This window comes from Saliterribacillus persicus, from assembly GCF_003337485.1.
Lineage (GTDB): Bacteria > Bacillota > Bacilli > Bacillales > Amphibacillaceae > Saliterribacillus > Saliterribacillus persicus.
Genome location: NZ_QPJJ01000003.1, coordinates 115,344 through 346,029 on the forward strand (window position 1 = coordinate 115,344; position 230,686 = coordinate 346,029).

At 35.1% G+C, this 230,686-nt stretch carries 206 protein-coding genes, 1 tRNA gene and 3 pseudogenes (2 of these 210 only partly in view); 61 read left to right on the forward strand and 149 right to left on the reverse strand.

Annotated features, from left to right (window positions below; all coding sequences use genetic code 11):
* A protein-coding gene (locus DFR57_RS04250) for a glycerol-3-phosphate dehydrogenase/oxidase (protein WP_114351920.1) crosses the window boundary here: on the reverse strand, positions 1-1,478 show its 5' portion. 190 nt of this gene lie to the left of the window's left edge; only the first 1,478 of its 1,668 coding nucleotides appear in the window; it begins with the start codon at positions 1,476-1,478; its stop codon lies beyond the left edge, outside the window.
* A 33-nt stretch (positions 1,479-1,511) separates the two neighbouring features.
* Positions 1,512-3,002, reverse strand: a complete 1,491-nt coding sequence (gene glpK / locus DFR57_RS04255; protein WP_114351921.1) for a glycerol kinase GlpK — start codon at positions 3,000-3,002, stop codon at positions 1,512-1,514.
* A 597-nt stretch (positions 3,003-3,599) separates the two neighbouring features.
* Here glpK and ppc point away from each other — a divergent pair.
* The 5 genes from ppc to DFR57_RS04280 all read left to right on the forward strand — a co-directional run bounded on the left by ppc (position 3,600) and on the right by DFR57_RS04280 (position 10,583).
* Positions 3,600-6,356, forward strand: a complete 2,757-nt coding sequence (gene ppc, locus DFR57_RS04260; RefSeq protein ID WP_114351922.1) for a phosphoenolpyruvate carboxylase — start codon at positions 3,600-3,602, stop codon at positions 6,354-6,356.
* Positions 6,357-6,637: 281 nt separating this feature from the next.
* Complete coding sequence (locus DFR57_RS04265; RefSeq protein ID WP_114351923.1) at positions 6,638-6,919, forward strand: spore morphogenesis/germination protein YwcE; 282 nt, start codon at positions 6,638-6,640, stop codon at positions 6,917-6,919.
* 233 nt (positions 6,920-7,152) lie between these two features.
* Entirely contained in the window at positions 7,153-8,274 is a 1,122-nt protein-coding gene (locus DFR57_RS04270) for a glycerate kinase (protein WP_114351924.1), read from the forward strand.
* Between the two features lie 94 nt (positions 8,275-8,368).
* The gene (locus tag DFR57_RS04275; protein WP_114351925.1) at positions 8,369-9,319 is read left to right on the forward strand and encodes a ribose-phosphate diphosphokinase; all 951 of its coding nucleotides are present in this window, start codon (positions 8,369-8,371) and stop codon (positions 9,317-9,319) included.
* Positions 9,320-9,599: 280 nt separating this feature from the next.
* Positions 9,600-10,583 carry a glycoside hydrolase family 43 protein gene (locus DFR57_RS04280; protein WP_114351926.1) on the forward strand — a complete coding sequence of 328 codons (984 nt, stop codon included), beginning with the start codon at positions 9,600-9,602 and terminating at the stop codon, positions 10,581-10,583.
* Positions 10,584-10,742: 159 nt separating this feature from the next.
* Here DFR57_RS04280 and DFR57_RS04285 read toward each other — a convergent pair whose 3' ends face one another.
* The 12 genes from DFR57_RS04285 to DFR57_RS04340 all read right to left on the reverse strand — a co-directional run bounded on the left by DFR57_RS04285 (position 10,743) and on the right by DFR57_RS04340 (position 26,266).
* On the reverse strand, positions 10,743-11,525 hold the full coding sequence (locus DFR57_RS04285; protein ID WP_114351927.1) for a Nif3-like dinuclear metal center hexameric protein: 783 nt from the start codon (positions 11,523-11,525) through the stop codon (positions 10,743-10,745).
* Positions 11,526-11,826: 301 nt separating this feature from the next.
* The gene (locus DFR57_RS04290) at positions 11,827-13,572 is read right to left on the reverse strand and encodes a heparinase II/III family protein (RefSeq protein ID WP_114351928.1); all 1,746 of its coding nucleotides are present in this window, start codon (positions 13,570-13,572) and stop codon (positions 11,827-11,829) included.
* Positions 13,569-15,176, reverse strand: coding sequence for a response regulator transcription factor (locus tag DFR57_RS04295; RefSeq protein WP_114351929.1), 1,608 nt, complete (start codon positions 15,174-15,176; stop codon positions 13,569-13,571). The genes DFR57_RS04290 and DFR57_RS04295 overlap by 4 nt, the downstream gene beginning before the upstream one ends.
* Entirely contained in the window at positions 15,154-16,974 is a 1,821-nt protein-coding gene (locus tag DFR57_RS04300; protein ID WP_114351930.1) for a sensor histidine kinase, read from the reverse strand. The genes DFR57_RS04295 and DFR57_RS04300 overlap by 23 nt, the downstream gene beginning before the upstream one ends.
* Before the next feature lie 92 nt (positions 16,975-17,066).
* Positions 17,067-18,452, reverse strand: a complete 1,386-nt coding sequence (locus tag DFR57_RS04305; RefSeq protein ID WP_425450941.1) for an extracellular solute-binding protein — start codon at positions 18,450-18,452, stop codon at positions 17,067-17,069.
* A 127-nt stretch (positions 18,453-18,579) separates the two neighbouring features.
* A complete protein-coding gene (locus DFR57_RS04310; protein ID WP_114351931.1) occupies positions 18,580-19,419 on the reverse strand; it encodes a carbohydrate ABC transporter permease in 840 nt (279 codons plus the stop codon).
* Between the two features lie 19 nt (positions 19,420-19,438).
* Entirely contained in the window at positions 19,439-20,392 is a 954-nt protein-coding gene (locus tag DFR57_RS04315; RefSeq protein WP_114351932.1) for a carbohydrate ABC transporter permease, read from the reverse strand.
* The gene (locus DFR57_RS04320; protein WP_114351933.1) at positions 20,382-21,053 is read right to left on the reverse strand and encodes a YesL family protein; all 672 of its coding nucleotides are present in this window, start codon (positions 21,051-21,053) and stop codon (positions 20,382-20,384) included. Before DFR57_RS04320 ends, DFR57_RS04315 begins: the two co-directional genes overlap by 11 nt.
* Before the next feature lie 517 nt (positions 21,054-21,570).
* Positions 21,571-22,557 carry a galactofuranose ABC transporter, permease protein YjfF gene (yjfF, locus tag DFR57_RS04325; RefSeq protein ID WP_211315341.1) on the reverse strand — a complete coding sequence of 329 codons (987 nt, stop codon included), beginning with the start codon at positions 22,555-22,557 and terminating at the stop codon, positions 21,571-21,573.
* On the reverse strand, positions 22,554-23,597 hold the full coding sequence (locus DFR57_RS04330) for an ABC transporter permease (protein ID WP_211315342.1): 1,044 nt from the start codon (positions 23,595-23,597) through the stop codon (positions 22,554-22,556). The genes yjfF and DFR57_RS04330 overlap by 4 nt, the downstream gene beginning before the upstream one ends.
* 1 nt (position 23,598) lies before the next feature.
* On the reverse strand, positions 23,599-25,110 hold the full coding sequence (locus DFR57_RS04335) for a sugar ABC transporter ATP-binding protein (protein WP_342768823.1): 1,512 nt from the start codon (positions 25,108-25,110) through the stop codon (positions 23,599-23,601).
* An 85-nt stretch (positions 25,111-25,195) separates the two neighbouring features.
* Entirely contained in the window at positions 25,196-26,266 is a 1,071-nt protein-coding gene (locus DFR57_RS04340; RefSeq protein WP_245937386.1) for an ABC transporter substrate-binding protein, read from the reverse strand.
* A 276-nt stretch (positions 26,267-26,542) separates the two neighbouring features.
* Here DFR57_RS04340 and DFR57_RS04345 point away from each other — a divergent pair, with 276 nt between their 5' ends.
* Genes DFR57_RS04345 through DFR57_RS04355 form a run of 3 tightly spaced genes read left to right on the forward strand, consistent with a single transcriptional unit; the run spans position 26,543 to position 31,084 of the window.
* Positions 26,543-27,796, forward strand: coding sequence for a HAMP domain-containing protein (locus DFR57_RS04345; RefSeq protein ID WP_114351934.1), 1,254 nt, complete (start codon positions 26,543-26,545; stop codon positions 27,794-27,796).
* Between the two features lie 52 nt (positions 27,797-27,848).
* On the forward strand, positions 27,849-29,573 hold the full coding sequence (locus tag DFR57_RS04350; RefSeq protein WP_114351935.1) for a sensor histidine kinase: 1,725 nt from the start codon (positions 27,849-27,851) through the stop codon (positions 29,571-29,573).
* Between the two features lie 2 nt (positions 29,574-29,575).
* Positions 29,576-31,084: a response regulator gene (locus tag DFR57_RS04355; RefSeq protein ID WP_114351936.1), complete on the forward strand. Its 1,509-nt coding sequence runs from the start codon at positions 29,576-29,578 to the stop codon at positions 31,082-31,084.
* Positions 31,085-31,177: 93 nt separating this feature from the next.
* Here the strand turns inward: DFR57_RS04355 and DFR57_RS04360 are convergent, their stop codons facing one another.
* The 16 genes from DFR57_RS04360 to DFR57_RS04435 form a co-directional block, all read right to left on the reverse strand.
* The gene (locus tag DFR57_RS04360; protein WP_114351937.1) at positions 31,178-32,521 is read right to left on the reverse strand and encodes a GH1 family beta-glucosidase; all 1,344 of its coding nucleotides are present in this window, start codon (positions 32,519-32,521) and stop codon (positions 31,178-31,180) included.
* A 20-nt stretch (positions 32,522-32,541) separates the two neighbouring features.
* Entirely contained in the window at positions 32,542-33,504 is a 963-nt protein-coding gene (locus DFR57_RS04365) for an acetylxylan esterase (protein ID WP_114351938.1), read from the reverse strand.
* 19 nt (positions 33,505-33,523) lie between these two features.
* The gene (locus DFR57_RS04370) at positions 33,524-34,513 is read right to left on the reverse strand and encodes an aldo/keto reductase (RefSeq protein ID WP_114351939.1); all 990 of its coding nucleotides are present in this window, start codon (positions 34,511-34,513) and stop codon (positions 33,524-33,526) included.
* 307 nt (positions 34,514-34,820) lie between these two features.
* A complete protein-coding gene (locus DFR57_RS04375) occupies positions 34,821-35,438 on the reverse strand; it encodes an SGNH/GDSL hydrolase family protein (RefSeq protein WP_114351940.1) in 618 nt (205 codons plus the stop codon).
* Between the two features lie 15 nt (positions 35,439-35,453).
* Complete coding sequence (locus DFR57_RS04380) at positions 35,454-36,434, reverse strand: glycoside hydrolase family 113 (RefSeq protein ID WP_211315343.1); 981 nt, start codon at positions 36,432-36,434, stop codon at positions 35,454-35,456.
* An 18-nt stretch (positions 36,435-36,452) separates the two neighbouring features.
* The gene (locus DFR57_RS04385) at positions 36,453-38,897 is read right to left on the reverse strand and encodes a beta-mannosidase (RefSeq protein ID WP_114351941.1); all 2,445 of its coding nucleotides are present in this window, start codon (positions 38,895-38,897) and stop codon (positions 36,453-36,455) included.
* 186 nt (positions 38,898-39,083) lie between these two features.
* Complete coding sequence (locus DFR57_RS04390; RefSeq protein ID WP_114351942.1) at positions 39,084-40,013, reverse strand: glycoside hydrolase family 113; 930 nt, start codon at positions 40,011-40,013, stop codon at positions 39,084-39,086.
* A 12-nt stretch (positions 40,014-40,025) separates the two neighbouring features.
* Complete coding sequence (locus DFR57_RS04395) at positions 40,026-40,856, reverse strand: carbohydrate ABC transporter permease (RefSeq protein WP_114351943.1); 831 nt, start codon at positions 40,854-40,856, stop codon at positions 40,026-40,028.
* Position 40,857: 1 nt separating this feature from the next.
* Positions 40,858-41,730 (reverse strand): carbohydrate ABC transporter permease, encoded by an 873-nt coding sequence (locus DFR57_RS04400; RefSeq protein ID WP_114351944.1) that lies wholly within the window; start codon positions 41,728-41,730, stop codon positions 40,858-40,860.
* Positions 41,731-41,891: 161 nt separating this feature from the next.
* Positions 41,892-43,268, reverse strand: a complete 1,377-nt coding sequence (locus tag DFR57_RS04405) for an ABC transporter substrate-binding protein (RefSeq protein ID WP_114351945.1) — start codon at positions 43,266-43,268, stop codon at positions 41,892-41,894.
* Positions 43,269-43,612: 344 nt separating this feature from the next.
* Positions 43,613-44,236 carry a DUF624 domain-containing protein gene (locus DFR57_RS04410; RefSeq protein ID WP_114351946.1) on the reverse strand — a complete coding sequence of 208 codons (624 nt, stop codon included), beginning with the start codon at positions 44,234-44,236 and terminating at the stop codon, positions 43,613-43,615.
* 74 nt (positions 44,237-44,310) lie between these two features.
* Positions 44,311-45,318, reverse strand: coding sequence for a substrate-binding domain-containing protein (locus tag DFR57_RS04415; protein WP_114351947.1), 1,008 nt, complete (start codon positions 45,316-45,318; stop codon positions 44,311-44,313).
* 122 nt (positions 45,319-45,440) lie between these two features.
* Positions 45,441-46,616 carry a glycoside hydrolase family 130 protein gene (locus tag DFR57_RS04420; RefSeq protein ID WP_114351948.1) on the reverse strand — a complete coding sequence of 392 codons (1,176 nt, stop codon included), beginning with the start codon at positions 46,614-46,616 and terminating at the stop codon, positions 45,441-45,443.
* Entirely contained in the window at positions 46,613-47,788 is a 1,176-nt protein-coding gene (locus DFR57_RS04425) for an AGE family epimerase/isomerase (protein WP_114351949.1), read from the reverse strand. Before DFR57_RS04425 ends, DFR57_RS04420 begins: the two co-directional genes overlap by 4 nt.
* A gap of 251 nt (positions 47,789-48,039) precedes the next feature.
* Positions 48,040-49,845 (reverse strand): methyl-accepting chemotaxis protein, encoded by a 1,806-nt coding sequence (locus DFR57_RS04430; protein WP_170132905.1) that lies wholly within the window; start codon positions 49,843-49,845, stop codon positions 48,040-48,042.
* A gap of 76 nt (positions 49,846-49,921) precedes the next feature.
* On the reverse strand, positions 49,922-51,718 hold the full coding sequence (locus tag DFR57_RS04435; RefSeq protein WP_114351951.1) for an ABC transporter ATP-binding protein: 1,797 nt from the start codon (positions 51,716-51,718) through the stop codon (positions 49,922-49,924).
* 175 nt (positions 51,719-51,893) lie between these two features.
* On the opposite strand from DFR57_RS04435, the gene DFR57_RS04440 reads away from it, so the two are divergent.
* On the forward strand, positions 51,894-54,122 hold the full coding sequence (locus tag DFR57_RS04440; RefSeq protein WP_114351952.1) for an alpha-galactosidase: 2,229 nt from the start codon (positions 51,894-51,896) through the stop codon (positions 54,120-54,122).
* Between the two features lie 143 nt (positions 54,123-54,265).
* Here DFR57_RS04440 and DFR57_RS04445 read toward each other — a convergent pair whose 3' ends face one another.
* The 6 genes from DFR57_RS04445 to DFR57_RS04470 form a co-directional block, all read right to left on the reverse strand.
* Positions 54,266-54,757, reverse strand: coding sequence for a PTS sugar transporter subunit IIA (locus DFR57_RS04445; RefSeq protein ID WP_114351953.1), 492 nt, complete (start codon positions 54,755-54,757; stop codon positions 54,266-54,268).
* Between the two features lie 524 nt (positions 54,758-55,281).
* Positions 55,282-56,040 (reverse strand): sugar phosphate isomerase/epimerase family protein, encoded by a 759-nt coding sequence (locus DFR57_RS04450; protein ID WP_114351954.1) that lies wholly within the window; start codon positions 56,038-56,040, stop codon positions 55,282-55,284.
* Between the two features lie 17 nt (positions 56,041-56,057).
* Positions 56,058-57,101 carry a Gfo/Idh/MocA family protein gene (locus DFR57_RS04455; protein WP_114351955.1) on the reverse strand — a complete coding sequence of 348 codons (1,044 nt, stop codon included), beginning with the start codon at positions 57,099-57,101 and terminating at the stop codon, positions 56,058-56,060.
* A gap of 19 nt (positions 57,102-57,120) precedes the next feature.
* Positions 57,121-58,089, reverse strand: a complete 969-nt coding sequence (locus tag DFR57_RS04460) for a sugar phosphate isomerase/epimerase family protein (protein ID WP_114351956.1) — start codon at positions 58,087-58,089, stop codon at positions 57,121-57,123.
* A gap of 34 nt (positions 58,090-58,123) precedes the next feature.
* A complete protein-coding gene (locus DFR57_RS04465; protein ID WP_114351957.1) occupies positions 58,124-59,152 on the reverse strand; it encodes a Gfo/Idh/MocA family protein in 1,029 nt (342 codons plus the stop codon).
* A gap of 16 nt (positions 59,153-59,168) precedes the next feature.
* Positions 59,169-59,885 (reverse strand): ThuA domain-containing protein, encoded by a 717-nt coding sequence (locus DFR57_RS04470; protein WP_114351958.1) that lies wholly within the window; start codon positions 59,883-59,885, stop codon positions 59,169-59,171.
* Positions 59,886-60,000: 115 nt separating this feature from the next.
* Here DFR57_RS04470 and DFR57_RS04475 point away from each other — a divergent pair, with 115 nt between their 5' ends.
* Complete coding sequence (locus DFR57_RS04475) at positions 60,001-60,765, forward strand: helix-turn-helix transcriptional regulator (RefSeq protein ID WP_114351959.1); 765 nt, start codon at positions 60,001-60,003, stop codon at positions 60,763-60,765.
* 1 nt (position 60,766) lies between these two features.
* On the opposite strand, the gene DFR57_RS04480 is transcribed toward DFR57_RS04475, so the two are convergent.
* From DFR57_RS04480 to DFR57_RS04500, 5 genes are all read right to left on the reverse strand, one after another.
* Entirely contained in the window at positions 60,767-61,444 is a 678-nt protein-coding gene (locus tag DFR57_RS04480) for a response regulator (RefSeq protein WP_114351960.1), read from the reverse strand.
* 512 nt (positions 61,445-61,956) lie between these two features.
* Positions 61,957-62,982, reverse strand: a complete 1,026-nt coding sequence (locus DFR57_RS04485) for a hypothetical protein (protein ID WP_114351961.1) — start codon at positions 62,980-62,982, stop codon at positions 61,957-61,959.
* 27 nt (positions 62,983-63,009) lie between these two features.
* Complete coding sequence (locus DFR57_RS04490; protein ID WP_114351962.1) at positions 63,010-63,378, reverse strand: helix-turn-helix domain-containing protein; 369 nt, start codon at positions 63,376-63,378, stop codon at positions 63,010-63,012.
* A 198-nt stretch (positions 63,379-63,576) separates the two neighbouring features.
* Positions 63,577-64,014: a DUF5392 family protein gene (locus DFR57_RS04495; protein WP_245937387.1), complete on the reverse strand. Its 438-nt coding sequence runs from the start codon at positions 64,012-64,014 to the stop codon at positions 63,577-63,579.
* A 112-nt stretch (positions 64,015-64,126) separates the two neighbouring features.
* Positions 64,127-64,468: a cupin domain-containing protein gene (locus tag DFR57_RS04500; protein ID WP_114351963.1), complete on the reverse strand. Its 342-nt coding sequence runs from the start codon at positions 64,466-64,468 to the stop codon at positions 64,127-64,129.
* 121 nt (positions 64,469-64,589) lie between these two features.
* Here DFR57_RS04500 and DFR57_RS04505 point away from each other — a divergent pair, with 121 nt between their 5' ends.
* Complete coding sequence (locus DFR57_RS04505; RefSeq protein WP_114351964.1) at positions 64,590-65,312, forward strand: metallophosphoesterase family protein; 723 nt, start codon at positions 64,590-64,592, stop codon at positions 65,310-65,312.
* 44 nt (positions 65,313-65,356) lie between these two features.
* Here the strand turns inward: DFR57_RS04505 and DFR57_RS04510 are convergent, their stop codons facing one another.
* Complete coding sequence (locus DFR57_RS04510; protein WP_114351965.1) at positions 65,357-67,441, reverse strand: heavy metal translocating P-type ATPase; 2,085 nt, start codon at positions 67,439-67,441, stop codon at positions 65,357-65,359.
* Complete coding sequence (locus DFR57_RS04515; RefSeq protein WP_114351966.1) at positions 67,434-67,817, reverse strand: ArsR/SmtB family transcription factor; 384 nt, start codon at positions 67,815-67,817, stop codon at positions 67,434-67,436. The genes DFR57_RS04510 and DFR57_RS04515 overlap by 8 nt, the downstream gene beginning before the upstream one ends.
* 232 nt (positions 67,818-68,049) lie before the next feature.
* Between DFR57_RS04515 and DFR57_RS04520 the strand changes: the two genes are divergently transcribed.
* Genes DFR57_RS04520 through DFR57_RS04530 form a run of 3 tightly spaced genes read left to right on the forward strand, consistent with a single transcriptional unit; the run spans position 68,050 to position 69,987 of the window.
* Complete coding sequence (locus DFR57_RS04520; protein ID WP_114351967.1) at positions 68,050-68,424, forward strand: GntR family transcriptional regulator; 375 nt, start codon at positions 68,050-68,052, stop codon at positions 68,422-68,424.
* Positions 68,414-69,271, forward strand: coding sequence for an ATP-binding cassette domain-containing protein (locus DFR57_RS04525; RefSeq protein ID WP_114351968.1), 858 nt, complete (start codon positions 68,414-68,416; stop codon positions 69,269-69,271). Before DFR57_RS04520 ends, DFR57_RS04525 begins: the two co-directional genes overlap by 11 nt.
* Positions 69,271-69,987 carry a hypothetical protein gene (locus DFR57_RS04530; protein ID WP_114351969.1) on the forward strand — a complete coding sequence of 239 codons (717 nt, stop codon included), beginning with the start codon at positions 69,271-69,273 and terminating at the stop codon, positions 69,985-69,987. The genes DFR57_RS04525 and DFR57_RS04530 overlap by 1 nt, the downstream gene beginning before the upstream one ends.
* Before the next feature lie 100 nt (positions 69,988-70,087).
* On the opposite strand, the gene DFR57_RS04535 is transcribed toward DFR57_RS04530, so the two are convergent.
* The 5 genes from DFR57_RS04535 to DFR57_RS04555 all read right to left on the reverse strand — a co-directional run bounded on the left by DFR57_RS04535 (position 70,088) and on the right by DFR57_RS04555 (position 75,245).
* Positions 70,088-70,561 (reverse strand): tRNA (cytidine(34)-2'-O)-methyltransferase, encoded by a 474-nt coding sequence (locus DFR57_RS04535; protein ID WP_114351970.1) that lies wholly within the window; start codon positions 70,559-70,561, stop codon positions 70,088-70,090.
* 61 nt (positions 70,562-70,622) lie between these two features.
* The gene (locus DFR57_RS04540; protein WP_245937388.1) at positions 70,623-71,480 is read right to left on the reverse strand and encodes an amidase domain-containing protein; all 858 of its coding nucleotides are present in this window, start codon (positions 71,478-71,480) and stop codon (positions 70,623-70,625) included.
* A 262-nt stretch (positions 71,481-71,742) separates the two neighbouring features.
* Positions 71,743-72,273 (reverse strand): methylated-DNA--[protein]-cysteine S-methyltransferase, encoded by a 531-nt coding sequence (locus tag DFR57_RS04545; RefSeq protein WP_114351972.1) that lies wholly within the window; start codon positions 72,271-72,273, stop codon positions 71,743-71,745.
* Between the two features lie 87 nt (positions 72,274-72,360).
* On the reverse strand, positions 72,361-73,506 hold the full coding sequence (gene queG / locus DFR57_RS04550; protein ID WP_114351973.1) for a tRNA epoxyqueuosine(34) reductase QueG: 1,146 nt from the start codon (positions 73,504-73,506) through the stop codon (positions 72,361-72,363).
* A gap of 32 nt (positions 73,507-73,538) precedes the next feature.
* Positions 73,539-75,245, reverse strand: a complete 1,707-nt coding sequence (locus DFR57_RS04555) for an ABC-ATPase domain-containing protein (RefSeq protein ID WP_114351974.1) — start codon at positions 75,243-75,245, stop codon at positions 73,539-73,541.
* A gap of 188 nt (positions 75,246-75,433) precedes the next feature.
* Here DFR57_RS04555 and DFR57_RS04560 point away from each other — a divergent pair, with 188 nt between their 5' ends.
* On the forward strand, positions 75,434-75,568 hold the full coding sequence (locus tag DFR57_RS04560) for a lmo0937 family membrane protein (protein WP_114351975.1): 135 nt from the start codon (positions 75,434-75,436) through the stop codon (positions 75,566-75,568).
* 52 nt (positions 75,569-75,620) lie between these two features.
* Here the strand turns inward: DFR57_RS04560 and DFR57_RS04565 are convergent.
* Positions 75,621-75,694 (reverse strand) — tRNA-Gly (locus DFR57_RS04565).
* 163 nt (positions 75,695-75,857) lie between these two features.
* Between DFR57_RS04565 and DFR57_RS04570 the strand changes: the two genes are divergently transcribed.
* A complete protein-coding gene (locus DFR57_RS04570) occupies positions 75,858-75,992 on the forward strand; it encodes a lmo0937 family membrane protein (protein WP_114351976.1) in 135 nt (44 codons plus the stop codon).
* Between the two features lie 50 nt (positions 75,993-76,042).
* Here DFR57_RS04570 and zupT read toward each other — a convergent pair whose 3' ends face one another.
* From zupT to DFR57_RS04655, 17 genes are all read right to left on the reverse strand, one after another.
* Positions 76,043-76,858 (reverse strand): zinc transporter ZupT, encoded by an 816-nt coding sequence (zupT, locus tag DFR57_RS04575; RefSeq protein WP_114351977.1) that lies wholly within the window; start codon positions 76,856-76,858, stop codon positions 76,043-76,045.
* A gap of 230 nt (positions 76,859-77,088) precedes the next feature.
* On the reverse strand, positions 77,089-78,516 hold the full coding sequence (locus DFR57_RS04580) for a PH domain-containing protein (protein ID WP_114352120.1): 1,428 nt from the start codon (positions 78,514-78,516) through the stop codon (positions 77,089-77,091).
* Positions 78,509-78,988, reverse strand: coding sequence for a PH domain-containing protein (locus tag DFR57_RS04585; protein WP_114351978.1), 480 nt, complete (start codon positions 78,986-78,988; stop codon positions 78,509-78,511). The genes DFR57_RS04580 and DFR57_RS04585 overlap by 8 nt, the downstream gene beginning before the upstream one ends.
* Before the next feature lie 74 nt (positions 78,989-79,062).
* The gene (locus DFR57_RS04590; RefSeq protein WP_114351979.1) at positions 79,063-79,734 is read right to left on the reverse strand and encodes a DUF1129 family protein; all 672 of its coding nucleotides are present in this window, start codon (positions 79,732-79,734) and stop codon (positions 79,063-79,065) included.
* On the reverse strand, positions 79,731-80,063 hold the full coding sequence (locus DFR57_RS04595) for a PadR family transcriptional regulator (protein ID WP_114351980.1): 333 nt from the start codon (positions 80,061-80,063) through the stop codon (positions 79,731-79,733). The genes DFR57_RS04590 and DFR57_RS04595 overlap by 4 nt, the downstream gene beginning before the upstream one ends.
* 104 nt (positions 80,064-80,167) lie before the next feature.
* Complete coding sequence (locus tag DFR57_RS04600) at positions 80,168-80,773, reverse strand: ABC transporter ATP-binding protein (RefSeq protein WP_114351981.1); 606 nt, start codon at positions 80,771-80,773, stop codon at positions 80,168-80,170.
* 4 nt (positions 80,774-80,777) lie between these two features.
* Positions 80,778-81,545 (reverse strand): ATP-binding cassette domain-containing protein, encoded by a 768-nt coding sequence (locus DFR57_RS04605; RefSeq protein WP_114351982.1) that lies wholly within the window; start codon positions 81,543-81,545, stop codon positions 80,778-80,780.
* Complete coding sequence (locus tag DFR57_RS04610) at positions 81,523-82,344, reverse strand: ABC transporter permease (protein ID WP_114351983.1); 822 nt, start codon at positions 82,342-82,344, stop codon at positions 81,523-81,525. The genes DFR57_RS04605 and DFR57_RS04610 overlap by 23 nt, the downstream gene beginning before the upstream one ends.
* Positions 82,341-83,327, reverse strand: coding sequence for an ABC transporter permease (locus DFR57_RS04615; protein WP_114351984.1), 987 nt, complete (start codon positions 83,325-83,327; stop codon positions 82,341-82,343). Before DFR57_RS04615 ends, DFR57_RS04610 begins: the two co-directional genes overlap by 4 nt.
* Before the next feature lie 36 nt (positions 83,328-83,363).
* The gene (locus tag DFR57_RS04620) at positions 83,364-84,956 is read right to left on the reverse strand and encodes an ABC transporter substrate-binding protein (RefSeq protein WP_114351985.1); all 1,593 of its coding nucleotides are present in this window, start codon (positions 84,954-84,956) and stop codon (positions 83,364-83,366) included.
* 238 nt (positions 84,957-85,194) lie between these two features.
* Entirely contained in the window at positions 85,195-86,997 is a 1,803-nt protein-coding gene (uidA, locus tag DFR57_RS04625; RefSeq protein ID WP_114352121.1) for a beta-glucuronidase, read from the reverse strand.
* A 19-nt stretch (positions 86,998-87,016) separates the two neighbouring features.
* Positions 87,017-88,519 (reverse strand): MFS transporter, encoded by a 1,503-nt coding sequence (locus DFR57_RS04630; RefSeq protein ID WP_114351986.1) that lies wholly within the window; start codon positions 88,517-88,519, stop codon positions 87,017-87,019.
* Between the two features lie 165 nt (positions 88,520-88,684).
* Complete coding sequence (locus DFR57_RS04635; RefSeq protein ID WP_114351987.1) at positions 88,685-90,304, reverse strand: response regulator transcription factor; 1,620 nt, start codon at positions 90,302-90,304, stop codon at positions 88,685-88,687.
* 6 nt (positions 90,305-90,310) lie between these two features.
* Entirely contained in the window at positions 90,311-92,098 is a 1,788-nt protein-coding gene (locus DFR57_RS04640) for a sensor histidine kinase (protein ID WP_114351988.1), read from the reverse strand.
* Positions 92,099-92,211: 113 nt separating this feature from the next.
* Positions 92,212-93,564 (reverse strand): ABC transporter substrate-binding protein, encoded by a 1,353-nt coding sequence (locus tag DFR57_RS04645; protein WP_114351989.1) that lies wholly within the window; start codon positions 93,562-93,564, stop codon positions 92,212-92,214.
* Between the two features lie 76 nt (positions 93,565-93,640).
* The gene (locus tag DFR57_RS04650) at positions 93,641-94,474 is read right to left on the reverse strand and encodes a carbohydrate ABC transporter permease (RefSeq protein WP_114351990.1); all 834 of its coding nucleotides are present in this window, start codon (positions 94,472-94,474) and stop codon (positions 93,641-93,643) included.
* A 20-nt stretch (positions 94,475-94,494) separates the two neighbouring features.
* On the reverse strand, positions 94,495-95,460 hold the full coding sequence (locus DFR57_RS04655; protein WP_114351991.1) for a carbohydrate ABC transporter permease: 966 nt from the start codon (positions 95,458-95,460) through the stop codon (positions 94,495-94,497).
* Positions 95,461-95,629: 169 nt separating this feature from the next.
* Here DFR57_RS04655 and DFR57_RS04660 point away from each other — a divergent pair, with 169 nt between their 5' ends.
* Positions 95,630-96,274, forward strand: coding sequence for a YesL family protein (locus tag DFR57_RS04660; RefSeq protein WP_114351992.1), 645 nt, complete (start codon positions 95,630-95,632; stop codon positions 96,272-96,274).
* Positions 96,275-96,361: 87 nt separating this feature from the next.
* On the opposite strand, the gene larB is transcribed toward DFR57_RS04660, so the two are convergent.
* From larB to DFR57_RS04715, 11 genes are all read right to left on the reverse strand, one after another.
* Positions 96,362-97,108 (reverse strand): nickel pincer cofactor biosynthesis protein LarB, encoded by a 747-nt coding sequence (gene larB / locus DFR57_RS04665; RefSeq protein WP_114351993.1) that lies wholly within the window; start codon positions 97,106-97,108, stop codon positions 96,362-96,364.
* A gap of 152 nt (positions 97,109-97,260) precedes the next feature.
* Positions 97,261-98,724, reverse strand: coding sequence for a gluconokinase (locus DFR57_RS04670; protein WP_114351994.1), 1,464 nt, complete (start codon positions 98,722-98,724; stop codon positions 97,261-97,263).
* 79 nt (positions 98,725-98,803) lie between these two features.
* A complete protein-coding gene (gene larE / locus DFR57_RS04675; protein WP_114351995.1) occupies positions 98,804-99,604 on the reverse strand; it encodes an ATP-dependent sacrificial sulfur transferase LarE in 801 nt (266 codons plus the stop codon).
* Between the two features lie 35 nt (positions 99,605-99,639).
* Positions 99,640-100,410 carry an SDR family oxidoreductase gene (locus DFR57_RS04680; RefSeq protein ID WP_114351996.1) on the reverse strand — a complete coding sequence of 257 codons (771 nt, stop codon included), beginning with the start codon at positions 100,408-100,410 and terminating at the stop codon, positions 99,640-99,642.
* Between the two features lie 18 nt (positions 100,411-100,428).
* On the reverse strand, positions 100,429-101,697 hold the full coding sequence (locus DFR57_RS04685; protein ID WP_114351997.1) for a nickel pincer cofactor-dependent isomerase, group 22: 1,269 nt from the start codon (positions 101,695-101,697) through the stop codon (positions 100,429-100,431).
* Between the two features lie 179 nt (positions 101,698-101,876).
* Positions 101,877-102,803, reverse strand: a complete 927-nt coding sequence (locus DFR57_RS04690) for an AEC family transporter (protein WP_114351998.1) — start codon at positions 102,801-102,803, stop codon at positions 101,877-101,879.
* Between the two features lie 149 nt (positions 102,804-102,952).
* Positions 102,953-104,026, reverse strand: coding sequence for a Gfo/Idh/MocA family protein (locus DFR57_RS04695; protein ID WP_114351999.1), 1,074 nt, complete (start codon positions 104,024-104,026; stop codon positions 102,953-102,955).
* A 114-nt stretch (positions 104,027-104,140) separates the two neighbouring features.
* The gene (locus tag DFR57_RS04700; protein WP_114352000.1) at positions 104,141-105,001 is read right to left on the reverse strand and encodes a sugar phosphate isomerase/epimerase family protein; all 861 of its coding nucleotides are present in this window, start codon (positions 104,999-105,001) and stop codon (positions 104,141-104,143) included.
* Positions 104,998-106,008 carry a Gfo/Idh/MocA family protein gene (locus tag DFR57_RS04705; RefSeq protein WP_114352001.1) on the reverse strand — a complete coding sequence of 337 codons (1,011 nt, stop codon included), beginning with the start codon at positions 106,006-106,008 and terminating at the stop codon, positions 104,998-105,000. The genes DFR57_RS04700 and DFR57_RS04705 overlap by 4 nt, the downstream gene beginning before the upstream one ends.
* A gap of 38 nt (positions 106,009-106,046) precedes the next feature.
* Positions 106,047-107,189: a Gfo/Idh/MocA family protein gene (locus DFR57_RS04710; protein ID WP_114352002.1), complete on the reverse strand. Its 1,143-nt coding sequence runs from the start codon at positions 107,187-107,189 to the stop codon at positions 106,047-106,049.
* A gap of 13 nt (positions 107,190-107,202) precedes the next feature.
* Positions 107,203-108,048: a helix-turn-helix transcriptional regulator gene (locus tag DFR57_RS04715; protein WP_114352003.1), complete on the reverse strand. Its 846-nt coding sequence runs from the start codon at positions 108,046-108,048 to the stop codon at positions 107,203-107,205.
* A 253-nt stretch (positions 108,049-108,301) separates the two neighbouring features.
* Between DFR57_RS04715 and DFR57_RS04720 the strand changes: the two genes are divergently transcribed.
* Positions 108,302-109,468, forward strand: coding sequence for an ROK family transcriptional regulator (locus tag DFR57_RS04720; protein WP_114352004.1), 1,167 nt, complete (start codon positions 108,302-108,304; stop codon positions 109,466-109,468).
* Between the two features lie 504 nt (positions 109,469-109,972).
* Here the strand turns inward: DFR57_RS04720 and gndA are convergent.
* Both gndA and uxaC read right to left on the reverse strand, forming a co-directional pair.
* Positions 109,973-111,385 (reverse strand): NADP-dependent phosphogluconate dehydrogenase, encoded by a 1,413-nt coding sequence (gene gndA, locus DFR57_RS04725; RefSeq protein WP_114352005.1) that lies wholly within the window; start codon positions 111,383-111,385, stop codon positions 109,973-109,975.
* A 16-nt stretch (positions 111,386-111,401) separates the two neighbouring features.
* Complete coding sequence (gene uxaC / locus DFR57_RS04730; RefSeq protein WP_114352006.1) at positions 111,402-112,796, reverse strand: glucuronate isomerase; 1,395 nt, start codon at positions 112,794-112,796, stop codon at positions 111,402-111,404.
* Between the two features lie 370 nt (positions 112,797-113,166).
* On the opposite strand from uxaC, the gene DFR57_RS04735 reads away from it, so the two are divergent.
* From DFR57_RS04735 to DFR57_RS04745, 3 genes are all read left to right on the forward strand, one after another.
* Positions 113,167-115,194 carry a LuxR C-terminal-related transcriptional regulator gene (locus DFR57_RS04735; RefSeq protein WP_114352007.1) on the forward strand — a complete coding sequence of 676 codons (2,028 nt, stop codon included), beginning with the start codon at positions 113,167-113,169 and terminating at the stop codon, positions 115,192-115,194.
* A 145-nt stretch (positions 115,195-115,339) separates the two neighbouring features.
* Positions 115,340-116,275, forward strand: coding sequence for a DUF6612 family protein (locus DFR57_RS04740; RefSeq protein WP_114352008.1), 936 nt, complete (start codon positions 115,340-115,342; stop codon positions 116,273-116,275).
* A gap of 341 nt (positions 116,276-116,616) precedes the next feature.
* The gene (locus tag DFR57_RS04745; protein WP_425450942.1) at positions 116,617-118,392 is read left to right on the forward strand and encodes an immunoglobulin-like domain-containing protein; all 1,776 of its coding nucleotides are present in this window, start codon (positions 116,617-116,619) and stop codon (positions 118,390-118,392) included.
* A gap of 269 nt (positions 118,393-118,661) precedes the next feature.
* On the opposite strand, the gene DFR57_RS04750 is transcribed toward DFR57_RS04745, so the two are convergent.
* The 4 genes from DFR57_RS04750 to DFR57_RS04765 form a co-directional block, all read right to left on the reverse strand.
* Positions 118,662-119,507 (reverse strand): carbohydrate ABC transporter permease, encoded by an 846-nt coding sequence (locus DFR57_RS04750; RefSeq protein ID WP_245937389.1) that lies wholly within the window; start codon positions 119,505-119,507, stop codon positions 118,662-118,664.
* A gap of 1 nt (position 119,508) precedes the next feature.
* Positions 119,509-120,462 (reverse strand): carbohydrate ABC transporter permease, encoded by a 954-nt coding sequence (locus DFR57_RS04755; RefSeq protein WP_245937390.1) that lies wholly within the window; start codon positions 120,460-120,462, stop codon positions 119,509-119,511.
* Positions 120,463-120,523: 61 nt separating this feature from the next.
* A complete protein-coding gene (locus DFR57_RS04760) occupies positions 120,524-121,885 on the reverse strand; it encodes an ABC transporter substrate-binding protein (protein ID WP_114352011.1) in 1,362 nt (453 codons plus the stop codon).
* A gap of 50 nt (positions 121,886-121,935) precedes the next feature.
* A complete protein-coding gene (locus DFR57_RS04765; protein WP_245937397.1) occupies positions 121,936-122,577 on the reverse strand; it encodes a YesL family protein in 642 nt (213 codons plus the stop codon).
* A 263-nt stretch (positions 122,578-122,840) separates the two neighbouring features.
* Between DFR57_RS04765 and DFR57_RS04770 the strand changes: the two genes are divergently transcribed.
* The 3 genes from DFR57_RS04770 to DFR57_RS04780 all read left to right on the forward strand — a co-directional run bounded on the left by DFR57_RS04770 (position 122,841) and on the right by DFR57_RS04780 (position 126,104).
* Positions 122,841-123,587, forward strand: a complete 747-nt coding sequence (locus DFR57_RS04770; RefSeq protein WP_114352013.1) for a response regulator transcription factor — start codon at positions 122,841-122,843, stop codon at positions 123,585-123,587.
* The gene (locus tag DFR57_RS04775; RefSeq protein ID WP_114352014.1) at positions 123,584-125,392 is read left to right on the forward strand and encodes a sensor histidine kinase; all 1,809 of its coding nucleotides are present in this window, start codon (positions 123,584-123,586) and stop codon (positions 125,390-125,392) included. The genes DFR57_RS04770 and DFR57_RS04775 overlap by 4 nt, the downstream gene beginning before the upstream one ends.
* A gap of 154 nt (positions 125,393-125,546) precedes the next feature.
* Complete coding sequence (locus DFR57_RS04780; RefSeq protein ID WP_114352015.1) at positions 125,547-126,104, forward strand: hypothetical protein; 558 nt, start codon at positions 125,547-125,549, stop codon at positions 126,102-126,104.
* A 244-nt stretch (positions 126,105-126,348) separates the two neighbouring features.
* Here the strand turns inward: DFR57_RS04780 and DFR57_RS04785 are convergent, their stop codons facing one another.
* Positions 126,349-128,010 (reverse strand): SulP family inorganic anion transporter, encoded by a 1,662-nt coding sequence (locus DFR57_RS04785; protein ID WP_114352016.1) that lies wholly within the window; start codon positions 128,008-128,010, stop codon positions 126,349-126,351.
* Positions 128,011-128,212: 202 nt separating this feature from the next.
* Between DFR57_RS04785 and DFR57_RS04790 the strand changes: the two genes are divergently transcribed.
* The gene (locus tag DFR57_RS04790; protein ID WP_114352017.1) at positions 128,213-129,265 is read left to right on the forward strand and encodes a C45 family autoproteolytic acyltransferase/hydrolase; all 1,053 of its coding nucleotides are present in this window, start codon (positions 128,213-128,215) and stop codon (positions 129,263-129,265) included.
* Positions 129,266-129,270: 5 nt separating this feature from the next.
* Here DFR57_RS04790 and DFR57_RS04795 read toward each other — a convergent pair whose 3' ends face one another.
* The gene (locus tag DFR57_RS04795) at positions 129,271-129,879 is read right to left on the reverse strand and encodes a class I SAM-dependent methyltransferase (RefSeq protein WP_114352018.1); all 609 of its coding nucleotides are present in this window, start codon (positions 129,877-129,879) and stop codon (positions 129,271-129,273) included.
* Complete coding sequence (locus DFR57_RS04800; RefSeq protein WP_114352019.1) at positions 129,879-130,433, reverse strand: hypothetical protein; 555 nt, start codon at positions 130,431-130,433, stop codon at positions 129,879-129,881. Before DFR57_RS04800 ends, DFR57_RS04795 begins: the two co-directional genes overlap by 1 nt.
* 146 nt (positions 130,434-130,579) lie before the next feature.
* Here DFR57_RS04800 and DFR57_RS04805 point away from each other — a divergent pair, with 146 nt between their 5' ends.
* On the forward strand, positions 130,580-131,263 hold the full coding sequence (locus DFR57_RS04805; protein WP_114352020.1) for an ArsR/SmtB family transcription factor: 684 nt from the start codon (positions 130,580-130,582) through the stop codon (positions 131,261-131,263).
* A complete protein-coding gene (locus DFR57_RS04810; protein WP_114352021.1) occupies positions 131,253-132,524 on the forward strand; it encodes an MFS transporter in 1,272 nt (423 codons plus the stop codon). Before DFR57_RS04805 ends, DFR57_RS04810 begins: the two co-directional genes overlap by 11 nt.
* A gap of 277 nt (positions 132,525-132,801) precedes the next feature.
* Here DFR57_RS04810 and DFR57_RS04815 read toward each other — a convergent pair whose 3' ends face one another.
* Complete coding sequence (locus DFR57_RS04815; RefSeq protein ID WP_245937391.1) at positions 132,802-133,296, reverse strand: GNAT family N-acetyltransferase; 495 nt, start codon at positions 133,294-133,296, stop codon at positions 132,802-132,804.
* 219 nt (positions 133,297-133,515) lie between these two features.
* Positions 133,516-134,370: a DegV family protein gene (locus DFR57_RS04820; RefSeq protein WP_114352022.1), complete on the reverse strand. Its 855-nt coding sequence runs from the start codon at positions 134,368-134,370 to the stop codon at positions 133,516-133,518.
* A gap of 366 nt (positions 134,371-134,736) precedes the next feature.
* On the opposite strand from DFR57_RS04820, the gene DFR57_RS04825 reads away from it, so the two are divergent.
* The 3 genes from DFR57_RS04825 to DFR57_RS04835 all read left to right on the forward strand — a co-directional run bounded on the left by DFR57_RS04825 (position 134,737) and on the right by DFR57_RS04835 (position 138,254).
* On the forward strand, positions 134,737-134,955 hold the full coding sequence (locus DFR57_RS04825) for a hypothetical protein (protein ID WP_114352023.1): 219 nt from the start codon (positions 134,737-134,739) through the stop codon (positions 134,953-134,955).
* Positions 134,956-135,344: 389 nt separating this feature from the next.
* Entirely contained in the window at positions 135,345-136,802 is a 1,458-nt protein-coding gene (locus tag DFR57_RS04830; protein WP_114352024.1) for a Na+/H+ antiporter NhaC family protein, read from the forward strand.
* A gap of 582 nt (positions 136,803-137,384) precedes the next feature.
* Positions 137,385-138,254 carry an AraC family transcriptional regulator gene (locus DFR57_RS04835; protein WP_114352025.1) on the forward strand — a complete coding sequence of 290 codons (870 nt, stop codon included), beginning with the start codon at positions 137,385-137,387 and terminating at the stop codon, positions 138,252-138,254.
* Between the two features lie 296 nt (positions 138,255-138,550).
* On the opposite strand, the gene DFR57_RS04840 is transcribed toward DFR57_RS04835, so the two are convergent.
* The 7 genes from DFR57_RS04840 to DFR57_RS04870 form a co-directional block, all read right to left on the reverse strand.
* On the reverse strand, positions 138,551-139,468 hold the full coding sequence (locus DFR57_RS04840) for an aldo/keto reductase (protein ID WP_114352124.1): 918 nt from the start codon (positions 139,466-139,468) through the stop codon (positions 138,551-138,553).
* A 71-nt stretch (positions 139,469-139,539) separates the two neighbouring features.
* Positions 139,540-140,634, reverse strand: a complete 1,095-nt coding sequence (locus tag DFR57_RS04845) for an ABC transporter ATP-binding protein (RefSeq protein ID WP_114352026.1) — start codon at positions 140,632-140,634, stop codon at positions 139,540-139,542.
* Positions 140,634-142,364, reverse strand: a complete 1,731-nt coding sequence (locus tag DFR57_RS04850; protein ID WP_114352027.1) for an ABC transporter permease — start codon at positions 142,362-142,364, stop codon at positions 140,634-140,636. The genes DFR57_RS04845 and DFR57_RS04850 overlap by 1 nt, the downstream gene beginning before the upstream one ends.
* Positions 142,365-142,373: 9 nt before the next feature.
* Positions 142,374-143,384: an ABC transporter substrate-binding protein gene (locus tag DFR57_RS04855; protein WP_114352028.1), complete on the reverse strand. Its 1,011-nt coding sequence runs from the start codon at positions 143,382-143,384 to the stop codon at positions 142,374-142,376.
* Positions 143,377-144,177 (reverse strand): 5'/3'-nucleotidase SurE, encoded by an 801-nt coding sequence (gene surE, locus DFR57_RS04860; protein WP_114352029.1) that lies wholly within the window; start codon positions 144,175-144,177, stop codon positions 143,377-143,379. The genes DFR57_RS04855 and surE overlap by 8 nt, the downstream gene beginning before the upstream one ends.
* Positions 144,155-144,961 (reverse strand): sugar phosphate isomerase/epimerase family protein, encoded by an 807-nt coding sequence (locus DFR57_RS04865; protein WP_114352030.1) that lies wholly within the window; start codon positions 144,959-144,961, stop codon positions 144,155-144,157. The genes surE and DFR57_RS04865 overlap by 23 nt, the downstream gene beginning before the upstream one ends.
* Positions 144,958-145,773, reverse strand: a complete 816-nt coding sequence (locus DFR57_RS04870; protein WP_114352031.1) for a PHP domain-containing protein — start codon at positions 145,771-145,773, stop codon at positions 144,958-144,960. The genes DFR57_RS04865 and DFR57_RS04870 overlap by 4 nt, the downstream gene beginning before the upstream one ends.
* Positions 145,774-146,344: 571 nt before the next feature.
* Here DFR57_RS04870 and DFR57_RS04875 point away from each other — a divergent pair.
* Positions 146,345-146,932, forward strand: coding sequence for an AAA family ATPase (locus tag DFR57_RS04875; RefSeq protein WP_114352032.1), 588 nt, complete (start codon positions 146,345-146,347; stop codon positions 146,930-146,932).
* A gap of 27 nt (positions 146,933-146,959) precedes the next feature.
* Positions 146,960-147,574, forward strand: coding sequence for an NUDIX hydrolase (locus DFR57_RS04880; RefSeq protein ID WP_114352033.1), 615 nt, complete (start codon positions 146,960-146,962; stop codon positions 147,572-147,574).
* An 87-nt stretch (positions 147,575-147,661) separates the two neighbouring features.
* Here the strand turns inward: DFR57_RS04880 and DFR57_RS04885 are convergent, their stop codons facing one another.
* The 4 genes from DFR57_RS04885 to DFR57_RS04900 all read right to left on the reverse strand — a co-directional run bounded on the left by DFR57_RS04885 (position 147,662) and on the right by DFR57_RS04900 (position 152,814).
* Positions 147,662-148,531 carry an ROK family protein gene (locus DFR57_RS04885; protein WP_114352034.1) on the reverse strand — a complete coding sequence of 290 codons (870 nt, stop codon included), beginning with the start codon at positions 148,529-148,531 and terminating at the stop codon, positions 147,662-147,664.
* Between the two features lie 5 nt (positions 148,532-148,536).
* A complete protein-coding gene (locus DFR57_RS04890) occupies positions 148,537-149,940 on the reverse strand; it encodes a sucrose-6-phosphate hydrolase (RefSeq protein WP_114352035.1) in 1,404 nt (467 codons plus the stop codon).
* Positions 149,941-150,015: 75 nt separating this feature from the next.
* On the reverse strand, positions 150,016-151,407 hold the full coding sequence (locus DFR57_RS04895; RefSeq protein WP_114352036.1) for a sucrose-specific PTS transporter subunit IIBC: 1,392 nt from the start codon (positions 151,405-151,407) through the stop codon (positions 150,016-150,018).
* A gap of 417 nt (positions 151,408-151,824) precedes the next feature.
* Complete coding sequence (locus DFR57_RS04900) at positions 151,825-152,814, reverse strand: LacI family DNA-binding transcriptional regulator (protein WP_114352037.1); 990 nt, start codon at positions 152,812-152,814, stop codon at positions 151,825-151,827.
* Between the two features lie 225 nt (positions 152,815-153,039).
* On the opposite strand from DFR57_RS04900, the gene DFR57_RS04905 reads away from it, so the two are divergent.
* Positions 153,040-154,758, forward strand: coding sequence for an ABC transporter ATP-binding protein (locus DFR57_RS04905; RefSeq protein ID WP_114352038.1), 1,719 nt, complete (start codon positions 153,040-153,042; stop codon positions 154,756-154,758).
* A gap of 83 nt (positions 154,759-154,841) precedes the next feature.
* Here the strand turns inward: DFR57_RS04905 and DFR57_RS04910 are convergent, their stop codons facing one another.
* From DFR57_RS04910 to DFR57_RS04920, 3 genes are all read right to left on the reverse strand, one after another.
* A complete protein-coding gene (locus tag DFR57_RS04910) occupies positions 154,842-156,194 on the reverse strand; it encodes a dihydrolipoyl dehydrogenase family protein (RefSeq protein WP_114352039.1) in 1,353 nt (450 codons plus the stop codon).
* A gap of 314 nt (positions 156,195-156,508) precedes the next feature.
* A complete protein-coding gene (locus DFR57_RS04915; RefSeq protein WP_114352040.1) occupies positions 156,509-156,709 on the reverse strand; it encodes a helix-turn-helix transcriptional regulator in 201 nt (66 codons plus the stop codon).
* Positions 156,710-157,225, reverse strand: coding sequence for a DUF6773 family protein (locus DFR57_RS04920; protein ID WP_114352041.1), 516 nt, complete (start codon positions 157,223-157,225; stop codon positions 156,710-156,712).
* A 221-nt stretch (positions 157,226-157,446) separates the two neighbouring features.
* Here DFR57_RS04920 and DFR57_RS04925 point away from each other — a divergent pair, with 221 nt between their 5' ends.
* Positions 157,447-157,875 carry a small multi-drug export protein gene (locus DFR57_RS04925; protein WP_114352042.1) on the forward strand — a complete coding sequence of 143 codons (429 nt, stop codon included), beginning with the start codon at positions 157,447-157,449 and terminating at the stop codon, positions 157,873-157,875.
* Between the two features lie 91 nt (positions 157,876-157,966).
* Positions 157,967-158,422 (forward strand): DUF2269 family protein, encoded by a 456-nt coding sequence (locus tag DFR57_RS04930; RefSeq protein ID WP_114352043.1) that lies wholly within the window; start codon positions 157,967-157,969, stop codon positions 158,420-158,422.
* 296 nt (positions 158,423-158,718) lie between these two features.
* On the opposite strand, the gene DFR57_RS04940 is transcribed toward DFR57_RS04930, so the two are convergent.
* The 3 genes from DFR57_RS04940 to DFR57_RS04950 form a co-directional block, all read right to left on the reverse strand.
* On the reverse strand, positions 158,719-159,009 hold the full coding sequence (locus DFR57_RS04940) for a HesB/YadR/YfhF family protein (RefSeq protein ID WP_114352045.1): 291 nt from the start codon (positions 159,007-159,009) through the stop codon (positions 158,719-158,721).
* A gap of 139 nt (positions 159,010-159,148) precedes the next feature.
* Positions 159,149-159,493, reverse strand: a complete 345-nt coding sequence (locus DFR57_RS04945; RefSeq protein ID WP_114352046.1) for a type II toxin-antitoxin system PemK/MazF family toxin — start codon at positions 159,491-159,493, stop codon at positions 159,149-159,151.
* A 2-nt stretch (positions 159,494-159,495) separates the two neighbouring features.
* A complete protein-coding gene (locus DFR57_RS04950; RefSeq protein ID WP_114352047.1) occupies positions 159,496-159,735 on the reverse strand; it encodes an AbrB/MazE/SpoVT family DNA-binding domain-containing protein in 240 nt (79 codons plus the stop codon).
* Between the two features lie 326 nt (positions 159,736-160,061).
* Here DFR57_RS04950 and DFR57_RS04955 point away from each other — a divergent pair, with 326 nt between their 5' ends.
* Entirely contained in the window at positions 160,062-160,286 is a 225-nt protein-coding gene (locus DFR57_RS04955) for a hypothetical protein (RefSeq protein ID WP_114352048.1), read from the forward strand.
* 330 nt (positions 160,287-160,616) lie between these two features.
* Entirely contained in the window at positions 160,617-161,843 is a 1,227-nt protein-coding gene (locus DFR57_RS04960; RefSeq protein WP_114352049.1) for a helix-turn-helix domain-containing protein, read from the forward strand.
* Between the two features lie 1,135 nt (positions 161,844-162,978).
* On the opposite strand, the gene DFR57_RS04970 is transcribed toward DFR57_RS04960, so the two are convergent.
* The 7 genes from DFR57_RS04970 to DFR57_RS05000 form a co-directional block, all read right to left on the reverse strand.
* Positions 162,979-165,222, reverse strand: coding sequence for a glycoside hydrolase family 3 C-terminal domain-containing protein (locus tag DFR57_RS04970; protein WP_114352125.1), 2,244 nt, complete (start codon positions 165,220-165,222; stop codon positions 162,979-162,981).
* A gap of 197 nt (positions 165,223-165,419) precedes the next feature.
* Entirely contained in the window at positions 165,420-165,968 is a 549-nt protein-coding gene (locus tag DFR57_RS04975) for an alpha/beta fold hydrolase (RefSeq protein ID WP_114352051.1), read from the reverse strand.
* 357 nt (positions 165,969-166,325) lie between these two features.
* A complete protein-coding gene (locus DFR57_RS04980) occupies positions 166,326-167,111 on the reverse strand; it encodes a GNAT family N-acetyltransferase (protein ID WP_114352052.1) in 786 nt (261 codons plus the stop codon).
* A 461-nt stretch (positions 167,112-167,572) separates the two neighbouring features.
* On the reverse strand, positions 167,573-168,592 hold the full coding sequence (locus DFR57_RS04985; protein ID WP_114352053.1) for an NADH:flavin oxidoreductase/NADH oxidase: 1,020 nt from the start codon (positions 168,590-168,592) through the stop codon (positions 167,573-167,575).
* Positions 168,593-168,671: 79 nt separating this feature from the next.
* Entirely contained in the window at positions 168,672-169,082 is a 411-nt protein-coding gene (locus DFR57_RS04990; RefSeq protein WP_114352054.1) for a GNAT family N-acetyltransferase, read from the reverse strand.
* Between the two features lie 208 nt (positions 169,083-169,290).
* Positions 169,291-170,061 (reverse strand): SurA N-terminal domain-containing protein, encoded by a 771-nt coding sequence (locus tag DFR57_RS04995; protein WP_114352055.1) that lies wholly within the window; start codon positions 170,059-170,061, stop codon positions 169,291-169,293.
* 83 nt (positions 170,062-170,144) lie between these two features.
* Positions 170,145-170,606, reverse strand: coding sequence for a DinB family protein (locus DFR57_RS05000; RefSeq protein WP_245937393.1), 462 nt, complete (start codon positions 170,604-170,606; stop codon positions 170,145-170,147).
* 138 nt (positions 170,607-170,744) lie between these two features.
* On the opposite strand from DFR57_RS05000, the gene DFR57_RS05005 reads away from it, so the two are divergent.
* On the forward strand, positions 170,745-171,137 hold the full coding sequence (locus tag DFR57_RS05005) for an RDD family protein (protein ID WP_114352056.1): 393 nt from the start codon (positions 170,745-170,747) through the stop codon (positions 171,135-171,137).
* A gap of 170 nt (positions 171,138-171,307) precedes the next feature.
* Complete coding sequence (locus DFR57_RS05010; RefSeq protein ID WP_114352057.1) at positions 171,308-171,595, forward strand: hypothetical protein; 288 nt, start codon at positions 171,308-171,310, stop codon at positions 171,593-171,595.
* A gap of 105 nt (positions 171,596-171,700) precedes the next feature.
* On the opposite strand, the gene DFR57_RS05015 is transcribed toward DFR57_RS05010, so the two are convergent.
* Positions 171,701-172,570, reverse strand: coding sequence for a CPBP family glutamic-type intramembrane protease (locus tag DFR57_RS05015; protein WP_114352058.1), 870 nt, complete (start codon positions 172,568-172,570; stop codon positions 171,701-171,703).
* A 266-nt stretch (positions 172,571-172,836) separates the two neighbouring features.
* Positions 172,837-173,658, reverse strand: a complete 822-nt coding sequence (locus DFR57_RS05020) for a SurA N-terminal domain-containing protein (RefSeq protein WP_114352059.1) — start codon at positions 173,656-173,658, stop codon at positions 172,837-172,839.
* A 275-nt stretch (positions 173,659-173,933) separates the two neighbouring features.
* Here DFR57_RS05020 and DFR57_RS05025 point away from each other — a divergent pair, with 275 nt between their 5' ends.
* Positions 173,934-175,448 carry a BCCT family transporter gene (locus DFR57_RS05025; protein WP_114352060.1) on the forward strand — a complete coding sequence of 505 codons (1,515 nt, stop codon included), beginning with the start codon at positions 173,934-173,936 and terminating at the stop codon, positions 175,446-175,448.
* Positions 175,449-175,487: 39 nt separating this feature from the next.
* On the opposite strand, the gene DFR57_RS05030 is transcribed toward DFR57_RS05025, so the two are convergent.
* Complete coding sequence (locus DFR57_RS05030; RefSeq protein ID WP_245937394.1) at positions 175,488-176,192, reverse strand: hypothetical protein; 705 nt, start codon at positions 176,190-176,192, stop codon at positions 175,488-175,490.
* Positions 176,193-176,354: 162 nt separating this feature from the next.
* Positions 176,355-176,981: a spore coat protein gene (locus tag DFR57_RS05035; RefSeq protein WP_425450940.1), complete on the reverse strand. Its 627-nt coding sequence runs from the start codon at positions 176,979-176,981 to the stop codon at positions 176,355-176,357.
* A gap of 150 nt (positions 176,982-177,131) precedes the next feature.
* Between DFR57_RS05035 and htpX the strand changes: the two genes are divergently transcribed.
* The 3 genes from htpX (at position 177,132) to DFR57_RS05050 (ending at position 179,653) form a co-directional block, all read left to right on the forward strand.
* A complete protein-coding gene (gene htpX / locus DFR57_RS05040) occupies positions 177,132-178,049 on the forward strand; it encodes a protease HtpX (RefSeq protein ID WP_114352061.1) in 918 nt (305 codons plus the stop codon).
* 223 nt (positions 178,050-178,272) lie between these two features.
* A complete protein-coding gene (locus tag DFR57_RS05045) occupies positions 178,273-178,713 on the forward strand; it encodes a YtoQ family protein (RefSeq protein ID WP_114352062.1) in 441 nt (146 codons plus the stop codon).
* A 97-nt stretch (positions 178,714-178,810) separates the two neighbouring features.
* A complete protein-coding gene (locus DFR57_RS05050; protein ID WP_114352063.1) occupies positions 178,811-179,653 on the forward strand; it encodes an aldo/keto reductase in 843 nt (280 codons plus the stop codon).
* A 111-nt stretch (positions 179,654-179,764) separates the two neighbouring features.
* Here the strand turns inward: DFR57_RS05050 and abnA are convergent, their stop codons facing one another.
* The 3 genes from abnA to DFR57_RS05065 all read right to left on the reverse strand — a co-directional run bounded on the left by abnA (position 179,765) and on the right by DFR57_RS05065 (position 183,426).
* The gene (abnA, locus tag DFR57_RS05055) at positions 179,765-180,727 is read right to left on the reverse strand and encodes an arabinan endo-1,5-alpha-L-arabinosidase AbnA (protein WP_114352064.1); all 963 of its coding nucleotides are present in this window, start codon (positions 180,725-180,727) and stop codon (positions 179,765-179,767) included.
* Positions 180,728-181,114: 387 nt separating this feature from the next.
* Positions 181,115-182,368: a CYP152 family fatty-acid peroxygenase CypC gene (gene cypC, locus DFR57_RS05060; protein WP_114352065.1), complete on the reverse strand. Its 1,254-nt coding sequence runs from the start codon at positions 182,366-182,368 to the stop codon at positions 181,115-181,117.
* A 212-nt stretch (positions 182,369-182,580) separates the two neighbouring features.
* Positions 182,581-183,426, reverse strand: coding sequence for a nuclease-related domain-containing protein (locus DFR57_RS05065; protein WP_114352066.1), 846 nt, complete (start codon positions 183,424-183,426; stop codon positions 182,581-182,583).
* Between the two features lie 171 nt (positions 183,427-183,597).
* Between DFR57_RS05065 and DFR57_RS05070 the strand changes: the two genes are divergently transcribed.
* Positions 183,598-184,440: a peptidoglycan-binding protein gene (locus tag DFR57_RS05070; protein WP_114352067.1), complete on the forward strand. Its 843-nt coding sequence runs from the start codon at positions 183,598-183,600 to the stop codon at positions 184,438-184,440.
* A gap of 82 nt (positions 184,441-184,522) precedes the next feature.
* Here the strand turns inward: DFR57_RS05070 and DFR57_RS05075 are convergent, their stop codons facing one another.
* The 5 genes from DFR57_RS05075 to DFR57_RS05095 form a co-directional block, all read right to left on the reverse strand.
* Positions 184,523-185,467 (reverse strand): NADP-dependent oxidoreductase, encoded by a 945-nt coding sequence (locus DFR57_RS05075; RefSeq protein ID WP_114352068.1) that lies wholly within the window; start codon positions 185,465-185,467, stop codon positions 184,523-184,525.
* Positions 185,468-185,752: 285 nt separating this feature from the next.
* Complete coding sequence (locus DFR57_RS05080) at positions 185,753-187,204, reverse strand: ATP-binding protein (RefSeq protein ID WP_245937395.1); 1,452 nt, start codon at positions 187,202-187,204, stop codon at positions 185,753-185,755.
* A 24-nt stretch (positions 187,205-187,228) separates the two neighbouring features.
* Positions 187,229-188,422 carry a beta-ketoacyl synthase N-terminal-like domain-containing protein gene (locus tag DFR57_RS05085; protein WP_114352069.1) on the reverse strand — a complete coding sequence of 398 codons (1,194 nt, stop codon included), beginning with the start codon at positions 188,420-188,422 and terminating at the stop codon, positions 187,229-187,231.
* A gap of 373 nt (positions 188,423-188,795) precedes the next feature.
* Positions 188,796-190,169, reverse strand: a complete 1,374-nt coding sequence (locus DFR57_RS05090; protein WP_114352070.1) for a sensor histidine kinase — start codon at positions 190,167-190,169, stop codon at positions 188,796-188,798.
* A complete protein-coding gene (locus DFR57_RS05095; RefSeq protein ID WP_114352071.1) occupies positions 190,147-190,860 on the reverse strand; it encodes a response regulator transcription factor in 714 nt (237 codons plus the stop codon). The genes DFR57_RS05090 and DFR57_RS05095 overlap by 23 nt, the downstream gene beginning before the upstream one ends.
* A gap of 133 nt (positions 190,861-190,993) precedes the next feature.
* On the opposite strand from DFR57_RS05095, the gene DFR57_RS05100 reads away from it, so the two are divergent.
* The 3 genes from DFR57_RS05100 to DFR57_RS05105 all read left to right on the forward strand — a co-directional run bounded on the left by DFR57_RS05100 (position 190,994) and on the right by DFR57_RS05105 (position 191,941).
* Entirely contained in the window at positions 190,994-191,242 is a 249-nt protein-coding gene (locus DFR57_RS05100) for a hypothetical protein (RefSeq protein WP_114352072.1), read from the forward strand.
* Between the two features lie 17 nt (positions 191,243-191,259).
* Positions 191,260-191,394 carry a hypothetical protein gene (locus tag DFR57_RS18550; RefSeq protein WP_281270471.1) on the forward strand — a complete coding sequence of 45 codons (135 nt, stop codon included), beginning with the start codon at positions 191,260-191,262 and terminating at the stop codon, positions 191,392-191,394.
* Between the two features lie 256 nt (positions 191,395-191,650).
* The gene (locus tag DFR57_RS05105) at positions 191,651-191,941 is read left to right on the forward strand and encodes a hypothetical protein (RefSeq protein ID WP_114352130.1); all 291 of its coding nucleotides are present in this window, start codon (positions 191,651-191,653) and stop codon (positions 191,939-191,941) included.
* A gap of 258 nt (positions 191,942-192,199) precedes the next feature.
* Here DFR57_RS05105 and DFR57_RS05110 read toward each other — a convergent pair whose 3' ends face one another.
* The 12 genes and pseudogenes from DFR57_RS05110 to DFR57_RS05165 form a co-directional block, all read right to left on the reverse strand.
* Positions 192,200-193,375 carry an FAD/NAD(P)-binding protein gene (locus tag DFR57_RS05110; protein WP_170132909.1) on the reverse strand — a complete coding sequence of 392 codons (1,176 nt, stop codon included), beginning with the start codon at positions 193,373-193,375 and terminating at the stop codon, positions 192,200-192,202.
* 67 nt (positions 193,376-193,442) lie between these two features.
* On the reverse strand, positions 193,443-193,712 hold the full coding sequence (gene rpsN, locus DFR57_RS05115; RefSeq protein WP_114352074.1) for a 30S ribosomal protein S14: 270 nt from the start codon (positions 193,710-193,712) through the stop codon (positions 193,443-193,445).
* A 59-nt stretch (positions 193,713-193,771) separates the two neighbouring features.
* A pseudogene (locus tag DFR57_RS05120) lies at positions 193,772-194,953 on the reverse strand (GTP-binding protein).
* Positions 194,954-194,985: 32 nt separating this feature from the next.
* The gene (locus DFR57_RS05125; RefSeq protein ID WP_114352075.1) at positions 194,986-195,966 is read right to left on the reverse strand and encodes a CobW family GTP-binding protein; all 981 of its coding nucleotides are present in this window, start codon (positions 195,964-195,966) and stop codon (positions 194,986-194,988) included.
* 452 nt (positions 195,967-196,418) lie between these two features.
* Complete coding sequence (locus DFR57_RS05130; protein WP_114352076.1) at positions 196,419-197,684, reverse strand: mechanosensitive ion channel; 1,266 nt, start codon at positions 197,682-197,684, stop codon at positions 196,419-196,421.
* 335 nt (positions 197,685-198,019) lie between these two features.
* Positions 198,020-199,912 carry an ABC transporter permease gene (locus DFR57_RS05135; protein ID WP_114352077.1) on the reverse strand — a complete coding sequence of 631 codons (1,893 nt, stop codon included), beginning with the start codon at positions 199,910-199,912 and terminating at the stop codon, positions 198,020-198,022.
* Positions 199,887-200,651, reverse strand: coding sequence for an ABC transporter ATP-binding protein (locus DFR57_RS05140; RefSeq protein ID WP_114352078.1), 765 nt, complete (start codon positions 200,649-200,651; stop codon positions 199,887-199,889). Before DFR57_RS05140 ends, DFR57_RS05135 begins: the two co-directional genes overlap by 26 nt.
* An 83-nt stretch (positions 200,652-200,734) precedes the next feature.
* On the reverse strand, positions 200,735-201,736 hold the full coding sequence (locus tag DFR57_RS05145) for a sensor histidine kinase (protein ID WP_114352079.1): 1,002 nt from the start codon (positions 201,734-201,736) through the stop codon (positions 200,735-200,737).
* Positions 201,733-202,437 (reverse strand): response regulator transcription factor, encoded by a 705-nt coding sequence (locus tag DFR57_RS05150; RefSeq protein WP_114352080.1) that lies wholly within the window; start codon positions 202,435-202,437, stop codon positions 201,733-201,735. The genes DFR57_RS05145 and DFR57_RS05150 overlap by 4 nt, the downstream gene beginning before the upstream one ends.
* A gap of 397 nt (positions 202,438-202,834) precedes the next feature.
* Positions 202,835-203,716: a GIY-YIG nuclease family protein gene (locus tag DFR57_RS05155; RefSeq protein ID WP_114352081.1), complete on the reverse strand. Its 882-nt coding sequence runs from the start codon at positions 203,714-203,716 to the stop codon at positions 202,835-202,837.
* Positions 203,717-204,243: 527 nt separating this feature from the next.
* The gene (locus DFR57_RS05160) at positions 204,244-204,933 is read right to left on the reverse strand and encodes a hypothetical protein (RefSeq protein ID WP_114352082.1); all 690 of its coding nucleotides are present in this window, start codon (positions 204,931-204,933) and stop codon (positions 204,244-204,246) included.
* 166 nt (positions 204,934-205,099) lie between these two features.
* Entirely contained in the window at positions 205,100-208,831 is a 3,732-nt protein-coding gene (locus DFR57_RS05165) for an AAA domain-containing protein (protein WP_114352083.1), read from the reverse strand.
* 530 nt (positions 208,832-209,361) lie between these two features.
* Here DFR57_RS05165 and DFR57_RS05170 point away from each other — a divergent pair.
* From DFR57_RS05170 to DFR57_RS05180, 3 genes are all read left to right on the forward strand, one after another.
* Positions 209,362-209,682, forward strand: a complete 321-nt coding sequence (locus DFR57_RS05170) for a hypothetical protein (protein ID WP_114352084.1) — start codon at positions 209,362-209,364, stop codon at positions 209,680-209,682.
* Between the two features lie 402 nt (positions 209,683-210,084).
* Complete coding sequence (locus DFR57_RS05175) at positions 210,085-210,936, forward strand: CvfB family protein (RefSeq protein WP_114352085.1); 852 nt, start codon at positions 210,085-210,087, stop codon at positions 210,934-210,936.
* Between the two features lie 713 nt (positions 210,937-211,649).
* Positions 211,650-212,150, forward strand: a complete 501-nt coding sequence (locus DFR57_RS05180; RefSeq protein WP_114352086.1) for a hypothetical protein — start codon at positions 211,650-211,652, stop codon at positions 212,148-212,150.
* Between the two features lie 668 nt (positions 212,151-212,818).
* On the opposite strand, the gene DFR57_RS05185 is transcribed toward DFR57_RS05180, so the two are convergent.
* From DFR57_RS05185 to DFR57_RS05195, 3 genes and pseudogenes are all read right to left on the reverse strand, one after another.
* Positions 212,819-213,124, reverse strand: coding sequence for a nucleotidyltransferase domain-containing protein (locus DFR57_RS05185; protein WP_114352087.1), 306 nt, complete (start codon positions 213,122-213,124; stop codon positions 212,819-212,821).
* Positions 213,121-213,519, reverse strand: coding sequence for an HI0074 family nucleotidyltransferase substrate-binding subunit (locus tag DFR57_RS05190; protein ID WP_114352088.1), 399 nt, complete (start codon positions 213,517-213,519; stop codon positions 213,121-213,123). Before DFR57_RS05190 ends, DFR57_RS05185 begins: the two co-directional genes overlap by 4 nt.
* Positions 213,520-213,685: 166 nt before the next feature.
* Positions 213,686-213,763, reverse strand: a pseudogene (locus tag DFR57_RS05195) (SEC-C metal-binding domain-containing protein); the annotation flags it as partial.
* Positions 213,764-214,263: 500 nt separating this feature from the next.
* On the opposite strand from DFR57_RS05195, the gene DFR57_RS05205 reads away from it, so the two are divergent.
* From DFR57_RS05205 to DFR57_RS05225, 5 genes are all read left to right on the forward strand, one after another.
* Complete coding sequence (locus tag DFR57_RS05205) at positions 214,264-215,154, forward strand: hypothetical protein (protein WP_114352089.1); 891 nt, start codon at positions 214,264-214,266, stop codon at positions 215,152-215,154.
* Positions 215,155-215,375: 221 nt separating this feature from the next.
* Entirely contained in the window at positions 215,376-216,203 is an 828-nt protein-coding gene (locus tag DFR57_RS05210) for an SDR family NAD(P)-dependent oxidoreductase (RefSeq protein ID WP_114352090.1), read from the forward strand.
* A 370-nt stretch (positions 216,204-216,573) separates the two neighbouring features.
* Entirely contained in the window at positions 216,574-217,200 is a 627-nt protein-coding gene (locus tag DFR57_RS05215) for a 3'-5' exonuclease (RefSeq protein ID WP_114352091.1), read from the forward strand.
* 197 nt (positions 217,201-217,397) lie between these two features.
* Positions 217,398-217,775 (forward strand): PH domain-containing protein, encoded by a 378-nt coding sequence (locus DFR57_RS05220; RefSeq protein ID WP_114352092.1) that lies wholly within the window; start codon positions 217,398-217,400, stop codon positions 217,773-217,775.
* 120 nt (positions 217,776-217,895) lie between these two features.
* Complete coding sequence (locus DFR57_RS05225) at positions 217,896-218,672, forward strand: SDR family oxidoreductase (RefSeq protein ID WP_114352093.1); 777 nt, start codon at positions 217,896-217,898, stop codon at positions 218,670-218,672.
* A gap of 154 nt (positions 218,673-218,826) precedes the next feature.
* On the opposite strand, the gene DFR57_RS05230 is transcribed toward DFR57_RS05225, so the two are convergent.
* Positions 218,827-220,041 carry a multidrug effflux MFS transporter gene (locus DFR57_RS05230; protein WP_114352094.1) on the reverse strand — a complete coding sequence of 405 codons (1,215 nt, stop codon included), beginning with the start codon at positions 220,039-220,041 and terminating at the stop codon, positions 218,827-218,829.
* A 425-nt stretch (positions 220,042-220,466) separates the two neighbouring features.
* Here DFR57_RS05230 and DFR57_RS05235 point away from each other — a divergent pair, with 425 nt between their 5' ends.
* The 5 genes from DFR57_RS05235 (at position 220,467) to DFR57_RS05250 (ending at position 222,632) form a co-directional block, all read left to right on the forward strand.
* The gene (locus tag DFR57_RS05235) at positions 220,467-220,619 is read left to right on the forward strand and encodes a small acid-soluble spore protein P (RefSeq protein WP_114352095.1); all 153 of its coding nucleotides are present in this window, start codon (positions 220,467-220,469) and stop codon (positions 220,617-220,619) included.
* Positions 220,620-220,830: 211 nt separating this feature from the next.
* Positions 220,831-220,959, forward strand: a complete 129-nt coding sequence (locus DFR57_RS18445) for a PH domain-containing protein (RefSeq protein ID WP_147269769.1) — start codon at positions 220,831-220,833, stop codon at positions 220,957-220,959.
* A gap of 18 nt (positions 220,960-220,977) precedes the next feature.
* Entirely contained in the window at positions 220,978-221,178 is a 201-nt protein-coding gene (locus DFR57_RS18645) for a PH domain-containing protein (protein WP_425450943.1), read from the forward strand.
* A gap of 363 nt (positions 221,179-221,541) precedes the next feature.
* Entirely contained in the window at positions 221,542-222,027 is a 486-nt protein-coding gene (locus DFR57_RS05245; protein WP_114352097.1) for a metal-dependent hydrolase, read from the forward strand.
* A 239-nt stretch (positions 222,028-222,266) separates the two neighbouring features.
* A complete protein-coding gene (locus DFR57_RS05250) occupies positions 222,267-222,632 on the forward strand; it encodes a DUF4870 domain-containing protein (protein WP_114352098.1) in 366 nt (121 codons plus the stop codon).
* Positions 222,633-223,186: 554 nt separating this feature from the next.
* On the opposite strand, the gene DFR57_RS05255 is transcribed toward DFR57_RS05250, so the two are convergent.
* The 7 genes and pseudogenes from DFR57_RS05255 to DFR57_RS18650 all read right to left on the reverse strand — a co-directional run.
* Positions 223,187-224,914, reverse strand: coding sequence for an ABC transporter ATP-binding protein (locus DFR57_RS05255; protein ID WP_114352099.1), 1,728 nt, complete (start codon positions 224,912-224,914; stop codon positions 223,187-223,189).
* 16 nt (positions 224,915-224,930) lie between these two features.
* Entirely contained in the window at positions 224,931-225,719 is a 789-nt protein-coding gene (locus DFR57_RS05260; RefSeq protein ID WP_170132910.1) for a MerR family transcriptional regulator, read from the reverse strand.
* Positions 225,720-226,412: 693 nt separating this feature from the next.
* On the reverse strand, positions 226,413-226,757 hold the full coding sequence (locus DFR57_RS05265) for a transposase (RefSeq protein ID WP_114352101.1): 345 nt from the start codon (positions 226,755-226,757) through the stop codon (positions 226,413-226,415).
* A gap of 316 nt (positions 226,758-227,073) precedes the next feature.
* Complete coding sequence (locus DFR57_RS18555; RefSeq protein ID WP_281270472.1) at positions 227,074-227,196, reverse strand: hypothetical protein; 123 nt, start codon at positions 227,194-227,196, stop codon at positions 227,074-227,076.
* Positions 227,197-227,219: 23 nt separating this feature from the next.
* Complete coding sequence (locus tag DFR57_RS05270) at positions 227,220-228,074, reverse strand: hypothetical protein (RefSeq protein ID WP_114352102.1); 855 nt, start codon at positions 228,072-228,074, stop codon at positions 227,220-227,222.
* Positions 228,075-228,364: 290 nt separating this feature from the next.
* Positions 228,365-228,583, reverse strand: coding sequence for a hypothetical protein (locus tag DFR57_RS05275; RefSeq protein WP_114352103.1), 219 nt, complete (start codon positions 228,581-228,583; stop codon positions 228,365-228,367).
* Positions 228,559-228,977, reverse strand: a pseudogene (locus tag DFR57_RS18650) (transposase); the annotation flags it as partial. The gene DFR57_RS05275 and the pseudogene DFR57_RS18650, both read right to left, overlap by 25 nt.
* Before the next feature lie 82 nt (positions 228,978-229,059).
* On the opposite strand from DFR57_RS18650, the gene DFR57_RS05280 reads away from it, so the two are divergent.
* Positions 229,060-229,317: a site-specific integrase gene (locus DFR57_RS05280; RefSeq protein WP_342768825.1), complete on the forward strand. Its 258-nt coding sequence runs from the start codon at positions 229,060-229,062 to the stop codon at positions 229,315-229,317.
* Positions 229,318-229,644: 327 nt separating this feature from the next.
* On the opposite strand, the gene DFR57_RS05285 is transcribed toward DFR57_RS05280, so the two are convergent.
* Together DFR57_RS05285 and DFR57_RS05290 are read right to left on the reverse strand one after the other, a co-directional pair.
* Positions 229,645-230,088 (reverse strand): GNAT family N-acetyltransferase, encoded by a 444-nt coding sequence (locus DFR57_RS05285; RefSeq protein WP_114352104.1) that lies wholly within the window; start codon positions 230,086-230,088, stop codon positions 229,645-229,647.
* A 313-nt stretch (positions 230,089-230,401) separates the two neighbouring features.
* A protein-coding gene (locus DFR57_RS05290; RefSeq protein ID WP_170132911.1) for a helix-turn-helix domain-containing protein crosses the window boundary here: on the reverse strand, positions 230,402-230,686 show its 3' portion. Its footprint extends 81 nt past the window's final position; 285 of the gene's 366 nt are visible here — the last part of the coding sequence; its start codon lies beyond the right edge, outside the window; its stop codon occupies positions 230,402-230,404.

Consider the following 230,686-nt stretch of genomic DNA (forward strand, 5'->3'; position numbering starts at 1 on the left):
GGTTTACATACCGCTTCATACTCCATACTATATTGTAGGATTGCTTCTGTGACAGGACTTAATTTTTCGGAAAAAGGATGGGCGCTGACCTTTTTATAGTTTTCTAAAATAATCGATGCGTTAGAGCCATATCGATTCACAATATTTTCTGCATCTTCTTCCTCCAAACCGTCCTGTACCGCTTTTTTAATCCATTCCTTTTTAAAAGAAACAAAGCCAATAGACCCGCCAACATCTCCACCCGATAAAGGTAAATCTATCGTATTACTTGGTCCATAAAATATGCCTTCCTTTTCTTTCATTTTAGAAGTAATTAATTCCAATACCTCTTCCGCCATCTTACGGTAACCAGTCAATTTTCCTCCAGCCATGGAAATAAGTCCTGAATCAGATTCGAATATCTCATCTTTTCTAGAAATTTCTGATGGGTCTTTTCCATCTTCATGTATTAACGGGCGTAATCCTGCCCAGCTAGACTCAATATCCTCTTCTTTTAAACCCAGGTTTGGAAACATAAATTGGATGGCATCTAATACATAAGCTTGATCCACTTCGTTAACAGGTGGTTGACTGATATCACCTTTAAATACCGTATCAGTAGTCCCTATATACGCCTTACCGTCACGCGGAATAGCAAATACCATTCGTCCATCTGGTGTGTCAAAATAAATAGCTTGTTTCAGCGGAAATTTTGCTTGGTCAAATACCAAGTGCACCCCTTTAGTAAGCTGCAAGGACTTCCCGTGTTTGGAATGGTCTTTTTCTCTTAACGTATCTACCCATGGTCCAGTAGCATTGACCACATACTTGGCATGGAAAATGTGTTTAGAACCATCTAACTGGTCTTCTACTTCCACCCCAGTTATTTTTTCTTCTTCATATATGAATTGTTGCGCTTTTGCATAATTGAGAGCGTGTGCTCCATTTTCTACGGCTTTTTTAAGAACTTCTATAGTTAGACGAGCATCATCCGTTTTATATTCGACATAGTAACCTGCGCCTTTAAGATCTTCGCCTTTTAAAAGCGGCTCCTTTTCTAACGCTTCTTCTTTTGTTAATATTTTCCTTCGTTCTTCTTTTTTTACACCTGCTAAAAAATCATAAACACGCAGACCCACATTAGTCATCAGTGGTCCAAATGTGCCTCCATTATAAAACGGAAGCATCATCCATTCAGGTGTCGTTACATGCGGTCCGTTCTCATATACAATTGCACGTTCTTTTCCAACTTCTGATACCATTTTTACTTCAAATTGTTTTAGATAACGGAGTCCTCCATGAACGAGTTTTGTCGATCTGCTCGAGGTTCCTGCTGCAAAGTCTTGCATCTCTACAAGGCCTACGGTTAAGCCTCTCCTTACAGCATCTAAAGCGATTCCTGCACCAGTAATACCGCCACCAATGACGAGTAAATCTACCTTTTTTTGTTCGATATCTTGATAGAGCTTATTCCGATTTAAACTAGAAAATGTCCCCATAGTTTACTCCTCCTTCTATCATCGAAACTTATTTCATTTAAAAACACGTGTTGCTTCCACTGCTTTCCTCCATCCATTATACAAGTCTTTCCGTTCTTTTTCTTCCATTAAAGGTTCAAAGGTAATTTCTTTTTTCCATTGTTGCTCTATTTCATCACGATCTTTCCAAAACCCTACCGCTAAACCAGCTAAATAAGCTGCCCCTAAAGCAGTGGTTTCATTGATGATTGGCCTTTCCACCGGTACTCCTACTATGTCACTTTGAAACTGCATAAGAAAATCATTATATACAGCTCCTCCATCTACTCGTAAAGCAGAAACTTCCATACCTGAATCAGTGACCATAGCATCTAGCACATCCTTCGTTTGATAAGCAAGTGCTTCTAATGCAGCACGGATAAAATGCTCTTTCGTTGTTCCTCTTGTCAATCCAAATACCGCTCCACGAGCATCACTATCCCAGTAAGGTGTTCCTAACCCAACAAATGCTGGCACGAAATAGACACCATCAGTAGAAGTAATCCGCTCTGCGTACTTCTTTGTATCCGCTGCCTTTTTGATCATCCGCATCCCATCACGTAACCACTGTATTGCAGAACCAGCTACAAAAATACTTCCCTCTAGTGCGTACTCTACTTTTCCGTCAAATCCACAAGCAAGAGTGGTTAAAAGTCCATGATCCGACTTAACAGGCTCTTCACCCGTGTGCATCAGCATAAAACAACCTGTTCCATACGTGTTTTTTACCATCCCTTTTTTATAACAGGCTTGCCCAAATAATGCAGCCTGTTGGTCGCCTGCCATACCGGCAATTGGTACGTTTTCCCCAAAAAAATGATAGCTAACCGTTTCACCATAAACCTCTGAAGACGGTCTCACCTCAGGAAGCATACTTTTTGGAATGGTCAAAACATCCAATAATTCCTGATCCCATTTTAAATCATAAATGTTATATAATAATGTCCTTGAAGCGTTAGAGTAATCTGTCACGTGAGCTTTTCCACCAGTTAATTTATATACAAGCCAAGAATCGATCGTTCCAAATGAAAGATCCCCTGCCTCTGCCCTTTCTCTAGCGCCTTCCACATTATCTAATATCCATTTTATTTTTGTTCCTGAAAAATAAGCATCTATTAATAACCCAGTTTTCGATCTAAATAAATTGGTATAGCCCTCTTCTCTTAGTTGTTGACATATCTCATCCGTTTGCCTCGATTGCCACACGATTGCTCTGTAAATAGGTTTTCCAGTGTGCTTATCCCATATAACAGTAGTTTCCCTTTGATTGGTAATGCCTATTCCTTTTACTTGAGACGCATGCACATCGGCTTTTCTAAACACGTCTGCAATACATGCTAAGACAGAAGTCCATATTTCATTTGCGTCCTGCTCCACCCAGCCTGACCTAGGAAAAAATTGTTCGAATTCCTTTTGCCCTGTAGCAATACGTTCCCCCGCGTGATTAAATAATATAGCACGTGAGCTCGTAGTTCCCTGATCAATTGCCAATATATACTTCTCCATTTTATTCCCTCCAATAAATTCTTTAAGTAAATTTCTATAAGAATTAACTAATCGTTAAAATAATGATAACTTTTTGCGATTAATTCAATAATAGCAAACCTGTGCCCTACCACAAAATATTTTTAATATTTGCTAAATTTTTAGTATTCGCTTACACTATTTTTGTATCAAGACTTCAGCTCTCACTACCCTGTAACTTTTTTCGACAAAATAAGCGTGATTAAAACAATCGCAGAATTAGATCAATTATACTTTTTGATTGGATAATATTGTAAATGAATAAGTGAATTACTTATTTTTTTATAAAAAACATGTTATCATTAATTTTGGGTTGAAATTTTCAAGTCCTATTTGAAGTACTCATCACGCAAATAGGAAAGCTTTTTGCCTAGTCCTCTATTATTTACTTCATCCGCATTATGGAAGAATAAATAGATGTGTATATTGGAGTAAAATACCTATTCCAAAATAAACATCTAAACTATTCTTATCAACGAAGGATTCACGCCTACCTTCTAAAAACGATCAGGAAAGCAAGCAATTAAACAAAATATAATGAAACTCAAGCACAAACAACATGGAAAGGAAGTGTGAAACATGGAAGAAAATCTACAAGAAAAAAATAGTGTATCTATATTAAGAGATGCAGATTACTTAAGTAAGATACTGGACGATGTCCTTCTAAACGAAGGTGGAGAAGTTTTACTTGAAAAAGTAAATAAAATTAGAACACTGTCCATCAACCTCAGAGAAACAAAGGATAAGGAAGTTTATAAAGAAATTAAAGATGAGATAAGTAAGCTTAATCCTTCCATTCGACCTAATGTAATCCGTGCATTTTCTGTACAGTTACATTTGTTAAACATTGCGGAGCAAAATTATAGAACTAGAAGACGTAGAGAGTATCAGGCTCAGGATGCTAATATTATTCAACCTGGTTCATTAGAAGCAGCGGTCAAGGAACTTACAGATAATGATATTACCCCTGATCAAATTTCAGGGCTTTTAGAAAAATTATCGCTGGAGCTTATTATTACCGCTCACCCAACAGAAGCAACAAGAAGAACGATTTTACAAATTCATCAGCGCATCGCTGATTTATTAACTAATTGGGATTACGCCTATACACGCTATGAGAAAAAAATAATCAAAGAACGTATTGCAAATGAAATTACAATTCTTTGGCAAACGCAGGAAATCAGAGAGAAAAAACCTTCTGTTATGAAGGAAGTTTCAAACGGTCTTTTCTACTTTGATAAAGTATTATTTGATGTGCTACCACGAATTCATGAAGATTTAGAAGATCTCTTATATGAAAAATATAATCAACGATGGGATATTCCTTCCTTCCTTCGCTTCGGTTCATGGATCGGTGGAGATAGAGATGGTAACCCAAATGTTAAAGCGACTACAACCTTTGAAACATTAAAACGTCATCGTGAGCTTGCTTTAGAAAAGTATAATGAAGCGTTAGAAACCTTACATGGTCGTTTGAGCCATTCTGCTAAAAAAATAGAAGTAAGCGAAGAGCTTGTAGAATCTATCAAAAAAGACAAGCAAGATTTAAAATACGATGGTTGGCATAAACAGGATGAAGTATATCGAGACAAGCTTTCTTTAATGCTTAAAAAGCTAGCCTATACACGCGAAGATCATAAGCTTGGTTATCAAAAGGCTGAAGAACTGTTAGAGGATCTTTATCTCATTCGAGATAGTATGGTGAAGCATCATCCAAATCACAACCCTATTAAGCTTTTGCGTAAAGTGATTCGTCAAGTAGATCTATTTGGATTCCATTTAGCGTCCTTAGATGTAAGAAACCATAGTGGTGAGCATGAATCTGCCTTAACTGAAATACTTCGTAAGGTTAACATTTCAGAGGATTATAAGGCATTAGATGAGGATGAAAAAGTAAAAGTTTTAACTAAAGTACTTGAGAATCCAAGACCACTTATTTCTATATATGATGAATTTAATGCAGATACCTCAGAAGTAATCGATACTTTCCGTATGATTAAACGTGCACAGGATACTTTTGGTCTACGTGCAATTGAGGTCTATCTTATTAGTATGACTACTTCTGTTAGTGATTTACTTGAAGTATTAGTACTTGCTAAGGAAGCTGGACTATATCGTGTCTATCCAAACGGTAAGGTAGTTAGTCGCATACATGTGGCACCTCTACTTGAAACAATTGATGACCTTAAACATGGTCCAGAAATGATGAAGAAGATATTAGATATACCTTTATACCGTAAGCATTTAAGTGCGCGCGGCGACTTACAAGAAATTATGCTTGGTTACTCCGATAGTAGTAAAGATGGTGGTAACATCACAGCGAACTGGGAGCTTTATAAAGCACAACAAGAGATTCATGATATTGCTTCAAATCATGGATTAAAATTAAAATACTTCCATGGACGTGGCGGATCATTAGGTCGTGGTGGCGGACCACTTTACTCCAGCCTATTATCACAACCAGCAGTTACATTAGGTGATGGTGTAAAGATTACAGAACAAGGTGAAGTACTTTCATCTCGTTACTTGCTACATGACATTGCATATAGAAGTCTGGAGCAAGCAACCTCCACATTGTTGACCTCTATTATGGGGCTTAATAATGAGGATGGACAATCCATGCAACCAACCGAACAAGAAGAGCATACAATGGCTGAAATTTCCGAGTATGCGTTAGATAAATATCAGCAGCTCATCTTCAAGGATCCAGGTTTTATCACGTATTTCAATGAAGCAACACCACTTCATGAACTAGGTGCATTAAACATTGGTTCAAGACCTATGAAGCGTAAAGGCAGTAGCCGTTTTGAAGACCTTCGTGCCATTCCATGGGTATTTGCTTGGACACAAAGTAGACAATTGCTACCTGCTTGGTACGCTGCCGGAACAGGATTTAAAAAATATCTAGATAAAACAAATAACATCGATGAGCTAAGACAAATGTACAATCATTGGCCATTCTTTAAAGCTACGATAAACAATTTACAAATGGCACTAACAAAAGCAGACTTAGAAACTGCGAAGGAATATGCCAATATGGTAAAAGATACAGAAATAAGAGATCGTATTTTTGGTGCTATTTCTGAAGAATATCAAGTAACAAAGGATGTTGTCTTACAAATCACGGAGCAAGACGAGCTTCTTGATCACCAACCAAATATCAAAGAATCTGTTCGTCTTCGTAACCCACTAGTGGATCCATTGAATCAATTACAGGTTCAACTCGTTTCACAAGTTCGAAGCGGTGAAGAAGATGATGAGCAAGCAAATGAATTATTAATGGAAGCATTGCTTACTATTAATGGTGTTGCTGCTGGTCTTCGTAACACTGGTTGATTCTTTCCTAACCCCCAACGTATTGACTTGCGTTGGGGGTTTTTCTATGAAAAGGAAAATGGAATGAATTCCACCTCTCGCAAAATTTCCTATTAGTATTGCTGCCCTCAATGTTTTTTTCTTTCATTCACATTAAAAATAAAATTTTTATAAATGTGACAACTTTTCGAATTAATTGTTACAAATTTATGAACAAAAATGATATACTATATTTGTAACCACTTACAACTTAAATTTTAAATGCCTAAATGCATAAAAACTACAACGAGGAGGAACAAATAATGGATATATTATTAATTTTCTTGTTTATATTTAGTGCCACGCCACTATTATTATGGGCTGATAATTGGAAAAAAACCGCTATCGGTCAGATACCCTTTATCCTAGCTGCATGGTTTGTGTTCATCAAGTATGTGACAACTGGAATTTCAGGAGCTGAATCGTTCCTATGGGTCTTTTTCTACGCCAACCTAATATATGGACATATTGCATTTACAATCATGCTACTTGAAATGCGCAAATCAATGAAATCCAAACAATCTTTTATTAATAGAGAAGCTTGAATCTCACAAGGATAGCCTATAGTGCTATCCTTTTTTATATGAAATGATACGCATTAAACAAAAAAATTTTTTATTTTAATAGCGCATATTTAAATCATACGATCAAATAGCGGATTTAATAAACAAGCAGAAACCCTTAAAAACTGCAATTTTTAATTGAATAAACAACTAAAAGAAAGCTGTTTTTTTTGGTATAATCGAGAAAACGCATTCAAAAACTTGGAGGGACCCTCATGAATATTTTATTAGCACCTGATTCTTTTAAAGGAAGTTTATCTTCAATGGAAGCTGCGAAAATCATGCGAGAAGCCATCAAAGAGATTTGCAATGACGAAGTAACTATCAAACCGATGGCAGATGGTGGAGAAGGCACCATCGAGGCAATTTTATCAGCAACTGAAGGCAAAGAAATTCAGCTTACCTGTTCTGGACCTTTGGGCAACTCGATACAATCATCGTATGCGATCATCGATGGAAATACTGCTATTATAGAAACTGCTCTATTAGCTGGATTAACACAAGTACCTAACGAAAAAAGAAATCCGGAGTATACAACTACCTATGGAATTGGGGAGGCAATTTTAGATGGTCTAGAACGTGGCTGCACCTCTTTTATTATTGGTCTTGGTGGAAGTGCAACAAATGACGGTGGGCTAGGAATGTTACAAGCTTTAGGTTTAAGAGCTTGGGACGAGGATGGCAATACATTAACAGGCTTTGGTAGTGACCTAAAAAACATACATAAAATAAGTACAGAACATTTAGATCCACGTTTAGATGAAATTTCGATTAAAGTAGCTTGTGACGTAGATAACCCATTATGCGGACCAAACGGTGCAAGTTATATATATGGACCTCAAAAGGGTGGTACAGCTGAACAAGTAGAGTTTTTAGATAAGGCATTAGATAATTTTGGTTCTTTATTAGAAAAAGACCGAAACTTATCACTTAAGACCATCCCTGGTGCAGGAGCTGCTGGTGGCTTAGGCTTTGCTCTCCTTGCCCTTGGTGGAGAATTAGTGTCAGGAGCTCAATTAATTGCCCAAGCAACATTATTAGAAGAAACCCTAAAGAAAAGTGACTTAGTTATAACTGGAGAAGGACAAAGTGACCAACAAACACTGTTTGGTAAAGCACCTGGATATATTGCTGATCTTGCCAATAAGCACGATATTCCTATCCTGTTAATCTCAGGGAGCCTTGGTGATGACAGTGATAAGCTTAGAGAAAAATTTAATGGTTGCTTCTCGATCGTAAATAAACCACTAAGTCTAGAAGCTTGTATGGAGCACAGTTCTGAATTATTGGCTAAACAAACAAAACAAATCATAACACTTATACATTCTTTTTATTAATAACTTGTTTCAGGCTCGACTTTTTGCGATAATCTAAAGTAGACAATTATTTAATATTCTACATATTCTAACAAAAATTCGGGAGGTTCGCTTTTTGTCCACATCATATCACAATTCAAACTTAAAAGTATTTGCATTAAATTCTAACCTCGCCTTAGCAGAAGAGATTGCAAAAGAAATCGGAATTGATTTAGGGAAGTCTGCTGTTAAAACATTTAGTGATGGAGAAGTTCAAATCAACATCGAGGAAAGTATCAGAGGATGCGATGTATATGTCATTCAATCGACAAGTGAACCTGTAAATAATCATATTATGGAATTACTAATCATGATTGATGCATTAAAGAGAGCTTCCGCTAAAACAATTAATCTGGTTATTCCGTACTTTGGTTATGCTAGACAAGACCGAAAGGCACGTGCACGCGAACCGATCACAGCAAAATTAGTTGCTGACTTAATTCAAAAAGCAGGAGCGACAAGAGTTATTTCCATTGATTTACACGCTCCACAAGCACAAGGATTTTTTAATATACCAGTGGATCCTGTTACAGCAGTACCAATTATTTCAGATTATTTAGCAGAAAAAAATCTAGAAGATATCGTAGTCGTTTCACCTGACCATGGGAGTGTTTCCCGTGCCCGTCAGTTAGCTGATCTTTTAAAAGCGCCAATTGCTATTATCGATAGACGTGGCCCCCGTGAAAATGCCTCTTCTATCAATATTGTCGGAGACATAAAAGGAAAAACAACCATTATCATCGATGATATCATCGATACAGGGAGACGAATTACATCAGCATCAAAAGCTTTAATTGAAAATGGAGCTAAAGAAGTTTACGCTTGCACCACACATCCAGTCCTTTCTGGATTAGCTTTAAGTAATGTACAGAACGCTCCTATTAAAGAATTGATCGTAACTAACAGCATTGAGCTTTCCGAGGAAAAAAGAATTGATAAAATTACACAATTAACTGTTGCTCCTGTTGTAGCAGAGGCAATTGTAAGACTTTACGAACAACAATCGGTAAGCTCGCTCTACATATAATGCTAGCTTAAAGATGTGCTCTTTGGAGTGCATCTTTTTTTGTGATATAAAAAAATCAACTTTTTTAAAAGGTTACTATCAATTACCTCACTGTCTCCGGGATAACAAATTCACATATCCCTCCTTTATACTCCCTTAGAAATCTAAAATTTGCTCAGATTCACAAAATATTTCTTTTTTTAAATCAATTGTATTGTAGAAGTTAGTTTATCCAGTGTACAAAGTTCTCGTTTTCACGTATACTATTATTGTAATCAAATTTATTTCACGGAGGGTTAAAATGGAAAGAAAAAATAAGCCTAATGAACCTTTAGTTACACATATTTTTACCGCGGATCCTTCAGCACATGTTTTTGAAGGTAAGCTTTATATTTATCCGTCACATGACCTGGACCATGATGGACCATCAAATGACAATGGTGATCAATATGCGATGGAAGACTATCATGTGCTGTCAATGGATGACATTGATGGTGTTTGTAAAGATCATGGGGAAGTACTCCATGTGAAGGACGTACCTTGGGCAAGCAAACAACTTTGGGCTCCTGATGCAGCTTATAAGAATGATACGTACTATTTGTTTTTCCCAGCAAGAGACAAAGATGGCATCTTTAGAATAGGTGTAGCAACAAGTGAACAACCAGCAGGACCCTTTAAGGCAGAAGAAAATTATATAGATGGTAGTTTTAGTATTGATCCAGCAGTTTTGGTCGATGAAGATGATAAATCCTATATTTATTTTGGTGGCCTATGGGGTGGACAACTTGAGAAATGGCAAAAGGGGAATTTTGATCCGAATGCTGAAGGACCTATGCCTACTGAACCCGCACTTGGTCCAATAGTGGCTGAACTAACACCTGATATGCTTTCCTTTAAAGGGAAATCAAGAGAAATTTCTATTTTAGATGAGGATGGTAACCCTATTCTTGCTAAAGATGAAGACCGTAGATTTTTTGAGGGTGCATGGGTTCATAAATATAATGGATTATATTATTTATCCTATTCCACTGGTACTACACATAAAATTGTATATGCTGTAAGCGAAAGTCCGACTGGACCATTCACATTTAAAGGGACAATCCTGCCACCAGTCAGTGGATGGACAACCCATCACTCCATTGTTGAGTTCCAAAATAAATGGTATTTATTTTATCATGATTGCTCTTTATCAGATGGTGTAAATCATAAACGATCTGTAAAATATGCTGAATTAAATTATAATGATGATGGCACCATTCAACCTATAGAACCGTATAAAAAATAAAGTTTAGGAAAGCCAACAGACTTAGTTTGAAGTCTGCTGGCTTTTTAATTCTCAGGAAAAAGTATAGATTTCAAGCTCAACTCGCTCCCATTTTTAAAATCAAAATGAATCAAAGGAAAAATAAAATAGAAAATTTCTATGTCTAATAATATATCTATTCTATAAAACATGAATATAAGATTTTGAAGAAATAAAGGAAACAGAAATTTGCGGTATTGCTTTTTGGATATATTCTGCCATGAATTCCATGCCTGGTTCTTCACTTTCCGCATGTCCTAATATAATTAAGGCTTTTTCGATTCCTTGTGAATTGGCATCACGCACATATTCAGGAGTTTCCCATTCTGGACCTTCTCCATAAATAACAAGATCTAACTTATTGTTCTCAAATAAAGGGATTACTCTTGAACCAGAACCTCTATAACCGACTAATATCCCTGCTCGCTTACAAGTAGTAGATAAATTTCCAACATAACGAACATATGGTATGTTTAATTTTCTTTTTACATCATTAATCACTTTCCCTACTGTCATGCTTGGTAAATTTAATGTGGTTGCCGTTGGATAGTTTATTTCCACATATTTTTTCCATTCAAGTTTATGAAGCATACCTTCCATAATTCCATCTGGTTTATATCTATGTACATAATCATGAAGCCGAAATATTGCAATACCTGATGATTCTATTAAATGTATTTTCTTTTCTGCTACACTAGATAATTCTTTTTTAGTATGACTATGAAAAAGCCCTTCATGGCAAATTAATAAATTCACATCTTTGTCGACCGCTTGCTGAAGGACTTCAAAGGTAGGCATAAAACAAAAAGCCAGTTTTGAAACTACTTTCTCAGACTTTCCATACAATAGCTTATCAACCGAATTTTCTATTGGGGTTATTGATTTTGTTAATTGTTTTATTACATCTGAAATCGTTACTGTCATTGTAATCACCCTTTATTAAATATAGCTGTTCAACTCACTTGAAGCTAGAATTCTAGAGTGGAAATTTAAACAAATTCTTTCCTCTTTCCAGACTTTGTTTAATCGTTATACTTATAATAGATCTAGGGATTATACTTGTCAATATACTGGAATGGAAGTTTTATTCTTTATCGATTCTTCGCTTTAAAAATAATTACTAGTTTTATTTTTATTGGCTAAAATATTTAAAAATTGCATGTATCTTCTGCTCTATGAATGATTCACATAGAAAGGAGATACATGCATTAGTCCTCACACTTAACTAAGAGTCACGATCTAAAAATTCAAATTTGAAGGCTAGTACTATTTTTTCATTTACCTTTATTGTGTCGAATAACACATGTAAAAAATATTCCTCATTTCCTTGATGATTAATAAAACTTTTTTTCACTATATTTGGGATCAATAAATCACTTGAAAAAGATATTTTTAATATTTTCTTTTTTCCATATACAAGAATTCCACCGTCTACTATCTCGTGCGGCAAGTCTTTTATAATAAAGGATTCTATTAATGACATTGGTTGTTTTGAGAAAATAAAAGAATCCTTTAACAGCAATGCTAAACCTTCACTCTTTTCCCAAGTAAAAGTTCGATTAAACGTTAATAACGATGAATCAGGATATGCTTCACTTAAGTCTAATTGAATTTGATCATAGGCACTATTTTCCGTCACTTCTGTAATATTTCCTTTATGCTGTTTGCCTTCTTGTTGATAATTTCCGTTTATTAATGGAATAGAATGTCCTTCTGCGCTGTTGCAAATGAATGTATACCGCTTCTCACTAAAGTAATCTTTATTATATTGACCAGACCCTAAATCACGTAAGAATACAGTATCGCCTGCAAATAAAATAAAATGACCAATGTCATTGTGGTTATGGGGCTCTGCATTGTGGCCGCCTTTTACCGAAAAAGCATACCGTGTATTTTCAACCTGCCTTCTAGATAAGAAAATTGCAGAGTTTTCAAAAAGATAGTTTTCTTCTGGCCAATGCTTTCCGCTTTCAGTAAAATCAAACCACCATAGTTCTCTTATAGCAGGTGCAAAACGTCCACAGTGATCAACTATATCTTTTTCACCTAATTCATTTAGTGGTACATGTACCTTCGGAAAAACTTGATGTAAATAATGAGTAAATCCTATCCGAGGCTTAGCTTTTACTTGTGCATCTGAGAAATTCACGACATTGTCTTGATTAATAAATATTTTTTGTTGAAACATTGCAATTGCTTCAATTTTTGCTTTTTCAAACAAGTTAATCCTTTTATATCGCAAGAGTAAATCAGCAAAATAAACAAAATATCCAAATCCATATTGCCAGTAACCATACCCTTCTGTACATGCTCCGTCTTTTTCGAAGCCTTCTAGATAACAATCCATTGTTTCTATTACACGATTTAAAATATTTTCTTGTTCTTTAGGGTCATCTATTAGGTATAACGCAGCTGCACCAATCGAACCCGCACAAACTGATGCCCAGTTATGTGTAGCCTTTTCCCAGTGAAAATGATTATTTTTAAATGGACTGAAAACTCGTCTATCTATCTCTATTTTCATTTTCTCTACTAAAAATGAATCTAATTTTTCTTCAAAAAGCGCTACAATTTCCGCTAAAGTAAATGCTGTTTCAGCAGCAAATAAATCTATTGTATACTGTGATGTGTAGGACTTTTTATAATTTTCGTAGCTTTGTTCTTCCTTTGTTGAATCTACATGTGCAGGTAAACACCAGGTAAATTCATTACAAACCTGCCATATTTCATTTTCTAACGCATTTACATACTTTTTTTCTTCTGGATATAGATAAAGATGAAGCCCAAAGGTGGTCAAGCGTTTTCTACGTCGAAAATAATAAGATTCATATTCTTGCCGCTCCCCTTTCTCCATGAATTGGCGATAAATAGAAAAGGGTATTTCATAGGAGGGTTCTTGGACCATCTCTTTTGCATCTATTTTTATTTTTTCCCTAACTTTTATGAACCAAGTATTTTCTTCCCATTTCATTTTGCGAAAACCCCATTTTGTTTATTTCCTCTAAACTCAAGCGGTGTGCATCCAACCACTTTTTTGAAAACTTTAATAAAATAACTTTGATTATCATAGCCTAATTGCTGACATATATATCCTACAGAATCATTAGTTATTTCAAGTAACTCTTTTGCCCGCTCTATTTTTCTCTGCTTTACATACTCCACAAAATTAATTTGCATTTCTTTCTTAAACAATCTACTAAAATAGCTAGCATTTAAAAATAGATGTTCTGCAATTTCATCTAAAGAAAGCTTTTTCTCAATATTGTTAGAGACATAATAACAGGCACTTAGTACGTCCTTATGGTAGTTATTTTTCAACTGCTCTTTCGTTTCATCTAGACAATTTTGTGCATATTCTGTTAACCAACCTCTTAATTCATAGATATTATCTAGTAAGAAGACTTCCTCTTGTAGAGATTCCACAGAATAATTTGATTGCAAATACGGAATGGTTCTCAACCTCATCTTTAAATCCAAAATCATTCGTAAAAACCATTCTTTGACTACCTTGGGATTATAATTATTACTAGTACAAAATTCGATCCAATTATTTAAATGTTTCTCAAAATTCTTCATATCACGCTGAAAAATTGCTTGCTTTAATTCATTTGATACTTCTTGATAAAATTCAAAAATTTCTTCCCCATTATAATCAGCTATTCGATCTTGTCTTTTCATGCATGAATTTGTGACCGAATAAAAAATCTGTTTCTCGCTTTCTATTAAAGATCTAATTTCTTTTTTCAAGGAATTAGCATCTGCTTTCTTGCCAATCATAAAACTAATTTGAATATCTAAATATTTATTTATTGCTGTTTGCAATAGAGCTAACAAGTGATTTAGCTCTTTATACACATCATTTTTTATCGATAGTGAATGATGATAAAACAAAAATCCTTTATTACCTTCATAGTGAATAGAATAGACTTTTGATAATTCTTGCTGATCAATTATTTCTTTTATAATATTCAAAACAGCAAATTGCATCGTATCAATGGACATAAAATTTTTCTTTACCTTGTAATAGTTATTGATATAAAAATATACAGGTATATATTTACTATCTTTATCAAGCAAAGTTAAAAACTTATTTGAAGTCCCTTGCATATACTGCCTCAATAATTTTTGATTGTCATAATCATGATTCAATTTAACTTTGTGCTCTAATTTTTTAACTTTCACCATATTGGTAGCATTATTATCTAACCGCTTCTTGCAATCTAGTAAAATTCTTTTTAGATCATCTGGGTCTAATGATTCCTTTAGTATATAGTCTTGCACATTTAATTTTAATGCCTGTTGAGCATATGCAAACTCATTGTGACAAGATATAATAGCTACTTGTATATTTTCTTTTAATTTTTTCATCTGTTTGGTGAGTTCAATACCATCCATTTTTGGCATGCCGATATCAGTAATTAGTACATCAGGAGGGTTTTCTTTTGCATATTCAAATGCTAGCATTCCATTTTCATGTGTACTCACTAATTCAAAACCCGAAGCATTCCAATCAATTGCTTCAGTCAAGAATTCTATTGCAGGATAATCATCATCAACCAACATAACTTTGTACATAATCTTCACCACCTAATGGAATCGTTATGGTAATCGTTGTGCCTTTACCACTTGTACTATCAATTTTCATTTGAGGTTTTTCCTGATACGAGAGTTGTAACCTTTCAAATACATTTGTCATACCAATACTCGAGAAACCATTATGGGATCGCTCATTCGTGCCTGAGTGATGTATCCATTGATTTAATTCATGTAATTTTTCTTTACCTATTCCTACCCCATTATCCTCAATCATTATTTGAAAGTTATCTTTCTCCATTTTTCCATTTATACGTATATTACCTGCACTCTGATTTAAGCCGTGAATAATCGAATTTTCAATTAATGGCTGTAAAAGAAAGCGTGGTACCAGTTGCTTATATACTTGCGATGATATATCTATATCTAATTCAACTTTTTCTTTTTGTCGCATATTCATTACATTTACATAGTCTTTTACTAAGCTAATTTCGTCAAAAAAAGTGATTTTATCTTCTTTATAATCAATCGTCCACCTGAGTAATTTTGATAAAGATTGAATCATACTAGCACTGTCTTTATCACCAAACCGCAATACTTTCATTCGTATAGAATTTAACACATTAAATAAAAAGTGAGGATTAATTTGTGCCTGTAGCATAGCTAACTCTGCTTTTCTTTTACGTTTATGTGTGTCATTCACTTCCTCAATCATGACATTAACTCGATCTAGCATATGATTTAATGATTGCGAAAAATCACCTATCTCATCTTTACTTTTAACGTTGGATCTAATGGATAGGTCCCCAGTTTGCACCTTTTTAACTACGCGATCTAAATAGCGTAACGGCCTCGTGATTCGATTTATTAAATAAGCTAATATAACGAAAAAGATTGCAAACGATATTGCTAAGAGAACAAATACTTTAGAAAAAATAGCATTTATATTAGAAGTAGCTGCCTTATATGGAATGATAGAAACAAGCTTCCAATTATTTGTGGTCAATTCCTTACTAGTAACTACATATTGTTGATTATCCCACCTTGCAATTTGTGAGCTTTTGCTGAGATTTATGTCATCAGAGAAAGAGGCAGGTTGATTAACATACTCAGAATTTCTATGAGACAATATAGTATTATTTTCGTCAATTATCATTGTTTGTTCCTGTGGTTTTTGATTGTCTAATATATTACTGATTTTAGATTCTAACAATGTAACCACTACATACCCATAAATTCCTTGATTACTATCACGTAACGTTCTCCCTACGGAAAGTTGATAGGGATTTAAATATTTTTCATAAGAAAAAACCGTTTCTTCTGCCCCAGACCAATAGGATTCAAAACCATTTAAAGATTTTAATTCATTAAACCATTTCTTCTGATATAGCGAATTAGGATCGTATTGCGCAGTAGAATAGTTGGCGTAATACTTTCCGTTTTTTAATAAAATCGTTATATGCGATTTTTCTCCTAATAACGTAATATTTTCAATTGTTTTTCGAACTTGACGATCTTCTATATATTCGCTATAGCTTTCCTCGTTAGAACCTTCTATGGAGAGATTTGCTTTATTTTTTAGAATGGTATTTAACTCTGAATCTATTTGTACAAAATTTGAAGCATTCATCATGTCTTCTAAAATACGCGAAACATTTTCTTCTGTTAAATCGAGTTCTTTTTTTGCATTTTGAATTGCCTGTTCTTCAACAGCGTCTCTCGTTAAATAACTATAAAAAGTTAACGAAAAAATTACGGGTAAACCTATACAAATCAAAGAAGATAGGAATACTTTTAAACGAAAAGAAGGAGACGTTAATCTCCGAATTCTAGCCCACATCTTCATCCTCCTAACTCCTAAGAATGTTTTGGGGGACAACGGAATTAACGTCCCTTACATTATTGTAATCGCATTCATTATCTTTTCAAGTGTTATTCATTATTTGCTATAATTTCTTGTGCTTGTTCGTGCATAGCGTCAATGGTTGCATCAATATCCTGCTCTTCGTATATCAATTTTTCGTATTCATCATTTACCATTTCGTAAATTTCCGCTTGATATGGTGCAGGTGGTACTAATTTAGAGGCCTTCGAATTTTTCAATACCGAAATTAATGCTTCTTTATCTACTTTTTCAGGGCTACTTGTATCATCTAAAATAATATTCACTATATTTTCCAATTCATCATCACCTACTCCATTCCAAGATGGAATATTCTTACCTTGAATAACCTGCCCTTCTGTTGTATACCAGCGGATAAATTTATATGCAGCTTCCTTGTGCTCGGAATTCGAAGCAACTGCCATATAATCCGTTGTTACTGGAGTATAGCCACCTTCATCGTCTGAATTATTTTTCGGGTATGGTGCGACCCCAACGTTAAATTCAAGTGGGAACTGATCAGACCCGCCGAGCTCAGTATTCATCCAACTTCCAATCATAACTAAGCTTGCATCCTGATTAAAGAATTGATCCCGGTAATGTAATTGTTGTGACATAATATCGGTATATGGCGTGGCAGATTGATCTTCTTTTTCCATTTGCCAGCGTAACTCAAGTGTTTTCTTAAACAGTGGATTTTCAAAGTTTGAGGTGCCATCTTCTTTTAGCAAGTCGGTGTTTTCAGATTCACTTGCTAAAGCTAATTTCATGTATTCCATCCAACCACCGTTCTGTGGACCGTGGAAAAAAGTTCCGTAATGATCATCAGTGGTTAACTGTTTAGCATAATCAGCATATTCATCCCATGTCCAGTCAGTTGGCATTTCTAAGCCTGCTTCATCTAAATGATCTTTATTCACTAAGACATACCAAGGATTAAATTTGCCAGGAAGTGCATAATAATTATCTCCAAGCTGGGTATTAACTTTATATTCTTCTGTAACTTCATATCCTTCTTCCTCAATAAATTCGTCAATCGGTGCTACCATTCCAAGGTCGACGCGTTGAGCGTAAGATGCTGGGTCACTAAACATTAAAACATCTAACTGCTCACCAGAAGAAGCAGCAAGATCTAGCTTTTGCAGTGCTTCATTTGTATCCCCTTTTTCACTCAAAATAACTAATTCTACTTCAATACCAGGATTTGCTTCTTCAAATGCTGGTATAGTTTCTGACCAATTATAAGATGCTTCATTCCCATGTGTGTGGAACATAAGCTTAACTGGCTCTTCTGATTCAGCCTCTCCTTCATTTTCACTTTCTGTTTCCTCCGTGTTTTCAGAGCTCTCTGAGTCAGATCCTGAAGTTGCTTCTTCATCTTCAGAATTACAGGCCATTAAAATACCTACTAATAAAATCATACTAAATAATAACATGAAATATTTCTTATTCACTTTACTAACCCCCTAATAATTTTTGTAACCCCTTACATAATTGTATCGTAACAAAGTCGAATACTTGTGACATGGTAATTTTTTTACCATTGACAACACTTTTTTTACCTTATCCTTTTACACCACCTAAAGCAATTCCATCAATCACATGCTTTTGTCCCAAAATAAAGACAATCAATAAAGGTAGAATAGCTGATACAGCAGCAGCCATAATGAGTGTATAGAAACTTCCATTAATTGTGGTGAACTTTTGCATTGCTAATTGAATGGTATATAATGCATCTGTTCTTAGGAAAATTAAAGGATTTTGATAATCATTCCATGTCCAAATAAATCTTAAAATAGCATAAGTGGCAACAGCGGGACGAACAATTGGAAGTGCTATCTTCCAAAATATTATTCCATGCCCTGCACCATCTATTTTAGCTGCGTCAATAAAGTCATTGTGAATACCCAAGAAAAACTGCCTCAACATAAAGGTTCCTAACACACTAAAGCTTCCCAATAAAATTAAACCAAAATGTGTATCGAATAATCCTAAATACCTAAATAAAATAAACTGTGGAACAAGACTTGCTTGTGGTGGAACCATGTATGTGGCTAAAACAATGATGAATAACCAAGCACCTGCTGGGAATCTAACCTTTGAAAACCCATAAGCAGCTAAAGATGATACAATGACGGAGATTGCAGTCGTTAGTACTGCCACTTTTATAGAATTCCAGTAATATAAATAAAAAGGATAATCACCGAACCATACCTCTTGATAATTCGACAGCGCGTTCCATCTAGATGGTATCCATTCTATTGGATACCTGAATACATCTGCTTCAATTTTTAATGAAGTAGATAGCATCCAAATGAAAGGTAATAAGAAAGCTATACTACAAAAGAATAAGATTATTGTACTAACTATTTTTTTTATATTAATTTGACGTTTACTTCGCATCCTAACACACCCTTCTCCTTTAATAGTTCACCCATTTTTTTTGACCAAGCCATTGAACGATTGTAATGGTAAATACAAACAGAAATAATACTACCGCAATGGCAGAAGCATACCCTACATCAAGGTCTATAAATGCGCGCTCATACAAATGCCAAACAAGCATTGTAGTCGAATTTAAAGGTCCACCCTTTGTTAAAACTGCAATTAGGTCAAACACTTTAAATGAAGCAATAATACCAGTAATCAAGAGAAAAAATGAAGTAGGTGATATTAAAGGAAAAGTAATATTTCTAAATTTATACCAACTATTTGCCCCATCAATATCTGCAGCTTCATATAATTCTTTTGGTATGGATTGCAGGCCAGCAATATAAACGATCAAACTAAAACCTATCGATATCCATATGTGGATAATCATCAAAGAGATTAATGCAAAGCTCGGGTCTGAGATCCATGTAGGTGGATTTTGTATGCCAAAAGTCATTAGTACTTGATTGATCGGCCCTTGAGACGGATGAAAAAGCACTTGCCAAACTACCGCGATAGCGACAACGCTAGATATATAGGGCATAAAAAACGCCACTTTAAAATAACTCTTTAAATAGACATTTTTGTCAATAATCACTGCAAGGAAAAGTGCACAAAGCATGGTAATAGGCACCGTCAATATAAATATTGCATTATTGATAACAGACTTTATAAATTTTTCATCGCTACTTAATGCAACAAAGTTATCAAATCCTACCCATTTTAATTGGTCAATACTAGTGACGAATTTCCAATCGGCAAACGACAAAATAAATGCTGCTACTATAGGAAATAAAACAATTACTGAGATTCCTAGAATCATTGGGGAAACAAATAGAAAGCCAATAATATTCTCGCTTTTTTCTATCTTAGACTTTCTCATTCTTTTGAGTTTTTTTGGTGTTTCTTTCAGTTCTTCACTTGTAGTAAATGTTTTACTTGCCATGTATAGCACCCCTTTCACTTATAATAGATACGCTGGAATGTATCGTATTTTTTTCTTCTATTCGTTTAAATATAAAATGATTAAAATACATTCCCAGAAATGAAATTCCACTTCCTAGAAATAAAAATGCAAAACCTGGTATTATCAAGCAAATAAATAGGAAGCTGCTCATTGATAACGCCATCCATAAGGTTAAAAAGGGAAATAATGTACTAATTTGTATTGCTCTTCTAATTAATTTAAATATGGATTTTTTTGGATAGCGTGTCATTAAACTGAATACATGTAAAATAACGATGACACTAAGGACTAACACAGTAGCGGAACTGCTCAAAATTAGATAATAAAGAACACCGTTAAAGTTTTGAATAAGTGAAAAATCAACATACAAAGCAATCATAGTCAGTAAAATAACTCCACCCAATAAATTACTTTTTAAAAAATACATTTTATAAGCTTTCCAAAATTCCTTTGAGACTGAAAAATCTTCTTTTGTTTTTAACCATTTGTTATTTAAGACAAACATCGCCGTAATAGCCGGGAAAACACCAAATAATATTCCCCCGAATAAAGAAAAACAAATAGCTAAAATATTTAAGTACGCAAGTCTATAAAGCCATTCACAGATCTTAAATAATCCACCTGAAGTATCAAATTGCATCTATCTTCCCCCTTCCTCTATCAAAATTATAAACGCTTACATTTCTATAAAAATAGCACTATTTTTACTTTTATAGACAGATCTTTTACATAACGAAATAATAACCACTTATTAAAGATAAAGGGTAAACTAAAATTTCGTTCGGTATTGTCAAAGAAATGATATTGCTTTTAAAATTATCCATTTATCTTTAAGAGCTATTAAATTACTAACTAACAATATGAATAGAGATAATTGTGTATATCTTCGAATTCTTCTATGATTTTAATTTTTAAAAAATCAGTCAAAGTAAAAGCAAGCTAAAACTATAACTGTTTTAGCTTGCTTTTACTTGATCTAATTCGCTTTTTCTTCTATATAATAATTCACTTGTTCTACTTAATAACAATTCGACTCCACCACCTAAAGAATTGTTTTAAGTGATAGTTGATCATGTAGTTTATCATGCTTCCTATCCTTTTCTTTAACTGACTCTATATTAAATTTTTTCTTATTTAACGCTGGCTTTTTTCTCCTTTTAAGAGCTATTTTGCTTCTTCTCACTTCTTATTACGATTATTCTTTGTAAGACTATAAATAACAATAGCAACACACCAATTGCTATTTTTGTCCACCATGAACTTAATGTTCCTTCATATACAATAATCGTTTGTATAATTCCTAAAATTAAAACTCCAAATAAACTACCCGCCACATAACCTGCACCACCCGTTAGAAGTGTTCCACCTATCACAACAGCTGCAATGGTGTCGAGTTCCATTCCGTTAGCATGTAAGCCATATCCTGATCGCATATAAAATGTAAAAATCAGCCCGCCTACTGAAGCACAAAATCCACTAAAGGTATAAATAAGAATTTTTGTTCTTCCTACAGGTAATCCCATTAGATTTGCAGATTGCTCACTACCACCTATAGCATATACATTTCTACCAAATTTAGTTGAATGCCCTATGAAAACAGCAATAATCACTATAATAAGAGCGATCAAAACACTAATTGTGATGAACGAGTCCCCCAGTATAGGAATTCTTGTATTTGCCATAAAGTCAAAGAATGGATGATCTATAGCAATGGTCTCAACGCTAATTACATAACTTAGCCCTCTTGCTAAAAACATTCCTGCTAAAGTGACTATAAATGGTTGTAAATTAAAGAAATGGATAAGCGAGCCCTGAACTCCTCCAATAATAGACCCCACGAGCAAGCAAATTGGTACAACTATTAATGGTGAAAGATTCGCATTCATTGTTAAACTTGCTGCAACCATGCTTGTTAACGCAATAACAGATCCGACTGATAGATCTATACCTCCTGAAATGATCACAAAAGTCATTCCAACTGCTAAAACTATCAAAAAGGAATTATCTATGAGTAAGTTTAAAAAAACCTGTGATGACAAAAAACCTGTGTAACGAAAAGAACCAAAGCCGTACATTAAAATAAAAATAGAAACAGTTGCAACTAATGGTAATTGTTTATATCCCAATGGAAGTCTTTGTATCATGATAGAGTCACACCTTCACTTTCTTTTTTCACTCTATTTTTGTTAACTTTATCAGTCCCAAAAATCTTTCTTCTAAACTCTGGTGACTGTAATAAGCAAACAATTAATACAACAACTGCTTTAATAACTAAATTCGTTTCAGCTGGTACACCAATTGAATAAATTGTAGTTGTAAGGCTTTGAATTATTAATGCACCAATTAGCGTTCCCATTAAATTAAAACGTCCACCCATTAAGGAGGTACCACCAATTACTACTGCCAAAATAGCATCTAATTCAAACCACAATCCTGCATTATTTCCATCGGCACTCATTACATTAGATGATAAAATTAACCCACCTACACCTGCACAAAATCCAGAAAACATATATACCATCATCATTATATTTTTAGAATTTAACCCTGCAAGCCTACTAGCTTCAGGGTTTGAACCAACTGCTTCAATAAATAAACCTAAAGAAGTGCGTCGAGTCAGAAAAAGTGCAAGTAAAAGCACAAATGTGACAATAAATATGGAGAATGGTAGTGCAAATAAGTAACCACCTCCGAGAAATTGGTATGGATCATAATAAACTGTAGTTATTTGTCCACCGGTAATTAACTGTGCAATTCCTCTACCTGCTACCATTAAAATTAAAGTTGCAACAATTGGCTGCACACCGATCCTAGAAACTAGTATACCGTTCCATCCACCTACAATAATGGAAACAATTAAGGTAAGCCCTACAGCGATAAATAAAGGTCCAAGTCCTTCTCCATCTATCGAGGTTACAGTAATCGCTCCAATAGCACCCGCCATAGCAATAACTGATCCTACACTCAAGTCAATTCCTTTAGTTGCAATAACTAATGTCATTCCTATAGATATCAAAATTAAAGGCGCACCCCTATTAAGAATATCTACTAAACTCCCTACTAATTTACCATTTCGATAATCTATCGAAAAAAAGGATGGATCAAAAATTAAATTTATTAAAAGGATGACCACTAATACGACAATTGGCCATAGTAGTTTTGATTTCATCAGCAAATTAACCATCTTACACTCCCCCGGCCATTTCTTTCATTAGTTTTTGTTGCGTTAATTCTTCATTATTATTAAATTCTTTTTCTAGCTTTCTATCTCTTAATACAGCTACTCTGTCACAGGCCCGCAAAATTTCTTCTATTTCAGATGAAATAAATAATATTGAGGTACCTTCCTTACTTAGGTTTGTCATCAATTTCATAATTTCTGTTTTAGCTCCAATATCAATTCCCCGAGTTGGTTCATCCAAAATAAGCAACTCTGGATTAGTAATTAACCATCTTGCAAGTATTACCTTTTGTTGATTTCCACCACTTAAATTTTCAATTAATTGTTCTGGATTTGCAGGGTTGATGTTAAGAAGAGAAATATATTCATCTGCTATTTCTCTTTGCTTTTCTTTGGAAATAAAACGAAACCATCCGTATTTCCCCTGTATAACAAGAATCATATTTTCTCTTACAGTTAAATCTGGAATAATCCCTTCTGACTTTCTATTCTCAGAACAGAATCCTATTTTTTCATATATTGCTTGTTTAGGAGAAGAGAATTTTATTTGTTTTCCTTTTAAATGAATATGTCCTTTATCTGGTTGATCAGCTCCAAACAATAATCTAGCTAGCTCTGTCCTTCCAGCACCTAGCAATCCCGCCAAGCCAAGAATCTCCCCTTTATTTATTTGAATACTAAACGGATCGATCTTACCTTGTAATCCTAAAAGTTCGGTCGATAAAAATGATTGATTGAGAGAGGTTTTATTTTCGGCCAGACTTTCTATTTTTTTCATTTCAACTAATTCTTTCCCTATCATTTTAGAAACTAGATCCATTCTAGGTATATCTTTAGTCATGTATTCACCGATGTATTCACCATTTCTAAGTACTGTTAGTCGATCAGTGATTTCATAAATTTGATCAAGGAAATGACTTATAAAAACAATTGCTAATCCTTCATTTTTTAATTTTCTTATCACAGAAAACAATTGATTAACTTCATCACGATCCAAGCTGGAAGTTGGCTCATCTAAAATCAATACTTTTGCTGAAACATTTAATGCTCTTGCAATTGCTATCATTTGTTGTATTGCTACAGAATAAGAAGATAATAGCTTTGTGACATCAATCTGTAATTGAAGTCCTTCTAATAATTTCTTTGCCTGATTATGCATTTTCCGCCAATTTAGTTTTCCATTTTTCTTAATTTCTCTTCCGATAAATATATTCTCTGTAACTGATAAATTTGTACATAAATTAACTTCTTGATACACAGTACTAATTCCTAACAGCTGTGCTTCTAGTGGACTTTTTATTATCACTTTCTTTCCTTCGTATTCGACAGCTCCACCATCTATTGGATACACACCTGTCAGCACTTTTATTAGGGTTGATTTCCCCGCACCATTCTCTCCCATAATTGCGTGTACTTCACCAGGATATAAAGTAAGATTTACTCCAGATAAAGCCCTAACGCCTGGAAATTCTTTAACAATTTTTTTCATAACTAAGCGTGGTTGTGCATTATCCAAAATGTTCCCTTCCCTTCTAAATCAGTAAGCCTAAAGTAAGAGATTATCCTACTTCAGGCTTACTTTGTTTTTCTATTATTTAAAATTAATACTCGCGTGTAGGAAGAAGTTCTTCCGCTTGATCCATGGTATACATACTCTCTTCTACAGCAATTCTCTTATCTAATGATTCTCCTTCAAAGTGCTGCTCAATTAAATCTACTAGCTGTGGACCAAATAATGGATTACATTCGATCGTTACATTCATTTTTCCATCGGCCATTGCTTCAAATGCGCCCTTAACTGCATCAACCCCGATGATTGTAATATCTTCTGCAGGTATTAATCCAAATTCTTCAATTGCTTGAATAGCTCCAATAGCCATGTCATCATTGTGAGCGTATAGAACATCAATATTTTCACCATCAGACTTTAAGAACGCTTCCATTACTTCCTTACCTTTAGCACGAGTGAAATCACCTGTTTGCGATTTTATTATTTCAAATTTGTCTTCTTGATTAATTATTTCTTCAAATCCTTCTTTACGATCAATTGCAGGAGCAGAGCCAACTGTACCTTGTAATTCTACGATATTAACTGGTCCTTCTTCCTCTGCCAATTCCTCTACTAACCAATTACCTGCTTTGCGCCCTTCTTCAACGAAATCAGAACCTAAAAATGTTACCCATAATGAATCGTCCTCTACATCTACTGATCTATCTGCTAAAAACACTGGTATATCAGCATCTTTTGCTTCTTGGAGAACTGTTTCAAAACCAGTTTCTACCACAGGAGAGAAAACAATTGCATCGACTTTTTGAGTAATGAATGAGCGAATTGCTTTAATTTGATTCTCTTGTTTTTGTTGTGCATCTGAGAACTTCAACTCATGTCCTGCATCAGTAATGGCATTTTGAATTGATTTCGTATTTGCTGTTCGCCATTCACTTTCAGCACCTACCTGCGAGAAACCAATGACAAGTTGCTCACTTTCACTACCTTGCTCTCCTTCTTCACTCTCAGAATCAGTATCGGTATTTTCCTCGGTATTATTTTCTTCTGATTCCGTATCCTCTCCACCTGTTTCAGATGATGAACCACATGCTGCTAAAAAAAACATCATTGCTATTACTAATAGTATTAGTAACCCCTTTTTGTTAACTATTCTTATATCCACAATCAAAAACCTCCCTTTTCTATTCCAAATTTCATTTGGTATGTTATTAATTATAGAGCGCTTTCATATTAATTAAAATGGAATCCTTTATTTTTAAAATTAAATATTTTATGGAGAATTAAAAAAGTTGATTATTTTTTGAATTTAATTGCATTATTTTAATAATTAAGCAAATACACTATTGATTTATGGAGTTATACGTTAAAATACTATTAAATTAGAAAAAATTTTAACGAGCTTTTGAAGAAATTCTATAAAAGGCAGGAGTCAATTATTATGAATGCGCTTACAAAATTTGGGGAGTTATCTATTCGATCTAAGTTTATAATTGCTTTTTGTGTGCTCTTTCTTTGGTTAGGATCTGCTCAAATTACACAGTTTGTTTTATTCATTAGTTATATTAAGCAATATAATGAAATGACCGAAACAATCACACTTACAAATTCAATACACGGTGAACTCCGAGAAGAATTAGACATAGAAATCAGAGACATTGTTTACGGAAAAGTACATTTTGATGAAGGAGTACAATATCAGTTATTAGATCAAATGAGACTTCATCTCAACGTAATATCCTCTAAAGACACCGAAAATAGATTCCTCTCAGAAATAAGTGAAGTGGAAAAGACTTTAGACTCCGCGGAAGAATACATTAATAAGCTTGGTGAACAAATTAAATTTGACGCTCCTGCTGAAGAAAAATACATTACTCAAGAATACATCAGCATCGCTTCACAACTTATAAATGAAAATGTGCAAACACTTCTTCAAAAAACTTTACAAGAAAGTGAAAAAAACGAACTAGCAATTAAGAATCAGATGAATAATGATGTTCGAATTAGCATCTTCATTTTTGTCATCGTTATATTTACTTCTTTTATATTTGTATGGATTATTTCTAATAACATCGCAAGACCAATTCGATTATTAAGAGATTATTCTAACGAAATTGCTAATGGAAATTTAACAATACAAATGAAAACTATTCAATCAGAAAATGAAGTTGGAGATCTGTATAAAACATTTAAATTAATGACTAACCACTTAAAGCAAATGATAGATTCCGTACTAGAAACAAGTAACCATATTGTTAATGCATCAAAAGATTTACATGAAAGTATGGACGATAATCGAAAAGCTGGAGAAGATATCGCCTATACGCAACAAGAGATTTATTTCTTCTTTCGTAATCAAGAAGAAATAAATAATAAAATTCTTAATTTAGAGAGAGAAATATTAGACTTAACACTACTTCAACAAGAGGAGCTACTTAAAAATTCCACTAAGAATAAAGCAAACTACAATAATATGATTGAAGTTAATAACAAACTAATAGAAATTGTTCAACAATTATTATCCTTATCTACGACTACCCAAAAGCAGTCCAAAGATAATCAAATACACATGGAAAAATTAAGCATCCTAGGTGAAGAACAATTGACAACCATAGAAGAAATTGCTGAAGCTTCAGAAAAACAATTAGCAAACGCTCAAACATTGCAAAAGTATATTAAAAAATTTCGAATTTAATACGGTCTGATAAAAATATAATATATTGAAATTTTAGGATGTTGATGCACATATGATACTTACAAAATGGTTGAATAAAAGTTTGCGTACAAAGATGCTTACTATGTTTGTTTTTTTAACAATCATTCCTTTAATAGTTGTTAGTTTAATTTCTTATCAAAAATATTCCAATATAATTCTTGAAAGAGAATATAACTTAGCTGATATTAAAACAGTGCACCTAACAAGAGAAATTGATTTACTCTTTCAAGATTTTTATCGATTCACAGAAATTTCAAGATTAGAAATTACTAAAAATTTTTTAGTCAATGACCAGCATACTACCGCTGAGTCAAATGAAATACAAGAAGTATTTGATTTTTACCGTAGTAGTTATTTAGCAGGAAATCATATTTTTGATTTACAAATCATGAATACGGAGGGAAAAACCATAAGTGATCAACGAGGTATTTACCATCGGGGAGAAGTAGCAAAAAAACTATTGAAGGAGTCTTGGCAAAATACTCCTAAGCGAAAAATAGAACTAGTAAAGAAAAATGGCTTCCCTGCTCTAGATATTATAAAACCCATTTTCAACAATGATAATTCACACATTGGTTGGATCCAGATTACGATTGATACTTCTGCTATTACAGATATCATAAACAACAATCTATTAGGTGACAATAGCGGATACACCATTTTATCTTCTAACAATACAATACTTTTTCAATCAAAAAATCTTAAAGATATTTCGCCCGATTTCAATTCCGAAAGCCTATTTGAACTTGAAAGTGGTAATTTAATAACTGAAAATAGCTTTTACAATTTTAACACATCTCAGTTAACTAACTTTAAAATAGTAGGAGTCGCTGATTTAGATGAAATAAACAAGAATACTGCAGAAATAAAAACTTTAATTCTGATTACAGTTATAAGTAGCATATCTTTTGTAATAGGTTTATATTTTTTTATTTCTAATAAACTTATACTTCCCATACGTTTATTAAGAGATAAAATGCAACAAGCATCTCAAGGAGATCTTTACGCAAAAGTTAATCCCCATGGCGAAGATGAAGTAGCTACACTTGGAGATAGTTTTAATCGCATGATAATTAAAATTAGAACACTAATGGATAGAAGTGTCGAAGAGCAAAAGAAATTAAAAGCAGCAGAATTCAGAAGTATGCAAGCACAAATTAACCCGCATTTTTTATATAATACATTAGATACGATTGTTTGGATGGCTGAATCAAAAGAACATAAGCAAGTTATTGAAATAACAAAAGCTTTATCACAATTTTGCAGAGTATCTTTAAGTAAAGGGAAGGACTGGATTTCTATTGAAGAAGAGGTTAGCCATATAGCTAGTTACCTATTTATTCAAAAGATTCGATATGAAGATATACTTGATGTGTCTCTCGAGATAAATAAAGATATTTATTCCTTTCAAATAATTAAATTACTTTTACAACCTATCATAGAAAATGCAATATATCATGGAATTAAAAATAAGCGTGGGAAGGGATTTCTTCGAATAAAAGGGAATTTTGACAGTAATAATATGATTTATTTTGAAATCATCGATAATGGTATCGGAATGACGGAAGACCGTCTAACCTATTTAAAAGAACAATTAAGGAAAGGCGAAGTATTAGATGATGCTAAAAGTGGATTTGGACTTGTTAATGTTCAACAACGCTTAAAATTATATTATGGTGAGAGCTTCGGATTAAAGGTTAACAGCTGGTATAAATCAGGAACACGAGTCAGTATTACGATACCAAGGAGGCGATAAAAATGAAAAAAGTATTTTTGGTTGATGATGAGGCTATTATAAGACGAAGCATGGCAAAAAATATAGAATGGGAAAAAGAAGGATATTTCTATTGTGGCGATGCTTCTGATGGTGAAACTGCTCTCCCACTGATTGAAAAACACAAACCAGACATTTTAATTACAGATATCAAGATGCCTTTTATGGATGGTTTAGAACTAAGCAGAAAAATTAAAAATATCATGCCAGACATACAGATAATTATTTTAAGTGGCCATGATGAATTTGAATATGCACAAAAAGCTATTGAAATTCAAGTTGCCGAATATTGCCTCAAACCAGTGAGTGCAGATGATTTACACAACATTTTACATAAGGTATCAAAGCAAATTGATGTGATCAAAGCCAAGTACAATAAAAGCATTCCGACGACTGGGAGCCTTGTCAATGAATTATGTTTAAGAATGACTCCTTCCCACCAAATCATTAGTAATGCGAAAGATTTAGGAGTTGACATTATTGCAAGTTATTACATGGTTGTTGTCGTAGAGTTAGACAATAACAATCAAAAATTATCGGATTTTCTAAAAGAGTATAGCAACTTAATTCATAGTAATCATTCGAATTTGATATGCGTAATCAAGCATGATATTGAGCATTTACTTCAAGAAAAAGCTTATGATATAAAAGAAAAATTAACGAAATTTGATTCGAAAATCTTTTTTGGAACGGGCACAATAGAGACTAGATTAGATAATATCACGCTATCTTATCACTCAGCATTAGAAGAATTAAGTTATAACAAAGTAATTCAGAGGAATATTAAAAGTATTTATAGTCAAGATGATCATACATTAAATCAAATAATACTGGGATGTGACAGAAAAAAATTAGTGCATTTTCTCAAGCTAGGAAAAAGAGATGAAGTAGGAGCATTTATACTCTCTTATACCTCTTTTCTAAATAAAAAAGATCAACTTTCTTCCTTGTTTACTTATTATTTTTTAATGGATTTCCTTATCACCGTTTATCATTTCATTGAAGAACGGGAGCAAGTTGACAAAAGTATTTGGAAAGAACTCCAACCGTTCAAAAGAAAAATTAATCACATCGGAGACTACCAGACGATAAAAAATTTTATGGCAGAAGTTTTAGAAATAATATTTGCATATAAAGATCAAAATGCTAGTAAGTATGGTCTTATTATTGAAAAAGTTAAAATTTTCATTGAAGAAAATTATAGTAATCCGTCCATTTCATTGCAAGCAATAGCAAGTGAAGTAAATATCAGCCCCTCATATTTAAGTAACTTATTTAGTCAAGAAACGGAAAATACTTTAACTGAGTATCTTACTAAAACTCGGATTCATTATGCAAAAGAATTATTATCCAATACGAACTATAAAACATATGAAATTGCCTATCAGGTGGGGTATAATGACTCTCATTATTTTTGTCATACTTTTAAGAAATTAACTGGTATGACGACAAAGGAATATAAATTAAAGAAATCAGAAAAAATTAACTTCTAAAATAGATCAAAGGTTACTTATTAAACAAAAAAACTGCACCACCATTCGTTAGATTACTAACAAATGTGGTGCAGTACATAGTATATAGAATGATTAATTTTCAAACCAGTTGTTTTCAATGGTTTGTTTAAACCAATAATAACTATCTTTCTTCGTGCGTTCTAATGTACGGTAGTTAACATGAACAATACCAAACCTTTTGCTGTAACCTTCAGCCCATTCGAAATTATCCATCAACGACCATGTTAAATAACCTTTTACATTCACACCTGACTTTATAGCTCCACTTAAAGCAGTTAGATGCTGCTGTAAATAATTAATTCTTCCATCATCTTTCACACGACCATTTTCTGGCTCATCATTATAACAAGAGCCATTTTCTGTTATATAAATCGGAACCTTTCCATAGCTTTCAGTGATGTGTGTTAATACATTATAAAAACCTTGAGGAAAAATTGGCCACCCGATATCTGTACGATCGTAATTCATCTCAACCATTTCCCAATCCAATAAACCTTCATTCTCTTTATACCTTGCCACATGACCAGTATAATAATTTATTCCTAAAAAGTCTATTGGTTGATTGATAGCTTCCATATCACCATCTTCTATAACTAATTCCACACCTTTTTTCTTAAACCAATCTACCATAAAGGAAGGGTATTCCCCTTTAAAAACTGGATCCATAAACCATTCAACGTACCAAGCTACTTCTCTTTTACAAGCATCAATATCTTCTTGTTGATTACTAAATGGTTCTAACCACGTGGTGTTTGGTGCAAAACCAATTTCACCTTTAATATTTAAATCTCTGAATTTTTTCACTGTTTCTCCATGAGCTAGGAGTAAGTGATGGGAGATTTGTGTTGCAAGCTGTAAATCTTGATTTCCAGGTGCATGAACGCCAATATAATTAGATAAAAAGGATATACACCAAGGCTCATTTAATGTAAGCCAGTAATTTATCTTTCCAGAGAATTCTTTAAACATTGTCTCTGCATAATTAACAAATGCATCAATCGTTTCTCTGTTATTCCAACCACCCTTATCCTGTAAAGCTTGCGGAAGATCCCAATGATATAACGTACACATTGGCTCAATACCATTTGCTAATAATTCATCAATTAGACGGTGATAGTAATCCAATCCTTTCTGATTCACTTCACCATTACCTTCAGGGAAGATTCTAGACCATGCCACAGAAAAACGATAAACATCGATTCCAAGCTCTTTCATAATTTGTACGTCTTCCTCGTATCGATGATAACTATTGCATGCAACATCACCATTGTCGCCATTTAAAACATTGCCTGGAGTCTTTGAGAATGTATCCCAAATCGTTTGACCTCTTCCGTCTTCTTTAGTTGCACCCTCGATTTGATAAGAAGCTGTTGCAGTTCCCCATTTCATATCTTTTGGAAATTGAATAATTGACATGTAAAACCCTCCATTAATTTTTATAATATAGTTAAAAACTTTTTAAACGCATCATCAGCATGATTAGGCAAATGTTCATGCCCAAATTCATAATAAAATGTCATGTTTTTCTTTGATTTAATTTTGTTATAAGCAGCAAATTGAGTTGAAGGTGGGCAAATGTGATCTCGCATCCCTATAACCCAATCAACACTTCCTTCTATTCGTTCAGACAAATGCTGAATATCAATATAACCTAAACGACTAAATACTGCTTCTTCCTCTTTATGCGTAGGATCAAAAACTCTAAAATAATATGCTAATTCTTCATATGCAGAATTTTGAACATCCATTTCCCAGGCTCTTTTGTAGTCTGATAAAAAAGGATACACAGCATAAACATGCTTAACTGATGGCTCTAAAGCTGCAGAAGCAACTGCTAAAGCGCCCCCTTGTGATTGTCCGTATGTACCAATTCGATTAGGATCAACCCCATCAATCCTTTTTAAAATGCGTACAGCTTGCACAGCATCTAAGAACACATGTCGATAATAAAGGTTTTGAGGATCAGTATCAGACAGCCCTCGAATAATATGCCCTCTTAAAGTACCACCAGTTGTAACAAGCGTGTCTTCAGATAGCCCACCCTGACCGCGACAATCTAGTGCCAAGACTGTTATACCAGCCTGAGCATATGCTAGTTTGTCTAACCAGTCACCACTATCCACAGAATAGCCATGAAACATGACAATCCCTTGCCCAGTAGCAATTTCCTTTATAGGTTTAACTAGTTTCGCATGAACTCTTGCTCCACCAACACCGTTAAAATAAAGGTGATAACATTTTGCATACTTCGTAGAAATATCTTCTTCCACTAATTCATAGTTGGTAGAAATAATATCCAATTCTTCTAATCCACTTTTCCAGAATGAAGAAAAATCATCTGGCTTAGGATTTTTTCCTTGGTATACTTTTAATTCTTCTAATGATAAATCCACATGCATGGCATTTCCTCCTTTTCTATTAGGCTAGTATTCTATCAATTTTCAATAATTCATCGTTTGAAAAAGTTGTGTTATTTAAAGCACCTATGTTTTCATTTAATTGCTCTATATTTCTTACTCCTATAACAACAGAAGAAACCGGTTTCCTTTTGAGCGCCCATGCTATTGCCAATTGCGCTACAGTTTGATTCCTCTCACTAGCAATTTCCTTTAATTTTAATACTTTTTTTGTTCGCTCTTCTGTTAATTGATCAGTAGAAATGGAATCAACCTGATCTGCAAGTCTAGAATCGCGAGGAATACCATCCACATATTTTGTTGTTAATAAACCTTGAAATAAGGCTTGATACACAACAGCTCCAACACCCATCTCTTCTAATAGTGGAAATAATTCCTGTTCAGGTTCACGTAAAAACATAGAATATTGGGGTTGATGAGCAATAAATGGTATGTTTTCTTGCTTAAATAATTTAATTACCTCTCTCATCACTGTTACTGGATAATTTGATACACCTGCATATACTGCTTTACCGCTTCTTACAGCCGTTCCTAGCGCACTAACCGTTTCTTCAAGCGGTGTGTCTGGATCGTATCTGTGTGAATAATAGATATCAACATAATCGAGATCAAGTCTCTTCAAACTCTGATCCAAGCTTGCAAGCATATATTTTTTAGACCCACCATCTCCATAAGGCCCAGGCCACATATCGTAACCTGCTTTAGTTGCTATAATCATTTCATCACGATATCCATTTAACGCTTTCTTTAATATCTGCCCAAATAATTTTTCTGCACTACCATTTGGTTCCCCATAATTGTTTGCTAAGTCAAAATGAGTAATGCCATTATCAAATGCTATTTCAATCAATTTTTCAGCTGTTTTGAAGGGGGTTTTTTCACCAAAATTCCGGTAAAGACCTAAGGAAACCGCTGGTAATAACAAACCACTATCTCCACACCGATTATAAATCATGCTATTATATCTTTTCTCATCTGCTATGTATGTCATAAGAAACCTCCTGTTGGATATTAGGATACCGGTTTCATTATACCATACAGTAAGGTTATCGTTAACTTAAAACAGAAAAATCCCTTCTAAAATATATAATCTCATAGGAATTATATTTTTGCAAACGTTTTATTATGTAACTTTATTAAAAAAATTCAATGTATAGTATTTTTTTTAAGATTATGCACCCTCGGCATTAGCTATTTTAAACCTTCACCAAGATTCATTCCCTTATACTTTATATGAAATGAAGACATCAATAAAAAAACTACAGAAAAGACCTTTATCTCCTCTGTAGTTACATATTTCATTTTTCTACTTCATTAATCCAAGTCTGGGCCATTAGCATGTTGCCAGCGCTATTCATATGAACACCATCTGTGGTTAATAGATAGCCACTTTTTTTCTTTAAATAATTGATAAATGCTTCATGAGTTGTAACTCGAATTGCATCAAATTCTTTTGCAAGCTTTTCTACCACAGCCACGTATGGCTTTAACGCTTGATTTCCCTTAGAGTTAATATCCTCTTCAATAACAGTTGGATCCATTAATATAATCGTTGGGTTCAATTCTTGTTTAAGTTTAAGCAAGAGATTACGATATTTTTCTTCAAATTGCTCTGGGTACACCTGTTCAATATTGGGCTGATCAAGTTGGCGCCATACATCATTTATACCAATTGAAATGGAAACCGTTGTCGGCTTTAAATCCAATACATCTTTTTGCCAGCGATCTTCAAGATTAATAATTCTGTCGCCGCCAATTCCACGATTAATAATTTCATAGTTTTTTTCCGGGTAAGTTACTCTTAAATAATCGTGAAGTATTCGAACATATCCTGTCCCAATTCCTTCTGTATCCTCAAATCTTCCCCACTCTGTAATACTGTCACCAATGAAAACAATTCGATTACCAAAGTCCATGAACATTCTCCTCAGTTAGCTTTTTACTAGATTTCGATTTTTATTATACCATTCTTTTACGATTTTCTCTGCTTCTTTACCATATATATCAAAATCGACATCATTCTTCGCTTCTTCTAGTGGATATAACTTCGTTTTCCAATCCCACCAGAAAAAACCGGCAAACCACGGTTTATCCCAAAAGACTTGGAAAACAGATTGATAGAAATTTGCTTGTTCTTGTTCATTAAATGGTAATTCCGTATGCATGAAATCCCACGGCATGGTCGCGCACCCCTCTGCACTTCTGCAGCCAATTTCCATAAACAAAATTGGTTTGTTGTATCGTCTATGAAGCTTTTCTAATTTTTGACTAACTATCTCCCATTCTTTCACCATATTTTCAACTGAATCATTTACCTTTTTTGCAACGGGATAATAGGCACTTGTTCCAATAATATCTACGGCATCAAACCATTCTACGCCATCTTCTTTCCCGTGGTTTGCATTATAGATAATCGGTCCTGAATAAGTATTGCGCACATTCTTTATAACATTTCGCCAGTCAGCAGTTCGCACTTCTGTATTTATCATTTCGCAGCCAACACAGAACATCTCACACTCAAGTTCTTCAGCGAGCTCTGCATAATGTAAGATGAAATTATTATAAGAATCGAACCATTTCTTCCATTCATCCTCTGCCTCTTCAGCAAAGCCAATACGCGCTCTCCAAATTCCATCTTTACAGTTGACTACTGGCTTGAGACAAACCTTTAATCCTAATTTCTTTGCTTGAACGACAGCGAACATTATATCTCGATCTGTCATCGTATTACCATAATCAAAATGAATATCAGTAGAATGATATGTATCTTGTAATGCGAAAAAGGAGAGAGCAATCCATTCGCTCCCTGACTCCTTTAATTTTTCTAGTGAGTCTATTGCATCTTGTGTCCGGTAGGCCCCTCGGCTTGTATTCCAGCCATAGGTCATGCCTTTAACAAATAATTCTTCCATGATAATCTTCCCCCTTTATTAATTCGTAATATGATAAACGCTGCGCACTTTAAGGTTGTTTTCTAATTTTTCTATATTCATTTCAGGTTTCAATTGATTCTTAGGTAATCTAATTACTCTTGGTTCATCTTTTGATAAATCAAAGTAGTTATCCGATAAAACTACATCAGCATCTACTAGTAACTCAACATATTTTGTATAAGCCTTTGCAGATACTTCTATCAAATAGTTATCTAAATCTTCTTGGATGCTTACCTCTAATTGTGGATCTAAGAAATGGAAATGTTTTGTTTTTGTGAACATAACCGTCGCATGACTATAAAAGATATTTTCTTTATAAAAAATTGCTTCAAAATAAAGGTTTTCTTTTGTTTTATCATTGATAATAGATGAAAAATCTAATTTCTCACAGACTTTTGCAGTGGAACCCTCCACCTTTACTTCTGTAGAGCCTTGTTCGACTATAGTGGAATCATTAGACCGCAATTTCCATTCAATCCTTCCACTTATAGCTTCTAATTTATCATTGGTTACATAAATGGAAACATCAGCTTCTCCTTCTTCTAAAGATAAAAGAATGGGATCATAGAATTTTTTCGCATAATAATGAAGTGCTTTCCATCTACCAAAGTAATCAATACTTGACCACGAAGCTACTGGCCAACAGTCATTTAATTGCCAATACAATGAGCCCATGCAGCGTCCTAGATTTCTACGCCAATGCTCTACCCCGTATTTAATGGCTTCTGCTTGCAGTAATTGAGATGTATAAAGCAAGGAATCAAAGTCCTTTGGATACAAAAAGTTTTCAGATAAGTAATAGAGGATTTTTCCATTCGCATCATCATTCTTTTGATGATTTTCCATTACCTTAGAAAAAATATTACGATCTTCAGGTAATGTAAAACTCTCAACAGTTTTTAAAGATGGGAATGACTGAAAGCCAAACTCAGAACAAAAACGGAAATAATAATTACGATAATCCGTAAACGGCTTCTGACCATGCCACACTTGCCAGTAATGAACGTCTCCCACATCCGGGTTTCTTGGCTCATCAAATCCACCCCCAGATGATGGAGAAGAGGACCAATAAAATGTATTCGGATCATACTTTTCAACAACCTCAGGTAGGATTATCTCAAAAAGCTTTATATAATCTCTGCGCCAATCAGCTTTCTTAGGCCAACCCCAATACTCCATCGCTTCTTCTACTTCATTATTCCCGCACCAAATACCGAGACAAGCATGGTGTCTAATTCGTTTGATTTGATCAATTGCTTCTTGGACAGCATTTTCTTTGAATTCATCTGTTAAGCGATAAACACTACAAGCATACATAAAATCCTGCCAAACAATAATGCCGTATTGATCACACAATTCAAAGAAATAATCCTCTGGGTAATGACCGCCACCCCATACACGGATCATATTAAAATTAGCTTCAACACAGTCTTTAATTAACTGCTCCGTTTTTTCCCTAGAAGTTCTAGGTAATAAGTTATCTTCAGGTATATAATTAGCACCCTTCATAAAGATGGGATGCCCATTAATTACAAAAGCAAATGATTTTCCCCATTGATCTTCTTCATGCCTCACATCAATAGTACGTATTCCAATCGGATACTGTTTACTATCTAGTTTTCTTTCATTTGAAATGATTTCTATTTCAACCTGATAAAGGGATTGATCCCCGTAACCAGAGGGCCACCACAAACTCGGATTTTCTATTGGTATAGTGAAATTCAACGAATCTATTTTATGAGTTTGTAATTTCCCATCAGGTGAAGTTAGCTTAAGCAAAAGCTCATCATTTTCAGTTAAATCTTTTTCAAGTTCTATATTCAATTCAAGCTGAACTTCTCCTTCGTTATGGTGTTGAAGGATCTGAACATCTTCTATTCGATTTTCGTTCCAAGCCAGTAATTCTACATCACGCCAAATTCCGAGGTCCGGAATCTTTGGTCCCCAATCCCAACCAAACATACTGTGCGCCTTTCGTAAATGTTGATAGCCATCCACCGCATGGTCTACGCCAATCAGACGATCATTTGCTTGTTTTCGTTGTATATATTGAAGAGGAGAAAATAAGTGAACTTCTATTGTACACATTCCAGCTTCAAGGAATGACTTTACAGGAACCTCATAGATGCGGTGCATATTATTGCTCTCTAGAATCAACTGTCCGTTCAAAAAAACTTTTGCAATCGTATCAATTCCATGAAACTTCAATGAAAGTTGATCATGCTCTAAAAGCTTTGAATCTACCTCAAATTCCTTTTTAAAAATAAAATCATTTGAAGCAACATCCAAGGCTAACCGCTCATTATCCCGATAAAAAGGATCTTCTATTTCCCCTTCGTTTAAAAGCGTATTCATAACGGAAGCGGGTAAAGAAGTCTCATACCATGTGTTATCATTCTGTTCTTTTAATTTCCATGTGTGATTTAAAGATATTTTTTTCATAGGACACCTCGTCTATTTAGTTATTCCAACTTACTTAATTAAATTTATTTTATCACAACATTAAGTTACTATACAGTTTATCGATTAAGTAATTATTAATCCTTTTAAAATTCGTGCTATCTGCACAAATCGACCCTAAAATATAAACCGTATCGCCTTATCGGCAATACGGCTATGTAGTCTTTCTTATTTAGATTGGTAAAATTCACGAATGACCTTCTCTGCTTTTTTTCCAAAAACCGCATAATCACTATCTTTATCAGCTTCTATTTCCGGATATAATATCGCCTTCCAATCCCACAAACCAAAACCTTTTACCCAGTCTCTTTTTGCCGTTTTATCAAACATATCAAGATAGAACTGTTTTTGCTCTTGTTCATCTATCTGACCATTTAAAGACCAATCATTCGGTACATTAGAAGATCCTTCTCTGCTAGGACATCCGGCTTCTGCAAAGAAAAATGGTTTATTAAATGGTTTAATAATCTTTTCAATACGATCTAACTGATTATCCCAATCCCCTAAAGGATAATATCCACTTGAAGAAATCACATCGACTTCATCCCACCAAGCTACATTTCCCTCTTGATATTTATCCGTGTTATACGTAATTAAGCCATCATAAACATTTCTTACATCTCGTATTAATTGACGCCATTCTTGCTCGCGACGTTCTGTTTGAACCATTTCACACCCTACAATTAACATTTCAGCATTTTTCTCCTGCGCAATTTTAGCATAATGTAATTGATAATCGGTATAGCTTTGGAACCATTCATGCCATTTAGGTTCGCAAGGCACATCAATGTCAAAAAAGTTAATATGCGCTCTCCAAATCCCATCACTAGGATTAACTGTTGGTTTAATCATTATCTTAAGCTCTAAAGAACGCGCGTAATCTATCATTTCTATTAATTCTTCATCTGTAACCATATGTGGCCCTTTATATATAACTTCTGTTGAAAAAGCAGTAGCTTGATTAGCAGCTAAAGCAAAAATAACATAATCACTTGCTGTTCTTTCCTTCATTAAACGCAAGGATTCCTTCGCTTCAGGCCTTTTAAAATCACCTTTTTTAGCTCCCCAACCAAAAGTAAAACCTTTGATGTAATCCATACATATTCTCCTTTATTTAACTGAACCTGAAGTTAAGCCGTTGTATATATATCGTTGCAAGGAGATAAAAGCAATAAACGTTGGTATTATCGCCAGCATGATTCCCGCACTAATAACTTCCCATTCTGAACCATATGGGCCTTTAAATTTAAATAACGCTGTTGAAATAACATGCAAATCGGTTTTCGGCATATACAAGAACGGTGTGTAAAAGTCGTTGTATACGTTTATTCCCTTAACGATTATTACAGTTACTATTGCTGGAGCTAACAATGGTAAGATAATTTTTCTATAAATAGTGAAATAGGACGCACCATCTAACATCGCCGATTCATCAAGCGATACAGAGATAGAATTCATAAATTGCAAGAAAATATAGATTGCAATAATATCTGTACCTAAATACAAAACAATAGCCGCCCACATGGTATTAAATAACCCTAAAGCATTTACAATTTGAAAGGTAGCAACTTGAGTAGTAACACCTGGTATTAAGGTTGCTAACAAGAAACCGCCTAAAATTAATTTACTACCTCTAAATTTAAATCGATTTAAAACAAACGCTACCATCGATCCAATAAGAGTCGTTCCAATTATAGAAATGATTAATATAATCATTGTATTTTTAAAACCAGTAAGCATATTTCCTTCAACAAATGCACGCTTGAAATTTTCAATATTTGTCCAATCACTTGGAGGTGTTAGAGGACCTGTTGCTGTATATTCCGTGCCTGTTTTAAAGGCAGCAAACAAAACAACTAGGATTGGTATGATTGCCACCGCTGCACCTAATATTAATGAAACGTATTTAATAATCGTCCCTGAAAGGTATCTCTTTTTCATATTAATCCTCCTCCCCAAAGAATCTTCTTTGAAGTACTGTCACAATGATAACAATAAATAGTAAGATTACAGCCATCGCGGAAGCCAGCCCAATTTTTCCGTATTTAAATGCTGTGTCAACAGTTTGGATAACAAATGTGGCACTTCCGTTTGAACCACCAGTCATGATATACGGGATTTCAAATGCGCTTAGTGCACCACTTATTGCCAAGATTAGGTTTAAAGAGATAATAATGCGAATACTTGGCATTATTATATAAAGGAATTGTTGAAAACGGTTTGCTCCATCAATTTCTGCCGCTTCATATATTTCACCAGAAATAGATGAAATAGCTCCTAAAAAGATAATGAAGTTAAAACCCATGTATCTCCAGACAGAAGTTCCTGCTAAAGAGATATTAATAACATCTGGATTCCCTAACCAATATAGCGTGAAATCGCCTAGGCCAAGGAATTGCATCACTGTATCTAAACCACCATCAGGACGGAAAAATAATAAGAACATAAAACCAATCGCAACCCCATTAAGTAAATAAGGGAAAAAGATAGCACCTTTGAAGAAATTTTTATAGCGCACTTTAAAACTTAAAATTGTTGCAAAGTAAAGTGCCAATGCCATCTGAACGAAGGTACCAAAGAAATAGTACAAACTTACCGTGAAAACCCTAAAGTACTCTGGATCTGTAAATACCGTTTTATAATTCTCAAGCCCCAGAAATTCTTTCTCACTAAATCCGTTCCAATCAGTAAAACTGTACCAAAACATATTTGCAACTGGTAAAAATGAAAAAGTTGCAAGTAGTGTTAATGGGACAATTAAAAAGGATACAATAATAACAATTCGTTGTGATTTATAAGACAGCTTTGAAAACATAATTTATTGTCGCACCTCCTAGTAAAAACTAAAGGAAATTGAAAGCTTATCTTTCAGTCTTTCATTTAATTTTCACTTTTCTCTTTAAAAATCTTTTCTGTTTATAAAATATAAGTAGCACTACCCACCACTATTAGGTGAATAGTGCTCTTAGTTAAAACTTACTCATTCACTACTTTTTCATAAGCCTCAGACCAATCGGCATTCCAATCACTCATCACATCGTCAAATGACTGGTCACGGTTACCAATAGCAGCTTCGATTAGGATCTTTTTGTTTGGCTCTAACCAAAGTCCAACTTCTGATTCTTTATCGATTTCATCAAGTAAACCCTTTTTATCTTCAGGAGCAGGTGTTAGCATAGAGAATTGCCATCCTTCTTCTTCACCTGCAGCAAGTGCTTCAGGTAATGGAAGATCTTTAGATGCACTAATACCTCCAGCCTGTTCTACAGAGTATCCTGATTCGTGAATGAACCAATCAACCCAAGCAAAAGCAGCTTCTTTTTGCTCACTATTTTTATTAATAGAAATATTTAAGTCAGCACCAAGAGAGAAGATTGTTTCTTCTGCATCAGATGGGAAAGGCATAATTGCGATATCGTCAGCATTGTCACCAGCGCCTTGAATTTGCTCAAGCGCCCAAGAACCTAATACCATCGTTGCAATTTCACCATTGTTCATACGTGACTTCGATGCTTCCCAGTCTGTTGTTAAAGGATCATTTTCAATTAATCCTTGTTCAGCAACATCATACATAAGTTTGTAATGATCGTAATGTGGATCTCCCTCATCAAAAGGTGTAGGGTCATCTAACATATCAACATTGTAATAGTCTACGCTACCAGCAGTTGTCGTTACAGCACCTTCCCATTGTGTTAACGGCCAACCAGCTGCATAGTTTGTATATAGAGGCGTAGCATCTGTATTTTCTTTAACTTTTGTTAAAGCATCGATGAATTCAGCTTGTGTACCTGGAATTCCTTCCACACCTGCTTCTTCAAATACTGCTTTATTATAAATAATACCAGTATAGGTTACAGCGATTGGAATACCATACACTGTTCCATCTACCGCACGTTCTTCTACACCTAAGTAATTTTCTTCCATTTCATCTAATTGTCCCATCGGCTCAAAGAAATTCGGAATATCTTCGATTGGAACTTGTACAGGTAAATACTGCACATCACCATAGTCTTCTGTATTCATACGAGGCATGATTTCTCCACCGTAATCAGTAAGTGCTTCGAAATTGACTTCTACATTTGGATATTTTTCATTAAATTGAGATTTGTAATCCTGATATACGCTATCCACGATATCAGTTCTGTGTGTAATTACAGTAATATCTCCTTCAATGTCTTCTGGTGCTTTTTCTTTCCAAGCTTCATATAATGGTGCATCATCGCTTCCAGCTTCTTCTCCATTATCTCCACCGTTGTCACCGCTTGTATTTTCTTCATTATCGGAAGAACAACCAGCAATAACGCCTAACATTAATAAAACACTTGCCAAAAACAATAATAATTTCTTATTCATGTTTTTTGACCCCTTCCTTATTCTTTTTCGTTAAGTTAACGTTAAGTTAATAACAACTTAATAATAACTTGAAACCGGTTTCTAGTCAAGTCTATTTCATAAAAAATATTAAGTATTTATTTAATATCCTCTAACTAATAACTTTAATTTTTTATCACTTAATAAAGTCCTATGAATTTATCGTTTTAGTTAATCATATTTTAAAATTATCAATTATATTCTACCTGCATTTTCCTTTCATTTTCTTTCAACAACAAAAGCTAAACTAGCGAATAAACCACAAAAAAACCATGGCAGCCAGTCTATGTGGCTAGTGCCATGGTTTTTTGTTTAAAAGGAGAGATTCATTCGGAAGTAAGTTTTCTTTTTTCTTTGTTTAGAAGTATTGGTGTTTTAAATCTATTAAAGATAATTACCATCAGGAATCCATAAAGGCAAGGCCCTAATGCAATAAATGCGACGAGGTTCCATGCAAATAATAGATATATCACGATGACACTTAGCAAGATATAGAATGTTTGAACAGGATGTTTAATAGTAGACACAAACGCTAAAGCTACTCCAGATCGTATCTGCTCCACATAAAAAATTAGGTAATGAAACAAATAACTCAAAATTATTGCTAATAATACACCAAAATAAAACAAGACAATAATCATCGCAACACTATAAGCACTTTCAAATCTATTCACAAAAAAGAGAAGCACATATAGAATAATTCCGATAACTACTACGATAAAAGATAGCATACGATATTTTTTATAACTGTCATACGATTCACTATAATACTCGTTGAGCTCTTTATCTTCATGTTTATCAAGCACATGTTTACTAACTTCTATTAAAGATAATGTTGCGGGAATAAAGCTATATAATACTGCACCACGTAATAAGTATCCCCAAAAATAAAAACTGATTCGAATTAAAGTATAAATAAATAAAAATACACGATAAATGGATCCACCCATTCTATCCCTCCATCATCTATTGGCCTCTAAATACATTAGGAAAACCAAGGTTCAAAATAACCTTGGCTTTAACCTTATTTTATATTTTTTACCGATTCTCTGAAAATAATTTTTCCTTTTACAGCTACTCTGCCAAACGTAGCATTCGGATCATCCATTTTTTCACAGATGAATTTTACTGCATTTTTCGCCATTTCTTCGATATCTACTTCAACCGTAGTCAGATTGGGAGATGTTAGTGTCGCATAAATATCGTTATCAAATCCTACAACAGAGCAATCCTCAGGCACCTTAAAACCACTCTTTTGGAGTTTTTCCATTAATAGATGTGCTACCTGATCACAGTTACAAACAAATGCAGTAGGCATTTGTTTCGGGAATTCCATGTCCACATATGTCCCCCGATCGTCCCGGTCTTTAATTACATAATCATCTTTTAAGGTAATTTTGTGTTCTAATAATGATTTATAATAGCCTAAAAACCGATCCTGGATACTACTTGTTGAAAATAAATTCCCAACATAAGCAATGTCCTTATGCCCTTGTTGAATAAGGTAATTGGTTAGCTCATACGCGCCGTAAAAATTATCTGTAATGACAGCATCGACATCTCCATTTTCATCATAAAAATCAAGGAAAACAAGTGGCATATCGATGGTCTGCATCAAATCACTATAAGCTCTACTTGGCTGACCTAGCATAATAAATCCATCTACTCTTCGTTCGTGATAGATTCTTGGTAACCTAAGCTGATCTTCATCTTCATTTGGAAGTATATGAATAATGCCATAATATCCTCTTTCCTCAAGAATCTGTGTTATATTTTGATATACTTTCAAATAGAAGGACTGCGTCATGCCAGTAAATCTTTCCGGAATAACGACACATATATTATAGGACCTACCATCCTTCATTGATTTAGCCATAGTATTATAACGATAGCCCATTTTCTCAGCAAGTGACTTAATTTTTTCTTTTAACTCATCACTTACACCATCTTTATCATTCAGCGCTTTTGAAACTGTCACACTGCTCACATTTAGTTTTTCAGCGATATCTTTCATCGTGACGTTCGTCTTCAATTTGTCCACCTCAATAATATACTACTTTATACCTTGCTCATATAATAACATTTTTTAACTTAAAATGCTTGAATAATTTACTTTTTACTAAGGCAATCAAGGAGCAGAATGACAGAAAAATGTTACTGATTTAACAATTGTTCATTTTGTTCGATTAATGTCTTTCGTTGTTTCGCACAATCCAGGGAACGATACGGATCTTCTGGGGTATTAAATGTATAATCTACTAATTTATCGATTGTTGTTGTTGCTACATGGATTCTAGTATCACTGGATGCATAATAAATATATACTTCATTTTGTTCGTTCACTACTGCTCCGTTACAAAATATTACGTTCGATACGTCCCCAACACGCTCATCATCATAAGGGGCAATAAAATGACCCCCTGGTAAAGCAATTAATTCAGTAGGATCTTCTAAGCTTGTTGCAAAAGTATACAAGACATATCTTAAACCTGCAGCCGTATTACGTACGCCATGCGCGATATGGATCCATCCTTTTTCCGTTTTAATTGGTGCAGGACCTTGACCATTTTTCACTTCATAAATCGTGTGATATTTTTTACCGTGAATCACTTCTTCATTTTCAATCACAGGATTAGTAACATCTTTAGTCAAACCAAATGCAATGCCACCACCTGAACCTGTTGAAATAAAACCATCCTGAGGGCGTGTATAAAAGGCATATTGACCATCTACAAATTCTGGGTGGAGTACTACATTTCGTTGTTGAGGTGACGGCGTTTCAATGTTAGGAAGACGCTCCCAGCTTTTCATATCCTTTGTACGAACTAAACCTGCTTGAGCTACTGCACTTGAAGTATCAAATTCATTTGCCTCTGGGTCTTTTTTTTCCGAACAATATATACCATAAATATAACCATCTTCGTGCTTTACTAGACGCATATCATAGATATTTGTTTCTTCTTTATCAATATCTTCCCACACAAGCGGTGTATCGATGAAGTTAAATTGATCTATACCATTATCACTAACAGCTAATGCAAAAGTTGATTTACGGTCTAATCCTTCCAAACGAACAACCAAATAATATTTGCCCTCTAAATAGATCGCACCAGGGTTAAACGTTGCATTTACTCCTAGTCTCTCCATAAAATATGGATTCGTTTCTTTGTTTAGATCAAAACGCCAATGCAGTGGCACATGATGACGTGTTAATGCTGGATATTTAAATCGTTTATATACCCCGTTATAAAAATCGTCTTTTTCCTCATTTTTTAGATTTAAAAATTTCTCTTGCTCTTTGAGTAACTCATAATATTTTTCGTGTATCATTTATTATCCACCCTTTCTATAAATTCTAAACAAAATCTACCATTATGATAGGAAGTTTTCCACGGTTCTCCAATTGATCTTTTAGTTGGACGTCCATCAGGTTCTACAGACCAGAACCACTCACCCATTTCTCTTTTATCCACTATATTTTCTTTTGTATATTCCCATAAATTCTTAATAAGCACTTCAAATCGAGGATCCTTTGTATGCATATATGCGTTTAAATATCCCACCATTGCTTCAGCCTGCACCCACCAGATTCTTGTTTTGTCTAACTCTGTCCCTACTTCTTCATTTATCAGGGAACCATCTTTTTGCATGGCATAACCAGCTATGTTATACGCAATATCAATAACCATTTTGTCATATGCAGCATTTTTAATTCCGAGCACTTTGATCGCTTCATCCAACAACCAACTAGCTTCTATATCGTGGCCAAATGACTTCATATCCACTAAGACGTTCCAATTTTTATCAAAAAAGACTCCTAAAAATTTTGTGTCTTTATTATATATTTTTTCATAGTGTACTTCGATTAGTGTAATTAAACTTTTCTTCAAATACTCTGTTGGATTTGCTTTGTAGAGATTTGTATATGCTTCTAACACATGAATATGTGTATTCATCGTTATATCTGCTACTAAGCCATTTTCACTTAACATCTCATTAGGGGTAGGTGCCCATTTTCTATCGAATTCTTCCATATACGCTTGATTTGTTTTATCGTATCCTTTTTCCTCGATTAAATAGAATATTTCTAATGCTAAATCGAGCGCTTCTTGGTCCTTCGTTATTCGGTAATATTCACTTAAAGCATATACAGCAAACGACTGGGCATACACATGTTTTCTTGTGTCCTTTGGCTTACCCTCATAGTCTACTAACCAATAAATCCCTTTATATTCTTTATCATAGAGTTTATCTCTTAAGAATTTATAAAGATGTGTCGCATGCGTTTTATATAGTGGATTCTTTGTCACTCTATAAGCGCTTGAAAATGTCCATAGGAATCTCGCAGTAGCTATACCACCTTTATCAGCTTCTTTGTTAACAGTTAAATCATAATCTACTTCCCCAAAAAAACCACCGTTCGTTTCATCTATTAATCGCATCCAAAACGGAAGAATTTCTTCTTCTAAATGCGTTTGAATCTCTTCTTTTAATGCTTTCATATGACCGCCCTTTCTGTTTGTTTATCGATAACTTAATAAATTAATAATAATTAACTTATTTACCTTTGTCAATTACTTCTGATTCTTTTTATTTAATAATCAGCAAAGCTCTTAATTTAATTTGAAAATTCCATTCAATAACATCGAAGAGCGTGGGGGACTAACTCTAATAAAATATAACCCAATTGATTAACAATAGTATTTCCCACATCAAAAAACACCTGATACAAGCATGCATCAGATGTTTTTCTCTATTGCTTTACTTTAAACGTGGCAAATGTTACTTCTAATTTATCTGCCATGGCGGATAATTCCTCAGAAGAAGCTAATAATTCTTCCATCGCTGCATTTTGCTCCTCTGTTCCCGCCGCAACTTGCTCAATACTTTCAGAAGATATTTCAGATATTCGTTGAATCTCTTTTGTAGAATCCTGCACAGATGCCATTTGGTTGTTTGTTTCTTTAACTGTTCTACTTACCGTTTCATGATTTTTGTTAAGTGACCGAATGGATGCAAGCATATTTTCAAAGACAGTTCCAACCTGTTCTACTCTACTCGAACCCTCTTGGACTGATTTTGTGCTTTCTGACATTACCTGAACCGCTTTTTCTGTGTCTTTTATCGATGAAGTAATAAGCGTTTGAATTTTATCAGTTGCATCTGCCGTTTGTTCTGCTAGTTTTCTAACTTCATCCGCTACTACCGCAAAACCTTTACCATGTTCACCAGCTCTTGCTGCTTCAATGGTTGCATTTAATGCTAGTAAATTTGTTTGGGAAGAAATCGAATGAATCATATCAACAATGCCACTGATTTGATTAGAATGTGTACTTAAATCTCTTATAATCTTCGCAATTCGGTCCACCTGTTTATGCACAACGTCCATTTGTGAAATAGCACCACTCACATGAACGGTTCCATTTTCCACCTGTTCTGTTGTCGTTTTACTTAGCGTAATGGCATTATCAATCGTCGCTGTTACACCTTCCCATGAATGTTGCATTTCATCTATAATTTCAGTAGATGCTTTCACTGTCTTAACCTGTTCCTCAGAACCATTCGCAACTTCCATCATTGAGGTTGTGATTTGATTGTTAACATCTGTAGTTTCTTGAGCATTTCCCTTTAACATATCTGCCATTTTTGAGACAGTTACCGTTGTATCAAGAAGTCGAGTTATAGAATCTTGTAATCTATTAGCCATATCATTCATTGCATTTTGAATAACCGCTATTTCATCGTTCCCATTTTCAAAAGCCCTCTCAGTAGTGAGGTCCCCTTCTGCTAATCGAATGGAGAAACTTTCTAATCTCTTAAACCTTTTACTCATTCTTCGGTTTACAATTACTAAAATGATGATAGAACCTATCGTTACAACTAACACAATCAAAACAACAACAATCATTGTTATCATTGACTTTTCTTCCATGTCAGCTTGTAATGCATTTCTCTTTTCCACCATACTGTCTTTTAACAGCATCAAAGAATCAATCGTATAATTCCTTAATGTAGTTGTTTTATTATGTAGATCCGTCTGAACAAATATATCTACTCGTTCATTATTTTCCCGATAAACTGCAGTTGTAGGAATAATGTCTTCGAAAAACAATATATCCATTTGCTGATTATAATCCATTATATTATCATACATTTTTTGATCTTCTTCTGTTTCTATTTCTTTTTCAACACGTTCAACTGATGCACGAAATTTTTCATCTTCCGCAGTATAATCAGCCTCTGTAGTTGTGGGATGCTGTTCTGTTAAAATATCAGCTATAATAATATATTTCTGCTTGAAAATAGAAGCCATTTCATTGATTTCTATCGATGCATCGCTTTTTCTTTCTACAATTTTAGATTCAGATAATACACTATTCATCGAAAATATGGTTATTGCAGAAGATAAAACAAACAAAAACAGAACGCTTACAAAAAGTAATCCATATTTTTGACCAATGGTTCTGTTATTCAAGATATTCCTTTTCCTTTTATCATTTGGCTTCCAATTTACGTTTTTAAGTTTCGGGAGCGAAAATCCTTTGTATATTTTTTTCATATTACCCTCCATTTCAGAAGCAATAAGTATTAGATAGACTCCAGAATAATAGAACTAGGAGCCTATCTTCTACTTTTTAAGAAACTGCTTCTGACGCCCTTTTCATTTTATAAAATTCACCTTTTAAAGCAATTAACTCTTCATAAGTCCCCATCTCTATACAATTGCCATGCTTCATGACAATGATACGATCCGCTTCTCTAATAGTTGAAAGTCTGTGTGCCACAATAAAAGTCGTCTTTCCTTTAACAAGCTCTTTCATTGCATCTTGTATTAATTTTTCAGATACATTGTCTAAGGCAGATGTTGCCTCATCTAAAATAACCATCTGAGGATTTCTAATAAATGCCCTTGCAATAGCAATTCGTTGTCGTTGGCCACCTGACATTCTATCTCCATGCTCCCCAATTTTTGTATCCAATCCTTCCGGTAATTCCTGAATGATATCCTCTAAATTAGCCATCTTTATCGCTTGTAGAACATCTTCTTCTGTAACGTCAGCAAGACCATATGCAATATTTTCACGAATAGAGCCAGAAAATAGAATCGTATTTTGTGGCACTACGGCAATTTTTTTGCGATAACTGCGCATACTGATTTCATCCATCGGTTTTTGGTCCATTAAAATCCTACCCGATGTCGGCCGGTAAAAGCCTGTAAGCAAATGTAAAATCGTAGACTTACCCGCTCCCGACTCCCCTACAAATGCGATCATTTCACCAGCTTTAACATGAAGATCAAAATTCTGAAGTACATGTTTTTCCGTATCACGATACTTAAAAAATACATCCTCAAATAGGACATCACCATGTAATTGCTTTAACTTTGTTCGACCTTGATATTCTTGTGTTTCTTTGGCAAACAATATTTCAGAAACAGAATGTATCGACTCAAAGCCTTTTGCTATTTGCGGATAAATGTTAATTAATCCTGAAATAGACATTAGAATGGTCGTAAAATATGTCTGATACAACACTACGTCACCAATTGGGATCTTTCCTTGATAGGCAAGGTATATGGTGAAAAGAAGACAAAGTACTTGAAATAATTGAAATGCGACCCAATTACTAGCTCCAAAAAATGCTTCCGTAATATCCAGTCGATAACCTTTTCCTCTTACATTTTGCAGCATAGAATCCATTTTGTTTATTTCAATCTTTTCTAAACCATGTGCTCTTGTAACAGGAATCATTTCAACAGTCTCCGCTACCTGCCCCGACATCTCTTCTACCTGCTGTCTGAATTCGCGGTTACGTTGCGTTAATTTCCCTTTAAAAAAATAAACAATCACAATAGAAATCGGAATGGCTACTATAAAAAAAGAAGCAACCGTCAAACTCCTTGTCGCAGTAACTGAAATTGCTACAATAACATTCATAATTGCTGGTAATACACCTAACATCGTCTGCTTTGACATGATTTCGATCATTTCTACGTCTCGCAATACTTTTGCCTGCAGCTTACCAGACCGCAATTCACTGTGATAGGAAATAGACAAATGTTGAAGCTTTCGTATTAATGTACTTCTTAAGCTTGCTTCAACATGTCTGATTGCTTTGCTCATAAAACTAATATGTAACATTTGACTAGGTAAATTTTGTATAATCACAACGGTTAAAACAATAATATTGATCCATAACATGCGCGTGTCATACTTTTCTGGTTCTGACACAAAATTAATCAAATTTGCCATCACTATCGGTAATATCCACACAGGTGAATGTTTTAGCATAAAAAATATAAAAGAAAGAAATAATTTCATGTAATGCCCTCTATACATCACATGAAGTGTCTGAAAAAGACGACCTTTAACATCTTGTTGCTCTTCGAATCTTTTTTCGAAATCTAAGGATATTCCTCTTTCAGTTGGCATATGCAGCCTCCTATCTAATAAAAATAAATTACCTAATCCATTAAGTAATATATTAATACTTTTAGACTATGTTTGTCTATACAATTTATTTTTTTACATAAAATACTTTGACTAAACACTATTAATTAACTATATTTAATAAGTAAGCGATAACTTATAAATGGAGGTATTGATCATGGCAATTAGCATAAATGAGAGTAAATTAGAATTTCACTTACATAATGAATCTGTCAGCTACATTTTTAGAGTTTTAGAAAAAAGCCATCAATTGGAGCATTTATATTATGGAAAAAAAATACATCATCGAAACTCATTCGAGCACTTAGTTGAAAGAGAATCTAGACCATCTTCTAACATGTTTGAAGGGGACCATACTTCTTCGTTGGAACACATCAGGCAAGAATATCCAAGCTATGGTACAACTGATTTTAGATTTCCAGCACACGCGATCCTGCAAGAAGATGGTAGTCATATAACAAACTTTGTCTTTGATTCGTATAGATTAGAAAAAGGCAAAGCTATACTTGAAGGTTTACCTGCAACGTATGTTGAAAAAGAAGAGGAAGCTGACACCTTAGAAGTTGATTTAGTCGATCATTATTTACAATGTCGATTAACACTAACTTACACAATCTATAGAGATCGAAGTGTTATTACTAGAAATGTTAGGTTTAAAAATGAAGGAGACAAAACCTATCAATTAGATCAAGCGATGAGTATGAACATCGACTTTCCAGATGATTGTTATGATATGGTTCATTTGCATGGCGCTTGGGCAAGAGAAGGACATGTGGAAACGAAACGCTTATCCAAGGGTATTCAGTCTATTTATAGTAATCGCGGGGCTAGTAGTCATGTTTTCAATCCGTTCTTTGCTTTAAAACGTTTTGATTCAACAGAACATAAAGGTGAGGTATACGGTTTTAGCCTTGTTTATAGCGGGAATTTTCTAGCACAAGTAGAAGTAGACACCTACAATGTAAGTCGTGTTTCCATGGGAATCAATCCATTTCGTTTCAGTTGGAAATTAAATCCCGAAGATACTTTCCAAACACCCGAGTGTGTCATGGTTTATTCCGACCAAGGAATCAATGGGATGAGCCAAACTTATCATAAGCTTTACCGGGATCGATTAGTTCGAGGCTATTGGCGCGACAAGACTCGTCCTATATTAATCAATAACTGGGAAGCAACTTATTTTGATTTTAACGAAGATAAAGTAATAGATATTGCAAAAGAATCAAAAAAGCTAGGGATTGAATTATTCGTTCTAGATGACGGATGGTTCGGAAAACGTGATGATGATTCTACGTCACTAGGTGACTGGTTTGAATATGAGGAGAAGCTTCCGAATGGTATCGAAGGCTTAGCAAGCAAAATAGAATCACTCGACATGCGGTTTGGACTCTGGTTTGAACCTGAAATGATTTCAAAGGGTACGAAGTTATACGAAAAACACCCTGACTGGTTAATAGCTACGCCTAATCGCAGAGTTTCTCATGGACGTAACCAGTACGTGCTTGATTTCTCTAGAATAGAAGTAGTTGATTATGTCTATGAGATGATGGATAAAATTATTTCTAAATCTAAAATATCGTACATTAAATGGGATATGAACCGCTACATCACAGAAGTATATGCAATCGCCCTTCCTCATGATCAGCAGGGTGAATTATTCCATCGATATATCCTTGGTGTGTATGACTTGTATGAGCGTTTATTGAAGAAATACCCTGAAATATTATTTGAATCTTGTGCTGGTGGCGGAGCTCGTTTTGATCCTGGTATGTTATACTATGCGCCTCAAACGTGGACCAGTGATGATACTGATGCCATTGAACGTCTGAAAATTCAATATGGAACTTCTTTGGTTTATCCACTTAGCTCCATAGGCAGTCATGTCTCTGCCATTCCCAATCATCAAGTAGGACGTATGACTCCAATGGATACAAGAGCAAATGTTGCTTATTTTGGCACCTTTGGATATGAGCTTGATGCAACTAAAATGACAGATGAAGATAAAGAAAAAGTAAAAGGTCAAGTTGCTTTTTTCAAATCACACCGTGAGCTTATACGCAGTGGTGAATTCTACAGACTAATGAATCCTTTTGAATCAAATGAAACTGCATGGATGGTGGTTTCAGAAGAGAAGGATGAGGCAATTGTTGGTTATTATAAGGTTTTAAATAACCCAAATGAAGCTTACCAGCGTTTAAAACTAACTGGATTAGATCCTATTAAACAATATCAAGTCAATGCTTTATCAAGAAACTATTATGGGGACGAATTAATGAATGTAGGTATAATACTATCTAATACCTTAAGTAATCCGGACGGAGAAAATTTAGGACTTGATCACGGAGATTATCAATCAAAAATTTATGTTTTAAAAGAAGTATTGTAAAGCTCTAATCAACATTTGACGGGAATGTAAATGGCTCTAGATAATAGAAACCGCATGACATCTGATTATACATCATGATATCATGCGGTTTATTTACTCTAATTGAAGAAGATTTCTGTCTAATTCTATCAAGTAAAATCTACTTATTTTTTGTTCACTTCCATTAAAACATCGCTTCCTGCAGTTACTTCATTTCCAGCAGCAGAGCTTGTGATTTCAAAGTCATCACCATTTAATAAGATGATTGGAGTAACTACTTTATAATCCATTTCTGCAATTTTAGTGATATCATAGGAAGCTAACTTATCTCCTTTTTTCACCTTTTGTCCATTTTCAACATGGATATCGAATCCATCTCCATTAAGGTTTACGGTTTCAAGGCCCATATGAATTAAAAACTCTGCACCTGCACCTGTTCTAAGACTTATCGCGTGCTTCGTTTTAAATACATCGACAACCTCTCCATCTATTGGTGAGACAACTTCATGTGAAGCTGGTTCTATAGCAATGCCATCACCCATCATTTTTTGTGAGAAAACCTGATCAGGAACTTCTTCAAGCGCTATCGCTTTACCTGTAATCGGCGCAACCATACTAAAATTTACTTCTTTTTTCTTAAACAATGATTTTAACATCACTTATACCTCCATTACATATTCTTTCTTTATACATCTTATACCCTATCTCTCTTTATGGTAATCAATAATAAAGAGAAAGCACGTTAACTGCTTGTCTCAGATAACATGTTATAAAAAATAAATAGTGAAATTATCTATTTTTCTTACCAATTTTTCCAAACGCATTTAAAATCAAGTGGGTAAAAATTAACGACAATAAATAGGCAATAAGAGGTTCAGTTGTGCTTAATATTGAAAGTAAAGATAAGAATAATAACGTTGATATAGTAAAAAGAATTATTAGATAAAGAAAGCCACTTATCATTGCTATGATCTAAACCACCTCCAACGGCACTATACAAACATTCATCCCTCTTCAACAACCTGCAAGTTAGTACTTTATATTTTTAACGAACTCTTCCAGTATTTTAACATAAAAATCCAGTTGATTACTTTAGAGATGAAAATTAAGAGAGAAATACAAAATCGTCTATAAAAAAGATGAAGCACATTTGCTCCATCTCTTTTAATACAATATTAAATTATCCAATTACTTTTTTAAGATTTTCTACATTTACTTTAGCGCTATCTAATGGATCACCATCAAATTGCTCTTGCTCAATCACATACCAATCGACACCATTTGCTTCTCCTGCAGTCCATAATGATTTAATATCAAGTGAACCGTGACCAATTTCAATGCTGCGTTTTTCTCCATCTTTTTCGAGCATATCTTTAATATGCAAAGAAACAACTAGATTTTCATAGGCATTAATTACTTGTAGTGGATCATAACCAGCATGGGTAGTCCAATAACAATCTAGTTCTACTTTCACTAAATCTGCATCTGTTTCTTCAAAAATAATATCAAATCCACGCTTACCATTACCAAGGTCGAAAAATTCCATATTGTGATTATGATAAGCAAATGTGAAACCAGCATCCTTACATTTTTGTCCAATTTCGTTTAGAGATTCTGCTGCTCTGTAGTAGCTTCCTTCATCTTCTCGTAATTCCTCAGGTAGAATAGGACATATAATTAAATCATTTCCTATTTTACGGTTGTATTCCAATGAAGCTTCTAGATTATCCCCAGTTAATGAGTTGTAAGGCATATGACTACCAGCTGCTACAATTCCAGCTTCATCCATTGCTTTTTTTAGTTCCTCTGCAGGTGTGTCAAAAAAACCAGCGAATTGTACGGCCTCATAGCCCATTTCTCCTAGCTTTTTAATCGTTCCAGTTAAGTCCTTTTCTGTATGATTTCTTACAGAGTATAATTGAATTGCTATTTTACCCATTATTACTCACCTCTTCTTTAGTCTATAATAACGGCTTTACCTGTTTCAGCAGATTTATATAAGCCATCAATTATTTTTTGAATTTTCGTACCTTGATCAGCAGTCGTAATTGGTGTAGTTTCATTTAAACAATGCTCAATAAAGTGAGCAATTTCCGCCTGATGTCCTTCAACTTCTGGTAAATAGGCTGGCGTTACATCTATTAGTGTATCGTGCTTTTCTTGATACATTTTTAATGGAAAGATATCAGCTCCGCCTTTATCACCCATTAATGAAACCTGCATCGTATCCTTTTTTTCTACATTTGCAGCAAAGGCTGTTTCAAGTAGTAGCGATTCACCATTTTTAAATGTAATCATTCCTACTGCCATATCTTCTACTGTGAAATTTTCATAATCCCAATCTCCAGAAAGACCAACACCTTTTCTTTTTCCTAAATGTTGGTGCGTTTGACCTAAAACAACTGCCGGTTCTGGATATCCCATTAAATATAAGGCAGTATCGAGCATATGAACGCCGATATCGATTAGTGGGCCACCACCTTGAAGCTCTTTATTGGTGAACACACCCCAGCCTGGAATACCTCGTCTTCGAACCGCTTTCACACGTGCAGAATAGATATATCCAAATTCATTACCTTCAACAAACCTTTTTGCTGTCTGTACTTCTTGTTGAAATCGATAATGGAAACCATACATTAAAATTTTCCCAGAATCTTGTTGAGCTCTTTCCATTTCTTCGGCTTCTTGTACATTCATTGCTGGTGGTTTCTCACAAAGCACGTTACAACCTGCATTTAATGCAGCAATGGTTGCCTCTTTATGAAATTTATTCGGTACACATACACTAACCGCATCAATTTCAATTGTATTCAGCATTTCATCATACGAAGTAAATACATGTGGAATATCAAATTTAGTAGCTACTGCTCTTACTCGTTCTTCCACAATATCTGTAATGGCTACAATTTCAATACGATCTGTATGCTGTAAATAATAAGGGATGTGTACTTCTGAAGCAATCCCACCCGCTCCGATAATGGCTACTTTTAATTTTTCCATTTCTTTACCTCCTCTAAAGCTATGCCCACCACATGTCAGCTGGTTGCTCTGTAATTAAAACTGTTTGCAAGTTCGTTACAGCTCTATTAAATCCTTCTTCAATAGACATAATTGGATCCTCGTGTTCAATTGAAACGACATAATCGTAACCAAATGTGCGCAATGCACTCATCATATTGGACCAATCCTGCATACTATGTCCACAGCCTACTGAGCGGAAATTCCACGCGCGTGTTTGAATATTTCCATATGGCTGCATATCCGTTAATCCATACATATTGACATTATCTTGATCAATATACGTATCCTTTGCATGAAAATGGTAGATTGCATCTTCTTTTGCTAATATTTTTATGGCTGCAACAGGGTCAATGCCTTGCCACCAGAGGTGACTTGGATCTAAATTTGCACCAATAGCTTTTGATGTTCTTTCACGTAATTTGAGCATTGTATGAGGGGTATGCACTAAAAACCCTGCATGTAACTCAATCCCGATTTTCACATCATTTTTCTCAGCTAGTGCACCAATTTCCTTCCAATACGGGATCAATTTGTTCTCCCATTGCCACTCTAGTAAATCAGAGAAATCTGTCGGCCATGGTGCCACAGGCCAATTTGGGTATTTCGCACCCTCTTGATCTCCTGGCGTACCAGAAAAACAATTAACGACCGGCACTTTCATTAATCCTGCTAATTCAATCGTTTTTCTTAATGCAACGTCACTCTCTTCACGAAATTTATCATCTGGCGTCAAAGGATTACCGTGGCAACTGAATGCACTAATGGAAAGTCCGCGATCTTCTACCTTTTTTAAATATTCATTTCTTTTACCTTCATCTTTAAGTAAGCTGTCAATATCACAATGACTGTTTCCAGGATATGCGCCTGTTCCAATCTCTACCGCATCAAGTCCAGCTGCTTTAACATAATCCAACATTTCCTCAAAGGATTTCTCACCAAATAAAACGGTAAACACACCTAACTTCATTTCGATTCCTCCTCGTACGCTTTTTATATCTGCATTAGTTTATTGCTATTGTCTTTTTCGTTTCATTAGATTCTAAAGCTGCTAAAATAATTTTAAGAGAATTATATCCTTCTTCCCCACAAATCAATGGTTTAGTATTGTTTTCGATGCTCTCTACAAAATGAGAAATAACACCTGAAGAAGTTTGCTCAGCTATTTTATTAGTCTGAATTTGCCCTAATTCATAATTCACTTTTGAACCGTCATTGTATTGCGCGATTAAACTATACGTTGGATGCTCTTCTAGACGCAGCATCCCTTTCTCCCCGTAAATGACAGTGGAATTATCTTCTCCTGCGTTATAAGCCCAACTAGCTGTTAATGTGCCGATAATACCGGATTCACTTCTTAACACAGCTACTGCTTGATCATCAACATTACTATTTTCTTTTGCAGATGACTCTACCAATGAAGAGACTTCTTTAAATTCTTCTCCCAATATATAACGAATAAGATCAGCTTTATGCACACCAAGATCTCCTAATGCACCTATAAAAGCTTCCTCTTTACGGAAGAACCAACTATCTGCCCCATCAATGCTCCAGCCTTCAGGACCGCCATGACCAAATGTTGTTCTGAAGCTATAAATTTTTCCTAGTGCACCTTCTGCAATTAAGTCACGAGCCTTTTGATGAGACGGAACAAATCGTTGATTATGTGCAATCATCAATGTCTTACCGGATTTCCCTCCCGCTTCGATCATGCTTTTTGCTTCTTCATCAGATGTTGCCATAGGCTTTTCACATAACACATGCTTGTGATTTTCCAAAGCAAATACTGTCACAGGTGCATGCAAATAGTTTGGAAGGCAAACGCTTACAGCTTGAACCTCAGGATCAACGATAGCCTCTTTATACGAAGTGTATGCTTTTGCTCCATATTTCAATGCTGTTTCCTGCACTCTTTCTTCTAATACATCACATACTGCTACAATTTCAACATCTGGATGGTTATCGTACTCAGGTAAATGTCGATGGATGGCAATACTTCCACATCCAATCACTGCTACTTTTAATTTTTCCATAATAAAATCATTCCTCCTATTTATTTATATTTTCTAATGGTTTTGCATTTCCATAAGTAGGATAATCTCTACCTACTGGCGCTACCCAATTTACAGCATTTTTGATGACCTGTTGAATTTGTGCTTGATGATAAGTCGGATATGCTTCATGACCAGGTCTAAAATAAAATATTTTTCCGTTTCCTCTTCTATATGTGCAACCAGAGCGGAATACTTCTCCACCTTCAAACCAACTCATAAATACAAGCTCTTCTGGTGTGGGGATATCAAAATGCTCTCCATACATCTCTTCTTTTTCAAGCTCAATGTATTCTCCAATCCCTTTTGCAATTGGATGGCTCGGATCTATCACCCACAGGCGTTCTTTTTCATCTGCTTCACGCCACTTTAAGTCACAGCTTGTTCCCATAAGCTTTTTAAAGATTTTAGAAAAGTGACCGGAATGCAGTACGATTAAACCCATTCCCTGTAACACACGCTGATGGATTTTTTCCACCCATTCGTCTGCAACCTCATGATGCGCCAAATGGCCCCACCAAATTAATACATCTGTATTTTCTAAAAGTTCATCTGATAATCCATGATTTTCTTCATCTAAAGTTGCAGTTAATACTTGATCCTCATCGTTATCCAAAAAAGATTTTATAGCTCCATGGATACCGTTTGGATATATTTTTGCAACTTCGTTATTTTTCTTTTCGTGTCTATATTCATTCCATACTAATATTTGCATCTTACCGATTCCCTCCTTACCTATTTGATTACATCATAAAGGATTCGCAATGAAATGAACATAAATGATATAATTAAAACATGAACTATTTTGCTATTGAAAGTTGGGGAAGAAAATGAAAATTCGATTTTGTGGTTATTCTTACCATGCAAAGAAGTATCATACTGCACATCGTTCTGGATTAGCTTCTTATCTATTTCGCTTACAAACAGATGGCATTGCAGAAGTTACTGTGAAAGGAAAGAAGAGTCGAATTAAAAAAGGGGACTTACTTATTGTAAAGCCTTCTGAAAAGTATGAATTATGGGTGGATGAGGGGAATAAAAGTGGTGATTTTCATCTTTTGTGCGAGGGTGAATGGATCGATAATTTATTTCGTGATTCACCTGCCATTACAAAGATTGAGTTAGAGGATACGCTTATTTCTCTATGGCACCATATTATTTTAGAAGAAAGAAGACCAAAAAAAGAACAAAATGAAGAGCTTTCCCATTATTTGCTGAAAGCTCTATCTATTTCACTTAAAAGGTTAATCGATGACCGTGCTACAAATTATCATCGACCATATGTAGTTACTCGAATGATGCGGTACATAGAAGAACACGCAACGACGCCAGGATTTCGTCTGGAAGATGTAGCGAAGCATTGTGATCTTAGCGTCTCACGCTGTGTGCATCTATTTAAAGAAAATTTAGCTAAAACAATGTTAGATTATGCACAAGAAATACGAATTTCGGCTGCATTAAATCAAATGAAATATACAACTATGACCTTAGAAACAATTTCGGATAATTGTGGTTTCGGTTCTTATTCTTACTTCCATCGCGTTTTCAAAAAATATCACGGTAAAGCACCTAATGAAGTCAGAAATAAGCTTTAATTTACCCAGTCATTTTTGAGAGCATTTGTAAAAGCTCTACTCTATTTTTGATATCAAGCTTTTTGTATACAAGTGATAAATAATTTTTAACTGTACCCTCTGAAATAGATAACTCTTCAGCGATCATGCGATTTGTCCAACCCTTTTTCAACAATTGGATAATTTGCCATTCACGCTTATTTAAATCTGTTCGATCAGCAAAATGTTCTTTAATAAAATGAAGAGAGCTTTCTCGTTCTATTTGTAGTAGCGCATCTAGTCTTTTTGAGAAATACTGGACAAGCTTCTGCGGTGCTACAAATTTACCTTCTGTTATAAACCTTAAAATATCTTTAAATTCCTTCAGCCCTGAGCTTTTTAAAATATAGCCATCTGCACATACCGATAAAACTGTTTCAATCGATTCTTCATCATCATATGCACTTAATAGTACTACCTTCATATCCGGGTATTCGGTTTTAAGTTTCTTCGCACAGGCTAAACCATCCATCACAGGCATATGGATATCTAATAAACAAAGGTAGGGTCTAATTTCCTTTTCTTCGATAAATTCAATTACCTCTTGACCATTTGTTAATTTGCCAATTACACTAAATTCATCCATATCTTCGACAAAATTTGTGATCATATCTCTAAAAAGTGTTTGCGATTCTGCTACGACTACTGTGTGTTTGCTCAAGTTAGTAACCCCCATTTTTTATTATTCCTTACAAAACGAACTCCCTTAGATAAAAATGTTATTTATTATTTAATCGATCGTTACATATGACTTTCATCCTTGAAAAACAAGGTTAAAATAACTACAATACCGTTATTATACCCTAAAACCTATTCTTATTAAAGAACATTTTAGTATTATTTGCCTAATAAATGAAAATATTTAATTTAAACGTTTTTTTTATATTACAAATTCACTAAAAATTTTTATAGTACATAGCTACTTATCATCGTTCATTATAAATACACCATCGTTATCACCCTTTTGAAAATTCTTAATTAAGAACATTTTCCGCTAAAAAATGACGTGTATTTCACACCTTTTAAATCTTACTTTGTCGCTTTTCTTTTTTAAAGAGTCTGACACTAATTATCCTTTTTTAATATATGACTATACGACTTCTTATTCTATATAAAGAACATTACTACAAAATTAATTTTATTGCAATACATTCATACTAAAATAACTTATTTTTATCTTTTAGCCATATCCAACCATGCTTTCCATGATACTTCCTGCTTACCAGACAGATGAAGAATTGGCATGCCGAGAGTTACGGCATCCCATGCAGCCCATGTCATTTTATTATCAGTATTTAACTGGATATATTTATCTACTTTGGAAAAGAAACTGTATGCATACATACCTTTTTGAATAAGCTGAACATAACCTTCTAATTGAAACTGTTGCAATTGACGTCTGAATTTTTCTTCATTCTCTATTTCACCGATAATAACCCAGTACACATTGTCTTGATTATGTTTAATTTTTTGTAAAAATGATAATATTCTTCTTGTTTCCATTTGCGAAATAGAAGGTTGATAAGTCAAAAGGTAATCTTCCTTAATCTTTTTATGTGTATCCTGTTGCCAAGCAATCAATTTATTTAATATCCGAGCATAGTTAATTTGAGCATAGGAAATCCACTTTAGATCGCTCGTTTCGTAATGTTGTTGATAGAAAGCTTTCACAGATAAAGATGCAGTGAATATTTGTTCAAATTTTTCAAAATAATTTGATTGTACTTTCTTCCACTCACCAGTGAAAAAAGTATTGGTGTGTAGCCACATATACTTCTTTTCCGCCTGAACCATATCTGCAACATAGTAAGATGAAATACCTTGAGATAGCGTTATCGCTTGCGTGTACAAATAACAATTATTTTGAATACGAGACTTTATATCGGACCACCACAATATTGATAAATTGGGAGCTAGATACGTTAATTTTCTCAAGTGCATGCTTATTTCTAGTAAGTTTAATTGAAATTGCCAACTCGTTACATTCTTCTCTAATTCACTACTGATCATCCTGATGGGCGGTAATACTTTACCAAATGTCCGAAGTTTTCTTGCAAGCGATAATTTTGGTGTTAATAGTTGAATGTCAACTTCTGTAGCCTGCTCGCTCATTACAGAAACAAAATAAAGCATTTCTTCTTCGGTTAATATAGGATCGTAAAGATCAAGAACAATTAATAAGCGATTTCCCTTCACCATATTTAATCTTCCTTTCAAGTATTGGAATCAATCATTCTTTTTTATAGCGTTAGAAGCTACATTATCTATTTCTTTCTGTTTGTTTTTCCATTTCACAAATTCAAAGACCGGCTTATAAGCGATCAACTCTTCTTTTTTTATACCTAATTCATCTAGAGTCTGACTAACGCTTTCTTGATTATATTCATCATCATTTTGATTAATGTTTCCTACTAATGTAATCAGACTTACGTCTAATACTTTTGATATCTTTTCTAAAATTTGAATTGATGGATTATCATTTAAGTTCCGTTCAATATTACTCAAATATGACTTAGATATTTGTGCACGTTCTGCTAGTTCTGACAAAGTTAAATTCTTTTCTTTACGAATGCGGTTAATATTATCACCTATCATTCTAACCCCTCACATTCTACTCATTTGCGAATCATATTTTTATAAATGATAGATACAAATAACAAGGTATCTAACTCAAGTTTAATTCTTTATAAAGAACAAGTCAACTTATTTTTAGATATATTGTTCTTTTTTAAGAATTTATACCTCAAATAAAAGTCTCTTAACTAGAGTTAAGAGACTTTTTAAAAAGCTATATTATACAATTTTTTTCCTTTGATTTTCTTCCGTTAGAAAGCGCATGAAATGCTGTAACGAAAGGTTTGGTTGTGATTCAATTAGTTTTATGTATACATCCTTTTGATAATCGTTTGCATATTTACTATGTTTAATTCGTTCAATAATATGTAAGTTTTGGATACTTCTCATTTTTCTTTTAATAAATTTAGATTCATGATAAAGGGCAAATCCTATTGCAGCCATCAACGCATAAACAGATGACAACATTAATGTGTTTGAAGTATAACTATTCGTAAACAAGAAAAATATCAATTGTAAGACTGAGACAATAATAATTGGAATAGAAAACATGACATATCTAGTATTCTTTTTCACTAATGGACTAATTTTTTTGAATAAATCTTCTAATTCTACCCGAATAAAAGACGGTAACTCATTTGTCATTGTAGAATACACCTTCATTACCTCCAATCTTTTTTTACTTTACTTTTATCTTTTCCCGTTTTTCAAAATTAAAAACCTATACCCTAACTTAAGGCATAGGTTAATTGTTCTAATCTTAACATGATTAAATGTTAGTTGCGAATCTCTCATCTGGCGTTCGATTTAATAAAACATGAATACTTGTTTCTGCATCCGTATTATTTTGAAAAGCTAATTCTTCCTCACCAGTTACAAATAAATAATCACCAGCACTAACTGCGTGTTCCTCTCCATCTATAATAAAAGCACCACCACCACTTATAACCTGTAAAAAAACATGTGATCCAGGATGTTTATGGGCTGGTAAAGATTGATCACCAGAAAAATTCAACATAAACGCAGTGCTTGCCCCTTCTTTAAAAATAATGCGCTTGGTGAATTTATTAGAATCAAAAAGAATAAAATTTGTTAATTTTTGTTTTTGCATACTATTACCTCCTAAAAGTATTAATTCTAGTATACATGATTGAAACTTACAAGGTAGTGAGAATTATCACTTGGATTATTTGAAATCCTTTATTATGATGGAGAAAAGAAAGGGTGATTTTATGAAATTAGCATTTATTTCAGATATCCATGGGAATGCTATTGCACTAGACGCTGTTTTAGAGGACATACAAAATAAAGGGGTAGAGGAAACCATTGTTTTAGGTGATATTGCGTATAGAGGACCTGAACCTAAAAGATCGATCGAATTGGTTCGAAAACATAGCACTCAAATTATCAAAGGAAATGCAGACGAATGGGTTGTTAGAGGTGTAGAAAAAGGTGAGGTGCCAGATAAAGCATTAGCGCTTATGCAAAAAGAAGCTGACTGGACAAAAAATCAACTATCAGAGGAAGATATTAATTTTCTAAATGACTTAGACACGGAACTGATAATAAAAGCAGGCAATAAGAAAATACACGCCTTCCATGCAACACCAAATAGCCTTTTTGATGTCGTAAACCCAAATGATTCTAATGAAAAACTTTTAGCTGAATTAACACAAAAAGAAAAGGCTGATGTTTATTTATATGGACATATACATCAAGCATACAGTCGTGTAATAATAGGCAAAAGGATTATTAATTTGGGTAGTGTTGGCTTACCCTTTGATGGAATTCCAGAAGCTTCATATGTATTGGTTGAAGTGAGCAATAACAGTCTTCAAACTTCACACGTCCGTGTGCCATATTCCATTGAAAAAGCAATTCAGATGTATGATGAAGTTGATTATCCCAATAAAGAAATGATGAAAGAAATCGTACGTAATGGCGAAATATCCTAGATAAAAAGGTGCTGTCAGTTAAAAGACAGCACCTTTTTATTTTACTATTTGTAGGTTCGTGCTAAGCGTAAAGCATTTAAAACCACGAGTAATGTTGCCCCCATATCCGCGATGATCGCAAGCCACAACGTTAACCATCCAGGAATGATTAATAATAAGGCAATCACTTTTAAACCAAGTGCTAACATTATATTTTCAATCATAATCCTTCTTGTTTTTTTACTTAGTTTAATCACATAAGGTACCTTTATTAAGTCATCTTCCATTAATACAATATCAGCAGTTTCAAGTGCTGTATCTGACCCAGCACCACCCATTGCTATCCCAATATTTGCTTTTGCTAAGGCCGGACCATCATTAATGCCATCACCGATCATAGCTACTCTTCCATATTCCGCTTCCAAATCTGAGATAGCTGCTAATTTATCTTCAGGTAAAAGCTCTGCTTTTACATCTGTTATTGCTAATTCCTTTGCAATAACATTTGCTACTGATGAGCTATCCCCGGTTAACATCACCGTATGCTTGATGCCTAGTTCTTTCATTTGCTGCATTACCTTTTTCACATTGTGTCTAGGTCGGTCACTTACTGTAATATAACCAAATACTTCTTGCTCATTCCCAACAAAAATTACTGTTTTTCCAATTAAATCTTCATTGTTTTCAAACGGTTGTTGCACATCTTCAAATAAGGCACGATTTCCCACCTTTAAAATTTCTCCGTTTATCTCTGCTGAGGCACCTTTACCAGTATACGATTGAAAAGAACTAGCTGAAAGCTTTTCTAATCCATCTGCCTTTTTAATAATTGCGATGGCCAAGGGATGTTCTGAGTATGTTTCAATAGCAGCAGCAATTTGAAGTATTTCATCTTTTGTTTTTTCGCTGATTGAAATGACACTAGTAACCTCAGGCTTTCCCTCTGTTAAAGTCCCTGTTTTATCAAAAGCTATCGCATCTAAATTTCCTGTTTGTTCTAAATGAATGCCACCCTTAATTAGAACACCATTTCTAGCAGCATTGCCTATTGCAGTTACAATTGCAACTGGTGTAGATATGACTAATGCACATGGGCAACCTACCACTAGCACTGCCAAACCTGTGTACAGCCATGCATTAAAATCGGCTTGGAAAAATACAGGTGGAATGAGAATAACTAAAGCTGCTAATAACAAAATTGCCGGAGTATAATATTTGGCAAACTGATCAATGAACTTTTGAGCAGGTGCTTTTTCAGCCTGCGCTTCTTCTACCAAGTGGATGATTTTTGCAATGGTCGTGTCTTCCACTCTTTTTGTAACCTTTACTTTCAACGCACCTTGTTCGTTTATGGATCCGGCAAACACCTGGTCGCCTCTTGTTTTATAAACAGGGATGGATTCACCAGTAATTGGAGCCTGATTCACAGAAGATTCCCCTTCCGAAATCTCTCCATCCATTGCTATTTTTTCTCCAGGTTTCACAACGATTGTGTCTGAAACCTGAATGTCTTCTACATCTACTTCTATTAGTTCGTTATCTCTTTGCAACACTGCTCGTTTTGGTGCAAGCTCAAGCAACGAACTTAACGATTGTCTTGCTTTATCCATTGAATACGATTCTAATAATTCACTAATTGCAAATAAGAGGACAACAATCGCAGCTTCCTCCCACTCCCCAATTAGAGCAGCACCAATAATCGCAATTGTCATCAGTGTCTTCATATCAAAATTTAATCTCGCTAAATTTTTTAAACCTTCTATAAATAATGCATAACCACCAATTATAATAGCCAGCACGAAGCTTGCAAGAGCTAAGAGATTTCCTTCACTTGTATTCCATTCTAGAATATATCCGCTAATTATAAACAATAAGGAAATTGTCATTGTTATATATTGTTTATTTTTCCAAAATGGTAAATGAGTTTTAGGAGAGCTTTCTCTTTCTGGATAGACCTTTATCTTATCAAATGCCCCCGCTTTCTCTAACTCTTCTATTGTTGCTTCACCGTGTACCGTTACTTTAGATGCTCCAAAGTTCAAATCAACGGCGGTTACTCCATCTATTTGTTGAATGTTTTTCTCAAATTTCGCTGCACAATTTGTACAGGATAGGCCTTGCAATCGATAGGTTTGTTTAACATCAGACACCTATAACACCTACCTTCTTGCTTCCACTTACTAATTGAATCATTTCTTTAATTGAGGCATGTGCTAAAGAATAAAATACTAGTTTACCTTCTTTTCGGTAATTAGCAATTCCCATATTGCGTAAATATCGTAAGTGATGAGACGCTGTCGCTGTTGTAATTTCTAAAATATTTGCTACATCACAAACACAAAGCTCTTCTTCTAGGGTTAATGCATAAGCAATTTTCAGACGTGTACCATCTGCCAAAGCCTTGAAGATTAACTCTAAGCCGTCTACCTTTTTTATCATTGGCTGTATATTTTTCACAACTTCCTCATCATAACAATAGGTTTGACAAGTATCTGTAGAATTTAACTTTACTTTTTTTTCAACCATTATTCCACCTCATTCAAATATACATTTGATTGTTTGATTATAGTATATCAATACTATTCAGAATTGTCATGGTTATTTGAAAATAAGTATTTATCTCCTACACTAAACAAACAATGTTTCAATCCTAAAAAATAATATTCTGAAAATATATTCAAAAAACACTTGCACCTTTTTCGCAAATGTTATATGGTTAATTACATAAGTAACTAACCAGTTAGGTGGTGAAGTAAAATTGTCGAGTCGTTTTAGAGATGATCAGCCCATTTTCCAACAAATAGCCGAAATGATAGAAAGCAATATTATCGAAGGTTCGATCAACATAAATGATCGCATACCATCTACTAATGAGCTTGCGAAGCATTATCAAATTAATCCTGCCACTGCAGCAAAAGGAATTAATTTGCTAGTAGATGAAGGAGTTATTTACAAGAAAAGAGGGGTGGGAATGTTCGTGACAGAAAATGCACGGGATGTAGTGATAAAAAAAAGGAAGGACATATTCTACGAGCAATATATTTCACCATTATTAAACGAAGCAAATCGAATTGAAATATCTACTCAACAGATTATGAATTGGATTAAGGAGGGAAAAGAGAATGGAAATTAAAGCTGAAAAATTAACAAAGCAATATGGAAAAGATTTTGCATTAAATAATTTCGATCTTCAGTTAAGCGGGAATAAAATTATTGGTTTATTAGGAAAGAATGGGGCTGGAAAGACAACTTTTATGCGGATGCTTTCAGGTCATTTTTTACAATCGGGTGGAACGATAAAAATAGATGATCAAAGTCCTTTCAATAACTATCCAGTAACGAAAAACATCTGTTTTATTCAAGAAAGCAATAATTTCCATGAGAAGTTTCGTGTCCATGAAGTATTAGATATCGCTTCTATCTACTATCCAAATTGGGACAAAAATCAAGCAAAAGAATTAACCAAGATTTTTAAATTAAAAGAAAAACAAAAAGTTAAAGCTTTATCAAAAGGGATGAGTTCTGCACTAGGTATCATAATAGGACTTTCTAGTAATGCACCTTTAACCATTTTTGATGAACCTTATATTGGTTTAGATGCATCCTTCCGATCTACTTTCTATGACTTGTTATTAGAAAGCTATGAAAATAATCCAAGAATGTTTATCTTATCAACCCATTTAATTGATGAAGTTAGTAAGCTTTTTGAAGAAGTTGTCATTTTACACGAAGGAAATAAAATGCTTCATGAATCCTCAGAACACCTCGCCGAAAAACATATGATCCTTACTGGAAAAAAAGAATCGATTGATCCGCTCATGGAAGGGAAAAATGTTATTCATGAAAAAAGTATTCTTGGTCAAAAAAGTGTAGTGTTATTTGATGAAGTAATGGAAAGTGTCCCTAGTGATGTGGAAGTAAGTAAAGCTACCTTACAGGATCTATTTGTCTATTTAACAAAAGAAGAGGTGAAAAGATAATGATGGAACAAGTTAAATTAAATCTATATTACTTCTATAAAGCTTCTTGGAAAACAATTGCTATTTTCTGGAGTATTTATTTAGGGTTTGTATTTGCACTAATGCTACTAACAATAGCCTTTCAAGCAGAAATTTCATTTATGGGTGTTAGTACACTGCCAAGTTTCATTTTCACCATGATTTATGGCTTAATCTTTTTTAAAGAAACCTTCCCACAAGCGATTAAGTTTGGGGTGAATAGGCAAAGCTACTTTATCTCTATTTGGTTTTACTTTATATTTTTCACGATTGTGATGACGATTATTGGTCAAGTGCTACTATCGGTAGTAAATTTAATCACCAACCTATTTTCCATTGATAACTTTAAATTTGTTGGTTTTAATTATGAAACAGTTACCAATACTATGGATGCTAATTTGATTTTATATGAAGGACTTCTTTATATCTTTATTTTTCTGTTAACAATGTTAATAGGAGCTGCGTATTTTCGATATGGTATGAAAATCGGTACAATAATCGTAATCACCATACCTCTATTGCTAATTGTATTTAGAGAAATTGCAGCTGAAATGCTAGAACTACTCACCTACTTAGTTTTCGCTCATGAAAACTATACTATTTTCGCCTTTCTAGTACCTTATATTATCTTTAGCACATTAATATATCTAGCGATAAGAAAAGCTAGCGTGATCGATCAAGTTTCTTTTAAATCATAATAAAAAAATAGAAAAGCACCAACATAATTTGCATGGCTCTTTCAAAAGTTAGTTTCAGACTAACATGTAAAATGCCATACAAAGGGTTGGTGCTTTTTCATCATATTAAATCAGGAAAGCCTTGCTGCTTTAACACATCATAAATGATGATAGCTGCTGTGTTAGATAGATTTAAAGATCTGACCTTATCTGTCATATGAATACGTAAACAGTGATCTTCTTTTCCAGTTAATAATTCTTTCGGAATACCATTTGTCTCTCTTCCAAAAACAAAAAACCATTCTTTATCCACTGCACTAAAATCATAATCTGTATAATATTTACCGCCGAAATTTTCGATATAGAAAAATTCGCCAGTAGGATTCTTTTCATATAATTCATCAAGAGAATCATAATAGTTAACATTTACATCATGCCAATAATCTAAGCCTGCCCTCCTCAACATTTTATCCTCTGTTGAGAAACCTAATGGTCTGATTAGATGTAAGTGTGCATTTGTTGCTAAACAAGTCCTTGCGATGTTTCCAGTATTCGCAGGAATCTCAGGTTGGAATAATACAACATGGATCGCCAATTTTTTCACCTCTATACTTTTTCTCGCCACGTCATTATACCATAATCTTATGAGAGCGATACTAATTTTTTTCGCCAATTCGAAAGAAACGATACGCACAGTTAGGCGTCCATGCATAGGAATCCTTGTAGTTCCAATAGCGATGTCTACTATTGTTGGTATGGGCATTAACAAGTGGCATCCCTTGACTATCTTTTGCAGTGACTATGGTTGTGTGATCCCATTTTCCATCTCCTTCAAAATCATAGCAAATCACATCACCAAGCATTAATTCTTTTGCATCATCTACTTCACTTCCCTGAAGTCCTGCGTTAGAACCACTTAAATGCCAACGAAAAGCGTGAGCAACAGACCAGCTAAAACTCCAAGAATTCGCGTTATACCACCAGCCCTTGTTGCGATTAGGTGCCCCATTCATTGGTACCCCTCCAGCAAATAAACATTGGGAAATATAATTCGTGCAATCATTATCAGAAAAATATTTAAATGCTGGATTGTAACTATCCCACCAGCTTTCTGCATATCTCACCGCTTCTCTTCGATTGTAGGAATAACGGGGAAAAGAACTTGTTTCGTCTGATTTTGGTCCATCAAATTTGATAATCGAGTAGGGCAAAGGTTCTCGTATCCTATGGGCCATAACTTTATCATTTTCTATATTTGCCATAAATGGAATATATTCTTCCTCATGATAAAAATAATCCTTATCTTTTACTAGCCACCTGAAGTGAAGGTCATAGTTCACCTGATCATTATCATTATTCTCAGACAAAAGTTTAACCCAGCCTTGGACATGTTCTATTCTTTTTTGATGCGCTTTGGCCAGTTGACTTTTTCTATGGATAAAGTTGATTTGCTCCTGATTTGATAAAATAAATTGCTCGTTCCAATAGCTTATTATTTCATTTTTAATGTTCAACGCTTCATCCCTCCCTATCATTTATCATATGGGAGGATATCTTAAAATCATTCAAGAATATTGAAATACACTATTAATTATTTTTCAATGCTGTCATCGTATATTTATTGCATAACGTGAAATATTATAATAAAAATTATTTCAGCAGAAAAGAAATCTATTATAGTGTAGGTTATTGTTTATTAACATTTTTAACAACAAAAAATACCATCGTTATTTAAAACGTGGTATAGATAATTTGCAAATTTTTTATTATAAAAGATTATTTAGCAAAGGAAATAGCAGTTTTTTCAATTTCTAATAAGGATTTCTTTTTATCTAAGCCACCAGCATATCCCACTAATGCACCATTACTACCAATAATACGGTGGCAAGGAATAATAATAGGAATAGGGTTTTTATTTACAGCACCGCCGACCGCACGAACTGCATTCGGTGCTCCAAGTTTTTCAGCAACCTGTTTATATGACCAGGTCATCCCGTAATTAACATGATTTTCTAGCACCTTCCAAACCTTTTTTTGAAAAGGAGTACCGCAAAGATCCAGTGCTAAATCAAACCGAGTAATAGCTCCATTAAAATAATCAATTAATTGTTGCTTTATTTCATAGGCGTCACTCTTTTGGATATCGGTAGCTAACGTATGCTTTTTACACCAATTTGTAATACTAGGAAGCGTATCATCCATTTTACCAAACGCTATTTTAACTAATTTATAATCTTTAAAAATCACCGTAATATCACCTATAGGTGTTTCGAGTTCATCACAAAAAATCAAATCTTTATGAGGCATGCATCGATACTCCTTTCTTTAATCAGTGCTATTATTCCTTCTATTATAGTATGCCGAAACATTAATTGGAACACCGTTAAAATAAATTTACATAAAATTATTATCAAAAAATTGTAGGCCCTTATTAATTTCTTCAAGCGCCTGGACATCCTCTTCTTTTTCCACCGCTTTTTGTAAGGCTTGAAAAGCTTCTTCTGTTCCGATTTTACCCAGCGCCCATCCAGCCGTTCCTCGCAAAACTGGTCTCGGATCTTGCGTTAAAACATCGATTAATGCTGGCACAGCACTTTTTTCTTTATAATGTGCTAGCGCGAGAATCGCATTTCGCTGTAATGGTTTTTTTCCTCTCCACGATCCTGCCATATATCCAAACTTCTCTTTAAATTCTCGATTAGAGATCGATAAAAATTCAATGAGTGGAGGCTTCACAAGATCAGGGTCTGGCTCGAACTCTTCATGTTGATGGGAATCTATTCCTTTATTGTAAGGGCAGACTACTTGGCATGTGTCATAACCATAAATGATGTTTCCTAATTTATCACGGTGCTCTTCTGGCATATAACCCTTCGTTTGTGTTAAAAAAGCCATGCATTGTTGTGCATTTAACTGACCAGGACCTACTAGTGCACCAGTCGGACAAGCATCAATACATTTTGTACATTCCCCACACCCATCATCTATTGGTTCGTCAGGTGTAAAAGGAATATTGATAATCATTTCCCCTAAATATACATAGGACCCAAATTCAGGAGTGATAATGGCACAATTTTTTCCGCTAAACCCTACACCAGCTCTTTCTGCGACTGCTCGGTCTGACAATTCTCCAGTATCAACCATGATTTTAGCAGAAAATCCTTCGACTCTTTCAGACAAAAAGGTGGCGAGTAGATTTAGTTTTTCTTTTAAAACTAAATGATAGTCCTCACCCCAAGAAGCACGCGCAAACATACCTCTACGCTCGCCTTTTTTACTTTTAGGAGGATTTTTCATCCGGGAAGGATAGGCTAGCGCGATCGAAACAATGGATTCTGCACCAGGTAATAATCTTACAGGCTCTGTTCTTTCTTCAATTAAACCTTTTTCAAAACCCGACTGATAACCTTTTTCTTGTTGAATTTCTAACCTTGCTTTTAATTCTGAAAAAACATCCGCACTTGTAAAACCTATTTTATCTATCCCTATTTCTTCGCTGTATTTGATAAGTTCTTGTTTAAGATCATCATATGCAGCCATCGTTTCACCTCTTTTCTGCCATCTCTTCTAAATTATAGTTGTTTAACTGTTGCTGATCGCATTCGATTTAAGCATGCAGCTATTTCATGTCTTCTTGGCCTGGCTAAATCCCCAGGGTGTTCAGTTGGATGAAAGGCTATGCCCTGCAAGCCATCCTTATCTAATAAGGCTTCGATTTGGTCTAATAATTCGTTTAGTGAAAGCTTTTCATTTAAAATGCTTTTTCGTTCTAGATATCTAAGAATTTCTGCAAGTGTTCTCGTTTGGGAGGTATCAACTAATTGCTCAACTTGATCCAATTCAATTAAACTTCTGCCCATCAGGATATGAGAAAGACTTTTTGCCTGCACACGTTTCTTTTTCCCGTGATCAAGCCTTAAGCTTGATGGTAAAAAACACCGAGAATGATAAAAATCACCTTTATTTTCTTGATCTGCTCCTCTATTGCTAGGATATTTCTCTGCTATTTCGTTAGCTTCATTTGTCACATCAAGTGGTCGATATTCGTCCATCATAATGACTTGGTCGGCAACATCAAAATACTCACCAGAACCGCCCATCACAAAAATAGTAGAAACAGCTTGCTGGTTATAAAGAGCTTTAATTTTATCGATAAACGGCGTTATCGGTTCCTTATCTTTGGCTACTAGTGATTGCATTCTTTTGTCCCGTATCATAAAATTAGTAGCGCTGGTATCTTCATCGATTAGTAAAGTAGTAGCTCCTGCTTCAATGCATTCGACAACATTAGCAGCCTGCGAGGTACTACCACTTGCATTTTCTGTGGTGAATTTTCTAGTGTCCTTTTTTTGAGGTAAATCATTAATAAATGCAGTAATATCAACATTCGAAATTTGTCTACCATCCTCAGCTCGAATTTTAACAGCATTTGGGTCTGTTAATACAAATTCTCTGCCATCTTGCCTAATATGATGATAAACCCCTCTCTCTAATGCTTGTAAAAGCGTACTTTTACCATGATATCCTCCACCCACAATTAACGTAATGCCTTTTTTTATCGCCATGCCAATTACTTCATTACCCTGATGGGGAATTTTAATTCCTACTTCATTCTCTTTAGGACTTTTAAAAGATACGGCATCTTTCATTGGACGATTGCTAATTCCACTTTCACGTGGAAGAATGGATCCATTTGCAACAAATGCTATCCACCCTTGTTTTTTCATTTCTTCTCGGATAGCTTGATGTTGATCAGCTAACATTGCTGCCTGATCATATCGCTCTTTTTTAATAGAAAAAATCGAAGCTTTTAAAATAGAAGGTATCGTATCAAAAAATAGCTTTTCCGCTTCCCTGCCATTTATTTTTCTCCCGTTTGCAGGAAGACCAAGCGATAAACAAATCGTTGTTTCATCCTTCGTCATGGTAACTGCTGTTCGATCCAGTATTTCCTGTCCTGGTTTATCGATCATAATCAAACCGCTTTTACCCGAACCCTTACCTCTATTTTTACTTATCTCAATTTTGCTCGCTATTTCTCTTAAAAGACAGTCTTCTATATATATTTTTCTTTGCTTATTATCTAACCATTCTATTTTTAATGGATGAATTTTACCCGGTACAATAATTCTTATCTTAGATGGAGATGCAAAAGGATCTCCTTGTACATAATCAATTGCAATTTTAAACTGATCGAAATCATACGTTCCTTGAATATCCTTGTAGGCTTTGTACCCTTTTCCATCAATTTTTTTAAGTTTATTTTTTAATACCTGCATCGACCCTATCTCCCTTCCTTCTAAAGTTAAACACAAAGCCATTTTGCCTTTTTTCCTAATTGATTTCAACTTTTGCTTTTTATTTGTATAAAAAACAGGAAGAATTATCTATTTTTTGTTTTTTTGTTTAATTTAAAAATTTAACGGGAATGGTATGGACATACTACTTAAAACAAAGGAGGGTAAACATGATCTGGACAATTATAGGTATTATTTTATTAATATGGTTATTAGGCTTCTTATTTGAAATAGCTGGCGGGCTTATCCATATCTTACTAGTTATTGCTTTAATCGTATTTATTGTAAAAATGATACGAAAATAAAAAAACGCAATGCTTCATTTTAAAAACGAAACACTACGTTCACACATATGTATGGAGCGGGTGAAGGGAATCGAACCCTCATCATCAGCTTGGAAGGCTGAGGTTTTACCACTAAACTACACCCGCTAAAAAATTTACAAAAACTTTACGAAACGATGTTTATAATTATAACAAGTGGGTATACAAGTTTCAAGTTAATTCAACATATTTTTTAGAAAATATGTTGTACATACCTTAGAAGGTATTTTATATAAATATCAAATTGCAACATGATAAGGAGTGTTATAGAATGATTTGGACTATAATTGGAGTTTTGCTACTAGCATGGTTAATTGGTTTCTTGTTTGACGTTGGTGGGATTATTCACATTTTACTAATAATTGCCTTGGTGGTACTAATTGTTAAATTAATCCGTCGAGCCTGAATATAATTAAAACTCCTCCATTTCAAATTTGGAGGAGTTTTTTAATTTCTTTAAATAAACAATAATAAACTTACAGCCATAACAGCCATTCCAGTTATTAATCCATAAATTGAAGTATGTGCTTCGTCATATTTTTTTGCTGCTGGTAATAATTCATCTAATGAGATAAAGACCATGATTCCAGCTACACCTGCAAAAATTATTCCAAACATCGTATCCGTTAAATATGGCATTAAGAATAAATAAGCTACAATGGCTCCGACTGGTTCTGAAAGCCCTGATAAAAACGATAAACGGAAAGCTTTTTTCTTATCTCCCGTTGCAAAGTAAATCGGTACACTAACAGCAATACCCTCTGGAATATTATGAATAGCGATCGCTACGGCAATAGCTATCCCTAAAGCTGGATCCTGTAATGCAGAAGTAAATGTCGCAATACCCTCTGGAAAGTTATGAATAGCGATTGCAAGCGCAGTGAAACTCCCCATTTTCAGTAAGTCGCCGTCTGCATTCCCATTAGGGACTGCTTTTTTATTCATATCTTCTACTTTTTTCAGCTCATGCGGATTTCCTTGACTTGGAATAAATTTATCGATCATTGCAATTAAAACCATTCCTCCAAAAAAGCCCATAACCGTATACCAATTTCCTAATACTTCACCTTGCTCGCCTACCAAAGCATCTTGTGCTTTTACAAATATTTCTATCATTGACACATAAATCATCACACCTGCTGAAAAACCTAGTGCCCAGGATAAAAATTTTGTATTCGTACTGGATGTAAAAAAAGCTAAAATACTTCCAACCCCTGTAGCTAACCCAGCAAAAAGCGTTAATGCAAAAGCAAACCAAACTCCTTCTAACATTAGTGTTCCCCTCTCTTTTGATGATATGCTCATTTTAAAATACTTCTGTTTAACATATATCTATTTTTATATAGGCTATTCAAATGCCTTCAAAAGTTTCCTATGGGAAACATTTTACTCCTTGCGCAAAAATTCGTCAACCTTTTTATTCTTATAGAAAAGAACAATAGCGAATTCTCTTTAAACCAAATAAAAACGCCTCTATCCTTTTTGGATAAAGACGTTTCTTTTTAACTTTCGTAAGAATACCATTCTAATAGTTTGCTAGCAGATTCTGCGTCCATTTCTTTTATAATCATATGTCTTCCAGCAAGTTTACTTAAAATAGCTGTATCCACACTTGCAAGCTGTTGATATCGGTGCAGAAAATGCGCTTTTACAGCAAACGATTGTAATCTGTGATGCTTTAACAATGTCGTATCTTTATTTACTAATCTAGCTTGAACCACTAATTGCTTTCCATCTAAGTGATATCCAGTAGATTTAAACTGGAAATAACCAAGAATAAGAGCCAAACCTGTCGCAATTAAAGGAATTCCTATCCAATCGATCGCACTAAAAGCTACCACGATAGATGCAATAAATGGGACAACTCCCGCACGAAATAAATAATACGGAAGTGCTCTCTTCGGTAACGGGGTAAAATTATCTTCAGGAAGCACATATTCCGATAAAATTTTTTCTAAAAATGAATTAATTTCTTTCTTTCTCATTAAAGGAAATAGTAATGTCTTCACATCAGCATTTTTACTTACTTCCCCACTGGCAATTTCGACATAGACGGTGGCGAAACCTAGTGGCTGGCGTAATATTGTTTCTTTTATCCCGACAGCCTGGATTCTTTTTAATGGAATAGTCATTTGTTTTTTCTCTAGCAATCCTCTAGTAATAAAGAGTTCTTTTTCATAACGAGTAATCGTGAAATTCCAGTACTGAATTAAGGTAACAAGAATCCCTAGACCCCAAAGTAATATGAAAAACAACAATGCCATGAAGATTAACATTTCAATCGCTTGGTTTACTACCCAAGAAGTCGCTTGATTGTAAAATGAATCAGGAATAAATGATTCTAATTCTGTAATACCTAAAGCAACTAGTCCAATAATAAAACCAAAACTTGCTGAAGTTGAGCCTGCTATAAGTAATTCCTTTACTTCTACCTTGCGTTGTGGATAATGAATCTTTTCTTCTTTATTATCTGATTCTGCTGTTACTGCTTCTTTTTTGTATTTTAGTTGATCGTGAAGATATTTTCCTTCTTCCATTGTTACGGCATGAAGTGCAGCATCGATTTTATGATCGCTACCAGCCGTTTCTATCTGAACCTTTGTTAAACCAAATACTCGATGAATAATATTTTGGCTTAAATCAATAGATTGAATGCGGTGTTTGGATATCGTGCGTTTCTTCCGAATAAATACACCATGTTCTATCCTTAATTGATCCTCTTCCACTCGATACGTATAACGCATCCATGTCAAAACGCTAAAACCAATTACTAAAAGTAAAATGACAACCAATCCGAGAGATAAATAGAGAAACATACCATCACCGATGGCTAATATAGCTATCGGTAATATTCCAAAAATAATTTGACGAAGCGATTGAAGGGTAGTGAATATTACTGAAACTGGATGTAGACGTTTAGCTTCAGACATCATCTTGTTCCACCCTTGCTAATTCAGATATTTGATCACGCAGCGCAGATGCTTCCTCTTCTAAAAGTGCCGGAATCTCGTGTGTCGTCGCAGCAGTTGAAATTGTTAAACTAGCAAGCTTGTACTTTTTTAATATTGGACCCTGCTGTGTGTCTACGTGCTGGACTCGAATCATTGGAACGATCGTTCTCGTTACAATTAGTATCCCATGCTGAATATAAATTTCTTGATCATATATCTGATATCTCCATCTACGCCATCTTAATTTAGGAATAATTAGAATAGATATTACCCCTTCTAAGATAGTAAATGCTGTCACGCCAATGGCAAACCAATAGCTAAATTCAAAAAAATATGCTAGTACATATAAAGCTATCGCCGCTAAAAGTGGAATGACCGTAAATATAATTGCTAAAACCTGCCACGCTTTTATAGCATCTGTTGCAATCCGCTCACTTGGTGCTTTCCTCATAATAACCCTCTTTTCTAATTGCTTCTCTTATTATCTACGAACAAATATCGCGATAGGTTTCACCTTTTCTAACATTATGTTCTTTTCAGGAGATAAAACTCGACTAACAATAGTACTCCCCCCAGAATGATCAAAATCCAATTGGATATGGTAAAAGACGGACCAAAGTCAGGTAGAAAAAATAGAACCAACATAAATAAACCGATAAGCGAAACAGAAAGTAACCAGTATATTCCAAATTCAGCTAGATTGTGAATGGATTTAAAACAGGTCCATTTAAATATTTTAATTACAAGATAAAAAAATGCAAAACCTAAAATTAGCGATGTAATAAAATATACAAACAAAGATCCTGTATAAAAGGTTTCATAAATGCCACCGGACTCTGTAACATAATATGTCACTAATTCAAAAATCGCATTAAATAGAAGCGAAACGGCTAGAAAACTAGTTACGCCGATTAAAATCAGGTTCATTCGTTCTTTCGTTATCATTTTAGGAAGTTCTGCAACAATTTCATCTGCATATGCTTTCGGATTATCTCCAAAAACAGAAGCTGCATCTCTGCCTTCTAGTTGTGCATCTAACAAATGATCCAATAACTCTTGTAAAATAATCTCTGTTTCTTCATTTGATTTACTGTAACTTAATCTGATATACATCAACATATTCTCATAATATTCACGATTTTCTTCTGTTAATTGCTTTCTTTTAATATTGTTCTCTTTAATTAAAACATCTGTCATCTGTTTGCACTCCTATCATTTAAAATAGAATCTACCGGTACTTTTAACTTTTTCCAATTTTCTTCAAAATTTTCTAATGCCTTCTCTCCATCCTCTGTAATGGAATAATATTTTCGATTTGGACCTGATGGGGACGCTTTTATCTCTCCTTTAATAAGACCTTCTTTTTGCAATCTTAAAAGTACAGGGTAGATGGAGCCTTCACTTACATCTAAACCCTGCTTTTCTAACTTCATCGCAAGTTCATATCCATAGACCTTCTCGTGTTTGATCACAGCAAGCATACATCCCTCTAATATTCCTTTCAGTAATTGACTTCTAATATTCAAGTAATCACCCACTATCTTGTTATACAATATAGTGATTTAAAAAACACTACTTTGCTATACAAGATAGTGTAACAGGAAATCTGCTACCTTGCAATACAAAATAGTTATTTTTTTTCAAGATCAACTATTTTTTGAAAGTTTATCATGCGATCACAAATACGGTTTAACAAGGCTTCATCATGGCTAATTACAAGCATCGGAACTTTATTTTGTTTTACATAAATGATTAACAATTCCCATATATCAACCTGAGAAAGCCCGTCAAGCATGGTTGTTATTTCATCTGCGATAATAACTCGGGGTTTACTTATCAAGCACCGCGCAATACAAACTCGTTGCAACTCACCACCTGAGAGTTGGTGCGGAAAACGTGTTAACCAATCTTTTTTAATCCCACACTTTTTTAAAAGATCGGAATCGATCTCGCCTGCTTCTAATAATATTCTTTTAATTCTCCATTTAGGATTAACTGCTTGTTCTGGATGCTGCCAAATAAGCTGGATAGGATTTGATTTTGCGTCTGATTTCTCTACATGGATAGATCCCGTTTCTAATGGGATGATTCTAGCAATTAATTTCGCCAGCGTTGTTTTACCTATCCCACTATTTCCACTTAATCCTACAATTTCATTATCAATTTTAAGTGAAACATTATCAAATAAGCATCTATTAGATGAGACATGGTAGGATACACCTTTAATTGTTAGCATCTAGTTACCTCCAATTATTCACAAAGCAATTTTGCGGAAGTGCTTGCCATAAAGCTTTCGTGTAGGTATGTTTTAATTTTTCTCCATCTCCAGCAAAAAAAGAAACCGGAGACACTTCAATTATTTCTCCATTGTCCATCACAGCAATACGATCGGCCACCTTTAAAGCTGCAAAAAAATCGTGTGTTATGAAAAGAACACTTTTTCCTTCTTGCTTCATTTGATTAAATGGGGCTAACACTCCAGATAAGGTATCAGCATCCACTCCAGGTGTTGGTTCATCCGCAAGTATTAGATTAGGATTTTGAACAAGTGCAGATGCTATTAATACCCTTCTTGCCATTCCTCCAGACAATTCAAAAGGAAAATATGCAAGCCAATCTATATCTAATCCCAAACTTGACCAAATTTTATGTAATCGGTGCTGTTTATTTTTCCCCTTCATTAAAGTTAATAAATACTTTCCAACTTTTAAAAAAGGATCTAACGCATCAATCGTTTGTGGGATTAACGCAATTTTTTTTCCTCTTAACTGAGGAATATTATGCTGATTGACAGTCTCCCCATTCCAAAGCATCTCACAATTTTGTTCTATTTCTTCAGGTAATAAATGAAGTATAGAGTGTGCAAGCAAGCTTTTTCCTGAACCACTGGCACCGACTACTGCTACTATTTCAGATGGAGCTATACTCAAACTGACATTGTTGACTAAAGTCATTTTCTCATATTTATGGTAAAGACTTAAATTTTTAATTATTAACCCCTGAGTCATACCTATCGTTCCTTTCCATAACACGATGCACCTGCTTACCCATATATTGAAACGTGAGCGTAATACTTAATAAAAATAGTCCGGGGAAAAAGGCTAACCACCAGTAACCAGCTGAAAGATAGCTCATCGATTCTGATAGAATAATCCCAATGGCAGGTTGGTCAGTTGACAAGCCAAATCCTAAGAATGTTACAGCTGCTTCATGTAATATCGCATGAGGGAATATTAAAATTGCCCCTATTATAATTTGTGGATATAAGTGTGGCAAAAAATGATGCCAAACAATCCAAATATAATTTTTACCAAATTGCCGTGATGCCTGAATAAATTCACTGTTATTAAGCTGAAATACTTCCACGCGCAGTACACGAGCAAGACTCGTCCAGTGCGTTACTATTAAACCGATCATTAACCCCTTTACTCCGCCACCAAGTGTAAAAGTGATGAGTAATAAGGTTACTAAATGAGGTAAGCTTAGGAATAAGTCGATCATCCATCTAACTATTCGATCAAATTTTTTATTAGCTCCAGCTACAACTGCCATAAGTAGGGCAATTATTGTACTACAAAAAGCAGTGACAATTCCGATAGTTAAACTTACACTTAGCCCTTGCCAAGTTCGTATCAGCATATCCCGTCCGAGCCAATCCGTGCCAAACAAATGAGTTAGGCTGGGAGCTGTATTTTTTTGATTCAAATCTATCGCTAGTTCTTTTTGTTCTATAATAATGGCAACAATATACAATACTAAAATTAGCAGAATAGGAACAATCAGTTTTATGGGAATCCATTTTTTCATAGCTTCATCAACCCCTTTCTGAAACGAGGGTCAATAATTTTGTACAATACATCTGCTAAGAAATTCCCAACAAAAACAAAGCCAGCGCTAATGATCACAATCCCTAGAAGAAGCGGTACATCTCCACCTAAACCAGCGTCCACCACCGCCTGTCCAAGTCCAGGATAACTAAATACTTGCTCCGCTAAAATAGCCCCACCAAATAATTCCCCAAAAGAAGCAAAGTGAAGCGAAATAGCAGGTAAAATGGTGTGTCTAAACGCGTGCCGTTTGTATAAAGAAAAGCCTTTTAGTCCTTGTGCTTTCGCCTGTAATATAAAAGGACTTTTTAGTATTTCTATAAGCTTTTCTCTGGTATGTAAGGCTATATTTGCTGTACCTAATATACTTAGTGTAAGTGCTGGTAAAATAACATGATAAAGCCGATCAAGGAAGCTAACATTTCCTTCTAGCATTCCAATTGGAGAAGCTAAGCCAATTGGGAAAATCCCTAAACCTACTGCAAATATCATTAAAAGTAATAAGCCAAACCAAAAGCCGGGAGTTGAAACAAGAACATAGCTATAAAGTTGAATAATACGATCTAGTAATCCGTTTTGTCTCATACCTGCAATTGATCCCAGTACAATCCCACCAACTAACGATAAAATCCACGCTATCCCCATTAGTAAAAGTGAAGCAAAAAACTTATCTGCAATTACTTCAGACACTGGCGCTCGATATATAAGAGATGTACCGAAATCCGCTTTTAATAATGAAGTTATCCAACTGATAAATTGCTCTGGTTTAGACTCTTTTAATCCCCAATATATTTCAATTTGTTCCTTTTGCTCAGGACTTACTTGAAGCATATCAGCACCGATGTAAGCTCTGATTGGATCAATTGGTGATAAACTAACTAACAGGAAGGTTATCAAAGCTACAACAAAGAGTAAGATGACTAAGTAAGTTAATTTTTTTAATAGAAACGATAGTATTTGCATCTTGTTATCCCCTCTTTGCTGCAAAACTCTAACCCTTTACTCATTCGTTTTCAGCTTCCACTCCGTAATAAAATCTGTAACAGGCCAACCGTGTCCATGCGGTTGAATTTTTTGCTCGCCAATTTTTAAATCTTCATGTACAAAATAAAGATGATTTACATTTACAAGCCAAACCCAAGAGGCATCCCCTTTTGCACTCAGACCTGTTTCACCATTAAATTGCGCATTTTTCAAAGCTTGGTTTACCGCTTCTTCTGACTTTGCGTGCATTGCATTTTCTAAATAATTGTCAACCAATTCATTTTGATAAAGGTTGCTATTATACCAGTCTATTCCTTTTATATCAGAATGATAGAGATTATATAATTCAGTTGGATCGTGACTTCCCCATCCCATCATTACGGGATTGGAAAAAATTAAATTTTCTAGTTCATTCCAGCTTTTACCTTCTGTAACAACATTTATTCCAAAGTGCTGCATTTGTTCAGCGAACACAATGGATAAGGATTGGCGCAGCTGATCTCCTGAAGGATAGTAAAGTGTAAATCCCGCTTCAAGTTCGTCTTTTTCAAAATAACCCTGCTCATTTTTTTCCCAACCATCCGATGTTAGAATCTCTTGAGCTAATTCCTGGTTGTCGTCCTTTATCCTTGTATCTTCATTCCACCAAGGTAGTTTATCCACACTGGAATATGCAGGCGTACCTTGCCCCTCTAAAACGCCATCAACTAGTTCCTCTCGATCTACTGCAAGATTCATTGCTTTTCTAATTGCTAGATTAGAGGTTACCACATGTCCTGCTGGTATACCCTCAGCTGTTTCGTTCCCCTCATCTAGAAAAGGTAGAATCACTCCCCGATTATCCACACTTTCTAAGGAAAGTAATTTCATCCCATCGATTGTTTGATTGTTATATGTAATAGGAACAGAAGCAACATCAACCTGTCCTGCTTTAGCAGCAGCAAATGCTTGATCTTCTTCTAAAAAAAGAAAGGTCAATTTTTTGAACGATGGCTTCTTTCCATAATAATGTGGGTTTTCTTCGACAATTAATTGTTCCCCTTTTTTCCATTCGACCATTTTATAAGGACCTGTTCCAACCGGATAATCTTGGTATCTATCATTATATGCATGCTCTGGTACAATTCCTAATGTTGCAAGCAAATATAAAAAGGTTGCTTGTGGCGTTTTCAATTTGATTTTCAAAGAAAAATCCGATTGTTTTTCTATTTCGTCAACATTTGTAACATCCACAATCGATTGAGATAGTTGCGCTTGTTCAAATGTGAAAATAACATCATCAGCATTTAGTCTCTCACCATCTGAGAATTTCGCGTCTTCTCTTAACTCTAATGTCCAAGTCAATCCATCTCGTGAAATATGATAGCTAGTTATTAAGTCATTTTCATAAGATAAATCTTCATCCAATTTTAATAAAGTACTTTGAAATAATGGCGAACCATATCGTCCCCATCCAGTTATAGGGTCAAAGCCACTTTCAGGCTCTTTTCCGACTGCTAACGTTAACGAATCAGTCTCTATCTTTTCGTTACTACTGCTATCTATATTTTGATTACTGCAAGCTACTATAGTAAAAATGCTTGCTAATAATATTAATCTAAGCTTCATTAAATCGTTTCTCCCTATCACGCAAATTAGTTTCTATTATACCTTAGTGACACTTACTCGACTAGGTCTGTAAAAAACAAACACTCAAGAATAATTTGTTTGAGGTTTCCACACTTATATATTTTACAGCTCAGTTGCTTATGTCATTATATTTTCTGCAATCAGAAAGACAGACAGACAAGCACACAATGCTCATCTGTCTATTTTTTTACCGAATAGCTATATCGGCTAAAATTTATTATGCTTTATAACCAAATTCCGGAATGTTGGTCCATCTCTCGCGGAGTGAAAATGCTACGGATTTAGGTTTTCTATCCCGCGTGAAAATACCTTTTTTGTTTCCTTGTACGCGCATTATTCCTTGACTTGTCTGGAAATCCGCAAAATTCCAAACTTGTTCTCCTACAAAGAAGTCATATTCATCAAACACGTCATGGTATGCTTTGTAAAATTCTGTCTGAAACTCTTCTGTAAACATAACAGCGTCTATATCATGAAGACCTGATACCGTATCTGCCCCATACTCAGTCATCATAATTGGTTTATTCGGACATCGCTTCTTCCAACCATCAAATTCTTCACGCATTTTCACTTTAGCTAGCTCCATATCTCCACTTTGTACATACCATCCATAATAACGATTAAGTGCAAGCACATCAATTAGCTCAGCTATCTTATCTGTCTTTGGTGTAGACATTAAATGCGTAACAATCGTAACAGGTCTTGACTGTGGATCCAATTCTTTTGTTAACTCTACTAAAGGTTTGAAATATTCATAGGCACCATCTTCTTCAGAAGCAGGTTCATTTGCCACAGACCACATTACAACAGAAGGATGATTTTTGTCCCGCGCAATTAATTCTTTAATAACTTCTTGGTGGTGATCAAAGGTTTTAATTTCTTTAAATGTATCTCTTTTCCCACCAGAACCGAGTAAAGTAGCTGCGAAATTAAGATGAACACCAACTGCAGGGGTTTCATCAATAATAACAATTCCTTCTCGATCTGCTAAGCGCATCAATTCCTCAGAATATGGATAATGAGCGGTTCGGAATGAATTTGCTCCAATCCATTTCATTAAATTAAAATCAAGTACATTTGCCGCTTCATCAAACCCTCTACCATGAATAGGTGAATCCTCATGTTTACCAAACCCTTTAAAATAGAACGAATTTCCGTTGATTAAAAACTTACCATCCTTAACACTTACTGTTCTGACACCGAATGGTTGCTCATATACATCTTTAAGCTTTCCATCGTTTTTTAATTGCACTTTTAATGTATAAAGATATGCATTTAACGGCTCCCATAACTTCACCTCCGGGATGTTTAACTGACCACTAGCGCCACTTCCACTTGCTACTTCTATGCCATCTTCATCAATGATCACTACCTTTACACTTTCGCTTACTCCCTCTATATCGATCTTATAATCTACGATACCTTTATTTTTTTCAAAGTCCGTGACAACCGTAACATCTTTCACATAATTATTTGGTGTAGTATAAATCTTTACCGGGCGATGTATTCCTGCATAATTGAAAAAGTCGAAGTTGGGTGAGTTGCGTACAACTTTACCTACACCCTCTATCTTTTCTTCTGAGTAATTACCAACAGGTAGTGTTGTTTCATCTACGATATTGTTCACTGCTACTGTAAGCCGATTTTCTCCTCGCTTAACATGGTCGTTAATAGCAACTTCAAATGGAGTAAAACCACCTTTATGTGCTGTTACTAATGTTCCATTAATATAAACCTTAGCTATATGTGTAGCAGAACCAAATCTAAGTACCATCCGCTCGTTAAACATATAATTCGGAACAGTGAACCCTCTCTCATACCAGATCCAGCCGACATGGTTTCTCAGCTCTCTTGTAACTGCTACATCGTTGTATGATGAAGGAACAGCCATTGACGTTGTATTTTCTAAAGGTTTATTAAACCATTTATTCTCTAAGCCATTACCATCATCAATTTTAAACTTCCAAATTCCATTTAAGTCTACCTGTCCTCTTGTTTCTGTTGTTATTGGATATAACATCATCCATCCACTCCTTCTGTTATTTATCTTTTTCTAACTTTCTTGGTGCAGATTCTACCATCTCACCCTCGAAGACTTTTTCTTTTACAAGTGCAATCTTATCTTGAACCTCTTCCATCTTTTTATCATCTAATTGATAGAATTTCATTGCTATCAGTGAGAGAATCCATGCAATTATCGGAATTCCAAACATCATTAGAATCGTCATGAATAATAATGGTGTTGTTAAAGGATCGTCAATTTGCGGGAATTCGTTTCTAAAACCGATCATAGCTAACAGAAAACCTACAATCGCAGGTGCTAAAGATGATACCATTTTATCTACGAAAGAAAAGATTGTCCCCATCATTCCTGGCACATATCGGCCTGTTTTATAGGTTTCATAATCGGATACATCTGCAATCATTGGAATTACAATATTTCCGGTCAAACTTGAAAAACCCATTCCGATACTATATAAAATTAAAAATATGATCGTGTTAATACCAATACTTGTTAAGGAAATCGTTGTTGTATCAATCATTAACAAAAAAACTGCTAACACAGCAAATGATGCTAGAGATAACCATGTACCAAATACAAAGGCACGCTTTAACCCTATTTTTCTTGCTTTATTTACGCCATAAAAGGTAAAGAGAAGTATTGGAGCTACTGTAATAAGTGATACTGTTCCACTCATGGAATAATCAGCAAACATAATACCAAACACCATAACAACAACCGCAGGCTGTCTGGTTAAAGTCATAGCTAATTTATCTGTCGATGCTGCTACAACAAGCATTTGCATCGGTCTATTATTCTTAAGAATTGGCCAGTAATCCTTGAACTTAACTTTCATATTTTGATCTGCCAGACCAAAAAATTCTTTTCTGTCTTTTGAAGCAATAGCAATAACAGCTAAGATAGTAAATATACCGGAAAGAATCACGGCGTATAAATTTAATTCTTGAAATAACGCTAAGTTATCAAATCCACCATGTTTTTCTACTAAATAAGATGCCACGAATATTTGCCCACCGACAAAGATTCCAGTATTGTATGTTGCATCAAAAATCGAGAATATTGGTCGCTGTTTTGGATGGTTTGTTAAAACTGTTTGAGCTCCTCTTGTACACGCTGTTTGCATTGTGTACCCAATAATGTAAATAGCGTATATGAAAATAAAAAAGAAAAATTGCATTGAATCAGGTAGATGATGCGTAACATTGTACATAATTAGAATGGTAGTGGCTAAAATGATATTGCCCACTACCATTATTGGCCTAAATTTTCCAAACTTTGATTCAGTCTTGTCTATAATAAATCCAATTATCGGATCAGTTACACTGTCAAACACACGCATTGCTGTCAAAATTGTACTAATTACAACCACTGATAATCCTGCAATACCTGTTGCATAATAGGACACAAAACCAATCGCAAACATGTAAAGGTTAGTTGCCGTATTATTTAATGCGAAAAAGGCAATTTGCCAAAGTTTTGCTTCATTATATTCCCGTGCTTTCTTAACTGCTTCCACCATAAAAAGTACCTCCCGTATCCGCTTTCATAAGTTGTAGTTCTCCCTTTACTTTTTAAAGTTTATTTAGTTTGTTGACCAAACAAATCTTATAAGTACATAATAAAGCCCTTTCATTTTAAAGTCAAGGTTTTTTTGTTTGGCAGACAAACTAATTAAAAATCCCTTTTACGAAAGGGAAGTAGACTTATATTTATAGTGTTTGGGAGCCATTCCAGTTTGTTTTTTAAAGGTTTTCAAAAAATAACTTTTACTTTCAAAACCTAATTCCATTGCTATTTGATCTGTTGATTTTGTGGTATTCTCTAAATTATCTTTCGCTATCTCCATTTTAATTCTTGTGACATATTCAATAAAATTTTCACCAGTTTCTTGTTTAAATAAGCGACTAAAATAACTTGCATTCAAGTGCAAATATGCTGCAACATCTTTTAAAGAAATCTTTTGATGGAGGTGCTGTCTTACATATTTCTGTGCTTTTAGTACTTCTTCATTTCTTGGTATTTGATTAAATTCTTGCACATGCTTTAAAAACAGTGTACAAATCTCTATTAAGGTTTTTTCTAAGTGTGTAATTGTGTCAATTTCCTTCGTGATTTTATTAGTCATTTGAAGCAATTGATCATCTTCAAATCGCATCAAAGTGTTTAGAGATAACTTGACATCAAGTACTATTTTCACCGCGAAATCCAATACCATTTTGGGGTGGAACTTTTCCTTTTTTATCCTGCAAATATTTGCTTGGATATGGGAAAAAACATTATCTTCCTCTTTTTCAATGATGAAAGTTTTCATTTCTTGTAGGACCTCTTGATAATCATCAAAAATATTCTTTTCGCTAAAGGTGAATAACTTCAACGCTTGTATACTATTGGGTTCATAATAAAACCGACTTTCTTCATTATCAAGTAATGCTTGCATGGAAGTGATTAAACCTTGTTTTTTTTGAAATTTATTCCCAAAAACAATCGTTGTTGTAATTTTTAAGAAGGTTACCAATTTTTCTTGCATATTTCTAATTGCTTTATCCATTAGTTGATCATCGAGTTGACTTGAATTGCTCTCTCTTCTAAATAGAACGAAGAACTTACCTTGCAAATAAAATATTTGAATATCCTGTTGATAATTTTTTAACTCCTCTTCAATAATATTGTTGATACTAAATTGAAGTATTGTATCACTTTTATATTTCTCTACCACGTCTTGATAATAATCGATATAACATAAAACTGGTGTGAATTTTTCATCAAGGAAATTCATGCCCAGGAGTTCTTCTTGCTCCTCCCACCATCCTTCATTTTGGGATACATTACCGTCAACTACTTTTTCAATAAATTTTGATTTTAATTCTCTATTATTTTTATTTAAGAATCGACTAATTTTCTCATTTTTGGACTTCTCTTTTAATTCTTGATCCATTCTTTTTATTAACCTAGTTAGTAAGTCCGTAATTACAGGTTCTTCCATCGATTCTTTTAAGACATAATCATACGCATCAAGTTTTAATGCTTGTTGGGCGTAATAAAATTCATCATGACAGGATAGAATCACATTGAAGGATTTGATATTTTCTTCTTTTAATATACCGAGTATATCGATTCCATTTAAATGAGGCATGCCTATATCGGTAATAAGAACATCGAAATCATTTGTTTTCATATATTGCAGTGCTTCTAAACTATCATGAAAACTTGCAATTATTTCAAAACCAAGATCCTGCCATGGGATCATTTTGGTCATAAATTCCAACACCATTACATCATCATCAACCAAAACTACTTGATACATGTCTGCTCACTCCTCATTTAAAGGTATATAGAATGTAAATTTTGTACCTTTGTCTTTTTTACTTTCTATATTTAGGTCAAATTCATTCCCATAGATCATTTTTAATCTCTGAAAAACATTCTCGACACCTATTCCATTAAAGGAACCATTAGCAGCTAAGGAATCATTGTTCTCATTTTGAAAAATTTTTGTCTTTAGCTGTTGTAATTTTTCTTTCTCCATTCCAATACCGTCGTCAATAATTTCTAATATTAGTTTTAAATTATTATTCGATGTTGCTTTTATGGTTATCACACCGTTAGTATGTTTGTATCCATGAATAATAGCATTTTCTATCATTGGTTGTAAGAAAAACCTAGGAACCAATGATTCTCCTAAAGCTTCATCTACTTCAATATTTAATGATAAGTCATGGTGATGTCTAAAATTCATTAATTGCATATAATGTTTTACAACTGATATCTCTTCATTTAATGGTACAAAAGCATTGTTTCTATTAATCGTCATTCTTAACAATGCAGATAGTGCATAAATAAGCTCTGCACTATCTTTATCACCGTTCATCCTTATTTTTAACCGGATAGCATTCAACACATTAAACAGAAAATGAGGGTTAATTTGCGCTTGTAGCATCTCTAGTTCAGCTGTTCTTTTCTTTTCTTCTTGTTCTTTTACTTGTACGACCATCTCTTCAATCGTATCAAGCATATGATCGAAAGATTGTCCTAATGCTGCTACATCATTATTTCCCTTGATGTTAGCACGAACCTTTAAATTACCTCTTTTCACTGATTCTGTAATTAAATTTAATCGACTTAATGGTTTCGTAGCTTCTCTTACCAATACAATTAATCCAGCTAAAAACAATAATAGAAAGGCACCTTGAATAATAATCGTTGTTCGTGTAACTGTATTGATAGATCCGATGGTTTCTTCATATGGTACTAGACTAACTAATCTCCACCTGGAATAAGACACAGGAGCTGAAACCATCAGATGGTCCTCTGACTCAAAATCCACAATACTAGAGGAACGATTTAACACGTTATAAGAAAGTTTCTTACCAATGTCATCTGAATTTAGACTAGAATAAATTTCTCCGTCTTGATTTGTTAAGTAATATTTATTGTTCGTGTTGTTTTGGAAATTATTTAATAATGCAGATACTTCCTTTTCTTCCATACTAATAACTAGATAAGCTAGAGTTTGATTACCCTCTTTAATTGTTCTTGCAATACTAATGAGGTGGGAAGCTGTTTCTTTTTCTGATTCTATATAGGTAGGGTGAGCACCAATCCATTTAGTTTCATAAAAGCTTAACTGATCCAGTTCTTGAAACCAAGGCTCTTGTTTAAAGGAAGATGGATCATGCTCAATAGTAGAATAGTTGGTATAGGCTAAATCATCATCTAAAATAAGTGTGATATATGCAGGTGATAACAAGTCTGTTATGCCATTTAAAGCCTCCGAGATACGCAAGTATATTAGGGCTGACTGTTGTTGAAAATTTTCAGAATCAGAAGGAATAGCTTGCTGTGATTTAAGTAAACGACTAAAGCCGGTATCAAATTGAATGTAATTTGACGTATACATAATATCATCAAATAAACTGTTAATTCCCATTTCAATCATACTTAAGGTATCCGTAGATTGCTTGACTGCTCTTTCTTCTAATACGTCCTTCGTTAGATAGTTAGAAACAATATACGTGCTTATCCAAGGTAATAAGATGCATAATATAACGGCAATCGTGAGCCTACTTCTTAAAGATAGTTGATTTAATTTTTTTAACATAGCTGCACCTCACAACCTCTTATTTATGCATCCATTACAAAAATCGGAAAAATCAAGAGAGAATATACTTCCCTCTTGATTATATCACCTATATCAATGCTTATTACGATTAATTATTGGTTAGATTCAACAATAGATTGCGTTTTATCTTGAATATTTTGCATCGTTGTATCAATATCTTGTTCTCCCAACAAATACATTTCAACCTCTGCATCGAACTCAGTGTACACTTCTGTAATATAACTAGGTGGAGCAAATGTTTTGGCTGGTTCAACAGCAGTAATTGTGTGTTTCAATGATTCTAAATCCATTGCGTCTGGATTACTTGTATTGCTTACCAGTTTTTCTAAAACGGTATCAAGATCAGCATCTTTCCATGAAGGTACCCAGATACCTTGTTCTGAAATCCCTTCTGTTGTCAACCATCGCATAAAGTCATATGCCTCTTGCTTATGTTCCGAGCTTTCACCAATACTAACCAAATCCCCACCGATAAGTGAATGGGCTGTAGCATCCTCTTCATTTTTTGGCCATGGAGCCCAGGCAAATTCAAAATCTGGAGTGAATTGACCCCATTCTGTTATCATATAAGTTGCAATTGGTATCATACTTACTTCTTCTGTGAAAATTTGTTGACGGTAGTCCATTTGCTGTGAAAGAATATCAGAATATGGAACAGAAGACTTGTCTTCTTGTTCTAATGCATATCTAAGCTCCAATGATGCTTGAAGCATTGGATCATCTGCATTAGATGTACCATCTTCATTTAACATTAACGTGTTTTCAGGTTTGCCAAGTAATTTTAATGACGAAAACATATTATGCCATGTGTGTAAATAAGAACCATAATGCTCTTCTGTTGTCATTGCTTTTGCATACTCACGGTAATCATCCCATGTCCATTCTGTTGGAATTTCTAGACCAGCTTCTTCCAAATGACCTTTGTTAATCATAACTCCGTTCGTAACACTCTTCATTGGTAAACCATAATATTGCCCGTCTACTGGAGGATATCCATTATTGTAAGTTTCATTCATGTCAATTCCTTCCGCATCCATAAATTCATCAATTGGAGCAACAAGGCCTGCATTTATTCTTTTCACTAAATCATTAGAGTTGGAGAACATCATAAGATCGATCGTTTCCCCAGCAGATGCCATTAAATCTAATTGTTTAAAATAATCCCTTGAATCCATATTTTCAACTAACGGAACAGATTCAATATTTATACCCGGATTTTCTTCTTCATACATTTCAATAATTGGCTCCCAATTCCCGTTTTCTTCGTTAATCCAGTGAACAAATTGTAGAGTTATTTCTTCACCGCTCTCTTCACTGCTATCATTATCATCTGAATCTGTACCCTCGTCTGCTGAATTAGAAGTGTCCTCATCACCAGAACATGCTGCTAATAAAAGTGTAATCATTATTGCGACTAGCCACATTAATCCCCATTTTTTCTTCATAACTTTTTTTCCTCCCTTTATATAATTTCATTTTATATCGCACACCACTTTTAACAAAGTAATGGTACAACCATTTTTAACCCTTTACACCACCAAGTTGAATACCTTCAATAACATGCTTTTGACCAATAATAAAGATGATTAGTAATGGTACAATTGCTGACACAGAAGCTGCCATCATAAGCGAATACACACTTCCATGTTCATCAGCAAAGCTTTGAACACCTAATTGAATGGTATAAAGAGCTTCAGATCTTAAGAAAATCAATGGATATTGGAAGTCATTCCAAGTCCAGATAAAACGTAATATTGCATAAGTTGCAATCGCTGGTCTAACCAGCGGTAAAGCGATATTGAAAAAGATTCTAAAATGTCCTGCTCCATCCATCCGCGCGGATTCTATAATTTCATTACTAATTCCTAGATAAAACTGTCTGAGCATGAATGTTCCAAACACACTAAAACTATTAAGTAAAACTAGACCAGCATGTGTATCATATAGACCCACCCAACGATAAAGTAAGAATTGCGTAACGAGTAATGTTTGCGGTGGAATCATATAAGTAGCAAGTACAATGATAAATAGTACGTCTCTACCTTTAAAATTAATCTTTGCAAACCCATAAGCTGCCAAACATGATACAAAAACGGATGTAAATGTTGTTAATACCGTAACCTTAATCGAATTCCAATAAAGTAAGGAAAATGGCATACTGCCTGTCCATACTTCTTTATAATTAGCTACTGCATTCCATGTATCTGGGATCCATTGAATTGGGAAGGTTAAAACTTCTTCTTCTATCTTCAATGATGCTGAAATCATCCAGATGAATGGCATTAAAAACAGAATTCCAAATATCGCCATAACCACTGTCATTATTATTTTTCTAAAATCAATACCTGCTGTCATAAGCTTTACTCCTCCCCCTTTTAATAGTTAACCCATTTCTTCTGTCCAATAAATTGGAAATAGGTTATCACCAGAATAATAATAAACATGACTAATGCAACTGAAGATGCATAACCAGTTTTAAGCTCTAAGAATGCCTGTTGATATAAATAGACAACTGGCGTAATTGTAGAATTTGCTGGTCCGCCGTTTGTTAATACAATGATTAAATCAAATATTTTAAAGCTAGAAATAATTCCTGTTATTAACAATAAGAAAGTTGTTGGTGAAACAAGGGGTATTGTAATTTTTGTAAATTGATACCAAGCACTTGCACCATCAATTTGCGCTGCTTCATATAATTCTATTGGAATGTTTTGAAGACCCGCAAGATAAATAATTAGGTTAAAACCAATACTAGTCCAAATCATTATTAACATTACTGATGGTAGTGCATAAGAAATATCTGAAATCCAACCTGGTGGATTATTAATTCCTAAATTCATCAGTAATTGGTTGATTGGTCCATCAGAGGGGTGAAATAAAACTCTGAAAACAACCGCCACTGCTACAACACTTGATATGAATGGCATAAAAAAGATAACTTTAAAGAAGTCTTTAAGATAAATATACTTATTAATAATTACCGCAATCGATAAGGAAACAAATAATGTTATTGGTATTGCGAGTAAAATAATAAAGTTATTCTTTAATGATTTTAGAAATGTATCATTAGAGAATAGTGCCTGAAAATTTTCTAGACCTACAAAACTCGCATTTTTGAAACCGGCTACAAAATTCCAATCGGTAAAGCTTAATGCTAATGATGCGATAATTGGAAAGAGAACCAAAGCGGATGTTCCTAAAAACATCGGTGCGATAAATAGATATCCAGATAAGTTTTCCTGCCAACCACTAAAGGGATCTCCATTTCGTTTCTTTTTCTTCTTAACTTTGGCCTGGTTTGCCTGCGCAAGTTTAGAACGCGCCTTCACTTCACCTTCCATGTCCTCACCTCAAATCTTTAATGTAGCTTCATTATAGGGTTTGAATACGCTTTCAACAATGTACTATTTTTACCTGATTGATAAAATTTTTACTACTATCAAAATTAGAGATAAAATCTTTTAGTCGCATGATATAGTAGAAGAAACATAAATGAAGGAGTGATCTTATATGAACCTTGGGACCTTTTCCGGAGGAATTTTTTCATTTTGTAATTGGTTTTACCGATTAGCTTATTTAAATATATTATGGATTGGATTCACAATGCTTGGGGCCATTATTTTTGGATTTTTTCCAGCAAGCGTTGCTTTACTTTCTGTTTTAAGACAGCTTATACAAAAGAAAGAACCTGTCATCTTTTCAACATTTTGGGGGTATTATAAGCAGGAATTTAAAAACAGTAATAAAATAGGATTGATAGTAGGTATCATTGGATGTTTAGTCATCATCAACTTATTTTTTTTACAGCAAAGTCCGATAAATCAGACGCAGTGGTTAGTATATCCAATGATTATGATTAGTTGTATGTACGTACTGTTTATTTGTTATTTGCTTGCGTCTTTTATCACCTTTGAACAGACGATCCCAAAACATATAAAAAATTCGATCCTGATAATGCTTTATAATCCGATGCCAAGTCTCTTTATGATTTTTGGATTTGCAGCTGTTTACTATGGTATAACCTGGATTCCTGGTATTGGATTTTTCTTTAGTGCGAGTGTACTTGGATTAGTAATTCTATCCTCAGCCACCCTTGCTTACCAAAAAATTGAGAAGAAGCAACTACAATTATCGAATCAAGCAACAAACAATTAACTATATTCCCTATATATAAAAAAGAAAGGGTATAACGCTAAACACTTAGCGCTACACCCTTTTCCTATTTTGCCCTAAAAAAGATTATTAAATTTGCTGATTGGCAATACGGTGAATGGTAACCGCATTATACGCCCCACCAAAACCATTATCAATATTTACTACACTAATTCCAGATGCACATGAGTTCAGCATCGTTAATAATGCTGATAACCCTTGAAAATTAGCACCGTAACCAATGCTGGTTGGAACGGCAATAATAGGGTGAGATACTAAGCCCCCTACTACACTTGGTAAAGCACCTTCCATCCCAGCAATAACAACCGAAACCGTTGCTTTTTGAATTTCCTCGATGTTAGCAAGTAAACGATGAATCCCTGCTACCCCAACATCGTAAAACCTTCTTACTTCTACTCCGAATGCTTCTGCAGTTAATGCCGCTTCCTCTGCTACTCGCATATCTGAAGTTCCTGCACAAACTATAGCTATATAACCCTTCATTGGAACGGTTTCCTCTATAGTTTTATAAAATAATAGCTGGGCGATTTCGTGATAGGTGAAGAATGGCAACTCTTTTTTTATGATCTCTGCCTTTTCTTTATCAACTCTTGTAACCAATATGTTTTCATTTTTCGCTAGTATTGCCCGGGAAATATCGAGAATTTGTGACGGCGTTTTTCCTTCTCCAAATATCACTTCAGGAAAACCTTGTCGTTTTTTACGATGATGATCCACTTTAGCAAAGCCCAGGTTTTCAAAAGTGGCAAGTTCTCTTTCTGCTTCCTCTGCAGACATAAGTCCATTTTCTACTTTTTTCAATATATCTTCTAACATACGCTCACAACCTGACTACAATTCATTTTTTTAGAAGCACTCACATCTTCTCTTTTTATAGCGAATGGATTAACTTTTCTTATACTTAATACGTTAAGTTTTCATTGCGAAGATTAGTCTTCTTCGTGATAAATTAATATTTTCCTAACGTATTAAAAATACTTTCCGATATCATTTTGAAATTTTTGATACCTTTCAAATTTTTCTTGGTACTTTTTATGATTATCCATGTTGGGTTTAATAACTTGATCCACAATAATACTTTCTTTTATCGCTTCAAAGGATGGAGCTTTTTGAATGCCTACTAATGCAGTCCAACCTGCACCCCATGCTGCACCGTGATGTGTATCTGCTAATTGTATTTCTTTTCCGAACATATCCGCTAATATTTGGATCCATAGAGGAGATTTTGATAAACCGCCGTTTACCGAAATTGTTTTAGGGGCTCCAGCTATTTCTTCTAAGGATTGTCCAATTTGATATAAATTGAAAACAATTCCTTCGAGTACAGCGCGAACAAAATGTGGACGTTTATGCGTTATATTTAATCCATAGAAACTCCCTTTAGCATCTTGATTCCACACAGGTGCTCTTTCTCCATTTATGTAAGGAATAAAAAGAATACCATCCGCCCCGACACCTACTTCTTCTGCTCCTTTAAGAAAATCATCGTGAGAGCCTTGAAATTCCATGACGTCTTTTAACCACTGTAAGGCAATCCCCCCATTATTGGTTGGACCTCCAATAATCGACTTGTCCTCAGTGAATGCATAACTAAAGGTGGCTTGATTAGGATTAACGTGTTGACCTGTAATCATTTGTCTAATGGCGCCACTTGTACCTGCAGTGATCGCTACCTCACCAGGTTCTATTGCTCCATTTCCTAAATTGGCTAACTGACCATCAGCCGCTCCAATTACAAGTGGGCAGTTTTCTGGCCATCCTAGTGCTTTGGTTACTTCCAAATCTAATCCTTCTACCGCCGTTGTTGGTGGAACAATCGCTGAGAGTTGATCTCTTTTCACACCTGCTAAAAGCATTGCATCTGTATCCCAATCTAAATTTTTCACATTTAATAGTCCAGTAGCTGAGGCCATCGAATAATCAATTAACCGTTTTTGTGACCATTTATAAAGAAGATATTCTTTCATAGACATGAAATAGCTAGCTTTATAATATGCATCATATCTATTTTCCTTCATCCACATTAATTTCAAAAGTGGTGTCATCGGATGGATTGGTGTGCCTGTTTTTGTATAGATATCTTTTCCACCATATGCAGAAAGTTTTCGTGCAATTTCTGTGCTTCTACCGTCCGACCAAATAGACATATTTGATAACGCTTGACCATTTTCATCTACACAAATTAGTGAATGCATCGCACAGGAAATTCCTACAGCTAAGACATTTTCATTTTGCATCGTTGAAAATACTGCTTTTAGCACTTTTTGAGACTTATCGGTAATGTCTTCTGGGTTTTGTTCCACATGTCCTTCTTCAGGATACAGCGTTTCGATCATTTCCTCAGCTTCATCAACTACTTTTCCCTGCATATCAAAAGCGACTGCTTTTACGCTTGTTGTTCCAATGTCTAAACCAATAACAATTTCTCTCACAGGTCATCCTCCTACTTATGCATAATGGAAAAGCCTTGGATTGCTCCAAAGCTTCTCTTCTTTTTCCTATACTTTTCTTTTAAGATAAAGCTTTATTCATACTTCCACTCTTGTATCCTACTAAATCCATTGTAACAAACTTATAACCATATTCTTGTAGCTTTTCAGTTACACGAGCATGATTAGAAAGTAATTTTTCCATATCGTTTGGTTCTACTTCGATACGTGCAATATTATCATGCGTCCGAACACGCACTTGTCTTAAACCAATCATTTTTAAAAAGGCTTCCGATTTCTCTACCTTAGTTAATTTAGCTTTCGTAATCGTTTCACCATAAGCAATTCGTGAAGATAGACAAGCAAAAGATGGTTTATCCCATGTAGGAAGCCCCTCTTGTTTGGAAAGCTGTCTAATTTCTTCTTTAAATAAATCTGCCTCTTGGAGTGGACCACGAACGCCTTGTTCTTTTGCAGCCCGCATACCAGGCCGATGTTCACTTAAATCATCTGCGATTACACCATAAACAATATTATGAAAGTTTCTTTCCTTCATAATCGGTACTAAGTGATCAAATAAACTATTTTTACAGAAATAGCAACGATTTTTATCATTCTCTGTATAACCCGGAATCGCTAATTCTGATGTTTCTATTATCTGATGATTTGCTCCTATATGCATTGCTAGCCTTTTTGCTTCTTCCAGCTCACTTGTCGGATAAGTTTCTGAATCAGCGGTAATAGCAAGCACATTTTCTACACCTAACGTATCAACCGCAACTTTCAGTAAATAGGTACTATCTACCCCACCTGAAAACGCAACGATAACTTGCTTCATTTCTTGGAGAATAGACTGTAAAGCTTCATACTTCTGTTCTAACATGTTGCTATCTCCCTTCTTCAAACGCTTTATGTCTATTATATCGTCATACTACCAAAACCGCCATCAACTCTTACGAATGTTCCCGTGACAAATCCTGAAGCTTTATCAGAAGCTAAGTAAATAGCAGCTCCTTGCAATTCCTCCGGCTCTCCGAATCGGTTCATTGGTGTATGGTTCATAATTGAATTCACACGATCTTCACTTAATATTTTGCGATTTTGCTCGGCAGGGAAAAAGCCTGGAATAATTCCGTTCACTCGAATGCCATTAGGAGCAAATTCTTTCGCTAAAAATTGTGTCACATTATTTATCGCTGCTTTTGAAGCAGAGTAAGTAAATACTTTTGATAACGGAGAAGTTGAAGACACAGATGAAATGTTAATAATACTACCCTTACGATCGTTCTCAATCATTCTACGCGCAAAAATTTGTGTCGCAAAAACAATCCCACGAAGATTCACATCCATTATTTGGTCCCATTCTTCAGGTTTTAAATCCAAAAATGGTGTTGTACTATTCATACCCGGTGCGTTCAAGAGAATGTCAACTCCCCCAGCCCAAGCTTCAATTTCACCTGCTACTTTTTCAACCGTATCTAAATCACTAACATCTGCTTGGAAAGCCTTGGCTTCTCCACCAGCTGCTACAATTTCCTTTGCTACCTCTTCTGCTGTTTCTAGCTTCCTACCTACAATAGCAACCTTAGCTCCATGTTCTGCAAATCCTTTTGATATCGAGCTTCCTAAGGTACTGTTTCCACCTAAAGCTACTGCTACTTTCCCTGTTAAATCGAATAATTTACTCATATAAAAACCTCCACTAATTTATTGTATGTTACCTTCTTTGTCAAAAGTCATGTCAAACAAATCTGAAATTTGCTCTGTTTTATTGTGTTGTTTTACTTCTTCAATTAGATTTTCAGAAACTTGAATTTCACCAATTTCCAATGTATTTTTAATTCTTACTAATTTCACTTTGGTAAAATCTAATATATTACAAGTTTTGATGGCTGCTTTGACTGCTAATTCATCATCAGGCATGGCAGTTGAGATATGTGTAGGACCAACTACTGTAGAAGTTAAGCCATTTGCATAGGTTGCTTCACGATTCATTTTGTCCACTAACTTTTGTGTCGTAAAGTCAGCGGTTCCTACTCCGTTTGCATTTCCTTCTGTTTGATGGGTTAGGTCAAGCACTACCATTTTGGTCACTTCAGGTCCACCATAAGCATATGGTGTTGGATAACGACCAGTTATGTTAGGATCCATCCCATCCCCACTAATGTTCTTTCCGATTTCATCAATGATAAGCACATCAATTTTATCGAAATAAAGCTGTGGCAAGGAGTTTTTTGCTGTTTCCTGCAGAATTACTTCTTCTTCGTATATTTCATCAGGTAATAATACTTCGATTTGCTTTACCTTATCAAACGCATTTTCAACAGTAGCTACAGCAAATAAAATCGGCATTTTATCCATAATGATGTTAGCCATTGCTGGAACATGTTCTGCCATATGTTTAAATCCTAATTGGTGACAAGCCTCTGCCCCTTTTTGTTTACCTAACCCGATGCTGATCATCTTCATAATGCCACTTTCAACCGGACCTCTGAAGGCTGTATGAGGCTTGACGCGATTAATAACAACGATTCCATCTGCCTCTGAGGCGATTTTATCGATATAAATTGGCAGACCATTTTCTAATTCATCAATTTTAATTACTTCCATGGACGACCTAATTTCTGCACCTACTGCTTCTTCAGTTACACCTAAGTGCTCAAGAACTGCTTTTTGACCAGGACCAGTTGCACCACCATGGCTTCCCATACAGGGTACGATAAAAGGTTGGGCACCTAGCTTTTTTAAATAATCAATTGTTTCCTTTGTGGTCTCAACTAACCGATCTAACCCTCTGCTTCCTACAGCAACTGCTATTTCCATATCTTTTTCGACTATTTTTTCCAGGTCTTTTTCCTGTAGTTTTTCTCGTAAAGCTTTACCTAAATCGTCGATTTTTTGATCGTCAAATACCTGTTTTACCTTTGTCATTTTAGGAATTGGAATATCCTCAACAAGCTCCCTTAAAATACTCAAAGCCTTCACCCTTTCTTTTTTCAATATATTCATAACGTTTTTATATAAAAAAGAACGTATAGCTAATTAAATTGTGCTCTATAAGAGCGTGCAATTTCTACAATATTATCATGTAATCCCTTACAGAAATTAGTATAACATCAATTTGTTTATCGGACAAATTAATTAAATACACCTTATTATCCAAACAAAGTTCTTGCTACAAAAATTACTAATGTCACGGTAACAGAAGAAATAAGTGTTGAAATTAACACCGTTTGAGCTGCTAAGTCTTGATGATTATTGTATTCTTGTGCAATGACTGCGCTATTAACCGATGTAGGCATTGCTGAAGCAATTAAAAAGGCTTGGGCAATTAGTCCATCAATTTTAAATAAATAGATAATAATAAGCGCTGCAATTGGTCCACCAATGAGTCTTAAAAAAACACTGATATATACAGAAGGTAATATCACCTTCACTTTCATGTTTTGAACCTGTGCTCCTAACGTGATAAGGGCAATTCCAATCATAGCGTCTGCTATATAGTTAGCCGGCACCCAGATAAACTCTGGAATATTAATTTCCAGTCCATTTAAAACAATACCAGCAATCATGGCATACAAAACCGGCATTTTAAAATAGCCTAATGCTGCTTTTAGCTTTCCTTCAGCAGCAGCCCGTAACGAAAATATACCATAAGAAAACAAAAATATATTTTGGAGCATTAATACAATAACTTGAATGGACATCGCAAAAGGATCGCCTCTAAAAACAAGATCATTAACAGGTACACCATAATTTCCAGAATTAAAGAACATAATACTATTTGAAAAAGTTGTTTCTTCTCCATTTTTCATTCCCAATAGCTTACGAACGACAACAGAAATTATAAATAAAATAACTACAAGCAAAATAAAAAATAATAATACATATAAAAATAATGAATAGGAAAAAGTTGCTTCATAAAGCTTAACAAAAATAAAGCCCGGTACTAGAAAATAGATATTTAACTTTGCAAGTGTTGATAAATCCAGTTTAAATGTTAATTGTAAATAGTAGCCAATGGCCATTAAAATAAAAATCGGTAAAATAATATCTGTTAGAATAAAGAAAAGATCAGCCATTACAACGTTTCCTCTCCGCATAAAGCCAATAATAACAACGTTGTTATTTTAATTTTATCATGCTTTTGATTAAGTTGAAAGTTAAACTTTTAAGATGTGTTAATATTTTTTTGATAGAAAAGGTTGCCATATCTCAGGCAACCTTTTCTTTATTTTACTTTTCTAGCTTGATCTTGAGCAATTAGACATAACTCTGCAGCTTTAAATGCATGTTCTTGCGTCATTGCCTTTTCTGTACGGTTGATACAATCTAATATTAATTCACCAAAGAATGGAAATCCAACTTCACCACTTAAACTATAGTGCTTCTCTCCTTCTTTATTAACAAGGTATAAATGATCTCCAGATTCTTCTCTAGCTATATCCACATATTTTCGGATTTCGATTGTTCCTTCGGTGCCCACAATAAACGTTCGACCGTCTCCCCACGTGCTTAGACCATCCGGAGTGAACCAGTCCACACGGAAAAATTGTGTGGCGCCATTATCTCCAACTAAGGTTGCATCTCCGTAATCTTCTAACTCAGGCGTGCTTGGATTGCCATAATTACCTACTTTACTCTGTAGGATTTCTGCATCCTTACAGCCCGCATAAAATAAAAATTGCTCAATTTGATGGCTACCGATATCACATAGAATTCCACCATATTTGTCCTTTTCAAAAAACCAGTCAGGGCGACTTGGTGCATTTAATCGATGAGGACCAAACCCTGTAACTTGAATAACATTGCCAATAGCCCCTTCTTTAATTAAATCACCAGCGAAAACAGCACTTTCTACATGAAGTCTTTCGCTAAAGTAAACCATATATTTTTGACCTGTTTCCTGCACTACTTTTTTAGTTTCTTCTAGCTGAGCTAATGTCGTAAATGGTGTTTTATCCGTGAAGTAGTCCTTGCCTGATCGAAGTACTTTGTTACCTAATTCGCTTCTTTCACTTGGAACAGCCGCAGCTGCAATAAGTTTAACCTCCGCATCTTCTAATACCTGATCTAAGGAATCTGCTTTTTTCGCGTCTGGAAATTTTTCTAAAAAGCCCTCTACTTTAGCTGGATCCGGATCATATACCCATTTCAGTGTTGCGCCTGCTTCTACTAGACCGTTACACTGACCAAAAATATGACCATGATCTAAGGCAACCGCAGCAAATACAAATTCATTCGGGCTTACTACACGATTTGGTTTTCCTTTTGGTGCATAATTCATTCCATCTGCTTTTCCCATTATTGTCACACTCCTTAATACAAATTAAAGAACCTAACTATATCCTATCAATTATAATCACCCTACTGCTAGAAATACTACATTGCAGTAGGATAAATTCATATTAGCTTACTTTTAAAACCAATCTGCATAACCCATTTTTCTTAAGTTTTCAGCAGAATCTCTTAAACAATCAAAAGGATCACGACCATAGGTATCGTCTTGTTCAATTAGAAAGTGCTCAGCACCCGCTTCAAGTCCTGCTTCCATAATTGCCGGCATATTAAGATTTCCTTCTCCAACTTCAGCAAATTCTATTAAGTTAGTGAATTTAGAGAAAAAGTTTGACATATCCTTCAAGTCTTCATCTGTAATATCCAAATCACCGATTCGATAATCCTTTAGGTGAATAAGTGACACACGATTTTTGTATTCCTTTATAAAAGATACTGGATCTACACCAGCACGATGAATCCAGTGAACATCTAACTCAAAGCCTAAAACAGAAGTATTTTCTTTCATCATATCTAACAAGAATTTTCCATCGTAACGTTGAAATTCGATGTGGTGTGTGTGGTAATAAAGCGAAATTCCTTCATCTTTTAAGCGTTTCGCCATCTCTTCAGCTCGATCGATAAAAGCGATAATTTTATCCTTATCTCCCATTATTGTAAATGGCAGCATACCAATTCGAATATAATTACAGTTTAAAGCCTTACAATCTGCTACTATTTTCTCGTAATTGTCTCTTAATGTCTCTTGCTCAGACCCTGGGGTCATTGGTTCTAGGGGAGCAGATGTAGCGGTTATCGCAATGTTAAAATCATCGCTCGCTCTTTTTATCTCGCTTACATTTTCCGCTGTCATTGGAATTTGAGATACTTCTACAGAATGAAAGCCTAAATCATGCAATTGTTTCAAAGTTTCATATGCACCTAATTCTTCTACTTTCTTTTTTAACATCATCATTTGAACGCCGATTTTTCCTTTTTTCATTGATAAGCCTCCATTTGAATTTCTTTTTTTATTTCAGAAGAATGTCTGATCGCACCAATCATTTCTAACGAGGTCTGTGCTTCATGTGCATGCACATAGTCCTCTGTGTCTTTTATAATTGCTTGATAAAATTGTTTGATAAGCTTTGCATGACTGGCTCCATAATAAAACTTAGAACCAGGGAGCTTCTGATCTTCAATTAAACGAACCTTCTTATCTGTGTTACTTGAAATAGTCAAAATGCTGTCTTTTATAGTTAATTTTGCTTTATCGAGTAGTACTTGAAATTCAATTGATGAGTTGGAAGCATAGGTTACTGTAGCAAAGAACAATCCAGTCGCACCATTTTCAAATTGAATATGAGCTGTTGCTGTATCTTCTACCTCATACCCATAGTCGACTAAGGTATCTATTGATCCGCGAATCGACTTCACATGCCCACCCACTAATTGCATTAAATCTAAAGTATGAATGGACTGATTAATCATCACACCGCCACCAGCGTATTTCATTGAGCCACGCCACGGTTTAGCGTCGTAATATTCCTTTGGACGAAACCAAGTTACTAACCCTTTTACACCTTTTACCTTGCCATATTTTTCACTAGCAACAATTTCAAGTAACTTTTCAACTGTTTCATTAAAACGGTTCTGTAAACAAACACATATTTTTGATTGTGGGAATTCCTTTTCCACTTCCACAATGGATATGCCTTCTTCAGGTATTCTAGCAAGAGGCTTTTCTAAAAAGACATGCACATTATTTTTGACGCAATACTCTGTCACTTCACGATGCAAATAGTGTGGTAAACATATATGCACACAATCCAAGCTTTCCTGTGCGATCATTTCTTTATAATCCATATAAAAGTTTGCATGCTTTGCTTTTTTGCCTAAAGACTTTTCAACATCACAGACTGCTACTAATGTTGCCTCGTTATTATTTTCAATAGCGTCAATATGAATCGTTGAAATATCACCTAACCCTATTATCGCGACTTTGAGCATCTGCTTAACACCTCCTACTGACTTTTAAATTACAAGGATTATTTTTCTTGTGCTCTTAATTTATTTAACTCTTCTAAATACAAATCTTCGTCTAATGGTAGATCCACTTCTTTTCCTAACCAACTCGATAAATGCATCGCATTCGCAAGTGTTACACCATTAATGCCATCACTACCCGGTGCAATAAGCTCTGTACCATCTATAATATTCGCTGCGAAATTCTCTAATACACTAGCGTGTTGACCGCCCCAAACACTCTCAAACTCTAGTACTTCTTCTTCATAAATAGCTCCAGGCCCTTTTCCTTTAAATAAATTCATTGTTTCTTGCCAAGACAAGGAATTACTCATTTCATTTTCTGCTTTATGAAGACGCTTGATCGTTACTTTTTTACTGTCATCGACAACTATTTTCCCTTTATCTCCTAATATCTCAAAGCGGTCTGTCCCCATCACGTCATGCGTACATGTAATGAAAACACCTGTTGCGCCATTGCCATAGTCAAATACTGTAGTTACATCATCTTCTACAGGAATATCTCGTTGATAACCATACTGTGCTTTTGTATAAACCTTTTTAGGCATACCACAGATCCATTGCATTAGATCAATTTGGTGTGGTGCTTGGTTAACGAGAACTCCACCACCTTCACCGTCCCAAGTTGCACGCCATGAACCTTGGTCATAATAAGCTTGTGGTCTCCACCATGTTGTGATAATCCAATTTGTCCGTCTAATTGCGCCAATTTCTCCATTATCAATAATTTCTTTTACTTTTCGATACAATTCATTTGTGCGTTGGTTAAACATAATCGCATAAGTAAGTTCTGGTTTTGTCTTTGCATACTCATTTATTTCTTGCACTTGCTTCGTATAGACACCTGCAGGTTTTTCAAGTAGTGCATGAATATCTTTTGATAGGGCTTCGATTCCCATTTCAGGATGTAAGTAGTGCGGGACACAGGTAATAATTGCATCAACTTTTCCACTTTCAAGCATTGTTTTATAATCATCGTAAAACGGAACATTTGGATAGTTTTCTTCGGAAACTTTTTTCTTTTCTGTGTCTGTGTCACAAATAGCACCAAGCTCCATATTTGGAATTCTTCCCTCTTTAATAAAGTTGGCATATGTTGAACCCTGCTGACCTAACCCAATAATACCCAATCTTACTTTTTCCATTTTATCCATCTCCTTATTGATATATTTTCAGGCGTTCACGTCGGTATTCCCGAGGCGTAACCCCAATTTTCGACTTAAAATATCGACTAAAATGAGATATGCTTTCAAAGCCTGATTGATAAGCGATATCTTTTAAAGCTTTGTCTGGCTCTGCTTCAAGCAGGTACTGAACCTGCTGCAGCCGACACGCCATCACATACTCCATGACCGTGTATCCAGACATTTCCTTAAAGACATGTGACACATAAGATTTGCTTAAATTTAAATCAGCTGCAATCTTTTCAAGGGTTAGTTTTTCCAAAAAATACTGTTGAATATATGCTGAGATATTTTCTGCGTACATTGTTTTCTCATTTTTTTCAGAAAGCTGTTTGGTCGAATCAGCTAAACCGATACGATTAACAATAATTAAAATTTCAACAAGGAGAACCTTTAATTCTGTCTCCCTCTCAGCATCAGTTCGTTTCTCATCCTTACTAATTTCCTGCATACGCTTGATCACGTGTGCGATTTGCTTGCTAATACTTGAATCAGTCGGTCTGATCAAACAATGATGCAATCTTTCAAAAGCTTCTAATAAATGAACAGCATTTAACGCTTCTAATAAAGGCATGATTGTTTGAGGATTAAAGTGAATATGACTTCTAACGTAATCACTATGAGCAGGCACATTCGGTTTATGAAGAGCTAGTCCATCCATCAAAAGAATATCTCCTGGTACTAAATCATAAATTTGATTATGAATTAAATAACGACAGGTTCCTTCATGAAACAGAAATATCTCATATTCTTGATGAGAATGAAGTGGAATATCCACATTCCTTCCTTTTAATTCATAGCTTGCTAAAAGATGATCCATATTCTTCACCAATCCTTCTATACCATATTATTAAATAATTTCAGATAAGTCATTAGATGATAATGCTTTCATTTTATCAAAAATTGACTGAAAATGCTTTTTGATTTAGCACGTTGAGAATATTTCTGTATTTATTGATAATTTCAAAGAGAAACTACTTACATCTAATAGCCATTCTGCTATAATAAAGTTATCTTTATTTGTTGACCAAACAAATATGATAACGATTACATGAAATCTAGGAGGATATTGTATGGTCATTGGTGATGGACAATATATAAAACACCTTAATCGAAGTTTAATTTTAAATAAAATTATCGAAAGCGGGAAGATTTCCAGAGCAGATCTTTCGAAAATAACAGGATTGAACAAAGCGACAATATCTGTTCAAGTGGCAAATTTATTAGATGAAGAATTAATAGTAGAGACTAGAGAAGAGCATACTGCAATTGGTAGACGTCCAATTATGCTTTCGATCAACAAAGCAGCTGCCTATTTTCTTGGAATAGATTTAGACTATCATACCATTACTTATTTCATTTCAGATCTGCAGGGAAATATCGTATCTGAAGAAATTGTTGAAAATAACAAAAAAGACTATCAATCAGTCATCTTATCTTTAACCAATAAGATGAAAAGCTATGAGAAAATATACCAAATAGCTAGATATGGTCTTGCGAAGATTACGATTGGAGTCCATGGTACAGTTAACCGTGATCAATCGATCCAATTTATTCCGAAGTTTAAATGGTATAATGTCGATATAAAATCCGATATTGAATCAGAAATCTCTACCGATTTAAGTATTGAAAATAATGCAAATTTATCAGCATATGCTGAAAATGTATTTCATTATCACGAAAGTAATAATTTGTTAAATATTCTCTTATCTTCAGGCATAGGGGCTGGAATTATTCTAGATGGTGATCTTCATAAAGGTTATGATGGCCATGCGGGAGAAATGGGACACATGATTATTTATCCAAATGACAAGCCCTGCACCTGTGGAAACCACGGTTGCTGGGAATTATATTCCTCGGAACCAGTACTAACTGAAGCAATAGAAGAAATAAAAGGCTCATCATTTACCACTGAAGATGTGGAATCCTTACTAAGAAGTAAAGATGAAGAAATTAAAGATGCTGCAGAGCATTGGATTGAAAACATTGCTATTGGTGTTAACAATATCGTTAATTTATATAACCCTGAAACAATTGTGATTAACAGTAAATTATTATCCGCTTATCCTGGAGCAATTGCGCATATCAAAACACAATTAAAATCTTCTATTACACAATATCACGATATTGTTCTATCTACACTTGGTAAAAGATCGAGTGCAGTAGGTGCTTGTGCAATGGGAATCCAAACATTTTTAGAAGTACCGCAATTACAAATTAATTTAATAAAAGAAGCTTAGTGAAAATCGGGCAGATCGACAATGTAAGATAACATATAGAGGGAAAGCACACATCTTAAGGGAGTGTGCTCTTTTTTTGAAGAGCAGTCTCGATTCATTCTTGGAGGAAAATTGTTATTTGTTCTCGACTTTCGTGATTTGTTCTCGACTTTCACGATTTGTTCTCGACTTTCGTGATTTGTTCTCGACTTTCATGATTTGTTCTCGACTTTCGTGATTTGTTCTCGACTTTCATGGTTTGTTCTCGACTTTCATGATTTGTTCTCGACTTTCACGATTTGTTCTCGACTTTCACGATTTGTTCTCGACTTTCACGATTTGTTCTCGACTTTCATGATTTGCTTGCAACTTTCGTGATTTCCTTGCAACTTTCGTGCTTTCCTTGCAACTTCTCAGATTTCTTCGAGTGAAAGTCACGAAAATCTTGAACATTTAACAGCTAACCTCCTCCCTTCATGAAAAGAAGCGCTGTTTAAGTAATCACTTAAACAGCGCTTCTTCACATTATTTTTCCACCCAATTTGTATGGAAGGTACCTGTTTTATCTTTTCTTTCATAGGTATGCGCACCAAAATAATCACGTTGTGCCTGGATTAAATTAGCTGGTAAATTTTCTGCACGATAGCTATCATAATAAGCAATTGCGCTAGCAAAGGTTGGAACAGCAATCCCGTTTGCAATCGCCACTGATACAACTTCCCGCAAAGAACCTTGATATCCTTCCACTATCTCTTTAAAATAAGGATCAAGCATTAAGTTAGGTAACGTTGGCTTCTTGTCATACGCATCTTTTATCTTTTGTAAGAAATGAGCACGAATAATACAGCCTCCACGCCAAATCATGGCTATATCACCATACTGTAAATCCCACTCATTCTCCTCTGATGCCTGTCTCATTTGTGCAAAACCTTGTGCATACGAAGTGATTTTACTCATAAATAACGCCTTACGCACCGCTTCAATTAAAGCTTTTTTATCCCCATCAAAAGTAATTTTAGGTCCACTCAGCTCTTTACTAGCTGCCACGCGTTCATCCTTAAGTGCAGAAATAAATCTAGCAAAAACGGATTCAGTTATAAGCGGAAGCGGAACACCTAGATCTAGTGCATTTTTGCTCGTCCATTTACCTGTTCCTTTTTGACCAGCTTTATCTAAGATTACGTCAACTAAAGGCTTCCCAGTTTCTTCGTCTTTTTTGGTGAAAATATCTGCCGTAATTTCGATTAAATAACTATCTAATTCTCCCTTATTCCACTCAGTAAACACTTCATGCAATTCATCTGTGGATAGTCCTGCCACATGCTTTAAAATATAATAGGCTTCTGCTATTAATTGCATGTCTCCATATTCAATTCCGTTATGGACCATTTTCACAAAATGGCCAGCTCCATTTGGACCGATATAAGTGACACACGGAGCATCTTCGACTTTGGCAGAAATTGCTTCTAAAATCGGAGCTACTAGATCATACGCTTCTTTTTGTCCTCCTGGCATAATAGAAGGACCTTTTAATGCTCCTTCTTCCCCACCTGAAACACCAGTACCTATAAAGTGTATACCTGTTTCATCCAGTTCTTTATTTCTCCTTACTGTATCGGTATACAGTGTATTACCACCATCTATTAAGATATCTCCTTCTTCTAGATACGGTTTCAAAGATTCAATGGTCGCATCAGTTGCTGGTCCTGCTTTTACCATCAACAATATTTTCCGAGGCTTTTCTAGAGAAGAAACAAACGCTTCGATCGTTTTTGCTCCAGAAAAATTTTTTCCAGCTGCTTCATTAGCAAGAAAATCCTCAGTTTTTTCATAGGACCTATTAAAAACAGCGACTGAATAGCCTCTACTTTCAATATTCATTGCTAGGTTCTTACCCATGACAGCAAGGCCAATTACACCAATTTGTTGTTTACTCATTTTCATTCCTCCCGAATTAGATATTAAAATAACGTTTTGCGTTGTGGTAACAAATATCTGCAACATACTGCTTTAAAAGTGGCATATCCTTTGGAACTTTTCCTTCTTCTGCCCATGATCCAATTAAATTACATGCAATTCTTCTAAAATATTCATGTCTTGAAAAGGATAAGAAGCTTCTCGAATCCGTTAACATTCCAATGAAATGACGAATTAAACCAAAATTAGCTAGTGTTTTCATCTGATTTTCCATTCCATCAATATGGTCATTAAACCACCAAGCAGTTCCAAATTGAATTTTCCCTGGAACTTCTGCATTTTGAAAATTACCTGCTGTTGCTGCTAATATTTCATTGTCTCTAGCATTAAGTGTATATAAAATAGTTTTCGGTAAACTTCCAGTTTGGTCTAATGCATCAAGGAAATTGTTTAAAGGATCTGCAATTAGTCTGTCACCTGGTGAGTCAAAACCACTATCAGGACCAACTTGTTGAAACATTTCTGTATTGTTATTTCTTCTCGGTCCCATATGAAGCTGCATGACCCAGCCTTTTTCGGTGTACCATTCTCCTAATTGTAAAAGTGTATAGGTTTTAAACTTATTAATTTCAACTTCAGTTAAAGGTTGATCTTCTAGTTTTTTAATGAAAATAGATGCTACTTCATTTTTTGTTGTCACTTCGAAAAACATTACATTAATTCCATGATCTGCACTTTTACAACCTAATTCATTAAAATATTCTATTCTGTTTTCCATGGCCATTAGAAAAGCGTCATAATTTCTAATTTCTTGATTTACTACCCCACTTAATTTATCAACCCAGCCCTTGAAAGTATCTTTTTCAATTTGCAAGGCATTATCTGGTCTAAAGGAGGGAGAAACTTTTACTTGATAACCCTCTTCCTTAAGTTTTTTGTGATAAATTAAATCGTCTGTAGGATCATCTGTGGTTCCAACAAACTCCACCTTATCCTGTTCTAGGATGGCTCTAACTGATAATCGGTTTTGGAGTGTCTCTTTCGTTTGATCCCAGATTCTTGGTGCAGACTCGGCATTTAACAGCTCATCGATTTGGAAATACCTTAATAGTTCAGAGTGTGTCCAGTGATACAAAGGATTACCAAATGTATTGGGTACCGTTTTTGCCCAAGCTTCAAACTTTTTATAAGGGTCTTGATTGCCAGTTATATAATCTTCTGCAATACCATTTGCTCGCATTGCTCGCCATTTATAATGATCCCCACTAAGCCATATTTCATAAATATTCTGGTATTTTTTATCTGCATATATTTCCTCTGGTGGTAGATGGTTATGATAATCGATAATTGGTAAATCTTTTGCTGTCTCGTGATACAGTCTTTTCGCTGTTTCGTTATACAATAAAAAGTCCTCTGTCATAAAAGTCTTCATGTGAATTTTCCTCCCTAACATTAATAGTTTGTTTGGTAAACAAATTATATATCCTTGTAAGCGTTATTTCAAGTATGTATTTATTTACCTAAAGATGTTTTCTACTACTCTATTTATTAGTTTAATCAAGCCTGAGCTTTTTTACATTGCCTCTAGCTGTCCTTTTTTTCATTAAAATTTACTGTAAGTCTATTTTTATCACATCATTGAATGCTTAGTTACTATTTCTAATCCTTATATCTATATAGCCTCTCCTGCATAATTACCCATATTTTCGTTTTGTAATATTTTAGTTAAAACTGATCTTTATTAGTTGTATAAATATGTTAAAATATACTTTATATTCTTTTTTGTATAGGAGGTGCTATGATTGAAGGAGCAAATTAAAGGTGACGAAACAGTAAGTTTAACTTCTTATATCAATGAAACAGAGCAAAATTCATTTATCGGACGTGAAACAGAAATCAATGCATTCTTAGATTTTCTCCAAGATGACTCCCCTCATAGAATTTTTCATATCCATGGAACAGGAGGTATTGGTAAAACTTATCTATTAAATGAATTCTCACGATATGCAGCTAATCAAGACTTTCTCCTTTTGAAAATAGACGCTAATGACGACTTTTTCTATTCTCCTCAAACTTTTCTTGAGCACCTACAATTATTATTTGATGCTCATAATCTTTCAACTCATGAATTGAAACTAGGGACTTTTCAAAATCTTCTAAAAAGCATAGAAGAACATAAGATTATTATTGCCTTAGATTCCTACGAGAAAGTTAGCCGCCTTGATCGGTGGATTCGTGAAGTATTTATCCGCCATTTACCAACACACACACGGATTATTATTGCAGGCAAACACCAATTAAATGGAGAATGGAAGGCATCTCCGGGTTGGCGGCGTCTAATAAAGGAATATAAAATCACTGAATTTAACTTTGAAGAAACGAATACTTATCTTAACCAGATGAAGACAGATGTAGATAAACAGTCAAAATTAATCTGGGAATTCACACAGGGGCACCCTTTAACACTTTCTTTAATCACCTTATTCGAGGATAGGCATGAGACGAAAAATGTGTTTGACTCTATTACGAAGAATTCACCTGACATTCTTGAGGAATTAATCGACAGGTTGCTAGAAGAGGTCAATGATAATCGGGAATTGATAGATATACTTGAAGTAGCCGCTCTATTCCACACTTTCAATCATGAAAGCTTAGCAGTAATAATGGATAAAACAATAAGCTCCTCTCTTTTCAATGATCTTATTTCGTTGTCTTTCATCAAAAGTACAGCTACAGGTTGGTGTATGCATGAACTTGTTAAAGATTCGATCAAAATTGTCCTCCAAAAAAAACATCCAGACAAAACAAAAAGAATTCAGCATAAAATGATCGAATATTATTTTAATCGCACACTTTCAACTAAATCTATTTATGATATTGGGCAATTTTTTTATCATCTTGAGAATGAAGCCATACAAACTGCTTTTTTCTATCGCAATTCAGATGACAATTTATACTTGGAGGAATTAGACAATTATAACGTCGAAGATCTTCAACAGTTTTTGGATGAAAAACGAACTAATATATCACAAAATAAGGTTACATTCTTTAATCGCTCTTCAAAACAGGCTCTTTATCATTATGTATCTGAAGAGCATAATAAGATTGAAATGGAATTAATTACAATTGATTATCTTGAAAAAATGGGGCATCAATCTTTCAAATTATTGAAGAATAACAAAGGAGAAACACTGGGTATATCGATCATTGTTCCAATTAATGAAAGAACCCTCCCCCATCTAGCAAAAGAACCAGTATCTCGAGCTTACTTCAGACAACTAACGGAGGAAGAGTGGAATCAGTTCGCTGTGCCAGAGACCCAGCATGCGGGTTGGTTTATTCGGTGTCTTGATTTCAGTGATAAAGCGGATGCAGCCTCACGTTCTTTTATGTTAAATAATTTATTTCCATTACTTTTCACCAGCAGTAAAATTATTATTTCAACACCTCTTCCCTTTTACTTGGATTTAGTTCAAAGCTTTGGTTTTACAGAAGTCAAAGGTGCTACTCACTATGATTATGGCAGAGATTGTCCTTCACCTAGCTACTTATTAGATTTAACCGGACCTAAGATTTCAAACTACCTAAAGCAATTTATGAAACAACCTGCAGACAATAATAGAGTGGACAAATTCTCCAATCAATGTGGCCTAACGAATAAAGAAAGTGAAATAGTCAAATTAATACTAGACCACCAAAGTAATAAAGAAATCGCTAATCAATTATTTGTTGCAGAAGTAACAGTTAAAAAACATGTAACACGAATTTACAAGAAAACGCAGGTAAAAAATAGAAGCCAACTCATAAAACAAATTATGGAGATTACTTGATGTGCTTCATTATAGAACCTTAAAGAAAAAGTGTAATGTATCCTTTGGTATACATTACACTTTTTTATTTTTCTATTACGATTAACCAGTACCATTTCCTATTCTATCAGGGAAACAAAGAAAAAATAAAAGGAGAAGGATTTATATGAAAAAAATGATTTTTTACATGGGAGTTATCGGACTGATACTTCTGAGTGCGTGTGGAAATAACACTATAAACGAGAATACTAGTGAATCAAGTGAGATAACTACTGAACAACAAGGGACTGAGGATAAAGAAGAAAGTGAATCTGTCGATCCTTCCGAACAGGAGGAGGAAGAATCTGAAAAAAATAATACACAAGAAGAAATGGAAACTGACCAAGGAGTCGAACAAATATTACGTAAGTCTGCTGAAGCAATGGAGACACTTTCTGGTATGAAAGTCAATGGGACGATAAACCAAACTTCAGATATGGGTGGAACTACTGAGGAAACAACCACTACCTTGAATGGTGAGTATTCTGTTACAACTTCAACCCATCACTACCTAACCACGGTTGAATCGAATCTGGATCCAACAGAATCAATAGAAATGTATATATCAACGGAGGGTATGTATCTGCAACCTCCCGAGGAAGAATCATGGTTGATGATGTCTGCAAATCAGGGGCTTAGTAACATGAATCTCACTTTATCCTCACAACCCGACCATTTTTTAGAGTTTAAGGACCTCTTGGATTTGTCAGAAACAGCTGATCATTACGTATTTACAATAACTGGTTCTGGTGATTCCTTTAAACAATTTCTCTATGGCAATACAAAATCATTTATGACAGAAGAGGAATATCAAAATTTCCTGGCCCAATTTAAGAATGTGTCGGGGAAATATCAGTTCAATATCGCAAAAGATACTTATTACCTTACTTCTCTAAATTCAGAAATTGAAGAATCTGTAATTTTAGGCGGAATCCAAATGGATTCTACAAGTTCAACCAGCTATGAATATAGCTCATTTAATGAAATAGAACCAGTTTCAATACCTGATGAGATAAAAAATAATGCGGTATCTATTCAAGATCAAATTCAATCAGCACAGTAAAATTGTATACTAAAGGATAATTTTCTTATCACTAGACATCAAATAAACTAAATTCGGAGTAATTCTAATAAAAGAGGGGTATGAATATGAAGAAAATATCAATTATTATGATTGTATCCATTGTAGTGTTTTCCTTCCTAACACCTACATCGTATGTCAAAGCTGCAATCATTGAAGATGAAAGTTTAAAAGAAGCCATTAATGAGGAACTTGGAATGCCTGCTAATAACGAACCTACTTCAGCTCAATTACAAAATCTCACAGAATTAGATGCCTCGGATCGTAATATAAGTGACTTGAGCGGGCTGCAACACGCTATTTATTTAGAAGATTTAAGTTTAATGAGAAACTCATTAACAAGCATAAATGAAATAGGTAACTTAGGGAATTTAAAAATTTTAGATTTAAGGTTTAATAACATTGATGACTCACAACTTAACTCTTTAACAAACTCACCAAATTTATCACATTTATATTTATATGATAATCAAATATCGGATGTGTCTACAATTAGTCAAATAACTTCTTTAGAATATTTAGATATTGGCCGAAATGCAATAGTAGATATACACTCCCTAGACCAGCTCACTTCCTTACAAACACTAAATGTAGGTGGCAATCCCCAATTAAATACGAGTCAACTCGATTCGGTTAATCATGTTACTTTCTTAACAGTGATGAATACCAATCTGGACAGTCTAACACCACTCGCTAATTTTAATGACCTAGAAATTTTGTCCATCTCTGGTAATAATGTATCCGACTTATCACCGATTGCTAATATCACCACTCTTAATAGAATAGTAGCTAATTATAATCAAATTAGTGATCTATCTAACGTAAGTGGTTTGATTAGCCAACTGACTCAAGCAGATTTCGAAAACCAAAACATTACACTGGGAAGCGAGACTTTACCTTTAACTGCTACCTCATTAACAATTAATAACCCTGTAACCGATGAGACTGGTAATTTAATTGATCCAATAATACCTTCATCCGGTGTAAATTATCAAGAACCTAAGATAACCTTTACAAACCTTGAGGACACTGAATCTCAAAGATCGGTCTCATTTACACACAATCTCAATAATGGAACGTTTTCAGGTACGGTAACTCAACCTATTGACTGGGAAGAAAACCAAACTCCTACCATTTTAGCAAATAACCTTACGCTTCAAGTTGGTGATTCGTTTGATCCTTTAGCTGACCCAACTGCTTCGGACCCAGAAGATGGAGATCTAACGGATGCAATTGAAGTGGTGGAGAATCAAGTGGATACTTCCACTCCTGGTGATTATTCAGTCTCTTATAAAGTGGAAGATAGTGATGGAGCTGTTGTGAATAAAACCATTACAGTAACCGTTGAGGAACAGCCGCAGCCGAATCAAGAACCAGTAATTGATGCTAGTGACCTCACCATCTTAGTTGGTGATTCGTTTGATCCTTTAGCTGACCCAACTGCTTCGGACCCAGAAGACGGAGATCTAACGGATGCAATTGAAGTGGTAGAGAATCAAGTGGATGCATCCACTCCTGGTGATTATTTAGTCTCTTATAAAGTGGAAGATAGTGATGGAGCTGTTGTGAATAAAACCATTACAGTAACCGTTGAGGAACAGCCACAACCGAATCAAGAACCAGTAATTGATGCTAGTGATCTCGCCATCTTAGTTGGTGATTCGTTTGATCCTTTAGCTGACCCAACGGCTTCGGACCCAGAAGACGGAGATCTAACGGATGCAATTGAAGTAGTAGAGAATCAAGTGGATGCATCCACTCCTGGTGATTATTCANNNNTAGCTGACCCAACGGCTTCGGACCCAGAAGACGGAGATCTAACGGATGCAATTGAAGTGGTAGAGAATCAAGTGGATGCATCCACTCCTGGTGATTATTCAGTCTCTTATAAAGTGGAAGATAGTGATGGAGCTGTTGTGAATAAAACTATTATTGTTACAGTGCAGAAAGAACAAGTGAATGATGAAAATCTCTCATCAGAAAATGAACTCCCTAATACTTCTACTTTCTTATTTAACTGGTTAATTATCGGATTTGTTTTTATGGTTATTGGAGCAATATTTTACATTATACAATCTCGAAAACTAAAAAAAACTTGAATCTATTTAATTATTAAGAAATTGTTATTACAATAGAGGAACAAAACTAAGGTAAGAAAAATGAAAAACTGCACCTTTCCAAATAATTGGAAGGTGTGGTTTTTTATTGATTCAACTATTTTTTTAAGAAAAAAGGCTACCTTTGATAAAATTAAAATATCTACACGATAACCCATGGTAAAGCGGATTATATACTTTACTTACAATTAAGACCTGCTAAAACATGAATCATTCATGCATTAGCAGATCTTTTCTGTTTTTTTCTTCCTTTATCCTTTGACTCCACCTGCTGTGATTCCTTCCACCAAATACTTCTGGAAAAATAGGAATACGAGTAATTGCGGAATAATGGAAGCTACAGACATGGCGAACATTGGCCCCCAAGCAGATACTGATGACGGATCCGAAAACATTTGTAATCCAAGTGCAACGGTATAAAGACTGGTGTCATTTAAATATACTAAGGGCGTCATAAAGTCATCCCACGTCCAGTAAAATGAAAATATTGCAACTGTTGCCAGTGCTGGTGTTGTTAAAGGTAAAATAATACGATAAAAGATTCCAAACGTACTACAACCATCCATATAAGCAGCTTCATCTAATTCTCTAGGAATACCGCGTATAAATTGTACCATCAGAAAGATGAAAAAGGGTATCCCACCAATGAAGGCCGGTACAATAAGTGGTAAATAAGTATTAACCCATCCTAGGTTATGAAACAAAATATATTGAGGTATTAACGTAACCTGTTGCGGAAGCATTAAGGTAATAATCATACAAACGAATAATGGTGTTCTGAATCTGAATTTAATACGAGCAAAACCAAAGGCAACTAAGGTAGATGAAAATAACGTACCTACCACAACCATCGTGGTGACAAAGGTGGAATTTATGAAAAAAGTCGCAAAGCTTAAATTTCCGAATCCTTGCCAACCCTGTGCATAATTTCCCCACTTTATAATTGACGGAATAAGGGAAGCTGAATTTCGAAATATTTCATTTTCAGGTTTTAAGGAGCTTGCAATCGTCCATAATATCGGATAGATCATCAATAACCCTATCACCCAAATACTAAAATGATAAATGAATGTACGTCTCTTTTTGGACTTATTCACCTTAGTTACCTCCTTCCGATTCATAATATACCCAGGTTTTCGCTGTTCTGAAAATAAATGCGGTGAAGATACCACAGATTAATAGCAGAATCCATGCTAACGCTGAAGCGTACCCCATATCAAAGTGGGCGAATGCCTTTTCATATAAATAAACAGCATAGAATAACGTAGAATCTAACGGGCCACCTTCAGTTATCAGAAAACTTTGAGTAAATGCCATAAAGCCTTGAATCGTTTGCATTACCAAGTTAAAGAATATAACAGGTGAAAGCATCGGGATCGTAATTTTCAAAAATTGTAAAATTGGACTCGCTCCATCCACTGATGCTGCTTCATATAATTCCTTTGGTATTGCTTTTAGACCGGCTAAAAAGATTAACATCGGTGAACCAAATTGCCATACAACTAAAAGAATTAAAGTGGATAAAGCAAAGTCAGGGCTAGTCACCCAGCTCATTGTAGGTAATCCTAAAAATTCGAAAATATCATTTACTGCACCTTGTCGGCCAAAAAGTTGTTTCCAAACAACCGCAATTGCCACACTTCCACCTAATATAGAGGGAACATAAAACAATGTTCGATAAAGGCCTACTCCTTTTCTACTGGTGTTAAAAAGCATTGCGACAAATAAGGCAAATGCTAATTTTAACGGTACAGAACCAAATACAAATACGAGTGTTACGCGGATAGCTTTCCAAAAACGGTCATCATTGGTAAACATGTTCATATAATTGCTTAGACCAATCCAGTTTGGATCAGAGAGTAAATCATAATCCGTAAAAGAAAAGTAAAGGGACGCTAGCATAGGCCCTACTATAAATCCTAGAAACCCAATCAGCCAAGGTGAGATGAAGGCAAAACCGACTAAATCAATTCTTAGCTGACTTCTTAGCTTACCCTCTTTTGATCTCGATCGTTGTTTGTTAAGTTCTGCTGTCTCCATATTTGAACTCATAGAATACCTCCACTACTCTATAATCCAAGCCATCTAAAATAGATGGCTTGGAATAAATTTATCACTCGTTCTCTGCTAGAATGGCAGATGCTTTTTCTCTAAAATTAGCTGCAGCTTCCTCTGGAGTTACCTCACCATAATAGATTGCATCCTCTACTTCATTCTCAAACAACGATTCTACTTCCGTTGACCCTTGTGGATCTGGCGGATCAATTTCACGGCTATATTCTTGTGCTAATTCCACGTATTCAAACATTTTTTTACCAGCATCATCTACACTTTCTTTTAAATGCTCACGTACTTTTGTTGCGATTGGCACACCACGTTCTGCGTTTAAAATATCATTTGCTTCAATATCATTTGTCATAAAGCTAATGAATTTCGCTGCTTCTTCTTGCTGTTCGGAGTGCTGTGTAACAGAGAAAAACTGAGATGGTTTAATGTAATGCCCTAATTCTCCACCCTCAAGCATTGGTTGCAACATGAGCTCGATTGGTCTACCAGCAGCTTGCTGCATTGCAATAATCTGGTTACTATGAAGATCCATCACGATAGCTGTTTCTTCATTTACAATCGGGAATTGTTCCACGTTTGCTCCCGCTGTTTTAAATACATCCGGTGGCGCTGCAGATCCTTCATCAATCATATCAACTGTTATTTGTAAGAAATCTGCAAGCAATTGATCATCTTCATAACCAAGAGCAGTACCAGCGTCATTGTATAACCATGTATCATTTTCTCGTAAGTAATGCTTGAATCCCATTAGTCCGGCACTTGGTTGGGTACCATAAACTCCATCACCTAAGTTGTCTGAGACTTCTTTAGAAAAAGACTTCAGATCTTCCCACGTATAGCCAGGTTCAGGAGCATCTACTCCTGCTTCTTCAAACATAGCAGGGTCATAGGCAATAGCATGTGCATTTGCACCCATGTTTACTGCGTATAAATTACCATCAAGGCGTCCACCACTTACGTAAGTGTCTTCCACATCACTTAGGTCAAGAGCACCAGAATCAACGTGATCATTAAGATTTGCCAATAAATCTTTTCCTGCATATTCTGCTAAATATTTATAATCCATTTGTACAATATCAGGTAAATTTCCACCTGCAGCTTGGGTGGCCATTTTTTCCCAATATCCATCCCAGCCAGTAAATTCTGCATTAATAGTTACATTTGGATTTTTTTCCATGTACAATTCAATTGCTTCAAGCGTTCTATCATGTCGATCTTGAGAACCCCACCAAAGCATTCGAAGCTCTACTTCTTCACCATCACTACTAGCTGATTCTTCTGACGAATCCCCATTTGTGTTACCATCATCTCCAGATACTTCTTCTTCATCTGCTCCACACGCAACCATGATTCCAATAAAAAATGCAATAAATAGAATGAAGCCTAGTTTCTTAAATAAATCCTTCATACGTGTATTCCTCCTAATATTATTTTCGATAAACTAAAATGATAGCGTTATCAATTTTGCTTATCGCTTGATAATTGTAATCGTTTCTTTAATAAGAAGATTTGGTCAAACGTACGATTAGATAGATAAATCAATATCAGACTAGTTATACTGATCCCTACCGTAAGTAAAAACAATGGATAGTATAAAGAAAAAACTAGAATAGAAATTGCGCTTATAATTAATGCAATCGTTCTAAGCGGATTTAGTAATGCAATACTAAAACAATACTTAACATGTTGTTTCATGCTTAAATCATATTTAATGGAGACTGGAAAGCTATAAACAATTAAGACCAAATACCAAAAAGTAAAGAAATACATAAGCCCAGTTAATAGCTCAAAGTGTAGTCCATCCTGAAAAGCGAAAAAACGAATATCAAAATAGAGTATTAATCCGATAGTAGCTAAAACAAATATCATTTTGTTCATTTTCTTGAAATACTTTTTATAATATTCTGCATAGGTCGTAAAAATGGACGTTGGACTTTTACCTTCTAACCATTCATCCTGTATTTTAAATAATGCTCCAGTAGCTGGACCGATTCCAAATATTCCAAGCCCTAAAATTGTAAAGAAAAACCATAATAAATTTAAATAAACCATTTTTAAAAATGCAGTTGAAATATTATGGACAAAATTGGTGAGCACCACTAAATTCAATCCTCCATTCCCTCCTTTTTAAAAAATGACGACAATGCGTGAAATGCTTTAAAATTAAATTGTTTTTTCTCTCCATTTCTTATAGAATACACTTAACTCACTTGTCGTACTTTTAAGTATAAATATTTTCAAACGAATTAATAGGACTTATTCTTAGGAAATTACCTCAAAATTTAAGCGCTTACATTTAAATGTATCATTTTTTTCGATTATGGACTCCTTTCTTTCGAAAAAGCAAATATGGGGGAATTAAAATGTATAAAATATTATTGGTAGATGATGAAGAAGAAATAAGATTAGGATTAAAAAATTATTTTCCTTGGAATCAGCTTGGCTTTGAAGTCACGCATGACTGTGAAAATGGAGAGGAAGCACTTTTATTTATTAAAAAAAATAATATTGATATTATTCTGACTGACATTCGCATGCCTATAATGACGGGTGTAGAACTTGCAAGAGAAGTTTCCAATCAAAATAAATCCATAAAGATCATTTTTTTAAGTGGGTACAGAGACTTTGAATATGCAAAAGAAGCACTGAAATACGGAGTTATTGATTATATTGTTAAACCAGGTAAATTCGAGGAAATCCAGGCGCTTTTTTCCAAGTTAAAAATAGACCTCGATAAAAAAACAGAATCAAATAATAGTACAACTACAAAATATTATAGTGACAATATTATTCAAGCAATCACTACTTATATCAAAGAGCATTACGCAACCGTCACTCTAGATGACATCGCTGAGCTTGTGCAAATGAGCCCAACCTACTTAAGTTCTTATTTCAAAGAGAAAACTGGTGAAAATTTTTCGAATTATGTAACAGAAATCAGGATGAAGCAGGCTGCTAAACTCTTGTGTGACTTTCGTTATAAAACCTATGATGTTAGTAGTTTGGTAGGGTATACAAACCCAAAAAACTTCACCAGAATGTTTAAGAAATATCATGGTATGAGTCCACGCGAATACCGAAGTCAAAAAGGGATGACAGAGAACACATGAATACGAAACTTTTAATGAAAAATATTATTCTATTTGTCTTTCCACTTTTAATACCGGTATTTATTCTTGGTTCCTTTGCCATTGTCATTTCAGATAAATATATCAAAGAAAACATTACGATGAATAACCAGAATGTTTTGCAGCAATTAGAGCAGCAAGTGTCCGTTATTTTCAACGAAATGTACCTTCTTAATTTAGATTATAACTGGAATCCTGATATTATTTTATCGATGAAAAATCTCTTAAATGCGGACGGTTATAATTTTGAAGAAAACACCAACTCAAAAATCCGTGAAGGAGATGTAAAATCAAAAGAAGTAGCTACTCCTTATATTGAATCGATTTATGTTTATTTTTCTAACGATCAAAATCAAGTATTAACCTCACGTGAAGGGGTTACGAATATCGATAGCTTTTATGACAAGGATTTTATGAATAGCTATGATAGTACATCTACATCAAGAGATATATGGACGGAAAATAGAAAAGTTCAACAGTTTCCTTTTCAGGATGCCAGAGAAGTAATTACGCTTTATAAAAATATTTTTTGGACCAATGCGAAATACTCAGAGGGGTTAATTGCTTTAAATATCGAAAAAGATTACTTTGAAAATATCGTAAATGAATTAAATAACTATGATCGTCAAAGAATCGTTGTTTTAGATGATAATCATAATATCGTATTTGGTAACGCTTATAGTAATAGTCTTGATAATAACTTTATAGACACCTTTACCCCAAAATCAGATCAGGTATTTGAGTTTTCTTACGACGGAACCGCTTATGTTGCCAATCAATTAATCTCGGCTGACAATGGTTGGAGGTTTCTCTCCATTGTTGAAAAAGATGTCTTATACATGCTACCAAATCAGTTAAAAAAACTGACATTTTTGTTTATTATTTTTTCATTAATAGCAGGTACAGCAGTTATTTATTATTTGTCCCGCAAAAACACAAAGCATGTTAGTAATATTCTTTCTATCATTGATCAATCAAAGGAAAAAAGAGAAGAAGCACCAAAAAATATGTCATTCAGGAATGATGAATATCAATATATTGTGCAAAATATTGTACAAAACTATATAAACCATAACAGGCTTGAAAAAGAATTAAACGAAAAAAAATACCAGCTTCAATCGGCAGAACTTCTAGCGCTTCAAAGCCAGATTAATCCACATTTTTTATCCAATACGTTAGCGATTATATATTGGCGTACGTTAGCATTAACAGGTAGGCCAAATAATGCTACAAAAATGCTGGAAATCTTATCAGATATCTTAAATTTTTCTTTAAAAATTGATGATACAACCGTCCCCCTTATAGAAGAAGTCGAGCACACCAAAAGATATGTAGAAATCATGAAAATAAGATCAAAAGAAGACATCAATATAATCTGGGACTATAATGAACGATTAAAGCACTTACCCGTTCTAAAGTTTTGTCTGCAGCCTTTAATAGAAAATACGATGCAGCACGGTGTAAATAGTAAGCAGCAAGCAGATGTGTGTATTAAATTTAAAGTGAAAGAAGTAAACGGTAAGCTAGTTATATCGGTTACAGATAACGGTTTAGGCATGAAAAAGGACAGGTTAATTCAGGTATGGAATCATATATTAAAGCAAAGCCAACCAACAAGTCACATTGGTTTAGCAAATATTTATAAGCGTCTCTCGTTAATTTATGAAAATCAATTCACTTTTCAAATTTTAAGCAAAGCTAATTATGGTACGATGATAAAAATTAGTCACCCCATTGATAAAAATATAGAAGATAGTGGTGCTGAAGTTTTACCCTCGGAATCGTAACCTTTTAATGGATTTTATTCTTACCTAGACTTAAAATGAAAAGGATTGAATCGAATGAATTCAGGCTTTTTCATGAAATGGTAAACGTAAAATGTGATATTACTATCACATTTTACGGAGCACCAGTTTAATAATAGAGATTGGGGTTATTTAAATGGAAACATATGAAAAAATGAATAAAAAATATCGATACAATCAAGATGAATTAACATTTTCCAAGGAACAAGTAATTGAAAAATTAAAAAACAAATTTCAAGCCAAAGAATTTTCTAAAGAAAAGTTACTAGATTTAGTAAATGATGATCAGCTTGAATATTCTAAGATTTTTTCATGTTTATGTATTAATGATTCTGCTGTTTTATTAAAGCTTTTTTCGGATAAAGAAAGAAAACTTCATAAAGAAGAAATTATGGATAACAGAGAAAACCCTCTCAATCCCAAAAAGGTAAAAAAGAAAGAGTGGGAATATAATCATATATTACTAGATGAACAGGAAGGAAGACGTTTAGATATTATATTAGAAAGTCAAGATGATAAATATATTTCAGGATTCATTGTTAGAGGAAATAGTGAAAAATTAAATCGGTATTTGAATGCCCTGGTTGAAGGTGCTCTAATACAGCTAAAAGTGACGCCATATCCAGCAGATATAGGGGACGAATACTTTCAATTTTATTTAGAAAATATAGAGATGTTCGGGTTTTTAAAATAACAAGATGCTAAGAGATGTTATTGCAAGCCTACTAGCAGACATTCACTGATTTAAAAAATAAAAAAATGGTCCTTATGTAATTAGTAAGTAAAACAAACCAAGTGGCAATCTTCTTAGGATTTTATATGTACGCGTAAAAATTCAGGAAAAAGTAGTACTGAAGTTTTAGCAGCATTTTAACAACGTTTTAATAAAATTTATATAGAAAAGACCTGAATCGCATGGATTCAGGTCCTTTCTTTTATTAGCTTATATCATCTATTGCCTCTTGAATCGAATGATACTCATATTGTCCCTTATACTTTGAATCCCAATCTGCTTTTTTGAGTAAATCTCTAACTGGACCTTTCACTCCAGAAAATAAGAAGGTTATCTCTCCAGCCTGGCAATTCTCTATCATTTCCTCTAATGCGTGAATCGATACTGCATCAATAGAGTTAACTGCCGAAAAATCTAAAATAATATATTTTGTAGTCGGTTTATCTGCAACAAGGCCACACAATTTATCTTCTAGAAAGCTCATATTCGCGAAATATAAAGATTCATCCAGACGATAAATGATAAGATCCTCTCTTGTTTTAGCAGATGGATACCTTGAGATATTTCGATATACGCCAATTTTTTCAACATAACCGAGCTCTGCCATATGCGGATAGGCACTTTTCCAGATAAATACTAATAATGAGAACACAACACCTATTAAAATACCTTGCTCAATGCCTATTACAAGCGTTGCAATAAAAGTAATAATCCAAGTAATAGCGTCTAATTTTCTGATTTTAAACAAATATTTTAATTCTTTAATATCAATTAGACTATAGACTGCTACCATAATAATTGCTGCTAAAACTGCTTTTGGTAAAAAGTAAAATAGATCGGTTAAAAACAGCAATGTTATTAAAATCAATATCGCTGTTATAACAGAAGCTAATGGCGTTCTAGCACCTGATTGATAGTTAACTGCAGACCGAGAGAAACCACCAGTTACAGGATACGCGGAGAAAAACGCGCCACCAACATTGGCAAGTCCAAGACCGACTAACTCTTTATTCGAGTCGACTTTATATTTTTCCTTAGCAGCAATTGCTTTAGCCATAGCAATAGACTCCATGAAACCTACAAATGAAATCGTTAATGCGATAGGAAGTAAAGCTACCATCGCATCTATGCTAATCGAAGGCATAGATAGTACAGGTAAACCACCTGGCACCTCTCCTACAATATTTACATTTCTAGTGTGAAGATTTAACATTGCTACGGTTACAATACTTAGGACAACAACCACTAATGGCCCTGGTACCTTTGGAATATATTTTTTAAAAATAACCAATAAAACAATACTAATAACACCAATAGCTAAGGTAATTGGATTAATCTCGCCGACACGCATAACCGACTCTCCTAGAATTTTAAAAACATCTTTCCCCGCTTCAAGCTTTACACCGATCAAATCCTTTAATTGGCTTAAACCGATAATAATTGCTGCTGCAGATGTAAACCCACTAATAACGGCGTGCGACAAAAAATTCACCAGAAACCCTAACCGCAGTATTCCCATCAGAAATTGAATAACCCCTACCATTAACATCAATAATAATGCTAATGAGATAAATTCTTGGGATCCAGGTTCTGCTAATGTCGATACACCGGTAAGAACTAGTAAGGAAACCATCGCAACAGGTCCTACTGCAAGCTGTCTTGATGTACCAAATAAAGCATAGATGAGCAACGGGATTGTTGATGCATATAAACCTACTACTGGTGGTAATCCAGCTAACATAGCATATGCCATCCCTTGTGGAATTAGCATAATTGCAACAATTAGACCTGCTTGTAAATCACTAGAAAGATCATCTTTTTTATAATTGGAAAGCCAATCTATGGCAGGAATCCATTTTCTAAACATTATATATTTCCTTTCTGTGAGTGTAGTTTTTATTTTATACCTATACCCCTACACCTATAATACAAGAAATTAATTTAGATTGCAATTTCCTTTTACTCTTTCCTCTAGCCTCCAAAAATAAACAGCAATAAAAGCATATTCTTTTATTAATTTAGAGATAAGCTATACAATCGTTCTATTACATGGAAAAAGGATGAAAACGATGCGCGATGTCTATGCAGATGTGATTCAATTTCGAGGGAATCATTATGACTTTGGATATAAACAAGGACTTAAAATTAAAGATGGAGCGATTTTGACTAATCGCTTAAAACTTTGGGCTTCACGGCGTAAGCACCATCTACTTATAGAAAAAAACCAAGTGGAAACACAAATAAAAAGGTATGCACCTTTTGTTTGGGAAGAGTTAGTTGGATTAAGTGACGCCCTGGAGTGGACAATTGATGAAGCGCTAGTGGAATTCGGTGGGTATTATTTGGAGTATGGCAGAAGCGGATGTTCCATTTTAACAGGCGATACTTTCTTAGTCAGAAACTATGACAATGCACCTCAAACCTATGAAGGGCGTTATTGTTTGTTTCAGCCAACCGATGGTGGGTATGCAACCATTGGACCAACGATGCAAATAACCGGACGATCAGATGGTTTAAATGAAAAAGGCTTAACCATGGGTTACAATTTCGTAAATCGAATTGGATCTGATACTGGATTTATTTGCAATATGATTGGTCGAATGATTCTCGAAATGTGCTCAAATGTTGAGGAAGCGATCGATTTATTAAAAGAAATTCCTCATAGACATTCCTTTAGTTATATCTTGGCAGACGGAAGCGGAAACAAAGCGATAGTGGAAGCTTCTTCACGCAAGGTCATGGTGAATCGAACGAATTTCCCTATCTGTACAAATCATTTCTTTTCATTGACCGAGGAAAATCGCTACCGGATGGAGGAATCGAATATTCGGTTAGATGCTATGAAGAATAAAGCAACACCCGGCTTATCAAAAGAAGACGCTTTTAAGCTACTAAATGATCCGTCACAGGGAGTCTTCTCTGAAAAATATGGAGCATGGGCCGGAACACTTCATACTGCATGGTATGAGCCTAGTTCTCTCGAGACTGGTTTTGCTCTTGGACCCAATCGAATTCCTATTATTTTTCCATTTAAGGACTGGCTTTCAGGCAGTAAATTTCCAATTCGGAAAATTAAAGGCGCTATACCTACTTCTGATGGTTTTGTTAATGAGTTATTATGACAATTCTATTCCGCCGGCTTTTCTGCCCATAGCTGGATAAGATGGGAGGTTCCGTTATGACCGGCTCCCTCTTGTCTATTTTTTTCACCATAAAAGAAATGCTTTACTTTAAAATCCTTAAAAGCTGTTAAAAATTCATCAGGCGTACAAAGCATGTCCTCTTTCTTTGGTCCCCCTGTTTGATAGGAAAGCTGATCCTTGGAATACATTTCTATCAGGACTGAACCTTTTGGTTTTGTAGTTTGTTTTATTTGCTGATACAACTCTTCTCTAACTTTCAAGTTACCAATATGGCCAAATATATTAAAAACGATATCAAAAGCTTCTTTTGGCCATTCTGTTGATTTTGTTAAGTCAACCTCTTCTTTAGTGATCTCGACACCCGCTTCTTCTGCTAGTTGACTCATTTTTTCTAGGCCAACCTTGGAATAGTCCCATGCAGTTACGTTATGGCCAAGCTTAGCTGCAAAAACCGCATTGCGACCCTCGCCTTCTGCTAAAGCTAATACGTTACCAGCATCAAGCTTAGGAAGCATCTCCTCTATAAAAGCATTTGGCCTTTTTCCATATAGGTATTCCTTATTTGAAAATTTTTCATCCCAATGATTTGTCATCACATATCCTCCTTCCAAACCTTCTGATATTTCTTTTTATACTTTTCTCTTTCCTCTAAGCCAATGAGATCCAAGGCTTCTTTTTTAACCTTTGTGTCTTCTGTTTCCATATATAAATGATGCATACTACTGATAATATCAAAGCGAATTAAGGTATCATTTTTCTCATCAATACATGCTTGAAAACGATTAGATAAATTAGTAACAACAAGCTTACGTTGCGTCTTTCCAGCTAAGCCAATTCTCCAGATTGATTGAAGGCTATGTCGTAAAGTTACAAACTTTGAATCATATGTAACCTGCCATATTTTATTAAAGTCATCAAAAATTCTTTCCTCATAATCACTTTTTGCTAAATGGGCTAAAAATTGAGCTGCTCTTGATCGTTTATGTGCATCCTTGTGATCAAGATCGACAACAAGTTCATCCCAGACTTCATATACCCAATCAACTTCTAGTTGCATAAAGTCTAATAGTTTTAAATATGCTTCATATTGTACTTGCTTATCTTCATGTTCCAATTGTGCGAACGATAGTTGAACCTCTTCATCCATATTGTTCATCTCCCTTCATGATTATTATACATGCCTCAACTCTTATCACGAAAAATTTGTTCGGTCTCCCATCATTGACGGGTGATAAAAAATTGATTACAATTTATCTATTCAACAAATCCATTGAATAGATGAGGTGATGAACCATGCAGGATTTAAAAACATGGAGTAATGAAATCAGCCAAGTGTATGGCCTACTTGGAAAAGCGCTGGCCAACCCAAAAAGAGTCCTAATTTTGGAAATTTTGACACAAGGGGAAAGTACAGTAGATTCACTTTCTCGTACCACGAATATTTCTGTTGCTAGTGTGTCACAGCATCTACAGGTTTTGGCACAAGCCCAATTAGTAGATAAACGTCGTGAAAAAAATTACTTCTACTATTCAATTGCTGATAAAGATACGACTGAATTATTCTTCACGTTACAGAGAATTGCTAATAAACGTGTAAAAGAAATTAAAGAGATTGAAAAATCTTTCCTAGCGAACGATTCCCAAATTGAAGCTATATCAGCTTCCGAGCTCGATCAAAGACTAAAGGAAGAACCAACGATTTTGCTGGATGTCAGACCGACAAACGAATATGAAGAAGAGCATATTCCAGGAGCAATATCGATTCCGCTAGCACAACTCGAGGAAAAACTAACTTTATTACCAAAGACAGCTTCCGTTGTTGCATATTGCCGTGGTAATTACTGTTTAATGTCACAAGAAGCAGTTGATTTTTTGAAAAAGAAAGGGTATCAAGCAACCACTTTCGCTGGCAATGTATTCACCTGGAAAACGTATTGGAATACGAATGAAAAAGAAGGTAATCAAGATGAAAACTAAGGAAAACACTTTAATTGAACAATATAAGCATGATGAACAAAAACAGGAAAAACTCTACAAAAAAACACTATTTATTGTTGTACTTTCCCAAATATTTGGAGGCGCTGGACTCGCAGCAGGAATTACAGTTGGTGCCTTACTCGCAAAGGATATGCTAGGAACAGACAGTTATGCGGGACTACCTGTTGGACTTTTTACATTAGGTTCAGCAGGCGCTGCACTTATTGTAGGTCGCTTATCACAAAGATATGGAAGAAGGTTTGGATTATCTTTCGGTTTTATTAGTGGTGGACTCGGCGCTTTAGGTATCGTTTTAGCAGCAGTATTAAATAATATTTGGCTCTTATTTATCTTTTTACTTATTTATGGTGCTGGAACCGCTACTAACTTGCAAGCAAGATATGCTGGAACAGATCTTGCTAAAGATACACAACGCGCTACAGCTGTCAGTATAGCAATGGTTTCTACTACTTTTGGTGCGGTTGCTGGACCAAATTTAGTCGATGTGATGGGCGACTTTGCTGTTAGTATTGGTGTTCCAGCATTATCAGGTCCATTTATTCTTGCTGGTGTTGCTTATATTTTTGCTGGACTTATCTTATTTGGTTTTTTACGACCAGATCCATTATTACTTTCTCAAGCCATTGTTCGAAAAGACGAAGAGAGCAATGTAAAAGGAGATACGCATCAATCTAAAACAGTAAGGACATTAAAACATGGAGTGGCTCTAGGTACCATTATTATGGTAACGAGCCAGCTTGTAATGGTCGCGATAATGACCATGACCCCTGTACATATGGGGGATCATGGTCATAGTCTAGGTGCAATCGGTATGGTAATAGGAGTTCACATTGGAGCAATGTACCTTCCTTCCCTTGTGACGGGGATTTTGGTCGATAAAATCGGTCGGGTAATAATGGCTGTGGCCTCAGGAGTCACCTTGCTTTTTGCAGGAATCTTACCCGCCGTTGCACCTTCTGATTCCTTGCCAGTATTAATTATGTCTTTAGCTTTACTTGGACTCGGATGGAACTTTGGTGTAATTAGTGGCACTGCATTAATCGTTGATGCTACCACACCAGTCACTCGTGCGAAAACGCAAGGTAAAGCAGATGTGTTCATCGCTTTATCCGGCGCTTCAGGTGGTGCCATCTCAGGTATGGTTGTTGCAGGAGCAAGTTTTATCAGTTTATCAGTGATTGGTGGTATCTTAGCCCTACTTCTCGTTCCATTAGTATTTTGGGTGAAATGGAAAAATTGATTTTTGAAAACTGGTTCATCCATCAGAGAGTTTTATTGCTGGTGAATGCTAGAAGATTAGCATACAAAGATTACTTATCGTAAGAAAATTATATAATAACCTAACCCTTGGCATATTTTCGACTTATCTTTAATCCTTCTAAACATTTGATTTTAGAACATAAAAAACTTGAATAAGTTATGTATTCAAGTTTTTTATGTTTATTCAAATTGTCTTGTTCAACCACAACCGTTTGGGTTATATAGTTTTTATTTAACTCTTCATGTAGTTATAAATATTAAATTATTAAAATCATTGTATGAGAGCTTCCATCAAAATCATAACCCTTAAAGCCTAATTTTTTATAAACATGAATTGCATTACTATTTTCTTCGTCTACACTTAATGATATAGATTTAAAACCATCATTTTTTGCGTGCTCAATAATCTTCCTCATTAACAAAAATCCTAAACCTCTGCCTCTTAGCACTTTCTTAACTGCTAAGCCCAATTCAGGTGTGTTTGAATCCACGTACCCGTAGCCTTTGTTCTCACTATCAAATAATCTATACCATGCAGCTCCCACTTTTTCCCCTTCCAAATTATACGCAATCAGGGCTTTATCACCTTTTCTTCCCCAATCAACATAATACTTTTTAATATTAGGCAAGCTTAATAATTCTTCTTTGGATGGTTTGTTTTGAGGAATATGAAGAGATTCATATAACATATCCTTTAAAAAATTAAGGTCATCCCTTTCCATTTCTTTTATATAAAATATTTTTACCACCATCCACAAAGTTTATTTATTTTATTTTTTCCTCATCACTACTCTTATTATTGAAAAAAACAGTTAACTCAAAAAAATATTTTTAGATCTATTCTTATCCTTGTTTTCGAATGAAATGAATATCCACTAGATAATATTCAATGCTTACCTTCTAAACAGCCATATCATATTAAATAGTCCAGGAATTTAAGACTGCCTATTCGTTTGATAAAAAAGCATTTCTTACTCTTTTTCTATCCCGGCGACTCCTAATCCTCCAGGCCCAGCATGAGAAGAAATCATTGCCCCAGCTTGTAACCAAGTGATATTTTCAAAACCATTTTCTTTTGCTATTTCTGTTATATTCTTTTTGATTTTTTCATCGATACCGATCGAATAAATAAAAAATAGTTGCTCTTTATCAAGATTATATTGATTGAAATACTCTTGAATTAGTTTTTCAATAACCACACTCATTTTTCCTCGATATTTTTTAGTAGAAACAAGCTTACCATCTTTTAATTCAATACAAGGCTTTATTTTTAATAGTGCCCCACCAAGATAAGCCATATTACTAACTCTTCCACCCGCTTTTAAAAATTCCAAACTACCTGGAACAAATGCTAGTCTGGATTTCGGGACGATATTTTGTATTTTTTCCACTAATTTCTCAGGTTCGATTGCTGGTTCTTTTTCCAATAAGTTCACTGCATACAACACAATAGCTGCTAATCCACCGGTTACATTTAAGGCGTCGATCAGATATATATCATCCATTTCTTCCGTCGCGATTACGCAATTTTGAAATGAAGAAGATGCTTTAGATGTATATCCAATATGCACAATAACAGACCCCGGATTTTTCGCTTTAATATCATTAAAAAACTGTTCATATTCATGGATATTCGTCGCTGTCGTTGAAGGTATCTTTTTCGTTCGGTTATAAAAGTCAAAAATGTCCTCTACTGGTAAGGAACCATCTAAATAATCTTTGCCATCCATAATAACGTGCATCGGAACCACTTTAACAGTTTCGCTTTCGACAACATCTTTAGGTAAATCTGCTCCGCTTTCTGTAGTCAAAATAATATTTGTCATTTTGCAGTATCCTTTCTACGTGTATAATTTTAATTTCTGCTCTTACTCTTACTATACATGATTATCGGTTAGCTATCAGAAGTATATAGATTAACAGGTAAGAATGAAACCAAATGTACTGGTTTTAATTCTACTATATTTCATAATTGTTGCTTTTCGCAGAGTTGATAGGACAACTCGTATTTGAGTTTAATTTAGATCCAGCAATCTTTACCAGAAATAATCGTCAATAGTTGCTAAATAATAAAGTATTAATTTGCTTTAAATTACATAATAACCCATATGAATGAATTTATTCTTTCAATATTCTTTGTTACCATAAACTTATTCCCTGCTGGTGTTGTTTTTTCGAAAGGTGATGGTTTTATGAAAAAGAAAAAACTCAATATTACGGCTACTACATTATCCTTAATTTATTGTTTCGTTTTGGCTTATTTTTTCTTAATTGCAGAACCTGCAACAGAAAATCCCAACAGACCATTATGGATACATTCTATAATTCCAGCAGGAGTTGTAGTTATTAAGATTTTTTTCGATTATGTAATTAAAAAAGATTATATACGTGATTATCTTGACAAAAAATAGTGATGTAAGTCGATTAACTTATCGACAGAGGAGTCCTTTTTTGGGATTTGGATTATTACCAAATCCTTAGAAAGGATTTTTTATTGGGAAACGATTTTTTGAATACCCTAATAATATTAAATCGAATCTATTTAAGCAGAAAATTGTGATTATTTATACATAATTTATTATTTTTATAGGTTTCTCTTATGGTAGAATAAAATGAGCATTCTGTTAGAAGAGCTATATGATTTTTAAAATTATTTTTAAAAATCCTCGAAAAACATTTAGAAAACAATTTAATTATTGATGGAAATACTCCTAAACTTCTGCCATTAAGAACATTTAAGTGGAACTAGATATGCAATAATACCAAAAATTATTTATATGATCGTATGAGGAGGAGCAACATGTCACAAGAAAAAAATATGGAACAAAATGAAAAAAACAAAATTCATTCCTTAAAGTTTAGATTCGGAGCTTTTGGTGCAGCAGTCCCTCTTTTGTTTTTCGTGATTTGGGCCATTACCATTAGTGTTTTGCAATTATCATCTGAAACTGCACTAGTTTTAGGTGCGATATTTGGGATTACGCTCGGTCTTTTTTTCTCAAAGAGTAAATGGGCAGACTATGCACAAGGTTTATTTGATGGTCTAGCACAGCCAATTGGAGTTGTTGCAATCGTTGCCTGGTTTTATGCCGGTATGTTTGCGCAAGTACTTCAGGTTGGTGGTCTTGTAGAAGGACTTGTTTGGATTGGTACAATTACCGGATTTACAGGCGGCCTATTTGTTGGACTTACTTTTATTTTAGCGGCAGTTTTTTCGACTGCTGTTGGAACAGGATACGGGACAACCGTAGCTTTTTGTACATTAATGTTTCCTGCAGGTGTTGCAACAGGGGCTGATCCTACCATTTTATTCGCTGCTATCCTAGCAGGTGCGGTATTTGGTGATAATCTTGCACCAGTTTCAGACACGACGATCGTTTCTGCGACTACACAAAATGCTGATGTTCCTGGTGTCGTTCGAAGTCGTTTCAAATATGCAATTGCAGCTACCGTTCCAGCATTGATTTTATTTATCGTCTTAGGTGGCGGTGGAACATTTCAGGATCAAGCAAGCTTTAATACCGATACGAGTCCCAGTGGATTATTAATGCTAATTCCTTTTTTTATCGTCCTTTATCTAGCATTATCTGGTCACCACATTATTACATCACTTACGTGGGGGATAATTTCTGGTATTGTCTGGATTATGATTTTCCCTGTCGGTTCGATTAGCCAGGTGATTAGCTTTAATCCAGAATCTGATACCATCATTGAAGGCGCTCTAGTCAATGGGATAGTCGGTTATATGAATATGGCCATTCTTATATTATTAATTGTTGCTGCTGCCCATCTTTTAAAACTTGGTGGAACGATGCAGGTTATTACAAAGACTTTAATGAAATGGATCAAGAATTCTGTAAAACGTGCAGAACTCTCCATGTGGGCAATAGTTGCTCTATTAAATAGTGCTATCACGATTAATACTGCTGCTGAAATTGCTGCAGCACCATTTGTACGTGAAATTGGTGAAAAATATAAAATTCATAGCTATAGAAGAGCGAACATGCTTGACGCTATCACGTCAGCACTGGGATATATCTTCCCTTGGGGTGCACCAGTTTTACTAGGTTGGTCAACGATTAGTATGATGCAGGAAACCTACGAGTGGCTACCCATTGTCGCTCCTACATCTGTCTTCCCGTTTGTTTTCCAAGGCTGGTTCTTAGTGATTGTTATGCTTATAGCTGCCTTAACTGGTTGGGGACTCAGGTTCCAAGGGAAAAACGGAGAAGAGCTAAAGGAACGACCGCAAGATTAAATCATAATAAAATAACCGGATATATCAGTCCAAACAAAAAATATGAAGACTCCGTCAGAAACTGTATTTGACGGGGTCTTTATTTTTGAACTTAATAAAGCCACGTCCACCAGGAGCAAAGTATTTTGACAAAACGCTGATGTTGATTTGCAATAAAGATATACCGAATTTGATAAGAAAAACCTCTTGGGATAAAATGTCTCTAATTGTAGCTTTAAAATAATGTCGAGACGTTTGTTTGTGTTGTCCAAATGGCTTTTTATGCTTACAATAAAATTAAGTATTATTCCATAAACGGTCTAGATTGTGGAAGAATTGGTTTTGTTGTAGCTGTTGAAAAGTTTTATTAAATCATCGTTTATACTCTCTAACCAAAGACAAATAGTAAGAGTATGTTCTAAAAAACATGTTCAAACACGATTAATTAAATGTTAAAGATTAACCACTATATATACATTCTTGTTAGTTTTCACCAAATCTGTCCTTTTTACATTAAATGCATAGAACCTGCCACAACAAAGCATAAATTGACAGGATATTTTCTTTAAAAGTTGCTAAGATGAAAATAAGGAGTTGATAACCATGGCAGGGGTGGAAACAATACAAAAGGCAATTGAGTACATGGAGAAAAATATATTGAAGAATATTACGATAGACAGTATTTCTAAACAAGCCAATGTGTCACCTTTTCATTTCCAACGAACATTTGCAGTTTTAACAGATATTACGATTGGTGACTATATAAGAAGGCGGCGACTAACATTGGCCGGAGAAGAATTACTGACTACAGATGCGAAGATTATTGACCTTGCTAATAAATATGGTTATGAAACTCCAGAGGCTTTTTCAAAGGCTTTTCGCAGACAACACGGGGTTGCTCCAAGTGAAGCGCGAAAGAATAAGGGGAAGCTACAATCCTATAACCGCCTGATTATCCAGGTAATCTTGAAAGGGGCAGAACCAATGAAGTATAGTGTCGTGGAGAAGAATGCGATTAAAGTTGTTGGGATTAAGCGAGAGTTTTCTTGTGTGGAAGAGGAAGAAAACGTAATAGGAATTCCAGAATTTTGGGAAGAGGTCAATCAAAATGGAACAAGTGATTTGCTATTTCAACTGAATGACGGGTTAGTAAATGGTGTTTTAGGTGTTTGTGGAGAACTCAGTGAAGAGCAAAGAAAGACTAATGTTTTTGATTATTGGGTGGCCACCTCGTACGCTGGAGAAGTTCCAGAAGGGATGCTTGGATTAGAAATTCCTGCTTCCAAATGGGCGGTTTTTGAAGTGCATGGACCAATGCCTGCTGCGATGCAAAATACGTGGAAACAAATTTTCTCCGAATGGTTTCCATCCACCGGGTATAAGCATGCAGGTACTCTAGAATTTGAGTCATATATGGATGGGGATCCCCATAGCCCAGATTATTACTCAGAAATCTGGATTCCAATTAAATAAGATCACTATTTTGTACAGTCTTTGACAATCGAACGCGATTGTGGGAAATCAAAAGCAAAAAATGATCTATTTTTTTTATGATAATTGCACAGACCATCACAAATAAAGAATTCATTTTTATCTATTTTTCTCAAGATGTATTCTTTTTGTTTGCTGTAAAAAGAGAGTTTGAACAACACTTTTAATCAAACATTATTTCAAACCTACAGCTGATAAAGCTTGTTAAAAAAATAATCCGAACTGATTTGAGATACCTCAAAATCGTTCGGATTATTTTTATGTCTGATATTTAGGCTTTACGGTAATTTATTGCCTGCTACTCTGTATAACTCATACCATTCTTCACGTGTTAATTTAACGTCAGAGGCTTTGGCTATTTCTTTTAATCGCTCTGGATTCATCGTACCCACAACAGGTTGCATGCGTGCTGGATGACGCAATATCCATGCAATCGCAATTGTTGTTGCTGTAACGCCTTTTGCTTCAGCGATTTCATCTAATTTTTGATTTAATTCAGGGAAATCATCATTCCCAACGAATACACCTTCAAAGAATCCGTGCTGGAATGGTGACCAAGGCTGCACTGTCATATCATGTAAACGACTGTAATCGAGCACACCACCGTCACGTACAATTGCTGGATCGTGCTCCATATTCACATTAAGTCCTGCATCAATCATAGGTGTGAACATTAAGCTGAATTGCAATTGATTAGCGATCAAATCATGGTCAACATATTTTTTCAATAATTCAATTTGCATCGGATTATGGTTACTTACACCAAAGTGTTTGACTTTACCGCTTCTTTTTAACTCAGAAAAAGCTTCCGCTACTTCTTCTGGTTCGACTAAAGCATCCGGACGATGCAGTAGGAGCACATCTATGTAGTCTGTATTTAGGCGCTTCAAGCTTCCTTCTACAGAATTTAAAATATGTCCTTTAGAAAAGTCAAAGGAACCATCACGAATCCCGCACTTTGTCTGCAGTACCATTTTCTCACGGATGGTCGGGTTCATATCAATTGCCTCAGCAAAGATTTCCTCAGAACGTCCTCCACCGTATATATCTGCATGATCAAAAAAGTCGATCCCAAGCTCTAGTGCATTTTCTATCACTCGGTTAGCTTCCTGTGTTGCAAGCTGATCCATTCGCATACAGCCTAACGAAATTTCACTGACATGCATGCCACTTTTTCCTAATTCTAAATTATTCATTAAAGCCACCTCTTTCATTCATTATTGGCTCCATTTTAGCATAGCACAAGCATGTAAGCGATTATATTGCTTTAAGATTGACGCACTAATTGAGGACGTCGATAGGCTTCTTTTTCACGAAAGCTATTTTCTAATGTTAGGAAAATTTGGTCGCCTAATGAAAAGTTACTAAACATATCGGTGTGTACTGTCCACTCACCCTGTTCTGCTTGCACGGTATAATGGATTTCTTTCCCTTGGTACTGCACACTTGTAATAACTGCTGGTATTCCTTCTTTATTCGCATCACTTGGCAATACCTGAAATTGTTCAGGTCGAACGGGATATAACCCCTTCGCTTTCATTTCTTTTGTGACAGCCTCTCCGTTAAAGCGTAAGGCTTTATTTAATCCAGGTCTAAAGGTATCTTCCTGCCATTCGCCTTTTAATAAATTTGCCTTTCCTACAAAGCTTGCGACAAACGTAGATGTAGGCTTTGTATAAATTTCTTTTGGCGTACCGACCTGTTCAATTTCTCCCTTATTCATTACAACGATGCGATCGGCCATTGCTAACGCTTCACCCTGGTCATGTGTCACATAAATAATCGTAGCTTTGGTTAACCGGTGCAAGGCTTGAATTTCCTTGCGCATTTCCATGCGTAGTTCTGCGTCAAGGTTACTTAATGGTTCATCCATTAACAGTAATGCGGGACTTGGAGCAATTGCTCTTGCCAATGCTACGCGCTGCTTTTGACCACCGGAAAGTGCTTGTGGCATTCTTTTTTTAAAAAGGTTGAGTTCAACAATGTCGAGTACCTCTTCGACCCGCTTCTTCTTTTCACTAGTACTCATTTTGCTGCAGAAGCGGTGATGCTCCAATGGAAATTTAATATGTTCTTCTACGTTAAGGTGTGGCCATAATGCAAACTGTTGAAATACCATACCGATATTTCGTTTTTCTGGTGGAACACTCTTTTTTCTATTTCCTACTTCTTCTTCCTCAATAGAAATTTGCCCATCTGTCGGTGATAAAAATCCAGCTAACAGGCGTAAAAGTGTGGTTTTTCCGCACCCAGACGGGCCAAGGATCGCAATAAACTCACCCGTTTCTACTTCAAGGTCAATTTGTTTTAACGCTTCAAATGTTCCGAATTTCTTACCGATTTGCTCCATCTTCACACTCATTAGGCTTTCCCCACCTTTCTTTTCCAATAAGTCTCGATAAAATATAGCAAAAGCATGCCTACAACAATCAAGCCGATGATTACACTTGAAAATGCAGTTGAATAGGTGCTATAACCCGCTTGTTCAAAGCTAAAAATGACGACACCAATAGTTTCTGCATTACTTGACCATAACAAGGAAGACACTGTTAATTCGGTCAGGGCTGTTAAAAATACTAAGAATGCTCCACTTAATATTCCTGGTAAAAGAAGCGGTAATAAAATTTTTCTCCATTTAGAATATCCATTGGAACCACTTACCTGTGCAGCTTCTTCCATCGTAATATCCACCTGCATCACAGCAGTGATACTTCCTCGCACCTGTAAAATAAAGAAGCGAGTAAAATAAGCAATAAATAAAATCAAAATGGACCCGTAAATTCCTGGATTGAAGCCAGGAATTGGTTCCATCCATGCAAATATCATCGATAGCGCCATTACGGTTCCTGGAAGAGCATAAGGCATGCTGATAGCAAGCTCCTGAAACTGATTGGTTTTGTTCGGTCTGCGAACACGATAATAAGCAAACGCCGTTCCAAGTACAATCCCAATTAGTGTAGTAATCCCTGCTAGTTTAAGACTATTAAAAATAGCGCGCTCTGATTTTGCACTAGTTTCAAATATATACTGATAGTTTTTGAGTGTGATATTTTCTAGTGTAAAATCAAGTCCATAGGCAGATACGAGCGACGTCATTCCCATGGAGACAAAAGGTACGACACTTGATAAAAGGAAGAAGCTCCACAAAAATACCTCAATCCAAATTCTTTTCTTACCTAACAAAAACCTAGGCTTTTTATCTTCAACAGTTGTTTCGATCCGTTTTGATTTCTTTAAAAGTAGCCATTGAATGAAAATCCCTAGTAATGCAACAACCCCTAGTAAAACAGAAAGTGTTGCAGCACGCTCGAATGCTGTTGGACCAAAACCAACTACCTGCTGATAAATATAGGTGCTTAATACACTTATTTGTGCAGGTATACCTAAAAATGCAGGAATACCAAAATTATCAAGGTTGGCCAGAAATGCAAGGAATCCTCCACTTGCAATGCCTGGAAGAGCTAACGGCAGGGTTACTTTTTTAAATGTATTAAACGCACTCGCACCAGAGACTCTTGACGCTTGCTCCAATTCACGCGGAATTTTTCGGAGCACACCAACTGACAGGAGATAGACAAGTGGGTAATGCGAAAATCCAAGTACAAAGATAATTCCGGCCATGCTGTATAAATTAATCGGTTCGAGTGAAAACGGCAGGGCACTGACCATTTTTCCATACAAGCCATTCGCGCCTAAAAATTGGGTCCAGGCAAGTGTTGAAATATAAGACGGGATAATAAATGGTAAAACAAAAAATATTTGCATCAATTTCTTTGCGCGTATATCGGTGTAAGCAACAAGAAAAGCTAGCGTTACGCCAAGTGTCACAGCTATCAATGTTGAGCCTAAGACCATAATGACCGTATTATAAAGTACGTCCCACGTCTTTGGGTCCATGAGTAGATTGGTATAATTTGCGAGACTAAGCTGTCCATCTTGTTGAAAGCTTAAGAGAACAAGCCTATAGATCGGTACTAAAAAAATAATTAAAATAGCTACAAGTGCGAGAATTTTACCTAATTTTTTTGAATGAAACATGGAGGATAATGCACGTGTTGGCATTATCCTCTTGTTTGGCTGTGTTGTATTCATCGAAGCACCCTATTCTCCAAATAATTGATTAAAGCGTCCTTTATCTTCTTCACGTGATTTGTATAATTCCTTAACGTCTGCTTCTATTACATCCATTTCATCAATTGTTTTTAAGCCTTCAGGTGCGTCCATTCCTTCTCGAATTGGTGTATACCCAATGTCAACCGCAAGCTGCTGGCCTTCTTCAGATAAGACAAAGTCAACAAATGCTTTAGCTGCGTCCTCGTTTTCAGCATCCTTCATAATACCAATTGGCTCGGTGATAACTGGAACGCCTTCTTCAGGGTAAACGATCGTTACCGGAGAACCTTCTGCTTCTGCTCTTGCTACGATAAAATCAACTACCATGCCGTAATCTGCTTCCCCTGCTGCTACGCCTTTTAAGACCGCACCATTTCCCTGGGTAATCGTTGCGCCATTTGCTTCGATATTTTCATAAAAATCCCATCCAAAACGATCATCTCTCGTGATCACGCCTAAATTATATGCTGCTGCCCCAGAGTATAATGGACTTGGCATGATCATGTTATTATTAGCTGCTTCTTCTGTTAAGACATTCCATGAGGTTGGAAGATCTGTTACATTTTCTGTGTTTACTACAAGTGCTGTGGACATCACTTTCGTACCAAAATACATATTTTCTTCATCTACAAAATTAGCTGGAATCGCTCCCGCTTCCTCTGATTCATAGCTAAGAAGCATTTCTTGTTGTTTTAAGCTTTCAAATGTCACTGCATCTGCTACAAGTAATACATCAGCTTGAACGTCTCCTGCTTCTTTTTCTGCTTGAATCTTACTAATTACTTCTTCTGTACCAGAACGGTAAATGGACACATCTACATCTGGATATTTTTCTTTATATGCTTCAACTAATTGCTCTGCATCAGCGTCAGGCTGTGATGTGTAAAAATTCAACTCACCAGACAGATCTCCACTTTCTTTACCAGACGTTTCACCTGAACACGCAGCAAGCACCAATACGGATAGGATTAAGACTAAAAAACTTTTTATATTAAACATGAAATAATTCCTCCTTCGTTCTATTAAATGTTTGAAACCATCGATTTAATTGTTCGATTTTCCTTCTATTTGTTGCTTTCATTCCAACGGGGGAAATCGTGACATACCCTTCTCGTAGAGCACTGAAATCCTTGCCTTTTTTCAACACTTCTAATTGCTGATATTGATCCTTTAACCAATAATAGACCTGCCCGTGCGGATCGTTTAACCCTACATAACGGTAGCGCTCTACTCCCATATCGAGTGGAACTACTTTTACACCACGACATAATTCCTTGGAGGTATAGGGCATATTGATGTTTAGCATCATGCCATTTGGGGTCTTATTTGCTAGAATCACCTCCACAATTTGATAAAAGAGTGCTTTCACCTGTTGATAGTTCACATAATTGCTATCAAATGATGCAAGTGAAACGGCTACAGAGGGAATCTGATTGAGTGAAGCTTCCATTGCTCCTGCAATCGTGCCAGAGTAATACATATCTCGACCTAAATTAGGACCAATATTAATACCAGAAAAAACGATATCTGGAGGTTCTTTCATTAATACCTCGATTGCTAATTTCACACAATCTGCTGGTGTCCCGTTGATCATCCATGAGGATACACCTGAGGTAAATAGATTGGTTGGAATTGCTTTGATTGGATTTCTAAGTGTAATGGAATGACTGATCGCACTTCTTTCTTTATCAGGACAGACGACATATACTTCACCAAAATGCTGGAGTACATTTACCATCGTCTCAAGTCCAGGATGAAAGATACCATCATCATTTGTAACTAATATTCTCAACCGTTTCCCTCCTACTTCTCATTGCTTTTAATGCATCGATATTTTGTTTTAATAGTTTAAGTCCAGTTTGTTGATCAAAGCCTTCAATTACAGTTGGTAAATCTGTGTTTTCACAAGCTTCTATCATATCTGGAAGATCAATTTCACCTGTTCCAATTGGCACATGATAATTCTTTCGGGTAGCATCACTGAGATGTATTTTGTTGATTCGCTGAAGACTTTGGAAATATGTAAAAGGATTGATATCGACTGGAACGTGGGCTACGTCAAAGGTGACACGAATGTTTTCTGGGATTTTTTCGAGTAAACGATTCATGGCATCAGGTGTTGTGATTAGTTCCTTTGGTTTTTCTTCCATTAACTCAAGCGAGATCTCTATATTTTTGGAAGCAGCTTTTTCAGCTAACTGATAAAGGCTTTCTACCATAAATTGCTCCTGCTTTTTATGCCAACAGTTCTCATGAATTAATCGTCCAGGATGAAATGTTACATTATCTGCTCCAATTGCTTTTGCGATTTCGATCGTTTTTTCAATTTCTGCGAGTGACTGCATTCTGATTCCTTTATTTAATGCAGCAATATTAATATCCCAGCTCGGTGCATGCATGGTGAGCATTTGATTGCTGCTTTTCACTGCGTCTTGAATTGCTTGAAGCGGTGTATGATGAAAATATATTTGCTCTGTCCAGATTTCCACTCCATCTAATCCGAAAATATCTGCAAGTTTAATTACACCAGGGATCGGATAAGCCCAAGCAAGGGTCGAGGACATTAACACTTTCATTTACTCAGCTCCTTCTGTTGCCAATTATTTTTACAAGCTTCTGGAATATCCTGACTTCCGATTGAAAATGGATTGCGAGAATGTGGCCCATGATGATCGCTGCCACCTGAGATTAATAGATCATGGGCATCAGCGATGTGCTTCCATTTGGAGATATCCGCTTCACTGTGTCTAGGATGGTAGACTTCTATGCCATCTAATCCATAGCTTATGAGCTTCTCGGGAGCAACATTTGTCTTGTACATGCCAGGGTGAGCAAGAAACGCCTTACCTCCAGCCTGATGAATCAGGGCAATCGCATCTGCTGCGGTAAAAGAGGCACGCTGGATAAAGGCATCTGCCCCTTTTTTCAAAAGAGAATCATAGGCTTTTTCTTGTGTTTGGAAATACCCTTGGTCTACCAGTTCTAAAGCGATATGCGTGCGAACAATAATTTCACCGGTCGCCCATTTCTTCGCACCATGGAAAGTGATTGGATAGCCTAGCTCATGTAATCGATTGATGATTTTTTGGGCCCATTGATTGCGTTCTTTTTGGCGCCAATTAATATGTGCGGTTAATGCCGGATGAACAGGATCGAGATGATATCCTAGGATGTGTAGCTCTCCATCATCGCCGTCTGTGTTCAACTCAATGCCCGGTATTAAATCGATGCCTTTTTTTCTAGCGATATTGATGGCATCCAGATATCCTCCGATTTCGTCATGGTCTGTTATCGAAATGATAGATAGATCGTTTTTTGCCGCTTCCTCGATAATTTGAGTCGGTGTGAGCTCTCCGTCTGAAAAGGTCGAATGAATATGTAAGTCCATGTGCACCTCACCTCGCTTTGTTTTATCTAACTCTTACTTTACTAGCGAAATATGAAGCACGTATAAATAGAAAGTTTGAAATTGGTTAAGATCATGTAAAGGAAATATCTAGGAAATAATAGATTTTAGGTGTGGGGTTTAGATGTTTAGTGGGATAGAGACAGGCTTTTTATCACATTGAGTGCTATTCAACTATGAAGATGATGTAAATAATTTACGTGCGCTTCATACAATGGTGTAGATATTGGGTTTGTGGGACAGAATCGAACATTTTTATGATTTGTGTGACTTTCAAATGACTCTATTTTTGTTTTCGCGGATATATTCTTGAATTGGCGGATATAATCTGATAATCGCGGATATATCTTGAAATTCACTGATACATTGTTTTTTTCGCGGATATATTAAAATTATCGCGGATATATTTTTATGCACATGATTTATGGTTGAGTTCTACACCATTTAGTGTTCTATTCGGGGATACATTCTTGACCATTTGATTAGAAGCACATTTTACGAGTGGATATTTATGTTAAAATGCTAGATAAGAAAATTAAACTGGAGGAAATCTATGAAATTAGTATTATTATTCGGCCCTCCTGCTGTTGGTAAAATGACAGTTGGGCAGGAATTAGAAAAACAGACTGGTTTAAAGCTTTTTCATAATCATATGACGATAGAGCTTTTGCATCCTTTTTTTGGTTTTAGTCAAGAAATGTTTCGATTATCAACCATATTTCGCGAGGGAATTTTTAAGTCTTTTATAAAGACAGATCATGATGGTATGATTTTCACGTTTGTATGGGCCTTCGACCAAGATGAGGATTGGAAATTTGTTGAGTCGATGTGTAATATCTTCACAGCTGAGGATGCAGATATCTATTTTGTGGAGTTAGAGGCTGATACAGATGAAAGATTAGAGAGAAATAAAACACCAAATAGACTTGAACATAAAGCAACAAAAAATAATTTAGAAGCATCTGAGCAAAACTTGTTAAACATGGAAAAAGAACACCGGATGAATTCAAAAAACGGTGAACTACCCTATAACAATTATGTCAGAATCAATAATACCCATTTAAGCGCAGAAGAAGTAGCCAAACGCATTAGGAAAGAATTCCGCTTTCCATTGAATGAAAGAAATATAAGCGATCATTAACTTCATAACAGATAGGAGGTTAGTTCGATGAGTGAACAACTCAAAATTTTTGACGAGACAGGAAATGAAATTGGTGTTGCAGATAGAGACGAGGTACACAAGCATGGATATTGGCATGAGACCTTTCAATGCTGGATGATCGATTCCTTTCAGTCGATCTATTTTCAAAAACGAAGTGCAACAAAAAAAGATTTTCCTAACCTTTTTGATATCACGGCAGCTGGTCACTTAACTAGTATAGAAACAATTGCAGACGGGGTAAGAGAAATAGAAGAGGAACTAGGCATCAAAGTTACGAACGAGGAATTAGTATCACTCGGTGTGATCGATGATTCCATTATTACGAAGGAAATCATTGATCATGAATTTGCGAATGTATTTCTATATGTATTGAAAAAAGAGGATAAATTTACCCTTCAACATGAAGAGGTAGCTGGGATGGTAAAAGCGGATATCCAGGATTTCTATGAGCTTTGCACTCAAAAGAAAGATAGCATCAGGGTCGACGGCTATGACCTAGATGAAAGTGGAAAGAGAGTAGAGTATAGCCAAACCATTTCACTGCAGGATTTTGTACCGCATTCCAAGAATTATTTTGAAACAATTGCTGGCGCTATTTTAAAAATAAGCGAGGGTAGATAGAATTCTATACAGATGAGATGTGTAATCCAACCTACCCTCGGAAATTTTGCGCATAAAAAAATAGCCTGACCGAAGTCAAGCTATCCCTTATTGTTGCATTGCTAAATATAAAGCACCCTTTACTCCCGCTTCATCGGTAAGTCCTGGTGGCACGATGTATTGATCAATCTCTTTTTCTGTTAAAAATGGCGAGCTAACATAACCATTAAGCATCTCTAGCACATTTTTTCGAATCAATGGGAAAAGCTGCGCTTGTTTCATCACGCCTCCACCCATCACAATCCGCTCTGGTGACAGAATATAAATATAGGTCGTCAATGCTTGTGCTAAATAGAATGCTTCCATCTCCCATACCTTAGGATCATCCGCAAGCTCTTGTCCCTTTTTGCCCCAACGATTCATAAGCGATGGACCTGCAGCAATCCCTTCTAAGCAATCCTTGTGATAAGGGCATGTGCCCTCATAATCATCATCTGGATGGCGCTTTACAGGAATATGGCCCATTTCCGGATGCGATAACCCCTTTAACGTTTGTCCGTGGAAATAGGCCCCTGCGCCAATTCCCGTTCCAACAGTTATATACAAACAGGTATTCACATCGGTCGCATTGCCCCATTTTGCTTCACTCATTGCAGCAACGTTCACATCCGTATCAATGATAACCGGAACACCAAGTCCTTCTTTTAATTTTGCTCCAAGTGGATAATCCACCCAGTCCGTTTTCGGCGTCTTCTGAAGCTTCCCGTATTCTGGACTCGTAGCATTAATATCAATTGGACCAAATCCGCCTAGTCCTAAGCGTTCAATCCCTTTACCTTCAAAAAACTCCAGCACCTTTGGCACCGTAATATCCGGGTGCTCGGTTGGAATTACGATCTTTTCTAAAATTTCACCCTGTTCATTTCCTACACCAAGCACAAACTTCGTGCCTCCTGCCTCAATCGCTCCAAGCTTCACCAACATTACCTCCCTATCATCGAACGTAGCGCATATACCTTTACACGAGCATTTGTTTTTACAGTTAATCCTTTATCCTCAACCGCAGCAAACATCCGCGATGAAAATACTAACTCCCCATCATTCACAAATATCTCTAAGGAAGAATGGTCAATATAAGCTTGAATCGAGTTTAACGGTTCTCTAAGCTTACCCACTCGTTTCTCAAGCCCATTCCCATCTAGCCTCGGCCTGGTTAACGTAATCGTTCGATCGCTTTTATTAAAGTCTATTGTAGCATAATCAAACAGATCGATGTGTAACTTTTCATCGTCAATTTCGTGAATATTCACCTCAGCAGAACGCGAGATATCAAGCTCCAACAACTCCGTTACATCCCCATCATACAGCGTCTTTTCCCGTAAATCCTTCAATTCTTCCACTGGTTTTTGAAAAATGTGACCGGAACGAACATGCAATTCCCTGGGTAAGGTTAATTGGTGGATCCATTTATTTTCATGCGTCGGGTGAAGCTCTTCGTCTTGATCTGGAACTCCCATCCAACCGATCAAAATTCGCCTGCCATATGCGTCTTCTGTAGTTTGCGGTGCGTAAAACTCAAACCCACGGTCGAGTTCAGTGAAATCACCATGATCAAAGTGCCAATTCTGATAATCTAATTTGCCTGTAATATATCCGGATTGATGCACATTTTGGTAGTCGATGCCATGCGACTCTAGGCCTTGCGGTGAAAATAACAAGATATCCACACCATCTAATGTGAAGAAATCTGGGCATTCCCACATATAACCAAAACCGTCCGCTAAAACCCCATTAAACTCCCAGCGTTTTAAATCAAACGACTCGAACCCGACAACGGTACCCTTTTCCTCTATGGTTTGGGCGCCAATTACCATGTAATATTTATCATCTTTTTTCCATACCTTTGGATCACGGAAATGCGCAGTGAAGCCTTCAGGTACGGATATTTGCACACCTTCTTTTTCAAAATGGATGCCATCTGTTGAAGTAGCTAGACACTGATATGCGTCACGTATATCGTCTGTTTTCACATTACCTGTGTAAAAAAGATAAAGCTGATCGTCCTTTTCGATTGCACTACCAGAGTATACACCATCCTTATCAAACCAATCACTTGGAGTGAGGGCAGCTGCGTGCCTTGTCCAGTCTACTAAATTAGCAGAAGATAGGTGTCCCCAAAACTTGGAGCCATGTCCTGTTTTAAAAGGCATCCATTGATAAAATAGATGATAGGTTCCATTCCACTGAATCAGCCCGTTGGGATCATTAATTAAGCCAACAGGCGGTGCAACGTGATAGCTAGGATAGTAAGCATCTTCTATTATATTTTTTTGATTCGCTTTTACCTCAAGCTCTGCCTGATTACGAAGTTGTTGATCTTCATTCATAGATTAAAATGCCCCTTTATAATGAAAGTAGCGAAAGCCCTCGCTATCAGATAGGATAACGAAGGCAATCTTGAATTATTTTTCTGTCGTTTCTTTATAACCAAATAGATAGGTTAAAGTAAAGGCGACCGCAATCGCAACAATATTAACGATTAAATAGATGAATAGTTGTTCATTTAAATAGAGCAAGGTTCCTGGAATAACGGTAATCGCCATCCCTGTTGCCTGTAGGTTAAATAAGGCTGCAAGGAAACCGGCAACCCCACCACCGATAAGACCCATGATGAAAGGCTTTCCGTGACGAAGGTTTACCCCGAAAATGGCTGGCTCTGTAATTCCTAAAAATGCAGATAGGGAAGACGGATAAGCCAGTGCTTTCATTTTTTTCGATTTAGATTTAACACCTACTGCTAAAGCGGCTCCACCTTGAGCGGCAATAGAAGCGGTAATAATCGGATTAAACGGGTTGTAATTTAAGTTTTCAAGTAACTGAATCTCTAAGAAATTAAAGATATGATGGACCCCAGTTATAACAATGATTTGATGGAAGAAACCAATAATTAAACCACTTAGTCCTAACGGCAATTCAAGTAGTGCTTTCGTTCCTTCAAAGATCCAGTTTTCCACTAAGTGTAATACTGGTCCTAATGCAAATAGAGAAAGTGTGATCATAATCAATAAGACTAAAAACGGGGTAACAATTAAATCAAGTGCTTCCGGAACCCGTTTTCTAAAATACTTCTCTACTTTCGCACCAACCATACCTGCGAAAAAGGCTGGTAATACCGATCCTTGATAACCGATGACCGGAATAAATCCTAAGAAATAAAGCGGTTCTGCTCCACCACCTGCAACATCCCAAGCATTAGGCAGTGCGGGAGAAACGAGCATTAACCCAAGCACAAGACCGATAACTGGAGTACCACCAAATACACGGAATGTGGACCATGCAACAAGTGCTGGTAAGAAAACAAAGGCAGTATCCGTTAACACTTCAGTAAAAAGTAAGAAATTATCAGAAATACTGTCAGGCGTTAAACCGAATAATGCTAAAACTTGCTCTTGCGTAATGAGACCGCGAAGCCCCATAAATAGACCAGTTGCAACAAGCACTGGAATAATTGGAACAAAGACATCACCAAATGTGCGAATGGCGCGTTGGAAAGTTGTTCCCTGCTTTTTAGATTCTTCCTTCATATCAGATTTCGTGGTGCCAGAAACTCCCTGATTCGTCACTGCTTCATAGATTCGATTTACCGTTCCTGTACCAAAAATAATTTGATATTGACCAGAGTTATAAAATGCACCTTTTACCTTTTCAATTTCTTCAACCGCTTCAACGTCGACTTTTTCATGGTCATGTACCATCACTCGAAGTCTTGTCGCACAATGGGCGATTGATTGAATATTTTCTTCGCCTCCGATAGCTTCCACAACCTGTTTTGCAATCTCTTCATTCGTTGCCATTGTTATTCCCTCCTTATAGTTAGGGGAGCACTTTTAGTAGTTATTCCCCTTTGAAAAAAATAAATGATTAGTCCTATGGTTCTTTTGTGGAATCGATACCACATTTTAGAAAAATTTAGCTTATCGCCTAGTCTTTATAGCGAAAGCCTACGTTCTTCTTATACTTGGTACGTTAAATTTCCCCTAAGTCAATTAGACATCTGCGTAAAAAAATTAAACTTCCTTAGCATGGAACAAGAAAATTTACTGCCTTTCTTACTTGGATGAACCAACTTAATAAATGCGCTTTCATTTTGACAACTGGATTCGATTCTCATACAAAAACGCAGATCGATTTTTCCTTGTACTATGATAATAGCAAGAAAAAGTTAGAATGAAAGACGCGATGTGGAATCGATCCCACATCATTTGTCTATACTATACACTATCTCTTTTTATAAGTCTATAGCTATGTCTCAATTTCTCTGTATTTTTTTTACCGTTAAATGCTTGAAGCATAAGCGTAGCAACCCTTTCACCCGCTTCTTCATTCAAGAAATCCACAGTGGTAAGTGTAGGTTCTACAAAAGCAGATAACGTCGAAGCACCAATCGAACCGACAGCGATATCAGCAGGTATCCTGTAACTCGCTTCCTTCAAATACTGCATCGTACCAATCGCCATATTATCTGTCGCCACAAACACAGCAGTAGGTAAATTACTTTTATCTGACTCGACCATTCGTTTCATTGCTTCATATCCAGATTCAATACTAAAGTCTCCCTGCTCCACCCAGTTATCCTTTAAAACCAAATCAAGCTGTTTCATTTTATCCATAAATGCTTGCTTTCTTATTACACCAACAGCTGGATCCTCTTCATACACTCCGATATAACCAATGTGCTTATGTCCTTTTTCTAAAAAATACGCGAGCATGTCCTGTGTCGCCGCGTAATCTGAATAGGTTACAGAGGCAATATTCGGAATTTCTTGTCCTAAGGCAACAATCGGAACCTTGGACGCTTCTATCGCTTGAAGCAGTTCTTTTTCCGTATTGGTTGCAAGCAAAATAATCCCGTCCACATGCTTTGCCTGTAGGAGTCTAATAAATTCAATTTCTTTAGCCGGGTCAAGCGAAGTATCTGTTAATAGTAGCTGAAAGCCATTGTTCTGCAACACCGCATTAATCCCGCTTACAACGCGACTCGCTGTCTCAGTACTAATCTTCGGTAAAATCACACCAACTACACCAGATTTTTTCGTTCTTAATGTTTGGGCGGACTGGCTCGGCATATAGCCTGTTTCTTTAATCACCTTATCAATCCGTTCCTTCGCTTCCTCACTTACATATCCATTATTATTTAAACAGCGTGACACTGTTGATCTCGATACATTTGCTAATCTTGCAATATCATTGATAGTAGTCAATGTCCCTCACCTCTTTATATCTCTTCTTCATAACTTTACATGAAAGCATCTATTATCTGCAACTGATTGTGTTAATGGCGGAATTCGTCTCCAGGCCGGCGGAATTATTACTGAGGCCGGCGGAATAACAGCGACGTACGGCGGAATTAAATCACGCACTCTCTTCCATATTATAAAAAATCTGCTATAATTACTAAAATCGACAACTATTAAGGGAGAAGTACCATGTTAAAAACATTTTTTTCATACTATAAGCCACACAAACGACTATTCATCATAGATTTTAGCAGTGCCATTTTCGTAGCTATTCTAGAATTAGCATTTCCACTTGCAGTACAGTGGTTCATTGACAGTTTATTACCCAAACAAAATTGGGACCTGATCGTTACAGTTTCCATTTTACTACTAGCTGTGTATATTCTGAGCACCTTTTTACAATATATTGTTAGTTATCTCGGGCACAAGCTTGGGATCAACATCGAAACAGATATGCGCCAAGAATTATTTGTTCACGTGCAAAAACAATCCTTTCGTTTCTTCGATAATACGAAGACCGGCCACATCATGAGTCGTATTACGAATGACCTTTTTGATATCGGCGAACTTGCCCATCACGGACCAGAGGATGCATTTATTTCTGTGATGACCTTTTTCGGTGCATTCTGGATTATGTTTGTCATCAATCCAACCCTTGCTCTGATTGCACTTGTAATGGTGCCATTATTAATTATCCTAGTAACCTACTGTAACATCGCTATGAATAAAGCGTGGCATAACATGTACAGTAAAATTGCTGACGTGAACGCACGTGTGGAGGATGCTGTATCTGGAGTACGTGTAGTTCAATCTTTCACCAATGAAAAATTTGAAATTAATCGCTTCAAAAAAGATAACGGACTCTTCCGATTAGCAAAAATAGGAGCATATCGCGTCATGTCCTTTACACACTCCAGTATTTATATGATGACCCGATTACTTACACTACTTGTGCTGGTAGTTGGTGCATGGCTGACATTTAACGATGAGCTACAGTACGGAGAATTAGTCGCATTTATCCTTTACACCAATGTACTAATCAAGCCAATTGATAAAATTAGTGCATTACTTGAGTTATATCCAAAAGGTATGGCCGGATTTAGACGCTTCCGCGAGCTGATCGCACAAGCACCAGATATCGTCAACCGACCTAACGCAATAACCGTTAATAAACTTCATGGAAATATCCAATTTCAAAACGTTGATTTTTCCTATGATAAAAATAAAGAAGTATTAGAAAACATTAATTTAGTAGTAAATCCTGGTGAAACAGTCGCTTTTGTCGGTCCTTCAGGGGCAGGGAAAACTACAATCTGTTCCTTGATCCCTCGCTTTTACGATGTGACAGGAGGAGCAATCACGATCGATGACATCGATATTCGGGACATGACAAAAGAATCTCTGCGTTCTCAAATCGGTATCGTGCAACAGGACGTATTTTTATTTACCGGCTCTATTAGAGAAAATATTGCTTATGGGAAAAATGATGCTTCAGATGCTGAAATTAGAGAAGCTGCTAGAAAAGCACACCTAGACGATGTGATCGATAGCTTACCTAACGGGTATCATACACAAATTGGGGAACGCGGCCTTAAATTGTCTGGTGGTCAGAAGCAACGCCTAGCAATAGCGCGAACCTTTCTAAAAAATCCACCGATCTTAATTTTGGATGAGGCAACATCCGCTCTTGATACAGAAACGGAAAAAATCATTCAAAAATCGTTGCATGACCTTGCAGAAAACCGCACAACACTAGTAATCGCACACAGATTAGCAACTATCCGTGATGCCGATCGTGTGGTTGTCGTTACTAACGACGGCATAGTAGAAGAAGGAACCTACGAAGAACTACTAGCCAAAAACGGCATCTTCCGAAATCTGCATGACATCCAATTCGAAAGACACTAAACACAAGAAAAAGTCGTTTGCCAAACAAATGGCAAACGACTTTTTAAATGAATTTTCGACAGGTGACAGGCACCACGACCAACCTACTCCATCATTGATCCTAAATGTGAGGCTGCGGTTGGATATGCTAGAATAATTTTCTTTAGTTCTTTAGCGGTTAGTTCTAATTGTATTGCTGTTGCGAAATGATTTATTAATTCATCTGCTTCTTCACTAATAAGGTGAGCGCCTAAGATTTTATTACTGTCTTTGTCGAGAATGACCTTACTTCTTGCGTATTTTTGATTGGTACGTTTATACGTAAACCATGATGATAAATCAATACTTTTCACATTAATTTGAAAACCTTTTTCCTTTGCAGCATCTTCTGATAATCCTACAGAAGCTAACTTAGGGAGCGTAAAGACTACAGTCGGTACACCCTTATAATTCGGCTTATTATGATTACCTTTTAGCAAATTGGAGGCAACCATAGAAGATTCCACTCCGGCTATAGGCGTTAATGGTGGGCCTGCTGTTGCTACTGCATCTCCCGCTGAATACACTATCGGATTACTAACACTTTGCAGATATTCGTTAACTGTAATCCCTTTTTCTTCGCGTTTCACATTTCCCTTTTCCAAATCTAAGTCATCAATAGCAGGTATCCGACCAGCACCATGCACAACTATATCAGCGTCAAACTGTTTATTCTCTCCATTTGTTATTCCTTCTACTATATAGGATTCTTCTCTTTGTTTAATAGATTTTACCACTGTGTTTAAGTGGACATTTATTCCAATTTCTTTCGATTTATCTACTAACAATCCCACTTGTTCCGAGTCGAAATTTTTGAGTGGTTTTTCTCCGCGGTGAATAATATCTACTTTAGCGCCTGCTCTTGCTGCAATATGCGCAAATTCAAATGAAATATATCCGCCACCAATAAAGACTATCTTTTCAGGAAGATCCTCTAAATCCAGAAATTCATCACTATAAGTTAAATGTTCTGTTCCATCAATAGGTAACGGCGTCGGAGTAGCACCATTTGCTAATAAGATCTTTTCTCCTCTAAGTATATCGTTTTCTACTTGGATCTCATTTTCACTTACAAAGGATGCCTTCCCGTGGAAAGTTTTCATTCCAGCATCTTGAAAAGCTTCATCACTTTTTTCTGGAACCCATGAGGTAAACTCTTTTTTAAATGACATTAATTCATGCCATTGAATGGAGGACGCTTGATTAATTCCCTTTCCTATCATTCTCTCTGTATCTTCTACAATGTTTGCAGCTCCCACTAATACTTTTTTAGGATCACATCCTCTAAGCGCACATGTGCCACCGAACGGTCTAGAATCTATAATAGCGACACTCCAACCCGCTTTTTTACACTTATTTGCTGCTGTAGAACCAGCAGAACCAGTGCCTACCACGATTAAATCAAAGGACTGTACCAAAGATCATCATCCTCTCTCTATTTTTAAGCCTTAGTTATTTAATTCCTTATATTGAAATATCTAAACCAAGATACTTACGAGGTAAGAATTCAATTAATCAATTTAAAAAATTAGGCACTTGAAAAATTTAATTGCTCCTCTTCTACTTACTTCCATTAGAAAAATCCACCTTAGTGTATTTAAGATGGATTTCATTTAGCGACTTCTATAATAGTATTAAATCAACAGATAAAACTTTTATCAATCGTGGTATTTGTATTCATCTTTTTAAAATAAACCGAAAAGTATTCTTTCTATAGCTGTTGAAAAAAAGCTTATTCCTCTTCCCAAAACAATTCATCTAACGTTTTATTTAGCGTTTTACAAATTGCTAGACATAGCTTAAGTGTAGGATTATATTTACCTAACTCAATCAAACCAATCGTTTGTCTGGTGACCCCTACCTTTTCAGCTAAGTCTGCCTGGGACATATCAAATTCTGCTCTTGCCATTTTTATTTTTAAATTTTTAGCCATCTAATCACCCATATCTTCCATACGTTTGTTAGCAATTTGATCACTCTTCTTCTTAGCTGATTGATAGGTAACCAGACTAAATACAGCAAAAAACGGAACGTACATTAAAAGTGAGACAAAAAATACAAGAAAGAAGAAATAATAAGCTTCACCAGTTGAATCCGCATAATTTACTGCACTATTCACACCAAAAATTAATGCTAAAATAATCCCAGAAAGGATACCGTAAAATAAATTTTTACTTAAATAGCTGTACTTACTATTCCGATTATGCATTTCCACAACATCTGAAAATAATCCTAAATAAATATAACGGATACTATAATAGATTCCAGGAACAAATAATAAAATTAACTCGACATAGATATTCGACAGATCCAGTCCCGTCGTGAAAGTCTTCCAAATTAATGAAAGAAATATCAACATGCTCGTGATAAAGTATACCTCTTTATAAATTTTGTTTTGTTCAGCCTCAAATCGCTCATCCTCCACGTTCTTCTTTTTCCAAAAACGCATGACTCCATCTCCTTTCGATTCTCTTTCCTAAATTATAATATACGATATTACATAATGCAATATATATTTGTCATTAAGTATTTTATTTATGTCAATCCGACAGGTGACAGGCACCACAACAAACAAACCTTCCAATTAAAAAATTTACGCAACTACGGCAACGTGATAGAATTGATTTTGTTAGCTATTTTTATGCATGTTAAGAAAGGAATTCATAAATCATGATTGATTATTTATTGGTATTTCTCGGTGGGGCCATCCCGTGGCTTGAAATTGCATTAGTTATTCCTTTTGGGATCATTACAGGCTTAAATCCTGCCATCGTAATTTTAGTCGGTTTCCTTGGGAATATGCTTACTTTACTCGCACTTATCATTGGATTTGAGAAGGTAAAAGAATGGTGGAGTGGGAAAGATGGTGACAAGAACTCAAAGAGGCAGCAACGTGCAAGAGTGATGTGGAATAAATATGGATTACCTGGCATGATTATGCTTGGCCCAATTTTTATTGGTTCCCATATCGCTGCATTTATAGGTATGACCCTAGGAGCTACAAGAAGTGCCACAATCCTTTGGTCTGTCATCAGTGTCGGTGGCTGGTCACTTGCTATTGGAATTCTAACCGCTTTAGGATTTGACTTTTTTACGTAAAATCTAAACTGAAAAGAAATGCTGTGCTGAGACGCACAGCATTTCTTTTTATTCTCTACTATAATAATAGAAAAAATGATAGGTGATTATCATGCATTCCTTCTATACTACATTAGTAATTATTCATATTTTTTCCGCAATTCTAGGGATGGGGCCAGGCTTCATATTGACTACTGTCACAAAATCCGCCCAAACAATGGACGAAGTGAGACATGCTTTTCGTCTTAAAAAAACACTTCATATGTACGTGATGATCGGCGGCCTACTACTTTTATTAACTGGTTTACTTATGGGCTTTATCCGTCCATACCTTTTCCAGCAAGGCTGGTATCAGCTTAGTCTATTACTCTATCTTTTAGCACTAGCACTTGGACCAACCTACTTAAAAAAATACAGCACACAAATTAAAGCACTCATTCAAACAAATACACATCAAACACTAACACCCAACTACAAAAAACTCTTACATAAACTACTCATCACAGAATACATAGAAAATACCCTGTTCATCATTATTATCTTTTTAATGATTACCAAGCCTTTTTAGTGGTTTTAGTGGTGCCTGTCACCTGTCGAATAATCGCTACTCTCACAATTAAACCCATTAAAAAAACAGACAAGCGAATAGAAATGTCTATTCCTTGTCTGTTTCTTTTTGGATACAGGTGGTGCAAAGTACTTGTCCATTTGTTTTGAAGTAGCTTTTTAAATTGGTATTCCCTAAGCTATCCTGTAAATTCCCTTTAAAATAATAGTCCTCACGAAATTCAATTTTCTTTTCACAAACAGAACAGTAAAGCTTCCCAATAAACATCAAAACGATCCTTTCAAAACTTGCACAAATTATTGAAAATCAAATTTAATTTCTTGCCCATCACTCTCCACATCTACCGTCATATCATACTCTTCAATCAACCACTCATCCTGCTCATTGAAATAGAAAGTAATGCCTTCCACCACGTCTTTCACATATATCTCACCATCGATTCCTTTTTCTACACCCAAAAAATAATTCGGATGCATTGTCGGAATCCCACCATATAATTTCACAAAAAATTGGAGATAATCCCCATCGTTTAATTCCAAATCGTCTTTATACCACTTTGCCGCTTCTTTCGTTACAGATAAATTCATATCTACACCTCACTCAAAGAAAGATTTGCGTTCATCCTCCATTATACAAGCAAGAAGTAGACAAGACTGTTAGAATGCTCACAGTTTTACATAATCTTTAAACTTCCGTGTCAGCACTCACCCAGTAACGATAAAAACTCTATAAAGACTCCTCTATTTCAACAGATCCAATTGCAATATCAACAACCTCAGCAAGCACAGAGGCAGAAACCTTCCCCATCCATTTTGGGTTTCGATCCACAATATTTAAACTCTTCAATTGCTCACATAAAATCGTGCCACTCACCTCAGACTCTTCAGGTAATGAAATATGTAATGGCGAATCCTTAGCTTCCTCTTTAATCGGACACACCATCGCAAGCTTCGTATACGCATTAAACGTCTGATTACTCACAACAACTACAAGATGTGTCTCCTTCTTTTCATGCCACGCCGTCGGTTCAAATTCAAGTAAAACAATGTCCCCCTGCTTCGGACTATACATCTCTATAACACCTCATTATCCTTTGTCGATTTCGTATCCCATTCCTGCGCATCTAACTCCCCGTCAAACGACGCAATCCGATCCTTTAACGAACGATGCCCCTTTTCTGGAACAATCAAAATCTTTCCATCGTATACCTTCAGTTCCACCGGATCACTCTCTTTCAACTTCACCAACTCTAAAATTGGCTTTGGAAGCCTAATCGCCTGGCTGTTTCCCCACTTCTGGATGACTGTTTTCACTAGCTCACCTTCCTCATCTTTCTACTAAATAGATACACCTATTATAAAGAAGAATGGGTCATTTGATAACCCACAACTTTTTCACGTTCATTTTTTTGGAAAAAGGCAACTGCGTAATCCGCGCCGTGCTTCCTCATTAAAACAACATCTTCAACCTTATTTTTTCTCACAGACCCAGTATTTTTTACATCCGACAATCTCCAGCTACAAGCTTAAAAATGCGTCTGCAGCTACAGAGAATGATTTCTCCATCAAAAAACAAGAAAAAGCCTTATGAATAAAAATTCCTTAACGAACAAACCATAAACGAAAAAGGCGGGATTTATATGATTATTACATTTGTTTTAGTTGGTTTAGTTGTCATCGTCTCAGGCTTATTCATTACACTGAGATTAGGAAAGCAGGTAGAAAACAGAAAAAGTGAACTAGACCCAGAACCTAAAGCAACCAGAAATCATCCGATCTTACTTAACCCTGTATTCTTAGCCTATGTAATTGGATTCGGTGGCTTACTAATATTTGCTGCTTACTTATTTCTAACCTGGAAATAGAAACGATCACAAAAGCGTTCTATGATTTTTTGGAAACTGAATTTTTTTCTGGCTAATAGAAAGCAATTTTCAGCCGACGCGTGTTTACAGTTATAATCCTTTTATCTTCTGAAGATAGCTCCTAAATCGAATAATAAATAGCGTAAAAACCACTTGTAAAGACCCGGATTACCGATGTTAATAATTGTTTCTAAAGTAATTCATCGAAAGACAACTGAAAGCTTATCTATAGCTCCTGCAAAAAAACATGCGTGAAAAAATAATAATCCTATGGTATTATTATTGGAATTATAGTAAATTCTTTGCTTTATTAAACAGAGGAGCTTTTATATGTCTGTAAAATCATATAACGAACTTATCTATCTATGCTCGTTGTTGTATGAAACCTTTGAGCTACCACTTGCTCTACTTGATGACAACTATCAAATCGAGGATGGTTTTCCAGAAGATCATAACCCAAAAAGTTATTATATAGATCGTGATGAATGGTTAAGAAACATGGAAAAAGTAAAAAATCTTTCATCTATTCCTCTAATCAAGACGACACCACTAATGGAAACTTATCTTTTTTTACAAATTCCTTTAGGTGAAAAGATTACTTATACCGTTGTAATAGGGCCAGTATTAACATCGAAATTAACCACATTACAATTTCACACCCTAATGATGGATCAAAATCTTTCTATCAATGAAGAAGATTTTCTCCATTATTTTGAGCATCTTTCGATCACAAGTGAGTCACATTTAGTGAACATTGCCAAATTAGCTTCTCAGTTAATTAACCAGAAGAAAATTAAAGCAGAAGACATCATGCATATGGAATCTGAAAAAAAGAAGAATCTATACTTAGAGGATAATCCAGAAATTCAACTTCAAAGAAATAGAGAAAATAAGACACTTCACCATGATTTAATGTATGAACGTCGAATTTTTCAATGTATCAAAGAAGGTAATCCTAAAGAATTTATTAAAAAACATAACACCCTTCCAGCTAAAGGGATGTACGGCACTTTATCCAAACAAAGCTACTTAAGAGATCAAAAAAATCTTGCTATCAGTGGTATTACGATTGGAACCCGTTATGCGATGGAGGGTGGTTTAAATCAAGAAACGGCCTATACCTTAAGTGATATCGCGATTCAAAATATTGAAGAGCAAACAGACGTAAGTAAAGTAAGAAAAATGCTCACTTCTTCCTTGGCCGACTTAGCTAAAAGAGTTCAAATAAATAAACAAAAAAAATACAGTAAAATTATTAACCAGGCACTGTTATATATATTTAATCAATTATATGATCCCCTTTCATTAGAAGGTATTGCAAAAGTAATCAATACCAATCCTTCCTATCTATCTAGTCTTTTTAAGCAAGAGGTGGGGATTAATATAAGCACGTATATTCAGAAAGAACGTATCGAAGAAGCTAAAAAACTATTAGAGCTTTCGGATTATCCGATTACAAAAATTGCGATATTACTTCAATTTAATGACCAAAGCTACTTTACTAAGGTTTTCAAAAAAGAAACAAACATGACCCCAAAGCAATATCGAAATAAATAGTGATACAATAGCAACTCATTTTAAAGGGATTCTAACTAATCATTAGAATCTTTCTTTATTGTTCTGAAAATTATGCGAGGAACAGACATATAAACGGACATGGCCAACTTCGGCTCCTGTTCACACTGAGTCTTAAGATAACCAGTAATATTGAAAGTTTCATCACCACTTCAATTTTCGCCCTATTATTTTAATAGAGCAGCAAGAAAAAGAGTATTGTCTCAAAAGTTAGTAGCTTTTTTGGGTCTTTCTATCATCAATGGATTCAAGACAGAAAATCTACTATTCACTTGGAAAATCATTCGACCATGTCTAACTTACAGATATAGACTTCGCACATACGACAAAAGAAGGGATAATTTACAAGCTGTTATAAAGCAATAAACTTAAAATTTTTATTAACTCATTCGTTTTTAAAACTGCTCTGTCATAAAATAGTATTATAGATTGCTGTCAAAAAAATAAGAGAAAAGGCAAATAGATAAAAATAGCCTAATCTTTTATTTTTCCCTTTCACATACTCTATTCCAAACAATAAAAACATAATCGGAAGTAGGTAGAATATTACGTCAGAAGTACTATCGAATATAAGCTCATATGCTACTAACAAAATAACAAAAATTGCAAAAATAAAATTAAACCTTCGCAACAGCATTATGTATCACCTCTTCTTCCATACTTATTTTCTATTTCACATCAAATTATTGAAGTGAAATAGATCGGTTAATAAGGAAGTTAAATAGAAAAGGGCAATTAATCCTTCCTAAGTTTACAAAACGTAAGGAGAGAAAATAAAAATGAGAATAATTACGCACCCGATAAAAGTCTAATATGATAATAAATTAATCACAAGAATCTTTTTTTAAAATCTAGAAATTATTTAGCGGGAAGCCCCTAATAATCCCACTCAAAGCTAGACAAGATCTATAGTTTATATTGTGACCTTATTTAAACCATCATATCATAATTTCCCATATTTTGTAAGGTGTTATCTAATAGTAAGTAGTCGTCCATAGTGACTTTATTTCTCTCTATTGATGGATAGTATCTGGTATTTGAAATTGAGTAATATTTTGATACTTTTCTTCAATAAAAAATAGGGAGTCTACCGTTAAGTAGCTCCCCATTCTTTTACTTATACTCTATTTAATTCTGCCATTAACTCCTCAAGCATTTCATCTGTAAATTTCCCCATACTGAAGTTTACCATTGCGCGAAGTGGCATGTTTGAAAGCATCGCATCTAACATTTCTGGAGCATCCGCTTCCTTATCATCTGTTTCCTGCATGTCAGCAAATGGATTATACTTTGCTAACAATTCTCTTGCAACCGGCTCAAGCTTCGGATCCTTCAACAAATCTCCGACAAGCGTATTGCGGTGGATTGTAAATGGTAACGTAATCGTGCTTTTAACTGTTACCGCATCCTCTAGCACAATCTCCTCAGCAGACTTACCAATTAGAATTTTAAATTCACCAGTTTCTACGTACCAATCATCTAATTCAACGTGGTAATAAGCAAAGGCACGTTTATCTAAGGTAAAGGTTACTTCCTTCTCTTCTCCCGCTTCAAGCGCTACCTTTTCAAATCTCTTTAATTCTTTTGCTGGACGATTAACACTCGCTTCTGTATCTGTTACATAAAGCTGAACAACTTCTTTACCTGCCACGTTTCCTGTATTTTTCACTTTTACAGAAACCTGCAGTGTATCGGTATCATCGATTTCCTTTTTATCAAAACGTAAATCACTATAGCTGAAGGTTGTATAGCTTAGCCCATAGCCAAATGGGAATAGTGGCGTAACTTGTTTCGTGTCATAATAACGATAACCAACAAATATTCCTTCCTTATACTCCACCTTGTCACCTTCACCTGGGAAATTTAAAAAGGATGGATTATCACTCAATTTAACCGGGAAAGTCTCCGCAATACGTCCACTTGGATTTGTCGCGCCATACAAGATGTCTGCTACAGCTCCACCAAACGCTTGACCACCAAGATAGCCTTCCACAACAGCTTTCACATTTTCAAGCCATGGCATTTCAATTGGTGCACCATTACTCAAGACGACTACCGTATTCGGCTGAACTTCCGCTACTGCTTCAATCAGTAGACGATGATTTTCAGGAATAGCAAGATGTTCACGATCATATCCTTCTGACTCATATCGATCAGGAAGACCAGCAAATACAACAGCTACCGATGCATTTTTAGCAGCCTTTTGTGCTTTCATAATTAATTGTTCATCCACATGATCTGTCGCTAAATCATAGCCTTCCTCAAAGCTAACAGAAGCTTCAGGCGCCAGCTCTTTAAGTTCATCAAGCACATTATCAATCTTCGTTGGGTTGATGTGAGAGCTTCCTCCACCCTGAATCCGAGGTTTCGTTGCAAATCCCCCAAGGACAGCGACATCTGTGTCTTTTTCTAATGGTAAAATTCCCGCTTCGTTTTTCAAAAGCACCATGCTTTCAGCCGCAACTTTTCTTGCAAAACGATGATGTGCCTCTTTATCATAGGTTGCATTTTGTTTTTTATTGGTGACTGCTTTGTCCAAAATATTTAAAATACGCTCCACTGCGATATCTAACGTCCGCTCGTCAAGCTCACCATTTTTTACAGCATCAACAATTTTTTGATCATTTAATCCATTACTAGCAGGCATCTCAAGCTCAAGGCCAGCTTTTAATCCAGCCACCCGCTCATTTACAGCACCCCAATCGGATACTACGAAGCCTTTAAATCCCCAGTCCTCGCGCAATACTTCGGTTAATAATCTATAATTTTCAGACGCATATTCACCGTTCACCTTGTTATACGAGCACATCACGGTCCAAGGCTGCGCTTTTTTCACTGCCCCTTCAAAGCTTGCCAGGTAGATTTCACGAAGCGTCCGTTCATCAACGATCGAATCCGATGACATCCGACGATGCTCCTGATTATTTGCCGCAAAGTGCTTTAATGAAGTCCCCACACCCTGACTCTGCACCCCGTTAATATGGTTCGCAGCCATTTCAGTAGATAAATAAGGGTCCTCAGAAAAATATTCAAAATTACGACCACATAATGGAGACCGCTTAATATTCGCACCAGGCCCAAGTAAAACCGCAACAGCCTCAGCCTGCGCTTCCTCACCTAAAGCAACCCCAACCTGATAAATAAGCTCCTTGTCCCACGTACTAGCAAGCCCTACAGCAGACGGAAAACAAGTAGCAGGCACACTATCGTAAATCCCCAAATGATCCGCACCCTGCGCTTGCTTACGTAATCCGTGCGGTCCGTCAGTCACCATCAATGACGGAATCTCTAGGCGCTCAATCCCCTTCAAATACCAGAAGTCCAGCCCAGAACAAAGCCCCGCCTTTTCCTCAAGCGTCATATCCTTAATCTTATCGGTATAATTTTGCAAGAAAATTTCCTCCTCTAATCTTTTTTGGTATCGCTTTCTTCATTGTAAAAGGTAAGAGTTTGGATTTATGGTATTTCCTTTGTATTTTTTGTAATTTATTATGTTTATTTTCTTTTTGCTAGGAGGTTTTTTGATTTTACCAGCACACCGTCGAGGGAAGGCGCACGCTACAGCGCTTTAATATCTTTAACTAATGATGGAATTCCTTCTTCAAATAAGTGACTATCTCCTTCAAGAGGACGGACAGTAGCTTCTGGAAAACTTGCTTCATACAAATTCACATGATGAAAAGGAACAATAGGATCCATTTTTGCATGATAGAAATAGAGCACTGGCCAGGTTTTAGCTGTAAGATCTATGTCTTGAGAAAGCTGAAAATCTCGTTTTTGCCAATCATCATCTTTCCCCCAGTAAGGAGCAGCTACCGAAAATATAGCTCGAACAGGAAGCCTGCATTCCTCTTCAGAAAAATATTTTACAAGTACAGAACCACCAAGAGAATGACCGATCAATATAATATCCCCATTTAGTTTATCTAAGGAATTCTTAAGCTGCTCTTTCCATTCGTCAAACCTTGGATTCTCAGGCTCCGGAAAGTCTGGTGCAATCACGTTAAAATCCTCCTGCAACTCTTTCCTTAAATGAGCGACGAAACCCGTACTACCTTGATTTGAACCCTGCGGACCCGCACTATGAACAAAAAGTACATTTCTCATATATATTTCCTCCTTTTTTTCTGTGATTATCTATTGCCTGTGAGCATTTATTCTCGACTTTGCGTTTTCATTCTCGACTTTGCGTTTTCATTCTCGACTTTGCGTTTTCATTCTCGACTTCGCGCTTTTATTCTCGACTTCACGCTTTTATTCTCGACTTCGCGTTTTTATTCTCGACTTTGCACTTTTATTCTCAACTTCGCTCTTTTATTCTCGACTTCGTGCTTTTATTCTCGTCTTCGCGCTTTTATTCTCGACTTTGCACTTTTATTCTCGACTTGGCGCTTTTATTCTCAACTTCGCTCTTTTATTCTCGACTTCGTGCTTTTATTCTCGTCTTCGCGCTTTTATCAGTATTTAGTTTTTAAGAAAAAATAATAATTCTGTTTTCTCCCCTAGTTTTTCAAATCCACATTTTTCATACATTTCCTTTGCCGTATCGGAATCATCTGCTATTAAATATAAATCTTCCACATTTTCATTATGAGCTTTTTCTAATAAAAACTTTAGAATAGATGTACCGAAACCTCGGCGCTGATAAGCTTCCAACACATCAAAATCTTCTAATTTTACAATAGAATTCAATGCCATATATTCAATATTACCAACAGGAGTGCCATGATGATAACAAACAAAAAATTGGAGATTTTTGTTTTCATCTTTATATACGCTAGCTTTTCTTTCAATTCTTCTTTTAGCAAAATCCACTCCTAAATCCTTTTTATTCGCTTCTATATCCATATAAATTCCATCTTTCATTATTTTCGAATCGATTGCTTCAACAATATGACAATCAGAATTTCCTCGTAATTCGCTGTGTCTTCTTGTTTCTATATGCAAAAAAATGTACTTATTCATAGTAGGTTTAACATGAAATTTAAGCATATCTTCTTCGTTTATCGAAAATAAAGTTTCCACTCTCAAGAAACCTTTATCTCTGGTTTCCTTGCTACTCAATTCGTTATTTACAAATTCTACGAAGCCCTCTTCAGACTTGCAATGCACAAAATTGTGATTATACATAGTAGGTAATTGGTGGTCTGTGAACCTTATCTTATCTTTTTTTTCCTCACTCACAGAAAACAAAGATACATAATCTTTTTCCATTTCAACTAGTTTTGCAAATAATTCCGCGCCCATCATAAAACGCCCCTTCACTATATCCTTATCGTGTTAAAAATCATTAATTATACTAATAATTCTATTATGAGAGTCCATTCTCCTTGTAGCATTTTAGTTTTCCTTGCAACTTTTCAGTTTTCCTTGCAACTTTTCAGTTTTCCTTGCAACTTTTCAGTTTTCCTTGCAACTTTTCAGTTTTCCTTGCAACTTTTCAAATTTCCTTGCAACTTTTCAGTTTTCCTTGCAACTTTCTAGATTTCCTTGCAACTTTCTAGATTTCCTTGCAACTTTCCAGATTTCCTTGCAACTTTCCAGATTTCCTTGCAACTTTCCAGATTTCCTTGCAACTTTCTAGATTTGCTTGCAGCTTTTCAAATTTCCTTGCAACTCCTCACACGAATGCTATCTTTTTGAATCCATATAAAAAGAAGACACTGAATCTCAGTGTCTCCCATTAATAAAAAAGCTGTATCTAATCACATTTAAAATCCGCGCAAATATTGCTCTGGAATCGGGGCCTGTTTGCCAAGTTCTATTCCTGCACTTATCGCCCAGTATGGATCACGAAGCATTCCTCTTCCGACTGCTACTAAATCTGCATCGTTATTAGAAATGGTTGCATCAGCCACCTTTGGATCATCTAGATTTCCAACAGCAATCACTGGAACATCCACCGCTTCTTTAATACTCCGTGCATATGGAACTAAATACGCTGCATGTCCTCCTGGATGTTTGGCAGGAGCAATCGCACCTTCTCCACCAGCACTAATATGAAAAATATCAACTCCGGCATCTTTATATGCTTTTGCAATCTTAATGCCATAATCAATTTCATAGCCATTTTCTACAAACTCGACCGCAGAAATCCGCATGATCAATGGCATATCAGCTGGCATTTCTTCTTTTGCAGCACGAATAACCTCGACACCAAATTTGCTAAGCTCTCCGTATTCATCGGTACGCTTATTTGTATATTCAGAATGGAATTGATGAATTAAGTAACCATGCGCGCCGTGAAGCTCAATCGTATCAACGCCCGCTTTAACAGAACGTCGAACTGCAAGACGAAACTTTTCCACCATCTCTTTAACTTCTTCAGTCGTTAGCGCTCTTGGTTCCTTATAATTTTCATCAAAACGAATTGTTGAAGGAGCAACAGGCTGATCAGCGTCCTCTGCTTTTCTACCCGCATGTGCAATTTGAATTCCAATTTTGGCGTCATAACTATGCACAGCATCAATAATTCGTTTATAGGCTGGGATTTGATCATCCGACCAAAATCCTAAGCATTGATCAGAAATGCGACCATCTGGTTCCACATTGGTCATCTCCATAATAATTAAGGACGACCCACCAACTGCTCGACTTATGTAATGTGTATCATGCCAAGCATTTGGTGTCCCGTCTTTATCGACCACAGAATATTGACACATCGGCGGCATCACGATTCTATTTTTTAATGTTAACCCTTTATATTCAAACGGAGAAAATAAATCTTTCATTAACTCACACATCCTTTTTCCAAAATAGAGTACCATTTAAAATTAGCACTTACAAAAAGGAAGCGTCAATGAAAAAGTCTCAGCTCTTGCGTTTGATTATGTAGCCATTTTCAATTTTTTCAAAACCGATTTTCGGATAGTACCCCATTGCTGTCGGAGAAGAAAGTAATATTAGTGCCACTTCTTCACCAATATGCTCTCCTACCATCTCAACTAAATGCTTACCAATTCCTTTTGCATGATAATCCGCATCAACTGCAAGGTCTGATAGATAGCAGCAATAGCTATAATCGGTAATCGCACGCGCGACACCAATTAACTTATCCCCATCCCACGCACTGTATAGTAAATCTGCATGTTTAATCATCGCATCTAATCTTCCTAAATCATCAACTGGACGTTTAATTCCGGATGCTTTAAATACCTGACTCAATTCCTCAGCAGTCACAGCTGCCTCTGTTTGATAACTAATTTGACTCATCTTCTCCATCCCCCTTCATATTACTATACAATACCTACTGGAAATTTTAAATTAGAAAAACTAGGGTTATCGCCAAGTCTTTATGGCGATAACCTTAGTTTTACTTATACTTAGCACTTGCGAAATTTTAACTTCATCGAGTTACTACATCGCTAAAATTTTATGCTTTTTTAATGTACAAAAAAGCCAGACCCCCAACAGAGTCTGACTTCTCGTCTTATAAATTAATCGTTACGTCCGCTTCCTCGCGTAACGTTTCTACGATATTTTGATATGCTCTTGCTTCGTTTTCTTTTCTTAATTGATCAGCAATAATCGTTTTTGCTTCCTCATATCCTGGAAGCTCTTGCTCATTTTCTGACTCCTCGTGCTCTTTCTTTAATTCTTCATACGTTTCTACTAATTCTTCTTCTGTTGGCTCCAAGTCACCAGCTTCTTCTGCAACAAATTTATCTACCTTCACCTGCAGCTTCACCTGTTCTGTCGCCTCTTCTTCCGTCATTCCTTGCCCCTCTACAGCAGTCAAGAAATCTTCTTTTGTTTCTAATCCATTACTTTGAGCTAACTCCACAAATGATTCTTCAAGTTCCTCATCAGAAACAGATACCTCACTATCATTCACGGCTTGCTTGATTAATTCCTGTGCAATCAAGCTTTCTGCCAGCTGCGTTTTAAAGTTCTCTTGATCAGAATCTATCGTGATCTGGCCTTGTTGTACCGCACGATCAAACTGGATTTCATAGACCTCCGTAAACTCCTCTTTTGTAATCTCTTCACCATTTACCTCAGCAACCACATCTGGTACGTCTTCTAGATCAGGCTGTGGGGTAGCTTGTTCCTCAGCAGATTCCTCAGAACCTTCCTCTGCCGCTTCCTCTTCTGTTTCTGTATCGTTATTTTCTTCTGTTTCCTCTGCACTGTCACTGCATGCCACTAACACAACAGCAAACATTGCAAGGATAATCCCAATTAACCACTTTTTCGACAACGTTATTCCCCTCTCTAATTCATGCTGATTGTTATTTTACCACATAATGCGCACTATTTGAAAATAGATGCTAAACCCTAACACTAGCCTTCCCGTAAAAAAGTAATAAAATCTACATTTATCGGTTCCCTTCCACCCATCCGAAGTCGCATATTAATCTGCCCCCGTTGGTACTGCCCATGAAGTGCCACATGTGTCAAAATCTCTGTCACAGAATTTTCATATGTTATCCCCTTGCTATTGGTGTAGCTAACTATTCTAGCTAGTTCCCGATCATTTATGCTTTTTAAAAATGGAGTGATCAACTGGTCGTTTTCCTCGATAAGCGAGCGACATTCATCTAAGCTAGTATTTCGAAAGAGCGGAATAGCTGAGGGGTCCTCACCAAGTATCCGCAGTATCCAAATTTTCTCCGCATATAATAGATGCGAAAATAGGCGCGTCATCTCCTGCTCTTCATGCGCCGCATAGACAAGAGCATCCACAATACGATTATTCGCCCATGAGACATGCTCAAATATGTTCAGAAAATTATTCATAGCCATACATCTCTCCTTTTTCCCAAAAATTGATTTCTTATGCGTGAAACACGTTAAATAGGGTAAACAGTAGATAAAGATTTGAAACTTAACCTTGTCTTTATTCGTATTATATAGATAAGTGACATTGGAGGAGGATATTTAATGAATGAACTAACAAAAAAACGAACGAAGGCAATAGGTATTGACCTTGCTATTTCTAGTATTGTAACTGCTGGTGTAGAGTATTTACTGCGTAAAAAGGTGAAAAGTGAAGCGGTGCATAACTTGGTAACACCTACTGCTGTATTGTGGGCACTAGAATATGTACAGCTTAGCTGCAACGGCCAGACACTTGGCTATAAAGCAATGGGACTTACACTTCAAAATGAAGATGGACAAACACCAACTTGTTCACAAATCGCGAAAAGAATGGTGTATCGAGACACGGTGAGTACGATAGATTACTTAAAGGATCGTAAAGGATTCGAAGGTGAAGACGGTTCTGTTTTGCCACATGACCGTTATGCGGGGACTTTGGTTAGAGAAGAGAAGTGACAAAATTAAAAAAATAATCATATTTTTTAAAGGGATCAGTTTAATCATAGGGCTGATCTTTTGCTTTTATATTGAGTCTACTTCGCAATTATATCTTAATTTCTATTCACCACCAATTAGATGAAACAAAATTAAGGAGATATACGTACTTCTAGGAAGGAGGAATTTCTATGTATATCTTCGTTACTATTTTCACCGTACTTGGCGTTCTTTTCTTATTTAATTGGTTGATGGGTTATAGGAAAGGAAATATAACGATTGATTTTGATGAGAGATATTTTAACCAAAAGGACTATAGAGCAGCGATCCAGAAAAAGCTCGAATCTCAAGGGAGAAATGTTTATTACCAGGGAAATAATCTATTCAACATTGATGGACATACCTATTTGTTAATAGAAAGAAACGTCAGTATGGGTGGTATTCCACTCCAACGAACTATCTTAAGGCGAGAAGAATAGATTATATTCTAAAATTATATAAAAATTATCCCTTATAAGAATTGATCATTCTCTAGAAAAAGAAGCTGTCATCCAATTAAGCAGTTTCCAGACAGCCCCACTATATCATTCAAATAATGCGGAGCCTCTTTTTTTAGCTATAACTAACAAAGCTACATACCATAACAAATTCATTCCAAATAAGGTAATAAGGAAAGTTGCATTAGAATATTCCATCGTCCAAACTGATAGATCCGTACCCATCCCATTTTCCTCATAAGAAAAAAAGAAGGCTAGCAATAAGTTATTCGCAGTATGTACACCAAATACAAATTCAATTCCATTTGTAATTTGAACTGTATATCCATATAGCATACCAAACAAAAGATAACCCAATCCAACCACTACTGGATTCATATCCATTTCAGGATTAGCAAAATGAGCACTACCAAAGATAATACCAGTTATAATTATGGTGAATAGCGGTCGTTTAAAGAACTTTCCTACCCATTGCAATAAGAAGCCTCGAAAAAAAATATCTTCTACAAATGCAAAAATTGGAATCGTAAGGATCGCAATAAAGAAAAATGAAAGAAAAACTCTAATCGAGACGGGATTAAAAATGAAATTTTCTGGTGTAAATAACATGGCTATAGAAAAAGTAAATATGATGCTTGCACTAACCAATCCGGCACCCAAAAATGTTAGCTTCCACCTAAACTTTGGCGCTGCTGTAATGAAAGTTCTAAATGGTCTCTTATGAATCCAGTTTGCAGCAATAAACAACGTTAAAATAGTAAGTAAGCTATATATACCTATACTAATAAGCTCAGCAATTGCTTGATATGAAGAATTTTTAGCTGCTCCTTTTAATAAATCATCTAATAAAACAAATCCGAAAGATCCTACGAACAATATAAAGATTATAAAGAAAAGAGTTAATATGTAATGTCGGTGCTTATTTCTTCCTACATGCGGATGAAAAAAATCAATCATAATCTCCCCCCTTTCATTAGATTTTTTCAAAAAAATCTAATGAAATTATATGCTTACCAAAAATTATTTTAGCATATTATTCCATTATTGTAAGATTATTTTATGAAATAACAAAGAACGGAGATACATTTTTTAATCATAAATAGAGGATTTTACTTCTGAGATTCTTTTCAAATGAGAAAGCACGCGTGACGAAAAAACTACACCATAAAATGCTCCCTTACCGAACATTTATGGTGTAGTTTACGGTGCTACTTATATACGTTTTATAAATTGATTGTTACATCCGCATCCTCACGTAGTTTATCAACTAGTGATTGGAATGCTTCTGCTTCTTTTTGCTGTTTTAGTTGATCTTCAATATTTGGTTTAACTTCTTCAAATTCAGGAATTTCCACATCTTCTCCACCTTGCTCTTGCCCTGCAACGAGTTCATCATATGTTTCTCTTAGCTCTTCTTCTGTTATTTCAGTATCGCCAGCTTCATTTGAAACAAGCTCATCCACTTTTACTTGGGTTTCAACCTGAGACATTACTTCTTCTTCATCCATGCCTTGGTCTCCAAGTGCTGTGATAAACTCATCCTTTGTTTCTAAACCATTTTGCTGAGCTAACTCAGTTAACGTCTGATCGATTTGTTCATCTGTCGCTTCAATACCACTGTTATTTGCTTCTTGAATAACTAGTTCTTGTCCAACCATGCTTTCTGCAATTTGAGTTTTCAATTGATCCTGATCAACCTCTTGACCACTCATTTGTGCTCGAGCCATTGCTTGTTGGAATTGCATGCTATATGTTTGTTCAAATTCTTCTTTTGTAATTTCTTCATCATTCACAGAAGCAACAACATCTGGAATACCTTCTAAATCTGGCTCAGGCATCTCTGGTTGCTGCGTACCAGCTTCCCCTTCTGGAGCGGCTTCTTCTCCACTTTCTTCTTCTCCAGCTTCTTCCTCCGTTGTTTCTTCTTGTGCTGCTTCATCTTCATTATTATTTTCTTCTTGAGATTCCTCCGCATCATCGCTACATGCACCTAATACGAGTACGGATATTGCAAGCAATAATCCTAATATCCATTTTTTCGACATCAATATTCCCCTTTCAAATTCAAGCTGATTGTCAGTGTAACATAGATCATTTTTAAGTAAAACAAAAAAGAGGTAAATTCTGATTACGTTTTCATTACAATATATTACAAAAATGCAGATATCTTTTTGAAATATTAGCACTTTTAAGTATAATGTAAAGTTGGTTGAATGATAGTAGAAAAGGGTATATTTATTAAGGTAGAAACTTTTTCCCTCATAAATAATGATAAGCTTATACATTCGACTCACAACTTTGAACTTAACGAGGTGGACAAATGAAAAATGTAACACAGGTATTTTGGTATGCGCTATTTCTATGTGCTGTGGTAGTAGTTTGGGGCGCTGTTGATCCAGAGCATCTACAAGAAGTTACTAATAACATTACTAGTGTCATATCAGAAACATTTGGATGGTATTATTTGTTACTTATTATGATCTTTTTAGTTTTCTGTGTGTATTTAATGCTGAGTCGTTTTGGAAGTATTAAGCTTGGTAAAGACGCAGATAAGCCTGAGTACAAACTCTCGTCCTGGTTTGCGATGTTATTTAGCGCTGGTATGGGAATGGGGCTCGTATTTTGGACAACTGCTGAACCTATTTCTCACGCCTTTAAAAGCTCTCCAAAATCCGAGGTCGGCTCTAATGAAGCAATTCGTGAATCACTCCAATATTCTTTTTTCCATTGGGGCATTCATGCGTGGGCTGTATATGGTGTGGTCGCACTAGTACTCGCTTATTTTAAGTTCCACAAGGGCTACCCTGGCTTAATCAGCTCCACTTTAGTACCTTTATTTGGAGAAAAAAGCATGAGTGGTATGGCAGGGAAATTGATTGATACGTTAGCAGTTTTTGCTACGATAGTAGGTGTGGCTTCGACATTAGGCTTTGGTTCAGCTCAAATAAATGGTGGGCTATCCTATTTGTTTAATACACCGAATAACTTCTTATTTCAACTGTTAATATTAGCAGTCGCAACTGGATTATTTATCTTGTCAGCTTCAACTGGGATAAGTAAAGGGATTAAATATCTAAGTAACACCAATATGGGCTTAGGATTTTTACTTTTATTAATTCTATTTATAGTAGGACCTACACTTTACATATTAAATATGTTTACCTCAACACTTGGTAGCTATATTTCAAACTTTTTTGATATGAGTTTTCGTATTTCTCCATTAAATGAAACTGGACGAACATGGATTGATAATTGGACGATCTTCTACTGGGCATGGTGGATTTCATGGGCACCATTTGTTGGAATCTTTATCGCACGTATCTCTAAAGGCCGTACCATTAAAGAGTTTATGTTAGGCGTTTTATTTGTTCCAGCGCTTGTATGTTTTATCTTCTTTGCAGTGTTCGGTGTATCTGCTTTAAACATAGAACAGCTTGGCATCGATAAAATTTCAGAGTACAGTCTAGAAACAACTACATTCGGAATGTTACAGCATTATCCACTAGGAACATTGATGTCATTTATTACTGTTTTTGTCATCGCGATCTTTTTCATTACATCTGCAGACTCGGCAACATTTGTACTTGGAATGCTGACAACAGCTGGTGCATTAAACCCTACTAATTCAGTGAAGATTATTTGGGGACTTACCATGTCAACGATGGCAGCGATTATCGTGTACTTTGGAGGCACCACAGGGCTACAAAATATGTTAATCATAGCTGCTCTTCCCTTTAGTGTGATTATGATTTTGATGGCCACATCCTTTTATAAAGAAGCAAGTAAAGAAATTAAGCGAGATAAAAAAAGAAAGAAACAGGAAAGAACATCATAGTAATTATAAGTCCCTATTCTTATCGCCAGAATAGGGATTTTAATAACTTCTTTTATACATTTCTAAAGCCTGGTCAATAAAATTAATGTCTGCATTTGCTATTCTTGCGATAACTTCTGCCCACTCTTTCGTATTATTTCTTTTCTTTTCGTTCATCAAACCTTCAGAAGTACTCAAAAAACTTTTCCAATTATAAAATTCCCAGTGGGCAGTTTCTTCTTTGTAAGGAATTCTTTTTTCAAACAGTGGTTTTCTCGAAATATGTTGTTGGGAAAACTCAGCGCCTTTTAGGAAAACCTCCATGCTTATTGGTGTTAGATCATAATTTTGTGTAGAGAATTTACCGTTTGATCGGTGATAATATACCCTCAGCCGCTTTTCCATCCTTTTCACTTGAACCTTTGCTGCGGGAAAAAAATTACTGAAGGCATCTTCAGAATACGAAGGATGAATACTATCTATTAGTATCGGTTGTATCCATTGATCGCCTAGATCACACAGGTATCTGAACCCATCTTCATCTAACACCACCACAGCAACATGCGCATCTGTAGTGAATAGATCATTCGCCACGGGATAAGCATGAATTTTATTTTTAGAAAATTCATCTAATAGCCACAATGCAAGGTCAAAGCAATTTCCAGAAAGACCATATCTTATGCGATGTTCTATTAAAAGTCCTACTTCACGTTGTTTGCTTTTAACTGGTTGATTAAAATACCATATCTTCGATAGTGTCTCCATAGGAAAGTCATCAAACTTTTTATAGGTTTGTAAAATTTGGTTAGGAGCAAATATAATAAACACCTACTTTTCACGTGATTAAAGATTTATATATTTACATGAAGTATAACCCAAAATCATTTAAAAATGGAAAAAGAGTTTATCCCTTTTTCCATTTCCAATCTAATGCATATTTTGTTGTGGTGCTTGCGTATAGCCTTGCATCATCGTTGTCATGTCCTGTGTGTTTAGCTGTGGCACTTGGTAATAACCATGTTTATTTTGATATAAGAAAAGCTCATAGCTCATCTCAATCATATTTGGTACACTGTCCGCTACAAGTCGTCTAAGTACCGGATTATTCATCTCAACACCTGTCATCGCAAGTGCGGAACCTAACGTTTTAGTATGACCTAACATGAATGAGGAATAACATTCATCACCAAACTCCTGCACAGACTGCTTCGGTTTTTTCGGTTGTCCTGGCTTCATACCATAAATAATTTCATTACTTTGCTTCATTTCATATTGCTGTGTTGGAATTTTAGGATCTTGTCCTGTTTGAAAGGATTCCACGATTGTATTGTACATTTGTGTCATGAAGGAAGATTGGCGACGTAAAATATCCTTTAACTCTTGATCCTGAATGTTTTGATCATACAATTGATACTGTTCCAAAGTTCCGATCAAAGAACCAATTAATTCATGCGCGTCAAGCATCTCATGAGCACCATGATTAAGACTACTACCTGGATTCTGATGTGTTTGGTTCATTTGATTCGCATTTTGTTGCTGATTATTGTGTTGCACACTGATAACCTCCTGTTATTGAAATTCCATTATATTCTGTCCACACATCCTCAATTTATGTAAATAAAATTGGCAAGAGTTGAATAAGGTAAAAATAGATAAAAAATGTTATGATAATGAAAGAGAATTATTTTAAATGGGGGAAAGTAAATGGGAAAACGCATACTATTATTTTTATTAACGAACATTTTAGTCATGACAACAATTGTAATTGCATGGACATTAATCACAACCTTTACTGATATCAATCCATCCTATCTAACAGGAGGATCAGGGTTAGGAATTGACTATGGTACTTTAATGATTTTTAGTATATTGATCGGTTTTGCCGGTGCATTTATTTCATTAGCTATATCTCGTTGGATGGCTAAAATGATGATGAAAGTTAAAGTAATTGATCCAAACAATTTTAAAAACGCACACGAGCAGTTCGTTTATGAAAAAGTTGAACGTTTTTCTCGTACTGCTGGTTTAATGCATACACCACAGGTTGGTATTTACCAATCCCCTGAGGTAAATGCTTTCGCAACTGGACCAACAAAAAAACGTTCCTTAGTTGCCGTCTCATCAGGGCTCTTACAAGGGATGGACGATGATGCAATCGAAGGAGTTATCGCACACGAGGTTGCCCACGTAGCAAACGGAGATATGGTAACCATGACGCTATTACAAGGTATTGTAAACACCTTCGTGGTATTCTTCTCTAGAATTGCAGCTGTAATCGTCTCTCGTTTTGTTCGTTCTGAGATTCAATGGATCGTTCAATTTGCAGCTATCATTGTCTTTCAGATCTTATTCTCGATTCTCGGAAGTCTCGTCGTAAGTGCTTATTCACGGCACCGGGAATACCATGCGGATCGCGGGGGCGCTGATTTAGCTGGCGCTGATAAAATGGCACATGCTCTTCGCTCATTAAAGGCATATGTCGATAGAGCGAAGGTTAATGATAGAACCGATGATTCAGCTATTCAAACGATGAAGATTAGTAATGGTAAAGGTGGACTTGTTTCATTATTTTCATCCCACCCACCACTTGATGATCGAATTGCAAAATTAGAACAACGCTAACTTATATAAATGCAGTTGCCCAACTGAGGCAGCTGCATTTTTGTATTATAGCAAAGCATAATATTTACCGAACTATAGTATATCGAAAACTAAGAATTATACTGCACGAACTTAGCAATAAGCGAAATATTTCTAATCTCCGCACATAAGCGTATATTTTGATGCGCTTGCAATTCTTCCTTATGATAGAGCTAACAATTAACAATACAAGGGAGAGATAAAAATGAATTTAAGAGTATATTTAGCAGGGCAAATTCATGATGATTGGAGAAAAGAAGTAGAACAAAAAGCGAAAGATAAAGACTTAGCATTAACCTTCGTATGGCCCCAAACCAATCATGAACGCTCAGATAATATAGGGGAAGACATTTTCGGAGAACAACCAAACAACTATTTTAAAGATGATGCCGCTTCTAGCATTAACAATTTTCGTACCCAGGTGTTAATGGAGCGATCCGATATAGTCATCGCCCTTTTCGGCGAAAAATACAAACAATGGAACACAGCAATGGATGCAAGTACTGCCATTGCAATGAATAAACCTACTATTATCATAAGACCTGAATCACATATTCATCCACTTAAGGAGCTTTCAAATAAAGCAAATGTAACCGTGGAAACCATAGATCAGGCATTAGATGTTATTGCTTATATTTTCGAATAATAATTAATTTCTTCCCACTTATTCAAATAAAGTGTTAGAAAGCTTGTTTTCGTGGTATTACTAGATGTAAGCAATCATTTCAAAGAGGAGTGTTACGATGACGAAGCAAGTTCCTATGATAAAGTTAAATGATGGTGTAGAAATACCAGCTGTCGGTTTCGGTACAGCTACGATAAAAGGAAGCCAAGGTGTTAACGCCTTTACAAGTGCGATCAGCAACGGTTATCGTTTACTGGATAGTGCCTATAACTATGAAAATGAAGGTGCGGTTGGTGAAGCGATTCGTCGTTCCGGTCTAAAGCGCGAGGAATTATTCGTCACCTCAAAACTACCAGGACGGTATCACCACTATGACGAAGCGATAAAAGCCATTCAAGAATCTTTATTTCGTGCAAACCTTCATTATTTGGATCTCTATTTAATTCATTGGCCAAACCCTAAACAAGATCACTACGTTGAAGCTTGGCAAGCACTTATCGATGCAAAGAAAATGGGATTAATTCGCTCAATTGGCGTAAGTAATTTCCTCCCTGAGCATATTGATCGTTTAGAAAAAGAAACCGGAGAAATTCCAAGCGTCAACCAAGTAGAATTGCATCCATTTTTCAATCAAAAAGAGCAGCGCGATTATCACGAACAAAAAGGCATCCTTACCGAATCATGGAGCCCTCTCTGCAGAGCAGAAGACGTATTAGAAAATGACGTCCTCCAAAAACTCGCAACTAAATATAATAAATCAGTTGGACAAATCATTTTGCGTTGGCACTACCAGCTAGGTAGCATAGCGATTCCACGATCCTCTAATCCAACAAGGCAACGAGAAAATCTTGAGATCTTTGACTTTTCAATCGACAAAGAAGACATCGATGCCATTAATGGACTAACACAGCCTAACGGAAGAATGAATGATCAGGATCCCGCTGTATACGAAGAATTTTAAGGAAAAAGGAGAGAGCATTTCAAAGTTGCTTCTCTCCTTTTTTATATCCTGCGTTAACCTATTTAATTTTGTGCCTTATATAGCCATGCGCCACTTAAATCGTTTCCATGTTTAATATGTTGGCCACCCTTGACTATCCCAATATAGATCATTGATCAACAATCTTGGTAAACCATTGCTATCTGCATCATACGCATGTCTTACAAAGATATTATTGTTGTATACATCCTGATGACCAGGTGCGACCCATTTGTCATTTCCAGTATCAAAAATCGTTCCTCCACCATAAAGCATGTTTTGACCAACCTTATCTTCATAAGGTCCTGTGATACTTGTCGAACGACCTACCGCTACCTTGTAAGTACTATCCAAACCATTACAGCATTTATCAAAAGAAACAAACAGGTAATAGTAGCCATTTCTATACGTTATGCTAGGTGCTTCAACTGCTCCATCTGGATGATCTGGTCTTGCAGCAATAGAGTGCATGGAACCAGTTGGCTTCATTGTATTTGAATCTAATCTCGTTAGTTTAATCCCACTCCAAAATGAGCCAAATGATAGCCACGGCTGTCCATATTCATCAATAACAAGATCCCCATCTATTGCGTTATAATTATCATTTGTAGTGGAACGGACCACTAAACCATCATCACGCCAATTTCCAGAAGCTATACTTTCCGTTGAAACTAATCCTACGAAAGAATTATTGGATCCAAAAGAAGATACAGAATAATATAGCCAATATCTTCCATCATAATACTGAATATCTGGAGCCCATTGTGCGCTCGTATGATTTGGCACATAATCACTCCACCAGCTAAGAGGTTCAGGAAAAATCACAGGCGCCTCATTCCAATTTAAACCGTCTTGAGAATAGATAACGCGTATTCCATTCCCATCCTCCTCTCCTGTCCCAAATGTCCACCATGTATCGCCTTCCTTAATGGTGGAAGGATCATGGATCATGGGATGCTCATCCATTGCCCAAAATGCTGCTGATACAGAGATGTTATAAATCCCAAAAAGAGCCAAAACCAAAACCAACACTTTACCTACTTCTTTCAACTTCATTCCATCACTCCTTAACATTTTTATTAAGTATGCGCTTACATTTTTATTTAAAATTAATCTCATACTTATTAGTTATGGAGTCTATCACACTTTACATCGCTTGTTAATTTATTTATTAGAAAATGATTCCAATTTACCATACTAATAATGAAATGATAATAATTAACAATTTATGGAACTAAATTGTTACCTCAGTCTATCAATCCATTACAAAATGATGTTACTTATTTTAAATTAATTATGTAATTTTTTTAAAAATATATCATTCAAATATAGTAATCAAGGCCATAGAACTTAATAATTTTCATTAGAAAAAGGCTAGGACTGTTAGTCGCTAACCTTTTTCTACTTTTATTCACTTTGCTTATGATTTTTTCATCTTTATTATTACTTAACTTTTATATTCCTAATTTCCACTTTACTCTCTGGAAGTGCGGGAATATCATTCATACTAAACTTGAAATCTTGTGTTGGAAATTCAAAAGAAATTTCGTTCACAAAATAATCTAAGGTTTCCTTCAGTATATCAATCGTTATCCACTCTCCTGCACACCGGTGACCAATATCAAATTCTCCCCCACCTTGTGGAATAAAATCAAATGGGGAAGCCTGCCATTCCTCGAACCGATCTGGATAAAATTGGCCTGGATTACTCCATAGTGCTGGATCATGATTGGTGCCATATAAATCTAATAATACCAGTGTACCTTCTTTAAAGTTATAACCATTCCAATCAAAGCTTTCTTTAACTCTCGCAGTAGTGAACGGAAAGAATGGATAATACCTTCTTACTTCCTGTACAAAATGTAGTAATTTCTCTTTGTCACTGTCTTTAAGCTTTTCCACTTCTTCCGGATAGTCATGTAAAGCTAGAACTAAAAAATCTACATAAACCGCAATTGCAACAATTGGACGTAATAAATTTAACAATTCCACTGCAACAATTTTTTTATCCAATAACTCACCCTGCAAATCCGTATGAAAGGAAAATTGATGGAGAGCACGATTTTGATTCACCTGCACCTCGCGATTTCGTACCCTTTCTACCAAATCCATCATCCAGTCTTCAGCCTTATTACGAGACATCCTCGCCTTCCAGTGCTTTGGTCCAATATCCGCTGCATTTTCAAACATGTCAGACAGCTCATCCACCCATTGTTCTGCTTCCTCTTCTTTAAACGGAACTCCTGTAAAGCGAAGCGCCAGACGAGTTAGAATGAGTTTTGAGGTGTTATAAACATTTACTTCTTCAGATTGGTTGTTAAGTTCTTTTCGCCATTCTTCTTTTGTCATGTTTTGGATTTCGCTGAGATGTTCCTTCGTCATCAGCGACATAAACATCGCTTTACGGTGATGATGCTCCTCACCGTCTAAGCCCTGCACTCCACCTTGACCAAATAATGTCTTTTGAATTCTTCCCGGAGCTGCACCTTTACGTGAAAATTTATCATTATTATAAAATAATGCTGCTTCTTCTTTTCCGATTAAACAGATAGCTTTTTCACCTAACAATTTTGTTTCAAAAATGCGCGAATCGTATTTATCCTTACGATTCATGATGAAAAAATAGCCTTCTTTTAATAATTGTAGGGTATGGTCCAATCCTTTGTCTTTTGGCATATCAGTATGTTCCTTGCTCATGCATATCCCTCCACCGTTACGTTTTGTTAATAGCTTTCCCCTTACTCCTCATATAAAAACTTAAGTAGAAGGAAATTATTACAAATTTTAAAATTGAAATGCCCTCTAGTTTTTAGTTACTTCACGATATAGGGAGAATAAGAAGTTTTAGTAACTTCAGACTTCTAAAATTTAAAAACCATTTTCTGTTGATAAGAAAATGGTTTTTAAATTTAGTATACTTTTGTTTGGCGTTGATGATCGTAGCAATAAACTTTCCCAGCAAACTTCTTATTAGATAAACAATACGTTTTCACTTTTTCTGATACGACCTTTTTACAAATGGAGCATGTAGCATCAGATTTCTCATTTTTTGTTACAGGTGGTTCTTTCTTCTGAGCTTTTAATGAATTAACATGACTTTCCCTTATAAGCTTATCCTCTATATTTTCACTTTTATACTTTTGAAAAAGACTTTCCATTTCTACACTAGTTAAAACTGGTTCTTCATGCTGCAATTTTAATACATTTATTTTTCGATTAATAAAATCGGACAGCTCAATATCGTAAACAAGTAATTGATCCGAAGAAATTTTCCGAAGATCTACTTCATCGATTTTAAATGTACTTCGTTTTGTAAAAGATACAACTGAAATAAAGGTCGAATGAAACTTCTTCTCTGTTATATTCTTCAATGCTTCAATATGACCATAATTTTGTATGAATGGATTCATCATTTTAAACTTCCCATTCACAGACCATGTTTTTCTATCTTTTCCTCCATATATCGTTCCTTGATAGTTCTTTGTTTCAATAACAAATATCCCATATGGAGTAATAAGGAGATGATCGATTTGTGAATACTTTGATTTAGCTTTTTTATTCTCAATCATTAAGTCATTTAAATACTTATATTCTTTAGGAAATTGAGATAATTGAACATCTATTTTATGTTCTCCTATTTCTCCTTTTCTTGTAGCAATGTGTTGGTTATGCTTCTTTTTTGGTTTTGATGCTTTTTTCTCCACTTTTTTCACTACTTTTTCTTTACCTTTAAACAAATTTGAAAATAGACCCATATGTATACTCCTCACCACATTTATACTAAGTCTATTTTCCCATAAAGCCATCAAAAATTAAAGAAGAATTTTCCAAGTACATTTAATGCAAATCCCAATTACAGATAATTAGAGATATATGTCGTTCCCTTATCCTTCTCCTTTTATATTCTATATGGAGGAGGAATACAAATGGCAAATTGGAAAGGTTATAGAATAACGAACCCTTATGGATGGATAAATCATCCGATTGATGGAAATAGATCCTTTCACGCCGGGATTGATCTTGTGGAGAGGCATCAGGCCCCAATTCCAGCATTTATAGGTGGAGAGGTGCTTTTTGCAGGTATGGGTAAAAGTGGTACAGGCTTAGGCGATTATGGAAATGTCGTTTTCTTAAAGGATACAGCTGGTAAGGGACATCTCTATGCACACTTAGATAGTGTCACGGTAAGTGCTGGACAAAAGGTGAACAGTGGAGATGTAGTTGGCACACAAGGAGCAACTGGAAGAGTAACTGGGTCTCATCTTCATTTTGAAGTGCGTAAGCGAACTTCACCTAGTTTTGGATGGACACAAGATCGTGAAAGTGGTTCATTGAACCCTCAAAATTATGTAGATAGCTTTACTCAAAAAGGCAAGACGGATAACTATATTAAAAAAATTCAACAATTTGTAGTAAATGAAGGATTTAGCATTGCTATTGATGGTATTGCTGGTCCAAAGACGAGAGCAGGATTGTATAAAGTACTCCAAAATGAATTAAATAAGCAATATAATGCTGGCTTAAAAGTAGATGGTATACCAGGACCTAAAACAAAAGCAAAATTAGTCAATGTTGAGCTTGCTGCGACTGGGAATATTACAAAGGTCATTCAAGCGCTATTGAATATTGCTGGTTATTATCAAGGAAACCTTGATGGAATATTTGGACAGAAAACTCTTGCGGCTATAAAAGAATTTCAAAAAAATAAAAACTTAACAATCGATGGAATTGTGGGACCTAACACATGGAGTGAATTATTTAAGATCTAAAGGAATAATTATCAACAAAAAGCCCTGCTCTAAATGAAATTACTTAGAACAGGGCTTTTACCTAACTTCACTAGTATAAGTTTTACTCAGCTGTAATAACTATCTTACCGACAGCATGATGCGTTTCACTTAGTTCATGTGCATCGTACACACCTTTTTGCGTTAAGGGATAGGTGCTCCCAACAATGCTTTTCATTTTTCCTTCTTCTAGTAGACTAGCTAAGAAGCTTAATTGTTTGCCATCAGGCTGTAACCATATACCTTTTGCCAATACATTTTTTTCTTTTGCTTTGTCTTGATTTGGTTCTCCTACAACGGAAATGATACGTCCGCTATTTTCTTTCAGTACTTCAAAGCTATCTTCTTGTGTTTTTCCTCCAATTGTTTCAAGCACAAGGTCAACATCCTGCACCACTTCTTTAAAGTCTGTTTTGCGGTAATCGATAATTTCATCCGCACCTAGAGACTCAAGAAACTCGTGATTCTTTTGACTAGCAGTTGTCACGACATAAGCGCCTGCATGCTTGGCTAGTTGAATAGCATAGATACCAACACCACCAGCACCAGCATGAATCAGTACTTTCTCTCCTTCTTTCAGATTACCATGATGAAATAATCCCTGGTATGCCGTTAAACCAGCAAGTGGCACAGCAGCAGCTTCCTCAAATGAGATATTAGCAGGTTTTTTCGCTAATAAATGATCATCCACAACAACATGCTCCGCATAGGTTCCAAAGCGTGTTGTATCTGGACGAGCAAATACTTCATCTCCTACTTTCCAATCCGTTACCTCTGAACCTACTTCTTCAATAATTCCAGATACATCCCATCCAAGAATGATAGGGAATTCCCATGGTAGCATTTCTTTTAAATATCCCTCACGAAGTTTCCAATCTATCGGGTTAACGGAAGTAGCTTTTTCACGAATTAATACTTGATTCGCACCTAGCTCTGGTAAAGTGACAGTACCTTCTTCCAAAACACTTTTATCTCCATACTTATTAATAATCACTGCTTTTGTTTCCATATTCCGTTCACTCCTTTTATAAAGTCTAACGTCCTTTTTCTTCTGTTACATAATCTATTATCATACCTACCCTTCTTTTCTTTCAACCAATCTGTTTATAAAAAAAAGGAATAGTTGGTAGAAAAATCAACTAGCATTTATCAAACAATAAAAGGACTATAGGCAGTATACCCTCTTTTCATTTTTATAATACTGTTCTTATAATTTCATAATCATGAAGCTTCACATTAACACCACAAAAAATCCCCGCACTACTTAAAAAGTGTGGGGATTTTAATAGTTATTCTATTCATTTTTTAAATTCATAATTCCATTTTTAGGTAATTCAAGCTGAAAATGTGTGCCTTCTGAGCTACTTTCCACTACATTGATATTCCCAAGATGTTCAATCATTGTTTTTTTAACGAATGGTAATCCCAAGCCCATGCCTCTTTCATTATAAGATATAAATGGATCAAAAATGCTTTCCCAATTTCCTTTAGGAATGCCTTTCCCTTTATCCTTCAGATGAATAATTATCGTTTCCTCAATTATCTCTGTATTTATTATTATTTTCTTATCTTCTCTATCGTTTGGCATTGCTTCTATACTATTTTTGATTAAATTAATAAACAATTGCTCAAAATTAGTCTTATTCACATGAGCTTCTAGTGGCGCATAATTATTCGTAAATTGAACAGTTACTTCATGCTCTTTAAGCATCTCTGATAAAAAACCAATTGCACGGTTAATAATTATTTCGATGTTTTCCTTCTTTATAGAAACAGAAGAAGACTTTAAGTATTCCTTATAATTATTCGTTAACCCTTCCAAATGCTCGGAGGATTTCTGAATCATATCAACCGCAACTTTATCTTTTTTTCCCAATGCCTCTTTATTATCAAGCAAGCTAGAAAATCCCATAATAATTTGATTGGTATTTTTAACCTCGTGGATCAAACTACCCGCTAAACTACCAGTATAGTCTAGCTTTTTCTGTCTTTCCATCAATTGATAATAACGAGCCTTCATCTGTGTATTCATTTTTATAAATTCATGCACAATAAATGTTGAGAACATGATAACTCCGATACTACTAGATATCACACCCATTTCAGGGAAAAAGTTAAGAAATCCAGATACAATTAAAAAGACAGAATAAATACAGAAGACTCGTAGAAAGCTTCTCATATTAGAATCAATCATCAATTTCGTAGTTAAATAGACGATGACCATGAGTAGAACAAAGCCCAACATATGAACAAAGTATACCCAGGATAGTGGTCCATACACAGGGAAATAATGATCTATTGGCAGAAAGGTTGTCCTATTTGTATGTAAACTATCAATTCCAACCGGAAACCAGTTTATTAAATAAACAATCCCACTCCAGGCAGTCAAAAAATAAAGGGTGCGTTTATCAAATATTTTAAGAAGCACTATCCAAAACCTATTACTTCTTTTTAGTATAGTTGGCTCATCATTTAAGATCGTACAAGTTATGTAAAATACGATTGGTACAGAAAAGGTTGGCCCTAGACGAAGTAATTTAAATAAGATAAGAGCCGTTTCCTCTGATAAACCATCGGCAAAATAAAGTATCCCTACATCTATTTGCCAAATTGCTACTAAAAGCATATAGACAAATAAAGCAGTAGATAATTTTGACTCTTTATATATACTTTTCATACTAAGTGCTAAAACCAACGGCATTAGCCCTATCGTACAAATTAGTAACCCGATAATCATTGAATTCATCACTTCCCGTCTAGGGTGTTTACCTTAAGAAATGTATTTTTTAAGATAAGCACAAGCGTTGTTCCCACCATATCCATGATTGGTGATGGCAATTTCGTTTATCTCTTGGTAAGTTGTTTCCATTATAATATTCATCTTTTCATAGCCCTTTTTATCGGTGCGAATAGTAGGTGGAATAAAATTATATTCCATACTTACAAAAGATGCAATCACTTGTAAGATCCCAATTGCACCAAAAGGATTTCCATACATGCTTTTAATAGAAGTATACGGTACTTTATGTTCAAATAAAAGGTTAGAGCATTTTTCTTCTATTCTATCATTAATCTGAATCCCTAGTGCTTGACTACTAATATAATCGGGATTTCGATTTACTATTATCGTTTTTAATGCATTCAACATTTGATCCCCATCAACATCTAAAGAAAAAATATAATTTCCATCATTATTTGATACTACTTCAACCACTTCACCTTTAATAGAAGCCTTTCTATGTAAGGCATCTTCTTCTCTTTCTAGTATAATCACACCTGCAGCCTCTGACATTGCAAAACCTTTACTATCTTCATGAAAAGGAACCGCACCTGCATGAAGCGCTTGATTAAGTGGAAGAACTCTTGTTTTTGAAAATGCATAGGTTGTCGCCTGGCTAATCGGGCTATCCGTTCCACCTACGATAGCTATATCGATTTTACCGCTTTCTAAAAAAAGCATTGCTTCTTCTATTGCTTCCATGCTTGCAGTACAGCCTGTACTTATGGTTTTTACGATTCCTTTCACGCCAATGAAGTGGGCAATAGCAGCTGTCACACTATGCATATTCGCATAATGTGTAAATGTAACTGGCATTTTATGATAATTATCTTCATTTGCGTCTTTTATAGTATTTTGATACAACTTTTCGCCCGAGGCCCCAAGAGAAATTCCAAAAAACACCCCGACTTTTTTATCATTTATATCTATTTTAGCAGATTCTATCGCTTCTTTTGCTGCTACTATACCAAGCTTTGTAACTCTAGGCAATCGATTTATTTTTCTATCCTTTTCTAATGCCTCTAGACCTTCCTTCACATAACCAACGATATTTGACTCATCATGAGGACCGGCACTCTCCACAACCTCAAGCGCACAAATACCCTCTTTCAAATTAGACACGTATTGTTTAACATTAGTTGTTTTTGGAGCAATAACACCGTAACCGGTACATACTATTTTCATGTATTTTTCTCCTCAATCAGTTATTTATACCCATTTAATTATAGCACTAACATCACAAGTTTGTTCTTAAAAGACAATAATTTTATACAAAAATTTGTAAATGATAGAATAACTTAATAAAAAAACTACAATAGAAATAGAAAGGTAATGAATAGGGCATTTTTTAAAATAAAAATGAAATAACCTGAAAAAACGATTGGGTAATAGGTTGTCAGACAAACAAAAGATGCCTAACCACTTCGTTATGATGAGGTGGTTAGGCATCTTTACTAGAAATTACCTAATTCGTTCGCAATTAAGGTTAATATTTATCGAACTAGTTATATTTTTCTCCATTAAGTCTATCAAATAATGTGTATTAGTTATAAACCCTTTACTTTTCCCTTGGAAGTGACACTGTCACAGTAGTGCCTTGACCTATTTCACTATCAATTTTAATTTCTCCTTGATGCGCATCAACCAACGCCTTCACAATTGCTAAACCAATCCCAATTCCACCAGTTTTCCGGTCTCTTGATTTATCCCCTCTGTAAAAGCGCTCATATAGATAAGGAAGATCTTCCTTGCTAATACCAGTCCCTTCATCACTTATGACAAAGTGAATAGATGCTTTGTCGTTTTTTGCGTTCAATCTTACTTTTTTTCCACTAGGAGTATATTGAAGTGCATTGTAGACAATATTGGTTATAATCTGTACCAATTTATCACGATCTGCCATAAACCAAATATCTTCAGTCGGCTTTTGAACAATCAATTCTACTCCTTTTTCACGATAGCTGGAACGAAACTGATCCTCTATCAGAGATAGGATTTCATTAGCGTCAAGCTTCCTTTCTTCCAACTTAATTTGAGGGTTTTCAGCAGCTATTAATCCTTCTAATTCATTCACCAAACGAACCAAACGCATTAATTCACCATGGCTCTGTTCCAGCCTTTCAGTTGTTGGTTCCCATATTCCGTCTTGATAGGCTTCGATCTGACTTCTAAGTGTTGTAAGCGGAGTTCTTAGCTCATGCGCAAAATCAGCTGTAAATTGTTTTCGAAGCTTTTCTTCTTTAAAGAGAGATTCTGCTAATTGATTAAATGATTCGCCAAGTGGTTTCATTTCATTAGTTAGCTCATTTACAGGGACACGAATCTGTCTTTTATGATTTCGTAATTCTTGGATGGCTTTTGAAAGCTGATTAAATCCAGCTGATAATTTTTTCGAAAATAACAGGCTAAACAAAATGGACAAGACTATCGTAACGATTACGGCAATATATATATTTTGCTTGATAGATTCAAGAAAAAGGAAATCCTCACCGATTAGTTCGACTGGATAATAAAATTCCATTTCCCCTATTACAGTTTGATCAGAAGTAATGTCGTAAGTGGACATCTTATATTCGCTATCACTTCTGTTTTGCTCGTGCATTCCACCCATCATCCCCATCATACCAAGCATGTTGGTGGTATCTGCAACGAGCTCACCATTTGAGTCATATACTTTATAGAACAGATTCTCTGACATTGCTTGCTCTCGCATCGAGCTTAGCATTTGCTCACTAGTTAAATTTCCAGTTTCCTCGAATTGTTTTACGGCTTCGTTTATGATGATTTCTCTGTTATTTTCTCTATTTTTGTCTAGATAATTCGAAAATTGATTTTCTACTCCAAAAAATATAGAGAAACTAGTGAGGAAAACACCGAAAAATGCGACGATTAGAATATAAAATAATACTTTAGAATAGAGAGAGAACTTCATCTGGCTCTCCTCCAAACTTATATCCCATACCAAATACAGTTAATATGTATACTGGATTTCTGGTATCTGCCTCCACTTTTTTGCGTAAGTTTTTAATGTGTGTATCAATATTTCTTTCATAACCCTCATAAAAATGTATATCATCCTGCAACTTAGCTAGTAAATCTGCCCTACTGTAAACTCTACCGGGATGAACCGCCATGCCGACTATAAGTTTATATTCATTTGGCGTTAATAACACTGTTTCTTCCCTACGTTTAACCTCTTTTTTTACTGTATCTATCACTAAATCTTTATGATTAAAGCTGAGCAGGTCAACGTTCTTTGTTTTCCCAACTCTTCGTAATATCGCTTTTACTCGAACAACAACTTCTCTTGGGCTAAATGGTTTTGTAATATAGTCATCTGCTCCAATAACAATACCATTTATCAAATCCTCTTCAGCTGATTTAGCTGTTAACATGATAATCGGTACATTACTTTCCATTCTCGTTAAACGGCAAACCTCTTCTCCTGATATATCTGGCAGCATTAAGTCTAATAAAACAACATCAGGCTTCATTTCTTTTATTTTTTTCAGTGCTTCTACTCCATTAAAGGCACTCTCAATTTCCCAACCTTCTTTTTCAAAATAGGCAGTCAGTACTTCGCCTATCATTTTTTCATCATCTACGATAAGTACTTTTGTCAAAGTGATCACCCCATCTGTATAGTACCATTTTTTTGACCTTTACCTGTTAATCTTCACAACTTTCACATAAGTTCTACATAAAATCTACATTTATAGAGGATACAATAAAGATAATCAAGAAAGGATGATAAAAATGAAAAAAATAATCATTGGTGTACTAACAGGAATAGTTCTATTAGGCGGTGCAACTTACACTTCCGCGGCAGCAAATAATCAAGGTGAGGGCTTGTTTAATTTCGGGCAAATGAAGCCATATATTGAAGAAATGCATCCGAATTTATCAACAAAAGAACAAAAAGAAATGTTCGATAATTGCCATGGAGAAGATGGTTTTATGCAAAACAGCAACAATGAAGCGCGTAACATGATGAATAATTACTAGATTTGAGGTGACGCTTTATGATGGGTGGATATGGATCTAGCATGATGGGTTTTGGACTACTAGGATGGATTATTAATATAGTAGTAATCGGACTTGTTGTGTATTTCTCCGTAACATTTGCACTTAGAAACTATTTTAATCAAAATAAATAATCTAAGAGATGGTGGGGGATATTTCTCCCTCCATTTTTTGTTTGTTCACATCTCAAATATCATTGATTTTAATTTAGAAGTATATTACAATTTTTATAAATATTTCTATTTGTTAAATTCGAATTTTGTTACCATTGCTTTTTCTGAAGAGTATATCGTTTAGTTTAGGAGTTACTAACTATCAAAACCAAATGGAAAAATGGTTATAAGTAAAGATATACAGGAAGGGTCAGTAAACAAAAGAGGAGGAAATAAGTTGATTGTAATTGGACTAATTTTAGTACCCATATTCCTTATTTGCCTATATATTTCTTTGAAATTTATTTGGGGCGCGGAAGGCAAAACGGAACGCGGTAAACAAATTATAAATGTATCATATGTCTCTTCTGCTCCAATCTTTCCAATTGGTTGGCTACTCATTGAATCTTATCATACATATATTAATACGCTAACCTTCGATACTTATCGAGACAGTATCTGGGTGCTAATCTTACTTACCTTTATAGTGCAAGGATTAGTTATTTTCATTTTAAAGAATAGACAGTAAACTATTTTGACAACTGTTAATGAATCTTTGGGTAGCAACTTAAGAATAGGGCTGTTTATAGAGTAACATGCTAAAATGGATAAATTCTTTTAAATAATGAAAAATGTAACACTTCTCAATCGCTTGTAAATATCGTGTTTCTAATATATTAGTAATAATTAATTACCTTTGGAGCTAAATCTACTCAGTATTTAATTCAGAAGTGATCAACTTTTATTGTAATACGCTATCAATATGACACATTTCATCCTTCAATTTTTATTCTGATATTGCACGTAAAGAAACTAATATAGCAGCAGCCTTCCTAGCTCCAGCTATATTACGTGAAACTGGACCAATCTCAAGTTCCGCTAGGGCCCCAGTAACATATAAACCTTCCTTCCACTCGAGTTCTTTATTTACAATAGGAAAGCCACATTCTGCACATGGTAGTTTTTCGCGTTTAATCAATTTTTCTAATAATTGATTTTCAGGGAGGCAAGATTGTGCGCCAGTCGCAAGCCAAATAAAAGAAAAATCCTTTGAGTCAGATTTTTCAAAAGATAAATGGAATCTATCTTCGGAATATGATGCTGTCTGTATTTCATCGTCAATAACTTCTAATTGATTTTGTGCTTGGCATTTCCTTAATTTTAAAAATGTCTTTCGAGGTACAGACCCTCGATTTCTGGCCTGATTGATAATTAAACGTCGCTTGTGATAATCTGTTTCTTTATGGTACTTGACCAAAAATTTGGGACCTAACCAGCCCGGATCACTGTCAAAATCATGCACACGAAACGGATGACGCTTTATTAACGTTACTTGCTTATTAGAAGTTGCACATAACTTGGTCGCCAAGTGTGCTGCTGATATTCCTCCACCGATGATACAAATGTTACCTTCTTCCTTCACTTCGCCTAATTGCTCTTCGAAAATATGTCTTATTTTATCTGGTGCTTTATTACGCAATGAAGCAGCCCACTCTGGAAGAGCAGGCTGTTCATTCACACCAAGCGCCAGGACCACATACTTCGATTCTAGTAAGACATTATGATTTGTACTTATCTGCCATCCGCTATTTGTTGAATGGATGTCTGTAACTTCCGCTTGATGCCACACTTTTTCAATGGATAGAGAGTTTAACAGTGTTTGGCAATGATGATTAAACAAATCTAGTAGTGGTCTTTTATATATCCCAAGAAAGACGCTACCTTCCCCATGTTTGTTTGCAAAGTCTTGGAGACTAAATGGACGTTTATCGATATGATGCACTGATGGGGAACGGAGATAATCCATGCCAATTCTATTTGTAATCATCGACCACTTATGAAGTGGATTTTTGTATCGATCAATAATTAATAACTCATCAAGCTTTGCTTTACCACTTTTAAGTAAATGAACAGCTACCGTGCAACCATGAATACCTCCACCTACAATTATCCATTTATACACGACCCCTTCCTCCTTTCTTGCCTTCATTCTCTTTTAAAAAATGCAACTCATTAAAAGGCTGAGAAATTTACCAGCTCGCTTTCTTTACTCCTGGTATTTGACCTTTGTGCGCATACTTTCTAAATGCAATCCGTGACATTTGAAATTTACGTATATATCCTCTTGGTCTTCCTGTTACCTCACAGCGGTTTTTCAATCTTGTTGGGGATGAATCTCTTGGAAGCTTCCGTAATGCTTCGTAGTCTCCTTTTTCTTTTAACTCTCTCCTAATCTGTGCATACTTCTTCACCAATTCCTGACGTTTTTTCTCTTTTGCAATTTTGGACTTCTTAGCCATATACATTCCCCTTCATTTAATAGTAATCATTACGATTTAAAATTTAAAAAATTTTCACTTTAGTTCGTTTGCAATACCCAATCAAATGGATCCTCTAAAATATCCCAGTCTACGTGCTCACTTTCCGTTAATAAGCACCGATCGAGTTCCTCGGTGATTAAGTCCTGGTCCATATCGATACCAATAAATACGAGATTAGTCATTCGATCCCCATATTCTTGATCCCATTCATCTAAAACTTCTGGCTCTTCCCGTATAATTTCTTGTTGTCGCTCCTTCGGTAAAGCTGCAACCCAAAATGAAACAGGTTCAATCGATGTAGAAGGTCCAGCCTGCGACATTAATAAAGCAAGATCATTTCTAGTGGCGCACCATGCTATTCCCTTCGCACGGATTATCGACTTTGGCATTGATTCCACAAAACTCTTAAATCGGACGGAATGAAATGGTTCTTTTCTTACGTATACAAAGGAATGCACACCATATTCTTCTGTTTCTGGTGTATGGTTGGCATGACCAATTGTCAATTCCTTTAACCAGCCGGCTGATTCACTTGCTTTATCAAAATCAAATGCACCAGTACCCAAAATCTCGCTAGGATCTACCTTACCAAAGCTTGATTTTATTATTTTTGCTTCTGGTTGTAGCTTCTCTAAAACTTTAGTGAGCTTGACTAACTCTGTGTCTGTTACTAAATCAGTTTTGTTCAATATAAGCACGTCACAAAATTCAATTTGATCTAATAATAAATCAGCAATTTTACGTTCATCTTCTTCACTAACCGCTTCTTTACGCTCTAATAATGTATCTCCTGAACCAAAGCGATTAGCATCAACTACTGTAACCATTGTGTCTAATTGACAGGCCGTAGATAAATCGATACCTAGCTCCTCGTCCATGTAGGAAAAAGTTTGTGCAACAGGTACTGGCTCTGATATGCCTGATGATTAAATAATAATGTAGTCAATATTCCCATCCTCAACGATCCGTTTCACTTCGATAAGTAAGTCCTCACGTAATGTACAGCAAATGCATCCATTAGACATCTCAACGAGCTTTTCGTCTGTCCGAGAAATTGTTCCTTCCTGCTTAATAAGTGAACTATCTATATTAACTTCACCCATGTCATTTACAATCACCGCAACCTTCAATCCCTCTTTATTATGTAAAATGTGGTTTAGTAGCGTCGTCTTACCTGATCCTAAATAGCCGCTTAGTACTGTTACAGGTATCTTCTTCATAGTTTCCCTCCATATTTTCGTTAATTTTATGCCTAAACGAGACAATAATTAAAACCTTCTTCTAGTTCACTAAAATCCAAGTCTTTTCCAATAAATACAATTTCATTACACTTTTTCTCCTCTTGTTTCCATAAACGATCTTTCGTACTGGCAAATAGCATATGCACTCCTTGAAAAACGACACGTTCCTCAATTCCTTTTATAAATAATATTCCTTTGTAACGATATAAGCTTTCCCCTTTTATTTGTACCAAATATGCTAACCAGTTGTTCAATTTCTGCAAATCAAGTGCACGATCATCATGGAAAACGATAGAATTTACTTTTTGATTGTGCGAGTGATAAGCAATATTATTCAGTAAGTCTGGTTGAATGGTTAGTAAATTACTTAACTCAAAGGAATGTAACCCGATAATTTGAGTGAAGTCTAGCTGAGAATTAACCGTACAAAATCGCTTCGCGTGGGGATTGATTTCCCCCACTTTTCTTTCCAACTCTTTCACTGTATGTTCAGAAACTAGGTCTGTCTTGTTAAACAACAAAACATCAGCAAATGCGATTTGTTGTTGTAACTCATCTTCCTCGATGTGCTGAAATAAATGCTTCGCATCGAGAACTGCACAAACACTATCGATCTTAAAAGAACGAGACATTTCTATGTCCATTAAAAATGTCTGAATAACTGGTGCCGGGTTGGCCATCCCAGTTGTTTCAATAATAACTCTATCAATTGGCCTTGCATGTCCTTTTTGTTTTCTTATGATGGTGTTAAGTGTGTCAATTAAATCTTTGCGGACGTTGCAGCATATACAGCCACTATTTATTTCAATTATTTCTTCCTTTGTGGTAACGATAAGCTGATGATCTACAGATAATTCACCAAACTCATTTATAATGACTACGATATTTTCATTCGATTTTTCTTCAAGAATCTTATTTAAAAGCGTGGTTTTTCCCGCTCCGAGAAATCCAGTTACAATGTTGACTGGAATTTTATAATCTCTTATCCGCAAAAATAAACACCTCCAAATCGTAATAATTACGTTTAAAGGGAATTATAGCATTTACTTTACTTATTGTAAATAGTAATGATTACGATTTACGAAGTGTATTTATTTTCTTTGATTTAATGTTAGCTTGTATTTACTTACTATCCGGTTTCCGTCAATCATTCTATAATTAGATACGCTTTTATCTTATCCAACTACTATTTTCAACTAAAAAATGCTTCGTTTTAAATTAGAGAGAAAGATAAAAAGAAAAATCTGCACAGTATGAATAAGACAATTGCTAACCAGTTGCAATGGCTTGAATAGGAAGGAACTAATAACAAGAGCGCAAATACAAATAAATCTCTATTAACCTTTTACACCATATATAAAGTTCTGGATTCCAGAAGCGTTGCTAATTTTTCAGAAAAGAAAAAACCTGCACGAAATGTGCAGGTTTTTTGTATTACAAACGATTAGTTTAATCGATCATGGTCATTATGAGAAGTATCATCAGTATGATCAGACTTCATTTTCGATTCTATTTTTCTTAATTGGTTTTTCGCAAACTCACGTCCACCAATACCAAAGGAGATTGCAAATGCTACCATTAATCCGCCTAAGATTAGGATAAACGCTATATTAACAATAGAAGTAGCAAATTTTAATTGATCTAATGTCATAAACACAGCAAAAACAATTACAATATACTTCACTAGTGTCGCTGTAATTCCACTGTTCGTGTATTTTCTAATTAGATTGGCTAGGAATGTACCTAATAGAATTCCTCCACCTAGAATCAATAAAGCACTAACTAGGAATGGAAGGTAGGTAATCATAGCATTTCCAATTTGATTAAGAACTTCTAAGTTTAATACACTTAAAGCTTCTACAGTAAAGAACAAGATAACGATGATTTTTACTGTTATTCCAAGGGCTTTGGCAATATCAAAAGGTACTTTATTTTCTGCATTTTCCATACCTAATGAAGAGAAAATATTATTCACGCCAGTACCTTGTATCAATCCTGTTAAAAGCTTGCCGAGGATTTCACCTAAATAATACCCAACGATTACTAATACAATCGCAATAAATATATTTGGTATTATCGTTAATACACTGTTTAATACATCAGTAATTGGTTGCGATATTGTTTGAATTTCTAATGCTTCTAGTGCAATTGTTATTACTGGAATTAAAATAACTACAAATAATACATTTGCTAAAACAGATGATAACGTAACATTTACATCATCACTTTGCTGAGAAGTTGGCTTAACTTTATTAAACCATCTATCTACATTTAAACTAACTAATAATCTTTCCACTAATTCTTTAACGAGTTTTGCAATTACGTAACCAATGACCAGAATAACTGCTGCAGCAATTATATTAGGAATAAAGCCAAGTAGTTTATCCATCATATTGGAAATTGGCCCTGATACTGAATTCATATTTAATGCATCTAATATTGCCGGTAAGAACAAAATAAATACTAATAAATAAACAATTTTTGCAATTGATTTTAATACATTCTTACCTTGTTCTTCATCTTCTACGAAATTTGTTTTTCCAATGGCTTTATGCACGCCAAATTTCACAAAAAGCTTTTCTACAATGCCTTTTGCCACAACAGCAACGATCCAAGCTAAAATAAGTAATAGAAGTGCTGCAATCACATTAGGAATAGCCTGAATTAAATTATTCAACATTTGCTGAAAAGAATTCCCTAGATCGTTCATACTATCATCTCCTTCTTAGTTTTTTTACGTCCATAGTACAACTAACCTATATACCTATTAGTTAAACATTTTTCAGAAGAAGAGCTATTATGAACTATGAATACTTCGTTCTAAAGTAGGTTGTGATATAAGACTTATGGGAAGCATTTGCATCAATCGTTACATTTTCCAATCCAATTGGATATACCTATGAAGGCAAAAAAATACCTTGCAAATATGATTTGCAAGGTAAAGTCTTGATTTTAATTTTAACCTATATTTAATTTTTATATTGCATATACCTATAATTACACTCCATCATAGTTTATGTCAGTCATTTTTTTGAGAAGGACTTTTTAAAATACCATCCGCTTCACCTGTTTCACATAGAAAAATCGCACTACTAGGAAATAGATAATTTGAATAACCGCAAAGCTTCCTAATACAAGCGAAGACTCCACTGCTAAATTGTAATCGAACATCCGTGATAATGCGCTAAGTGCTATCCCACCATGAATTAATGCAATAACTATTGGCGAGAAAAACAAAATAATAATTTGCCAGTTAACGACTCTTTTTAACTCTTTTTGTGTTAATCCAATTTTAGCAATCGAACGAAATTTACGCTTTTCTTCATCTAAATCTGAGAACAATCTGAAATAGAGAAAACTGCCAGCTGAAACGAAGAACACAATTCCAATGAACAAACCGATAAATAATATTGGTCCATAAGCTTTATTGATTTCATAAACCGTATAATCAATTGCATACACTCTATGCTCTACTTGTTCATTTAGCTTTCTTCCAGCCTTAATCAATCGTTCACTTTGTCCTTCATCTGCTTTCCATACAGCACTCATATCCTCCCTAACTGGTGTACCTAGTTGTTCATAAAACGCATCATCCACCACATAATAACCATCATTTATTAATACGAATGAATTCACCACATGGCTTGGTTTAATTTCTTGTCCGGTCCCTATTTCGACACTTGATGCCATCAACACTTCACTAGCTTTTGAGTCCATCGCTAGTTGTGTATCACTATTTTCAGCTACAATTGCTTCATTCTCCATTGGATGAAGCAGCCTTTCGTTGACCATGGCTGCTAGACGATTATAATCAGAAGCTCTTACAACTAACACTTCACGATCTAGTTCAGGCATTTCAAAGTAATTAAGTTCAATCGACTCCATCTTTGCAGATATATTTTCTTCTTCCAAAATAGCGTTCACTTTACTAATATCTTGGTCGATAATTTCTTTAGTATCATCTCGCCACGGCATATATTCAATGTTATAAGGAGTACTTTCTTTTATTTGTTTGTCTAAGTATGATTGAAAACCATATAAGGCTCCAATTGCACTAAAAGCAACGGTGGATATGATCGCCACCATAAAAAATGTTCGCGCATTATCTTTCATCCGAAAAGAAAGGTCTGAAAACAGCAACATATTTGTTTTTTTCCAGAAGATAGAGGTGTTACTTTTTAACCGTCGAATGATATACACACTTAGTTGGGTAAATAAAAGGTACGTTCCTAGAGTAACGAGAACAATTACTGGAATCAGCGCAAAAACTACTTGTGTACCCTCCACGTAGAGTGCAGTTCCGTATCCAGCAATAAGTAGCAGTGCAGCCAGTACCGATAAAATTCTTGATGATTTTGGCTCTCCCTTAGACTTTTTATCCCCTTTAATTAAATCAATTAGTTTATTTGTACGTAAAATAAATGAAACAAAAATTGAGATACAGAAAAAGAGAAACATAAAGCTAATAAAAGTGATAACAATCGCAAATGTAGGAAAATAAAAATTGAGAGATTCACTAATTATTAATACATTCTCAGCTACTAAGAGAATAGCTTTTGCGAATACCAAACCAGTCAGTATACCTCCGACTGTAGCAAAAAAGCCGATTAAGATATTTTCTAAAAATACCATCAAACGTATTTGCTTGTTCGTTGCACCAAGCATCATTAACAAACCAAACTCTTTTTTCCTTGATTGTAAAAAAGCACTCATTGAATACAGAACAAAAAAGAAGGAAAACACATAAATGATTCCACCAGCTGCAAGCATTCCAAATAGTGCATTCTGATTAATGGCACCATCTGAAAAAGCAGGATGAAAGGCGAAAATTGCAAAGGTAAAGAAAACCATCACCGTGAACATGCTGCTAAGAAAGTAAGCAATATACAATCGCTTATTGCGTAACACATTGTTAAACGCGAACTGACGAAAGGTCATTGCCATCGCCTCCCATCAATGAAAGCATGTCAATTATTTTTTGGAAAAAGGCTTGTCTACTCTCCCCACGATGTATTTCAGAATAAAGCTTCCCATCCCTGATAAAAATAACGCGGTCTGAATAGCTTGCTGCTTGGGCATCGTGTGTTACCATTAAAAGACTTGTTTTTTCGGCTTCATTAATGGCTACGAGCATTTTCATAACATCATTCGATGCTTTTGAATCAAGGTTACCTGTTGGTTCATCTGCCAACAGGAGCTTAGGATCATGAATCATTGCCCTAGCAATCGCTACTCTTTGCGCTTGCCCACCAGAAATTTCATATGTGCGCTTTTTCATAATGGTTGATATGCCTAAACTCTTCGCAATTTTATGCACTTTTTCCTTCATTTCTCTTACACGCGTTCCATCTAAGGTAAGTGGTAAAACAATATTTTCTTCCACCGTTAAGGTATGCATCAAATTAAAATCTTGAAAGATAAACCCTAATTCGTTTCTACGAAATTTAGCTAACGCATTTTTCTTTAGCTTATGTGGTTTTTCCCCTTCAATTGTCACTTCCCCTGTAGTGGGTGTGTCATTTGTGGAAACAATATTAAGTAGCGTTGTTTTCCCACTTCCGGAAGGTCCCATAATGGCAACAAATTCACCTTTTTCTATTTCTAAATCAATATCAGTTAGGGCTCGGTAAGCCACTTTTCCTTCATAAATCTTACTTACTTTTGTGAGTTTAAGCATAATCATTCTCCTCTTCTATAACTTCTAATAAAAGTATAGCTCAAGCTTTTATCTGGAAACTATCGATTATGCTTTCATGAATCTTACATCGGTGTAAGGTTTTGCGTTTTGGAAAAAATAATTCGAATCGTTGTCCCTTCCCCGACTTTTGATTCCATTTCAATGCGGTGCTCCAGCCTATCTATAACCTCTTTCACCAAATATAGCCCCATACCTGTAGATTCTCGGTACTTCCTGCCATTTTCTCCAGTATAAAATTTATTAAAAACACGCTTTTGATCAACTACTGGAATACCAATTCCAAAGTCTTTAACTTCTAGTACAGCTTGTCTTCCCTTTTCATAAATAGATATCTGAAGCTGTTTGGTTTTTCCAGTAGAATATTTAACAGCGTTTTGTACGATTTGTGTTAGGAGGAAAAAAAGCCACTTCTCATCAGTACCAACGACTATTCCTGGCTTTTGTTCCTTCAATTGTGGATACACTTCATGACGTATATAAAATAACTTATTTTCCTGATTCACTTCATGTATTAGCTTGGAAAGCGTAACGGCTTTAACCTGAAAGTCCTCTGCAAGTGTGCGGAGTCTTGCCATATAGAGAACTGTGTTTAACCCATTTTTCATTCGATCCGTTTCATCACGTATACTTGATGATTCTGGTTCATCCAGGGTTTGTGCAGTTAGTTCTATTACAGAAAGTGGTGTTTTCATTTGATGAACCCAGCGATCCATAAATAACAAATGCTCATCCTGTCTATCCTCTGCTTTTTGAAGCTCTTCCTGGTACAGACGATACTGCGAAATCAGTAATTGGTCGAGGGCTTCAGCTATTCGATTTTGTCCGGTAGTCTCAAGCGATACATCAAGGGTTTCCATTGGATTTTGCAACCGATGGTAGAAGTTTTTTCTACTTACATATTGATAGATAAGATAAGCCGTTAGAAACAACATAGATAAAAAGATAGCGTATAGGATGACGCCTAGACCACGATAGCCATCTAGCCAAAATAATAAAGGAATCATGATAGCTTGGATAAGTTGGATTACGATGAGTAGCGCATGTTCGCGAAGAAATAATTTCATCGTTCTTCCTCTACCCACGTAATTCGCATACGGTATCCCGCTCCTCTTACAGTTTCTACAGCATCTTCTATGCCTATTTCTTGAAACTTTTTCCGCACTCTTGCAACATTTACATTCAACGTATTTTCATCCACATATGCTTGATCATCCCACAGTTTTGCCAATAGATCCTGGCGACTAGTAATCCTTGGATAACGTTCTAGTAAACTTTCCATGATATCTGATTCTTTTTTAGATAGTTGTGTTACATCCTTCCCAATTCGTAGTTCTAATCGTTCCGGATATAAACGAAGACCATGCAGTGTAACCGTTCTTTCTTCATACTTGGTCGCGTATTCCCCATATGCTCGGCGCAGCTGACTTCTAATTTTCGCCATAACAATATCGGGATGAAATGGCTTCATAATAAAATCATCTCCACCATTTTCTAAAGCCATTACTTGATCCATGTCACCTGTTCGTGCAGAAATGAAAATCACAGGGCAAATGGACTCTTTTCGAATTTGCCTGCACCAATAATACCCGTCATAACTAGGTAGATTAATATCTAGTAAAAGTAGTTTGGGATTCGAATCACGAAATGTAGTCATTATATCTTCAAAATCTGTTGCGATAATGACTTCATATCCGTATTTTTCAATATAGGAGCGTAGGTACTCTGCAATTTTGATATCATCTTCCACAATCATAATTTTATCCATATTTGGTTTCTCCTAGCTTAGTGTTTATTTACAATTAACTTAACATAAAAATTCTATTAAATACCATTATGGGTGGAAAAGAGTTATAAAAATGACTGAACGGGTGTTTTGTAAACATTGATTAACGTGAAATGTTGTTGTTTAAATTGTTTTTAATAAAAAAAGTAAGAACATTACAGTTTTGTCCTTACTTTTGGGGTGAGTTTTATTTTGTTGAATTGTTTTAAGTTGAATATTCCTGAAGCGGATATTTTTTCTATAGAGTAGTATCGTTGTAATTGAAAAAAGCGACTTTTATTATTAGCTGTTCTTCTTCAAAATAAACATCCTTTAACGGAAGATGCATTATCAAAATAATTTTAATTTGAATAGCCTTAAGGTTCTGTTAATTGGTAGATCATTTCTTATGAACTCTTTTTTTATCAGCATATTTGCACTCTTTTATCATCTTAGGAAAGGTAGTAATAAAATGTGCATCTAGAGGTAATTGGTATTCTGATAATAAACTGTGAGTGTAACGGAACCTTTCCTTACTTGTTGAAATCCTTAAAAACCATTCTGTTCCCTCTATCTTACTTAAAATTAATTCAGCAACTTTTTGGTAGTCCTCATTTTTGAAAATAGGTCTATCCAATATATTACCTGGCATCTTATTATAGCCCCATGGATATGACTCATAAGCTCTTATTGCATTATCCTCTAAATCGTTTAATGTTGAAAACGAGGTCTTTTCTAAAGGTATTAAGCTAATACAAAATTCATCTCCACAAGAATAATCCTTATATACTTCAGAATTCCCTTCATTTTTAAGAAAATGCTTATTAGCTCTTAAGTATATATTTTTCGCTTGTCCAACATAATACATATCTTTTACACAGTTATGTATGATATAAACCCCAGAGAAATTCTCAATCCCTTGTGCTTCTCTAATTGTTTTACTTCTAAGTTTAAGTAGTTCTTTTGGAGTAACTTTCATCAGTTTATCTCTTAAATAATCTAACTCTGTTTTAACAATTTCCCTATTCTCATTTCGTTCATATTCCGTCTTCTTTTTATAATAATATGAAGGCGATATCTCTATTTCAGAAGAATGATTATAGTCTCTTAATATACCCCTTATCCATTTTAGTTCATCTTCTGTTAGAGTATAAGCGTTTTTTGCCTTTTCCAACCTGGGAGTAGCATTGGTAGTCGTCGGTTTAAACCGTAGCCTTTCCCCATTAACATATTCAATATAAGCAAATTCTCCTTGAGTGTAGCCTATATGGTCTCTATCCATTATTTCATCTTCCTTTAATTTAAAATAAAATTAGCATTAACTCAACTTATACATAACAAATTGAACTTAACATTTTATATTAACATGTCTCCATAGATACCTGCTTATCTCAGAACTCAAAATTCCATAATCTGGATAGATTGTGCAGTAACTTCATAATAAATACATCGTGACAATTTTCTAAAGGGATTACTTGAACCATTTCACCTGTTCGTGTGGAAATAAAAATAATCATATCTAGGTAGATTAATATCTAGTAAAAGTAGCTTTGACTCAATATAACGAAATGCAGCCATTATATCTTCAATATTTATTGAGAAGATGACTTCATATTATTAATATTCAACACAGAAATTTATGAATTGGGCAATTTTCATATCAACTTCTACGATCTTAATTTTATCCGCATTTCGTTTCATCTAGCTTAATAGTTTATTACAGGTAAATTTAATGAAAAAGAGTGATAAGAACAATTGGATGGTGGTGTTAAAAACATTGTTATTCACTAGTGTCCCAAACATAACCTATTACTTTTTTCTTTCTTTATACAGAATCCAAGTCTTGTCCATAAACATTTTTATCTTACCGTTATGTGGAATTCCAGGTGGTTGAACCAAATACTCGTATTTTTTCATATCTTCTTTTTCTAACATTTCCACCAAGTACCAATACCTAAGCTCTTGATTTTTACAATATCTAAATTCAGGGTCATTTATGATGATCTCTCTCAATTCATTTTCATCATCTTTTTTTAGATCTTCCTTGGAGTTTTTAATTTCCTTTAGTTCGTCATAAAATGTGTTTTCTAGCATTTCAATAGCTTCCTCTGCATCTTCAATTTCATCATTTTCGATCCATCGGTTTTCAAAAACAATCCCTACATACATACCATTTTGAAGAATAAATAAAGTTAAACTTTTTGGTGTAGAAAAATCTAATGACTCTATGGATCTATTATGTTTACTAATTTTCGTTATAAAATCCCTTGGATAGTCACTGTACCAGTCAAAAGGGATTTTGTAGTACTCAGAATCATAATAGGTATAATAAAAATAGACATAATCATATAGAGAGTCACTTGCAAATCTCAAAAAGTCCTCAATATTATTTATGGATAAATGAATTTGATTCGATATTTTCAAATGACTTACTTCCAATGGAATTAAGTTATAGCCACTAATTTTTTCTTTAAGGTATTCACACCTGATTATCGACATACTACTCTCACCTCCAATATTTGCTAACATAAAGTTCAATCATAAGTTCTTTTTTCAGTGCAAAATTAGCACTATTAGAAATCCTTACAACCTATAAAACTCCTTTATAAGAACAGTGCTTATATTTACCCTTTGTATTCATTTTATATAAGATATTCATTTCAAATCAACTCAATCTTTTAACGATTTGATCTATACGTTCTATTTCAGCATAAGGGTCCTTCCACCAGTTTCGACTCCAAATACGATCGATCTTCCAACCTTTTTGTTCGATGAATCGTTGCCTGTAAATGTCACGTTCTCTTGCTGCTGGAGAGCTATGATACATCGCACCATCACACTCTATTCCTAACACGTACTTGCTCGAATCATTTGGATCCACTACCGCTAAATCAATGCGATAACCTGACATACCTACTTGTGTATCAACAGAGTAGCCAATTTCCGTTAATTTTTCATATACTTCTTCTTCAAATGGTGAATCAAATTGCAGGTTACCTTCTTGTTTTATCGTATTTACTTCCCCACTCAGATCCGTTAAGGTGGCTTCGATTTTATCCTTTTTTAATTTGGAGACAGCTTGTGCGTATTCCATGTATGCTTTTAATAATTTTGGTCCAATATTTTTGGCATTTGTGACATTGAGTTCATGTGGCTCTATGCTAGATACTAAGTGAATTTCTTGCTTAGCACGTGTAACCGCAACATTTAAACGATTCTCACCGCCTTCTTGCCCAAGTGTACCAAAGCGATTATAGACCCTTCCTTCTTTGTTTTTTGCATAGGCGATGGAGAAAATAATGATATCTCGTTCATCCCCCTGCACATTTTCAATATTTTTTACAAAAACTCTTTCATCTAAGTCACGGCTCATTACTTGATCATATATAACTCCAAATTCAGCATCTTCTTCACTAAAAAGGTCAATAACATCTTCAATGGCTGCTTGTTGTTTTGCATTGAAAGTAATAATCCCAATTGTTTTCGATGCATCTTCGATTAATTTCTCCTTTAATAGCTTGACTACATCCTCTGCTTCTACCGTATTTTGCTGATTGATCCATTTGCCATTGGATTCATGCCACTGAATGGCTGCTGGGTCTTGTAAATGGTTGACGTTTGGAGCAATCTGCATATGACCATTATAAAAAGCATGATTAGAAAAATTAATCAATTCTTCAGATTTCGATCGATAATGCCATTCTAATAAACTACTTGGTAAGATACGTTTAGCTAGATTCAGTAAGCTTTGCGATTCTTCAAATTCTTCTTGTTCATCATCTTCATCCGCTTCGACTGAACCTTTAAATAAAGAGGAAGGTGGTAGCTGTTGTTCATCCCCCGCTACTACAACTTTATTACCTCGATAAATGGCTGGCATTCCATTTTCCACTGTACATTGTGATGCTTCATCAAAAATAACTAGATCAAATATTTTTTCTTCTAACGGAAAAATTGCGGAAGCTATCTCTGGTGATACTAACCAAACTGGTATGACATCTAGTAATCCATTTAAAGCAAATTCATTTACTAAACGGCGAACTGACCATAGCTGTCGCTTTTTACCTGTTTGATATATCATATCCTTTACAGCTTTCGGATTTTTTACCTTTACTTCTTCTATCATTTGTTGTGTTTGATTTTGCAACAAATCAATGGTTAAGCTTTGTTTTTTACGTAATAATTCTTTTAATTCCTCTGTTAAATGCTTAAAGGTACCCGTTCCGATCATTGCAATCTCCGGATACTTACTTTCAATTTTATCGATCCAGTGAATGTATGCCGATTGTTTGGCTACCTCCGCCCATTCTTCCGCTAAATTACCACTATCAGATAAATTCCGTTCAATTAAGCGATCTATTATTTGTTGTACTTCTTTTGCACTGTGGTCATACAAACGATCCATTTCGCGTAATTCATCAAAGTATTCTTTTATATAACTTTGTTTCTTTTTTAATACTTCTAAAGGAATATCGCCTTTTGACACACGTGCTTTTAGACTTTTAATAGATTCCGTTTTAAAATAAGGTTCAATTGCTTCTAAATGTTTAAATAAATCCTCTGTTATCTGGGATAAATCATATAGGATGGTTAAACTCTCTCTTAATTTTGGCCATTCTTTTGATGACAACCCTTTAAACTTTTCACCGTCTAGTAATTCTTCAATTACGGTTTTACCTGTGAAAGTTGTCCATAACCATAACCTTAGTTTCTGTAAAGTCTTTTTGTCTTCTGCATTTAAATCATCATATATTTTTTCAAGCTTTTTATCGATTTGTCGACTATAGGCTGGAGTAATGTCATCATCATTGAAATGATCTAGATGTTTAATCGTTTGATCTGATTCATTAATGGCATTCTCTAGTATTTCTATCAGTTGAATTCGATCCTTTAATTCCATATCAGTGAATGATTTACGGTCTTTGACAGGATTATCTTTTCCAAATGTCGTATAATAACTGCCGTATGTACATACTTTCCTTAAAGTATCATCTAAATTGTGCTTATTCAGTTCATGTAATATATCTTCTAATGGGATCATTTTATCTTGTTCTTTAGCTGATTTACTTAACCCATACAGATCATACGCTCTAAAACCATGGTGCTGCACTTCGAATAATGCTTGAGCTGTTTTATCTAGTTTATCTTCCGTACTGATTATTTTTTGTGACAATTGATTAAATTCTTTCTCTAAGTCTTGATAAGAATGGTCGCGATTCAACTGTACATTTAACTTTTGATAAAACGTTTTACGATCGCTTTTCTCATCATGAAGTAATGCAACGTTGGAAGACAGCTTAAGTGCATCTAACCGTTGATAAACAACATCTAATGCCGCCCGTTTTTGTGTAACAAGCATAACGCGTTGTCCTTTTGCGATGGCATTGGAAATCATATTTACTATTACTTGGGATTTTCCTGTTCCTGGTGGGCCATGAACAACCATACCCTTTTCATGATCAATGGCATCCAGAATTTTTTCTTGAGATGCATCCGTTTCAAGTACGTAATGTTTATTTTTCTCTATTTTTAGTTTTTCTTGATAGGACTGGTTTTTATTTGAAGGTAGGTTATCTACCTCTTTGTCAGTTCCTTGCACGTTAATATCTAGAAACTCTGAAACTACTCCTAAATCTTCCTGTCCTTGCTCGAGCATTTCAACAAATTTTTCATAATCTCCTAAAATAGCAGAGTTCCCTTGAGGAAAATGTCCTACGACAGCTTGTTGGTTTAAACGGAAGGATCCATTATTAAATGTTGGTATCGTTTCTTTTGTATACTCTTCGACTACTTCTAAGTGTTCGTTTATATTTGCTGTTACAGGAAAATCATGATCAGCTAACCATTGGCTCCATTGTTCTATGTTCATTGATTTGACATTGGATTCCGCTTCTTCGAAAAAAGATTCTGGCACGTGAATATTACTTAATTTTTGCAAAGCCAAAAATAACGTTCGATTTAATTGAGGAGATTGATCATTTATAGGATCAACATGCCATTCAACACCATTTTTCTTTTTTCTTTCTAGTCGAACAGGATGAAGAAATAATGGTGCTCTTACATATGTACCATCTGACATTGCGCCTTCCATCATCGGGTATCCTAGGTAAAGGTCATATAGACCTGTTTCCTCTTCTATAAGACGAATATTGCGGAATAAAGTAGTTAATTTTCGTGAAAATGACAATCCTATTTGATTATCTGCTCTCTCTTTTATGAGGAGCTGCGATTTGTTATCCAAGAGAGCATTTAAAATTTCCATGGGATCTTTATCTACTTTAGCAAGATCATATAAATCAAATGTCCATTTATTATATAATTTTAATAACCTTATAGAGCGATTACTTCTGCTTATATCGTTTAATCGATCACTTAACACTTGTAATTTTTCCTTCATTATTTTCACCCATTTTCTGACATGTTAGATGGTGCAATTATACTATACTCTTTATGGAGAATAAAGAAGTTGAAGAGATATGGTTATGAGGTTAGGTATTCAAGAAATGGATAAAAATAGACCTCACCTACAACGTATTCATCGAAAGAGACCCTTGATAATTTATGTGGATTAGCTATGCAAGCTGTTAATATAGACATAAAAAAGTCGCATATAGCTAAAGTTTGATTAATGTGACGTTCTTTAAATTTATCCATTACCATAGGTTATTTCTTTGTGTATTCTTCTTTACCAATCTGTTTATATCTTCTTTATAATTTCACTCTCCTCCTGTAGCTTGAGCATTTGGTTTTTATCTTATCAATTTTATGACCTGTTATCGTATCACCATCTTCCGTTTGAAAGGATGTATTTTTTAAAAAAACTATAAAAAATTAGCAAGTAAGTTTACAAAAAATGTTTGAAACCTTCTACACACATAATCGTATACATAATAAATACATTAAAAACATTTGAGAGGAGACATTCATGTGGAAAATATAGTGAAAAAGGGAATGGCGAATCTATGGAAAGGAAAAGAAGGCGTTCGGGGCAAACTTTACTTAACGGATCAACAATTAATCCATGAAGCACATAAGATGAATGTACAAAATGAAAAAGTGGAAATTAATCTAGCAGATATTGATTACTTGGAATTCTACACCAATAAAGTATTGGGGATTCCTCTTACGAAAAATGGATTAATGGTTGTTGATAAAGACGGGGCTCAATACAAATTTGTTGTGAATAAAAGAGAAAGTTGGAAAAATCAAATCGAGGAACAATTAAAAGTAATTAGTGTTAATGTTTGATCATATTCAACGCATTTCCTTCAGAATTGATGTTACCTTTCGAAAGAAATAGTTGACATTCACCTTTATTTATGAGAATATATTAAGGTTAACGAAATTGAAGTAACAAATAAGTATAATTGGCATTCTACGTAAGATTTTTGAAGATTCTTATTCACACTGGCGCGACTAAGGGGTCGCAAGGACGTAAGAGCAGGTAGGGCTTGCGTTGCTTAAGTTAGAAAATACACAGTGGAAGATATACCGCGGCAAAGTGAAATTCTAAAAATGAAATTTCCCACCCGAATTTAACGGGATATAAAAATAATAATTCTTATGTGTTACTTTATAAATCAAAGGGGTACTCTTATAGTAAGAGTGCCCCTTTTCCAATACATATAAATAAAGAAAGAAGGTCATAACATGAGTAATCAAATAGGAACGATCCAAACACTTGAAGTACTTAGAGAAATTGATACTGGATATGTTTTAGAAGACGATATACTACTGCACTATAATGAAACGGATTCAGAACTTGAAGCTGAGCAATCTGTTGAAGTTTTTGTTTATCAGGATAAAAAAGGACAAACTGTTGCAACTACACAATTACCAACTATTCAAATCGGTATATATGGCTGGGCTGAAGTTGTAGAAGTCTTACCACACTTAGGTGCATTTGTGGACATTGGTACAACAAAAGATATACTTGTCTCAAAAGATGATCTGCCGTTGTTTGAAAACGTCTGGCCAATAATAGGTGATAAGCTTTATGTTTCATTAGGGAAAGATCAGAAAGGACGCCTTCTCGCACTCCCTGCAACAGAAGTAGTTTTTGAAAGAGGAGTATTCGAACCTGCACCCGATGATCTTTTAAATGCAACCATCAAGGGACACATCTATCGTACAGATAGAGAAGGCTCTGTATGTATAACTGAGGCAGGCTATCGTGGATTTATTCATCACACCGAGCGAAAAGAAGAACCACGTTTAGGTGAGCTAGTAGAAGGACGCGTAATTGATGTGAAAGAGGATGGCACAATAAATGTATCACTGCGACCATTAAAAAAATACAGTATGGGTGAAGATGCGGACATGATATTGGAACGATTAGAGGAAAGTAATGGCGTTATTCCATTTTCAGACAAAAGTGACCCTGAAGATATCCGTGGCACATTTAATATTAGTAAAGCGGCATTCAAACGCGCACTTGGTAAATTAATGAAAGAAAGAAAAATTGAACAACGTGATGGAAAGACTTATTTAATCTCTAAATAACACAAATTTCTTTGAGAATAACAAATTTTTTTCTAACGAAATAGCCTTCCAGATCTAAAATGGTGGATTGATTCTTTATGTCATACCTAGGCAAGATGGCGAACGTGTTAAAGTTGATTCGGTAATTTGCTAAAAACATGCTTTTATGTCAATTGTTGGTAATTTTTGAAACATACAGCCCCCTCATATGGACAAAAGTGTTTATGTGGAGGGACTTGACTAGCCCATATCGAGTAGATAATATTTATTTAATGATTCGGAAAGCCTCCAACAATTTACACAAATTGAAACATCCTAAATATACCTGTGTTTTTTCGAAAACTCTACTAAATCTACCATTCAAAAAATTACAGAAAATGACAGTAATATGCACATCGTACATTGTTTAGTCTTCTCTTTCACTTCGTTTCAGATCATTATTATATGTTTCTGCAATACCAAGGTTGAGTATCTTTCGTAGGTAACTCTACAAAAATTAGATGGAACCTTAAAAGCATGTATATTAGAATTACCATCCAGATATCTTTTCTAAGTACTTATTTAATGCTAATGACACTTTAATTTAATAAGTCGTTATCCCACTAAGTTGTGATACCCATTTAAATTGTTTCAACTTTGAATTTTTTGATTAACTAACAATATATGTAAAAAAACTATAATTCTTCCAATACGCAGTGTAAGGATTTAAAATAGAATTAGGAGGGGGAACTAACGTGAAAAAAGTATTTTTTACATTGATAGTAACCTTGATATTAAGTGTTCAAATTTCTGAAGTAGTAAGTGCTGATACATGGGTAAATGGATATTTCCGTCAAGATGGGACCTATGTTGAAGGACACTATCGCAGCGATCCGGACGAATATTTTTGGAATAATTATAGCAGTTTGGGAAATATAAACCCTTATACTGGAGTTGTAGGTAGTAAAATTCCGGATTTTGGCTATGGTTTTTATAATTTCAGCTATGACTCTGATTGGAGTTATGACTCTTATGATTCTAACTACGACTATGATTCGGGTTATAACTCTTATGATTCCAACTACGGCTATGATTCGGGTTATGACTCTTATGATTCCAACTACGACTATGATTCAGGTTATGACTCTTATGATTCCAACTACGACTATGATTCAGGTTATGACTCTTATGATTCCAACTACGACTATGATTCGGGTTATGACTCTTATGATTCGAGCTTTGACTCTGGTTGGTAAACAAATCGAATAGGAAGGAGTGATCAACTCCCGATTTCTCAGACTAACGTACCTCAGACTGTTTAACAATTATTTCTGATTGCCGCTTAAAAAAGTATATTTATACAAATTTACTCAAATAAATGTTATACATATTAGATTTTCAACGGGATTGTTCTCTGAATACGCATATGAGATCCCTCAAGCGAATTAAATTAATCGCGAATCTTTTTAACACATTAATAGCCACCAAGTAGTTTTCATTTAATTTAAAAACTACTTGATGGCTATATCTAAGCTATAAACTATAATTTATTCTGAAAGCAATACCTCATATTACCAAATCATCTTGATGTAGTGAGGTCACCGATTATTATCGAATCAAAATGGGCCGGACCTGAGGAGTATTTTATACTTTAAATTGGATCAAATTTAAACATTGATGAGTTTCTATTTGCTTAAATTCTTCACCCAGTGAATTTTTCTGCACAATATACATCTTTAATTTCATTTTGGTTTATGAATTCAGTGTAATACCATAATATTTTCTTATACGTTGTGAGAATGATGCACTTTTAACGATATTTAAGGCTTTAGAAGTCGATCAGTGAACAGGAAAGTGTAATCTCCAGAAATCTTTTGTCTATATGACAGGTATGCTAAAATTAATATCTTCAGTACCTGTCGCATTAATTACCATGAAGTTTACGTGAATAAACCACTTCATTACATCGCTCTATCTCTTCACGCAATTCTTTTGGAGCATGCTCCCACCTAATCAAGTCAAATTTTAAAAGAGTTTCCGTATTCTCAATTGAATCTGCAAAAAGGTACCAATCAGCTTCTGTAAATTCTGGTGCTATAACAGCGAGATCAATATCTGATCGTGGCTCATGATCGTGATGAGCACGGGAACCAAATAATAGTATCTTTTCTATTTTGGAAAAACTTCTGGAAATTTGTTGAATCTGTTGATAAAGTTCTTCGATGCTCATAACTTACCTTTCTCCCTCAAATTAAAAAACGTTTGCTTCATTTCTGGAAAATACCCCTGAATATTTTTCACTATTTGTAACGCTAATTCTTCATTGTATGCATGAGATGTTTCATTTCTATCTCGCAACATTTGTAGCCATGCTTTTTCATTTTCTAACCATCCTACTTGAAAAGCTTCTTTTAAAGTTTCCTTGGGTGTTTTGGCTTCTATTCCCTCTGCTTGTAACAACCCTTTTAACGTTTTCCAATAAAATTCTATTGTGAATTCAAAGCGTTGTATCGTTCCATCTACAATCAAACTGTTGTCATGATCGTCATTAAGTGCTTCTTCCAGGCGCAAGAGAGATTTTTCTAAATTCCTTACACTCTGTTTTAACTTTCGATCTTCTTCCATAAAAAACCTCCCATTATTCTTACAAAACTTTGTTTGCCAAACGATTCTTTTGGATCCAAATGATGAAAATTCTATAATTTTAACATGCTGCATCTCTGCTATCATTAATTTCAAAGTATTAAACTTATAAATTATCGTCAGTAGATCTTATTTTCATTTAAAGCATTTAGCCACAACATTTCTTGTATTTTTTACCGCTACCGCATGGGCACAGGGCATTTCTTCCAATCTTTTGTTCATTCCGTACTATGATTTGAGTTTTCTCTTCTGACACTAAGTCACTACTTTTCTGTAAATAATACTTTGGTAGCAAATCTAACTTTTCACAAAAACGACTTTCATTAAATTCTTCATTATTTTTCATGACATCATACATTTCCTCTATCAAAATAGATGCTATAAGTTCCTTAGATTCACTTTCACTGTAGCCAAGATCTATCAATCTATGAAAAGTTCTTTTTGTGCATTTCGGATTATTATCACGTATTTGATTATTGACAACTTCAAACACTTGCGCCTTTAACCTATAGTTAACCATTATCATCCTTCCTTTCTGAAACAAACAAAGGTTACTTATCGTAATAATTATAACCCAATTATTTTTCATAATAAAACTAACAATTTCTCTTTATGGAAAGATAGACTTTAAAAATTAATATAGTATAATACGGTAGAACACTCGTTCTATTTAATGGTTAATTTGTTTCATGTTTATCATACTATTTTATTCAGGGAGTGATTAATTTGGATGAGCAAGAATTAATTAATTTATTAGAGAAAAGGATTTATAAGCATGCCAATCACAAGATAGAAAAGTATCTTCAAGAAATAGCAGTGTGGATTTCAAAAATACTTCTCTCTGAGACAAAAACAGAAATCACATTTGAGTTTGATCCACCTTGGGATTCCTCAGGGCAAATTCTCAATACAAACTTTCCATTTGAAATTAGCGATTATGAAACTTTAGATAGTTTTCTAGAAAATGAATATAATGGATCAAGTCGCCCTTCTTTCATGAGTGGCCATGGGCTATTTCATGATTTTTACTCAAGTGAATTGGACGAATTAACTGATAATTGGATTGCATTACAGGTAACAGAAACGATAAACGTTCTTTTGAAAGAAAATAATCATTTAATTCTTAACTATGCTAAATTAAGAGAAGATGAAGAAAGTCAAAGTCATAAAACTCAATATAAAACAGCTGAGGAAATTTCACAATTAATTTATCTGGATGATATTTTAGGAGATTTTTTAGTTATTGATTACCCAATCGAACTAAAAGAATTTGTTGGTAAAATGGATATCACACTTTTGTTTAAACAAGGACACCATCAAGCGAATAACGAATTAAAACAAGAAAAAATAGCCAGACAAATAAGAGAAAAAGAACAATTGATAAATCAAGAACAAGCTAAGAAGTTCTGGAACTACATTTGCAAACTTCACAGGGTAAGATATCAAAGGAACATACCATCAAAAATTGAAAAGAATTATTATGATCAGTTTCTCTATCCTCTATTAAAAGAGGAATTTAAAGAGAACGAAGATGTTTTAAACATTAGGCTGGTGGGCCAGTATATGGAGCATAAATTCTCTAATTCAGTTTATTTTAAACTAATAAATTTCGAATAACAAAAGGCATGTAAAGTATCTCCGGCAGACAAAAATTAAGTACCTAGAGAGCTTCTTACAGGGAGAACATTACTGATAATATTTGAAATATAAGTGATCATCTAAGATAATTTACACAGAGATTTCTTAAAATAGATTATCCAATATCAAAAAAACATGCTATAAATAATTAAGAAGTAGTTAACTTAGATTTCTGATACAATTGAAGGGAGATTTCATTCATGCAGACAATAATAATAACCGGTGCAAGTGATGGAATTGGTGCTGCATCCGCTCGTCAATTGAAAGCCAAGGGACACAATGTCGTGCTAGTAGGCCGCTCACAACAAAAAACCGAAAATCTTGCAAAAGAAATTGATGCATCTTTTCATTTAGCAGATTATTCAAGACTGACCGATGTGAGACGACTCGCCTCTGAGTTAAGACAATATGATCGTATTGATGTACTAGCAAACAATGCTGGTGGCATCATGGGAAAGCGTGAGTTGACCGAGAATGGGTTTGAAAAAACTTTCCAAGTAAATCACCTTGCACCATTTTTGTTGACGAAGCTGCTTATGGAACAACTTATTGCTTGTCGAGCAAAGGTCATCCAGACATCTAGCGCTGCTGCGAATGCGTTTGGCAAGAGATTTAATGTAACAGATCTTAACAATGAACGATCATACTCACCACAAACAGCCTACGGTTACGGAAAGTTAGAGAACATTCTTTTCACTAGGGAACTTGATAGAAGATACCGAGCTAGCGGAATCTCAACAGTTGCATTTCACCCAGGCGTTGTGCGTTCAAGCTTTGCTAGTGATACAACCCACTTCATGAAGTTTGTCTACCACACACCCATAAAGTACTTGCTTACTATAAGTCCGGAGAAAAGTGCGCGCAGACTTTCTGCGCTTGCAGAGGGTAAACCCGGAGTTGATTGGAACCTCGGGGAAGTCTATTCTAATGGCAAGCCGATGTCAGTTGCATTTAAAGATGATGGAACAGTGGCGCGTGAACTCTGGGAACGCAGTGAACAGTTCTTAAATACGGAACTATCTAAATGAATCATTGCTTACTTGATCGCTCATTATTTGTTACCCCTTCCCGCCCTAATCCGTGGAGCATTCTTTGAAAATCAAGATAATATTCCGTGCGGTTATTTTTCTCGATTTATATACATGCTGTAAATTGATGTGTTTGTGTCACAACTATATACTTAATGAGAACTTTCATTTCTATTTAAAGATTAGATAAGAAAAAAATAACGGGCGATAATTTAACTCACTCACTTAGTGAAGAGTAAAGATGCGCCTCTTTTTTATAACTACCTTCTTTGAAAAATCTCTATTTAACTTCATTTTCTATTTTATATATAAGAAAAACTGCTCTAAGTCTAGCTTTCACAAGATTATTTAAGTTAAGGATGTGAAGTATTTGAATTATGTAGCTATTGATTTCGAAACTGCAAATCAAAGTCGATATAGTCCTTGTGCAGTGGGACTTGTTGTTTTTAATAAAGAAAAAATCCTTGAAGAATATTACACATTAATAAACCCAAACATGGAGTTTGATCCATATAACACAATGATTCATGGTATTACAGAAGAGGATGTAACGGATGCTCCCACTTTTGATGAGATTTGGGGTGAATTATATAGTTATTTAAATAATCATGTAAGTATTGCTCATAATGCTAGTTTTGATATGAGCGTATTGAGGCATACTTTAGATCATTTTGAAATCACACACCCAAAAATAGAGTACTTATGCACTTGTATTATTTCCAAAATTGTATGGCCAGGATTAATTAATTATAAATTGAACACAATCGCCGAATTAAAAAACATAACATTTAACCATCATAATGCCATAGAGGATGCTAGAGCAGCAGCTAAGCTTTTTCAACAAGCACTGATTGATAGTGATGTGGAAATAGCAGACGAGCTAATACAAAAGCATAGATTAATTCCTGGTAAAATATTTGATGGTGGTTACGTTGCTGCGAAATCTCCGAGGAAAGCTCGAAGTAAATCCAGAAAAATAAATCAACTAAATTACTAAAGTGAGCTTTTTATTATAATCTATTAATTTTTTCTTAAATGAAGATTTCAGATTATCAAGATTGAATGATACTGACCAACATCTAGAAATAATACCAACACAAGAATTTCTGGATTTTGTGAGATAGTGAATCATTAACTTGTTATAAGAATAGGGTAACTCTTATTTTTAAATATTAAATCTTGGAGGTATTATTAATGGGATTATTTGATGGATTAATGGGAAATGCTTCAAATGTAGACAAGAAAGACATCATGAGGGATTATGAGCAATTGTTTGTAAACGGAGAAGAAGTAAATGTAGCTTTTAAAGTAATAAGAGATTTGTTTATTTTTACAGATAAGCGATTGATCCTAGTGGACAAACAAGGACTCATAGGAAAGAAAACATCCTATCATTCCATTATGTATAAAAGCATTTCACATTTCAGTGTGGAGACTGCAGGCACGTTTGATATGGATTCCGAATTAAAGATCTGGATTTCTGGTAATCTTGAACCCTTGGTTTCAAAAAACTTTAAAAAAGATAGCAACATATTCGAAATTCAGAAAGTTTTGGCATCAGTGTGTGGATAAAGTTTTATATTTAAGCGGACGCCCATTTGTACTTGAATCTTGAAATGGTGAGTATTATGAAACTTTACAACGTGATAACATGGAGTAATAAAATACTATATTAAAAGCGAGGGGAAAAGTATGGGAATTATAGAAAAAATGCGGCTTGATGGGAAAAAGATATTTGTAACTGGCGGTGCTCGCGGTATTGGAAAAAGTGTTTCCATTGCATTTGCTGAAGCAGGAGCTGACTTGGCAATTGTAGATTTAGATATCGAAGAAGCTCAAAAAACAGCGGATGAAATCGCTAAAAATAATAATGTAAAAGCGATTGCGATTAAAGCAGATGTTACCGACCCAGGAGAAGTGGAAAGTATGATGGATCAATTTTTGAACACATTTGGTCGATTAGATGCAGCTTTTTGTAATGCTGGAATTTGTATAAATGCGCCAGCTGAAGAAATGACTTTTGAACAATGGAAGAAAGTGTTAGATATTAATCTTTCAGGTGTTTTTCTAACAGCTCAAGCAGCCGGAAAAGTAATGCTGAAGCAAGGTTATGGTTCCATTATTAACACGGCCTCTATGTCAGCACATATCGTTAATCATCCCCAACCACAATGCTCTTACAATGCATCCAAGGCTGGTGTGATTCAATTAACAAAATCTCTTGCGGTCGAATGGGCAACTAGAAATGTGCGGGTGAACTCAATCAGTCCTGGATACATGGGGACTGAATTAACATTAAATTCTCCTGAACTCAAGCCTTTAATTGAGCAGTGGAGTGAAATGACGCCAACAAAACGAATAGGAAAACCAGAGGAATTGCAATCCATTTGTGTATATCTGGCTGGCGATACAAGCAGTTTTACTACTGGTTCCGATTTCGTTATAGACGGTGGCTTCACAAGTATTTAAGAGGAATACGCTTATCTTTCTTCTTTTAGCGAGTGTCATTGATTCCCTTACGTCTTGATTAATCAAAATTTACGCAAAACAAACACCTTTCTAATTCTTATTTAATTCAATTAGAAAGGTGTTTTCTTTCATAGATTCATATATTTAAAAGCTATTAATTATTACTATCATTTACTTGCAAAGGAGCTTTTCTAGCTAATAGATAATAAGATAAAAATGCCAAAAAGCTTGCTGAGAAGATAATAATCCCCATTGGAATGGCTGTATGTTCACCTGCTATTCCTACAAGGGGTGCCGTAAATGAACCAAGTAAAAATGGTAGTACACCTAATAATGCAGACGCACTTCCAGCAATATGGCCCTTTGTTTCCATAGCTAAAGAAAAAGCGGAAGTTGCAATAATACTGATGGAAGTAACTAAAAAGAAAATTGGGATGGCAACGGCAATTAATGGTGCGTCTAACAACAACGCTATTAGCAATACAATCGCCGAAGAATTAGAAAGTAGTAAACCAATCTTCAGAAACGTTTTTTCAGAAATAGCCCCCGAAAATCGACCAACAATCTGAGTCCCCATCATTAAGCCGAAACCATTTACTCCAAATAATAAGCTAAATATTTGTGGTGACACACCATAAATATTTTGATAAACAAAAGAAATACCCGATACATAAGCAAAAATTCCGGCAATAGTAAAACCTTGTGTGAAGGCATAACCCGAAAACTCCCGGTCCTTTAATAAAGATGCAAAGTTACTAACAATTTGTTTAAAGTTGCTTGGTATACGTTTTTCAGTTGGTAATGTTTCCTCAAGCTTAAACGATACGACGACAGCTAGAATAAGACCAATGCATGCCAAAACAATGAAAATCACTTGCCAGTTGGCAAAGGTGAGAATTCCAGCGCCTATAACTGGTGCAATAATTGGACCAAGATTTCCTACCAGCATTAATAATGCAAAAAATTTAGTTAGTTCCCTCCCACTATAAAGATCACGGACAATCGCCCTTGATATAACAAGACCTCCAGCTGCAGAAAAACCTTGTATGAAACGAGCAATAATTAACACATAAATGTTAGGAGCAAAAGCACATATTATAGAAGATAATAAGTATAGAAACAGAAAACTAATTAAGGGCTTGCGCCGACCTTGCACATCACTCATCGGTCCAATAACCAATTGTCCCAACCCTAATCCTAACAAGCAAGTGGTTAAACTAATTTGTACTAAAGAAGCATTCGTATGAAATTCGTCTACAATCGTTGGAAATGAAGGCAAATATGTATCAATAGTAAAAGGGCCTAAAAGTGCTAGTGATCCCAATAATAAAGCAACCTGTAAACGTTTAGTCTTGGATAGTGTATTCAAAATTCCTGTCACCTTTCTAGTATAGTCTTGTTGGTTATTTGCTAAAAATCAAAAAAATGTGATTGCATAATTGGTAGCTGATTTTCATGCCACTATTACAGGCGTAAAATACATCACACCTCACATCACTTGAGTTAAAAGTATTATTTATATCGCTTTCAATAGTGTATTACTTTAACGAAATTATTTCACTTATTATGCTTCTTTATTCTTCCTTCTAAAAAAGCTTGTTTTAAGGCAAAGTTTGATTCCGTTATAACAGTTGTAAAAAAGTATTCTTATTTGCATTGTAAGGTCAACAATCCAAAAATTTTTCACCAAAAAAATTATAAGATTTCGTATAAATTAGCACGAATTAGAAAAACTAAAAAAGCTCGATTATGTATTTCAAATAGACCAAACAAACCCTATGGAGGATGAATAATATGAGCAAAAATCGAAAAGGACCGAAACAACAGAAACAACCTAATTTACCGAAAAGCGAGAAACAACCTTATGGTGAACCATTAGCAGGATCACATAAAGTAAAAAATAAAAACCATAGCCGACAAAAAAATAATGCGTCACATGACATGTAAAAATCCGAGTTACTGGTGTTAGAAACCCTTCAGTAGCCTGAACCGTTTGCGAAATTTAACGCCGCTTTAAATCATCTTACTGCATTTGAAGTAGGATTTGCTAGAGATTAATTGTTCAAACATTACAGTTTATTTAAAAAAGTATAGTAGGTGTTTTAGGGGCACACTATTATACTTTTTATAGGTTAAATGGAAGTCTTATATTATACAAATGAAATTATTTGATGGATTGATGAGAAATGCTTCAAATGTAGAAAAGAAAGAGATCATGCAGGATTATGATAAACTGTTTGTAAACACAGAAGAAGCAAATGTAGCTCTTAAAGTAATTAGGGGCTAATGATAAACGATTCATCTTATTACGCATACAAGTACTAATGGGAAAGAAAAAGCATATCATTCTATCATGTATAAAAGCATTTCACATTTAAGCATGGCGACTGCTGGCACTTTCGATATGGCTCCCGAGCTAAAGGCCTGGATTTCAGGTAATCTTCAACCTCTAATTTCAAAAAAATTAAAAAAGATAGCAACATACTCGAAATTCACAAAGTTTTAGCAGCCGTTAGTGGCTAAAATAACTTATGGTAAAGCGCAAATTTTCTTTGCGCTTTTTTTGAACGTGATAGTCTAAAAAAACCTCTCCCACTTTGTGGCAAATTGTCTAAAAGAATTGTATAATACCTGTCACATCTTTTCCCTAATAGTCTTTCTTAATATTTTAATGTTGAGATATTTTCAAAACTCCTTATAAATGAAACTTAACTGTTATCTTAGACTTGGGATTTTGAGGCCTATTTATTATTATTATCAAATTTATATTAAAGACTTAATAGTTACAAAAACATATGTTCCTTATTTAATTTAACTGTTATAATTATCGAGCAACAAAATATGTAACTATTTAAAAAAGGAGATAAAAATGACAGGAAAAACACATTTAATCGGTGGAATTGCTGCTACAACAGTAATCACTAGTTTTACTAACTATGACCCTGTTATCTTTATTGCATCAGGTGCAGTGGGTGGACTAATTCCTGACATTTGCCATGGAGGAAGTAAAATAGGACGTAAATTCCCACTATTATCTAACATAGTCAACATGATTTTTGGCCACCGAACCATTACGCACAGTTTATTATTTTTAATAGGAATAGGCGTGGTTTTATCAATGTTTACGAGCAACTCCACTCTTATTGCAGGTCTTATCATTGGAATCGCCAGCCATTTATTACTTGATGCTACTACTAAAAGGGGAATCAAACTACTATATCCAGTTAATTTCACTGTTCGGTTTCCCATCACTATAAAAACAGGTGGAACTCTGGAAAATATTGTTTTATTACTACTGACATTGGTAACGATATATTATGGAAAAGATATTGTGATCCCTTTTCTTACTTTCTAACATTTATTGTTTAGGTATAAGCATTTCACCAGTCCATAAATTGAGGAAAACATTACGATAATCAAATCATTGGAACAACTCCTAGTTCTATCCTAAACATATCTAAGGCAATCAAGTTTATGCAACACCAACTGAAATCAAGTTAATGAACTTTTAAGACTTTATTCGAATTAATGTTGACATACTAAACGGTATGTATATAAAATGAATCTATTATAAGAAGAAAGGGAGTGAAAATAATGACAGAAAACAAAGAGAAACAAGATATCGAGGAAACAGGAAAAACCTCATCCGGAATGACGGAAAATTTAGCAGGAGCATTAACATATGTTTTAGGCTTTATCACGGGTATTATATTTTTATTCATTGAAAAAGATAATAAATTTATACGATACCACGCTTTTCAATCCATCATCTTTTGGGGTGGCTTCGTTATTGTAAACTTCATCTTAGGACTAATTCCTTTTTTGGGATGGATATTAAACGGTTTGATGGTGCCAATCGGTCTTGCTATTTGGATCTATTGTATGTACCAAGCATATCAGGGGAAAGAATTTGAGATTCCGTATGTTGGTAAAATTGCAAGAGAACAAATCGCAAGATAAAACGAAACTTCAATCAGTGTTGGTTAACTCTCACTGATTATTAACAAAACCTATCAAGAATTTTCCATCCGTATAGCCTCCATAGCGTAGTCTCCACATTATTCGAAATTTGAATTATAGATTTTACGGATGGTTAGCATCATGATTTTCAGCTGCTAACCTTCAGGAAGGAAGTTCTACTGATTCTTCACTCTACAACAAAATTCAACGATTATTCCTCTGGTTAAAGCAAACCTTCTTCTACTAAAATATTTAGCTTTTGTTTAATCTAACGCAATACTCTCCTCTATATATTTATTTTGAACCATTACCATCTCTTGCTTTGTATTTTTATAAGCTTTTTTACTAAAATGATATTTTATTCCTTTTCATGAACATGCTATTTTATTTATAAATCTCAAATTTCTATAGCTTTTCACACAATAAAAACCACCAAATAGTTTTTATTTTTAACGTAAAAACCATTTGGTGGCTATAACTAAGGAATAAGCTCTTATTCCTACTGAGGAAAATTTATCATCATGAACATCTTGCTTGTCTTTTTACTGTACAGCTTAAGCCAGTTGCTGTTCAGCAAAGGATCGATACAAGGCATGATTATTCAAGAGTTCGTGGTGTGTTCCTTTACCTGTAATTTCACCTTTTTCAATAAAAATAATCTGATCAGCATGGACGATGGTTGCCAGACGATGGGCAATGACAAAGGTAGTTCTTCCTTTCATTAATCGATGCAGTGCTTTTTGTACAACTTGCTCGGATTGGCTATCTAAGCTCGCAGTTGCCTCATCCAATAATAAAAGCTTTGGATTACGCAGAAAAGCACGAGCAATATTGATACGCTGGCGTTGTCCGCCTGATAGCTTTGTACCTCTTTCTCCTACCTCGGTATCTAGTCCTTTTGGAAGCTCTTGAATAAATTGATCCGCATATGCCATTCTTGCCACATTCCAAAGCTGCTCATCTGATACTTGATTAGCATTTTCCAACCCATAGGTTAGATTTTCACGTATTGTCCCAGACATCATCGAACTCTCTTGCGACACATAACCAAGCTGCGAGCGCCAAGAGTTCAGTGATAATTCTCCAATTGACTCTTCACCAATCAACACTTCACCTTTTGTTGGATTGTAATAGCGTTCCAATAAGCCAAAGACAGTTGTTTTTCCTCCACCACTCGGTCCAGCAAAAGCAATCATGTCTCCTGAAGCTACGGAAAACGACATGTTCTTGATGATAGGATCGCCTTTTTCATAGGAGAAATCTACCTTATTAAATGTTATTGGCAAACCATCAATTGATCTATCAAAACCTTGTTGCTTTTCTTCTATTTCTTCTTCGAGAATTTCCAAAATGCGACCTGTGGCACCTTTTGCCTTTTGAAGCTCCGTGAAAAACATGGCAAAGCTTGTGATAGGAAAGACTATTTGAAATAAGTAAAGCAGAAAGGCTACCAAGGATCCGGTTGACATCGTTCCTTCCTCTACTCGAATTCCACCATACGCAATAATCACCACAATTACCAGCATCACAATCATGTACATAAATGGAGCTATTACAGAGAATATGCGTGCTTCTTTTAAACCTGTCTTCAGCAGTGCAAGGATCCCTCTATCCCCTTTTCGTAACTCTACATCTTCTGCTGTCGATGATTTCATTAATTTAATTTCACTGACTGTTTGCTGGATTTCCCCTTGGAAAGTAGCTGTCTGATCCTGCAAAGTTCTAGAGATTATAGACATCCGTGAACCTAATGGCACCATCACTAGCACCGTTAATGGCACTGCAATCAACATCATTAGTGTCATACGCCAATCCATAATGAATAAGATAATGACTGCACCAAAAATTGAAATAATTCCTGTTATAAATTGTGGAAAATGCTGTGATACTAGATTCTTCACAATACCAGTATCATTGATTACGCGACTTACCGATTCGCCGCTAGGCTGCTGGTCAAAGTACCTTACAGGTAAGCGAATCAACTTCGACCAGATAACCTCTCTTAAGCTAGCAACCACTTTTTGTCCTACATAGGAAAGAGCATAAGCGGAAAAACCATCAATCAACGCATGCAAAATAAATATTCCCACGATAATGGTTATAAATCCAATGCTGATAGAGGCGATAGAAAAGCCATCAACCAATTCCCTTGTCAAAAGTGGAATAGTTAAACCGACCAAGGTAGTTAATACACTACCTACTAAACCGAGAATTAAAATGAATTTCGGTATTTTTAATGAAAATATAAGCGATAAAAAAGCTTTAACTGATTGTTTTTCCATGTACTCTCTTCTCCTTTTACTTTCTATTAAAAAATTGATCTAACACCTGATCTAGCCATTCCTCTTCTTTTTTTGTTAATGGCACATATATTAATTTATCCATCTCTTCTAAAAATTGATTAAATTTCTCTTGATTCTCTTTTTGTTCATGGTCTATTTTAAATGTTTGTGCTAACTCCTGATAGTTTTGAAAATTTAGCACTTCTAGTAAATCGTTTTGAAGTTGCTCCAGCATCCTTATTACCTCAGGATGGTCACTAGGTTTACCAGCCAATCGCTTCACTTCTTTAAAAAATTGCAGCAGTTTTTGTTCCCATTGCATTTTTTCCGACAAGGAAGCATCGAATAACCTCGACCATACTTCATTTGTCATAATGGGCTTGGAAATTTCCTTTTGCTGTTTCTCTGTTTGCATCGCTAATATTAAACTGAATAAAAAGTTGCTCTCTATTTCTTCTTCTTGATCGATCAAATGAACAGTTCGTTGAATTGTCTCCAATGCGGTATCAATTCTTTCCCTATCCTGTGTTAATTTCGTTTCTTGTAATTTCAAGATATCCATAAAATGTGAATCCAAATTATCTGATTGTATGTATTGTTTGATCTCACTTAATCGAAAACCCAAAGATTTCATTATGGTAATTTGATGTAATCGAATTGCATCGGCTTTATGATAGATCCGATGACCTGTCATTTTATCTCGATCTGGGTTCATAAGATCTTTTTCCTCATAATAATGCAAGGTCCGGATTGAAACACCTGTATATTTAGCAAATTCGCTAACCTTAAAGGATTCTGGTTCCACAGTTACTGCTCCTCTCTCTAATGGATAAATATATCATATCACCTCACGTAACGTTAGGCGCAAGTGTTTTGTTAATTTAAATTCGAGAATTTTGAGCAGTTGAGACAAATTGTTTTATTTCAAAAAATTAGATTTTCAACTCGCTGTTAAACTACAATCCTGTCAAATTATCTAAAACTATTCAAATTCCTTAAAGAAACTTACTTTTTCTATGTATCAAAATACAATTATATCTAACATCATTCTTACTCGAATATGCATTCTTTCAAATATCTATCCAACTAAATATACAAACTGTATAAGTAAAATTTCCTCTGATAGCTACTATCCACGTAATCTATTTAACCCACCATAACACTGCAGTTAATTTAAAAGCATACAAAAAACGTTCCTCGCAAAATGAGAAACGCTGATAATTTAGTATTTGCACGATTAATTGATTTAATTATTAATTAAAAACAAATACCGGTGGTCGGAGTCGAAAAAGGTTTGGGAATACTGATTTAATAGCGTTCTTCTTTGGTGTTGTGTAAGATTTGTGCAAAATGATATCAATTTTAGTTTAATCATCATAAATAAGTTTAATAGTATACTTCTTCTGGCAATTAATGTGTCGATGGAGTATTTATAAATTCCTCTGCTATAATATCACGGACCCTAGGACATGACCACAACATTGACTTGGGTAAATAGCTACCTTAAGTATTGATATGTTAATTCACTTTCATTAATAATCTTTCCATTTTCAATTTTTATTAACGGTGATTTGTATGCGAAATCGTTATGCTCTATATCAAAAACATTTATTTCTATATGTCCTTCCACAGAACAATTTTCTTTAACATGAATTTTTATTGTCAGATTTTCGTATCTTTCAATTTTCTCTCTAACATTACCCCTATGATAACTTCTAACCATAAGACCATTAAATTGGTTGACTATTATTACTCCATCACTGTCCCGAGTTTTTCCATTATCATATAAAGCAACCACTTGCTTCTTAAATTCTGTAGTAAACTTCCTTCTTTTCTGGGACATAGTAGATTTTTCTCTTTTCTTATATTCATTCTACTTGCCCTTATTTTTATTGTCCAACTAAGTGTAACCTATGCATTACATCGATCTTCACCGTTCGAGACTTTAACCCTAGAACGTGTGCACATGCCGGGCACACTAAAAAAGTCTAACCATATTTCCTTGCCTATGATATTCGACAAACGCTATCGTTAATTAAAAATTATCATAAGTCATTAAATTGTGCGCCCTCCTGGTAAGACACAAAAAATAAAGCCTCATTCGATTAAATCCGAATGAGGTAATCAACAGAGTTTTAATTTACATTATTTTTCCTAAACTATTTCTTTGAAATTTTATGCAATAAATACAAGCCATATATGATGGCTGGTATGGAGCCAACCGTCAAAATAATGTCTATTGCTTGGAATAACAAAGCTAAAGGATTTACAACATTATCCATTTATTCCCAACTCCTTAGTTAGATTAATCACTGTAAGTGAACTTTTGCCAAACACTAGCGACTTTTTTTGTCTTATTCAAAGATTTAAGCTGGATATAGCTTGTAAGTACTATATAACCAAAATTATACTTTCCAGTTACTTTGTAGGTTCCTACAGCATTCATATCATACCCTACTTTTTCTGCTTTTGAATCAGTAACCTTACATGAAGCATTTACATCTACAGCATTAATACCGTTCGTTCCCGCTACGCTACAATAACGCATCTTTAAACCATAAGATCCTACGCTGTAATGATTACCTAATTTTAATGTGGCCACGGTAATTCCCAAGGTTTTTAATTTAACCCAAGCAGTATATTTCCTAGCTCCATATTTTTTTGGTTCTGAACGAAATGGACCTTTTTTAACGCTACTTAATGATATATTTTTATTCAATTCATTATCAACTAATTCATCCTCATCAGTTGAGCCAATTTCGACAGTAGAACCATCACTTAATTTTAATGTTTGTATTTCATCGGAATCACCAATAATTTCATCTGCCAGTGCTTTATTGATTTCATTCGTTTTTTCTTTATAATATTGATCTAATGCCGATTTGGATACAGCATCCATAATATTATCAGTTACTTCAAGTCTTTCTTCTTCTGAAAGTATCTTTACCTCTTTGGAGTTTTCCGCATCTTTTAACGCTTCCTTGAGGTCACTTGAATCACTATTTTCACTTAATTTACCAGTAAATGAATTGGATATATTTTGTAAAGAATAATTATTGTTCTTCAGGCTTGAAGCCTGAATCTTATTAATTCCTGTTCCCGATACAGTAATCCCAAATCCCAGAAAACTAATTAATACAACAGCAAATATTTTTTTCATTTAAACTAACCTCGTTTTCGTTTTTTATGGTTTAAATACAAATTAATCCAGCTAGCTTATTTAGTATTATTTATAAATTTAAATAAAGCAATAGATTCGACAAAACATTGCAAATTTTTGTATGATTAATAACATCACTTGACCTCCTTATGCATCTAAATGGTCAGTTTACTTAATAAACAATTATTAAGTAAACATTTGCAATTCTTTAAAATTCAATATCAACATTTTAATAATACACTTAATTATTCATTTCAATATTAATAATTTGAGTAACTGTTCTCCTATGATCAATAAACTGATCTTACTGTGCGCTTATCCCATGCTTCTGTAAGATCATCATTTCCCGTTTTTGAATGAATATCTTCAATTAATTCTTTAGAAAAAATGGATCCAACCTTTACAAGTTCATAATCTCCATATTTGAATTCAGTATTAGATTTATCATGCTTGACACTTTCATATCTTATTATTTCTTTCGTACTTTGGGCAATTTCAGACGTAAGCACATTGCTGATACCGAGTATTTGTGTCTATTATTCCGTATCGTCACGTGAGTAAAGCATAGCATTTTAATGCTTAGCTACACTTATACTTTAAAGTGCAAACATCGTTTTCCATTACCAATTTTTAATTTTCTTTCCGAAGTTTAACTACTTCTTCTTGTTCTGGTGTACGATTGTTTTTTTCTTGAAACGAACCACTATTTTGATACTGTCGAAACCACTTAATCAAAGACGATGGTGTTAACTAATAGTCTTTAATGATTTCTGCGCGGGGCTTACTAGAGGCATAAAGTTGAGTCATTTGTTTCTTGAATTCTTTGGAAAAGCTTCTTCTAACTTTTCTGCCATTTTCTAAAACTTCTTGATTTTTTTTTGAACTAAGTCTAACCGATTCCATCCAAATATAAAGTAGTAAGTAATACGATTGCAAATAAGTTTTAAAAGAGTTGCTATATGAATTAGGTATTACTTCTGTAACGATGCATGGATTAAGACATACGCATGGAAGTGTATTATTGTATAAAAAGGTTTCTATATATTATGTTAGTGAGCGATTAGGACATGGAGATATTGAGACTATTTTGCTTGAATATTCTCATGTTGTCAGGGAATTACGAGTAGAAGGTGAGGCTGCTACAACGGCAACTTTCGAGAATATGGTTGTGTATAAAATGTGTAAAATGGATCTAAAATCTATCGTTTTCTATCTTAAACTCAAAAATCAAAAAAAGCGTTAGAACATTGATATATCAACATTCTAACGCAATATGCTTATTTTTAAATTAACTTAAGAAGTACTAAAAATACCGGTGGTCGGGGTCGAACCGACACTCCGTGAGGAACACGATTTTGAGTCGTGAAGTTATTTTCATTCGTTTGTAAATCAGTGAGAAACCGTGATATTACCGTATATTCTAACGTTAATTGTGGTTTTTCTTTTCGTCTCTATTCGTACGATTTAAATATATTTAACATTGTAATGCAAATTCGATATTTTCACAATAACTTTTAAATTCCTTAAATCGGTTGTTTGGTGAAGTAAATGTAATCCTTATAATCTATATTTAGAGTAGTGATTTAACCATAGTATAATAACTGCTACCAGGAGGATAATCTTTTATTTCACCTACAACTTGATAACCTTTAATTTCATAAAAAGAACGGGCTTGAAATTCAAAAGTAGTTAAGAGTGCCTTAATTGCACCCTTCTCTTTACCAATCGCCTCCGCTTTAGCGAGAATTTTCCCACCTAAACCTTCACCTCTATATTCTTCAAAAAACCAAAAATCGTTAATTTCTAGCCAGTTCCAATAAACATCTGCATTTAAACCACCAATCCAATTCTTATTGTTATCTGACACAATAATATTTATTGGTTGTACTGCTTCTTTTTCCCTTGCTTTTTTATGATGTATAGAATTCTTATTATTAAATTCTCTAATCTTTTGATGTAAAAAATTTGAAAACTTTTCATCATTCTCTAAACAAATATCAATTTTATAGTTCATCTTACTTCTCCCCATGCTTTATTTTGTATTTTATCCTTCTAATCTTAGTTTAACAAATTTTTGTAAACAAACAGTGCAAATTAATACTAACAAAATGCCCCGTCATCTTTATCACTAATATTGTAAATGAAAATTTATCTCTTAATCCTTTTGTATAGAAAGGAAGGGGTGGTTTTCCCCTTCAATTGGTTCTTGTTATTGGTTCTAGTTATATAGTTCTTGTTAAGTATCTATAATAAACACAAGCTAATACATAAAATAGATACAAGTATATCATCAAAATAGATACGGTCAATATATTTGTAACTAATAACTACTCTAAAAAATTGATAGATTCTACATTACCCTTGAAAATTGATATTTGTGATATAGGATGAATCTTATAAACTGAATTATTAAATCCTCGTTCGTTATGGACAATTTTTCTTGTCAATATTGGCTTACCATTTATTCTAAAGGCTAATAACTTTTTAATATGGCGGTTAATTAGATTGGGTGAAGTTCCTGTTCGTTGTGCTAATTGACGTTGTGTTGGATAACAATTACCTTCTTCGTTCATATATGAAGCAATTGCCATTAGAGTTCCTAGTTCTTTTCC

Bases quoted from the DNA above. Each gene is read 5' to 3' on its own strand.
- glpK (WP_114351921.1), bottom strand. From the start codon at position 3,002: ATGGAGAAGTATATATTGGCAATTGATCAGGGAACTACGAGCTCACGT.
- ppc (WP_114351922.1), top strand. From the start codon at position 3,600: ATGGAAGAAAATCTACAAGAAAAAAATAGTGTATCTATATTAAGAGAT.
- DFR57_RS04265 (WP_114351923.1), top strand. From the start codon at position 6,638: ATGGATATATTATTAATTTTCTTGTTTATATTTAGTGCCACGCCACTA.
- DFR57_RS04270 (WP_114351924.1), top strand. From the start codon at position 7,153: ATGAATATTTTATTAGCACCTGATTCTTTTAAAGGAAGTTTATCTTCA.
- DFR57_RS04280 (WP_114351926.1), top strand. From the start codon at position 9,600: ATGGAAAGAAAAAATAAGCCTAATGAACCTTTAGTTACACATATTTTT.
- DFR57_RS04285 (WP_114351927.1), bottom strand. From the start codon at position 11,525: ATGACAGTAACGATTTCAGATGTAATAAAACAATTAACAAAATCAATA.
- DFR57_RS04290 (WP_114351928.1), bottom strand. From the start codon at position 13,572: ATGAAATGGGAAGAAAATACTTGGTTCATAAAAGTTAGGGAAAAAATA.
- DFR57_RS04295 (WP_114351929.1), bottom strand. From the start codon at position 15,176: ATGTACAAAGTTATGTTGGTTGATGATGATTATCCTGCAATAGAATTC.
- DFR57_RS04300 (WP_114351930.1), bottom strand. From the start codon at position 16,974: ATGTGGGCTAGAATTCGGAGATTAACGTCTCCTTCTTTTCGTTTAAAA.
- DFR57_RS04305 (WP_425450941.1), bottom strand. From the start codon at position 18,452: ATGTTATTATTTAGTATGATTTTATTAGTAGGTATTTTAATGGCCTGT.
- DFR57_RS04310 (WP_114351931.1), bottom strand. From the start codon at position 19,419: ATGCGAAGTAAACGTCAAATTAATATAAAAAAAATAGTTAGTACAATA.
- DFR57_RS04315 (WP_114351932.1), bottom strand. From the start codon at position 20,392: ATGGCAAGTAAAACATTTACTACAAGTGAAGAACTGAAAGAAACACCA.
- DFR57_RS04320 (WP_114351933.1), bottom strand. From the start codon at position 21,053: ATGCAATTTGATACTTCAGGTGGATTATTTAAGATCTGTGAATGGCTT.
- yjfF (WP_211315341.1), bottom strand. From the start codon at position 22,557: ATGATACAAAGACTTCCATTGGGATATAAACAATTACCATTAGTTGCA.
- DFR57_RS04330 (WP_211315342.1), bottom strand. From the start codon at position 23,597: ATGGTTAATTTGCTGATGAAATCAAAACTACTATGGCCAATTGTCGTA.
- DFR57_RS04345 (WP_114351934.1), top strand. From the start codon at position 26,543: ATGAATGCGCTTACAAAATTTGGGGAGTTATCTATTCGATCTAAGTTT.
- DFR57_RS04350 (WP_114351935.1), top strand. From the start codon at position 27,849: ATGATACTTACAAAATGGTTGAATAAAAGTTTGCGTACAAAGATGCTT.
- DFR57_RS04355 (WP_114351936.1), top strand. From the start codon at position 29,576: ATGAAAAAAGTATTTTTGGTTGATGATGAGGCTATTATAAGACGAAGC.
- DFR57_RS04360 (WP_114351937.1), bottom strand. From the start codon at position 32,521: ATGTCAATTATTCAATTTCCAAAAGATATGAAATGGGGAACTGCAACA.
- DFR57_RS04365 (WP_114351938.1), bottom strand. From the start codon at position 33,504: ATGCATGTGGATTTATCATTAGAAGAATTAAAAGTATACCAAGGAAAA.
- DFR57_RS04370 (WP_114351939.1), bottom strand. From the start codon at position 34,513: ATGACATACATAGCAGATGAGAAAAGATATAATAGCATGATTTATAAT.
- DFR57_RS04375 (WP_114351940.1), bottom strand. From the start codon at position 35,438: ATGGACTTTGGTAATCGAATTGTTTTCATTGGTGACAGTATTACAGAG.
- DFR57_RS04380 (WP_211315343.1), bottom strand. From the start codon at position 36,434: ATGGAAGAATTATTTGTTAAAGGCATGACCTATGGCTGGAATACAAGC.
- DFR57_RS04385 (WP_114351941.1), bottom strand. From the start codon at position 38,897: ATGAAAAAAATATCTTTAAATCACACATGGAAATTAAAAGAACAGAAT.
- DFR57_RS04390 (WP_114351942.1), bottom strand. From the start codon at position 40,013: ATGGATTACATCAAAGGTTTTACTTTTGGTTGGGGAGCTAAAAAAGGT.
- DFR57_RS04395 (WP_114351943.1), bottom strand. From the start codon at position 40,856: ATGAAAAAGAGATACCTTTCAGGGACGATTATTAAATACGTTTCATTA.
- DFR57_RS04400 (WP_114351944.1), bottom strand. From the start codon at position 41,730: ATGTTTTCAAAGCTGTCTTATAAATCACAACGAATTGTTATTATTGTA.
- DFR57_RS04405 (WP_114351945.1), bottom strand. From the start codon at position 43,268: ATGAATAAGAAATTATTATTGTTTTTGGCAAGTGTTTTATTAATGTTA.
- DFR57_RS04410 (WP_114351946.1), bottom strand. From the start codon at position 44,236: ATGGGTGGATCCATTTATCGTGTATTTTTATTTATTTATACTTTAATT.
- DFR57_RS04420 (WP_114351948.1), bottom strand. From the start codon at position 46,616: ATGATACACGAAAAATATTATGAGTTACTCAAAGAGCAAGAGAAATTT.
- DFR57_RS04425 (WP_114351949.1), bottom strand. From the start codon at position 47,788: ATGAAAGCATTAAAAGAAGAGATTCAAACGCATTTAGAAGAAGAAATT.
- DFR57_RS04430 (WP_170132905.1), bottom strand. From the start codon at position 49,845: ATGAAAAAAATATACAAAGGATTTTCGCTCCCGAAACTTAAAAACGTA.
- DFR57_RS04435 (WP_114351951.1), bottom strand. From the start codon at position 51,718: ATGCCAACTGAAAGAGGAATATCCTTAGATTTCGAAAAAAGATTCGAA.
- DFR57_RS04440 (WP_114351952.1), top strand. From the start codon at position 51,894: ATGGCAATTAGCATAAATGAGAGTAAATTAGAATTTCACTTACATAAT.
- DFR57_RS04445 (WP_114351953.1), bottom strand. From the start codon at position 54,757: ATGTTAAAATCATTGTTTAAGAAAAAAGAAGTAAATTTTAGTATGGTT.
- DFR57_RS04450 (WP_114351954.1), bottom strand. From the start codon at position 56,040: ATGGGTAAAATAGCAATTCAATTATACTCTGTAAGAAATCATACAGAA.
- DFR57_RS04455 (WP_114351955.1), bottom strand. From the start codon at position 57,101: ATGGAAAAATTAAAAGTAGCCATTATCGGAGCGGGTGGGATTGCTTCA.
- DFR57_RS04460 (WP_114351956.1), bottom strand. From the start codon at position 58,089: ATGAAGTTAGGTGTGTTTACCGTTTTATTTGGTGAGAAATCCTTTGAG.
- DFR57_RS04465 (WP_114351957.1), bottom strand. From the start codon at position 59,152: ATGGAAAAATTAAAAGTAGCAGTGATTGGATGTGGAAGTATTGCCATC.
- DFR57_RS04470 (WP_114351958.1), bottom strand. From the start codon at position 59,885: ATGCAAATATTAGTATGGAATGAATATAGACACGAAAAGAAAAATAAC.
- DFR57_RS04475 (WP_114351959.1), top strand. From the start codon at position 60,001: ATGAAAATTCGATTTTGTGGTTATTCTTACCATGCAAAGAAGTATCAT.
- DFR57_RS04485 (WP_114351961.1), bottom strand. From the start codon at position 62,982: ATGGTGAAGGGAAATCGCTTATTAATTGTTCTTGATCTTTACGATCCT.
- DFR57_RS04490 (WP_114351962.1), bottom strand. From the start codon at position 63,378: ATGATAGGTGATAATATTAACCGCATTCGTAAAGAAAAGAATTTAACT.
- DFR57_RS04500 (WP_114351963.1), bottom strand. From the start codon at position 64,468: ATGCAAAAACAAAAATTAACAAATTTTATTCTTTTTGATTCTAATAAA.
- DFR57_RS04505 (WP_114351964.1), top strand. From the start codon at position 64,590: ATGAAATTAGCATTTATTTCAGATATCCATGGGAATGCTATTGCACTA.
- DFR57_RS04515 (WP_114351966.1), bottom strand. From the start codon at position 67,817: ATGGTTGAAAAAAAAGTAAAGTTAAATTCTACAGATACTTGTCAAACC.
- DFR57_RS04525 (WP_114351968.1), top strand. From the start codon at position 68,414: ATGGAAATTAAAGCTGAAAAATTAACAAAGCAATATGGAAAAGATTTT.
- DFR57_RS04530 (WP_114351969.1), top strand. From the start codon at position 69,271: ATGATGGAACAAGTTAAATTAAATCTATATTACTTCTATAAAGCTTCT.
- DFR57_RS04545 (WP_114351972.1), bottom strand. From the start codon at position 72,273: ATGCCTCATAAAGATTTGATTTTTTGTGATGAACTCGAAACACCTATA.
- queG (WP_114351973.1), bottom strand. From the start codon at position 73,506: ATGGCTGCATATGATGATCTTAAACAAGAACTTATCAAATACAGCGAA.
- DFR57_RS04555 (WP_114351974.1), bottom strand. From the start codon at position 75,245: ATGCAGGTATTAAAAAATAAACTTAAAAAAATTGATGGAAAAGGGTAC.
- DFR57_RS04560 (WP_114351975.1), top strand. From the start codon at position 75,434: ATGATCTGGACAATTATAGGTATTATTTTATTAATATGGTTATTAGGC.
- DFR57_RS04570 (WP_114351976.1), top strand. From the start codon at position 75,858: ATGATTTGGACTATAATTGGAGTTTTGCTACTAGCATGGTTAATTGGT.
- zupT (WP_114351977.1), bottom strand. From the start codon at position 76,858: ATGTTAGAAGGAGTTTGGTTTGCTTTTGCATTAACGCTTTTTGCTGGG.
- DFR57_RS04580 (WP_114352120.1), bottom strand. From the start codon at position 78,516: ATGTCTGAAGCTAAACGTCTACATCCAGTTTCAGTAATATTCACTACC.
- DFR57_RS04585 (WP_114351978.1), bottom strand. From the start codon at position 78,988: ATGAGGAAAGCACCAAGTGAGCGGATTGCAACAGATGCTATAAAAGCG.
- DFR57_RS04590 (WP_114351979.1), bottom strand. From the start codon at position 79,734: ATGACAGATGTTTTAATTAAAGAGAACAATATTAAAAGAAAGCAATTA.
- DFR57_RS04600 (WP_114351981.1), bottom strand. From the start codon at position 80,773: ATGCTAACAATTAAAGGTGTATCCTACCATGTCTCATCTAATAGATGC.
- DFR57_RS04605 (WP_114351982.1), bottom strand. From the start codon at position 81,545: ATGACTCAGGGGTTAATAATTAAAAATTTAAGTCTTTACCATAAATAT.
- DFR57_RS04610 (WP_114351983.1), bottom strand. From the start codon at position 82,344: ATGAAAAAATGGATTCCCATAAAACTGATTGTTCCTATTCTGCTAATT.
- DFR57_RS04615 (WP_114351984.1), bottom strand. From the start codon at position 83,327: ATGCAAATACTATCGTTTCTATTAAAAAAATTAACTTACTTAGTCATC.
- DFR57_RS04620 (WP_114351985.1), bottom strand. From the start codon at position 84,956: ATGAAGCTTAGATTAATATTATTAGCAAGCATTTTTACTATAGTAGCT.
- uidA (WP_114352121.1), bottom strand. From the start codon at position 86,997: ATGTTATATCCAATAACAACAGAAACAAGAGGACAGGTAGACTTAAAT.
- DFR57_RS04630 (WP_114351986.1), bottom strand. From the start codon at position 88,519: ATGGTGGAAGCAGTTAAGAAAGCACGGGAATATAATGAAGCAAAACTT.
- DFR57_RS04635 (WP_114351987.1), bottom strand. From the start codon at position 90,304: ATGTATCAAGTAGTTTTGGTTGATGATGATGTAATGGTGTTGGAATTT.
- DFR57_RS04640 (WP_114351988.1), bottom strand. From the start codon at position 92,098: ATGTTAAAAAAATTAAATCAACTATCTTTAAGAAGTAGGCTCACGATT.
- DFR57_RS04645 (WP_114351989.1), bottom strand. From the start codon at position 93,564: ATGAAGAAAAAATGGGGATTAATGTGGCTAGTCGCAATAATGATTACA.
- DFR57_RS04650 (WP_114351990.1), bottom strand. From the start codon at position 94,474: ATGACAGCAGGTATTGATTTTAGAAAAATAATAATGACAGTGGTTATG.
- DFR57_RS04655 (WP_114351991.1), bottom strand. From the start codon at position 95,460: ATGGAAGGTGAAGTGAAGGCGCGTTCTAAACTTGCGCAGGCAAACCAG.
- DFR57_RS04660 (WP_114351992.1), top strand. From the start codon at position 95,630: ATGAACCTTGGGACCTTTTCCGGAGGAATTTTTTCATTTTGTAATTGG.
- larB (WP_114351993.1), bottom strand. From the start codon at position 97,108: ATGTTAGAAGATATATTGAAAAAAGTAGAAAATGGACTTATGTCTGCA.
- larE (WP_114351995.1), bottom strand. From the start codon at position 99,604: ATGTTAGAACAGAAGTATGAAGCTTTACAGTCTATTCTCCAAGAAATG.
- DFR57_RS04680 (WP_114351996.1), bottom strand. From the start codon at position 100,410: ATGAGTAAATTATTCGATTTAACAGGGAAAGTAGCAGTAGCTTTAGGT.
- DFR57_RS04690 (WP_114351998.1), bottom strand. From the start codon at position 102,803: ATGGCTGATCTTTTCTTTATTCTAACAGATATTATTTTACCGATTTTT.
- DFR57_RS04695 (WP_114351999.1), bottom strand. From the start codon at position 104,026: ATGGGAAAAGCAGATGGAATGAATTATGCACCAAAAGGAAAACCAAAT.
- DFR57_RS04700 (WP_114352000.1), bottom strand. From the start codon at position 105,001: ATGAAAAAAGGAAAAATCGGCGTTCAAATGATGATGTTAAAAAAGAAA.
- DFR57_RS04705 (WP_114352001.1), bottom strand. From the start codon at position 106,008: ATGCTCAAAGTCGCGATAATAGGGTTAGGTGATATTTCAACGATTCAT.
- DFR57_RS04710 (WP_114352002.1), bottom strand. From the start codon at position 107,189: ATGGAAAAAGTAAGATTGGGTATTATTGGGTTAGGTCAGCAGGGTTCA.
- DFR57_RS04715 (WP_114352003.1), bottom strand. From the start codon at position 108,048: ATGGATCATCTTTTAGCAAGCTATGAATTAAAAGGAAGGAATGTGGAT.
- DFR57_RS04720 (WP_114352004.1), top strand. From the start codon at position 108,302: ATGGTCATTGGTGATGGACAATATATAAAACACCTTAATCGAAGTTTA.
- gndA (WP_114352005.1), bottom strand. From the start codon at position 111,385: ATGAGTAAACAACAAATTGGTGTAATTGGCCTTGCTGTCATGGGTAAG.
- uxaC (WP_114352006.1), bottom strand. From the start codon at position 112,796: ATGAAGACTTTTATGACAGAGGACTTTTTATTGTATAACGAAACAGCG.
- DFR57_RS04740 (WP_114352008.1), top strand. From the start codon at position 115,340: ATGAAAAAAATGATTTTTTACATGGGAGTTATCGGACTGATACTTCTG.
- DFR57_RS04755 (WP_245937390.1), bottom strand. From the start codon at position 120,462: ATGAGTTCAAATATGGAGACAGCAGAACTTAACAAACAACGATCGAGA.
- DFR57_RS04760 (WP_114352011.1), bottom strand. From the start codon at position 121,885: ATGAAGGATTTATTTAAGAAACTAGGCTTCATTCTATTTATTGCATTT.
- DFR57_RS04770 (WP_114352013.1), top strand. From the start codon at position 122,841: ATGTATAAAATATTATTGGTAGATGATGAAGAAGAAATAAGATTAGGA.
- DFR57_RS04775 (WP_114352014.1), top strand. From the start codon at position 123,584: ATGAATACGAAACTTTTAATGAAAAATATTATTCTATTTGTCTTTCCA.
- DFR57_RS04780 (WP_114352015.1), top strand. From the start codon at position 125,547: ATGGAAACATATGAAAAAATGAATAAAAAATATCGATACAATCAAGAT.
- DFR57_RS04785 (WP_114352016.1), bottom strand. From the start codon at position 128,010: ATGTTTAGAAAATGGATTCCTGCCATAGATTGGCTTTCCAATTATAAA.
- DFR57_RS04790 (WP_114352017.1), top strand. From the start codon at position 128,213: ATGCGCGATGTCTATGCAGATGTGATTCAATTTCGAGGGAATCATTAT.
- DFR57_RS04795 (WP_114352018.1), bottom strand. From the start codon at position 129,879: ATGACAAATCATTGGGATGAAAAATTTTCAAATAAGGAATACCTATAT.
- DFR57_RS04800 (WP_114352019.1), bottom strand. From the start codon at position 130,433: ATGGATGAAGAGGTTCAACTATCGTTCGCACAATTGGAACATGAAGAT.
- DFR57_RS04805 (WP_114352020.1), top strand. From the start codon at position 130,580: ATGCAGGATTTAAAAACATGGAGTAATGAAATCAGCCAAGTGTATGGC.
- DFR57_RS04810 (WP_114352021.1), top strand. From the start codon at position 131,253: ATGAAAACTAAGGAAAACACTTTAATTGAACAATATAAGCATGATGAA.
- DFR57_RS04815 (WP_245937391.1), bottom strand. From the start codon at position 133,296: ATGGTGGTAAAAATATTTTATATAAAAGAAATGGAAAGGGATGACCTT.
- DFR57_RS04820 (WP_114352022.1), bottom strand. From the start codon at position 134,370: ATGACAAATATTATTTTGACTACAGAAAGCGGAGCAGATTTACCTAAA.
- DFR57_RS04825 (WP_114352023.1), top strand. From the start codon at position 134,737: ATGAAAAAGAAAAAACTCAATATTACGGCTACTACATTATCCTTAATT.
- DFR57_RS04830 (WP_114352024.1), top strand. From the start codon at position 135,345: ATGTCACAAGAAAAAAATATGGAACAAAATGAAAAAAACAAAATTCAT.
- DFR57_RS04835 (WP_114352025.1), top strand. From the start codon at position 137,385: ATGGCAGGGGTGGAAACAATACAAAAGGCAATTGAGTACATGGAGAAA.
- DFR57_RS04840 (WP_114352124.1), bottom strand. From the start codon at position 139,468: ATGAATAATTTAGAATTAGGAAAAAGTGGCATGCATGTCAGTGAAATT.
- DFR57_RS04845 (WP_114352026.1), bottom strand. From the start codon at position 140,634: ATGAGTGTGAAGATGGAGCAAATCGGTAAGAAATTCGGAACATTTGAA.
- DFR57_RS04850 (WP_114352027.1), bottom strand. From the start codon at position 142,364: ATGAATACAACACAGCCAAACAAGAGGATAATGCCAACACGTGCATTA.
- DFR57_RS04855 (WP_114352028.1), bottom strand. From the start codon at position 143,384: ATGTTTAATATAAAAAGTTTTTTAGTCTTAATCCTATCCGTATTGGTG.
- DFR57_RS04865 (WP_114352030.1), bottom strand. From the start codon at position 144,961: ATGAAAGTGTTAATGTCCTCGACCCTTGCTTGGGCTTATCCGATCCCT.
- DFR57_RS04870 (WP_114352031.1), bottom strand. From the start codon at position 145,773: ATGGACTTACATATTCATTCGACCTTTTCAGACGGAGAGCTCACACCG.
- DFR57_RS04875 (WP_114352032.1), top strand. From the start codon at position 146,345: ATGAAATTAGTATTATTATTCGGCCCTCCTGCTGTTGGTAAAATGACA.
- DFR57_RS04880 (WP_114352033.1), top strand. From the start codon at position 146,960: ATGAGTGAACAACTCAAAATTTTTGACGAGACAGGAAATGAAATTGGT.
- DFR57_RS04890 (WP_114352035.1), bottom strand. From the start codon at position 149,940: ATGAATGAAGATCAACAACTTCGTAATCAGGCAGAGCTTGAGGTAAAA.
- DFR57_RS04895 (WP_114352036.1), bottom strand. From the start codon at position 151,407: ATGGCAACGAATGAAGAGATTGCAAAACAGGTTGTGGAAGCTATCGGA.
- DFR57_RS04905 (WP_114352038.1), top strand. From the start codon at position 153,040: ATGTTAAAAACATTTTTTTCATACTATAAGCCACACAAACGACTATTC.
- DFR57_RS04915 (WP_114352040.1), bottom strand. From the start codon at position 156,709: ATGGCTAAAAATTTAAAAATAAAAATGGCAAGAGCAGAATTTGATATG.
- DFR57_RS04920 (WP_114352041.1), bottom strand. From the start codon at position 157,225: ATGCGTTTTTGGAAAAAGAAGAACGTGGAGGATGAGCGATTTGAGGCT.
- DFR57_RS04925 (WP_114352042.1), top strand. From the start codon at position 157,447: ATGATTGATTATTTATTGGTATTTCTCGGTGGGGCCATCCCGTGGCTT.
- DFR57_RS04930 (WP_114352043.1), top strand. From the start codon at position 157,967: ATGCATTCCTTCTATACTACATTAGTAATTATTCATATTTTTTCCGCA.
- DFR57_RS04940 (WP_114352045.1), bottom strand. From the start codon at position 159,009: ATGAATTTATCTGTAACGAAAGAAGCGGCAAAGTGGTATAAAGACGAT.
- DFR57_RS04945 (WP_114352046.1), bottom strand. From the start codon at position 159,493: ATGTATAGTCCGAAGCAGGGGGACATTGTTTTACTTGAATTTGAACCG.
- DFR57_RS04955 (WP_114352048.1), top strand. From the start codon at position 160,062: ATGATTATTACATTTGTTTTAGTTGGTTTAGTTGTCATCGTCTCAGGC.
- DFR57_RS04960 (WP_114352049.1), top strand. From the start codon at position 160,617: ATGTCTGTAAAATCATATAACGAACTTATCTATCTATGCTCGTTGTTG.
- DFR57_RS04970 (WP_114352125.1), bottom strand. From the start codon at position 165,222: ATGACGCTTGAGGAAAAGGCGGGGCTTTGTTCTGGGCTGGACTTCTGG.
- DFR57_RS04975 (WP_114352051.1), bottom strand. From the start codon at position 165,968: ATGAGAAATGTACTTTTTGTTCATAGTGCGGGTCCGCAGGGTTCAAAT.
- DFR57_RS04980 (WP_114352052.1), bottom strand. From the start codon at position 167,111: ATGATGGGCGCGGAATTATTTGCAAAACTAGTTGAAATGGAAAAAGAT.
- DFR57_RS04985 (WP_114352053.1), bottom strand. From the start codon at position 168,592: ATGAAAGATTTATTTTCTCCGTTTGAATATAAAGGGTTAACATTAAAA.
- DFR57_RS04990 (WP_114352054.1), bottom strand. From the start codon at position 169,082: ATGGAGAAGATGAGTCAAATTAGTTATCAAACAGAGGCAGCTGTGACT.
- DFR57_RS05000 (WP_245937393.1), bottom strand. From the start codon at position 170,606: ATGGCTATGAATAATTTTCTGAACATATTTGAGCATGTCTCATGGGCG.
- DFR57_RS05005 (WP_114352056.1), top strand. From the start codon at position 170,745: ATGAATGAACTAACAAAAAAACGAACGAAGGCAATAGGTATTGACCTT.
- DFR57_RS05010 (WP_114352057.1), top strand. From the start codon at position 171,308: ATGTATATCTTCGTTACTATTTTCACCGTACTTGGCGTTCTTTTCTTA.
- DFR57_RS05015 (WP_114352058.1), bottom strand. From the start codon at position 172,570: ATGATTGATTTTTTTCATCCGCATGTAGGAAGAAATAAGCACCGACAT.
- DFR57_RS05020 (WP_114352059.1), bottom strand. From the start codon at position 173,658: ATGTCGAAAAAATGGATATTAGGATTATTGCTTGCAATATCCGTACTC.
- DFR57_RS05025 (WP_114352060.1), top strand. From the start codon at position 173,934: ATGAAAAATGTAACACAGGTATTTTGGTATGCGCTATTTCTATGTGCT.
- DFR57_RS05030 (WP_245937394.1), bottom strand. From the start codon at position 176,192: ATGGAGACACTATCGAAGATATGGTATTTTAATCAACCAGTTAAAAGC.
- htpX (WP_114352061.1), top strand. From the start codon at position 177,132: ATGGGAAAACGCATACTATTATTTTTATTAACGAACATTTTAGTCATG.
- DFR57_RS05045 (WP_114352062.1), top strand. From the start codon at position 178,273: ATGAATTTAAGAGTATATTTAGCAGGGCAAATTCATGATGATTGGAGA.
- DFR57_RS05050 (WP_114352063.1), top strand. From the start codon at position 178,811: ATGACGAAGCAAGTTCCTATGATAAAGTTAAATGATGGTGTAGAAATA.
- abnA (WP_114352064.1), bottom strand. From the start codon at position 180,727: ATGAAGTTGAAAGAAGTAGGTAAAGTGTTGGTTTTGGTTTTGGCTCTT.
- cypC (WP_114352065.1), bottom strand. From the start codon at position 182,368: ATGAGCAAGGAACATACTGATATGCCAAAAGACAAAGGATTGGACCAT.
- DFR57_RS05065 (WP_114352066.1), bottom strand. From the start codon at position 183,426: ATGGGTCTATTTTCAAATTTGTTTAAAGGTAAAGAAAAAGTAGTGAAA.
- DFR57_RS05070 (WP_114352067.1), top strand. From the start codon at position 183,598: ATGGCAAATTGGAAAGGTTATAGAATAACGAACCCTTATGGATGGATA.
- DFR57_RS05075 (WP_114352068.1), bottom strand. From the start codon at position 185,467: ATGGAAACAAAAGCAGTGATTATTAATAAGTATGGAGATAAAAGTGTT.
- DFR57_RS05080 (WP_245937395.1), bottom strand. From the start codon at position 187,204: ATGAATTCAATGATTATCGGGTTACTAATTTGTACGATAGGGCTAATG.
- DFR57_RS05085 (WP_114352069.1), bottom strand. From the start codon at position 188,422: ATGAAAATAGTATGTACCGGTTACGGTGTTATTGCTCCAAAAACAACT.
- DFR57_RS05090 (WP_114352070.1), bottom strand. From the start codon at position 190,169: ATGAAGTTCTCTCTCTATTCTAAAGTATTATTTTATATTCTAATCGTC.
- DFR57_RS05100 (WP_114352072.1), top strand. From the start codon at position 190,994: ATGAAAAAAATAATCATTGGTGTACTAACAGGAATAGTTCTATTAGGC.
- DFR57_RS18550 (WP_281270471.1), top strand. From the start codon at position 191,260: ATGATGGGTGGATATGGATCTAGCATGATGGGTTTTGGACTACTAGGA.
- rpsN (WP_114352074.1), bottom strand. From the start codon at position 193,712: ATGGCTAAGAAGTCCAAAATTGCAAAAGAGAAAAAACGTCAGGAATTG.
- DFR57_RS05130 (WP_114352076.1), bottom strand. From the start codon at position 197,684: ATGAACGATCTAGGGAATTCTTTTCAGCAAATGTTGAATAATTTAATT.
- DFR57_RS05135 (WP_114352077.1), bottom strand. From the start codon at position 199,912: ATGACCTTTCGTCAGTTCGCGTTTAACAATGTGTTACGCAATAAGCGA.
- DFR57_RS05140 (WP_114352078.1), bottom strand. From the start codon at position 200,651: ATGCTTAAACTCACAAAAGTAAGTAAGATTTATGAAGGAAAAGTGGCT.
- DFR57_RS05145 (WP_114352079.1), bottom strand. From the start codon at position 201,736: ATGAAATTATTTCTTCGCGAACATGCGCTACTCATCGTAATCCAACTT.
- DFR57_RS05150 (WP_114352080.1), bottom strand. From the start codon at position 202,437: ATGGATAAAATTATGATTGTGGAAGATGATATCAAAATTGCAGAGTAC.
- DFR57_RS05155 (WP_114352081.1), bottom strand. From the start codon at position 203,716: ATGGATAGAGACCATATAGGCTACACTCAAGGAGAATTTGCTTATATT.
- DFR57_RS05160 (WP_114352082.1), bottom strand. From the start codon at position 204,933: ATGTCGATAATCAGGTGTGAATACCTTAAAGAAAAAATTAGTGGCTAT.
- DFR57_RS05165 (WP_114352083.1), bottom strand. From the start codon at position 208,831: ATGAAGGAAAAATTACAAGTGTTAAGTGATCGATTAAACGATATAAGC.
- DFR57_RS05175 (WP_114352085.1), top strand. From the start codon at position 210,085: ATGAGTAATCAAATAGGAACGATCCAAACACTTGAAGTACTTAGAGAA.
- DFR57_RS05185 (WP_114352087.1), bottom strand. From the start codon at position 213,124: ATGAGCATCGAAGAACTTTATCAACAGATTCAACAAATTTCCAGAAGT.
- DFR57_RS05190 (WP_114352088.1), bottom strand. From the start codon at position 213,519: ATGGAAGAAGATCGAAAGTTAAAACAGAGTGTAAGGAATTTAGAAAAA.
- DFR57_RS05210 (WP_114352090.1), top strand. From the start codon at position 215,376: ATGCAGACAATAATAATAACCGGTGCAAGTGATGGAATTGGTGCTGCA.
- DFR57_RS05220 (WP_114352092.1), top strand. From the start codon at position 217,398: ATGGGATTATTTGATGGATTAATGGGAAATGCTTCAAATGTAGACAAG.
- DFR57_RS05225 (WP_114352093.1), top strand. From the start codon at position 217,896: ATGGGAATTATAGAAAAAATGCGGCTTGATGGGAAAAAGATATTTGTA.
- DFR57_RS05235 (WP_114352095.1), top strand. From the start codon at position 220,467: ATGAGCAAAAATCGAAAAGGACCGAAACAACAGAAACAACCTAATTTA.
- DFR57_RS18445 (WP_147269769.1), top strand. From the start codon at position 220,831: ATGAAATTATTTGATGGATTGATGAGAAATGCTTCAAATGTAGAAAAG.
- DFR57_RS05245 (WP_114352097.1), top strand. From the start codon at position 221,542: ATGACAGGAAAAACACATTTAATCGGTGGAATTGCTGCTACAACAGTA.
- DFR57_RS05250 (WP_114352098.1), top strand. From the start codon at position 222,267: ATGACAGAAAACAAAGAGAAACAAGATATCGAGGAAACAGGAAAAACC.
- DFR57_RS05255 (WP_114352099.1), bottom strand. From the start codon at position 224,914: ATGGAAAAACAATCAGTTAAAGCTTTTTTATCGCTTATATTTTCATTA.
- DFR57_RS05265 (WP_114352101.1), bottom strand. From the start codon at position 226,757: ATGTCCCAGAAAAGAAGGAAGTTTACTACAGAATTTAAGAAGCAAGTG.
- DFR57_RS18555 (WP_281270472.1), bottom strand. From the start codon at position 227,196: ATGGATAATGTTGTAAATCCTTTAGCTTTGTTATTCCAAGCAATAGAC.
- DFR57_RS05270 (WP_114352102.1), bottom strand. From the start codon at position 228,074: ATGAAAAAAATATTTGCTGTTGTATTAATTAGTTTTCTGGGATTTGGG.
- DFR57_RS05280 (WP_342768825.1), top strand. From the start codon at position 229,060: ATGCATGGATTAAGACATACGCATGGAAGTGTATTATTGTATAAAAAG.
- DFR57_RS05285 (WP_114352104.1), bottom strand. From the start codon at position 230,088: ATGAACTATAAAATTGATATTTGTTTAGAGAATGATGAAAAGTTTTCA.